The 217034-nt window shown below is 68.9% G+C and carries 231 protein-coding genes, 5 tRNA genes and 1 pseudogene (1 of these 237 running past the window's edge); 125 read left to right on the top strand and 112 right to left on the bottom strand.

Going from position 1 to position 217034, the window contains the following annotated elements; all coding sequences use genetic code 11:
- Window positions 1-21: 21 nt before the first annotated feature.
- On the top strand, window positions 22-1383 hold the full coding sequence (locus tag ACQUS8_RS02270) for an adenylosuccinate synthase (RefSeq protein WP_435096312.1): 1362 nt from the start codon (window positions 22-24) through the stop codon (window positions 1381-1383).
- 27 nt (window positions 1384-1410) lie between these two features.
- Here the strand turns inward: ACQUS8_RS02270 and ACQUS8_RS02275 are convergent, their stop codons facing one another.
- Window positions 1411-1641 (bottom strand): hypothetical protein, encoded by a 231-nt coding sequence (locus ACQUS8_RS02275; protein ID WP_435096315.1) that lies wholly within the window; start codon window positions 1639-1641, stop codon window positions 1411-1413.
- A 93-nt stretch (window positions 1642-1734) separates the two neighbouring features.
- Here ACQUS8_RS02275 and ACQUS8_RS02280 point away from each other — a divergent pair, with 93 nt between their 5' ends.
- Entirely contained in the window at window positions 1735-1929 is a 195-nt protein-coding gene (locus ACQUS8_RS02280; protein WP_435096318.1) for a methytransferase partner Trm112, read from the top strand.
- Window positions 1930-1979: 50 nt separating this feature from the next.
- A complete protein-coding gene (locus ACQUS8_RS02285) occupies window positions 1980-2534 on the top strand; it encodes a DUF7524 family protein (RefSeq protein WP_435096321.1) in 555 nt (184 codons plus the stop codon).
- Here ACQUS8_RS02285 and ACQUS8_RS02290 read toward each other — a convergent pair whose 3' ends face one another.
- Both ACQUS8_RS02290 and ACQUS8_RS02295 read right to left on the bottom strand, forming a co-directional pair.
- Complete coding sequence (locus ACQUS8_RS02290) at window positions 2535-3653, bottom strand: DR2241 family protein (RefSeq protein WP_435096324.1); 1119 nt, start codon at window positions 3651-3653, stop codon at window positions 2535-2537. It abuts the gene before it with no gap.
- Window positions 3654-3656: 3 nt separating this feature from the next.
- Window positions 3657-4544, bottom strand: a complete 888-nt coding sequence (locus tag ACQUS8_RS02295; RefSeq protein WP_435096327.1) for a CbiX/SirB N-terminal domain-containing protein — start codon at window positions 4542-4544, stop codon at window positions 3657-3659.
- A 90-nt stretch (window positions 4545-4634) separates the two neighbouring features.
- On the opposite strand from ACQUS8_RS02295, the gene ACQUS8_RS02300 reads away from it, so the two are divergent.
- The 3 genes from ACQUS8_RS02300 to ACQUS8_RS02310 are packed head-to-tail and all read left to right on the top strand — an operon-like array spanning window position 4635 to window position 7366.
- The gene (locus ACQUS8_RS02300) at window positions 4635-5144 is read left to right on the top strand and encodes a DUF7523 family protein (RefSeq protein WP_435096330.1); all 510 of its coding nucleotides are present in this window, start codon (window positions 4635-4637) and stop codon (window positions 5142-5144) included.
- A 48-nt stretch (window positions 5145-5192) separates the two neighbouring features.
- The gene (gene cysS / locus ACQUS8_RS02305; RefSeq protein ID WP_435096333.1) at window positions 5193-6671 is read left to right on the top strand and encodes a cysteine--tRNA ligase; all 1479 of its coding nucleotides are present in this window, start codon (window positions 5193-5195) and stop codon (window positions 6669-6671) included.
- Between the two features lie 44 nt (window positions 6672-6715).
- Window positions 6716-7366 carry a DUF6517 family protein gene (locus ACQUS8_RS02310; protein ID WP_435096336.1) on the top strand — a complete coding sequence of 217 codons (651 nt, stop codon included), beginning with the start codon at window positions 6716-6718 and terminating at the stop codon, window positions 7364-7366.
- Window positions 7367-7391: 25 nt separating this feature from the next.
- On the opposite strand, the gene ACQUS8_RS02315 is transcribed toward ACQUS8_RS02310, so the two are convergent.
- From ACQUS8_RS02315 to ACQUS8_RS02330, 4 genes are all read right to left on the bottom strand, one after another.
- Window positions 7392-8639: a tripartite tricarboxylate transporter permease gene (locus ACQUS8_RS02315; RefSeq protein WP_435096338.1), complete on the bottom strand. Its 1248-nt coding sequence runs from the start codon at window positions 8637-8639 to the stop codon at window positions 7392-7394.
- A 179-nt stretch (window positions 8640-8818) separates the two neighbouring features.
- A complete protein-coding gene (gene rpl12p / locus ACQUS8_RS02320) occupies window positions 8819-9157 on the bottom strand; it encodes a 50S ribosomal protein P1 (RefSeq protein ID WP_435096340.1) in 339 nt (112 codons plus the stop codon).
- 21 nt (window positions 9158-9178) lie between these two features.
- On the bottom strand, window positions 9179-10216 hold the full coding sequence (locus tag ACQUS8_RS02325; protein WP_435096342.1) for a 50S ribosomal protein L10: 1038 nt from the start codon (window positions 10214-10216) through the stop codon (window positions 9179-9181).
- On the bottom strand, window positions 10217-10852 hold the full coding sequence (locus ACQUS8_RS02330; protein ID WP_435096345.1) for a 50S ribosomal protein L1: 636 nt from the start codon (window positions 10850-10852) through the stop codon (window positions 10217-10219). It abuts the gene before it with no gap.
- A 285-nt stretch (window positions 10853-11137) separates the two neighbouring features.
- Between ACQUS8_RS02330 and ACQUS8_RS02335 the strand changes: the two genes are divergently transcribed.
- Complete coding sequence (locus tag ACQUS8_RS02335; protein WP_435096347.1) at window positions 11138-15826, top strand: S8 family serine peptidase; 4689 nt, start codon at window positions 11138-11140, stop codon at window positions 15824-15826.
- 89 nt (window positions 15827-15915) lie between these two features.
- A complete protein-coding gene (locus ACQUS8_RS02340) occupies window positions 15916-16764 on the top strand; it encodes a fructosamine kinase family protein (RefSeq protein ID WP_435096349.1) in 849 nt (282 codons plus the stop codon).
- Window positions 16765-16773: 9 nt separating this feature from the next.
- On the opposite strand, the gene ACQUS8_RS02345 is transcribed toward ACQUS8_RS02340, so the two are convergent.
- Both ACQUS8_RS02345 and trkA read right to left on the bottom strand, forming a co-directional pair.
- Entirely contained in the window at window positions 16774-18270 is a 1497-nt protein-coding gene (locus ACQUS8_RS02345) for a TrkH family potassium uptake protein (protein WP_435096351.1), read from the bottom strand.
- On the bottom strand, window positions 18271-19605 hold the full coding sequence (gene trkA / locus ACQUS8_RS02350; RefSeq protein ID WP_435096353.1) for a Trk system potassium transporter TrkA: 1335 nt from the start codon (window positions 19603-19605) through the stop codon (window positions 18271-18273). It abuts the gene before it with no gap.
- A gap of 96 nt (window positions 19606-19701) precedes the next feature.
- Here trkA and ACQUS8_RS02355 point away from each other — a divergent pair, with 96 nt between their 5' ends.
- The gene (locus ACQUS8_RS02355; protein ID WP_435096355.1) at window positions 19702-20025 is read left to right on the top strand and encodes a cupin domain-containing protein; all 324 of its coding nucleotides are present in this window, start codon (window positions 19702-19704) and stop codon (window positions 20023-20025) included.
- A 3-nt stretch (window positions 20026-20028) separates the two neighbouring features.
- Here ACQUS8_RS02355 and ACQUS8_RS02360 read toward each other — a convergent pair whose 3' ends face one another.
- The 6 genes from ACQUS8_RS02360 to ACQUS8_RS02385 all read right to left on the bottom strand — a co-directional run bounded on the left by ACQUS8_RS02360 (window position 20029) and on the right by ACQUS8_RS02385 (window position 25371).
- Complete coding sequence (locus ACQUS8_RS02360; protein WP_435096356.1) at window positions 20029-20661, bottom strand: RNA 2'-phosphotransferase; 633 nt, start codon at window positions 20659-20661, stop codon at window positions 20029-20031.
- A 40-nt stretch (window positions 20662-20701) separates the two neighbouring features.
- Window positions 20702-22126, bottom strand: a complete 1425-nt coding sequence (locus tag ACQUS8_RS02365; protein ID WP_435096357.1) for a lamin tail domain-containing protein — start codon at window positions 22124-22126, stop codon at window positions 20702-20704.
- 47 nt (window positions 22127-22173) lie between these two features.
- On the bottom strand, window positions 22174-23895 hold the full coding sequence (locus ACQUS8_RS02370) for a flavin monoamine oxidase family protein (RefSeq protein ID WP_435096358.1): 1722 nt from the start codon (window positions 23893-23895) through the stop codon (window positions 22174-22176).
- Between the two features lie 57 nt (window positions 23896-23952).
- Window positions 23953-24756, bottom strand: coding sequence for a DUF72 domain-containing protein (locus ACQUS8_RS02375; RefSeq protein WP_435096359.1), 804 nt, complete (start codon window positions 24754-24756; stop codon window positions 23953-23955).
- Window positions 24757-24812: 56 nt separating this feature from the next.
- Window positions 24813-25097, bottom strand: coding sequence for a DUF5789 family protein (locus ACQUS8_RS02380; protein WP_435096360.1), 285 nt, complete (start codon window positions 25095-25097; stop codon window positions 24813-24815).
- A 79-nt stretch (window positions 25098-25176) separates the two neighbouring features.
- The gene (locus ACQUS8_RS02385; RefSeq protein WP_435096361.1) at window positions 25177-25371 is read right to left on the bottom strand and encodes a hypothetical protein; all 195 of its coding nucleotides are present in this window, start codon (window positions 25369-25371) and stop codon (window positions 25177-25179) included.
- A gap of 276 nt (window positions 25372-25647) precedes the next feature.
- Here ACQUS8_RS02385 and ACQUS8_RS02390 point away from each other — a divergent pair, with 276 nt between their 5' ends.
- Together ACQUS8_RS02390 and ACQUS8_RS02395 are read left to right on the top strand one after the other, a co-directional pair.
- A complete protein-coding gene (locus tag ACQUS8_RS02390) occupies window positions 25648-26847 on the top strand; it encodes a glycosyltransferase family 2 protein (RefSeq protein WP_435096362.1) in 1200 nt (399 codons plus the stop codon).
- Between the two features lie 90 nt (window positions 26848-26937).
- The gene (locus ACQUS8_RS02395; RefSeq protein ID WP_435096363.1) at window positions 26938-27195 is read left to right on the top strand and encodes a PRC-barrel domain-containing protein; all 258 of its coding nucleotides are present in this window, start codon (window positions 26938-26940) and stop codon (window positions 27193-27195) included.
- A gap of 27 nt (window positions 27196-27222) precedes the next feature.
- On the opposite strand, the gene ACQUS8_RS02400 is transcribed toward ACQUS8_RS02395, so the two are convergent.
- Window positions 27223-27408, bottom strand: a complete 186-nt coding sequence (locus ACQUS8_RS02400; RefSeq protein WP_435096364.1) for a hypothetical protein — start codon at window positions 27406-27408, stop codon at window positions 27223-27225.
- Window positions 27409-27568: 160 nt separating this feature from the next.
- On the opposite strand from ACQUS8_RS02400, the gene ACQUS8_RS02405 reads away from it, so the two are divergent.
- From ACQUS8_RS02405 to ACQUS8_RS02425, 5 genes are read left to right on the top strand one after another with little or no spacing between them, the layout of a single operon-like run.
- Entirely contained in the window at window positions 27569-28801 is a 1233-nt protein-coding gene (locus tag ACQUS8_RS02405; RefSeq protein ID WP_435096365.1) for a halocyanin domain-containing protein, read from the top strand.
- Between the two features lie 4 nt (window positions 28802-28805).
- A complete protein-coding gene (locus ACQUS8_RS02410) occupies window positions 28806-29399 on the top strand; it encodes a cytochrome c oxidase subunit II (protein WP_435096367.1) in 594 nt (197 codons plus the stop codon).
- Window positions 29396-31075, top strand: coding sequence for a b(o/a)3-type cytochrome-c oxidase subunit 1 (locus ACQUS8_RS02415; RefSeq protein WP_435096369.1), 1680 nt, complete (start codon window positions 29396-29398; stop codon window positions 31073-31075). Before ACQUS8_RS02410 ends, ACQUS8_RS02415 begins: the two co-directional genes overlap by 4 nt.
- A 3-nt stretch (window positions 31076-31078) precedes the next feature.
- Complete coding sequence (locus tag ACQUS8_RS02420) at window positions 31079-31618, top strand: hypothetical protein (protein ID WP_435096371.1); 540 nt, start codon at window positions 31079-31081, stop codon at window positions 31616-31618.
- 3 nt (window positions 31619-31621) lie between these two features.
- Window positions 31622-34060, top strand: a complete 2439-nt coding sequence (locus ACQUS8_RS02425) for a heavy metal translocating P-type ATPase (RefSeq protein WP_435096372.1) — start codon at window positions 31622-31624, stop codon at window positions 34058-34060.
- Between the two features lie 9 nt (window positions 34061-34069).
- On the opposite strand, the gene ACQUS8_RS02430 is transcribed toward ACQUS8_RS02425, so the two are convergent.
- From ACQUS8_RS02430 to thyX, 4 genes are all read right to left on the bottom strand, one after another.
- Window positions 34070-34240: a hypothetical protein gene (locus tag ACQUS8_RS02430; RefSeq protein WP_435096375.1), complete on the bottom strand. Its 171-nt coding sequence runs from the start codon at window positions 34238-34240 to the stop codon at window positions 34070-34072.
- A gap of 137 nt (window positions 34241-34377) precedes the next feature.
- Window positions 34378-34452, bottom strand: a tRNA-Glu gene (locus tag ACQUS8_RS02435).
- 106 nt (window positions 34453-34558) lie between these two features.
- Window positions 34559-35767: a helix-turn-helix transcriptional regulator gene (locus ACQUS8_RS02440; protein WP_435096378.1), complete on the bottom strand. Its 1209-nt coding sequence runs from the start codon at window positions 35765-35767 to the stop codon at window positions 34559-34561.
- 91 nt (window positions 35768-35858) lie between these two features.
- Window positions 35859-36602, bottom strand: coding sequence for an FAD-dependent thymidylate synthase (gene thyX / locus ACQUS8_RS02445; RefSeq protein ID WP_435096381.1), 744 nt, complete (start codon window positions 36600-36602; stop codon window positions 35859-35861).
- Window positions 36603-36773: 171 nt separating this feature from the next.
- Between thyX and ACQUS8_RS02450 the strand changes: the two genes are divergently transcribed.
- The 3 genes from ACQUS8_RS02450 to ACQUS8_RS02460 all read left to right on the top strand — a co-directional run bounded on the left by ACQUS8_RS02450 (window position 36774) and on the right by ACQUS8_RS02460 (window position 40354).
- Complete coding sequence (locus ACQUS8_RS02450; protein ID WP_435096384.1) at window positions 36774-39308, top strand: surface glycoprotein; 2535 nt, start codon at window positions 36774-36776, stop codon at window positions 39306-39308.
- A gap of 88 nt (window positions 39309-39396) precedes the next feature.
- Window positions 39397-39735, top strand: coding sequence for a cupin domain-containing protein (locus tag ACQUS8_RS02455; RefSeq protein WP_435096387.1), 339 nt, complete (start codon window positions 39397-39399; stop codon window positions 39733-39735).
- 40 nt (window positions 39736-39775) lie between these two features.
- A complete protein-coding gene (locus ACQUS8_RS02460) occupies window positions 39776-40354 on the top strand; it encodes an MBL fold metallo-hydrolase (protein ID WP_435096390.1) in 579 nt (192 codons plus the stop codon).
- Here ACQUS8_RS02460 and ACQUS8_RS02465 read toward each other — a convergent pair whose 3' ends face one another.
- Window positions 40355-40624, bottom strand: a complete 270-nt coding sequence (locus ACQUS8_RS02465; protein WP_435096393.1) for a DUF5827 family protein — start codon at window positions 40622-40624, stop codon at window positions 40355-40357. It lies immediately after the preceding gene.
- A gap of 102 nt (window positions 40625-40726) precedes the next feature.
- On the opposite strand from ACQUS8_RS02465, the gene ACQUS8_RS02470 reads away from it, so the two are divergent.
- Window positions 40727-41146 carry a DUF7522 family protein gene (locus ACQUS8_RS02470; RefSeq protein WP_435096396.1) on the top strand — a complete coding sequence of 140 codons (420 nt, stop codon included), beginning with the start codon at window positions 40727-40729 and terminating at the stop codon, window positions 41144-41146.
- An 11-nt stretch (window positions 41147-41157) separates the two neighbouring features.
- On the opposite strand, the gene ACQUS8_RS02475 is transcribed toward ACQUS8_RS02470, so the two are convergent.
- Both ACQUS8_RS02475 and sod read right to left on the bottom strand, forming a co-directional pair.
- Complete coding sequence (locus ACQUS8_RS02475) at window positions 41158-41565, bottom strand: hypothetical protein (protein WP_435096399.1); 408 nt, start codon at window positions 41563-41565, stop codon at window positions 41158-41160.
- Between the two features lie 276 nt (window positions 41566-41841).
- Window positions 41842-42444 (bottom strand): superoxide dismutase, encoded by a 603-nt coding sequence (sod, locus tag ACQUS8_RS02480; RefSeq protein ID WP_435096402.1) that lies wholly within the window; start codon window positions 42442-42444, stop codon window positions 41842-41844.
- 110 nt (window positions 42445-42554) lie between these two features.
- Between sod and ACQUS8_RS02485 the strand changes: the two genes are divergently transcribed.
- Window positions 42555-43331 (top strand): HAD-IIA family hydrolase, encoded by a 777-nt coding sequence (locus tag ACQUS8_RS02485; protein WP_435096405.1) that lies wholly within the window; start codon window positions 42555-42557, stop codon window positions 43329-43331.
- Between the two features lie 24 nt (window positions 43332-43355).
- On the opposite strand, the gene ACQUS8_RS02490 is transcribed toward ACQUS8_RS02485, so the two are convergent.
- The 7 genes from ACQUS8_RS02490 to ACQUS8_RS02520 all read right to left on the bottom strand — a co-directional run bounded on the left by ACQUS8_RS02490 (window position 43356) and on the right by ACQUS8_RS02520 (window position 50610).
- Window positions 43356-45056 (bottom strand): histidine kinase N-terminal 7TM domain-containing protein, encoded by a 1701-nt coding sequence (locus ACQUS8_RS02490; RefSeq protein WP_435096408.1) that lies wholly within the window; start codon window positions 45054-45056, stop codon window positions 43356-43358.
- A 104-nt stretch (window positions 45057-45160) separates the two neighbouring features.
- A complete protein-coding gene (locus ACQUS8_RS02495) occupies window positions 45161-46039 on the bottom strand; it encodes a UbiA family prenyltransferase (RefSeq protein WP_435096411.1) in 879 nt (292 codons plus the stop codon).
- Between the two features lie 55 nt (window positions 46040-46094).
- Window positions 46095-47507, bottom strand: a complete 1413-nt coding sequence (locus tag ACQUS8_RS02500; RefSeq protein WP_435096414.1) for a cryptochrome/photolyase family protein — start codon at window positions 47505-47507, stop codon at window positions 46095-46097.
- Between the two features lie 69 nt (window positions 47508-47576).
- The gene (locus tag ACQUS8_RS02505) at window positions 47577-48362 is read right to left on the bottom strand and encodes an SDR family NAD(P)-dependent oxidoreductase (protein ID WP_435096417.1); all 786 of its coding nucleotides are present in this window, start codon (window positions 48360-48362) and stop codon (window positions 47577-47579) included.
- Window positions 48363-48422: 60 nt separating this feature from the next.
- Window positions 48423-49103 carry a 6-hydroxymethylpterin diphosphokinase MptE-like protein gene (locus ACQUS8_RS02510; RefSeq protein ID WP_435096420.1) on the bottom strand — a complete coding sequence of 227 codons (681 nt, stop codon included), beginning with the start codon at window positions 49101-49103 and terminating at the stop codon, window positions 48423-48425.
- Between the two features lie 142 nt (window positions 49104-49245).
- Window positions 49246-50370: a dihydropteroate synthase gene (gene folP, locus ACQUS8_RS02515; protein WP_435096423.1), complete on the bottom strand. Its 1125-nt coding sequence runs from the start codon at window positions 50368-50370 to the stop codon at window positions 49246-49248.
- A 48-nt stretch (window positions 50371-50418) separates the two neighbouring features.
- Window positions 50419-50610 (bottom strand): hypothetical protein, encoded by a 192-nt coding sequence (locus ACQUS8_RS02520; RefSeq protein WP_435096426.1) that lies wholly within the window; start codon window positions 50608-50610, stop codon window positions 50419-50421.
- 90 nt (window positions 50611-50700) lie between these two features.
- On the opposite strand from ACQUS8_RS02520, the gene ACQUS8_RS02525 reads away from it, so the two are divergent.
- Window positions 50701-51468 (top strand): RNA methyltransferase, encoded by a 768-nt coding sequence (locus ACQUS8_RS02525; RefSeq protein WP_435096429.1) that lies wholly within the window; start codon window positions 50701-50703, stop codon window positions 51466-51468.
- A gap of 12 nt (window positions 51469-51480) precedes the next feature.
- On the opposite strand, the gene ACQUS8_RS02530 is transcribed toward ACQUS8_RS02525, so the two are convergent.
- Together ACQUS8_RS02530 and ACQUS8_RS02535 are read right to left on the bottom strand one after the other, a co-directional pair.
- Window positions 51481-52119, bottom strand: coding sequence for a hypothetical protein (locus ACQUS8_RS02530; protein ID WP_435096432.1), 639 nt, complete (start codon window positions 52117-52119; stop codon window positions 51481-51483).
- Between the two features lie 45 nt (window positions 52120-52164).
- A complete protein-coding gene (locus ACQUS8_RS02535; protein WP_435096435.1) occupies window positions 52165-53181 on the bottom strand; it encodes a DMT family transporter in 1017 nt (338 codons plus the stop codon).
- Window positions 53182-53425: 244 nt separating this feature from the next.
- Here ACQUS8_RS02535 and ACQUS8_RS02540 point away from each other — a divergent pair, with 244 nt between their 5' ends.
- Together ACQUS8_RS02540 and ACQUS8_RS02545 are read left to right on the top strand one after the other, a co-directional pair.
- Complete coding sequence (locus tag ACQUS8_RS02540; RefSeq protein WP_435096438.1) at window positions 53426-53920, top strand: Lrp/AsnC family transcriptional regulator; 495 nt, start codon at window positions 53426-53428, stop codon at window positions 53918-53920.
- Between the two features lie 60 nt (window positions 53921-53980).
- A complete protein-coding gene (locus ACQUS8_RS02545; RefSeq protein WP_435096441.1) occupies window positions 53981-55024 on the top strand; it encodes a hypothetical protein in 1044 nt (347 codons plus the stop codon).
- A 41-nt stretch (window positions 55025-55065) separates the two neighbouring features.
- Here the strand turns inward: ACQUS8_RS02545 and gatE are convergent, their stop codons facing one another.
- The 5 genes from gatE to ACQUS8_RS02570 form a co-directional block, all read right to left on the bottom strand.
- Window positions 55066-56940 (bottom strand): Glu-tRNA(Gln) amidotransferase subunit GatE, encoded by a 1875-nt coding sequence (gene gatE, locus ACQUS8_RS02550; RefSeq protein WP_435096444.1) that lies wholly within the window; start codon window positions 56938-56940, stop codon window positions 55066-55068.
- Window positions 56941-56976: 36 nt separating this feature from the next.
- On the bottom strand, window positions 56977-58524 hold the full coding sequence (locus tag ACQUS8_RS02555) for a PH domain-containing protein (RefSeq protein ID WP_435096447.1): 1548 nt from the start codon (window positions 58522-58524) through the stop codon (window positions 56977-56979).
- Window positions 58521-58988, bottom strand: a complete 468-nt coding sequence (locus ACQUS8_RS02560; protein ID WP_435096450.1) for a PH domain-containing protein — start codon at window positions 58986-58988, stop codon at window positions 58521-58523. Before ACQUS8_RS02560 ends, ACQUS8_RS02555 begins: the two co-directional genes overlap by 4 nt.
- Window positions 58989-59033: 45 nt before the next feature.
- Entirely contained in the window at window positions 59034-59195 is a 162-nt protein-coding gene (locus ACQUS8_RS02565) for an HVO_2901 family zinc finger protein (protein WP_435096453.1), read from the bottom strand.
- Window positions 59196-59322: 127 nt separating this feature from the next.
- A complete protein-coding gene (locus ACQUS8_RS02570) occupies window positions 59323-60741 on the bottom strand; it encodes a class II fumarate hydratase (RefSeq protein WP_435096456.1) in 1419 nt (472 codons plus the stop codon).
- Between the two features lie 155 nt (window positions 60742-60896).
- Between ACQUS8_RS02570 and ACQUS8_RS02575 the strand changes: the two genes are divergently transcribed.
- The 5 genes from ACQUS8_RS02575 to ACQUS8_RS02595 are packed head-to-tail and all read left to right on the top strand — an operon-like array spanning window position 60897 to window position 65986.
- Entirely contained in the window at window positions 60897-62192 is a 1296-nt protein-coding gene (locus tag ACQUS8_RS02575) for an ABC transporter substrate-binding protein (RefSeq protein WP_435096459.1), read from the top strand.
- 6 nt (window positions 62193-62198) lie between these two features.
- Entirely contained in the window at window positions 62199-63179 is a 981-nt protein-coding gene (locus ACQUS8_RS02580) for a carbohydrate ABC transporter permease (RefSeq protein WP_435096462.1), read from the top strand.
- The gene (locus ACQUS8_RS02585) at window positions 63176-64048 is read left to right on the top strand and encodes a carbohydrate ABC transporter permease (protein ID WP_435096465.1); all 873 of its coding nucleotides are present in this window, start codon (window positions 63176-63178) and stop codon (window positions 64046-64048) included. The genes ACQUS8_RS02580 and ACQUS8_RS02585 overlap by 4 nt, the downstream gene beginning before the upstream one ends.
- A 4-nt stretch (window positions 64049-64052) precedes the next feature.
- The gene (locus ACQUS8_RS02590; RefSeq protein WP_435096468.1) at window positions 64053-65186 is read left to right on the top strand and encodes an ABC transporter ATP-binding protein; all 1134 of its coding nucleotides are present in this window, start codon (window positions 64053-64055) and stop codon (window positions 65184-65186) included.
- Window positions 65187-65227: 41 nt separating this feature from the next.
- Window positions 65228-65986 (top strand): hypothetical protein, encoded by a 759-nt coding sequence (locus tag ACQUS8_RS02595; protein ID WP_435096471.1) that lies wholly within the window; start codon window positions 65228-65230, stop codon window positions 65984-65986.
- On the opposite strand, the gene ACQUS8_RS02600 is transcribed toward ACQUS8_RS02595, so the two are convergent.
- The 3 genes from ACQUS8_RS02600 to ACQUS8_RS02610 all read right to left on the bottom strand — a co-directional run bounded on the left by ACQUS8_RS02600 (window position 65987) and on the right by ACQUS8_RS02610 (window position 67903).
- Window positions 65987-66226, bottom strand: coding sequence for a BolA family protein (locus ACQUS8_RS02600; RefSeq protein ID WP_435096474.1), 240 nt, complete (start codon window positions 66224-66226; stop codon window positions 65987-65989).
- Between the two features lie 90 nt (window positions 66227-66316).
- Window positions 66317-67300: a flap endonuclease-1 gene (fen, locus tag ACQUS8_RS02605; protein WP_435096477.1), complete on the bottom strand. Its 984-nt coding sequence runs from the start codon at window positions 67298-67300 to the stop codon at window positions 66317-66319.
- Window positions 67301-67324: 24 nt separating this feature from the next.
- Complete coding sequence (locus ACQUS8_RS02610) at window positions 67325-67903, bottom strand: GNAT family N-acetyltransferase (protein WP_435096480.1); 579 nt, start codon at window positions 67901-67903, stop codon at window positions 67325-67327.
- Between the two features lie 59 nt (window positions 67904-67962).
- Here ACQUS8_RS02610 and ACQUS8_RS02615 point away from each other — a divergent pair, with 59 nt between their 5' ends.
- From ACQUS8_RS02615 to ACQUS8_RS02630, 4 genes are all read left to right on the top strand, one after another.
- Complete coding sequence (locus ACQUS8_RS02615; protein WP_435096483.1) at window positions 67963-68565, top strand: class I SAM-dependent methyltransferase; 603 nt, start codon at window positions 67963-67965, stop codon at window positions 68563-68565.
- A gap of 23 nt (window positions 68566-68588) precedes the next feature.
- Window positions 68589-68993 carry a DUF3054 domain-containing protein gene (locus tag ACQUS8_RS02620; RefSeq protein WP_435096485.1) on the top strand — a complete coding sequence of 135 codons (405 nt, stop codon included), beginning with the start codon at window positions 68589-68591 and terminating at the stop codon, window positions 68991-68993.
- A 118-nt stretch (window positions 68994-69111) separates the two neighbouring features.
- Window positions 69112-69369 (top strand): hypothetical protein, encoded by a 258-nt coding sequence (locus ACQUS8_RS02625; protein WP_435096488.1) that lies wholly within the window; start codon window positions 69112-69114, stop codon window positions 69367-69369.
- A 40-nt stretch (window positions 69370-69409) separates the two neighbouring features.
- Window positions 69410-70408, top strand: a complete 999-nt coding sequence (locus ACQUS8_RS02630) for an ornithine cyclodeaminase family protein (protein ID WP_435096491.1) — start codon at window positions 69410-69412, stop codon at window positions 70406-70408.
- 171 nt (window positions 70409-70579) lie between these two features.
- Here ACQUS8_RS02630 and ACQUS8_RS02635 read toward each other — a convergent pair whose 3' ends face one another.
- Both ACQUS8_RS02635 and proB read right to left on the bottom strand, forming a co-directional pair.
- Window positions 70580-71914: a glutamate-5-semialdehyde dehydrogenase gene (locus ACQUS8_RS02635; RefSeq protein ID WP_435096494.1), complete on the bottom strand. Its 1335-nt coding sequence runs from the start codon at window positions 71912-71914 to the stop codon at window positions 70580-70582.
- A complete protein-coding gene (gene proB / locus ACQUS8_RS02640; protein ID WP_435096497.1) occupies window positions 71907-72743 on the bottom strand; it encodes a glutamate 5-kinase in 837 nt (278 codons plus the stop codon). The genes ACQUS8_RS02635 and proB overlap by 8 nt, the downstream gene beginning before the upstream one ends.
- Window positions 72744-72882: 139 nt before the next feature.
- Here proB and ACQUS8_RS02645 point away from each other — a divergent pair, with 139 nt between their 5' ends.
- Window positions 72883-74106 carry a PQQ-binding-like beta-propeller repeat protein gene (locus ACQUS8_RS02645; RefSeq protein ID WP_435096501.1) on the top strand — a complete coding sequence of 408 codons (1224 nt, stop codon included), beginning with the start codon at window positions 72883-72885 and terminating at the stop codon, window positions 74104-74106.
- Here ACQUS8_RS02645 and ACQUS8_RS02650 read toward each other — a convergent pair.
- The 3 genes from ACQUS8_RS02650 to srp19 form a co-directional block, all read right to left on the bottom strand.
- The gene (locus tag ACQUS8_RS02650) at window positions 74097-75098 is read right to left on the bottom strand and encodes a presenilin family intramembrane aspartyl protease PSH (protein WP_435096504.1); all 1002 of its coding nucleotides are present in this window, start codon (window positions 75096-75098) and stop codon (window positions 74097-74099) included. The genes ACQUS8_RS02645 and ACQUS8_RS02650 overlap by 10 nt on opposite strands.
- Before the next feature lie 69 nt (window positions 75099-75167).
- The gene (locus ACQUS8_RS02655) at window positions 75168-75392 is read right to left on the bottom strand and encodes an H/ACA ribonucleoprotein complex subunit GAR1 (RefSeq protein WP_435096507.1); all 225 of its coding nucleotides are present in this window, start codon (window positions 75390-75392) and stop codon (window positions 75168-75170) included.
- Window positions 75389-75670: a signal recognition particle subunit SRP19 gene (srp19, locus tag ACQUS8_RS02660; RefSeq protein WP_435096510.1), complete on the bottom strand. Its 282-nt coding sequence runs from the start codon at window positions 75668-75670 to the stop codon at window positions 75389-75391. The genes ACQUS8_RS02655 and srp19 overlap by 4 nt, the downstream gene beginning before the upstream one ends.
- Window positions 75671-75839: 169 nt before the next feature.
- On the opposite strand from srp19, the gene ACQUS8_RS02665 reads away from it, so the two are divergent.
- From ACQUS8_RS02665 to ACQUS8_RS02690, 6 genes are all read left to right on the top strand, one after another.
- Window positions 75840-77927, top strand: a complete 2088-nt coding sequence (locus ACQUS8_RS02665) for a hypothetical protein (RefSeq protein WP_435096513.1) — start codon at window positions 75840-75842, stop codon at window positions 77925-77927.
- Window positions 77928-77990: 63 nt separating this feature from the next.
- Complete coding sequence (locus ACQUS8_RS02670) at window positions 77991-79001, top strand: lamin tail domain-containing protein (protein ID WP_435096516.1); 1011 nt, start codon at window positions 77991-77993, stop codon at window positions 78999-79001.
- A gap of 103 nt (window positions 79002-79104) precedes the next feature.
- A complete protein-coding gene (locus tag ACQUS8_RS02675; RefSeq protein ID WP_435096519.1) occupies window positions 79105-79476 on the top strand; it encodes an FxLYD domain-containing protein in 372 nt (123 codons plus the stop codon).
- 466 nt (window positions 79477-79942) lie between these two features.
- Entirely contained in the window at window positions 79943-81196 is a 1254-nt protein-coding gene (locus tag ACQUS8_RS02680; protein WP_435096522.1) for an orc1/cdc6 family replication initiation protein, read from the top strand.
- Window positions 81197-81962: 766 nt separating this feature from the next.
- On the top strand, window positions 81963-82622 hold the full coding sequence (locus ACQUS8_RS02685) for a glycerophosphodiester phosphodiesterase (RefSeq protein WP_435096525.1): 660 nt from the start codon (window positions 81963-81965) through the stop codon (window positions 82620-82622).
- 168 nt (window positions 82623-82790) lie between these two features.
- Window positions 82791-83447, top strand: coding sequence for a nitroreductase family protein (locus tag ACQUS8_RS02690; protein ID WP_435096528.1), 657 nt, complete (start codon window positions 82791-82793; stop codon window positions 83445-83447).
- Between the two features lie 108 nt (window positions 83448-83555).
- On the opposite strand, the gene ACQUS8_RS02695 is transcribed toward ACQUS8_RS02690, so the two are convergent.
- The 3 genes from ACQUS8_RS02695 to ACQUS8_RS02705 all read right to left on the bottom strand — a co-directional run bounded on the left by ACQUS8_RS02695 (window position 83556) and on the right by ACQUS8_RS02705 (window position 85397).
- Window positions 83556-84044, bottom strand: a complete 489-nt coding sequence (locus tag ACQUS8_RS02695; protein WP_435096531.1) for a hypothetical protein — start codon at window positions 84042-84044, stop codon at window positions 83556-83558.
- Window positions 84045-84205: 161 nt separating this feature from the next.
- Window positions 84206-84278: transfer RNA gene (locus tag ACQUS8_RS02700), tRNA-Thr, on the bottom strand.
- Window positions 84279-84413: 135 nt separating this feature from the next.
- Window positions 84414-85397, bottom strand: a complete 984-nt coding sequence (locus ACQUS8_RS02705) for a class I SAM-dependent methyltransferase (protein WP_435096534.1) — start codon at window positions 85395-85397, stop codon at window positions 84414-84416.
- 92 nt (window positions 85398-85489) lie between these two features.
- Here ACQUS8_RS02705 and dph5 point away from each other — a divergent pair, with 92 nt between their 5' ends.
- From dph5 to ACQUS8_RS02720, 3 genes are all read left to right on the top strand, one after another.
- Window positions 85490-86290, top strand: a complete 801-nt coding sequence (gene dph5 / locus ACQUS8_RS02710; RefSeq protein WP_435096537.1) for a diphthine synthase — start codon at window positions 85490-85492, stop codon at window positions 86288-86290.
- Between the two features lie 79 nt (window positions 86291-86369).
- Window positions 86370-87281 carry a hypothetical protein gene (locus ACQUS8_RS02715; protein WP_435096540.1) on the top strand — a complete coding sequence of 304 codons (912 nt, stop codon included), beginning with the start codon at window positions 86370-86372 and terminating at the stop codon, window positions 87279-87281.
- Window positions 87282-87330: 49 nt separating this feature from the next.
- The gene (locus tag ACQUS8_RS02720; protein WP_435096543.1) at window positions 87331-87606 is read left to right on the top strand and encodes a PadR family transcriptional regulator; all 276 of its coding nucleotides are present in this window, start codon (window positions 87331-87333) and stop codon (window positions 87604-87606) included.
- 129 nt (window positions 87607-87735) lie between these two features.
- On the opposite strand, the gene ACQUS8_RS02725 is transcribed toward ACQUS8_RS02720, so the two are convergent.
- The 3 genes from ACQUS8_RS02725 to ACQUS8_RS02735 all read right to left on the bottom strand — a co-directional run bounded on the left by ACQUS8_RS02725 (window position 87736) and on the right by ACQUS8_RS02735 (window position 90228).
- Entirely contained in the window at window positions 87736-88524 is a 789-nt protein-coding gene (locus ACQUS8_RS02725) for a VOC family protein (protein ID WP_435096546.1), read from the bottom strand.
- A 48-nt stretch (window positions 88525-88572) separates the two neighbouring features.
- Window positions 88573-89049: a TIGR04206 family protein gene (locus tag ACQUS8_RS02730; protein WP_435096549.1), complete on the bottom strand. Its 477-nt coding sequence runs from the start codon at window positions 89047-89049 to the stop codon at window positions 88573-88575.
- Window positions 89050-89115: 66 nt separating this feature from the next.
- Complete coding sequence (locus ACQUS8_RS02735; protein ID WP_435096552.1) at window positions 89116-90228, bottom strand: OBG GTPase family GTP-binding protein; 1113 nt, start codon at window positions 90226-90228, stop codon at window positions 89116-89118.
- 113 nt (window positions 90229-90341) lie between these two features.
- On the opposite strand from ACQUS8_RS02735, the gene ACQUS8_RS02740 reads away from it, so the two are divergent.
- Window positions 90342-90542: a VNG_1110C family protein gene (locus ACQUS8_RS02740; protein WP_435096555.1), complete on the top strand. Its 201-nt coding sequence runs from the start codon at window positions 90342-90344 to the stop codon at window positions 90540-90542.
- 79 nt (window positions 90543-90621) lie between these two features.
- Window positions 90622-91101 (top strand): 50S ribosomal protein L11, encoded by a 480-nt coding sequence (locus ACQUS8_RS02745; RefSeq protein WP_435096558.1) that lies wholly within the window; start codon window positions 90622-90624, stop codon window positions 91099-91101.
- 249 nt (window positions 91102-91350) lie between these two features.
- On the opposite strand, the gene ACQUS8_RS02750 is transcribed toward ACQUS8_RS02745, so the two are convergent.
- The 7 genes from ACQUS8_RS02750 to ACQUS8_RS02780 all read right to left on the bottom strand — a co-directional run bounded on the left by ACQUS8_RS02750 (window position 91351) and on the right by ACQUS8_RS02780 (window position 94997).
- Window positions 91351-91692, bottom strand: coding sequence for a CHY zinc finger protein (locus ACQUS8_RS02750; protein WP_435096561.1), 342 nt, complete (start codon window positions 91690-91692; stop codon window positions 91351-91353).
- A gap of 3 nt (window positions 91693-91695) precedes the next feature.
- The gene (queC, locus tag ACQUS8_RS02755) at window positions 91696-92385 is read right to left on the bottom strand and encodes a 7-cyano-7-deazaguanine synthase QueC (protein WP_435096564.1); all 690 of its coding nucleotides are present in this window, start codon (window positions 92383-92385) and stop codon (window positions 91696-91698) included.
- The gene (gene folE, locus ACQUS8_RS02760) at window positions 92382-92990 is read right to left on the bottom strand and encodes a GTP cyclohydrolase I (RefSeq protein WP_435096567.1); all 609 of its coding nucleotides are present in this window, start codon (window positions 92988-92990) and stop codon (window positions 92382-92384) included. Before folE ends, queC begins: the two co-directional genes overlap by 4 nt.
- Window positions 92991-92994: 4 nt before the next feature.
- Window positions 92995-93771 carry a 7-carboxy-7-deazaguanine synthase QueE gene (locus ACQUS8_RS02765; RefSeq protein ID WP_435096569.1) on the bottom strand — a complete coding sequence of 259 codons (777 nt, stop codon included), beginning with the start codon at window positions 93769-93771 and terminating at the stop codon, window positions 92995-92997.
- On the bottom strand, window positions 93762-94229 hold the full coding sequence (locus ACQUS8_RS02770; protein WP_435096572.1) for a 6-pyruvoyl trahydropterin synthase family protein: 468 nt from the start codon (window positions 94227-94229) through the stop codon (window positions 93762-93764). Before ACQUS8_RS02770 ends, ACQUS8_RS02765 begins: the two co-directional genes overlap by 10 nt.
- A 115-nt stretch (window positions 94230-94344) precedes the next feature.
- Window positions 94345-94635 carry a DUF7521 family protein gene (locus ACQUS8_RS02775; protein ID WP_435096575.1) on the bottom strand — a complete coding sequence of 97 codons (291 nt, stop codon included), beginning with the start codon at window positions 94633-94635 and terminating at the stop codon, window positions 94345-94347.
- Window positions 94632-94997, bottom strand: a complete 366-nt coding sequence (locus ACQUS8_RS02780) for a helix-turn-helix domain-containing protein (protein ID WP_435096578.1) — start codon at window positions 94995-94997, stop codon at window positions 94632-94634. The genes ACQUS8_RS02775 and ACQUS8_RS02780 overlap by 4 nt, the downstream gene beginning before the upstream one ends.
- A gap of 129 nt (window positions 94998-95126) precedes the next feature.
- Between ACQUS8_RS02780 and ACQUS8_RS02785 the strand changes: the two genes are divergently transcribed.
- Window positions 95127-96257 carry a hypothetical protein gene (locus ACQUS8_RS02785; protein ID WP_435096581.1) on the top strand — a complete coding sequence of 377 codons (1131 nt, stop codon included), beginning with the start codon at window positions 95127-95129 and terminating at the stop codon, window positions 96255-96257.
- A 62-nt stretch (window positions 96258-96319) separates the two neighbouring features.
- On the opposite strand, the gene ACQUS8_RS02790 is transcribed toward ACQUS8_RS02785, so the two are convergent.
- Window positions 96320-97087, bottom strand: coding sequence for a lipoate--protein ligase family protein (locus ACQUS8_RS02790; RefSeq protein WP_435096584.1), 768 nt, complete (start codon window positions 97085-97087; stop codon window positions 96320-96322).
- Window positions 97087-97356 carry a hypothetical protein gene (locus tag ACQUS8_RS02795; protein WP_435096587.1) on the bottom strand — a complete coding sequence of 90 codons (270 nt, stop codon included), beginning with the start codon at window positions 97354-97356 and terminating at the stop codon, window positions 97087-97089. The genes ACQUS8_RS02790 and ACQUS8_RS02795 overlap by 1 nt, the downstream gene beginning before the upstream one ends.
- A 102-nt stretch (window positions 97357-97458) precedes the next feature.
- On the opposite strand from ACQUS8_RS02795, the gene ACQUS8_RS02800 reads away from it, so the two are divergent.
- Entirely contained in the window at window positions 97459-97680 is a 222-nt protein-coding gene (locus tag ACQUS8_RS02800; protein ID WP_435096590.1) for a DUF7120 family protein, read from the top strand.
- A 3-nt stretch (window positions 97681-97683) separates the two neighbouring features.
- Here ACQUS8_RS02800 and ACQUS8_RS02805 read toward each other — a convergent pair whose 3' ends face one another.
- The 4 genes from ACQUS8_RS02805 to ACQUS8_RS02820 all read right to left on the bottom strand — a co-directional run bounded on the left by ACQUS8_RS02805 (window position 97684) and on the right by ACQUS8_RS02820 (window position 102895).
- The gene (locus ACQUS8_RS02805) at window positions 97684-100296 is read right to left on the bottom strand and encodes a beta strand repeat-containing protein (protein ID WP_435096593.1); all 2613 of its coding nucleotides are present in this window, start codon (window positions 100294-100296) and stop codon (window positions 97684-97686) included.
- Window positions 100297-100428: 132 nt separating this feature from the next.
- Window positions 100429-101262, bottom strand: a complete 834-nt coding sequence (locus tag ACQUS8_RS02810; RefSeq protein WP_435096596.1) for an SIR2 family NAD-dependent protein deacylase — start codon at window positions 101260-101262, stop codon at window positions 100429-100431.
- Window positions 101262-102404, bottom strand: coding sequence for a pyridoxal phosphate-dependent aminotransferase (locus ACQUS8_RS02815; RefSeq protein ID WP_435096599.1), 1143 nt, complete (start codon window positions 102402-102404; stop codon window positions 101262-101264). The genes ACQUS8_RS02810 and ACQUS8_RS02815 overlap by 1 nt, the downstream gene beginning before the upstream one ends.
- On the bottom strand, window positions 102401-102895 hold the full coding sequence (locus ACQUS8_RS02820; protein ID WP_435096602.1) for an Lrp/AsnC family transcriptional regulator: 495 nt from the start codon (window positions 102893-102895) through the stop codon (window positions 102401-102403). The genes ACQUS8_RS02815 and ACQUS8_RS02820 overlap by 4 nt, the downstream gene beginning before the upstream one ends.
- A gap of 122 nt (window positions 102896-103017) precedes the next feature.
- Here ACQUS8_RS02820 and ACQUS8_RS02825 point away from each other — a divergent pair, with 122 nt between their 5' ends.
- Window positions 103018-103323 (top strand): putative quinol monooxygenase, encoded by a 306-nt coding sequence (locus tag ACQUS8_RS02825; protein WP_435096605.1) that lies wholly within the window; start codon window positions 103018-103020, stop codon window positions 103321-103323.
- Here the strand turns inward: ACQUS8_RS02825 and ACQUS8_RS02830 are convergent.
- Both ACQUS8_RS02830 and ACQUS8_RS02835 read right to left on the bottom strand, forming a co-directional pair.
- Window positions 103320-104123, bottom strand: a complete 804-nt coding sequence (locus ACQUS8_RS02830; protein WP_435096608.1) for an NAD+ synthase — start codon at window positions 104121-104123, stop codon at window positions 103320-103322. The genes ACQUS8_RS02825 and ACQUS8_RS02830 overlap by 4 nt on opposite strands.
- Before the next feature lie 60 nt (window positions 104124-104183).
- Entirely contained in the window at window positions 104184-104612 is a 429-nt protein-coding gene (locus tag ACQUS8_RS02835) for a GNAT family N-acetyltransferase (RefSeq protein WP_435096611.1), read from the bottom strand.
- A gap of 47 nt (window positions 104613-104659) precedes the next feature.
- Between ACQUS8_RS02835 and ACQUS8_RS02840 the strand changes: the two are divergent.
- The 4 genes and pseudogenes from ACQUS8_RS02840 to ACQUS8_RS02855 all read left to right on the top strand — a co-directional run.
- Window positions 104660-104965, top strand: a pseudogene (locus tag ACQUS8_RS02840) (MFS transporter); the annotation flags it as partial.
- Window positions 104966-105008: 43 nt separating this feature from the next.
- Window positions 105009-106073 (top strand): TrmB family transcriptional regulator, encoded by a 1065-nt coding sequence (locus ACQUS8_RS02845; RefSeq protein WP_435096614.1) that lies wholly within the window; start codon window positions 105009-105011, stop codon window positions 106071-106073.
- A 64-nt stretch (window positions 106074-106137) separates the two neighbouring features.
- Window positions 106138-106296 carry a hypothetical protein gene (locus tag ACQUS8_RS02850; protein ID WP_435096617.1) on the top strand — a complete coding sequence of 53 codons (159 nt, stop codon included), beginning with the start codon at window positions 106138-106140 and terminating at the stop codon, window positions 106294-106296.
- Window positions 106297-106550: 254 nt separating this feature from the next.
- Window positions 106551-108179, top strand: a complete 1629-nt coding sequence (locus tag ACQUS8_RS02855) for an Hvo_1808 family surface protein (RefSeq protein ID WP_435096620.1) — start codon at window positions 106551-106553, stop codon at window positions 108177-108179.
- On the opposite strand, the gene ACQUS8_RS02860 is transcribed toward ACQUS8_RS02855, so the two are convergent.
- Complete coding sequence (locus ACQUS8_RS02860; protein ID WP_435096623.1) at window positions 108176-109141, bottom strand: metallophosphoesterase family protein; 966 nt, start codon at window positions 109139-109141, stop codon at window positions 108176-108178. The genes ACQUS8_RS02855 and ACQUS8_RS02860 overlap by 4 nt on opposite strands.
- A gap of 447 nt (window positions 109142-109588) precedes the next feature.
- On the opposite strand from ACQUS8_RS02860, the gene ACQUS8_RS02865 reads away from it, so the two are divergent.
- The 7 genes from ACQUS8_RS02865 (at window position 109589) to ACQUS8_RS02895 (ending at window position 121952) form a co-directional block, all read left to right on the top strand.
- Complete coding sequence (locus tag ACQUS8_RS02865) at window positions 109589-111661, top strand: PrkA family serine protein kinase (RefSeq protein WP_435096626.1); 2073 nt, start codon at window positions 109589-109591, stop codon at window positions 111659-111661.
- A gap of 9 nt (window positions 111662-111670) precedes the next feature.
- Window positions 111671-113941 carry a kinase anchor protein gene (locus ACQUS8_RS02870; RefSeq protein ID WP_435096629.1) on the top strand — a complete coding sequence of 757 codons (2271 nt, stop codon included), beginning with the start codon at window positions 111671-111673 and terminating at the stop codon, window positions 113939-113941.
- Window positions 113932-115242, top strand: coding sequence for a DUF444 family protein (locus ACQUS8_RS02875; protein ID WP_435096632.1), 1311 nt, complete (start codon window positions 113932-113934; stop codon window positions 115240-115242). Before ACQUS8_RS02870 ends, ACQUS8_RS02875 begins: the two co-directional genes overlap by 10 nt.
- Window positions 115239-117221, top strand: coding sequence for a SpoVR family protein (locus ACQUS8_RS02880; protein WP_435096635.1), 1983 nt, complete (start codon window positions 115239-115241; stop codon window positions 117219-117221). Before ACQUS8_RS02875 ends, ACQUS8_RS02880 begins: the two co-directional genes overlap by 4 nt.
- Before the next feature lie 240 nt (window positions 117222-117461).
- On the top strand, window positions 117462-119798 hold the full coding sequence (locus tag ACQUS8_RS02885; RefSeq protein ID WP_435096638.1) for a beta-glucosidase: 2337 nt from the start codon (window positions 117462-117464) through the stop codon (window positions 119796-119798).
- Window positions 119799-119881: 83 nt separating this feature from the next.
- Window positions 119882-121684 (top strand): pentapeptide repeat-containing protein, encoded by a 1803-nt coding sequence (locus ACQUS8_RS02890; RefSeq protein WP_435096641.1) that lies wholly within the window; start codon window positions 119882-119884, stop codon window positions 121682-121684.
- 73 nt (window positions 121685-121757) lie between these two features.
- On the top strand, window positions 121758-121952 hold the full coding sequence (locus ACQUS8_RS02895; protein WP_435096644.1) for a cold-shock protein: 195 nt from the start codon (window positions 121758-121760) through the stop codon (window positions 121950-121952).
- 73 nt (window positions 121953-122025) lie between these two features.
- Here the strand turns inward: ACQUS8_RS02895 and ACQUS8_RS02900 are convergent, their stop codons facing one another.
- Window positions 122026-122412 carry a hypothetical protein gene (locus ACQUS8_RS02900; RefSeq protein ID WP_435096647.1) on the bottom strand — a complete coding sequence of 129 codons (387 nt, stop codon included), beginning with the start codon at window positions 122410-122412 and terminating at the stop codon, window positions 122026-122028.
- Window positions 122413-122511: 99 nt separating this feature from the next.
- Here ACQUS8_RS02900 and ACQUS8_RS02905 point away from each other — a divergent pair, with 99 nt between their 5' ends.
- A complete protein-coding gene (locus tag ACQUS8_RS02905; RefSeq protein ID WP_435096650.1) occupies window positions 122512-122922 on the top strand; it encodes a hypothetical protein in 411 nt (136 codons plus the stop codon).
- A gap of 30 nt (window positions 122923-122952) precedes the next feature.
- The gene (locus ACQUS8_RS02910) at window positions 122953-123384 is read left to right on the top strand and encodes a universal stress protein (RefSeq protein ID WP_435096653.1); all 432 of its coding nucleotides are present in this window, start codon (window positions 122953-122955) and stop codon (window positions 123382-123384) included.
- Here ACQUS8_RS02910 and ACQUS8_RS02915 read toward each other — a convergent pair whose 3' ends face one another.
- The 5 genes from ACQUS8_RS02915 to ACQUS8_RS02935 all read right to left on the bottom strand — a co-directional run bounded on the left by ACQUS8_RS02915 (window position 123385) and on the right by ACQUS8_RS02935 (window position 129843).
- On the bottom strand, window positions 123385-123942 hold the full coding sequence (locus ACQUS8_RS02915; RefSeq protein WP_435096656.1) for a sugar O-acetyltransferase: 558 nt from the start codon (window positions 123940-123942) through the stop codon (window positions 123385-123387).
- 110 nt (window positions 123943-124052) lie between these two features.
- Window positions 124053-124487, bottom strand: a complete 435-nt coding sequence (msrB, locus tag ACQUS8_RS02920; protein ID WP_435096659.1) for a peptide-methionine (R)-S-oxide reductase MsrB — start codon at window positions 124485-124487, stop codon at window positions 124053-124055.
- A gap of 72 nt (window positions 124488-124559) precedes the next feature.
- Window positions 124560-127520, bottom strand: a complete 2961-nt coding sequence (locus ACQUS8_RS02925; RefSeq protein ID WP_435096662.1) for a beta strand repeat-containing protein — start codon at window positions 127518-127520, stop codon at window positions 124560-124562.
- Window positions 127521-127690: 170 nt separating this feature from the next.
- A complete protein-coding gene (locus ACQUS8_RS02930) occupies window positions 127691-129100 on the bottom strand; it encodes a hypothetical protein (protein ID WP_435096665.1) in 1410 nt (469 codons plus the stop codon).
- Window positions 129097-129843, bottom strand: a complete 747-nt coding sequence (locus ACQUS8_RS02935; protein ID WP_435096668.1) for an ABC transporter ATP-binding protein — start codon at window positions 129841-129843, stop codon at window positions 129097-129099. The genes ACQUS8_RS02930 and ACQUS8_RS02935 overlap by 4 nt, the downstream gene beginning before the upstream one ends.
- A gap of 118 nt (window positions 129844-129961) precedes the next feature.
- Here ACQUS8_RS02935 and ACQUS8_RS02940 point away from each other — a divergent pair, with 118 nt between their 5' ends.
- Window positions 129962-130243, top strand: a complete 282-nt coding sequence (locus ACQUS8_RS02940) for a hypothetical protein (protein WP_435096671.1) — start codon at window positions 129962-129964, stop codon at window positions 130241-130243.
- 3 nt (window positions 130244-130246) lie between these two features.
- On the opposite strand, the gene ACQUS8_RS02945 is transcribed toward ACQUS8_RS02940, so the two are convergent.
- The gene (locus ACQUS8_RS02945; protein ID WP_435096674.1) at window positions 130247-130903 is read right to left on the bottom strand and encodes a helix-turn-helix domain-containing protein; all 657 of its coding nucleotides are present in this window, start codon (window positions 130901-130903) and stop codon (window positions 130247-130249) included.
- A 136-nt stretch (window positions 130904-131039) separates the two neighbouring features.
- On the opposite strand from ACQUS8_RS02945, the gene ACQUS8_RS02950 reads away from it, so the two are divergent.
- Window positions 131040-131807 carry an endonuclease/exonuclease/phosphatase family protein gene (locus ACQUS8_RS02950; protein WP_435096677.1) on the top strand — a complete coding sequence of 256 codons (768 nt, stop codon included), beginning with the start codon at window positions 131040-131042 and terminating at the stop codon, window positions 131805-131807.
- A gap of 33 nt (window positions 131808-131840) precedes the next feature.
- On the top strand, window positions 131841-133223 hold the full coding sequence (locus tag ACQUS8_RS02955; protein WP_435096680.1) for a dihydrolipoyl dehydrogenase family protein: 1383 nt from the start codon (window positions 131841-131843) through the stop codon (window positions 133221-133223).
- Here ACQUS8_RS02955 and ACQUS8_RS02960 read toward each other — a convergent pair.
- The 5 genes from ACQUS8_RS02960 to ACQUS8_RS02980 all read right to left on the bottom strand — a co-directional run bounded on the left by ACQUS8_RS02960 (window position 133201) and on the right by ACQUS8_RS02980 (window position 138820).
- Window positions 133201-134859, bottom strand: coding sequence for a DUF7289 family protein (locus tag ACQUS8_RS02960; protein ID WP_435096683.1), 1659 nt, complete (start codon window positions 134857-134859; stop codon window positions 133201-133203). The genes ACQUS8_RS02955 and ACQUS8_RS02960 overlap by 23 nt on opposite strands.
- A 129-nt stretch (window positions 134860-134988) precedes the next feature.
- Window positions 134989-135468 (bottom strand): SRPBCC family protein, encoded by a 480-nt coding sequence (locus ACQUS8_RS02965; RefSeq protein ID WP_435096686.1) that lies wholly within the window; start codon window positions 135466-135468, stop codon window positions 134989-134991.
- A 46-nt stretch (window positions 135469-135514) separates the two neighbouring features.
- Window positions 135515-135943 (bottom strand): HTH-type transcriptional regulator LrpA1, encoded by a 429-nt coding sequence (lrpA1, locus tag ACQUS8_RS02970; protein ID WP_435096689.1) that lies wholly within the window; start codon window positions 135941-135943, stop codon window positions 135515-135517.
- A 51-nt stretch (window positions 135944-135994) separates the two neighbouring features.
- Window positions 135995-136927 carry a thiamine pyrophosphate-dependent enzyme gene (locus tag ACQUS8_RS02975; RefSeq protein WP_435096692.1) on the bottom strand — a complete coding sequence of 311 codons (933 nt, stop codon included), beginning with the start codon at window positions 136925-136927 and terminating at the stop codon, window positions 135995-135997.
- Between the two features lie 3 nt (window positions 136928-136930).
- The gene (locus ACQUS8_RS02980; protein WP_435096695.1) at window positions 136931-138820 is read right to left on the bottom strand and encodes a 2-oxoacid:acceptor oxidoreductase subunit alpha; all 1890 of its coding nucleotides are present in this window, start codon (window positions 138818-138820) and stop codon (window positions 136931-136933) included.
- Between the two features lie 227 nt (window positions 138821-139047).
- Between ACQUS8_RS02980 and ACQUS8_RS02985 the strand changes: the two genes are divergently transcribed.
- Window positions 139048-140331, top strand: a complete 1284-nt coding sequence (locus tag ACQUS8_RS02985; protein WP_435096698.1) for a PKD domain-containing protein — start codon at window positions 139048-139050, stop codon at window positions 140329-140331.
- Here ACQUS8_RS02985 and ACQUS8_RS02990 read toward each other — a convergent pair.
- Window positions 140321-140536, bottom strand: a complete 216-nt coding sequence (locus tag ACQUS8_RS02990) for a hypothetical protein (RefSeq protein ID WP_435096701.1) — start codon at window positions 140534-140536, stop codon at window positions 140321-140323. The genes ACQUS8_RS02985 and ACQUS8_RS02990 overlap by 11 nt on opposite strands.
- A complete protein-coding gene (locus tag ACQUS8_RS02995) occupies window positions 140533-141579 on the bottom strand; it encodes an Mrp/NBP35 family ATP-binding protein (RefSeq protein WP_435096704.1) in 1047 nt (348 codons plus the stop codon). The genes ACQUS8_RS02990 and ACQUS8_RS02995 overlap by 4 nt, the downstream gene beginning before the upstream one ends.
- A gap of 124 nt (window positions 141580-141703) precedes the next feature.
- Here ACQUS8_RS02995 and moaA point away from each other — a divergent pair, with 124 nt between their 5' ends.
- The 14 genes from moaA to rpsB all read left to right on the top strand — a co-directional run bounded on the left by moaA (window position 141704) and on the right by rpsB (window position 148977).
- Window positions 141704-142693 (top strand): GTP 3',8-cyclase MoaA, encoded by a 990-nt coding sequence (gene moaA, locus ACQUS8_RS03000; RefSeq protein WP_435096707.1) that lies wholly within the window; start codon window positions 141704-141706, stop codon window positions 142691-142693.
- Window positions 142694-142914: 221 nt separating this feature from the next.
- Window positions 142915-142998 (top strand) — tRNA-Ser (locus tag ACQUS8_RS03005).
- A 20-nt stretch (window positions 142999-143018) separates the two neighbouring features.
- Window positions 143019-143528: a 30S ribosomal protein S13 gene (locus ACQUS8_RS03010; RefSeq protein ID WP_435096709.1), complete on the top strand. Its 510-nt coding sequence runs from the start codon at window positions 143019-143021 to the stop codon at window positions 143526-143528.
- The gene (locus ACQUS8_RS03015) at window positions 143528-144046 is read left to right on the top strand and encodes a 30S ribosomal protein S4 (protein ID WP_435096712.1); all 519 of its coding nucleotides are present in this window, start codon (window positions 143528-143530) and stop codon (window positions 144044-144046) included. Before ACQUS8_RS03010 ends, ACQUS8_RS03015 begins: the two co-directional genes overlap by 1 nt.
- A gap of 3 nt (window positions 144047-144049) precedes the next feature.
- Window positions 144050-144442 carry a 30S ribosomal protein S11 gene (locus ACQUS8_RS03020; protein WP_123076717.1) on the top strand — a complete coding sequence of 131 codons (393 nt, stop codon included), beginning with the start codon at window positions 144050-144052 and terminating at the stop codon, window positions 144440-144442.
- Window positions 144443-144451: 9 nt separating this feature from the next.
- On the top strand, window positions 144452-145198 hold the full coding sequence (locus tag ACQUS8_RS03025) for a DNA-directed RNA polymerase subunit D (RefSeq protein WP_435096716.1): 747 nt from the start codon (window positions 144452-144454) through the stop codon (window positions 145196-145198).
- Window positions 145199-145343: 145 nt separating this feature from the next.
- A tRNA-Leu gene (locus ACQUS8_RS03030) sits at window positions 145344-145428 on the top strand.
- A 36-nt stretch (window positions 145429-145464) separates the two neighbouring features.
- Window positions 145465-145818 carry a 50S ribosomal protein L18e gene (locus ACQUS8_RS03035; RefSeq protein WP_435096719.1) on the top strand — a complete coding sequence of 118 codons (354 nt, stop codon included), beginning with the start codon at window positions 145465-145467 and terminating at the stop codon, window positions 145816-145818.
- Window positions 145815-146252 carry a 50S ribosomal protein L13 gene (locus ACQUS8_RS03040; RefSeq protein ID WP_435096722.1) on the top strand — a complete coding sequence of 146 codons (438 nt, stop codon included), beginning with the start codon at window positions 145815-145817 and terminating at the stop codon, window positions 146250-146252. Before ACQUS8_RS03035 ends, ACQUS8_RS03040 begins: the two co-directional genes overlap by 4 nt.
- The gene (locus tag ACQUS8_RS03045; RefSeq protein ID WP_435096725.1) at window positions 146246-146644 is read left to right on the top strand and encodes a 30S ribosomal protein S9; all 399 of its coding nucleotides are present in this window, start codon (window positions 146246-146248) and stop codon (window positions 146642-146644) included. The genes ACQUS8_RS03040 and ACQUS8_RS03045 overlap by 7 nt, the downstream gene beginning before the upstream one ends.
- Before the next feature lie 12 nt (window positions 146645-146656).
- A complete protein-coding gene (locus tag ACQUS8_RS03050; protein WP_435096728.1) occupies window positions 146657-146857 on the top strand; it encodes a DNA-directed RNA polymerase subunit N in 201 nt (66 codons plus the stop codon).
- Between the two features lies 1 nt (window position 146858).
- Window positions 146859-147032 (top strand): DNA-directed RNA polymerase subunit K, encoded by a 174-nt coding sequence (locus ACQUS8_RS03055; RefSeq protein WP_435096731.1) that lies wholly within the window; start codon window positions 146859-146861, stop codon window positions 147030-147032.
- Window positions 147029-148228 (top strand): phosphopyruvate hydratase, encoded by a 1200-nt coding sequence (gene eno / locus ACQUS8_RS03060; protein WP_435096734.1) that lies wholly within the window; start codon window positions 147029-147031, stop codon window positions 148226-148228. Before ACQUS8_RS03055 ends, eno begins: the two co-directional genes overlap by 4 nt.
- Window positions 148225-148977, top strand: coding sequence for a 30S ribosomal protein S2 (rpsB, locus tag ACQUS8_RS03065; RefSeq protein ID WP_435096737.1), 753 nt, complete (start codon window positions 148225-148227; stop codon window positions 148975-148977). The genes eno and rpsB overlap by 4 nt, the downstream gene beginning before the upstream one ends.
- 50 nt (window positions 148978-149027) lie before the next feature.
- Here rpsB and ACQUS8_RS03070 read toward each other — a convergent pair whose 3' ends face one another.
- A complete protein-coding gene (locus ACQUS8_RS03070; RefSeq protein ID WP_435096740.1) occupies window positions 149028-149837 on the bottom strand; it encodes a VOC family protein in 810 nt (269 codons plus the stop codon).
- 93 nt (window positions 149838-149930) lie between these two features.
- Between ACQUS8_RS03070 and mvk the strand changes: the two genes are divergently transcribed.
- The 3 genes from mvk to ACQUS8_RS03085 all read left to right on the top strand — a co-directional run bounded on the left by mvk (window position 149931) and on the right by ACQUS8_RS03085 (window position 152604).
- The gene (gene mvk, locus ACQUS8_RS03075) at window positions 149931-150914 is read left to right on the top strand and encodes a mevalonate kinase (RefSeq protein ID WP_435096743.1); all 984 of its coding nucleotides are present in this window, start codon (window positions 149931-149933) and stop codon (window positions 150912-150914) included.
- Window positions 150911-151657: an isopentenyl phosphate kinase gene (locus ACQUS8_RS03080; RefSeq protein WP_435096746.1), complete on the top strand. Its 747-nt coding sequence runs from the start codon at window positions 150911-150913 to the stop codon at window positions 151655-151657. Before mvk ends, ACQUS8_RS03080 begins: the two co-directional genes overlap by 4 nt.
- 650 nt (window positions 151658-152307) lie before the next feature.
- Window positions 152308-152604 (top strand): Hsp20/alpha crystallin family protein, encoded by a 297-nt coding sequence (locus ACQUS8_RS03085; protein ID WP_435096749.1) that lies wholly within the window; start codon window positions 152308-152310, stop codon window positions 152602-152604.
- A 106-nt stretch (window positions 152605-152710) separates the two neighbouring features.
- Here the strand turns inward: ACQUS8_RS03085 and ACQUS8_RS03090 are convergent, their stop codons facing one another.
- Window positions 152711-153562: an aldo/keto reductase gene (locus ACQUS8_RS03090; RefSeq protein WP_435096752.1), complete on the bottom strand. Its 852-nt coding sequence runs from the start codon at window positions 153560-153562 to the stop codon at window positions 152711-152713.
- 159 nt (window positions 153563-153721) lie between these two features.
- On the opposite strand from ACQUS8_RS03090, the gene ACQUS8_RS03095 reads away from it, so the two are divergent.
- Window positions 153722-155479 (top strand): glutamate--tRNA ligase, encoded by a 1758-nt coding sequence (locus ACQUS8_RS03095; protein WP_435096755.1) that lies wholly within the window; start codon window positions 153722-153724, stop codon window positions 155477-155479.
- Here ACQUS8_RS03095 and ACQUS8_RS03100 read toward each other — a convergent pair.
- From ACQUS8_RS03100 to tmcA, 4 genes are all read right to left on the bottom strand, one after another.
- Complete coding sequence (locus ACQUS8_RS03100) at window positions 155476-155967, bottom strand: hypothetical protein (protein WP_435096758.1); 492 nt, start codon at window positions 155965-155967, stop codon at window positions 155476-155478. The genes ACQUS8_RS03095 and ACQUS8_RS03100 overlap by 4 nt on opposite strands.
- A 145-nt stretch (window positions 155968-156112) precedes the next feature.
- On the bottom strand, window positions 156113-156670 hold the full coding sequence (locus tag ACQUS8_RS03105; protein WP_435096761.1) for a type 1 glutamine amidotransferase domain-containing protein: 558 nt from the start codon (window positions 156668-156670) through the stop codon (window positions 156113-156115).
- A 69-nt stretch (window positions 156671-156739) separates the two neighbouring features.
- Entirely contained in the window at window positions 156740-157243 is a 504-nt protein-coding gene (locus ACQUS8_RS03110) for a DUF456 domain-containing protein (protein ID WP_435096764.1), read from the bottom strand.
- Between the two features lies 1 nt (window position 157244).
- Window positions 157245-159494, bottom strand: a complete 2250-nt coding sequence (tmcA, locus tag ACQUS8_RS03115; protein ID WP_435096767.1) for a tRNA(Met) cytidine acetyltransferase TmcA — start codon at window positions 159492-159494, stop codon at window positions 157245-157247.
- A gap of 231 nt (window positions 159495-159725) precedes the next feature.
- Here tmcA and rpl7ae point away from each other — a divergent pair, with 231 nt between their 5' ends.
- The 8 genes from rpl7ae (at window position 159726) to dinB (ending at window position 167569) form a co-directional block, all read left to right on the top strand.
- Window positions 159726-160088: a 50S ribosomal protein L7Ae gene (gene rpl7ae, locus ACQUS8_RS03120; RefSeq protein ID WP_435096770.1), complete on the top strand. Its 363-nt coding sequence runs from the start codon at window positions 159726-159728 to the stop codon at window positions 160086-160088.
- Window positions 160089-160092: 4 nt separating this feature from the next.
- Window positions 160093-160320 (top strand): 30S ribosomal protein S28e, encoded by a 228-nt coding sequence (locus ACQUS8_RS03125; protein ID WP_123076751.1) that lies wholly within the window; start codon window positions 160093-160095, stop codon window positions 160318-160320.
- Complete coding sequence (locus tag ACQUS8_RS03130) at window positions 160320-160514, top strand: 50S ribosomal protein L24e (protein WP_435096774.1); 195 nt, start codon at window positions 160320-160322, stop codon at window positions 160512-160514. The genes ACQUS8_RS03125 and ACQUS8_RS03130 overlap by 1 nt, the downstream gene beginning before the upstream one ends.
- The gene (gene ndk / locus ACQUS8_RS03135; protein WP_435096777.1) at window positions 160515-160997 is read left to right on the top strand and encodes a nucleoside-diphosphate kinase; all 483 of its coding nucleotides are present in this window, start codon (window positions 160515-160517) and stop codon (window positions 160995-160997) included.
- Window positions 160998-161103: 106 nt separating this feature from the next.
- Window positions 161104-163155, top strand: a complete 2052-nt coding sequence (locus ACQUS8_RS03140) for a hypothetical protein (RefSeq protein WP_435096780.1) — start codon at window positions 161104-161106, stop codon at window positions 163153-163155.
- Window positions 163156-163192: 37 nt separating this feature from the next.
- Window positions 163193-165238, top strand: coding sequence for a hypothetical protein (locus ACQUS8_RS03145; protein ID WP_435096783.1), 2046 nt, complete (start codon window positions 163193-163195; stop codon window positions 165236-165238).
- 67 nt (window positions 165239-165305) lie between these two features.
- On the top strand, window positions 165306-166067 hold the full coding sequence (locus tag ACQUS8_RS03150) for a GTP cyclohydrolase III (protein ID WP_435096786.1): 762 nt from the start codon (window positions 165306-165308) through the stop codon (window positions 166065-166067).
- 239 nt (window positions 166068-166306) lie between these two features.
- A complete protein-coding gene (dinB, locus tag ACQUS8_RS03155) occupies window positions 166307-167569 on the top strand; it encodes a DNA polymerase IV (RefSeq protein ID WP_435096789.1) in 1263 nt (420 codons plus the stop codon).
- Here dinB and ACQUS8_RS03160 read toward each other — a convergent pair.
- The 7 genes from ACQUS8_RS03160 to ACQUS8_RS03190 form a co-directional block, all read right to left on the bottom strand.
- The gene (locus tag ACQUS8_RS03160) at window positions 167566-167934 is read right to left on the bottom strand and encodes a hypothetical protein (RefSeq protein ID WP_435096792.1); all 369 of its coding nucleotides are present in this window, start codon (window positions 167932-167934) and stop codon (window positions 167566-167568) included. The genes dinB and ACQUS8_RS03160 overlap by 4 nt on opposite strands.
- A gap of 65 nt (window positions 167935-167999) precedes the next feature.
- On the bottom strand, window positions 168000-168647 hold the full coding sequence (gene tpiA, locus ACQUS8_RS03165) for a triose-phosphate isomerase (RefSeq protein ID WP_435096795.1): 648 nt from the start codon (window positions 168645-168647) through the stop codon (window positions 168000-168002).
- Between the two features lie 72 nt (window positions 168648-168719).
- Window positions 168720-169244, bottom strand: a complete 525-nt coding sequence (locus ACQUS8_RS03170; protein WP_435096798.1) for a multiprotein bridging factor aMBF1 — start codon at window positions 169242-169244, stop codon at window positions 168720-168722.
- Window positions 169245-169362: 118 nt separating this feature from the next.
- On the bottom strand, window positions 169363-169971 hold the full coding sequence (locus ACQUS8_RS03175; RefSeq protein ID WP_435096801.1) for a CDP-alcohol phosphatidyltransferase family protein: 609 nt from the start codon (window positions 169969-169971) through the stop codon (window positions 169363-169365).
- Entirely contained in the window at window positions 169968-170480 is a 513-nt protein-coding gene (locus tag ACQUS8_RS03180; RefSeq protein WP_435096804.1) for an adenylate kinase family protein, read from the bottom strand. The genes ACQUS8_RS03175 and ACQUS8_RS03180 overlap by 4 nt, the downstream gene beginning before the upstream one ends.
- Complete coding sequence (hisC, locus tag ACQUS8_RS03185) at window positions 170477-171550, bottom strand: histidinol-phosphate transaminase (protein WP_435096807.1); 1074 nt, start codon at window positions 171548-171550, stop codon at window positions 170477-170479. The genes ACQUS8_RS03180 and hisC overlap by 4 nt, the downstream gene beginning before the upstream one ends.
- A 165-nt stretch (window positions 171551-171715) precedes the next feature.
- Window positions 171716-172678: a C-terminal binding protein gene (locus tag ACQUS8_RS03190; protein WP_435096810.1), complete on the bottom strand. Its 963-nt coding sequence runs from the start codon at window positions 172676-172678 to the stop codon at window positions 171716-171718.
- A gap of 95 nt (window positions 172679-172773) precedes the next feature.
- Between ACQUS8_RS03190 and ACQUS8_RS03195 the strand changes: the two genes are divergently transcribed.
- Window positions 172774-173232: a transporter gene (locus ACQUS8_RS03195; protein WP_435096813.1), complete on the top strand. Its 459-nt coding sequence runs from the start codon at window positions 172774-172776 to the stop codon at window positions 173230-173232.
- Window positions 173233-173283: 51 nt separating this feature from the next.
- Window positions 173284-173631 carry a hypothetical protein gene (locus ACQUS8_RS03200; RefSeq protein ID WP_435096816.1) on the top strand — a complete coding sequence of 116 codons (348 nt, stop codon included), beginning with the start codon at window positions 173284-173286 and terminating at the stop codon, window positions 173629-173631.
- A 90-nt stretch (window positions 173632-173721) separates the two neighbouring features.
- On the opposite strand, the gene ACQUS8_RS03205 is transcribed toward ACQUS8_RS03200, so the two are convergent.
- Entirely contained in the window at window positions 173722-174453 is a 732-nt protein-coding gene (locus ACQUS8_RS03205; protein ID WP_435096819.1) for a fumarylacetoacetate hydrolase family protein, read from the bottom strand.
- A 104-nt stretch (window positions 174454-174557) separates the two neighbouring features.
- Between ACQUS8_RS03205 and ACQUS8_RS03210 the strand changes: the two genes are divergently transcribed.
- Complete coding sequence (locus ACQUS8_RS03210; RefSeq protein WP_435096822.1) at window positions 174558-175562, top strand: WD40/YVTN/BNR-like repeat-containing protein; 1005 nt, start codon at window positions 174558-174560, stop codon at window positions 175560-175562.
- Window positions 175563-175606: 44 nt separating this feature from the next.
- Here the strand turns inward: ACQUS8_RS03210 and ACQUS8_RS03215 are convergent, their stop codons facing one another.
- The gene (locus tag ACQUS8_RS03215) at window positions 175607-176590 is read right to left on the bottom strand and encodes an aldo/keto reductase (RefSeq protein ID WP_435096825.1); all 984 of its coding nucleotides are present in this window, start codon (window positions 176588-176590) and stop codon (window positions 175607-175609) included.
- 121 nt (window positions 176591-176711) lie between these two features.
- Between ACQUS8_RS03215 and ACQUS8_RS03220 the strand changes: the two genes are divergently transcribed.
- On the top strand, window positions 176712-177440 hold the full coding sequence (locus tag ACQUS8_RS03220) for a metal-dependent hydrolase (protein ID WP_435096828.1): 729 nt from the start codon (window positions 176712-176714) through the stop codon (window positions 177438-177440).
- Window positions 177441-177529: 89 nt separating this feature from the next.
- Here ACQUS8_RS03220 and ACQUS8_RS03225 read toward each other — a convergent pair.
- A tRNA-Ala gene (locus ACQUS8_RS03225) sits at window positions 177530-177601 on the bottom strand.
- Window positions 177602-177828: 227 nt separating this feature from the next.
- Here ACQUS8_RS03225 and ACQUS8_RS03230 point away from each other — a divergent pair.
- The 6 genes from ACQUS8_RS03230 (at window position 177829) to ACQUS8_RS03255 (ending at window position 182606) form a co-directional block, all read left to right on the top strand.
- Window positions 177829-178296 carry a 30S ribosomal protein S15 gene (locus ACQUS8_RS03230; protein ID WP_435096831.1) on the top strand — a complete coding sequence of 156 codons (468 nt, stop codon included), beginning with the start codon at window positions 177829-177831 and terminating at the stop codon, window positions 178294-178296.
- A 5-nt stretch (window positions 178297-178301) separates the two neighbouring features.
- Window positions 178302-179411: a hypothetical protein gene (locus ACQUS8_RS03235; protein ID WP_435096834.1), complete on the top strand. Its 1110-nt coding sequence runs from the start codon at window positions 178302-178304 to the stop codon at window positions 179409-179411.
- Window positions 179408-179665 carry a KEOPS complex subunit Pcc1 gene (locus tag ACQUS8_RS03240; protein WP_435096837.1) on the top strand — a complete coding sequence of 86 codons (258 nt, stop codon included), beginning with the start codon at window positions 179408-179410 and terminating at the stop codon, window positions 179663-179665. Before ACQUS8_RS03235 ends, ACQUS8_RS03240 begins: the two co-directional genes overlap by 4 nt.
- Window positions 179662-180294 carry a 30S ribosomal protein S3ae gene (locus ACQUS8_RS03245; protein ID WP_435096840.1) on the top strand — a complete coding sequence of 211 codons (633 nt, stop codon included), beginning with the start codon at window positions 179662-179664 and terminating at the stop codon, window positions 180292-180294. Before ACQUS8_RS03240 ends, ACQUS8_RS03245 begins: the two co-directional genes overlap by 4 nt.
- 132 nt (window positions 180295-180426) lie before the next feature.
- Window positions 180427-181164 (top strand): protein sorting system archaetidylserine synthase, encoded by a 738-nt coding sequence (locus tag ACQUS8_RS03250; RefSeq protein ID WP_435096843.1) that lies wholly within the window; start codon window positions 180427-180429, stop codon window positions 181162-181164.
- A gap of 23 nt (window positions 181165-181187) precedes the next feature.
- Window positions 181188-182606 (top strand): HEAT repeat domain-containing protein, encoded by a 1419-nt coding sequence (locus ACQUS8_RS03255; RefSeq protein WP_435096846.1) that lies wholly within the window; start codon window positions 181188-181190, stop codon window positions 182604-182606.
- Here the strand turns inward: ACQUS8_RS03255 and ACQUS8_RS03260 are convergent.
- A complete protein-coding gene (locus tag ACQUS8_RS03260; RefSeq protein WP_435096849.1) occupies window positions 182603-182848 on the bottom strand; it encodes a hypothetical protein in 246 nt (81 codons plus the stop codon). The two genes, ACQUS8_RS03255 and ACQUS8_RS03260, sit on opposite strands and share 4 nt — an antisense overlap.
- Window positions 182849-182952: 104 nt before the next feature.
- Here ACQUS8_RS03260 and ACQUS8_RS03265 point away from each other — a divergent pair, with 104 nt between their 5' ends.
- On the top strand, window positions 182953-184563 hold the full coding sequence (locus ACQUS8_RS03265; RefSeq protein ID WP_435096852.1) for a phospholipase D-like domain-containing protein: 1611 nt from the start codon (window positions 182953-182955) through the stop codon (window positions 184561-184563).
- On the opposite strand, the gene ACQUS8_RS03270 is transcribed toward ACQUS8_RS03265, so the two are convergent.
- Window positions 184560-186455, bottom strand: a complete 1896-nt coding sequence (locus ACQUS8_RS03270) for a DHH family phosphoesterase (protein WP_435096855.1) — start codon at window positions 186453-186455, stop codon at window positions 184560-184562. The two genes, ACQUS8_RS03265 and ACQUS8_RS03270, sit on opposite strands and share 4 nt — an antisense overlap.
- Before the next feature lie 130 nt (window positions 186456-186585).
- Between ACQUS8_RS03270 and ACQUS8_RS03275 the strand changes: the two genes are divergently transcribed.
- The 3 genes from ACQUS8_RS03275 to ACQUS8_RS03285 all read left to right on the top strand — a co-directional run bounded on the left by ACQUS8_RS03275 (window position 186586) and on the right by ACQUS8_RS03285 (window position 187866).
- Window positions 186586-187080, top strand: a complete 495-nt coding sequence (locus ACQUS8_RS03275) for a Mov34/MPN/PAD-1 family protein (protein WP_435096858.1) — start codon at window positions 186586-186588, stop codon at window positions 187078-187080.
- Window positions 187077-187508 carry an adenylyltransferase/cytidyltransferase family protein gene (locus tag ACQUS8_RS03280; protein WP_435096861.1) on the top strand — a complete coding sequence of 144 codons (432 nt, stop codon included), beginning with the start codon at window positions 187077-187079 and terminating at the stop codon, window positions 187506-187508. The genes ACQUS8_RS03275 and ACQUS8_RS03280 overlap by 4 nt, the downstream gene beginning before the upstream one ends.
- A gap of 64 nt (window positions 187509-187572) precedes the next feature.
- Window positions 187573-187866, top strand: a complete 294-nt coding sequence (locus ACQUS8_RS03285; RefSeq protein ID WP_435096864.1) for a hypothetical protein — start codon at window positions 187573-187575, stop codon at window positions 187864-187866.
- A gap of 8 nt (window positions 187867-187874) precedes the next feature.
- Here ACQUS8_RS03285 and ACQUS8_RS03290 read toward each other — a convergent pair whose 3' ends face one another.
- The 4 genes from ACQUS8_RS03290 to ACQUS8_RS03305 all read right to left on the bottom strand — a co-directional run bounded on the left by ACQUS8_RS03290 (window position 187875) and on the right by ACQUS8_RS03305 (window position 193448).
- Window positions 187875-188543: a cyclase family protein gene (locus tag ACQUS8_RS03290; protein WP_435096867.1), complete on the bottom strand. Its 669-nt coding sequence runs from the start codon at window positions 188541-188543 to the stop codon at window positions 187875-187877.
- Window positions 188544-188585: 42 nt separating this feature from the next.
- Window positions 188586-191054, bottom strand: a complete 2469-nt coding sequence (locus ACQUS8_RS03295; protein WP_435096870.1) for an efflux RND transporter permease subunit — start codon at window positions 191052-191054, stop codon at window positions 188586-188588.
- Window positions 191054-192646, bottom strand: a complete 1593-nt coding sequence (locus tag ACQUS8_RS03300; protein WP_435096873.1) for a COG1361 S-layer family protein — start codon at window positions 192644-192646, stop codon at window positions 191054-191056. Before ACQUS8_RS03300 ends, ACQUS8_RS03295 begins: the two co-directional genes overlap by 1 nt.
- Window positions 192647-192719: 73 nt before the next feature.
- The gene (locus tag ACQUS8_RS03305; RefSeq protein WP_435096876.1) at window positions 192720-193448 is read right to left on the bottom strand and encodes a DICT sensory domain-containing protein; all 729 of its coding nucleotides are present in this window, start codon (window positions 193446-193448) and stop codon (window positions 192720-192722) included.
- 86 nt (window positions 193449-193534) lie between these two features.
- Between ACQUS8_RS03305 and ACQUS8_RS03310 the strand changes: the two genes are divergently transcribed.
- The 4 genes from ACQUS8_RS03310 (at window position 193535) to ACQUS8_RS03325 (ending at window position 196836) form a co-directional block, all read left to right on the top strand.
- On the top strand, window positions 193535-194188 hold the full coding sequence (locus tag ACQUS8_RS03310; protein ID WP_435096879.1) for a DsbA family protein: 654 nt from the start codon (window positions 193535-193537) through the stop codon (window positions 194186-194188).
- 56 nt (window positions 194189-194244) lie between these two features.
- On the top strand, window positions 194245-195189 hold the full coding sequence (locus ACQUS8_RS03315) for a hypothetical protein (protein ID WP_435096882.1): 945 nt from the start codon (window positions 194245-194247) through the stop codon (window positions 195187-195189).
- Between the two features lie 41 nt (window positions 195190-195230).
- The gene (locus tag ACQUS8_RS03320; RefSeq protein WP_435096885.1) at window positions 195231-195662 is read left to right on the top strand and encodes a plastocyanin/azurin family copper-binding protein; all 432 of its coding nucleotides are present in this window, start codon (window positions 195231-195233) and stop codon (window positions 195660-195662) included.
- Window positions 195663-195873: 211 nt separating this feature from the next.
- Window positions 195874-196836, top strand: coding sequence for a transcription initiation factor IIB (locus tag ACQUS8_RS03325; RefSeq protein WP_123076814.1), 963 nt, complete (start codon window positions 195874-195876; stop codon window positions 196834-196836).
- A 176-nt stretch (window positions 196837-197012) separates the two neighbouring features.
- Here the strand turns inward: ACQUS8_RS03325 and ACQUS8_RS03330 are convergent, their stop codons facing one another.
- The gene (locus ACQUS8_RS03330) at window positions 197013-198032 is read right to left on the bottom strand and encodes an NADP-dependent oxidoreductase (protein WP_435096888.1); all 1020 of its coding nucleotides are present in this window, start codon (window positions 198030-198032) and stop codon (window positions 197013-197015) included.
- A 283-nt stretch (window positions 198033-198315) separates the two neighbouring features.
- Between ACQUS8_RS03330 and ACQUS8_RS03335 the strand changes: the two genes are divergently transcribed.
- Window positions 198316-199191, top strand: coding sequence for a ParA family protein (locus ACQUS8_RS03335; RefSeq protein WP_435096891.1), 876 nt, complete (start codon window positions 198316-198318; stop codon window positions 199189-199191).
- A complete protein-coding gene (locus tag ACQUS8_RS03340) occupies window positions 199188-199562 on the top strand; it encodes a hypothetical protein (protein ID WP_435096894.1) in 375 nt (124 codons plus the stop codon). The genes ACQUS8_RS03335 and ACQUS8_RS03340 overlap by 4 nt, the downstream gene beginning before the upstream one ends.
- A gap of 51 nt (window positions 199563-199613) precedes the next feature.
- On the opposite strand, the gene ACQUS8_RS03345 is transcribed toward ACQUS8_RS03340, so the two are convergent.
- From ACQUS8_RS03345 to ACQUS8_RS03360, 4 genes are all read right to left on the bottom strand, one after another.
- On the bottom strand, window positions 199614-200888 hold the full coding sequence (locus ACQUS8_RS03345) for a COG1470 family protein (protein ID WP_435096897.1): 1275 nt from the start codon (window positions 200886-200888) through the stop codon (window positions 199614-199616).
- A gap of 117 nt (window positions 200889-201005) precedes the next feature.
- Window positions 201006-201977, bottom strand: a complete 972-nt coding sequence (locus ACQUS8_RS03350) for a Gfo/Idh/MocA family protein (protein ID WP_435096900.1) — start codon at window positions 201975-201977, stop codon at window positions 201006-201008.
- 30 nt (window positions 201978-202007) lie between these two features.
- Complete coding sequence (locus tag ACQUS8_RS03355; protein WP_435096903.1) at window positions 202008-202322, bottom strand: rhodanese-like domain-containing protein; 315 nt, start codon at window positions 202320-202322, stop codon at window positions 202008-202010.
- Between the two features lie 39 nt (window positions 202323-202361).
- A complete protein-coding gene (locus ACQUS8_RS03360; protein ID WP_435096906.1) occupies window positions 202362-202658 on the bottom strand; it encodes a PadR family transcriptional regulator in 297 nt (98 codons plus the stop codon).
- 114 nt (window positions 202659-202772) lie between these two features.
- On the opposite strand from ACQUS8_RS03360, the gene ACQUS8_RS03365 reads away from it, so the two are divergent.
- The 5 genes from ACQUS8_RS03365 (at window position 202773) to ACQUS8_RS03385 (ending at window position 206633) form a co-directional block, all read left to right on the top strand.
- Window positions 202773-203741 (top strand): WD40/YVTN/BNR-like repeat-containing protein, encoded by a 969-nt coding sequence (locus ACQUS8_RS03365; RefSeq protein WP_435096909.1) that lies wholly within the window; start codon window positions 202773-202775, stop codon window positions 203739-203741.
- 129 nt (window positions 203742-203870) lie between these two features.
- A complete protein-coding gene (locus tag ACQUS8_RS03370; RefSeq protein ID WP_435096912.1) occupies window positions 203871-204884 on the top strand; it encodes a hypothetical protein in 1014 nt (337 codons plus the stop codon).
- 60 nt (window positions 204885-204944) lie between these two features.
- The gene (locus ACQUS8_RS03375; RefSeq protein ID WP_435096915.1) at window positions 204945-205919 is read left to right on the top strand and encodes a hypothetical protein; all 975 of its coding nucleotides are present in this window, start codon (window positions 204945-204947) and stop codon (window positions 205917-205919) included.
- Between the two features lie 87 nt (window positions 205920-206006).
- A complete protein-coding gene (locus ACQUS8_RS03380; RefSeq protein ID WP_435096917.1) occupies window positions 206007-206255 on the top strand; it encodes a winged helix-turn-helix domain-containing protein in 249 nt (82 codons plus the stop codon).
- A 72-nt stretch (window positions 206256-206327) separates the two neighbouring features.
- On the top strand, window positions 206328-206633 hold the full coding sequence (locus ACQUS8_RS03385; protein WP_435096920.1) for a helix-turn-helix transcriptional regulator: 306 nt from the start codon (window positions 206328-206330) through the stop codon (window positions 206631-206633).
- Here ACQUS8_RS03385 and ACQUS8_RS03390 read toward each other — a convergent pair.
- Window positions 206630-207241, bottom strand: a complete 612-nt coding sequence (locus ACQUS8_RS03390; protein ID WP_435096923.1) for a molybdenum cofactor guanylyltransferase — start codon at window positions 207239-207241, stop codon at window positions 206630-206632. The genes ACQUS8_RS03385 and ACQUS8_RS03390 overlap by 4 nt on opposite strands.
- Window positions 207242-207393: 152 nt before the next feature.
- Here ACQUS8_RS03390 and ACQUS8_RS03395 point away from each other — a divergent pair, with 152 nt between their 5' ends.
- Together ACQUS8_RS03395 and ACQUS8_RS03400 are read left to right on the top strand one after the other, a co-directional pair.
- The gene (locus ACQUS8_RS03395; protein ID WP_435096926.1) at window positions 207394-208833 is read left to right on the top strand and encodes a Na+/H+ antiporter NhaC family protein; all 1440 of its coding nucleotides are present in this window, start codon (window positions 207394-207396) and stop codon (window positions 208831-208833) included.
- Between the two features lie 39 nt (window positions 208834-208872).
- Window positions 208873-209319: a hypothetical protein gene (locus tag ACQUS8_RS03400; RefSeq protein WP_435096929.1), complete on the top strand. Its 447-nt coding sequence runs from the start codon at window positions 208873-208875 to the stop codon at window positions 209317-209319.
- Here ACQUS8_RS03400 and ACQUS8_RS03405 read toward each other — a convergent pair.
- Together ACQUS8_RS03405 and ACQUS8_RS03410 are read right to left on the bottom strand one after the other, a co-directional pair.
- Window positions 209316-209966: an RAD55 family ATPase gene (locus tag ACQUS8_RS03405; protein WP_435096932.1), complete on the bottom strand. Its 651-nt coding sequence runs from the start codon at window positions 209964-209966 to the stop codon at window positions 209316-209318. The two genes, ACQUS8_RS03400 and ACQUS8_RS03405, sit on opposite strands and share 4 nt — an antisense overlap.
- A 145-nt stretch (window positions 209967-210111) precedes the next feature.
- Complete coding sequence (locus ACQUS8_RS03410; RefSeq protein ID WP_435096935.1) at window positions 210112-211056, bottom strand: NAD-dependent epimerase/dehydratase family protein; 945 nt, start codon at window positions 211054-211056, stop codon at window positions 210112-210114.
- A 95-nt stretch (window positions 211057-211151) separates the two neighbouring features.
- Here ACQUS8_RS03410 and ACQUS8_RS03415 point away from each other — a divergent pair, with 95 nt between their 5' ends.
- Window positions 211152-211706, top strand: coding sequence for a tRNA (cytidine(56)-2'-O)-methyltransferase (locus ACQUS8_RS03415; protein ID WP_435096938.1), 555 nt, complete (start codon window positions 211152-211154; stop codon window positions 211704-211706).
- Here ACQUS8_RS03415 and ACQUS8_RS03420 read toward each other — a convergent pair.
- Window positions 211689-212294: a hypothetical protein gene (locus tag ACQUS8_RS03420; RefSeq protein WP_435096941.1), complete on the bottom strand. Its 606-nt coding sequence runs from the start codon at window positions 212292-212294 to the stop codon at window positions 211689-211691. The genes ACQUS8_RS03415 and ACQUS8_RS03420 overlap by 18 nt on opposite strands.
- A gap of 180 nt (window positions 212295-212474) precedes the next feature.
- Here ACQUS8_RS03420 and ACQUS8_RS03425 point away from each other — a divergent pair, with 180 nt between their 5' ends.
- From ACQUS8_RS03425 to ACQUS8_RS03450, 6 genes are all read left to right on the top strand, one after another.
- Complete coding sequence (locus ACQUS8_RS03425; protein ID WP_435096944.1) at window positions 212475-212990, top strand: transcription factor; 516 nt, start codon at window positions 212475-212477, stop codon at window positions 212988-212990.
- The gene (locus tag ACQUS8_RS03430; RefSeq protein ID WP_435096947.1) at window positions 212991-213665 is read left to right on the top strand and encodes a DUF2110 family protein; all 675 of its coding nucleotides are present in this window, start codon (window positions 212991-212993) and stop codon (window positions 213663-213665) included. It begins immediately after the preceding gene.
- 2 nt (window positions 213666-213667) lie between these two features.
- The gene (locus ACQUS8_RS03435) at window positions 213668-214402 is read left to right on the top strand and encodes a DUF5803 family protein (protein ID WP_435096950.1); all 735 of its coding nucleotides are present in this window, start codon (window positions 213668-213670) and stop codon (window positions 214400-214402) included.
- A 96-nt stretch (window positions 214403-214498) separates the two neighbouring features.
- Window positions 214499-215182, top strand: coding sequence for a competence/damage-inducible protein A (locus tag ACQUS8_RS03440; RefSeq protein WP_435096953.1), 684 nt, complete (start codon window positions 214499-214501; stop codon window positions 215180-215182).
- Between the two features lie 226 nt (window positions 215183-215408).
- Window positions 215409-216482 (top strand): ATP-NAD kinase family protein, encoded by a 1074-nt coding sequence (locus tag ACQUS8_RS03445; protein WP_435096955.1) that lies wholly within the window; start codon window positions 215409-215411, stop codon window positions 216480-216482.
- Between the two features lie 195 nt (window positions 216483-216677).
- Window positions 216678-217034, top strand: the 5' end (the start) of a protein-coding gene (locus ACQUS8_RS03450) for a PhoU domain-containing protein (protein WP_435096957.1). It continues 672 nt past the right edge of the window; 357 of the gene's 1029 nt are visible here — the first part of the coding sequence; it begins with the start codon at window positions 216678-216680; its stop codon lies off the right edge, out of view.

Consider the following 217034-nt stretch of genomic DNA (forward strand, 5'->3'; position numbering starts at 1 on the left):
AGGCGGCGAAACGTCCGCCGTATGACCGTCACCATCGTCGGCTCGCAGCTGGGCGACGAGGGCAAAGGCGGCGTCGTCGACATCTTCGGCGACGCCGTCGACGTCGTCGCGCGCTATCAGGGCGGCGACAACGCCGGCCACACCGTCGTCCACGAGGGCGAGGAGTACAAGCTTTCCCTCGTGCCGAGCGGAGCCGTCCGCGGCAAGACCGGCGTCCTCGGCAACGGCTGTGTCGTCAACCCCGCCACGCTCTTCGAAGAAATCGACGCGCTCCGCGAGCGCGGCCTCGACCCGGACGTCCGCGTCGCGCGCCGCGCGCACATCATCTTCCCGTACCACCGCGTCCTCGACGGCATCGAGGAGGAGGCCAAGAGCGAGGACGGCGAAGAAGTCGGCACCACCGGCCGCGGCATCGGCCCGACCTACGAGGACAAGGCCGGCCGTCGCGGCATCCGCGCCGGCGACCTCGTGAATGAGGAGGTCCTCCGCGAGAAACTGGAGTACGTCGTCCCGCAGAAGCGCGCGCTCGCCGAGGACGTCTTCGGCGTCGAGGTCGGCGAGGAGTTCGACGTCGACGCGCTCTACGAGGAGTACAGCGAATACGCCGAGCGCCTCGTCGAGGGGGACATGCTCGTCGACGCCGGCGACTTCCTCGCGGAGCGGCTGGACGCCGGCGAGGAAGTGATGTTCGAGGGCGCGCAGGGCACCCTCATCGACATCGACCACGGCAACTACCCCTACGTTACGTCCTCGAACCCCACCGCGGGCGGCGCCGCGACCGGCACCGGCCTCGGTCCCGGCGTCGTCGGCGACGGCGACGTCGTCGGCATCGTCAAGGCCTACCTTACGCGCGTCGGCAGCGGCCCGCTCCCCACCGAACTCGGCGGCGTCGAGGGCGACACGCCCGGCTACACGCAGGGCGAGGGCCGCGCGGAGGAGCTCGCGACCTACATCCGCGACGAGGGCGGCGAGTACGGCACCGTCACGGGACGGCCGCGCCGCGTCGGCTGGCTCGACCTCCCGATGCTCCGTCACTCCACGCGCGTGAACAGTTTCACGGGGGTCGTCATCAACCACCTCGACGTGCTCGCCGGCCTCGACGAGGTGAAGGTCGGGCGCGCCTACGAACTCGACGGCGAGGAGATTCAGACGATTCCCGCGACCACCCAGCGCTGGGCGGACTGTGAGCCCGTCTTCGAGACGTTCGACGGCTGGGCGGAGTTCGACTCCGAGGTCGTCGCCGAGGAGGGATACGAGGCACTCCCCGCCGAGGCACGGGCGTACGTCGAGTACATCGAGGACGAACTCGGCGTCCCCGCCTACGCGCTCGGCGTCGGCCCCGGGCGCGAGGAAACCGTCGTCCGCACCAACCCCTTCGAGTAGCGCGCCCTCTGCGCGTCCGTCGTTTTTTCACTGCGTCCCGCGTGCCACCGCATAGATACCCGCGACAGCGAGCCCCGTGTAGCGCACGACTTCCGGAAGGACGCCGAGGAGCGAGCCGAGCGTCCCGCCGGGACCGTTGGCGGCCAGCACGAGGCCGAGGAGGTGTGCGGCGACGAAGAACACGAGGAGGACGCCGCCGAGGTAGAACGCCTGCTCGACGAGGAACGGGAGGGGGTTGCTCGCGTCGAAGTCGGCCATCGCGTCAGTCTACGACGGAGGAGCGGAAAAGCCGGGCCGCTCACGCCGAGGAACCCGTAGGCTTTTGGGCGGCGGCCACCCACGTCTCGAAACATGAAGCGGGACCTCATGGACATCATCTGCTGTCCGCTCGACAAACACGACCTCGAACTCGACGTCGAGGACGAGGAGGACGACGAGGTCGTTGCCGGGACGCTGACGTGCACGGACTGCGGCGAGACCTACCCCATCGAGGACGGCATTCCGAACCTCCTCCCGCCGGACATGCGCGAGGAGACTCCCGCGTAGACCCCACGGCGAACCTTTTTCCTCCCGGCCGTCGTCTCCCCGGCCGTACTGTGCCGCGGACCCTCACCGTCGACCTGAACCGCGAGCGCATCCACGCGCTCGACGCCGACCCGTCATCGCTCGAAGTCGACGGGTCGTTCGCCGTCGAACTCGCCAATCACGGCACTGCGAGCCACGTCCACGTTCATCTCGACGACGCGCTCTCGCGGGTGGCGAGCATCGGCGACGGCAACCACTACGTCACGAAGGGCGGGGCGGAGACGGTGCCGGTGTCCGTCGACCCGGACGGGCCGCGGCCCATCACCGGGACGCTCGAAGTCGTCTCCGGCTACGGCGCCGAACGCCTCGAAATCCCCATCCGCGTCGTCGAGCCCGAGACGCCACAGCACGTCCAGGTGGACGAGTCGCTCGCCGAAGTCCAACACCACGAGGAGGAGGTGTCGCTCGCGGACCAGTTGCGTCCCGCGGCACCCGCCGTCGTCGCCGTCATCGGTGTCCTCTGCGCGGTGCTCGCCGTCCTCTTCGTGAACGGGTACGCCGCGCTCGCCATCGCGCTCATCGCGGCGGCCTGCACCGCGGGGTCGTGGTACTACGTGAACCGCTAGTTACTCCGCGAAGTCGCTCCCGCGTTTCGCGCGGAGGTAGCGCGCCCGATAGCGGTTCGCGCCGTCACCGAGGTCCGCCTCCCGGATTTCGTCGACACGGTCGTCCGCGACGGCGTCCACGAGGTCGCCGAGTTGCTCCAGCTCGCTCTCGGTGAGCGTGAGTTCGTAGGTCTCCTCGTCCTCCTTCTCGAGGTAGGTGAACTTCCGCGCCGCGGAGACGAACAGCGAGCAGGGTTCCCGGCAGGGGAACTCCCCGTCGCCGCGCGGGACGTCGAGTTCGGCGTCCTCGTCGTGGTCCCACTCGCGACGCTTGAGGCACTGGCTGTCGACGCAGCAGGCCTCGGCCGCCCACGCGAGCGCCTCCTCGGGGAGGTCCTCGACGACGTCGAAGATACCGGTCTGGCGCTCGGCGGTCTCGCGCCAGTGCGTGACGTCGAGTTCGCCCTCGCGCTCACGGTGCCAGTTCGCGACGGTCGCGGGGTAGACGAAGTCGACGGTCTGCGTGAGGTCGCGCCCGTCGAGGTCGACGAACCGCCAGCCGTGCGGGAGCGACGGGGCCGTCGAGAGCGGGCGATAGCGGCCGTCGTCGTCGTGCTTCACGAGTTCGCGCGCGTCCAGCGGGTCCCGGTAGGTGTCGAGGTCGCGGGGGTCGACGTCGGCGTCCTCGTGGTGTCGAACGTCGTAGACGCGCTTGCCGCCCGACTCGATGCGAACCCGAATCCGGAGTTCGCCCCACGTCCGCGTGCGTCCAGACTCGCGGAGGTCGTCCATCCGGGCCTTCACGGGATGCGTCTCGTCCGCCGTCGTCTCGCCGTTGGACTCCTCCTCGGCGTCACTTTCGTCGCCGTCGGCGTCCGCCGTCTCGTCCGCGCCCTCAACCCAGCGGAGGAACGCGCGGCGCGCGGTGCCGTGTCCCCCAACCGTCTCCTCCCAGTACCGCCAGTTCTCGACGTAGGGGTCGCCGTCGGCGAGTGCGGCGAGTTCGCCCGCGTCGAGGCCGCGCTTCGACACCTCGGGGGCCTCGAAGCGATAGCCGTACGCGGTGTTCTCGACGACGAGGCCGTCGAAGTCGACACCGTCCGTGGCCGCCTCCATCAGGGCGGCGACACCGTCCGCCATCGCTCAGTCCCCCGCGGCCGCGGTGTCGCCGGCGTTCTCGCGCGTCTCTTCGCGCACCGCCTCGATGGCGCGCGCGACGTCCGCGCCCGCGTCACCGGCGCGCTCGAGGATGACGTCCGCGACGAGCGGTTCGGTGCCGACCGCACCCGAGTACCAGATGCGGTGACCGTCGACCTCGCTGGGGACGTCGTAGCCCGTCCGGTAGTCGTCGGTGAGGCCCATATCCTCGGGGATGTCCTCCTGGGTGTGGAAGCCGTCCGCGACGAACAGCGGCACGACGACGATGTCCTCGGCCTCGAAGAAGTCGGTGACGTCGTCGACCTCGGGGTCCTCGTCCATGAAGACCGCCTTCACCTCCTCGAAGCGGCCGGACTCGCGGATGCGGTCGGCGTGGTAGTGGATGGCCTTCGCGGAGTTCTCGTTGCGTTCGGTGCCGTGGCCGACGACGGCGAGGCCGAACCCGTCCCCGACGTCCGGGTCGCCGGTGACGGACTTCGCGCGCTCGACGATGACGTCGCCCATCGAGTCGTGCGTGCCGACCGGCCCGCAGTAGTGGACGGTCTTCCCGACGTCCGCGGCCTGGAGCGTGACGTGTTCGGCGTCCGTCCCGTCGGAGTTCCAGTCGGAGACGTCCCAGCCCTCCAGGCGGAGTTCGCGCGGGATGACCTCCTCGGTGAAGTAGCCCTCCGAGACGAACAGCGGCACGACGTACACCTCCTCGGACTCGACGGTCCGGAGCGCCTCGCGGAAGGACGGCTCCTCCTTCCAGAAGGCCTCGCGGACCTCGTCGAACGCCCCAGTCGCCCGAATCGTGTCCGCGTGCGCGAACGTTGGTTCGCTCGACCCCGGGTTGAGGTGCGAGCCGTGCGCGACGATGACGAGCGCTTGCATACACGCGCGTTGGCGCGCGCGGGCCTTATGGTCACCGTCTCCGGCGACGAACCACGAAGCGTTATCCTGTCGCTGTCCCTTCGCTCACCCATGAGTGACACGCTGGCTGCGGACGTCCGGGCGGCGCTGCGCGACTATCCCTTCCTCGTGGCGGCGCTCCGCGCGGGCGTCGTGAACTACGCGGCGGCCGCGCGCTTCCTCGGCCTCGACGACGACGCGGACGTGGACGCAGCGGCAACGGCGCTCCGACGGTACGCGGACGACCTCGAGGGCTACGACACCGACGCACGCGACGCCCGCGTCACGATGGAGAGTCGTCTCGGTCGCGTCGAGAGCGGCGAAGACACGGACGCGGTTCTCACGGTCAACGACACCGGCTTCGCGCCCGGCGAGGGCCCCCTGACGGGTGTGCTCGCCGTCGGGGACGTGGACGCGAGCGCGCTCGGCGTCGTCCTCGGGCGCCTCGACGTCGCGGATGTCGGGGTGGAAGCCGCGGGCGTCGTGGACGACGCGCTACTCGTCGTCGTCGGGCGCAGGGACGGCCCGGACGCGCTCCGTGCGGTCGAGGCCGCGCTCGAGGGCGTGCCCACGTCCGCGTGAGCGGCGGACCAACGGTTTAACGTCGGGCCTCGCCCTACCCCGCCAGTAATGACGCTGCGCGTGAGTAACACGCTCTCCGGCGAGACCGAGGAGTTCGTCCCGCAGGACCCCGACGACGTCCGCCTCTACTACTGTGGGCTGACGACGTCCGACCCGCCACACCTCGGCCACGCCCGCTCGTGGGTACACGTCGACGTGATGAGTCGCTGGCTCCGCCATCTCGGCTACGACGTCCAGCACGTCGAGAACTTCACCGACGTGAACGAGAAAATCGTCGCCCGCGTCGGCCGCGACGGCGAGGACGAGAACGACGTCGCCGAGCACTACATCGGTGAGATTCTCGAGTCGATGCGCGCCCTCAACCTCGAACGCACCGACGTCCGCCCGCGCGTCTCCGAGCACGTCCCCGAAATCATCGACCTCGTGGAGACGCTCATCGAGGAGGGCCACGCCTACGAGTCGAACGGCTCCGTCTACTTCGACGTCACCACCTTCGAGGAGTACGGCAAACTCTCCAACCAGGAGTTGGAGAACATCGAACAGCAGGGCGACCCCGAGGAGGCGTCCGAGAAGCGCAACCCCGCGGACTTCGCACTCTGGAAGGCGGACGGCGTCGACGCGGACGCCATCGCGCGCCACCGCGGCCACGACCACCCGGGCACGCCTGCCCACCCCGAGGGCCAGACGTGGGACTCGCCGTGGGGTGAGGGCCGACCCGGCTGGCACATCGAGTGCTCCGCGATGAGCATGGCGCACCTCGGCGAGACGCTCGATATTCACGTCGGCGGCCGGGACCTCGTCTTCCCGCACCACGAGAACGAAATCGCCCAGTCGGAGGCCGCGACCGGCGAGCCGTTCGCGAACTACTGGCTCCACTGCGCGCTCTTCGAGATGGACGAGGAGAAGATGAGTTCGAGCCTCGGGAACTTCATCACCGTGAAGAACGCCGTCAAGGAGTACGGTCCGAACGCCCTCCGGCTCTTCATGGTCTCGGGCACCTACAACAGCCGACAGACCTACTCGGAGGAGGCCATCGAGGAGGCCGTCGAGCGCTGGGAGCGACTCTCCCGGTGCTACGAGGACGCCGTTGCCGCTCTCGACAGCGTCGACGCCCACACGAAGGCCGCCGACGAGGACCTACGGGCCGCCGAGGCGGAAGCGGCCTCGGACTTCGAGGTGGCGATGAACGACGACTTCAACACCCGCGAGGCGCTCACCGCGCTCTTCGAGCTCGTCTCCGCTGTGAACGTCCACCTCGCCGAGCGTGAGGAGTACGACTACCGCGGCCTCAAGCGCGCCGTCGAGACGTTCGAGACGTACGGCGGCGACGTCCTCGGCTTCTCGCTCGGCGGCGAGCAGGGTGGGGACGTCACCGTCGCAGAGGACCTCGTCGAACTCGTGTTGGAACTCCGAGAGGAGGCGCGAGAAGAGGGTGAGTACGAGCGCGCAGACCGGCTTCGAGACGAGCTTGAGGCGCTCGGTGTCACTGTCGAAGATACTGACAGCGGGCCGACATACAGGCTCTAACGGCCGGTGGCTTTTTTCGGGGGCGCCGAATAGTCGCGCGTAGCATGCGCAACAAGCAGCTTGCAGTGGTGGCGCTCGCCGCACTCGTCGCGCTCTCGGGGTGCTCGATGCTCTCCGGGCCCGTCACGTTCAGCGCCGAGAAGGCCACCGTCAGCGACCAGGCACTCTCCGAGACGAACTACGAGAAAGTCTCCGTCAACGAGCAGGTCATCAACCGGACGTTCAGCGCCGCCGGCCAGTCGAAGAACGTGACCGTGACGAACTGGGTCGCCCAGTACGACCGGACGGTCGACCTCGGTCCGCTCGGCTCTCAGCGCGCCGCCGTCTTCAGCGCCGTCGCCACCCCGCAAGTGAAAGTGCTCGGGCAGGGGCCGTTCAACCCCGTCGCGAAGTACAACAACACCCAGCTCGTGATGCTCCTCCAGCAGAACTACCAGAGCGTCAATAGCATCCAGCATCAGTCGAACTACACGACGACGATGCTCGGCCATAACACGAGCGTCGGGAAGTTCAGCGCGAAGGCCACGCTGAAGGGCGGCCAGTCGATGGACGTCTACGTCCACGTCACGAAGGTACAGGACGGTGACGACTACGTCGTCGCCGTCGCCGTCTACCCACAGCGTATCGACGACCAGGAGGCGCCGCGCGTGAAGACGCTCATGCAGGGCGTCCAGCACGGCAACAGCAGCGCCTGACACACCCTTTCCGTTCTTTCTGCCGTCAGACCGTGAGCACCAGCGGCACGATGAGCACGCCCATCAGGTGGACGCGGCGCGCGCCGAACCGAACCGGCACGAACCCCACGAGCGTCCCGCCCGCGAGGACGGCGAGACCGACCGGGCCGGCGAGCACGAACGCGAGCACGCAGACGACCGCGAACGCCGCCGTACACACCGCCCGATACGGAAGAAATCGGACGGCGTCGAGATACCGGTCGCCGACGACGAGCACCAATACGACGCCGAGTGCCGCCGCGAGGAGGAGACAGACGACGTAGAGCGGCAGGTCGAGCGGGACTGCGCTCCGGTCGAGCGCAACGACGACACCCGTGTGCGCCTCGTCCAGCGTGACGAACGCGAAGAGCGCGAAGATCGTGTTCGAGGTGTTGACGCCGCTCGTCGCGACCAGGAAGGAGCGGTCGCCGTCGCCCGCATGCGGCGGGAGCGCCGCGAGTGCGATGACGGCGGCGACGGCGCTGGAGACACCGGCGACGTAGCTCACCGCCGCACCCGCGGCCGCACCGGCGAGCGCCGCGAGGAGCGTTCGCCGTGGTGATGCCGTAATGGCGGTGTCGCCCTGCTTCGGCGGGCCGCCGCCGCGTGTCGCCTCCAGAAGTATCGGGAGACCGAACAGACCCGCAAACGCCGGCATCAAGAGGTCCCCGTTCCCGAGCAGCGGCGCCGTCGGCAGGTCGAGCGCGAGCACGCCGAAGGCACCGCTCAGCAGGAAGGCGACGAGTCCGCCGAGGCGCTGTCGGCGCGTCCGCTCGGTCAGCACGAGGAAGACGACGACGGCCGCGAGCACCACCGGGAGGTGTTCGTGGAGGAGTGGCGCGAACGGCCGGACGACCTGCGTTATCGGCCACCCGAGCAGGCACGCAAGGAGTGCGGCCGCTCCGCTGCCGAGCGCGGAGAGTCTGAGTGCCTCGCGGCCGCGACCGGCGAGTACGAGGCGATGCCCGGGGAGTGTCGAGGGGGCCATCGCGGAGTCGGGCACGCCGAGCGCGAGTGCCGGCACCACGTCGAGAATCGAGTGGACGACGCCCGCAACGAGGATTGCGACGGCGACGCCGCGTGCCGGCCCCGGGAGGACCGGCACCGCTGCCGCGAGCAACGCCGCGAGCGTGTTGACGTGGAGGCCCGGCGTCAACCCCGAGACGGTACCGAGCGCGACGCCGAGCGCCACGAATCCGAGCAACACGAGCGCCGACCCCGTCTCGAAGCCGACCCGGACGCCGAACGCGTACATTCCGACGAAGTGGCCACCGCATCCTACTTGAACGTCGGCGTCGCTCCCGCCGGCACCGTCGCTACTCGGTTGTCGCGCTACTCACGCCTCGCTGGCGCTCGGTGTTCGTGTCTCCGCGGCGTCGTCACTACTCGGTTGGCCGCGCCAAAGAAAAAACGTGGATTGGGTGTCCGTCGAGTTTAACCGAAGAGGTCGCCGAGACCCTCGCCGGAGGCCTCCTCGTCCTCTTCTTCGGCTTCCTCTTCTTCCTCGGCGGCCTCGGACTCCTCGGACTCCTCGGACTCCTCTTCCTCGGACTCCTCGGAGGCGGCAGCGCCGCCGGCCGCACCGGCAGCCGGAACGGCCGCGGCGGACTCGACAGCTTCCTCGATGTCGACGTCCTCCAGCGCGGCGACGAGCGCCTTGACGCGGGATTCCTCGACCTCGACGCCGGCGGCCTCGAGAACGGCCGTGACGTTGTCCTCGTTGATCTCCTCGCCCGATTCGTTCAGGATGAGTGCAGCGTAAACGTACTCCATTGTTGTGAACCTCGTAGTTGTTTAACCGAACATCTCGCCGAGACCCTCGCCGCCGGCGTCTTCGTCGTCGTCGCCGTCGTCTTCGGGTTCGGCTTCTTCTTCTTCAGCCTGTTCTTCCTCGGACTCCTCCGTGGACTCCTCCTCGGCCGTGGCGGCGGGTGCCTCCACGCCGCGGAGTTCCTCGGGGAGTGCCTCCTCGTCGTCGATGTTGGCTGCGAGCGCGCGGACCTGCGCGTCGGCCGTGCTGACGAGGTCGTCCATCAGGTCGGGGCTCTCGATCGCGGCCTCGAGACCGACGCTCTTCGCCTCCCCGGCAGCCTTGCGGAGCATGTCGGGGACGGTGGCGGCGGTCGGGTATTCGGCGTTGATGGAGAGGTTGCGCGCCGAGGCGACGGCGGACTGGATGTCCGCGCGGTACTCCTCGACGTCGATCGCGAGGTCTTCGGGGTCGAACAGAACGCCTTCGCTGAAGACGCTCCGGAGGTCGAGACCGACCTCCTTCGGCTCGATGCCGAGCTCGCCGAGGACGTTCGCGACGTCGTCAGAGACGACTTCGCCCTCTTCGGTGACGACGCTGTCCTCGAGGACCTGAATGGAGCCCTCCTGGATACGTGCGTTCGCACCGATCTGCTGGAGTTCGCCGACGAACGGACCCGGGTCGATACCGGTGTCGCCCTCGGGGACGACGATGTCGTTCGGGGCGACCTCCCCAGCGTTGATGGGGGCGGGCGTCTTGGACGCCTCGAGCTCCTTGTAGAGGCCGAACGGGTTGTCGTTCGTCCCGACGAGCCCGACTTGGCCGTAGACGAACTCGGTCAGGTCTTCGAGACCGTCGTCGACCGACTCGAGTGCGCGCTTCAGGAGCGTGTTCCGGCTCATCCGGAGCTCGGCGCTCCCGTGAAGCTCACGGCGCATGTCCTGCAGCTGGCGCGACGGAATGCCGGCGACGTTCACGACGCCGACGGAATCGTAGGACTCAAGGAACTCCTCGATCTCCGCCACTTCCTCCTTCTTCCACTCGGGAATCGTCTCCGTCGTGCGCTCGGATTCTGCGGACATTTAGGCCACCTCCACGGAGGGACCCATCGTCGTCTTCACGTAGATGGAGTCGACGTTCATGGGACCCTTCTCGAGGTCGGCGTGCAGTCGACGGATGATGACGTCGATGTTGGACGCGATGTCCTCGGCGGACATGTCCTCCGCACCAACGCGCGTGTGGAAGGTGCGGCGGTCACGCGACCGGAGCTGCACGGTGTTCTTCATTCGGTTGACGGTCTCGACAACGTCGTCGTCGGGCTGGAGCGGGGTCGGCATCTTCCCGCGCGGACCGAGGACGGTACCGAGGTAACGACCGATGTCCTGCATCATGGACGCTTCGGCGATGAAGAAGTCGGTCTCATCGGCGAGGTCCTTCGCAGCGTCATCGTCGTCGCCGAGGTCTTCGAGCTCGTCGCCACCGAGGACGTCGTCTGCGACGTCTTCGGCGCGAACGGCTGTCTCACCTTCGGCGAAAACCACGATATTCGTCTCCTGTCCGGTGCCCGACGGCAGCACGACGCTCTCGTCGACACGGTTCGACGGATCGTTGAGGTCGAGGTCACGGAGGTTGATCGCGAGGTCCACCGTCTCACGGAAATTCCGCTCTGGGGCCTCCTCGATCGCTTGCGCGACTGCCTCTTCTATATTGTCTGCCATCTTTCACCTCCGTAGTGTACTTGCCCCGTCAGGGGGCTCCTACGGGTCAGTGAAACAGGCTACGCCTGTCTCGTCTGAGACGAGGGGTATGCCGTCCTTAAAACCGTCGTTTCCCCGGCCGTATGCGCCGTCGTCACGTCCGACGCACCACACCGACGACGCGCAACGGCGACGTGTCGATCCTCCGCGCCCGCCGGCAGTAAGGCGGCGAGCGCGGATTCGGAAGTGTTCGAGTCCGTGATTATTTGTCCCTAGCGCTCGTTTTCGAGTGACAGTTCCTCTAGCATGAATCCTCGTGCATTGGCTGCGCTCGTCGTCGCCGCGCTCGTCGTCGGGAGTGTGGTGGCGCCGGCAGCAGCAACGACGTCACCAACACGAACAGCGCCCGACGTGTCGAGCGCGCCCGCACCGCCGCTCGACGCGCTCCCCGGCAACGTCTCGAACGTCACGGCGACGCCCAGCGGGGCGACCTCCACCGCGGGTACGAACGTGACGTTGCTCACGGGGCAGACGGTCCACGTCACGTCACACAACGGGACGACGCGGTACTACACGGACGCGTCGACGACGACGTACACGGTCAGAACGCCGCGCGGGACGTACGTCGTTCCGGCCGGCGTGGACTTCGAGACGTTCGACCCCTCGCTGTTCAACGTCGACTTGCTTCTCGCGCAGGGCTACGACGACGCGAACAGCACGTCGCTCCCACTCATCGTGAGCGACGCGGACGGCGAGGCGGGACCGCAGCGCTCGACGGCCGGCACGGCGACTACGGACGTTCTCGACTCCGTCGCGGGCGTCACCACGGAGCGTCGGCTCGGCCTCATCGACGCCGCCTCGACGCACGTCGCGAAGGCGAACGCGGGCACCGTCGCCGAGCGCCTCCGCGCGGACGAAGACGTCGGACGGGTCTCGCTCGACGTGAAGTACCACGTGGCGAACGCCGACGCGGACCGCATCGTCGACGGCGAGCGCGCGAAGCGGACGTACAACGTCAGCGGGCGGAACGTCACCGTCGCCGTCATCGACAGCGGCATCGACCAGACACACCCCGACCTGAACGACACCGGGAAAGTCGTCGGCGAGTACGACTTCGTCGAGAACGACACCGACGCGCAGGACCGCATCGGCCACGGGACGCACGTCGCCGCGACCATCGCCGGGGAGGGCGACGTCAACCGCTCACAGGCCGGCATCGCGCCGAACGCGAGCCTGCTCGACCTGCGAGTCTTCGGCACGGGCGGTGCGCCGACGAGTCGCGTCATCGCGGCCGTTCAGCACGCCGTCGAGGACAACCGGACGGACGTCATCTCGATGAGTCTCGGCGGGCCGGCCTACCAGCTCCGCTCGAACGACCCGTACACCGAGGCAATCAACAACGCGACCGCCGCTGGCATCCCGGTCGTCGTCGCCGCGGGGAACAACGGCGAGTACCTCTCCGTCGGGAGCCCGGGCATCGCCGAGAACGCCATCACGGTCGGCGCGACCGACAAGCACGACGCGATGGCCGCGTTCTCCTCACGCGGCCCGACGCCGCGCGGTCACTTCCTGAAGCCGGACGTCGTCGCGCCCGGGGTGAACATCGTGAGCGCGAACGCCTTCTACGAGGAGGGGTCGGCCTACGTCGAGATGAGCGGCACCTCGATGGCGACGCCGGTCACGAGCGGCGTCGTCGCGCTCATGCTCTCGAAGAACGCCGCACTCACGCCGGGCGAGGTGAAGTCGCGGCTCCTCTCCACCGCGGACCCGCTCAACGCGACTGACGCGTACACGCAGGGCGCGGGACGAATCAACGCGACCGACGCCCTCGAGGCCGCGAGCGTGACCACCTCGGACGACCTCGGGCCGGACGTCGTGGTGTCGCCCGGCTCGACGGACTTCGGCCAGTACACCTCGAACACGACGGTGACGCGGACGGTCACGGTGGCGAACTACGGCGAGTCGAACGCGACGCTCGACGTGAACGCGAGCGTCACGAACGTCGTCAACCCCGAGCAGGGCGACGCGTCGGTGTCGCTGAACCGCTCGACGCTCACGCTCGCGTCCGGCGAGCGCGCGGCCCTCGCCGTCACCGTCCAGACGGGGACGGTCGTCGGCGCGTACGCCGGGCGCCTCTCGTTCAACGCGAGCGAGGCGACCGGCGTCTTCGGGTTCGCACGCGCGTACGCGGTGACGATAGAGAAACGCCCGATGGAGAGCACGAACGTCACGGACGACCTCGCGCTCCTCTTCGCGGAGAACGACAGCACGTTCGCCCGGACGGGGCCGGTCGCGGCCCTCGACCGGATGGCGTTCTCCGGCGCGAACGTGACGCGCTACGTCATCGCGAACGGCACCTACAACGCGCTGTCGGTCGGGACCGAGGAGAACACCGGCGAGCCGATCATCACCTCGAAGGAAGTCGTCGTCAACGGCAGTACGACGGTGACGCTCGACGAGGGCGCGACGGTCGCGCGCTCGGCGACCGTCACGAACGCGACGACGACCAACCGCCATCTGCGCGCCACGGCAGTCGAGCGCGGCGCGCCATGGACTTCCCCGTACGGCGACGTCGACACCTACTCGATGTCACACGCGACGGGGGCGGACGGCGTCGGGACGGTCTACGTCAGCCCCGACGCGGACCTGACGCTCCGGACGACCCGACTCCGCAGCAGCACGCCCGGGCCGGGACTCGGGTCGCCGTCGCTCTACTACCTCCAACACTCGGTCACCGGCATCGCCGGGAACGCGACGTGGAACGTGAGCACGGCCGACCTCGTGCGGACCGACCTCACGTACACCCGCGCGGAGGCGAACACGACCTATAACGTCTCGTTCCGCGACGCGTACCGGCGGCCGCTGGCGAACGGATCGCTCGGCGGTCAGCTCGTCCAGTCCGTCTACCGCACGCCGGGGAGCGAGTTGCGGTTCGCCGTGCGCGGCACGAACGGCACGTGGGTGACCGGCACCCGTGCGTTTGGCGTCGCCAACTCGGGGTCGACGACTGAGCGGACGGTCCTCCGCCAGCCGCTCGTCGCGACGTGGGTGCGGTGGAACCTCAGCGGCGGGGACGGCCCCGTCGCCGTCGTCCCGCAGGCCACGCAGGACGCCGACGGCATCGACACGACGTACGCCGACACGGCGAACGACACGGTCACCGTCTGGACGAACGGCACGCGCGTCGCGTCCTACAACACGACCGCCGCGCGCGTCGACGGAACCGTCTCGGTGAACGAGAGCGAGACGGTGGCCGTCCGGACGGACGCGCGCAACGACGGCTTCGCGCAGTCGAGTCGCACCGTCGCGACGTACAACGTGACCTACGCGGCCGAGACGGACAACGTCCCGCCGCAGTTCCTCGCCGTCACGCCCCAGCGCCTCGACGCGACGAGTGAGGCGCCAAACGGCTCGACCGTCGTGACGCTCACCGTCGCGGACCACTCGTCGCTCGCGAACGCGAGCGTGCTGTACGCGACTGGGGGCGCGAGCACCACGCCGTTCGACGGGAACGCGAGCGGCTGGCAGAACGCCATGGTGCTCGACACCACCCGAGACGGCGCGCTGACCCGCTACGCGGTCGCGCTGAACACGACCGGCCACGTCGGGAACGTGAGCGTCGCGGTGAACGCGACGGACGCCGACGGTAACGCGGCGACCCTGACGACCTTTGACGCCTTCGAGGTCCACGACGTCCCGCCGGAACCGCGCTTCCGGCTGAACCGGTCCGGCCCGGTCGAGGCGAACGTGTCGTACGCCTACGACGGCACGGCCTCGTGGGACAACCTCGGAATCGCCACCCAGAGCTGGCAGTTCGGCGACAACACGACCGCGAGCGGGTCCGTCGTCGCGCACACCTACACGGCGCTCGGGAACTACACCCTGAACCACACCGTGGTGGACACGGGCGGCCACGCGGTTTCGAACGAGACGACGGTCCGCGTCGTCGACTCGGCGCCGACGGCGGCGCTCACGGTCTCCTCGTCGTCCCCGGTCGTGGGCGAGTCGGTGACGCTCTCGGCCACCGGGTCGGCGGACCCGCAGGGCGTCACCGCCTACCGCTGGGACGTCGACGGCGACGGGACGGTCGAGCGGACGACGAACGCCTCCACGCCGAGCATCACGCACGCGTACCAGTCGGCGGCGACCTACCAGCCGACGGTGACCGTGGTGGACACGCGCGACCAGCGCGCGAACGCCACGGCCACAGTGACCGTGCAGGCGAAGACGACGACCACGACGACCACCACAACGACGACCAGCAGTAGCGGCGGTGGTGGCTTCACCGGCGGTGGTGGGGGTGGCGGCTTCGTCGGCGGCGGTGGCGGCGGTGCCGACGCGACGACCACCACAACGACGACGCCGACGCGGAACGAGACGACGGTGTCCGTCAACGCGACGACGACCGTGATTTCGACGCCCGTGACGAACGGGACGGCCACCGTCACCCTCCCGAACGAGAGCGCGGAGGGTGGCGTCACTGTCGCCGGCGCGACGATTTCGGTGACGGACACCGTCAGTCGCCTCACCGTCACAGTGAGAGCGCCGAACGCCTCCGCCCCGCGCGGGACGCCGGCGCTCGATGCGGCGGCCGCGGTGAGCTACTTCGGCATCGAGACGGACGCCGCGGACGCCGACGTCCGGGGCGCGACGGTTCGGTTCACCGTCGAGGACCGCACACTCCCGAGCGGCACGGCACCCGAGGACGTCACGCTCTACCGCTACCACGGCGGGACGTGGACTCCGCTCCCGACCGAGCACCGCGGCGGCGGCACTTACGTCGCCTCGACGCCCGGGTTCTCCACGTTCGCCGTCGGCGGGACACCCACGGCAACGACCACGCAGACCGTCGAACCGGTGACCGAGACCACGTCGACGACGGTGTCGACGCCGACCCCGACGACCACCGGAACGACGAGCGGTGGGTCGCCCGGGTTCGGCGTCGCACTCGCGCTCGGTGCGACACTCGCGGCGTTCCTGCTGCGGCGCCGCTGAGCGCCGCGGCCGCGACGCCCACTCTGGCGTCCGACGGGACGGCCGCGACGACGGAATCGTTTTGACCCGTCCGGTGGCTACTGCCACGAGTGTCTGACGCCCTCCACACCCGCGTCGCCCGCGCCCTCGACACCGCCGTCGTCGACTCGATGACGCTCGACGGTGGCGAAATCGGGACGGTCAGCCGCCTCGACCTCGCGGACGGCCGGACGGTCGTCGCGAAGGCGGCCGAGGGCGGGACGCCGCCCGCCGTCGAGGCCCGGATGCTCGCCGACCTCGAACGCGCGGGCCTCCCGGTTCCCACGGTGGTGCACGCGGACGACGACTGCCTCGTCCTCGACTATATCGCGGGCGACGGCGCGTTCGACGAGGCCGCCGAGCGTGACGTCGCCCGCCACCTCGCGCGCCTCCACGACACCACCGCGGCGCGCTACGGCTACCCGACGCCGACGTGGTCGGGCCGCCATCGCCGCACGAACCCTCGCCTCGGTGACTGGCCGACGTTCTTCCGCGAGACGCGCTTACGCCCCATCGCGGCCGACGCGCACGCCGACGGCGTCCTCCCCGACGCCCTCCACGAGCGCGTGTGCACGCTCGCCGACGACGTCGACACGCTCCTGCCGTCGTCCCCGCCGGCGTCGCTCGTCCACGGGGACGCGTGGGCGAACAACGTCGTCGTCCGCGACGGCACCGTGGCGGCGTTCCTTGACCCCGCGTGCGCGTACGTGCATGCGGAGTACGAACTCGCGTACTGTCGCTTCGCCGGCTTCTCCGAGGCGTTCTTCGACGCCTACGAGGCGCATCGAGCCATCGACCCGGGGTTCGCGGAGCGCTCTCACTGCTACGTCCTCGTGCCGCTCCTCGACCACCTCTGGCACTTCGGCGCGGACCGCTACGTCGCGGGCGTCCGCGACGCGCTCGACGCGCTCGGCTACTGACGCGCCGACTCACACCCGCCAGAACTCGCGGGTGAGGAGGACGAGGACGGTCAGGATTTCGAGGCGGCCGAGCACCATGTACGCACAGAGGAGGAGTTTCGACCCGAGCGGGAGGACGAGGTAGTTGTTCATCGGGCCGACGACGTCGACGCCGGGCCCGACGTTGCCGAGGGTGGCGGCGACGGCGCTCATCGCTTCTTGGGTGGTGAGGGTGCCCGCACCCGCGGTGCCGGCGGCGAGGACGGCGAGCGTGCCGACGGCGAAGAGGCCGAGGTAGAGGAGGGTGAAGGCGTGGATGTCCCGGACGGTCGAGTCGTCGACGACTTCGCCGCCGACGCGAATCGAGCGGAGCGCGGCGGGATGGGCGGTGGTGAAGAGCGCGCGCCGCACGGACTTCGCGATGACGACCCAGCGGATGATTTTGACGGCGCTCCCGGTGCTGCCCGCGCTCCCGCCGATGAACATCGCGGCGACGAGGAGCGTCTGAAGGGCGTCGCTCCACGTGTTGAAGTCGACGCTCGCGTAGCCGGTGGTGGTGACGATGGAGACGGCCTGGAAGACGGCGTGGCGCAGACTCCCGAGGAGGGGGTACTGGCCGCCAACGGCGAGCGCGCCGAAGAGGAGGGCGCCGAGCGCGGCGAGGACGCCGAGGTAGACCCGCGTCTCCGGGTCGGCGCGGAGCGAGTCGGTGTCACCGCCGAGCGCCTCCGCGAGGAGCGCGAAGTTCACGCCGGCGACGACCATGAACGGGATGATGACCCACTGGACGGCGGCGGAGAACGCGGCGACCGATTGGGCGGCGGGCGAGAATCCCCCCGTGGCGAGCGTCGAGAAGGCGTGCGAGAGCGCCATGTAGAACGTCATTTTCGGGGCGAGGCCGGCGAGGTGGAGGGCGTAGAGGAGGGCGAGTTCGACGGCGGTGACGAGCGCGTAGACCCGCCAGAGGGTGCGCGCCGTCTCGGTAATCGTCGGCGTGAGCTTGTGGAGTTCGGGGCCGGGCGACTCGGCCTCGACGAGGTGGAACCCCCCGACGGAGAGGCGCTCGAAGAGCGCGACGGCGAGCACGACGATGCCCATCCCGCCGAGCCACTGGGTCTCCTGACGCCAGAGCATGACGGCGCGCGAGTGCGCGGCGAGCGAGACGTCCGCCATTACGGTCGCGCCGGTGGTTGTGAAGCCGCTGACGCTCTCGAAGACGGCGTTCGCGGGCGTCGCGACGGTGCCGTCGCCCGCGAGCACGTAGGGGAGCGCGCCGACGAGGCCGGCGAGCACCCAGACGAGCGAGACGAGCAGGACGGCTTCGCGGCCGCCGAGGTCGCCGTCTTCGCCGACCGCATCAAGGAGGAACGACCCGGTGAGCGCGACGACGGCGGTGACGCTGAACGCGAGGACGTCCGCGCCGGTGAGGAGCGCGACGAACAGCGGCAGGAGGAGACAGCCGGCTATCCACCGGAGGACGGTGGCGGCGTAGCCGAGACTGACGCGCCAGTCGACGCGGACGACCATCTACAGTTGGCCGAGTACGTCGTCGCTCACGTCCGCGGACGCGAACGCGACGACGCGGTCACCTTCCTGGAACTCGACGCTGGGGCGCGGGTCGTGGTAGTCGCCGTCGCGCGTGATGGCGCAGACGACGAGGCTCTCGGGGAGGGTTTCCTCCGCCTCCTTGACGGTGTGTTCGAGGAGCAAACTCCCCTCCTCGACGGCGATTTCGAAGACTTCGGCGACGCCGCGCTCGACGATGGCGACGTTCTCGGCGTGTCGCCCACGAGTGAAGCGCGAGATGGCTTCGGCGGCCTCGGCACGCGGGTGGACGGCGACGTCGACGCCCGCGGCCTCGAAGAGCGTGTCGTACTCGGCGGCGTCGACGATGGTCATGGTGCGGTCGGCGCCCTGTTGGCGCGCGAGCATCGATCCGAGGAGGCCGCGCTGGTCGTCCGCGAAGCCGACGACGACGACGTCCGCGTCGCCGACGTGCTCGCGCTCGAGGAACTCCGGGTCGGTGGCGTCGTGGACGAGAATCGTGGTGTCCGTGAGGTCGTCACGGAGGCGATGGGCGCGGGCCTCGTCCTCGACGACCATCCGGGGCGCCCACCCGCGCGCTTCGAGGTGGGTGGCGACGTGCCGAACTGTCTCGGACCCACCCAAGAGGACGATGTCGTCGACCGAGGAGGCGTACGCCTCGGGGGTGAGGTGCGCCGAGCAGTCCATGACGGCCTCGTGGGTGCCGGCGACGACGAAGCGGTCGCCCGCGGCGAGCGTGGTCGCCTCGGAATCGGTGTGGACGTCACCCTCGCGGAGGACGGCGACGGGGACGAGTTCGTCCGTCCCGAGGCCGGCCATCGGTTCGCCGACGACCGGGCTCTCCGCGTCGAGTTCGAACTCGACGAGGTGGACGACGCCGTTCGAGAACGTCTCGAGGTCGTGGGCCATCGGGAGGTCGACGATGCGGGCGATGGCGTGTGCGGCGCGGAGCCGGGAGTTCACGAGGTAGTTCGCGCCGAACGCGCCGTGGTGTTCGCGCCACGTCCGCACGTAGTTCGGGTTCGTCACCTGCGCGAGCGTGAACGTGTCGCTGACCTCGCTGACGGTGGCGCAGACGGCGAGGTTCGTCTCGTCGTCGTCGGTCGCGCCGATGGCGACGTCCGCGTCCCCGACGCCGGCGTCCGCGAGCACGTCGAGGTCGGTGGCGTCCCCCTCGACGACGAGCGCGTCGAGCGTGCCGCGGACCGCTTCGGCGCGCTCCGCGGCACGCTCGAGGACGACGACGTCGTGGGCATCGGTGAGGCCGCTCGCGACGCTCGTGCCCACCTCGCCGCCGCCGACGATGAGGATGCGCATGGCTCGCTCGCGTGGTTCGCCCAGCGGACGGAAGTGTCTTTTCGCCCCGCGGGCCCGACCGCAAGGATTCTGTCGCTCGTGGCCGAAGCGCCGCGCATGAAGCGGACGCGAGTCGAGTCCGAGCGCTGGTTCGACGTCCTGCTGGAGACCGACGACGCACAGGCCGCAGTGATGACGCTTGAGGCGGGCGAGGTGACGGGCGGCCCGACGAACGTCCACGAGCACAGCGACCAGTGGCTCTACGTCACAGAGGGGTCGGGCGAGGTCGTCGTGGAGGGCGAGACGGTCGCCGTCGAGGCGGGCGACCTGCTCGTCGTCGAGGCCGGCGAAACGCACGAGGTCCGCGCGAGCGAGGCCGAGGCGATGGAGAGTCTCAGCCTCTACGTCCCGCCGCGCGGCGACGCGGGCGTGCGCGACTGAGCGCTAGTCCTCGCGGTCGAGGTATTCGGGCGGCACGCGCGCGACGGTGTAGGTGGCGTCACCGCGCTTCGAGACCGTGTAGCCGGCGTCGCGGAGGCCGGCGGCGTCCACGGCGAACACCACGGGCCCGGTGTCGCCGTCCGTGTGGCGTCGCCCCACCTCGCGGGCGTCCTCGCGCGTTTCCGAGAGGTGGACGTGCTGGCGGCCCATCGGCTTCAGGCCCTCGGCCGCGATGGCGTCGGCGTTCCGCGGCGCGGTGCCGTGGTAGAGGACGTCCGGCGTCGCGTCGGCGGTGGCGTCGAGCGTCACGTCCACCGAATGTCCGTAGGCGGCGCGAACCTGCCCGCCCTCGCGCTCGAAGCGACCTTTCGGGTCGGTGGCGACGACGGCCGCGACGTGCTCGCGGGTCGCCCAGTCGTATTTTCGGTGGACCGCGTCGACGAGGTCGTCGAAGTCGCACCAGCCGGCGTCGTCGAGGCTGATGCCGGCGTCGTCGGGGAAGTGTCTGAGCGCGCCGCTGACGAACTTCGAGAGGCGGGTGCGACGCTCCTCCACGAGGACGGCGTCGCCGCACGCGCCGCAGTCGGGACACGTCTCGCCGTCGAAATAGCCGTGGTCGTCGCAGACGCGGAGCACGCGCGAGGAAAAGGCCGCGCGAAAGGAGTGGCTTGCGGGATTAGCTCCGCGGGTAGCTGTACTGGAGGACGAGTTCGTCGTTCTCGTCGAGGACGCGGACGGTGTCGCCGTCGTTCGCCCAGACAGCAGTGTCGAGCCCCCAGTAGAGGTCGTCCTCGTCGTACTGGCCGGAGCCGGTGCGCAGGCGGAAGCGCGTCCCGGGGTCGAGCGTGAAGCCGTCCGGCATGTGGAACTGCCAGCCTTGGGCGTCCTCGATGGTGTAGCCCGTTATGTCGAGCGTCGAGTCGCCGTCGTTCTTGAACTCGACGTACTCCTTCGTGAGGTGCTGGGCGTCGCCGCCCTGCGGGTCGACGTTGAGGTCGGTGACGACGAGCTGTGGCTGCTCGGTCTCGGCGTTGTTGAACCCGCCGGGCTGGACGGTGTCGCGCCCGCGGAACCACGTGTAGGAGCCCGTCTTCCCGACGAGGTAGCCGTAGGCGGAGTCGAGCGAGAAGTGCGCGCTCTTCGTCTTGTACTGGAGGAAGAGGTTGCCGTCCTTCCGGAAGTACTTCTGGGGGGACGCGCCGTTCTGCCCGGCGAGGTAGTCCTTCGACCCGAACACGACCGAGTAGTTCCCGGGGTCGACGTCGCTCGGCGTGACCCACTCGCTCGCGTCCGCACCCGACGGGGGCGACTTGATGGCGACGGTGAGGTCGGACTTCGCGTAGGGGTCGAACTGGTTCGGGTCGCTCCCCGGCATAATCTCGATGTTCGCGCGCTTCACGGACTTCTTGCCCGTCGACGGTTTGAGTTTCGCGGGCTTCGCCGTCGAGAGGTCGTACGTCGAGACGTTCCCGGGTTCGCCGGAGAGGAAGCGCCACGCGTCGACGCCCTGCAGGGTCTTCGGCGTAATCTTCACCGTCTGGGCGTCATCGACCCCCCAGAACGCACCCCCATCGGTCTTCCCGGCGTCCCACTGCCACGTGACCTTCGCGTTACCGTTCTCCCACGCCTCGAAGTCGTCGTCGACACTCACCGGGTCGTCGCGCACCGCCCACTCGCCCTTCGAGCGCGAGAGCCCCGACACCTTCAGGGCGGCTGTCCCGCCGTGGTCCACGGAGCGGCTCCCGTGGAGGAAGACGAGCGACGACCCGACCGGGCCCTCGTAGACGAACATTCGGGACGCCGCGGGGTCACTCGTGACGTCCACGAGTGGGTTCGCGGACGCTCCGGACGTCTGGTAGTTGTAGAACTGCTTGACGTTCTGCCCCTGATAGGAGAGCGGGTTCACCTCCCAGCGGAGGTAGCCCTGCTGGAGGATGTAGGACTGCTCGGACGAGTCGTTCGTGCTGCTGCTCGTCGAGAGGTACGCGCCCGCGCTCCCGAGGGCGAGCACGCTCGCGCCGCCGAGTGCGAACTCCCGGCGGGAAAGCGAGGACGATGAGCCCGCCTCGGTCTCCGCCGCGGCGTCGGACTCCTCAGACATACGACGAATTTGTCCGCCACGACTGAAAAGACGACTGGCCAGACGAATTACCACCCGAGGTAGTAATCGGAATCGAGCCATGGCGGGCGTGCGAGGCCGAACGACTCCTGGAGCGCCTTCTCCGCCGTGCAGAACGCGCCCTCGACCCAGCCCTGCCGGCCCGAGTAGGCCGAGCCGACGACGTGGACGGCCTCCGCGGGGTCGGGGTCGCGCATGAAGCGCATCGCGTCGCGAATCGAGACGTCGGGCTTCCAGTGGTTGTAGCCGCCGCCGTACGGCGGGTCACCCCAGTTCTTGTAGTAGGCCGCGTAGGGGTCGGGAACGTCGGCGTCGTGGAGTTCGCGCACCTGTGCCATCGCCACTTCGACCATCCGCTCGGGCGCTTCGGTGGCTCGGAGTTCGTCGTCGGTCTCGCCGCTCTCGGTCTCGCGGTCGCCCGCGCCGTCGGCGGCGAGGTCCGACCAGAACGTCACGGCGCGCTCGTCGTCGTAGCTCGCGAGGAAGAGCGAGCGCTCGTCGCCCGCGTTCGTCCCGAAGTAGTAGCATTGGCGTATCGGGAGGTCGGTGACGCTCGCGCCGGCGTGCGCGCCGAGTTCGCGCTCCCACCACGGATCCTCGAACGCCATCAGGAGCTTCAGCGCCGGCTGGGCGAACACCGACTCGAGGTGTCGCTGGACGGCTGGGTCGTCGAAGAAGAAGTTGTACTGGTCGAGGTCCTCGAGCGCGCCGCGCGGGAGCGCGAGGACGACGCGGTCCGCCGTCACCGTCCCCTGCCCGCCGTCGTGCTCGACGTCGAGCGCGTAGCGTCGCGGGCCGGCGGGCGTTCGTCGGAACGACCGGAGGGCGTTCTCGGTCCGAATCGTCCCGCCGGCGTCGAGGTAGGCGTCCGCGAGCGCGTACGGCAGGCGGTCGAAGCCCCGGGCGAGGGTCTTGAAGTCGGGGTCGCCCGCGAAGTCCGCCGCGACGTCCGCCATCGCCTGCGCGGCGTTCCAGTTCGCCGTCAGCGCGTAGTAGCCCATCGCGTCCGTGAGGAACTCGTAGCCCTCGTGGCCGAGTCGGTCCTCCAGAATCGCCCACATCCCCATCTCCTGTACGGGGAGGCCCTCGTAGGGTCCCGCGAACTCGTAGGTGAGCTCCCGCTTCACCTCGTTCCATTCGCGCCGCGAGAGGTCGATGTGGTGCTCGTAGCGACTCTCCCGCTCGATGGAGTCGCCGTACTGCTCGACGAACCACGGGTCAGCGGCGAGGACGTCGTAGATGACCTTCCGGAAGAGCTGGCCGGGGCTGAACCCCCGATGCTCGTTGTCGAGGTGGTAGCGCGTCTCGAACGTCTCGCCCGCCACCTGAGCGTCCCGCCACGCGTCCGCGCGGAAGCGCTGGCCGCGGAGATACCGCAGGTGGTGCTCGGGCTCGCCGAGCGGGAAGTCCACGACGTCGAGATCACCCGAAAAAACGTCCGCGGTGAGCGCGTCGACGATGCGGTGGGCGTCCGGCTCGAAGCGCATCCCGCCGAGTTCGCCCTCGGCGTCGAGGCCCGGCGGCCGGATGGAGTCGAGGCGGCCGCCGACGCGTGCGGACTGCTCGAGGACCGTAACGTCGTCGGGGCCGTAAGGTGACGCCTTAGCCGTCACGAGGCGCCACGCCGTATAGAGGCCACCCGGCCCGGCGCCGACGACGGCGACGTCGACGTCGCTGCCGGCCGCCGGCTCGGGCGTCAGTCGCGCCCGGACGCGCGCTCGGAGGTCAGAGTCAGCCGTCGCGTCGCTCATCGGGGGGACACCTCGCTCGCGTGCATACGGGAGGCCTCGGCCGGCGGCCCTTTCAGCCTACTCGCCGGCGGCCGCGTCGAGGCGCTCGCGGAGGCCCTGTGCGTTGTCGAACTTCGCGTAGTTGTTGAACATCGCGTACACCGTCTCATACTCCTCGCCGAGCGTCTCCACGCGCGCCGCGAGGTCGTCCAACTCGGCGTCGCTGTAGTCGTAGTCGTAGTCGTACGGGTCGTCGTTCAGCCCGTGGAAGCGGACGTACGCGACGTCCCGTCCCGTCGAAACGGGGAAGCGCCGCCCGAGGTCGGTAACGTGCGCGAGGTCGAGCTCGGCACAGAGGTCAGCGACGGTGTCGAGGTTCGCCTTCCAGTCGCCGCGCGGCTCCCACGCGAGCGTCAGGCCGTCGCGCCCGATCTCGTCGATAAAGGTCCGGAGGTTCTCGGCGTGCTCCTCGGTGTCGTCGAAGCCCGCGGGCGTCTGCAGGAGGACGACGTCGGCCTCGAGCGCCTCGGCACGGGCTTTCGTCGCCGCCCACGCCTCGAACACCGTCTCCGTCGGGCGAAAGTACCCCTTCGTGCCCTCAGGTTCGGCGTCGCGGTGGCTGTTCCACGTCGGACTCCGCGAGGGGTGCGTGATTGCCTGCCACGCCTTCAGCGCGACCGTGAAGTCGGCGTCACCACCAGTGGCCTCGCGGCGCCAGCGCTCCGCGGTCGACACCTGTGGGAGTTCGTAGAAGGGCTGGTTCAACTCGACGGCCGGGAAGTCGGCCGCGTACGCCTGTAGCTTGCTCTCGTAGGCCTCCTGCCAGTCCGCACCCGGGTCGTAGCCGGTGTAGCCACAGGTGCCGATTTCGTACGTCGCCATCACGGAAACGCGTCACACGGAGGGTTCAACGGCCTTCGGGCCGCGCCCCGCGCGCCTCAGAAGGAAACGGGTTCCGGGCCGTCGACGCCCATCGGGGTGGGGTCGCGGTCCGAGTAGCCGACGCGCCCGACGGCGTCCTGCCCGACGGCGCCGATGACCGCGTGCACGGCCGCCGTCGAGTCCGCGAACTCGTCCTCGCCTGTGCGTTCGAGGACGTCACCCAGTCGTTCCTCGCCGTTCGGGTGCTCGATACGCACCTCGCCGTACGCCTCACGGAGGTCCGCCGTGGTCGCCGGGTAGGTCGTGTCTTCGAGCAGGTCGGTCGCCGTTCGGAGCGTCATTACAACCCGATCTATCGTGAACGACCATTATGAATGTGTCGAGAGGAGCGTTACCACGGACCGTAGTCCGGCGTGGCAGTCAGTTAGTAACCCGGTAGACGTCGCGGGCCTCCAGCTGACTGCGGTTGATACCGATTTCGAGGCCGGACTCCAGTTCGAAGACCGCGTCCCAATCGCTCCCGAACGCCGACCAGTCGATCCGTCGGAACGTCAGCGACTCCTCGTGGCCCGGCACGTCGTACTCCGCGCCTTCGGTGAACGTCTGTGGCTGCATCACACTTCTCGACAAAATATAACTAGACAATGAAGGTTTCGCTCCGGTGACCTGACGGTGACGGCTTCGGTGCCCGGGACGGCGGTCGGTCACGGCCCCGCACGCGAGTCGACATCGCGGAGCGACTGAGGGTCCGTCTTCCGCAACTGTTCTGCGTGAGACAGCATTCGTGAAACGACTATTCCGTTAAATCGGACTAATTCGGCCAAATTCGGGCGCTAGACGAGGCGACGGCTGTCACGGTTGAAGGGTGTGAAGCCCCATGGGGGAAACGAGATGAAGACTGAACGAGTCACGCTCACCGGGGTCGGCGCGCTCCTGGCGCTCGCCGCCGTCGCCGTCGTCGTCCCGTCGGTGACGCTCGGGCTGGTCGCGTGGGAGCGGGTGTTCGAACTCCTGTTGTGGACGACGACCGGGTTGTTCACCGCGACGGCGCTCACGTGGGTCGTCCTGACGTACGTCGTCGGCGCGGGCTACGAGTCGCCCGTGCCCGAGCACGGGCCTGACGACATCCACGTACGCATCCTCACCGTCGACGCCGAGGACGTCGTCCAGGAGACGGTCGACACGCTCCCGGACGAGTTCGACGACGTCCACGTCATCGCCGAGGAGCCAATCGACGTCGCGGGTGCGGCCGTCCACGCCGTTCCGGACGACTTCTCGTGTGACGCCGTCCGGAAGGGCCGCGCCATCGAGTGGGCGCGCCGCACGCTCGGCACCGACCGCGAGTTCGTCCTATATCTCGACGAGGACAGCCGCGTCGCCTCCTTCGAGGGCCTCCCGGACGCCGACGTCGTCCAGCTCCGCGAGCGCCCGCGCCGCACCGGCTCGCTCCTCTCCTACCTCGCCGACGTCTACCGGATGGGCGTCCAGATCGAGCAGCGCGCGTTCGCCCGCCTCTCCATCCCGCTCTTCGCGTGGGGTGGCGGCATCGCCGTCCGGACGGCGGTCGAGGACGAGGTGACGTGGGACCGCGAGACGCTCGTCGAGGACACCGCGTTCGTCTGGGAGGCCGCCCGTCGTCTCGACTCGTTCAGCTTCGAACTCGCGACGGCCGTCTGCCACAACGAAGCGCCCCCGACGCTCACCGACATCGTCCAGCAGCGTCGGCGCTGGGCCGCCGGGAACGTCGAGGCCTCGCTCGAACTCCCGAGTGGCTATCAGGCGCTCGTCCGCGTCCGCAACTACGCGTGGGCGCTCTCCCCCATCGTCACGCTCCTCGTCGTCCCGCTCGCCGTCCTCGGCGTCGGTATCGGCGCGACCGGCCTTTTCGGCCTCCTCTCGCTCGCCCTCGGTGCGCTCACTGTCTTCTGGTATCTGCGCGGCGTCGCCTACTACGGCGGCGAGCAGTATTCGTGGCTCCTCGCGGCGCCGCTCGCGCCCGTCATCACCGTCGTTCACTCCCTCGGCACCATCGTCGGCATCCTCAATCCGCCCGGCGAGTTCCGCGTCACCACCAAGGTCGGTGGGAACTGAGGCAGGCCGTGCCGGTGTCGACTCTCACCCACCGCCGCTCGCGGCCGAGCGAGTCCCACATTTATTAGCGAAGAGACAGGTACTCGCGGTATGGATTCGGTCCTCGCATCCACCCTCCACGACTGCGACGTGATGACGACCGACGGCCGGCGACTCGGAACGTTCGACCGTATCACCGTCGAGCCGGAGACGGGCGCGCTCGCGTACCTCTACGTCGACCCCGACGGCGAGGAGACCGGCGGCTTCGACCGCGGCGAAAGTGGCGACCTGCGCGTGCCCGCCGAGTGCGTCGACGCGAAGCGGGACTACCTCCTCGTCGAGCCACAGCGCACGCCCTCCGGGGATTGAGAGTGCCTATCGCCCGGAAACTCCCTGTCAGGCGTGGTCCGCCGTCGATTGCTCGTCGGGGAGGAAGAAGCGGTAGAGCATCCCGGCGATGAGCGCGACGTTGACGAACGTGAGCACGACGACGAGATCGGTGTTCACCGCGAAGTAGACGGCGGCGGGGAGCACCGCGAGCAGCGCGAGCGCCGCGAGCCACTGGAGTGGAACGTCTGCCATACGCGGCGGTAGTTTCGGGAGTAGATAGGGCCTATCGGCCGTTCCCAGCGGGTGGGAACGCTGGAGTCCGATAAGTGGGTGCTCACCCGATGGGCGAGTATGCACGCGTTGCGACCCGTGGTGGGTGTGACGACAGCGAGCAGTGGGTCGACCCCGGCCCGTGAGTACGGTGTCTGAGCGGCGGTACAGCCGCCGGCGCTTCCTCCGGGACGCGTCGGCGGCCACGCTGGCACTCGGCGCGGGCGCCGGCGTCGGGGCCGGCGCGTCACAGTACGACGGCTGGTTCACCGACTCCGCGAAGGGCGGGACGACGTCGAACTACGACGGGACGACCGTCGACAAGACCGGTCAGGACTCCGTCACTATCGAGGTCGGTGCGGAGGGGAACGGTGGCCCGTACGCGTACGCGCCGCCGGCCGTCAGAATCTCGCCGGGCACCGAGGTGACGTTTAAATGGGTCTCGAACACCCACGATATACAGGTGGAGGCCAAGCCCTCCGGTTCGAGCTGGGGGGGCGTCACCTCCATCAAGAACGAGGGGTTCACGCACTCACACACGTTCGAGACGGCGGGAACCTTCCTCTACTACTGCACGCCCCATCTCTCGATGGGGATGAAGGGCGCCATCGTCGTCGGGAGCGGCGGCGGTGGCGGTGCGAGCCCCGAGTGGGGCGACTGGTTCACCGACTCCGCTCGGGGCGGCGCCGTCGGCAACTACGACGGATCGACCGTCGACAAGACCGGCCAGGACTCCGTCACCGTCGAAGTCGGCGCGGAGGGGAACGGCGGGACGTACGCCTACGCGCCACCAGCGGTGAAAATCTCGCCGGGCACTGAGGTGACGTTCAAGTGGGTCTCGAACACTCACGACATTCAGGTCGAGTCGAAACCCGCCGGCTCGAGTTGGGGGGGCGTCACCTCCATCAAGAACGAGGGGTTCACGCACTCACACACGTTCGAGACGAGCGGCACCTACCTCTACTACTGTACACCCCACCTGTCGGCGGGCATGAAGGCCGGCATCTTCGTCACCGGCAACGCCGGCGGCGGTGGCGGCGGTGGTGGCGGCCTCGTCCCCGACCTCAACTGGGGGAACGTCGCGTGGATGGCCGGTCCCGCGTTCGTCACCGCGACGGCCAGCGTCGCCTACCTCCTCTGGGACTACAACCGCGCCGGCGCGTTCGACGACCTGTTCGAGCGCGGCGAGCGCGAAACCCCACCGGAGACCGTTGAGGCACCGCCCACGACGCCCGAGCGCGAGATCGCGCACGACGACTACGACCCGTGGGGGACGGCGGCGCTGCTCGCCGTCTACTTCGTCATCATCTCGCTCGCGTGGGCGTTGATGTACTTCGTCGAATTCCTCGGAACCGGCCCGCACATCTTCGGCTAACACAATGGAGATACATCGCCTCGAGAAGATCTGGCTCGCCGTATCGCTCGTCCTCATCGTCGGACTCATCGCCTCGATCGTCTACGGCGTCGCCGGCGCCGGCGTCGGCACCGTCGGCGACACCGGACAGACCGTCGACCCGTCGTCGCTCGACGGGACGGCGTTCGCCGACCCCGGCGGCCACTGGGCGGGTGAGGACCACTACGTCGTCCACGTCGTTGCCCGACAGTTCCTCTTCCAGCCGGGCACCCAGGAGCCGATTACGGTGCCCGCGAACACCACCGTGACGTTCTACGTCACGAGCCCCGACGTCGTCCACGGCTTCGACGTCGTCGGCACGCAGCTGAACGCCATGGTCATCCCCGGACAGGTCACGAAATTCACCACCGAGTTCGACGAGCCGAAGACCTACGGCATCGTCTGCCACGAGTACTGCGGCGCCGGCCACCAGAGCATGGCCGGCCAGCTCGTCGTCGTGCCCGCGGACGAACTGCCGCGTAACGCCACCAGCGCGAACGCGACCAGTACGAACGCCACGGCGACGAACGGCACCGGGAACACGAGCGCGGCCGTCGCCGCGCCGGAGGTGGTCGCATGAGCTACGTTGATGACTTCCCCGGCGAGGCGCGCGTCGTCCGCACGGCGTTCGCCATCGCGTTCGCGTCCATCGGCGTCGGGGGTGCGCTCGGCGTCCTGCAGGCGCTCTTCCGCACGGGCGTCAATCGGTCGCTGTTCTCCGCGGTCGACTACTACTCGATTCTGACCGCACACGGCGTGCTGATGGCGCTCGTCTTCACGACGTTCTTCATCGTCGGCCTGTTCACGTGGGGCGTCACGCGGAGCCTCGACACCGGTTTCCGCGACCTGCGCTTCACGTGGGGGTGGCTCGGCCTCATGACGGCCGGCACCCTCCTGTCGTTCCTCACCATCCTCGGCGGTATCGTCGGCTTCATCCCGACGCACGCCGCCGTCCTCTACACGTTCTACGCGCCCCTGGAGGCGAGCCCGACCTTCTACCTCGGCCTCGCGCTCCTCATCGTCGGCTCGTGGGGCGCGGGCGTCGACTACGTCCGCGCGCTCCTCGACTGGCGCGCCGACCACCCGGACGAGCGCATCCCGCTCCAGACGTTCATGGCGGTCTCGACGATGCTCCTCTGGGTCGTCTGCACGCTCGGCGTCGCCGTCGAGGTCGTGTTCTTCCTCCTGCCGTGGTCGCTCGGGCTCATCCCCCGCGTCGACCCGCTGCTCACCCGGACGCTCTTCTGGTATTTCGGGCACGCCGTCGTCTACTTCTGGCTCCTGCCCGCGTACTTCGTCTGGTACACGGTCTTCCCGAAACTCTCCGGCGGGCGGCTCTTCAGCGACCCGCTCGCACGCGTCGTCTTCGTGCTCTTCCTCGTGCTGAGCACGCCAGTCGGCGTCCACCATCAATACGGCGACCCCGGGCTCTCGCAGGGCCTGAAGTTCGTGCAGATGACGAGCACGTACTTCATCCTCCTGCCGAGCCTCCTCACCGCGTTCACCGTCGTCGCGAGCATGGAGCACGGCGCTCGCCAGCGCGGCGGCACCGGGCTCGTCGGCTGGCTCCGCGCGCTCCCGTGGGAGAACCCGTCCTTCTCGGGCATCGCGCTCGCCGGCCTCGCGTTCGCCGCGAGCGGTTTTGGCGGGATGGTCAACGCCGGGCTGAACGTCAACGCCCTCGTCCACAACACGATGTGGGTGCCTGGCCACTTCCACCTCACCGTCGGCACCGCGGTCGCGCTCACCTTCATGGCCATCACCTACTGGCTGCTCCCGCAGCTCACCGGCAAGCGCCTGCGCCTGCGGACGCTCGCCGCCATTCAACCATACCTCTGGTTCGTCGGCATGGTCTTCATGTCGAACGCGATGCACCGCGTCGGCCTCGCGGGCGTCCCGCGGCGTACCTCCGAGCCACAGTACGAGCAGGTGGTCTTCAACACCCCCATCGCGACGATGGGCGAGATGCACCTGCAGACGGTCGGCGGGGCGTTCATCCTGTTCGCCTCGCTGCTATGCTTCCTCGCCGTCGTCGTCGCGACGTGGCTCGGCGAGCGCGGCGCGGAACCGCTCGCCGTCAACGGCCACATCCCCGAGGCCCTCTCCGGCCCCGAGCACAGCCCGCGCATCCTTGATGACTTCCGCGTCTGGGTCGCGCTCACCGTCCTCCTGTTGCTCATCGCCTACGGCCCGCCACTCGCCGCGATGGTTCAGAACGGCCTGTTCGCACCCGGAAGCGCCCCCATCCCTGCCTAACCCATGACTGAACACGCACCCACGACGGACGACACCGCGGACGAAACCGACGTCTGGAGTCGGCGCTCGTTCGTCCGCTACCTCGCACCGGTCAGCATCGCCATCCCCATCGCCGTCGAGACGCAGACGTTCGTCGGCCTGCTGCAGAACGACTTCGGCCCGGACAGCTCGTGGGACCAACCCACGGGCGTCTCGGTCGGCATCGGCGGCGACCTCCGCCCCGACCTCGACACGCGGGAGAAACTGCAGAACGCCGCGCTCGTCGACATCGAGGACGGCCGCCGTCTCACGCTCGCGGTCGCCGTCCGGAACACCGCGGACGCGCCCTACCGGCTCAGCCTCGGCGCGGTCACCACCGACGGTGGCGAGACCGTCGAGGGCGGCTACACCACCGACCCCGTGTCGCCCGGTGAGACGACGTCGTTCACCGCGGAGTACGTCCTCCCGGCGGACGCGACGCCCGCGTCCGTCGAGACGACGGTCACCATCGGCAACCAGCCCTCGCAGAAGACCGTCCAGCTCGCCCCCATCCCGAGCCAATAGGCCATGTCTGACCAGACGCGCTGCACGCTCTGCGACCTCCCGACGCCCGACACGCCCGTCACCGACGACGACGTCGACGGGACGTTCTGCTGTCGGGGCTGCCTCGAAGTCGCACGCACCCTCGACACGGCGGACGTCGCGGCCGCCGACCCGGACGCCGTGCGCGACGAACTCCGCGCCGACGACGGGGACGACGACGCCGCAGACGGTGTCCCCGAGACCGCCGAAACGGCGTACTACGCGGTCGAGGGCATGCATTGTGCGACCTGCGAGGCGTTCCTCGAAGGGGAGGCGACGGACGCGGCAGGCGTCTACGAGGCCGCGGCGAGCTACGCCAACGACGCGCTGAAAGTCACCTACGACCCGGAGACGGTCGAGTTGGGCGCGCTCGCGGACGCGCTCACCGGCTACGGCTACCGCGTCGCCGACCCTGACGACGCCGCCGACGGGTGCGAGGAGACGCTCACCACCGGAATGCGCCTGCTCGCCGGCGGCTTCTTCGGGATGATGGTGATGCTCTGGTACGTCCTCTTCCTCTACCCGGTCTACCTCGGGGCGGGGCCGATCATCCCGTTCTTCGACCCGCACGGCGTCGGCGGGCAGTACCTCCTCTGGAACGTCGCCGTCCTCTCGGGGGCCGCCACCGCGCTCTGTGGCTACCCGGTCTTCCGGGGCGCGCTCGTCAGCCTCCGGGCGGGCCGGCCGAACATGGACCTCCTCGTCGCGCTCGCCGCCTGCGCCGCGTTCGTCTACAGCCTCGCCGTCCTCGTGACCGGCGGCGTCGACGTCTACTTCGACATCCCCGTCGTCATCGTCCTCGCCGTCACCGCCGGCGAGCACTGGGAGACGAAGGTGAAGGAGCGCGCGAGCGCCGGCCTCGCCGAGCGCACCGCCGACGGCGTCGAGACCGCGACGGTCGTCACCGACGCCGGCACCGCGGAGCGCCCAATCGAGTCGGTCGAGCCCGGCGAGTCGGTCGTCGTCGCGACGGGCGAACGCGTGCCACTCGACGGCACGGTCGTGGACGGCGATGGCGCGGTCGACGAGTCGCTCGTGACCGGCGAGTCGACACCCCGGGACGTCGAACCCGGCGACGACGTCGTCGGCGGCAGCGTCCTCGCCGCCGGCGGCGTGACCGTCGAAGTCGCGGACGCCGCCGAGAGCACGCTCGACCGCGTCGTCGCGACCCTCTGGGAGGCCCAGAGCACGCACGGGGGCGTCCAGCAGCTCGCCGACCGCATCGCGAGCGTCTTCGTCCCCGGCGTGCTCGTGCTCGCGGGCGGCGCGTTCGCCGCGTACCTCGCGCTCGGCGCGTCGCTCGAGACCGCGCTCCTCACCGCGCTCACTGTGCTCGTCGTCTCGTGTCCGTGCGCGCTCGGCCTCGCGACGCCGCTCGCCGTCTCGAACGCCGTCCGGAGCGCGCTCGCCCGCGGCACCGTCGTCACGGACGCGTCGGTCTTCGAGCGCGGCGCCGACGTCGACGTCGTCGCGTTCGACAAGACCGGGACGCTCACGACCGGCGAGATGCGCGTCCACGACGTCGCCGGCGATGAGTCCGCCCTCGACGTCGCGGCCGCGCTCGAGCAGTACGCCGACCACCCCATCGCGAACGCCGTCTGCGCGCACGTCGCCGGTACTGGTGAGCACGCCGTCACCGAAATCGAGCGCCACGCCACGGGCGTGAGCGGCACCGTCGACGGCAAGCGCGTGCTCGTCGGCCGGCCCGCGCTCTTCGAGAGCGAGGGCTGGACGCTACCTGACGACCTCGAAGAGCGGGCGACGCGAGGCGACGAACACGGCCACGTCCCGGCCGTCGTCGGCATCGACGGCGTCGCGCGCGCCGTTGTCCTCGCCGGCGACGACCCGCGTCCCGAGTGGGAGGCGGTCGCGGACGACGTCGCTGCGGACTGCCGTGTCGTCGTCCTCACTGGTGACGAGGGCGCGGCAGCCGAGCGCTTCCGCGAACACCCGGCGGTCGACGACGTCTTCGCCGGCGTCCCGCCCGAGGGGAAGACGGCCGTCGTCGAACGCCTCCGCGAGGACGGGACAGTTGCGATGGTGGGCGACGGGACGAACGACGCGCCCGCGCTCGCCGCCGCCGACGTCGGCGTGGCATTCGGGGACGGCACCGCGCTCGCCGTCGACGCAGCGGACGCCGTCGTCACGACCGGCGACCTGCGTGCGCTCCCCGACCTCCTCGGCGTCGCACGCGGGACGCGCCGGCGCGTCCGGGAGAACCTCGCGTGGGCGTTCTGCTACAACGCCGTCGCCGTGCCGCTCGCGCTCGCCGGCCTGCTCAATCCGCTCTTCGCCGCCGTCGCAATGGGTGCGTCAAGCCTGCTCGTCGTCGCGAACAGCACGCGCGCACTCGCTGGCGACCGGACGAAGCGCGACGATGCCGCTCCGCTCGCGGGTGCGACGGCGCGCCCCGACGACGCCTGACGACGCGCGCTATCGCGTCGCGGCGGCGAGGCTCTCGGCGGTCTTCGCGGCGAAGAAAGTGACCGTGGCGGCGACCGCGCCGGCGTCGAGACCGACGAGCGCGGTTCCTGTCGTGAACGCGGCGACGCCGAGGACGATAGGGAGGCGACGGCGAGTGCGTCGTCCGGCGGAAGCGACCATTACTCCCTAGTCGGCATCCTGGGCGGAGAGCAGTTGTGCCGAACGTGTTCGGGACGGCGCGCTGTCGAACTGTGGGACGCAGAAATACGACCGGGAGAGAACAGACGTCTCTCCTCGGTCGTTGAGTGTTGGAAAAGTGCTCCGGCAGGGATTTGAACCCTGGTCCTTGCCGTGAGAGGGCAAGATGATTGGCCGGACTACACCACCAGAGCACGGTGGTCCGACGCACGCATCGTGCGTCTCCATTCGATAGGAAGGCCCGGGTGTATAAAAACTCGTTGAACCGGACCGACTCTGAGACGTGTCCGCATACGGCGTTTACTCCTCGTCGGCGGAGGTGCTGGGTTCGTGGCCGGGGAGGCTGACGACGTTCTCGCGCCCGACCCGGATGCGCGAAATCTCGTCGTCCTCCTCCATGTCGGAGAGGAGCATGCTGACTTTCGACTTCGACCAGTCGGTCTCCTCGACGATGGAGACCTGGCGCATCCGGCCGCCGTGGTCGCGGAGGAGGCGCTTGACGCGCTCGTCGTCGGCGAGCATCTCCTCGTCGGTGACGGCGGGTTCGCCGACCGGCGTGGCGGCGTCCGGCGCTCGGTCGTCCCCGGAGTCGACCGGTTCGCCCTCCGCGGTGGCGGCGTCAGTCGTCTCGGTCGCCTCGCTCGGCGTGACGTCCGCGACGTACGGGGCGAGCCGGTCGCGCTGCCAGTAGACGGCGAGGCCGACGGCGGCGAGGAGAGCGAGTACGCCGCCCAGTAGCGGGCCGACCGAACTACCGCTGGTGTCGGTGCCGTCGGTCGTGGCGGTCGTCTGGCCGGTTTCGCTCCCGACACCGCTCGTCCCGGTGGTGTTCTCGACGAGGACGACACGGGGGTGTTCGTCGGTGAACTCGCGGGGGCCGAGCCAGGTGACGCTGTCGCTCGCGGTGAGCGACGGGTCGGACGTCGCGTTCGGCGTCGGCGAGACGGACGCGAAGGAGAGCGCGGGGTCGGCGGTGACGACGAGGCGCTGGTTCGGCCCGAGATAGAGGCCGCCCTCGAAGAGGTCGCCGACGACGAGGCGCGCGCCCTGACTGCGTGCGAAGTTCGTCCACGTGAAGGAGAGTTCGACGACGCCGAGGTCGTCGCTGAGGCCGCGTGTGGACGCGGAACGCTCGAAGTTCGTGGCGGTCATCTCGCGGCCGGTGGCGTTCTCGGCGTCCGCGACGAGCGAGCGGGCGTTCGAGCGGAACTGCCGGACGAACTGTGTCTCGTTGCGCTCGAAGGTGCGGGCGTACTCGCGGAAGCGTTCGCGCTCGGTCTGGTTGGCGAGGTGCGTCCGGTACTGGAACGTCCACGTCGCCGAGCCGTTCGGGAGGACGGTGATGCGGAAGTGCGTCGAGGAGAAACTCGGGCTGTCGGTGGCGGCCGCTGGCGTCCCGACGGCGCGTTCGGCGTCGCTCGGCGCGCCAGCGGTGGCGGCGAGCGGCGCCGCACCCACGGACGCGACGAGGAGGATAGCAGCGAGGACGACTGCTCCCGACCGGACCATATTGCCACCTCATCGCTCGGTAAAGAAAGGGTTTCGGACATCGCAAAGGGGTGCGCGGCGTGCGACCCCGAGAGGAGGCGGCAGAATTCTGTTACGGCGCGAGCCGGTTCTTCCGGTTCTTCATGTGCTCCTCGTAGTAGTCGAAAGTGAGAGGGCACCAGTCGGCGGCGAGGTCGAGGACGTCCTCGGTGAGCGTGCGAATCTCCCACTGGGCGTCCGCGGCGGCGCGCATGTCGGCGACGTGCATGAGCATCCGGGCGTTGAGGCTCATCACGACGTTCACCTCGGTGCCGATGGGGAGGACGAAGCGGGCGTCCTCGGGGGGCATGCCGAGGTCGAGGAGCTCCTGGTAGTCCTCGACGGAGCGCCGGACGGACTCGGTGAAGACCTCCTCGCGCTTCGCGACGGTTTCCTCGTCGACGGCGCCGCCCTTCTGGTTGCGCCCGACCCAGTCCGGGTCGCTCGCGGAGGGCGGAGTGACGACGAGTTCGCCCTCGGCGACGTCCGCGGGGTCGACGTCGTCGAAGGCGACGTAGCGCATCGACTGGACGTCGAAGGAGACGTGGCGGTGACGGGTGAGCTGGGCCATACAGGAGCGACTCATCCCCTCGACGTGGAAGGTGGCCTGTGCGTGCTCGAAGGGGCCGAAGTGGCCGTGGTTCAGGAGGTGGCCGATGAGGGTGCGTTTCCGCTCCTCGAGCGTGTCGCCCTCGACGTCCGCCATGACCTCCTCGAAGGACATGTCGGCGCCGTACTCGCTCATGTAGTCGTTGCGGGCGGCGCGACAGATCACCTCCTCGGGGTCGGGTGTGGCTTCCAGAAGTTCGACCTTCATGCTGACTACTCGGAGACCCCCCACGGGGTAAAATCTGACTGGTTGGTCGCGCCCGAACTATTCGGCCATCAACACTATCCCGGGAACACCCTAGCCACTCGATATGCTGTCAGACAGACGCGGGCGACACCGGTATCGGCGACTGACTGGCGCCACGGGAGGTGAGGCGCCGTGACGGACGCCTCACGGGCGCTCGCGCTGTCGGCACTGCTCGTCGCCTCTGTCGTCGCGGGGACGGCGGCGTTCGCGGGCGGCGCGGCGGCCGCCGGGACGGCGACGGGGTCGGTATCGGCATCGCCGTCGACCGCGGGCGAGACGGCGACACACACGGCGAACGCGACAGTCGGGTCGGACCTCAACTCCTCCTCGCTGACCGGCTTCAAGGTCGACTACGCGGCGAACACGAGCGCGACGGACGTCTCGAACGTCAACGAGTCCGACGTACAGAACGTCTCCATCGTCCGCGAGAACGGCACGTGGGTGAACGTTCGCGACGACCTCAGCTCCGTAAACACTGAGAACAACGGACACACGGTCACGTTCGGCTTCGGTGGCTCATACTCGCTCTACCGGAACGACACAGTCCACGTCGAATACGGCGACGTGCAAAACCCCTCGAGCGCCGGCACCTACGAGGTGGCGCTGAGCCTGAACCCGCAGAGCGCGGGGGCGACGAACGTCACCTACAACGTGACGCCGGCCGTGCAGGCGCTGAACGTCTCGGTCAGTCCGGCCACTGACGGCACGCTCGCGAACCACACGGTCGTCGCCTCGCCCGGCGAGGAGACGGCGAACACGTCGCTCTCGAACGTCACCGTCGCCTACGGCTGGGCGGTCGATAGCGTCCAGTGGGGCAGCACACCGTCGGCGTTCGTCGACGCGGACGGCGACGCCCAGTACGACGCGGACGAGCGCGCGCTGAACGCGACGGCCCTCACCGTGTCCGACGGTACGGTCACCGTCGAGTTCGACGGCAACTACACGCTGGAGAGCGGCACGGACGTCGTCCTCCGCTACGTCGCTTCGAACCCCGAGACGACGGGTGAGTTCGGCGTCGACGCCCGCTTCAACGGCGGCCCGACTGCCTCCGATACGGTCACCATCACGGACGGGAAGGACTGGGGGAGCGCCCACGTCCATGCCCAACCGCCGACGAGCGGCGTGAACAGCACCCACCTCGTCCACGTCCACCAGCTCGATGCGGCGGACGTCGGTGACTCGCTGAACAAACTCGAAGTCGACTACGCAGTCGGCTCCGCGCCCGCTGACGTCTCGAACGTCGACCAGAACGACGTCGAGCGCGTCGGCATCCTGCGAAACGGGTCGTTCATCAACGTCAGCGACGACCTCTCCTCGGTGTCGGCGAGCAACGACGGCGAGACGCTCCTGTTCGGCTTCGGCGGCTCCTACAGCCTCCAGCAGGGTGACGAACTCCTCGTCGCGTTCGACGACGTCCAGAACCCGGCGGTGAACGCGACCACCGCGACGAACGTCGCCGTCGGCGTGAACGTCCAGAGTTCGGACAGCCCCGCCTACGCGCGCTTCCACGTGACCAACGACACGCTCGCCGCCACCGTCGTCGGCGAGCCGGCGGACGCCTCGTCGAACGCCACGCAGGGCGTCGTCGTCTACCCGGGAACCGCGCAGGACGGCGAGACGCTCTCCGAGATGACCGTCACCTACGACGGCACCCAGTACGCCTTCGACGGCGACCTCTCGAACGTCACGGCGAGCGACGTCTTCCGCGCGGCCGTCTACGACCGCGCGACCGGCACGCAGACCGCGACGCTCGACGTGACGGGTGTCTCCGGTGACGGCGACAGCGTGACCGTCACATTCGCCGGGAGTTACACGCTCTCGCCGGGTGACGTCGTCGCCGTCGGCTACGCCGACGTGACGGCGCCGACGACGGCCGGAATCTACTGGGCGAACGTCACGGTGAACGGCGCGGCGACGAACTACACGGACTCGCGCGTCTACGTCGCCCCGAACACCTCGCTGACGGACGCCTCGCTCGCCGCGACCGAGACGTCGCCGAACGCGACGACGAACCACACCGTCAGTGCGACGGTGGCGCCCGGTGACGCCGCCGACGTGCTCGCCGAGCTCGAAGTCGAGTACGGAAACGACACGTCGCTCGCGAACGCGAGCGTCGCCACGCTCGCCATCGACCGGGGCGGCGACGGCTCCGTGGACGCGACGATCGCTCCCGGGCAGTACGACGCCGTCGTCGAGGACGGCGAGGTCGACGTACGTCTGACGAGCGACACGCGCGTCAGCTCGAGCGACCGCGTCGTCCTCACGCTCGCCGGCGTCCAGAACCCGTCCTCCGGCGAGTCGAGCGCGACCGTCGAGGTGAACGATGCCGAGGCCCGCGCGTCCGTCGCGGTGTCGACGCAGTCCAGCGACACCGACACGAACACCGGCGGCGGTGGCTGGGGCGGCGGGGTGAGCGACACCGACGACGACACGGCGAACACCGGCGACTCCTCGAGCGACACGACGACCACGACATCGACGACCACCACGACGCAGACGGAGACGTCCACGGCCGAGTCGCCCGACGAGACCGGTGACGCGACGACGACTACGACGACCAGCACGTCGACGCAGACCACCACGACGACCGGGAGTTCGGCCGGCTTCGGCGCCCTCGTCGCGCTCCTCGCGGCGGGCGCGGCCGCCCTACTCGCGCGGCGCGACTGACACAGCCCGTCCCGCTTCCGTCGCTCGTTTTTTCGCTGACGCGGGTTCGGCGAGTAGCTTGAAGGGATAGCCGGACGCAGGTCGGGACATGACGTACACGAAAGCACACGCCAGCGACGCAGAGTCGGTCCTGCCCGACGACGTGAAGGGCGAGATGTGGATGATGCGCGACGTCCTCAACACGGAGAGCCTCGGTTTCACCGTCCTCGCCCTCGAGAAGAACGAGGAGACGATGAGCCACGACCACATCGAGGAGGACCGCGAGGAAATCTACTACGTCGTCGAGGGCGGCGTCGACGTCGACCTCGGCGACCGCACCGTCTCCCTCGAGGAGGACGAAGCCGTCCGCATCAGCCCCGACGAGGAGCGCCAGATTCTGAACCGCGACCACTTCTCGCAGCTCGTCCTCGTCAGCGCGCCCGTCTAGAGACGCGACGCCTTTTGGTGCGTGCCCGCCTATCGCGGGCATGGTCAGCAACCTCTCGCACGGTATCGAGGCGTTCACCTCGAACGTCTTTCTCGTTACCGGCGACCGGACCGTGCTCGTGGACGCGGGCGCGAACTACGACGTCGTGAGCGCGACTCGAGAGCACACCGAGACGCTCGACGCCGTCGTCCTCACGCACACACACGACGACCACGTCGAGAACGTCCCCGCGCTCCGCGAGGCGTTCGACGTGGAGACGTGGGGCTTCGACGCCGAACGCGAGCACGTCGACCACGAGATCGGGGACGGCGACTCCGTGAGACTCGGCGACCACTCCTACGAGGCGCTGCACACGCCCGGACACAAGGACGACCACCTCGTCTTCCACTCGCCGGCCGCGGGCGTCGGTTTCGTCGGCGACCTCGTCTTCGCGAACGGCGCGTTCGGCCGCACCGACCTCGCGGAGGGCGACGCCCGAAAACTCGTCGAGAGCATCGAGCGCCTGCAGAACGCCCTCGACGAGAGTATCGACGTCCTCCACACCGGCCACGGGCCGGCCATCGAGGCGCCGCTCGCGGGCGTCGAGTCCTCGCTGCGCGCGGCGCGCTTCAGCGCCTGACTACTCGGTCTTCAGGCCGTAGTAGCCCGGTTCCTCCTCGCTGGGCGGTTCGGCGACGACGAGGTCCTCGCTGTTGCGCATCACCCACGGAATCGCCCAGTCGAGCAGGACGTCCTCCGTCCCGGGTTCGAGCGCTTCGTCCGGGTCGAGGTCCTGCAGGAGGCGGGCGATTTCGTAGACGGTGTACATCTGGTCGGGCTCGAGCAGTTCCTCGGGGGCGTAGAAGTCACAGGGGTAGAGCGCGTCGAACTCTTCTTTCGGGCGCGGCATGGTCAGCGATGACGGCGCCGCCCCTCAAAAACGACTCGCCTCCCGAAACGACAGCCGAACTGGACAGTGGGTTTTCACGACGGGCGCGAGAAACCTTCCGTCATGTCTGCAGGGGACCGCACGCACACAGGGGAGGAAAGCGACGGGGAGGACTTGCTGTCGGTCGTCCGGGAGTTCGACGCGTCGTCACTCCGTACCTGCTGGACGTTCGACCCGGACACCCACCAGCGCCGTTACGTCCGCGCGGACGTCCCGCTCTCGGCCATTGACGTCGAGGGCTTCCTCCACAACGAACGCTACGGCTTCGTGACGCGCGACATCTACGACTCGCTCCACCCCGCGTCCTACCACTACACCGTCCGCGGGTTCGACGGTGTCGAGGTGTTCCGGTGTTTCTTCGAGGGGGCGCAGGTCGGCGTCCTCTGTAGTTTCGACGCCGACGAGCCGCGCGACTACGGCCGGCTCGACGCAATGCTCCGCGAGTTCGCCGGCGGCGACCCCGGACGGCTTGCGCCCGACTGAGAACAGCAGTACTACACTCGGAAGACCGGTTCGCGGGACGCGACACTGGACTCCTCGATGGTCTCTTCGATGAGTGCGACGGTCTTCCGGATCGAGTACTCCCCCTGGAGGTCCAACGCGACGCCGACGCCCTGAGACCCGTCGATCGGGACGGCGATATCGAGTAGGTCGTCGTAGATACGGACGGTCGCGTGTAGTTGCTCTTCCTGTCGTTGCTCGTGGGCCCCATACCCGATGGCTTCCAGTTGCATATCACGGACGATTTCGTCGACTTGGCCTGGCTCGTACTTCTCCTCGGCCCAGTCGCTTCGATACACGTGCCCGACTCGTTCTCCCGTGTAATAGCTCACGCCGACGAGTGGCTCTTCCCCAACTGCCTCGCAGATCCCCTCTCTGACTTCCTCAGCCAACTCTTCCATGGTGCCATCTAACGTAACACACAGTAAGTATATGCTGGCCAACCTGTTGTTCGGCACGTCTCGCGTCCGATCGGGTACCGGTGCTGTCGTCGGCGTAATCGTCGGTAAGGTGGCTCTACCGAACGTTCACGGTCAATGCGTCGTTCCGTCGTCAATAGGGGTACGACCCGGCAGTCGCGAGACGCCCGTCTCCTCGGGGCGGTGCGCGAAAGAAAATACGGTGGGTCGCTACGACGCGGTGCCCGCTCGTTTTTCCGCGGTCTCTCCGAAACCGCGTTACTCGAACCGGCTGACGGCTTCCTCGTAGCGGTCGGCGGGCGTCTCCCAGTCGACGACGTCGAAGAAGGCGTCGATGAAGTCGCCGCGGGCGGGACCGTAGTCGTAGTAGTAGGAGTGCTCCCAGACGTCGAGCGCGAGGATGGGCTGTGCGCCCCAGAGCGCGCCCTGGTCGTGCTTGTCCACGACGAGGTTGCGGAGCTGGTTGCTGTGGGTGTCGTAGACGAGGAGCGCCCAGCCGCCGGCGGCCTTCGCGGCGGCCTCGAACTCGCCCTTCCAGGCGTCGTAGCTGCCGAAGTCCTCCTGGATGGCCGCGGCGAGCGCGCCGGCGGGCTCGTCGCCGCCGTTCGGCCCCATGCACTCCCAGAAGAGGGAGTGCAGGACGTGCCCGGAGCCGTTGTGCGTGACGTTACGGATGGCGCCCGGCGAGGAGCCGAAGTCGCCCTCCTCGCGGTTCTCCGCGAGGGTCTCCTCGGCGGAGTTCCAGCCGTTCACGTAGCCCTGGTGGTGCGTGTCGTGGTGCCACGTCATCACCTGTTCGCTGATGGACGGTTCGAGCGCGTCGTAGTCGTACGGAAGCGGCGGGAGTTCGTAGTCGCTCATGGTAGATTCCTCCGGATATTGCTGTGCTCGGACACGTGTTAAAGCTTGAGGCGTGGTTGGTGCTCAGTCACACACAGGGGTTTAGGTCGCGGCCCGCGAACCCGAATGCCGTGTCGTACGCCGCCGCGTTCGTCGACCTCGACGGGACCGTCTGGCGCGGCCGGGAGGCAATCCCGGGCGCCGCTCGTGGCCTGCACGCCCTCCGCGAGGCTGGCGTGCCGGTCGTTTTCCTCACGAACAACACGGGCGTCCGCCGGGACGAAATCGCCGCGCGCCTCGACGGTATCGGGCTCGACTACGACGGCGAGCCCGTCGTGACGGCGTCGTGGGCGAGCGCCGCCTACCTCGCCGAGCATCGTCCGGACGCCGACGTCCACGTGATGGGGCAGGACACCGTCGAGGCGGAACTGGAAGCCGCGGGGCTCACCGTCACCGCGGAGGGGCCCGCGGACGTCGTGGTCGTGGGCTACGACGAGCGCGTGAGTTTCGCGCGCCTCACCGCGGCGCTCCGCGCGTTCGAACCGGGGACGGTGTTCGTCGCGACGAACCGCGACCGCGTCACGCCCGAGGAGGGCGGGCCGGTCCCAGGCGCGAACGCATTCGTCAGCGCCGTCGAGGGGATGATCGAGCAGGACCCCGTGGTCGTCGGGAAGCCCGAGACGCGGATGGCGGAGCTCGCCGCGAGCCGGGTCGGCCCCGACGTCGACGTTCACGACTGCCTGATGGTCGGCGACAACCTGGAGACGGACATCCTGATGGGCGAGCGCGCGGGTATGGACACTGCGCTCGTGCTCTCCGGGGTCTCCTCGCGCGAGGACGTCGCGGCCTCCGACGTCGAGCCGACGCACGTCATTGAGGACCTCGGCGACGTCGACTCCCTCCTCTGAGGCGCGCACGCGAAACGCGAGGCGTCACTCCCCGCCGTCCGCCGGGTCGCCGTCGACGACAGGCACGCGGACGACGACTTCGGTGCCGGGGTCGAGGTCGTGGAAGGAGACGGTACCCCCGGCGGCCTGTGTCCCCCAGCGGACCAGCCAGAGGCCGAGACCGTTGCCGTGGACGAGCGGCGTCTCACGACTCGCCTCGAAGGTGAGGCGCTCGGTCGCGGGGATGCCGGGGCCGTCGTCGCGGACGCGGACGGTGACCCAGTCGTCGTCGGCCTCCGCGGCGACCGAGACGTGCGGGGTCGGCTTTGGGTTGTGCTCGGCGGCGTTCTCGACGAGGTTCGCGACGACGGACTCAAGCGACCACGGGACGGCAACGCACGGGTCGGGGAGTGTCTCGGCGACGACTTCGGCGTCCGGGTAGGCGTCGCGGACGGCGGAGACGGCGTCCACGATGACGCGGCGGGCGGAGACGACGTGCTGGTCGGTGGTGGGGTCGGTGAGCGTCTCGACCTCGCGGGCGTTCTCCGCAATGTCGGTGAGGTCGCTCGCGCTCCGGGAGATGGCTTCCGCGTAGCGCACGAGGTCGGCGCGGTCGGACGGTGCGGCGCTCGCAATCATGTCGGCGTAGCCGGCGACGACGTTCATCTCGTTGCGGAGGTTGTGCCGGAGGACGCGGTTCAGCACTTCGAGGCGCTGGAGGTGGAGGCGGCGCTCGGTGACGTCGCGGAGGACGAGGACGGTGCCGATGAGTCGGCCGTGTGAATCCTCGAGGTCGCTCGCGTTCAGGTCGAAGAAGCGCGGCGACCCGTCGACCGGCAGTTCGACGGTGGTCGCGCCGCTCCCGTCGGGTCTGTGTGGGAGGAGCGTGGTGACGGGAGTGCCACGAAGCGCGGTGACGGATGCGCCGAAGAGCCCCGTCGCGGCCTCGTTGACGTCGGTGACACAGCCGCGGACGTCGGTGATGATGACCGCGTCGTGCATGTGTTCGACGACGTGTTCGCGCGCGACGGAGGCGGGGACGGGGCGAACGTCGAGGAGGTCGAGGTAGGCGAGCGAGGCGGCGCAGGCGATGCCGGCGCCGACGAACGCGATGGGTGTGATGTCGAGGGCGGCGCCGCGGACGGCCAGCCACGCGCTCACGACGTTCCCGAGGAGGGGCATCGCGGCGCCGACGACGAGCACGCTCGCCTGCACGCGGTAGAGGCGCGGGAGCGCGAGCGCGGTCCGGACGAGGACGGCGGCGCCGAGCGCCATGAGGAGGTAGCTGTAGCCGAGCGCGACCCAGTAGCCGACGCCCCAATCGAGGTCGAGGACGGTGAGGACGCCGAGAGGGGCGACGGCCGGTGCCGTCCACATGAGGCCGTGGAGCGGGTTCGTCCAGACGGCGACGTACGCGAGTGCGGGGACGACGCTGGCGACGGCGACGGTACCGGGGGTGACGTAGCGGTCGCGGCCGGTGTAGGTGAGCGCGAAACAGAGCCACGCGACGGGGCCGGCGAGGACGCCGAGCCATTCGAGGCGCGCCCAGAGGAGTTTGGTCGGGAGGTCGACGGCGAGCAGCTCGAAGAGGTAGCCGAGCGCCCACCAGCCGTTCGCGACGGTGAGCGCGCAGAGCGAGAGCGACCCGGCGGCGGGCCGGCGACACCACGCGTAGACGGCGACGGCGGCATCGACGAGCGCTGCGACGACGAGCCCCCCGAGGAAGAGCGCGGTGAGGACGTTCATCCGGGCCCCGCCGGCCGTCTCGCCTCGGCACGATATCGGACCGTTCGGCGTTCCCCCATCATAGCCTTTGATACTGAACCGGTCGCCAAAAACGTATCCTAAGACTATAATGTAAACAACATTAGGTACGCGGGGACGACGCCGGCGGCCATGACGAGCCCTTCGGCGTCTCGGAGCGTGCAGAGGTGTTCGGTTGGGCGCGCCGGGACGGCGAGCGAGCGGGTGAGCCACGCGGAGACGCAGAGCGCGGGCGCGAGGCCGACGGCGACGAACGCGGGGACGATGCCCATCACGACCGCGGCGACGGCGAGGACGCCCGAGAGCGCGTCAACGCCGTAGAGGACGTAGCGCGTCGCCGTCGCGCCGATGACGGTCGGGAGCGTGACGACGCCCGCCGCCCGGTCGCCCGCGACGTCGCGGACGTTGTGCACCTCGACGGAGCCGACGCTCCGCAGGAAGTACCACGCGGCGGCGACGCCGACGGCCGGCGAGCGGAGCGGACGCCCGGACGCGACGGCGGCCGGGAGGAGCGCAACGGGGAGCGCCCACGCGAGCGCAACGACGAACGTGTTCACCACGAAGACGTCCTTCAGGCGCGTCGGGCCCGGCCCCGGAATTACGGGGAGGCTGTAGGCGACGCCGACGGCGGCCGGGAAGAGTGTCAGCGCCGCCCCCGGGAGGCCGCCGCGCCAAATCGCGAGGGCGACGCCGACAACGTATGCGACCCCCGAGAGGGCGGCGTAGGGACGCAGGTGCGCGCCGACGAACGCCGCGCGCTCCGGGTAGGTGACGGCGTCCGCCGCGACGTCGCTGGCCTTGTCGAGGTTGTAAACGCCCACGGTGGCGAGGAAGGCGACCGGGAGTGCGGCGTTCGGCTGGACGCCGAGGAGCGCACACGCCGCGTACGCCTCCGCCGCCGCGGACAGGCCGAGGAACAGCGAGCTATGCACCACGAACGCGGAGAGGCGCTGGGGGGCACCCATAGCGGTGCCACGGTCGGTATCGGCAAAGTAGAATCTCGAGAATCCCGAGAGGTCGCTAGTCGTCGCCGCGCGCTGCCTCGAACGCCGCGATGGCCGCCTCCCGGCGCTCCCCATGGTCGACGATTGGGTCGGGGTAGTCGGGGGCGTGCTCGTCGCGTTCCGCGGTATCGAGCGACGGCCACTCGTGAATGACGTCCGCGGGCACGTCGCGCAACTCGGGGACGTACTCGCGGACGTACTCGGCGTCCGGGTCGTACTTCTCGCCCTGCGTCTGCGGGTTGAAGACTCGGAAGTAGGGCTGGGCGTCCGTCCCCGTGGAGGCCGCCCACTGCCACCCGCCGTTGTCGTTCGCGGTGTCGTGGTCGACGAGGTATTCGCGGAAGTGTCGGTAGCCGACGCGCCAGTCCGTGAGCAGGTCCTTCGTGAGGAAGGACGCCACGACCATCCGCACGCGGTTGTGGACGTAACCCTCCGCGCGCAGTTGGCGCATCCCCGCGTCGACGATGGGGTAGCCGGTCTCGCCGCGTTTCCACGCGCGAATCTCTTCGGCGTCGTTGCGCCACGGGATGGCGTTCTCGTAGTCGCTGTAGTTCGTCGTCACCACCTCGGGGTTGAAGTAGAGGACCTGGGTGTAGAACTCGCGCCACGCGAGCTGGCTCTGGAACTCCCGAACGCTCTCGCGTTCGTCCTCGCCGTCCGCTTCGTGCATCGCCGCCGCCGTCATCTCGTAGGCCTCTCGGACGCCGAGCGTCCCGAAGTGGAAGTCCTGGGCGGCGTGCGACGTCGCGTCCATCGCGGGGTACTCGCGGGCCTCCGCGTACCGGAAGACGTCGTCCTCGCAGAAGTCAGCGAAGCGCGCGACGGCGGCGTCGTGGCCCGCCTCGGGGAGGTCGATGTCCGGGTCCTCGAAGCCGAGGTCGGCGCTGTCGGGGAGCGGGTCGCCCGAGACGGCCGTGAGCGCGTCGCCGGCGGGTGGCTCCGCGGGGTCGTCCTTCTCGCGGTCCCGCCACTTCTTCCAGAAGTAGGTGTAGACCTTGTAGGGGTCGCCGGCGTTCGTCCGAATCGCGCCGGGTTCGTGCAGCACCGCGTCGTGGTACTGGTGGGTCGCGACACCTTCCGCGGAGAGCGCGTCCGCGACCACTTCGTCGCGCTCCTGTGCGAGCCCGGAGTAGTCGGCGTTCCAGTGGACCGCGTCGGCGTCGTACTCGTGTGCGACGTCCGGGAGAACGCCCGAGGGGTCGCCGCGTCTGACGAGGAGGTCGCTCCCGCGCTCGCGGTAGGCGGCGCGCAACTCGGCGAGCGCATCACGCATGAACGCGACGCGGCGGTCGCTCGCGTACTGGAGGACGTCGTCGTCGAAGACGAACACCGACACGACGCCGTCGTCGCCGCTCGCGGCGTCGGCGGCCGCGGCGAGGCCACGGTTGTCGTGGAGGCGGAGGTCGCGCCGGTGCCAGAACACCTGCATGGCCGGGGCGTCGCGTGCGCGGCGGATAACGCTTCGGCCTGCGGCGCGGGACCGCAGAACGGGGCGGGCCTACGGCGCCTCGTAGGTGTTCGGCGTGCCGGTGATGCGGACGGACTGCCCGTCGACGAAGGAAGCCGCGTCGCTGGCGAGGAAGCGCACGAGGTCCGCGACTTCCGCGGGCGTCCCCCACGTCCGGTCGGCGTTCGCGCGCTCGATCTCCTCATCAAGGCCGAAGCCCTCACGGAGTTTCTCGGTAGCGATGAAGCCGGGGGAGACGGCGTTGACGCGGACGTCGTTCTCCGCCCACTCACGGGCGAGCGAGCGAGTGAACGCGATGACGCCGGCCTTCGCGGCGCTGTAGGCGCTCATGTTCTCGACGCCGTACTCGCCGGCCATGCTCGCGACGTTCACGATGGCGCTCGGCGAACCCGACTGGAGGGCGTCCGCGAACGCCGTGGAGACGTTATATACACCAGTGAGGTTGACGTCAACGACGCCGTCCCACGTCTCGGGGTCGACTTCGTCGGTGGGCGCCATGCCGGCGCCGCCGCCCGCGTTGTTGACGAGGACGTCGACGCCGCCGAAGGCGTCCACGGTGGCGTCCGCGAGCGCCGCGACGTCGTCGCGGTCCGTGACGTCCGCTTCGACGGGTTCGACAGTACCCGGGAGGTCGGCGAGTTCGTCGGCGACGGACTCGACGTCGTCGAGGGTGCGCGAGCAGATGACGACATCCGCGCCGTCGGCGGCGAACACCTCGGCGATGGCGCGCCCGATACCCGAGGAGGCGCCGGTGACGACGGCCGTCTTGCCTTCGAGGCTACTCCGCGACCGCACCGCGTCCGTGGTCTCGGTCATACCCGACCGAAGCGCCGTCGTGCGGATAAGCGGCGAGGCCGCGGAGAGGGTCGCGCCCTCTCAGTCGAGGGCGTCCAGCCAGTCGGTGTCGCGATAGCCGTCCAGCACCTCGTAGGTCTCGTCGCGTCGGCGCTCGAGCCACGAGAGGAGGCGCGCAGCCCACCGGAGTTTGTGGCGTTTCGTCTCGCTCGGGGCGTTCGTGAAGTCCCAGCCAGCGAAGACGAGTGACTCGGCGCCGACGTGGTCGGCGAGGAACGCCGCGCGGTCGCCGTCCGTGAACCCGCCGAAGTTGTGGACGCCGTCCACGGGCCGGGCTTGCGTCGTCCCGAGGACGTGGTCGTCGTCGAACTCGGGTATCCAGTCGGCGACGAGGTCGCGGTTGTCGCCGTGGGCGTGCGCGGCGACCGGCGTCCCCTCGCGGGTGAGCGCGCGACTCGTCCCGGGGTTCTTGTCGAGGTCGGTGACGTGGACGTCGACGGCGATGCCGTGCTCGCGGCAGACGTCGGCGGCGGTGGAGGCGGCGAAGACGCGGTCGGCCCGCTCGACGTCCGCGAGCTCGTCGGCGAGACACGGCGCGGCGCCGACGACGGCGACCGTCTGACCGGTGGCGTCGAGGCGCGAGACGTCGAAGTCGCTGACGAGCGTTGCCAACTCCTCACGGGCCGCCTCGTCGCCCGCGCGGTCGTAGCCGAAATCGCGGAGGACGGCCTCGTAGGCCGGCTCCCACTCGGGAAACTGCACTATCGGCTCACCAGTCTGGCTGCAGGAAAAATCCGGAACCTGGTGGTTCGAGCCGAGTCCCCGCAGTTGTAGTGTACCCCTACCGATGCGGGGTCTCGGCCTCCAACCCGGATTTGCGCTGCTTTCGGCATAAGCTTTCCCGTTAGCGGAGACTGGAGCGAATTTCGCCGGCGACACCCGCGAGCGCTTTCGAGGCGCGGGTAATGCGGTCGGCGAACACTTCGAGGTCGGAGACGGTGCCGGCGATAAAGAGGTCTTCACCGCCCGTACAGACGACGCCGGTGTCCGCCGCGACGTCGACGAGCGTCTGTCGCCTGTCAGCCGGCGCGTGGACCTCGTAGGCGCGCGCGACGCTCGCCTCGGCGGCCGCGCGGTCGCCGTTCAGACGGTCGATGTGTCGCTCGGCCTCCTTCGGGGTAGTGACGTCGAGTTCCTCGACGGCACGGTCGCGGTGGCGCTCACGGCCGAACTCGTGGCCGATGAGGGCGGCGTCACGCGTCTCGGCGACGTCGTGCGTCCGGACGACGTGCGCGCCGCGCTCGACGGCCATCGCGGTGGCAGCGAGCGAGACGGGGAGCGCCTCCTCGGTGGAGCGGCCGGCGACGTCGCGCAGGAAGTTCTTCCGGTTGATGGAGACGAGAATCGGCTGGCCATATCCTCTGAACTCGCGGAGACGGCGGAAGGTCTCGCGGTCGTCCTCGAGGGCCTTCTCCTCGGACCACCCGCCGAAGGCGGGGTCGACGATGGTCTTCTCGGTGAAGCCGTTGCGCGAGAGGGCGTCGTAGATGTCGTCGACGTCCTCGATGGCGCCGGGGCGTTCGAGGTCCGGCGGGGACGCCATCTTCACGACGGCGGCGTCGTGGGCCGAACAGACTTCGGGCATCTCGGGGTCGGCGAACCCGCAGATGTCGTTCACCATGTCGAAGCCGGCCTCGAGGGCGGCGTCGGCGACTTCGGCGTAGCGCGTCTCGATGCTGAAGACGGCGTTGCCGTCGACGCGCTCGATGGTCTCGAGGGCGGTGTCGAGCCGGTCGAGTTCCTGCTCGGCGCTGAGGACCTCGAAGCGCTTGTTCGCGGATTCGAGGCCGATGTCGACGATGTCCGCGCCCTCGCCGATGAGTTCCTCGTCGACGTAGGCGGCGGCCTCGTCGGGGTCGTCGAAGACGCTCGGCGAGTAGGGCGACTCCTTCGAGACGTTCAACACCCCCATGATTCGCGGGGGGTGGTCGTCGCCGATTTGCAGGCCGGCGGCGTCCACGGTGTGCATATCCGAGTGGGGGAGGGCCATCGCAATAGAACCCGCGGTCCGGACCCGTCAGAGGAGGGTGCCGGCGACGGCGACGAGGACGCTGAGGAGGAAGGTGACGGCGGCGAGCGCGAGCGACGCGGCGCCGAGGGCGATGACGGCGTAGATGACGTAGACGATGGCGCGACTCGGAACAGCGGTGGCGCTGTCGTCGTCCGTTCGACCGCGCTCGAGCGTGACGGATGGGGGGACAGTCGACATAGTATGATTGACAGGGTAGAGCGGAATAAAGTCGACGGCCGTCGCGGCGTGACGCGCGGCTTTTACTCGTGCGGCGGCTAACCGGACGCAATGGGAGACAGTGCGCCCGCCGTCGCCGTCGTGGACGCGAAGACGTCCGGGAACGTCGGCACGATTGCCCGCGCGATGAAGAACTTCGGCTTCAGCGACCTCTACCTCGTCGACCCCCCGGACCTCTCCCGGGAGTCCGAGGCCTACGGCTTCGCCGGCCAAGCCCGCGAGGACATCCTCCCCGAGGCCGAAGAAGTCGAGTTCGACTACCTCGTCGAGAACTTCCACACCGTCGGCTTCACCGCCATCACGAACGAGGACGCGACGAAGCACGTCCGCTTCCCGTTCCGCACGCCCGCCGAGCTCGCCGAGAGCCTCGCGGACGTCGAGGCCCCGACCTGCCTCATCTTCGGGCGCGAGCGCGTCGGCCTGCACAACAGCGAGATGGAGCGTCTCGACGAAATCTGCTCCATCCCCGCGAGCGCCGACTACCCCGTCCTCAACCTCGGGCAGGCCGCGACCGTCGCGCTCTACGAACTCCGGACGCTCACCGTCGACGAGACCCAGCTGCCCGACGTCGCCGTCCACCGTGCGAAGGAGGAGGAAATCGAGGCGTTCTACGACCACTTCGAGGACTTCCTCGAACTCGTCGACTACCCGGAGGAAAAGCAGGCGAAGACCGGCCGGATGGTTCGGCGCATTCTCGGGCGCGCGCACCCGACCGGTCGCGAGGTCAACACCCTCCACGGCATCCTGCGCCGCGCCCGCTGGCACATCGAGGGGAACGGCCGGAAGGACTCCGTCGAGGACGAAGACTACAGCAAGTAACCCGGGTTTCTCTCACTCCGCCCCGCTGCGCTCGCGGTAGAGCGCGAGCGCCGCCCAGACGAGCAGCGAGACGCCGAGCGCGTACGCCGCGAGTTTCGGGATGGTGAGCGGGTCGGCGACCTGCGTCGTCCCAGCGACCCGCACGAGCACGTAGCCGTCCTCGGTGTCGACGAGCGTCGCCCCGACCCGTTCGCGACTCGTCGTGTCGCCCGCCAGCGCGTCCCGAACGGGTGTCGGGGCGTCCGCGGGCGCGACGGCGAGCGCGGCGGCGACGTCGCGCGGCGAGACGCGCGTCGCGTTCACGTGGAACGTCCCGTCCGCGACGCGCGCGTCGACGCGGTAGTACTGGTCGCCGGCGTCGTCCGCGAGGAAGCGGTAGTCGGTGAGTCGCTCGACCTCCGGCGGGACGTCGCCGACCGGCCGCGAGACCGACTCGTTGGCGGCCTGCCGCGTCACCTCGACTTGGGCGTCGACGCCGTAGGAGACAGCGGAAAGGTGGTACAGCGACTCGACGGCCTCGCCGTCCTCGAGGGTGACCGGCGTCGTCTCGTAGGTGTACTGGGTGTCGAGGCCGGGCGGATCGCCGACGACGGGCTGTGTGAGAATCGCGAGGCCGACGAGAAGAGCGAGGAGCGTGCGCGTGGAGACCATACTCGTGTGTGGGGCCGCCGTCCCGATAAGCCCTCCCGGATTCGGTCAGTCGGACGTCTCGGAGTAGTCGTGGCGGCCGCGCTTCTGCACGGTGTGCTCACGGCGCATGAGTCGCACGTACGCGAGGCGGGCACGTGCACGAGCGACTGCCAACTGGTCGTCGAAGCGGTGGCGTTCGACGACGGCGAACCCGGCGAAGACGGCGAGGAAGCCGACGAGCGCGCGCGCGCCGATCATGTCGCCGAGGAGCGCGACGCTCATCACGGTGGCGACGACGGGCTCGAGGTAGCTGATGAGGTGGACGGTGCTCGGGCCGGTGCGGTCGAGCAGTTCGAAGTAGATGAAGAACGCGACGACGCCCGAGACGATGGTGAGGTAGGCGAGCGACGCAATGGCGTTCGGCGTCCAGTGAATGGCGGCGACGGACTCGCCGCGGAGGGCGGCCCCCGCGAAGAGGACGCCCGCGCCGAGGAGCATCGTCCACGCCTGCATCGAGCGCAGCGGGAGCGTCGTGCGGAGGGGGCGCGTGAGGACGCCGCCGAGCGCGAACGCGACGGCGCCACCGAAGATGAGGAGGACGGGAATGAGGGACGCGACGCCGAAGCCGCCGCTGCTGGGCGCGGCGATGACAGCGACGCCGAGGATGCCGAGCGCGAACCCGACGAGTTCGACGGGTCCGACGGACTCGTCGGGCAGGAGGACGCTCGCGAAGACGGCGGTGAGCACGGGCGCGGTGGAGACGACGACGGCGGCGACGGCGCCGGAGACGTTCAGTTCGCCGAGATAGAGGAGGGCGTGGTAGAGCGCGATGACGAAGACGCCGCTGACGCCGACGCTCAGCCACTCGGCTCTGGTTCTGGGGATCCACCGGTCAGTCGTGAGGACGGCGTAGAGGAGGACGATGCCGCCGGCGACCGCGTAGCGAATGCCCGCGAAGAGGAGGGGCGGGAAGGCGTGCAGCCCCGTCTCGATGGCGACGAATGACGTCCCCCAGAACGCCGCGAGCGCCACGAACATCGCGGCGGTGCCGCGCGGAGTGCGAAGGGTATCTGTGAGAGACATCGGTCTGTCTCACTCTACTGTGCGCGCCGTGTTAAACTTGTCTACAAGGTTCGACTGTATTTCCAGAGTAATCTCTAACTCCATGCACGATTATGAGCGACAAGACGTGTCACGGCTGTCGGTGGCGGGACGAGTCGGCCGCGCGGCGGCGTCGCAGGCGGGTGGCGTACTGCGCGGCGAGGAGCGACGGCGAACGGCGGTGGCTTCGGTGGAGTATTTAGGTCAGCCGCGCGAACGCCGAAACATGGACGACCGGGACGTACGCCTCCTGAAAGCTATTTCCGACCTCGGCACTGGGAGCCCCGAGCGACTGCACGAGGAGACGGACATCCCCGTCTCCACCATCCACTATCGGCTGAACAACCTCCGCGAGCAGGGTGTCATCGAGAACGAACTCTACGACCTCGACTTGGACGAACTCGGCCTCGGCGTCACCGTCGTCCTCGAAGTCTATACGACCTACAGCGGGAGTTATCGGGGCGTGGCCGCCGAGCTCGAGGAGATCGAGGGCGTCACCCAGGTGTTCTTCACGATGGGCGAGTACGACTTCATGGTCGTCGCGCGCCTGCCCGACTCGGACGCCGTCGAGCGCCTCATCACCGACTTCGAGGCCATCGACGAGGTCGACCGGACGAACTCGACGTTCGTCACCTCCCGCACGAAGGACGTCACGCGTCCCCTCCAGACCTACTCGCTCGACACCCTCCTGGAGGAACTCGTCGACCAGCCGCCCGAATAGATTTTTTTCACCTAGTCTTGGGGTGATTTTAATAACGGCGACGTGATAGGTTCACGCCCGATGTGGCATCTCGGTCCCCAAGCAGACGCCGGCCTCTGGTTCGCAGTCGAGTCTCCGACGAGCAACACCCTCCACAGCGTCGTCTCCACCACCGACGGGCCCTACGCCGTTGGCGGGAGCGGCACCCTGATACGTCGCCAATCTGACGGCGACTGGATTACCGTCTTCGACGACGGCCCCGCGACCCGCGACAACAAACTCCTCGACGCAGCCGTCACCGACGACGGCGAGCGCGTCTGGTTCGCGGGCTCTTCGGGTTCGCTCGGCTACTACGACCTCACGACCGGCACGAAACACGACTACAGCGCACCGCGCGGCAAGACATCGACGTGGGAAGCCATCGCCGTCGGCGGGAAGGCCGGCAGCGAGAAGCTCCTCGTCGCCAACGGCAGTGGCGAAGTCCTCGTCGGCTTCGTCGACGGCCGCTGCCCCCAGTGGGGGCCCGTCGAGAAACCGGGCGGCGGCGAATCCGGCGGCTCCGGCGCGTCCATCAGCTCGCTCGCCGTCGGCCCCACGGGCGACGGCTACGCCGTCAACACCAGCGGGAGCATCTTCCGCACCGCTTCGGGCGGATGGACGAAAATCGGCATCGAGAACGCCAAAGGCACCTTCCGCGACGTCTACGTCGACAGCGACGAAATCCTCGTCGCCGCCAGCAAGCGCTTCTACAAGTACGAGCCGAAATGTGAGAACTGGACGCCGCTCGGCGTCTCCGACACCGCCATCAACGACATCGATCGAAACGGCGACGTCCTCGTCGCCGTCGGCGACGACGGGACCATTCTCCGCCGCGAGAACAAGGAGTGGCACGAGCGCTGGACGCTCACCTCCACCGACCTCCTCTCGGTCGCCGTCGGCGACGGCCCCGAAGTCGCCGTCGGCAACGGCGGGCGCATCGTCGAGCGGAGCAACGACTCGATGGACAGGCTCCCCGCCTCCGAGCAGGACGGCGCGTCGTCCGGCGGCAGCACGGGCGGCTCGTCCGGTGGCACGAGTGACTCCTCGGGTAGTACGAGTGGGTCGACCAGCGGATCGACCGCATAACGAGACGACGGTCGCCCGAAGTCGCGAATAGTCGAGCGCGCCTACGCGCGCTTCTGGATCTCCTCGCGGAGAATCTGGCTGACGAGGTCGCCCTCGGCCTTCCCGCGGAGCGCGCCCATCGCCTCGCCCATCAGGCCGGAGAAGGCACCCATGCCCTCCTCCTCGACCTGTTCCTCGTTGCGCTCGACGACCTCGACGACGGCCTCGCGAACGACGTCCTCGTCCGCGGAGCCGAGCCCCGCTTCCTCGGCGGCCTCCGCAGCTGTCCGGTCGGGCTCCTCCGCGAGCGCTTCGAGCAGTTCGGGGACGCCCTCCTGGGTGATTTCGTCCTCGGCGATGAGGTCGAAGACGCCGTGGAAGTGTGCGTCCGTGAGGTTCTCGACGGGAACGTCGTCGCGGCGCAGGCTCGTCACCGTCGACTCGACGGTGCGCGCCGCGAGGTTCGGGTCCACGCCGCGCTCGACGGCGTCCTCGAAGAGCCGCCAGCGACGGCCGTAGGCCACCTGCTCGGCGACGTCCTCGTTCAGGTCGTACTCCTCCGTGTAGCGCTCGACCTTCTCCGTGAGGAGTTCCGGCGTCTCCACTGCCGAGGGGTCGGGCTCGACCGGCGGCACGTCCGTCTCGGGGTACATCCGCGCCGCACCCGGGAGCGGGCGGAGGTACTCGGTCGTGCCGTCGTCGTGCGCGCCGCGCGTCTCCTCGGGGACGCCCTCGATGGCGGTGCGCGCGCGGTCCGCGGCGGCCTCGGTCGCACCGCGCGCGACGTCCGCGTCCGCGGCGACCATCGCGACGGCGTCCTCGGGGCCCGCGCCGACGGCCTCGCGGAGCGCCTCGACTTCGTCCTCCGTGACGCCGTACGCGGGCAGTTCGTCCGTGTGGAAGATGCCGCCCGCGCCGTGGCGCTTCGCGTGGTCGGAGAGCTCCGTGCCGAGCCGACGGTCCGGCTGGAGCTCCCTCCCAACGAGCCCGTCGAAGCCGTAGAGCGGCACCGCGAACACGAGGCCGTCAGCGTCGAGCGCGCCCCGAACGACCGAGGACTCCGTCTCCGTGAAGACGTCCGTCACGTCCTGCACCTCGCCGACCTCGGCGTCGCGCGCCTCGAGCTCCTCCGCGACCTCGAGCAGGCGGACCTGGCGCTGGACCTCGTACCGCACGAGGTCGTCGATGTCGTCGAGGCTCTGGACGCCCTTCATCTCGACGCGCGCGCCGTCCGCGATGGAGACGTTCACGTCCTGGCGGATGGTGCCGAGCCCGCGCTTGACCTTCCCCGTCGAGCGCAGCAGCATGCCGATGCGCTCGGCGGCCTCGCGGGCCTGCTCGGGGCTCCGGATGTCCGGGTCCGTACCGATTTCGACGAGCGGAATCCCGAGGCGGTCGAGCGCGAACTTCGTGCCCGACTCCGTTTCCTCGACGCGCGCCGCGGACTCCTCCTCGAGCATGATGTCCTCGATGCCCACCGGCCCCTCGCTCGTCTCGATTTCGCCGTCCTGCGCGACGAGTGTCGAGCGCTGGAAGCCGCTCGTGTTCGAGCCGTCGATGACGACCTTCCGCATCACGTGCGCCTGGTCGAGCGCCGTCATGTCCATCAGGTTTGCCACCTCTAAGGCGACGTCGAGCGCCTCCTCGTCCAGCCGGTGGGGCGGTTCCTCGTCCTCCTCGACGAGACACGTCGTGTCGAAGGCGAGATACTCGAACTCGCGCTCGACCTGCGACTCCTCTAGGGCCGCCTCGTCGATCTCCCCGAGTTCGCTCTTCGTCGGGTGGAGATAGCGCGTGAACGTCCGGTCGTGTTCTTCGGGTTCGCGTCGCGTCGTCGGGCACGCACAGAAGAGTTTCGTCGCCGTGTCCAGCTGCTGGTGAATCTCCAGCCCGGCGACCAGCCCGAGTTCCTCGTAGTCGAAATCGCCGTCAGTCATTACCCGCCTCTTGTGCGAGGGAGGGTAAAAAACCGTTTAGTGCGAGGCCGATTCGGAGGCCCCGCGCTCGCCCGCGTCGTCACCAGACTCACCACGTCGCGCCGCGAGCGTCGCGCGCATCCGCTCGCCCGCCGTCTCGACGAGTGCGGCCGCGTGCTCGGCGTCGATGTCGAGCGCGACGGCGTCACCGCCGAGCAGGCCGCCGCTCCCCGCGGTGTCGACGACGACCGACGCGAGGTCCCAGCGGCGCTGGAAGAGCGACGCCCGCTCGATGAGCGTCTGCACGCGGTAGTGCGGGACGACGTGCGTTCGGCGCGTCCAGAAGCCCGCGCGGGTGAACGCGTGGTCGTCGTCCACCGCGACGCCGAGGTGGACCCACTTGTAGTGGGCGGCCACCGGCACGAGCGCGAAGAAGACGGCCGGCGCCCACCAGAACGGGTAGGAGACGACGGCGTAGTTCACGACGCCCGCGAGCGCGAGGAGGAGGCCGACGCCGATGGCGTACCGGCCGGCGTAGCGACGGCGCGCGCGCGTCGGCGCCGGCTCAAGCTCGGGGACGTCGAACGCCTCCAGTTCTCGGGCGAGGGCGAACACCTCCTCGCGGGCGGCGAGCGGCACCGCGGCCTCCGAGCCACCCGAGGGACCGGAGCCGGGCGCGTAGCCCGCCGTCTCGACGGTGAGCGACGCGTAGCCGAAGTATCGCTGGAGCGCCGTCTCACGCACCACAACCGTCTGGAGTTTCTCGAGGGGTATGGTGCCCGTGTAGCGCTCGCCGAGGCCGCGCTCGTAGCGCAAGTCGTCGCCCACGCGCGTCAGGCGGAAGTCGTAGTAGCGCGCGAACGTTCGGGCTGCGCTCGCCACCCAGAGCCCGAACACGAGTGCGACGACGCCGAGGACGCTCACTGCGGCGAGCGCCACGCGGTTCAGGTCGCCGAGGACGGGCGCGAGCACCGGCCAGATGAACGGTTGGGCGACGAACACCACGGAGACGAGGCGCGTGTCGAAGGAGAGCGCGCTCGCCAAGAGGAGGTGGCGCCTGTCGAGGACGAACACGTCTTCCTCGGCCTCGACGTCTGCCACCGCCGTCTCACCCTCGGCGGTCGCCGCGCCCTCCTCGGTCGTCTCGTCGGACTCGGCGCGCTCGGCGGCGCGCTTCAGGCGCCGAATCTCCGACTGGAGGCGCTCGGCTTCCGCGACGCTCACGCACTCCAACACGGCCTCGGTACTCCCGCCGCCCGCCGTCTCCACGTGGACGGTGGCGATGCCGAGCGCGCGCTGGACGATGTTCCGCGAGACGTCCACGTTCTGGACGCGACGGAGCGGAATCTCGCGCTCCCGGCGCGCGAACACGCCCGAAGAGACGTCAAGCGTGGAGTCGGTGAGCGCGTACTCGAAGCGCCGGTAGCGCGCCACCTCGTAGCCGACGAACGCGAGCAGGGCGACGGCCGCGATGGCGGCGACCTGCAGCGTACTGAGGAACGGCACCGCCGTCGTGCCCGCGAACACCGCGATGGCCAGCCCCCACGCGACGCCGGCGATGCGCGTCCCGACGCGGTAGACGACGGAGAGCGGGTGGAGTCTCATACGGCGTCCGTGGGTTCGCTCTCGATTGCGAGCGCGCGCAGGCGCTCCTGGAGGTCGCTCGCGCGCTCGGCGGCGAGGCCGGGAATGGCGACGTCCGCGCCCCGCGAGCCCGCGGTGTAGACGACGACTGTGCCGAGGCCGAGCACGCGCTCGAGGGGCCCGCGCTGGCTGTCGACGTGCTGGACCCGAACGTACGGAACGACCGTGCGGACGCGCGTGAAGACGCCGCGCTCGATGTAGAGGGTGTCCTCGCGCACCTCGAAGCGCCACGCCCGATAGCGGAGGCTCGCGTAGCCGACGCCGAGCACGAGCGCGACGCCGAAGACCCCGCTGGCCGCGAGGACCGGCGAGACGGGGACGGGGCCGACCCACGACAGAACGCCCGCGACGGCCCCGAGGACGGCCGCGCTGATGGCCGCACCCGCCGACCACAGCAGGAGCGCGCGCGGATGAAGCTCTTCCATACGTGCCCTCCGAGGTGAACCCGGAAAGAAGTAGGGTTGTTCGCGTCAGCGCTCGATACGCTTCAGGCCGTCGCCGAGTCCCGACTCGCCGCAGTCCGGGCAGGCGTAGTGCCAGCCGTCCGTCGTCGCGCGGCCCTCCGGGAAGACCGCGTCGCACGCGCGGCATCGGAGCCAGTCCCGTCCCTCCGTGCGTACGGCTTGCTGCATAGGAGTGAGTTCGGCGACCACCGGCATTATTCTACCTGTTTGCCCGGGAGCGTCCCCGTGACGGCAATTTGGGGACGGCGGCGGGACGCGGTGGGCTGGCGCTCGAACGTGGCGTGGAGCGACTGCGTTACTCCTCGTCGCCGAGGATGCCCCGGTGCGTCATCTTCTCCGGGTCGAGCACCTCGTCGGCCTCCTCCTCGGTGAGGTAGCCCTCGCCGACGGCGACTTCGCGGACGGTCTTGCCCTCCGCGATGGCCTTCTTCGCGACCTTGCTGGCCTTGTCGTAGCCGATGGCGGGGTTGAGCGCCGTCGCGAGCGCCATCGAGCGCTCGACCTGTTCTTCGCAGTACTCCTCGTTCGCCTCGAGTTTCGCGACGAACTTCTCGGCGAACACCTCGCTCCCGTTCGCGACGAGCGTCGCGGACTCGAGGAAGTCGAACGCGAGCACGGGCTTGTAGAGGTTCAGGTCGATTTGGCCCTCCGCGGCGCCCGCGGAGATGGCGGCGTCGTGCCCGACGACCTGCTTGTGAACCTGATTGACCGCCTCAGCGACGACCGGGTTGATCTTGCCGGGCATGATGGAGGACCCGGGCTGGTTCTCGGGCTGCTCGATTTCCCCGAGACCGTTGCGCGGCCCGGAGGCGAGCAGGCGCAGGTCGTTCGCGATTTTGTTGAGGCTCCCTGCGACCGTCCGGAGCGCGCCGTGGGCCTCGCTCATCGCGTCGTGGGCGGCCTGTGCCTCGAAGTGGTTGTCGGCCTCGCGGAACTGGATGCCCGTCTCCTCGCTGATGTACTCGGCGGCGAGTTCGGGGAACTCGGGGTGGGTGTTGAGGCCGGTGCCGACCGCCGTCCCGCCGAGCGCGAGTTCGCGGAGGTGGGCCTTCGTGTTCTCGACGCGCGCGAGCCCCTTCTCGACCTGTGTGCGGTAGCCGCCGAATTCCTGGCCGAGCCGGACGGGCGTCGCGTCCTGGAGGTGCGTGCGGCCCGTCTTGACGACGCCGTCGAACTCTTCTTCTTTCTCCTCGAGGGCTTCGACGAGCGTTTCGAGGCCGGGGACGACGTCCTTCTCCACGGCTTCCAGCGCGGCGACGTGCATCGCGGTCGGGATGACGTCGTTACTCGACTGCCCGAAGTTCACGTGGTCGTTCGGGTGGATCTCGCGCGTGCCCACGTCGCCGCCGTAAATCTCGGTCGCGCGGTTGCCGATGACCTCGTTGGCGTTCATGTTCGAGGACGTGCCCGAGCCGGTCTGGAAGACGTCGACGGGGAACTGGTCGTCGTGCTCGCCGGCGATGACCTCGTCGGCGGCCTGGACGATGGCGTCGGCCTTGTCTTCGGGAATCGTGCCGAGGTCGCGGTTCGCCTGCGCGGCGGCCTTCTTCACGACGCCGAGCGCGCGCACGAAGCGCGACTGGAAGGTGCGCCCGCTGATGGGGAAGTTCTCGACGGCGCGCTGGGTCTGTGCGCCCCAGTAGGCGTCGGCGGGAACTTCCATCTCCCCGAGGCTGTCGGACTCGATACGGTAGTGCTCCTCGTCGTCGCTCATGTGCGGGTGTCTCGCGGCGCCCCGCGTAAAACCCACCGGTCCAGACCCGCCCCGACTGGCAAGTTTGACAACCCCTCTCAGAGTTTACTCGGACTGTGATTAATAATAACTATTTAGTGTGCCAACGACTGAGGTACTCTTGGGAACAGTTGACCATGACTGACGACAACACTACGAAATCGGTTACACGGCGCGGATACTTGACTGCGGCGGGCGCGACTGGTGTCGCCGCCCTCGCCGGCTGTGCGGGTGGTGGCGGCGGTTCGAAGGAACTCGAAATCCTCCACGGCTGGAGCGGCGGCGACGGTGCGGCCGCCTTCGACAGCATGCTCAAGGGGTTCAAGGAGGCCTACCCCGACGTCACGGTGAACGACAAGGCCATCGGCGGCGGTGGGAACACCAGCCTCAACACGCGCATCAACACGCGTCTCGGTAACAACAACCCGCCGAGCTCGTGGGCCGAGTGGCCGGGCAAGAACCTCATTCAGTTCACCGACGCCGACCTCCTCGGCGACATCGAGGAGGACGTCTGGAGCAAGAACAACATGAAGGAGGCGTACCTGCAGGGCCCGAAGGATGCCGCCAAGCCCGCCGGTACGTACGTCGCCGTCCCGACGAACATCCACCGGATGAACAACCTCTTCTACAACCAGACGGTCATCGACGAGGCCGGCGTCGACGTCTCCTCGATCAAGACGCCGAGCGACCTCACCGCGGCGCTCCAGAAGGTCGAGGAGAACACGGACGCCATCGGGATGGCCCAGTCCAGTCAGTCCCCGTGGACGACGCTCCAGCTCTGGGCGTCCGTCTTCCTCGGGCAGTCCGGCTGGGAGGCCTACCAGGCGTTCATGGAGGGGAACGGCGACAAGGCGGCCATCGCGGACGCCTTCAAGACCATCAACGAGTACAGCGAGTACTTCAACAGCGACGCCGGCACCGTCGGCTGGCAGGAGGCCAACAACCTTCTCATCAACGGGAAGGCTGGCTTCTTCCACCAGGGCGACTGGGCGGCCGGCATGTACTCCGGCACCGAGAACTTCGCGTACAAGAGCGACTGGAACCACGCCGTCTTCCCCGGCACGGACGGCCACTACGCGATGAACATGGACTCGTGGGTCTACCCGTCCAACAACCCGTCCCCCGAGCAGACGAAGAAGTGGCTCACCTACGTCGGCACGAAGGACGCCCAGATTCGCTTCAACACGAAAAAGGGCTCCATTCCGCCGCGGTCGGACGTCCCGATGGACGAGTTCAGTGAGTTCCAGACGAACCAGTACAGCGACTTCCAGGACTCCTCGGCGCAGCCGCCGAGCGTCGCGCACGGCCTCGCGACGACGCCCGGTGTGCTCAGCTCCCTCAAGACCGCCATCAGCCAGAACTACTCCGGATACAGCGACTCGGCGGCAGAGAAGACCGCACAGGCATTCGTCGACGCGTTCAACAGCAACTAACGACCGATGCGTGGAAAGATAGCGACGTTCGTCCGGCGAGCACTCCGCCGGAAGCGAGTCCGCGCCGACGGCGGCGAGGTGGCGAGTGCCGACGCCACCCGCTCCGACGGGCTCCTGAGCGACGAGTTCACCTCCTCGCTCCCGTACTGGCTGCCACCGTTCATACTCATGGGGCTGGCAGTCTACGGGGCGATCCTCTGGAATCTCCTCCTGAGCTTCACGGACACCGCGGGGTTCCAGACGCCGAACTACGCGAACCTCGACCTCGAGATGTACACGCGGGCGTTCGGCGACCCCGTGTTCATGGGGGCGCTCCAGAACACGTTCGCGCTCCTCATCGCGTTCACCCTCCTCTGTCTCGTCGTCGGGCTGCTCGTCGCCGTCCTGGTCGACCAGGGCATCCGCTACGAGAACACCTTCCGGACCATCTACCTGCTGCCGATGGCGCTCTCGTTCGTGGTCACCGCCCAGTTCTGGCTGTGGATGTACAACAAGCAGAACGGGCTGGTGAACATCGTCCTCGGCGTCTTCGGCCTCGGGCCCTACGAGTGGATCGGCAACCCGTCGCTCGTCCTCGGCGCCGTCGTCTTCGCGCTCATCTGGCAGTTCAGCGGCTACGCGATGGTCGTCTACCTCGCGGGGCTGCGAGCCATCCCGACCGAGCAGTTCGAGGCGGCGCGCGTCGACGGCGCGACCACCCTCCGGATGTACTGGCGCGTCATCGTCCCCCAGCTGAAGGGGGCGACCATCTCCGCGTCGGTCGTCCTGATGGTGTTCGCCCTCAAGGCGTTCGACTTCCTCTACTCGCTCACCGGGAGCTACTACCCGCCGAAGGGGTCGGACATCCTCGCCACGATGATGGTTCGGCAGGCGTTCGTCGCGAACAACCGCGCCTACGCGGCTGCAATCGGTATCATGCTGTTCGCGCTGGCGCTCGTCATTATCGCACCGTACCTCCTCTACCAGTACCGCGCAGGTGAACTATGACTGACACACAGAACTCACTCGCTGGCAACAGTTGGCGTCGGACGGCGCTCTACGCCACCCTCGTCCTACTGGTGGTCTTCTACCTGATGCCCCTCTGGACGGGGCTGATGGCGTCCATCAAGGCTGACGTCCTTGCCACTGCACCGTTCCTCCCGCCGAGCGTCGGCGGGTTCACGACCATCCACTGGACGCGCGCCGCGAACGCGCTCGCGGGCGGGTTGGTGAACAGCCTTATCCTCGCCGTCCCCGCGACCATCCTCTCCGCGCTCCTCGGGAGCATGGCCGCCTACGGGCTGACGACGCTCGACTGGCGCTACCAGGTGCCCGTGCTCATGCTGTTCATCGCGGGTATCTTCATCCCGTACCAGGCCGTCCTCATTCCGCTCTCGAAGTTCTGGGCGTCCATCGTCCCGATCAGCGACCTCGTGGGTTACGTCGGCCTCGCGGGGTGGGTCGGTGACCTCATCGGCCTCATCATCACGCACGTCGCGTACGGCATCCCCATCTGTACGTTGCTCTTCCGCACCTACTACAAGGACTTCAACGACGAGATGGTGGAGGCCGCGCGCATCGACGGCGCGACGACGCACCGCATCTATCGGCGCATCATCCTGCCCCTCTCCGTGCCGATGTTCGCCGTGACGCTCATCTACCAGTTCACGCAGATTTGGAACGACCTCCTGTTCGCGCTCGTGCTCGTCGGACCGGGCGCCGGCGCACCCGTGACGGTGCCGCTCAGCCAACTCGGCGCGAGCCTCTCCGAGGTCGGCTTCGGCATCCGGATGGCCGGCGCGTTCGTCGCGGCGCTCCCGACCATCATCGTCTACGTCCTGTTCGGCGAACAGTTCGCGAAAGGGGTGGCTACCTAACACTATGGCTCGACTCGAACTAGACAACATCACGAAGCACTTCGACGACGACGGCCAGACTATCGTCGCCGTCGACGACGCCAGCATCGACATCGAGGACGGGGAATTCCTCGTGCTCGTCGGCCCGTCCGGTTGTGGGAAATCCACCACGCTCCGGATGATCGCCGGCCTCGAAACCATCACGGACGGCGAACTCCGCATCGGCGGCCGGCGCGTCAACGAGGCGAAGCCGCGCGACCGGGACATCGCGATGGTGTTCCAGTCCTACGCGCTCTACCCGCACATGACCGTCCGGGAGAACATGAGCTTCGGGCTTGAGGAGTCCACGGACCTCAGCGACGCGGAAATCTCCGAGCGCGTCGAGTCCGCGACGGAGACGATGGGCATCTCCGACCTCCTCGACCGCAAGCCCACAGAACTCTCCGGCGGCCAGCAACAGCGGGTCGCGCTCGGGCGTGCCATCGTCCGCGAACCCGAGGTCTTCCTCATGGACGAGCCGCTGTCGAACCTCGACGCGAAGCTCCGCGCGCAGATGCGCACGGAACTCCAGCGCCTCCAGGAGGACCTCGACACGACCACCGTCTACGTCACGCACGACCAGACGGAGGCGATGACGATGGGCGACCGCATCGCCATCCTGAACGACGGCGAACTCCAGCAGGTCGCGACGCCGCTCGAGGCCTACCACACACCCGCCAACCAGTTCGTCGCCGGCTTCATCGGCGAACCGTCGATGAACTTCTTCGACGTCGACCTGCAGGACGAGTCCGTCGTCGGCGACGGCCTCGACTACCCGGTCAGCGCGGCCGTCCGCGAGAAGCTCACGACGGACGAGCTCGTCCTCGGCATCCGCCCCCAGGACATCGAACTCGTCGCCGAGGCGGAGGGCGAACACGACTTCGCCGTCACCGTCGACGTCGTCGAGCCGATGGGCGACGAGAACAACGTCTACCTCACCCTGTCTGACGGGTCGGGCGAGACGTTCATCGCGAACGTCGACGGCCGCACCCCGGTCGAGGAGGGTGACGACGTCGTCGCGCGCATCCCCGAGCAGGCCGTTCACTTCTTCGACCGGCACAGCGGGGAGGCGCTGCGCAACCGCGAGTTCGACGAGGAGAACGCGGACTTCTCGCTGTAACGGCGACAAGACACTTCTTCCTGCCGCCGGGCCGTTCTGGCATGCACCGCCTCTCGAAGCTCGGCGTCGCCTTGCTGCTCGTTGCCGCCGTGCTCGCCGCGAACCCGCTCTACGTCGGCGCGCTCACCGGCCCGGAGCGCGTCCCCACGGGCTACGAGGCGACGGCGATGAACGCCACGAACCCGACCGATCGCACCCTACTGGTGAACGCCTACGGCCGCGACGTCGTGCTCGATGCGGACGCCGTCGGCCACGCCTACACCGACTACGACTACCGCGCGCCCGCGGCGACCCACGACGCCATCCAGCGCGCGCTCCGCGACGGCACCGCCACCACGACGAACGCGAGCGTCGCCATGGACCTCCGCGCGCTCGACGCCCGCTACGCCTACCTCGAAGGCGCGGAGGGTGGACCCTACTACGCGATGACCGTCACAGGGAACGAAAGCGCGACGACGCTCCGCCTCGACGAGCGGAACGGGACGCGCGTCGCGCGCGCCGTCCTCGACAACGAGACGGTGGCGTGGTCGTCGCTCTCGGCGGCACAGCGGGCGACCGTCGACGAAATACTCGCGAGCGACGGGTACTACCGTCCCTATCGGGGCGAGGCGGTGCCGGAGACGCCGCTCCTCGTCGAGCGGAACGACACCGTCTACGGGGTGCGTGCGACCGTGAGCGTCGACGGCAGTCCGGTCTTCGGCACGTCCGTGGCGCTCTGGGGGTGCGCCGCGCTCGCCCTCCTCCTCGGGAGCGGGTTGGGCGTCGGCGGCTGGTACCTCGAACGCCGCGAGCAGGAGTAGTTACGCGTCGTCGGGCGTCTTCGTCGTCAGCTCGAGCGCGTGAATCTCGTTCGTCATCGCGTCGCCGAGCGCGTCGTAGACCATCTGGTGCTGGTCGACGAGGGTCTCGCCCTCGAAGGCGGGCGAGGTGACTTCGGCGGCGAGGTGGTCGTCGTCGTGCTCGCCGCGTGCACGAGACACGTCCGCGGTGCTGTTGGGGAGTCCGTCCTCGATGAGTGCTTCGACGTCCTCGGGTTCCATACGTCGAGAGTGGTCACGCGAGAGTAAAAGGGACGCGGAGGCGGTGGCAAAGGTGTCGCCCTGCCGACGGCGGCCTCGCCCTCACCTGAACTACATCCAGTCGTCGAGACCTGTCTGGACGACGGAGTCCTCGATGCGCTCGAAGGCCCGGTCGATTTCGTCGGCGGGAATCTCCCACTCCTCGGTGAGATACTCGCGGGCGGCGTCGAGGTCCGGGTCGATGGACTCGTCGTAGTCGTAGTCGTCGGTGACGTCGGGGTCGAGGAAGAGCTCACGGATGCGGTCGGCGTTGTCGATGTATTCGTCCTCGGCCTCGAGGACGCCCCAGAGGTCGCCGTGCTCCTTCACGGCCGAGAGGGCGGTCTTCGGGCCGTACCCGCTCAATCCCTCGTTGAAGTCCGTGCCGCAGAGGATGCCGACGTCGACGAGTTGCTCCCACGTGAGGTCGTGTTCCTCGAGGGTGGCTGCGAAGTCCATGCGCTCGACGTCGCCCTTGCTGGTGAGTTGCCGGAGCGTCAGGGGCGCGCCGAGGAGGAGGCAGTCGTAGTCGTCGCTCCCGACGTAGTCGACGTCGTCGTCGGTGCGCGCCATGTAGGAGGCCTGCGCTTCGCCCTCGGCGGGCGCCTCGACGACGGGGACGTCGAGCAACTCGAGGAGGTCGCGCGTCGTCTCGTGGATGGTCTCGGTGAGGCGTTGGGTCTGCGACTCGAGGCGCGCGACTTCGAGCGCGTCGCCGGCCTCGCGGGCTTCCTCGAGTTGTGCCTCGCGTTTCTCGCGTTCCTCGCGGCGTGACTCGACTTCCTCGTCCTTCAGGCCGACGACGCGGCCGTCGAAGACGAAGACGGGCGTGAGGTCGTTCTCGAAGAACTTCGGGAGGCCCTGCGCGACGCCGATGAGGTTCGGGACTTCCGTCCCGTCGCTGGTCGTGTAGGCGTCGTCGCGCGTGAAGCGCACGGTCGTGGTGAGGTACTTGTAGAGCCAGTTGTGCGCGTCGACGGCGACGACGTCACCCTCCAGCTCGTCGAAGGCGACCTCCTCGATGACGGCGAGCTGGCGGAGGTCCGCGTTTCCCATACTCGGGCTAGCGGACGGCGGGCCTTAACACTCGCCTTCCGGGGCGTCGACGACGGCTGGCGGGCCGTCGCGGGCGTCGAGGAACGCCACTTCCGCGTCGGTGAGGTCGCGCTCGCGGTAGACGGCGAGTCCCTCCCCGTAGCGCTCGGCGCGGGCCTCGCAGGGGCGTTCGAGGGCGAGTTCGTGGCGACCGACCTGCGCGCCGGTGTAGCCGAAGCCGGCCTTGTACGCGGCCTCGTAGGCGTAGGGGTTGTTGACGTCGATACGGACGCGCTCGTAGTCGGCAAGCAGGCAGTCGGCGGCGAACGCACAGAGGCGCGCGCCGATTCCCTCGCCGCGTCGGTCGTCGCGGACGGTGACGTACCGGAGGACCACGGTATCGGAGTCCTCGCGGTCCGGGCTGAAGGAAACGGCACCGACGACGCCCGCTGCCTCGGCGTCGCGGGCGTCCGGCGGCCAGCTCTCCCGGTCGCGGACGCCGTCCGCGACGGCGACGGCCTTCCCGGCGTCGCGCGTGACGAACTTCCCGGCGTAGCGGAAGCGCTCCCAGTCGAGGCGAATACGGGGGGCGTCGGGCGGACAGCCGAGGACGGCGAACTCCATACGTCCGCGAGCGCGCGGACGGCCTTAGGCTCTAATATCGTGGCGCGGCGAGTGCGGGTGTGAGCGACGTCGCGCACTTCGACCGACTTGCCGCCGTCTACGACTGGCTCGCCCCCTCGGCGTCGCCCGACGACGTCCGCGCGGGGTTCGCGTACGCCGAGCGGAACGTCCAGACGGTGCTCGACCTCGCGGGCGGGACAGGTCGGACGGCCGCCGCAGTACCGGAATACGACGTGACGGTGCTGGACGCCGCGCCGGGGATGCTCCGGGAGGCGCGCGCGAAGGGGCTCCGGGTCGTGCAGGGCGACGCGACGCGCCTCCCGATTCTCGACGAGTCGTTCGACGCGGTGGTGGTGACAGACGCGCTGCACCATCTCGACGCGCCCGCGGCGATACGGGCGGCGTCCCGGGTTCTTCGACCAGGCGGCGTGCTGGTCGCGTGCGACTTCGACCCGCGCGGAGTACTGGGGCGGGCGCTCGTCACCGGCGAGCACCTCGCGGGCTTCGAGTCGTCGTTCTACGCGCCCGGAGAACTCGCCGCCGTTTTCGAGGAGGCCGGCCTGCGGTCACACGGCGTCAGGTCCGGGTTCGGGTACGCGCTCGCCGGGGTGAAACTGGGCGGCGCGCGGACGACGGGGAGCGACGAACCGGTACGAGAATAACGCCACCGACCCAACCCGCGCGTATGTCACTTCTCGACGTCGACCGGCGGACAGTACGGTTGTTCGTACTCCCGGACCTCGTCGCGATACTCGCGTTCGTGCTCGTGGGCGAATACCAACACGAGATGCTCGCGTACACGCTGACCCACCCGCTGCGCTTTCTCGGCGTCGTCGCGCCGTTCCTCGTCGGGTGGGCCGTCGCGGCGTCAGTCCTCCGGGCGTACAGCACGCGGGCGCGGTCGTGGCGCGGCCTCATCGGGTGGACGCTCCTCTCGTGGGTCGTCGCGGACGCCCTCGCACAGGGACTCCTGCTGACCGGCATCTTCCCAATCGACTTCAACGAGGTGTTCGCGGTGGTGGTCGCGGTGTTCGGTGGCCTCTTCCTCTGCATCGCGCGCGGCGTCACCTTCTTCGCGGCGTCACGCTGAACGCCGCGCTCACTCTCTTTTACGACGTGATGGATACCACCTCTATAACTTATGAGTTGCCTACGAGTTGTCTATGGAAAACTCTTATATGACTATCCAGCATAGTACGTGATAGATTATGACGAGTTATTACGACCACATCCTGGGACTCATCCCTGTCGCGTTCGCCGCCATCGCAGCCACCCTGCACTTCACTGGCTTCAAGCCGGCGGTCGCGATACCCATCGCGGGCGGAGTGGCCGTCGTGCTCGTCGGACACGCGCTCTTCGTCAACGGCCCCGTCGACGACGTCGCGGACGTCGGTGCGACCACCCAGCACGCCACCCACATCACCGGTCGCGCCGACGACCGGAGTCCCGCCCCGGCCGCCGACTGACGCCTCAACCCTTTTCCGGTCCCTCCCCTAACCCGGGAGTATGACCGACGCCCTGTTCCTCACGAGCGACGACGTCTCGGACCTCGCCGAGCCCGCGGACTACGTCGAAGTCGTCCGCGACGCCTACCGTCAGCGCGGCGAGGGCGCGCCCGCCGAACCCCGGACGAAACTCCTGAACGAGGAGCCACCGGGGATGTTCACGACGTACGCCGCCGTCCTCCCCGAGACGGGAGCGATGGGCGGCTACATGTACGGCGCGGGCTTCGGCGAGCGCGACGCGTGGTTCATGACGCCGCTCTTCGACTCGGAGACCGGCGAGCCGCTCGCGCTCCTCGACGGCGCGAGCATGAACCCCTTCAAGACCGGGGCCGCCGGTGCCGTCGGTACGGACGTCCTCGCGCGCCCCGACGCCTCCTCACTCGCCGTCATCGGCAGCGGCGCGCAGGCCCGCGGTCAGCTCCGCGCCATCGACACCGTCCGGGACCTCGAGACCGTCTGGGTCTACTCGCCGACGAAGGAGCACCGCGAGAACTTCGCCGGCGAGATGAACAAGGCCCTCGACGCCAGCGTCGCCGCCGTCGCCTCCAGCGCCGCCGCCGTCGAGGACGCCGACATCGTCGTCACCGCCACCAACGCCTCCGAACCCGTCTTCGACGGCGACCACCTCGAACCCGGCACGCACGTCACCGCGATGGGCCAGTACGACCCCGAGAAGCGCGAACTCGACGCCCGCACGCTCGAACGCGCGACCTACGTCCTCGACCTCGAGGCGCGCGCCGACACCGACGCCGGCGCGTTCATCCAAGCCAGAGACGAGGGCGTCGTCACCGACGACGACATCCACGGCGAACTCGGGGACGTCATCGTCAACCGCATCGCCGGCCGGGAGAGTCCCGAGGAGATCACCGTCTTCGACTCCGGCGGCACCGCCATCGAGACCGTCGCCGCCGCCAACATGCTCTACGAGCGCGCAAAAGACGAGGGGCGCGGAAAGGAAATCGACTTCGCGCCCGCGAGCGAGGCACTCACCGGCGAGTAGCGATCAGGAAGCGGCGTCGCTCGACCCGGTTCACGGATTCCTCGCTCGCGCGTTCGTCCGGGCCTGCGAACGCCTCACTAGCGTTCAGCGTTCGCACGTTCGGCGGATCGACTACTCGTCGCTCCGCCCGTTCACGGGTCGTTCCTCCCCGTTCACCGTCCCGCGTCGGACCTACTGGTCCGACGCGAGGTGTCCGGGCACCCACTCGCCGTCGAACTCCTCATGGAGGAACGGCTTCGGGTTCTCGCCGGCGTAGGAGGCGACGAGGTGACCGTCGCCCTCGAGGTAGTACTTGTAGGTCGTGAGACCGTCGAGGCCGACGGGGCCGCGGGCGTGAATCTTCCCCGTGCTGATGCCGACCTCGGCACCGAGGCCGTAGCGGTAGCCGTCCGCGAAGCGCGTAGAGGCGTTGTGGAAGACGGACGCGGCGTCGACGCGCTGCATGAACTCGCCCGCGCGGTCGGACGTCTCGGTGAGGACGGACTCGGTGTGCTTCGAGCCGTAGGTGTTGATGTGGTCGACCGCGTCGTCGAGCGAATCGACGACCTTCAGCGAGAGCACGAGGTCGCCGTACTCCTGCGACCAGTCCGCCTCGCTCGCCGGGTCGACGTCCACGACGTCCCGAGCGCGCTCGTCGCCACGGAGTTCGACGCCGGCGTCTGCGTAGCGCTCGACGATGCCGGGGAGGAAGTCGGCGGCGACGTCCGCGTGGACGAGCAGCGTCTCGACGGCGTTGCAGACCGCGGGATACTGGACTTTCGCGTCGTAGGCGACGTCCGCGGCCATGTCGAGGTCGGCGTCACGGTCGACGTAGACGTGGCAGACGCCCTCAGTGTGCCCGAGGACGGGAATCTTCGTGTTGTCCTGGATGTACTGGACGAACGCGGAGCTCCCGCGCGGCATCACGAGGTCGACCGAGTCGTCCATCCCGAGCAGGGTGTCGACATCCTCGCGGGCCTCGATGAGCTGCGCCCAGCCGTCGGGCATGTCGTCGGTGGCCTCGCGGATGACCTCGTAGAGGACGCGGTTCGAGTGGCTCGCCTCGCTCCCGCCCTTCAGGATGGCGGCGTTCCCCGATTTGAGGCTGAGCGCGGCAATCTGGACGAGCGCGTCCGGCCGGGACTCGAAGACGGTAGCGATGACGCCGATGGGGACGCCGACCTTGTAGAGTTCGAGGCCGTCATCGAGGCGGCGCGCCTCCAGCGTCTCGCCGAGCGGGTCATCCTGTTCGGCGACGCTACGCACCATTTCGGTGATGCTCTCCAGTTTCGACGGCGAGAGCTTCAGGCGGTCGACGAGCGCCTGCGAGTACTCGCCGGCCTCGAGTTTCTCCTCGCCGGCCTCGACGTCCTTCGCGTTCGCCGCGAGAATTTCGTCCTCGGCGTCCTCGATGGCGTCCGCGATGGCGTGGAGCGCGGCGCTGCGCTCCTCGTCCGGGACGTTCGCGAGGTCGAGCGCGGCTGACTCGGCCTGTGCGACCTGCTCCTCAGTGGACTGCTCACTCATTGTCGACACCGTTCACAGGGAGGAATATTGTTCCAACGGGTTCGGCTTCGGCGACGCGTTCGAGGACGTCCGGCGCGTCCGACGCCGCGATGATGGCGGGGGAGCCGTGTTCGGCGACCTTCCGCGCGCCCTCGACTTTCGTCTGGATGCCACCGAAGGCGCCGGTCGCCGTTTCGTCGACGAGCGCCTGAATCTCGCCGTAGTTCTCGCCGACCGCCTCGATGCGCTCGGCGTCCGCGTCGTGCTTCGGGTTACCCGTATAGACGCCGCCGACGTCCGTCAGGGTGACGAGCAGGTCGACGTCGATGCCGACCGCGAGCGACGAGGAGAGCATGTCGTTGTCGCCGATACGGATCTCCTCGGTGGCGACGGCGTCGTTCTCGTTCACGATGGGGACGACGCCCCATTCGAAGAGCGTCTCGATGGTGTTCTGGAGGTTCGTGTAGCGCTCGGGGTCCTCGAGGTCGTGCTGGGTGAGGAGGAATTGGGCGACCTGCGTGTCGTAGCGCGCGAAACTCTCCGTGTAGCGATGCATCAGCCGACCCTGCCCGACCGTCGAGAGCGCCTGGGACTCCTCGACCGTCTCCCGGTCCTCGTCGAGCGCCATCATGCCGAGGCCGGCGCCGACGGCCCCCGAGGAGACGAGGAGGACGTCCGTTCCGCGTTCGCGGAGCGCGGCGATGTCGTCGACGAGCTTGTCGAGTTTCGCGTCGTCGAGGTTCGAGTCCTCGTCGGTCAGCGAGTTCGTCCCGGCCTTCACGACGACGCGCTCTGCGTCCGCGGCGAGCGCCCGCGCGCGCTCTGCGTCCGCGGCGACGGCCTCAGACACGTCCGGCCACCCCGCTCGTCGTGGTGCGACTCGTGCTCATCATTGTCACTCAGAAGGAGACGAGAGTGACATACACCCTTTGGTTCCCCGCGGTTCTCGGGACCGAAGACACTTGCCTCCGCCCGGAGACGTGGGTACCGTGACACGAATACCGACGCGTCGGCGCGCCCTCCGCACGCTCGGCGCCGGCCTGCTCGCCGGTCTCGCGGGCTGTGGCGCGGGCGGCGAGTCGACGGACGGCGGTGTGACGGCGACGCCGCCGGGGTCGCCCGCGCTTGACGTCACCGGCGAGTGGCCGAGTCACCGCTACGACGCCACGAACGCCGCCGTCGCCGCGGGCGGCGCTGGCCTCACGGAGATTCAGACCTACTGGATACTGGACGCGGGCGGTCCGCCGGTCGTCGCCGACGGCGCGCTCTACAACTGGGCGACGCGGAACCGCCGGGCGACGCGGAACCGCCGGGCGACGGCGTTCACGCGGCGCAACCCGGCGACGGCCGAAGCAGTCGGGCGCACGTCGGTCGCCCACGACGGCGTCACCGGCGCGCCGACGGTCACGGGAGACGGCGTCTACGGGACGACCTTCGAGCGGGCGTACCGCTTCGACGCGGCGGGCGACGCGGTTCGGTGGCGCGGCCCCGCGATGCCGGGTGTTGAGTCGCCGCCGACCGTCGCGGGCGGCGTCGTCTACGTCCGCACGGGCGGCGCAGAGGGGACCGACCCGCACCTGCGCGCGCTCGACGCCGCGACGGGCGAGACCCGCTGGCGGCACGGCACGGCGGGACAGCTCGCCCCGCCGGTCGCCGTCGCGAACGACACCGTCTACCTCGCGGACGGGGACGGTCTGCACGCGCTCGACGCGACGAACGGCGGTCACGAGCGCTGGCACCGCACGCTCCCGGACGCCCGCAGCAGTACGCCGGTCGTCGCCGACGGGACGGTCTACGTCGTGGCCGCCGGAGGCGTTGTGGCGTTCGACGCGGCGACGGGCGCGGAACGCTGGCGCGCGCTCGGGGATGCCGACGTTGACGGAGCCCCGGTCGTCGCGAGTGACGCCGTCCACGTCAGCGGTGACGACCGCCTCGTCTCGCTCGACCCGGCAGACGGGAGCACCACCGTCGCGTTCGCGGAGCGCGGGCGGCCGGTCGCGCGCCGCGGCGACACCCTCTACGCGGTCGACTCGGCCACGCTCCGGGCGTTCGACGTCACGGACGGGAGCCAGCGCTGGTCATACGGAACGGGATCAGCACAGCGCGAGGACACAATCGTCCGCGGTATCGACGGCGTCGCACCAGTCGAAGGCGGTGTCTACGTCGCGGCCGCGGACGGCCTCCACGGCGTCGGGCCGGCCCGTCAGACGTAGGGGGTGAGGCCGAGCGCCGAGACGAGCGAGAGGCCGGAGGCGAGCGCGCCGACGAGGTAGCCGAGTATCGCGCCGCCGTTCAGCAGGGGGAGGCCGGCGTGCGCGCGGCCCTGGAGCACCATGCGGAGGAGGACGGCGAGGCCGAGCATCGTGCCGATGAGCGCGGTGACGGCGGGGAGCGCGACGCCGGCGACGGTCGGCACGTCGGAGAGGAAGAACGCGGCGGAGGCGACCATGATGGTCGGCATGACGGCGTCGCCGAGGCCGATCATGATGCTGTCCCGGCCCTCCTCGCCGTGCGTCTCGGCTTCGGGTTCGTCCGCGTCGGACGTCTCCGCGTCGTCGTTCTCGGCGTCGACGGCCTCCTCGTCGCCTTCCGCGACTTCCGCGGCGCGTTCGCGGAAGGAGAAGTCCCGAGTGGTCGGGTAGACGAGGAGGATGGGGAGTTTGAGCGCGACGACGCCGGAGGCGAGCGTGAGCATGTGCTCGGTGCCGTAGACGCTGATGGCGTCGTAGACGGCGAGCGCGGCGAGGAGGAGAACCGCGGGCAGAATCCCGAAACTGATACCGAAGAGCGCGCCCGCGCCGATGCCCATGATGACCCCGGCAAGGTCGATGACCCACCACTCGGGGTACGCGAGGAGCGCGGCGAGGAGGACGCCGGCGGCGAGCCACGGCACGACGTTCACGCCGGCGACCGTGAGGCCGGGGAGGACGCCGAAAACGTAGACCGTAATCATCGCGCCGGTGAGGAGGATAAACGCCCGCAACACTTGGTCGCCGCCGTACTTCAACGCAACGAGGATGAACGCGGTGGCGACGAGGATGACGGCGAGGTAGAGCGCGCTGTTCGCGGGGTTCTGCGGGTCCTGGACGGTCTGGTAGCCCGCCTGCTTGAACGGCTCGACGAGCGCGAGCGCGCCGAGCTGTATCGCGAGGAAGGTGAGGAAGATGCCCCCGCAGGCGGCGAGCACGCCCTTGCGTTGGTCCATGCGCGAGACGACTGGCGCGCGCGCCTTCGCCCTTTCGGGTTCAGCAGCGTGGGTCCCGGAGGCGTCGCCCTATCGGACGTAGACTTTCGACCCGAGGAGCGACGCGGGGGAGGCCTCATCCGGCGACACCGCGAGATAGGGCTTCTCGACGGGCCCGAAGACGTCGACGACGCGGCCGACGTCGCTGAGGCGTTCGTCGACGACTTCCGCGCCCATGTCGGGGTGGTTCTCGTCGACGCAGCGGACGATGGCGAGGCCCTGCGCGCTCCGGACGACGTCGCCCGCGCGCTTCATTCGCGGAGCGTCGACACGTAGGCGCCGACGGCCTGCAGGAGGTCGGACTTCCCGGCGTCGTCGGCGTCCTTCACGAGGACGCGCCCGGACTCCGTCCATCCCTGTCGGGGGTAGGCCTTCTCGCGCTCGATGACGGCGTCGTAGCCGACCTGTCCGACGGCCTTCGCGACTTCGTCCACCGTCGGCTCCTCGACGGCGAGCGAGAGGGGGACGCGGCGGCCCTCGCGACGGGAGAGCGTCGCGTCGAAGTAGGCGGGCCAGATGACGTTCTCGACCATACCCGATGTAGCCGACCTGTCGGGTAAAGAGTGTCGGACAACGCGGTTCCAGAGGAACCGCGGAAAGGCGAGCGGGAGGGAGAGGGCGACCGACACGCGAATCCTCTGGAACCGCGGAGCGACGGCGGAGTAGACAGTCCTTTCAGAGACCCACCCGAGGACTCGGAGTATGCAGACACGGGCACTCGTCCTCGGCGTGCTCCTCGTCGTCGCGCCCATCGCCGGCGTGGGCGTCGGTGTCGAGCAGGTGGGGGCGTCGCACACCACGACCATCACGCAGACGACGACGCTCGCGCTCACGCCCGAGACGTCGGGGGAGGTCACCGCCACGGTGAGTTACGACCTCCCCGAGAGCGTCACCGCGCTCAGCGTCACCGTCCCGTCACGCGAGCGCGTCGTCGGGACGTCGGGGTTCGCGTCGGCTGAGGGGAACAGCTACAAGTGGGACGGAAAGACGACGAACCCCTCGATAACGCTGCGCGTGCCCGCAAACCGGACGTTCGCGGGGAGCCGGTCGCTGGACCGCGTGCGGGCGCGCTCCGGGAACGTGACCGTCACGGGTCCGCACAGCGCGCGCGCCGGCGGCGTCGTGAACGCGAGCGCCGTCACGCCGACTGCGAGCAGAACGAACGCCAGAATCGGCGCGAACGCCGCGCGCGAGGACGGCGGCTACTCCTTCGTCGACACGGGGTCGTGGGCCATCGTCCCCATCCCGCAGTTCGGCACGCACTGGTCGTGGCGCGGCGCACAGCACGTCGGCCTCGAGCGCCAGACCGCCGTCGCCGGGGAGGGTGTCGCCGGGAACGCGATGGCTTATCTCGGGCCACACCGGACCTACGAGCGCCGCGCACACGGCCAGCGCCTCCGCCTCGTCGTCCCTGCCGCCGCCTCGCTGCGCGAGTCGCCCGAAGCGATACTTGACAGTTTCGCCGCCGCGTCAGGGTCACTGACCGTCGGCGCGCGCGACCGGGAGATTCGGGTCGTCGCCGCGCCGACGAGCGTCGACTGGGGGCCGGCCGGCCTCGAGTACGGCGGGAGCGACGCGTGGGTGCGCGCTAACAGCCGGCTCGACGTCCCCGAGAACGTCTGGTTGCACGAGTACGTCCACACGCGACAGGCCTACGCGACGACGAACGCGACGAAGTGGACGCTTGAGGGCGGCGCGGAGTACTACGCGAGTCTGCTCACACTCCAGCAGGGCCACATTACCTACGACGACTTCCGGTCGTACCTCGCGCGGGGGACACGCTCGCCCTACGCGAGCGCGGTGCTCGCCCAGCCCTCGACGTGGAGTCGCCTCGCGAACTACCTGAAGGGCGCGCTCGTCTCGGGGACGCTCGACCGGCGGATTCGCACCGCCTCCGATGGCGGGCGGAGCTACAACGACGTGCTCGCGCAGTTGAACGCGGACTCGGACTCGGTCACGCAGACGGAGTTCCTCGCAGCCGTCGAGGCGGCGGGGAGTGCCGAGACGCGCTCGGCCGCCGCCCGATACACGCAGACGGACGCCGTACCCGAGATGTGGTCGTACGCCACCCACCAGCGGGTGTTCGGCGAGACGCCGCCGCGCATGGAGTTCGCGCTCGACCGCGGCACCCTCTCGGTGCGCGGACCGTGGCGGAACACGACGGTCGACGCACTCGACGGCACGCTGACGCTCGCACCGGGCGAAACGCTCGTCCTGAACACCACCGTGCGGAACCTCGGCGACCACGCGGGGCGCTACGAGGCGACGCTCCGGCGCAACGACACCGTCGTCGCGTCCACGAGCGGGCGCGTCGACGGCGGGAGCACCGCGCCCGTCTCGTTCAGCGCGACCGTCACGGAGCGCGGTGAATACGTCCTCGACCTCGGCTATCGCGAAATCCCCGTCGAGGTGGTCCGGCCGTCGACGCCGGTCGTGCGCTCGCTCTCGGTGAACCGGACGTCGGTGAACGCGAGCCAGCCCGTCGGCGTGACCGTGACGGTGGCGAACCCGACGCCCCATCCCGCGAACACGACCTACGCCATCACCGTCGACGGTCGCACGACCGGGTCGTGGTCGCCCCACCTCGCGCCGAACGGGACGGTGACGGGGACGTTCACGGTGACGTTCAAATCGGGCGGCGAGCACACGGTTCGCGTCGGCGAGCGTACGGCGACCGTCCGCGTCAACGGCGGCAGCGCCATCCCGGGCGTCCCCGGGTTCGGGCCCGTCGCGGGCGCGCTCGGCGTCCTCGTCGGCGTCCTGCTCGCCGGCCGACGCGTCCGCGAGTAGGACGCGACTCCCGGCCCGGACGCGGCCGGGGTCGTTAAGGCTCGGCCGGCGGAACCACCGGTCGTGAAGCGACCGACGCTCCTCGCCCTCTGTCTCTGCCTGCTCTGTGTGACCGCTGGGTGCGTCTCGCCCGGGTCGTCGCCGACACCCGAGACGACGGCGACTGACGGGACGACCGCCTCGGGGCCGACGACCGGCGACGCGGCGAACCTGTCCCCGCGCGGCGCGACGCTGAACGCCACCGTCGTGGACGTCGCGGACGGCGATACGGTGGACGTCCGCTTCGCGAACGGGACGACGGACACCGTCCGACTGGTCGGCATCGACACGCCCGAAGTCTGGTCGGACAACACACCCGAAGAGTTCCGCGGCGTTCCCTCGACGGCGGCGGGCCGCGAGTGTCTGCGGACCTGGGGTGAGCGCGCGAGCGACTACACGAAGGAGCGCCTCGCGGGCGCGCACGTCACGCTCGCGTTCGACCCGAACACCGACCGCCGGGGCTACTACGGCCGCCTGCTCGCCTACGTCTACGTGAACGGGACGAACCACAACTACGCGCTCATCGAGCAGGGGTTCGCGCGCGTCTACGAGAGCGGGTTCAGTCGCCAGCCGCGGTTCTCCGCGGCGATGAACGCCTCCTACGACGCCCGCGAAGGGCTGTGGAGCTGTGCGACCGGGGACGGGAGCGGCGGTAGCACGTCGACTACCGCCAGCTCGACGACCACGGCGGGCGCCGGGTCGAGCGCGCTCGTGGTCGCGTCCGTGAACGCGGACGCCGCGGGCCCGGACGGCGAGAACCTGAACGACGAGTACGTCGTCCTCGAGAACACCGGCGAGGAATCGCTCGCCCTCGGCGGCGCGACGGTGACGGACGCCGCCGGGCACGCCTACACATTCCCGTCGGGGGCGACGCTCGCGGCGGGCGCGACGCTGACACTCCACACCGGGAGTGGGACGGACACCGCGAACGACTACTACTGGGGCGCCTCCAGTCCCGTCTGGAACAACGGCGGCGACGCGGTGACGGTCCGCGCGGCGAACGGCACCGTCCTCGCGCGCTATGAGTACGCGTAACACGGGACGAGCGACGTGTGGCGGGCAAGACGGGCGGCGTTCGTTCGATTTTTCCTCGCCGTGAGATTGGTTATTTAACCACCGTGGGGACGAAGCCGGAGGTATGAACCGGCGGACGTTCCTCGCGGCCGCGGGGACGGCGGCACTCGGCATCGGCAGTGGCTGTCTCAGCGGGTCGGCGGCCGACGTGCATTGGACGTACCACTACGACAGCTACATGGAGGGCGGCGCGTTCCACGTCACCATCACGGGGTCGGTGACGAACAAGACTCACCACGCCATCGACGAGGTGACGATGAAGTGCCAGTTGCGCCGCGACGACGACAGCATCGTCGCCGAGCGCTCGCAGACGCTCAACCACCTCAACAGCGGGGAGAAACAGCGATTCTACTTCCGCTTCAGCCTCCCGAAGAACCGCAAGAAGGAGGTCGACGGCGCGCATCTCAAGCCGGTGGTCGGCGGGCCGACGCTCTGAGGGACCCCCACACACCACTGCTGCAAGTGTTCTGCCACGCGAGGAGGGAGGAGAGAGGAGCGGCGTGCCGGCGCGCCGACACACCACCGTTGCAAGTGTTTCGTCGCGAGGGATACTACCGACGGGAGTGCCGACCCGGCAGGCACCGACCCCCACACACCACTGCTGCAAGTGTTCCGCCGAACGGGCGGGGAGCGGTGAGGGGAATTCGAGTGACCGCCCCCCACGCCCCACCGTTGCAAGTGTTCCAACGGACGTGGGGACATAGATACGGAGTGGAGTAGTCGAAGTCACCCACCCCCACACACCACTGCTGCAAGTGTTCTGCCACGCGAGGGAGAGAGTGGCGTCGTGGCGGGGCGATTGTGCGCCGTCGGTCGTGCTCACGCAACAGACGCAACAGGTGCAACAGTCGCAACACTCGCATCGGTGGGTTTTAACCGAACGGGGCGACTACCGAGTCGCCATGACGGTCTTCGAGCGGACGCACGCCATCTTCGCCGACGAGGACGTGCTTCGCGATGACTACCAACCGGAGCGCATCGAGGAGCGCGACGAGGAACTCGAGGAGTACAAGGCGTACTTCCAGCCCGTCATCAACGGCAAACAGCCCCGAAACATCTTCCTCTACGGGAAGACCGGCGTCGGGAAGACGGTCGCCACCAAATACCTCCTCTCGCACCTCGAACGCGACGCGCAACGCTACGACGACCTCGACATCACGACGGTCTACCTCAACTGCGAGCACCTCACCTCCTCCTATCGCGTCGCGGTCAACCTCGTGAACGAACTCCGCGAGGAGGGCGAGCAGATATCGACCACGGGCTACCCGCGCGACGCCGTCTACGACATGCTCTGGGAGGAACTGGAGAACGTCGGGGGCACCATCCTCGTCGTCCTCGACGAAATCGACTACATCGGCGACGACGACAGCCTCCTCTACCAGATTCCCCGAGCACGCTCGAACGAGAACCTCCACGACGCGAAAGTGGGCATCATCGGTATCTCGAACGACTTCAAGTTCCGCGAGCAACTCGACCCGCGCGTCGAGGACACCCTCTGTGAGCGCGAGATTCACTTCCCGCCCTACGACGGCAACGAACTCCGGAACATCCTCGAGAAGCGCTCCGATTTGGCCTTCCAGGACGGCGTACTCTCCGAGGACGTCGTGCCCCTCTGCTCGGCGCTCGCCGCCCAAGACAGAGGGAGTGCTCGGCAGGCCCTCGATTTACTCTTCGAGGCCGGCGACCTCGCACGCCGCCGCGACGACCGACGCGTCACCGAGGACCACGTCCGGGACGCACGCTCGCGCCTCGAGAAGCGCCAAATCGAGGAGTCGATGAAGGACCTGACGAGCCACGACCACCTCACGCTCTACACCATCGCCTACCTCACGGTGTTCGGCGAGGAGATGCCGGTGCGCCGCCAGACCATCTACGACCGCTACGAGGAGGTCGCAGAGGCGACTGGCCACGACCCGCTCGCGATGCGGAGCCTCCACGCCCACCTTTCGGACCTCGTGATGCTCGGCATTCTGAAGCGCCACGAGCGAAACGAGGGCCGGAGCGGCGGCGCCTACTACGAGTACGAACTCGGCGTCGCCGTCGACGCCGTCGTCACGACGCTCGACGGGCTCGCCATCACGCAGAACCTCAAGACCGACCGCCTTCGCGCCGCCGCCGAACGACAGGGGCTTCTCGACCAGACTGACCCGACCTGACGGGACGGCACCGGCCGGGTCGGAGACGTGTTTTCGAGAGCATTGAAAGATAGCAGAGTTGGGTAGCGGACAGGGACGCGTGGGGAGAGGCAATACTAGACACGACCGGATGAACGAACAGATATAGCGTGTGAGCCCAACGAGACACGAGGCGGATTCTCAATAACGAATAACTCTTTGGACATAGGCAATAAACTCTACTACTAGCTCTAGCTAGCACCTAGCTAGAGAAGAGAGAAAGAACGAAGAGTCGTCTGTCTCGATTCTGCCCTGTGGAGTCTGTCCTCGCCGTTAGTCGCTGCTTCGGCGTCGACGTGACCGTCCCGGCAGGTGGTGCTCCGTTCGAACGCCCACCCCATCCCTCGCGACGAAACACTTGCAGCGGTGGTGTCCCCCTCCCCGCGTTCGCCCGGCAGACCGTCACCCGACGTCGCTCCTCGGACGCTCCTCCGGTCAAGTTGTCTCCCCCACACACCTCGTTCGGTGGAACACTTGCAGCAGTGGTGTGTGGGGGATGGGCGTCCCCCCGGGTCGACACGACCGGCCGCCCCTCGCACGGCGAAACACTTGCAGCGGTGGTGTGTCCCCGTCCGATGGTTCCACTCCACAGGCGACCTGAGCACTCCGGAGCGCTCACCAACCCTCAGGACTACAATTAGCAAACTCCAACCCCGTGGCTACCGTAGTCAACGGCCATGACCCCCCCAGTCACGACCACGACGCCGAGCACGCGGCGACCACGCACCCGCGGCCCGGAGCAGCGCCGATGAGGACCATCGCTCACCGGGGGTGTGCCGAACAGTTCCCCGAGAACACCGTTCGGGCGATGGAGAGCGTCGCCGACCACGTCGACATGGTGGAACTCGACGTGCGACGCTGTGCAAGCGGCGAACTCGTCGTCATCCACGACGCCACCGTCGACCGCGTCACCGACCGTACGGGCCACGTCGCCGACCTCACCTACGACGAACTCGCCGCCTGCGACGTCCTCGGCACCGGTGACGGCGTCCCCACGCTCAACGACGTCTGCGAGGCCGTCCCCGCGTCCGTCGGCCTCAACGTCGAACTCAAAGAACCGAGGCTCGCGGCCGACGTCGCCGACACCCTCGCCGACTACCCGAACGACGCCGTCGTCTCCTCCTTCCTCCCCGGCGCGCTCGCCGAACTCCGCGACGCCGCACCCGACGTTCCCCGTGCGCTCCTGTTCGACGACGGCGTCGAGAGGCCCCTCGACGTCGCCGCCGACCTCGACTGTGCGGCCGTCCACCCGAGCGTCCAGCAGTGCGTCTCGACGCCCGTCGTCTCGCAGGCCCACGACCGTGAGTTCGAGGTGAACGCGTGGACCGTCCGAACTGTCGCCGACGCCGAACAGCTCGCCGCGCGCGGCGTCGACGGCGTCATCGCCGACCGGCGCGACCTCTTCTGAGCGACCCGCGTCGTCGCGCACCCGCCACGCTCGCCGTCCGACCCACTCGCCCGCGGGGCCGTCCGTCACCACCGTCGGCGGGTTGACGTATGCTGGCTTGCCTCGCACAAATCGGCGAAACCGTAGACAACCCCGGCGCGAATATAGAGACTCGCCCCTATCGTGGGTATGACCGACCAGACGTTCGCCGACGCCGACGAAGTCGCACACGACGCCGCGTTCCCCGAAACCGTCGAGGCCATCCGGACGCGCCGATCCGGACACAACTTCGACCCCGACGAGGACGTCTCCGAGGAGACGCTGCGCGAACTCGTCCGCGACGCGACGTACGCCCCCTCCGCGTTCAACCTCCAGCCGTGGGAGTTCATCGCCGTCCGCGACGACGAGCGTCTCGATCGCCTCGTCGAACTCGCCTACGGGCAAGAGCACCTCCGGGACGCCGGCACCGGCGTCGTCGTCACTGGCCACACCACCCCCGAGCGGAACGCCGAGCGCGTCTATCGCGAGTGGGCGGAGGCCGGACGCATCACCGAGGAGGACGCGGAGGAGCGCATCGAGCAGGCGATGGAGAGCGAGCCCGACCGCGAGTTCGCCGTCCGGAACGCCAGCCTCGCCACCGAGAACTTCCTCCTCAGCGCGCACGCCCGCGGTCTGAAAGCCACGCCGATGGGCGGCGTCGACTTCGACGGCGTCGCGGAGTTCCTCGACATCCCCGACGACCAGGTGCCCGTCGTCCTCATTGCCGTCGGCCCGAGCGGCGGCGAGGAAGTCGAGCGCCTCCCGCGCCGGGGTGTCGACGAGGTCCTCCACGTCGACGAGTACTGAACGAGCACGTCGCCCTCCGTCGTTCGTCACGAGTTCCCGCGCAAGCCGGCGGACGTCGTCGCGTTTTCTCAGCCGATTGACGCGACGATGTGCTCCTCGACACTCTCCCTACTCGGCGAGGGCGCGCCCCGTGAATCGGGGGCGGCGTTTCGGGGCGACGCGCGTTCCGAGGACGCCGCAGGCCGCGCCGACGAGACCTGTCGGTGCGGCCGCGAACGCCAGCAGCCCGACGTACTGTGTGAGACCACCCGACCCCCCAGTCGTCGCGCCGATCGCCGTCGACAACACGACGACGGCGAGGGCGACCATCGGGTAGAAGCCGACGACGGTCCCGATACCCGCCGTCCACGCCGCCTCGGTAGACTCCTCGGTGACGCGGCCGACAGCGAGCCCCGCCAGCGCAGCGACGGTCGGCCCTGCGAAGAAGACGGCGACGACGCTCTGCAGGAAGACGACGTTCGTGACCGCATCGTCCACGACACCCGCGACGCCGGCCACCCACGAGAGGCCGACGTAGCCCGCGACGCCGAGGCCCAGGCCGAGAACGCAGTACGTCACCACGATGAGCATGGCGTCCCGGACCCACCCGTTGTCCATACCCGTTCATTCGCTCCCTCCCCGATAAAACCGTCCGTCGACGCCTATCGGCCGCCGGTCGACTGTCGACGAGACGGTACCCCCACCACCGTTGCAACTGTTTCGAGGGGTGTCGGGAGAACGGTAGAGCCAGCGCTCTCGGATTTGGACGAAAGTAGAAGAGCCGGTGGAGGGATTTGAACCCTCGACCTATTCCTTACGAAGGAATCGCTCTGCCAGCTGAGCTACACCGGCACGCAGCGGGCCTGTCTCCACGCCGTCAGGCACCGTGTGTGCACTCTATCGTAGCCGGATGGGAGAAATAAGGCTTGCGAATCGGAGTTCGCGTGGCGCGTTCTCGCACGGCCGGTCGGCGACGCCGGGCACGTCTCACCGCCGCGTGAGGCGGACGTCGAGACAGACGTTGTACTCGTGGGGGGCGTAGGAGCGGACGGTGTGGCGCGTCTCGACGTCGACGTCGTACTCGGGTTCGGCGGCGGCGCGGATGGCGGCCTCGCCGGGCGCGTAGCGCTCGTCCTCGTGTTGGATGTCGTAGTAGTGGAGGACGCAGTCGTCGCCGGCGAGGGTGACGGCGGCGTCGAGGAACTCGTTGGCGGTGTGCGGGAGGTTCATCACGAGGCGCTCGGCCCACCCCTCGTACTCGGCGGCGAGCGCCCGAACGTCCCCACAGTGGGCGGTGACGCGCTCGGCGACGCCATTGCGCTCGGCGTTCTCGCGGAGGTAGTCGATTGCCTCCTCGTTGATGTCGGCGGCGACGACGTCCGCGCCGGCCTCCGCCATCGGAATCGCGTAGGGGCCGACGCCGGCGAACATGTCGAAGGCGTGCTCGCCCGCGGCGACCTGCTTGACGACGCGGTGGCGCTCGGTGGCGAGTCGCGGCGAGAAGTACACCTCGGCGATGTCGAGGTGGAACTCACAGCCGTACTCGCGGTGGACGGTCTCGGTGCCGTCTCCCGCGAGGACGTCCCAGTCGCGCACGCGCGTCTCGCCCTTGACCTTGGAGGCGCGGTTGACGACGGTCTTCGCGCGTAGGTCGGACTCCATGACCGCGTCGGCGATTCGCGCGGCGCGGGCGGGGTCGTCCTCGTCGAGGATGACGACGTCGCCGAGGCGCTCGTAGGACGGCTCGAAGCCGAGAACGTCGGCGGGCGTCGTCTGCGTGTCTCGCTCGGGGACGTCGTGCTCGACGACGTCGAGGTCGTCGGGGACGGCGTCGGGGTCGGTGACGGGGATGTAGAGGTCGCCGTCCTCGACGACGATGTCGAGGTCCTCGGCCACGAGGTCGGCCTCGGCGAGGCGCGTGCGGGTCCGCTCGCCCGCTTCGGTCGGGACGCGGACGCAGGGCGCGTTCATGGACGTAGTGGCGGCCTGCTCGGCCTTACCGCTGGCGTTCGCCGTCGGCGGGCAGCGAAACCGGTATCCGCGCCGCCTCCCGAGTAGCGCGCATGCTCACCTTCGTCGGCCTCGGCCTCTACGACGAACGCTCGATTACCGTCGAGGGACGGGACGCCATCGCGGACGCCGACCGGGCGTTCGCGGAGTTCTACACGAGCCACCTCGTCGGCGCGGACGTCGCGGACCTCGAGGACTACCACGACACCACTATCGAGATGCGCGACCGCGCGGGCGTCGAACAGCACCCCGACCCGATTCTGGACGCCGCCGCGGACGGCGATGCCGTCTTCCTCACCGCGGGCGACACGATGATTTCGACGACGCACGTCGACCTGCGCCTCCGGGCGCACGAACGCGGCATCGAGACACGCGTCATTCACGCGCCGACGGCGGAGTCCGCGGCGTCCTCGCTCACCGGGCTGCAGAACTACCGTTTCGGGAAGGCGACGACGCTCCCCTTCGAGTGGGCGCACGGCGCGGACGTCGTGCCCGACTCCGTCACCGAGACTATCGAGGCCAACCGCGAGCGTGGCCTCCACACGCTCTGCTACCTCGACATCAAAGTCGGGCGCGGCCCCGAGGGCGAGGACCCCGATTTCGAGGAGTACATGAGCGCGGACTACGCCGCGGGCCTGCTCGCGGAGGCGTGGGACCCGGACGCCCTCGGCGTCGTCGTCGCGCGCGCCGGCAGTCCCGACCCCGTCGTCCACGCCGACCGACTCGGTGCGCTCGCCGACGAGGAGTTCGGCGACCCGCTCCACATGCTCCTCGTGCCCGGCGACCTCCACCACGTCGAGGCGGACGCCCTGCGCGGCCTCGCCGACGCGCCCGACGACCTCCTGCCACGCTGAGGCGCCGGCGAGCGGCATCCGCCTCGACACCGCGCGTGACACCCGCGTTTTAGGTGTCACCCTATTGTTTATTTCACTTATGTGGTCGTTCGCAAAATCCGAGGCGCCCGGCGACTGGCAACTACACGAGACGCCGACGAACGAGAACCTCCGTGCCGTCACGCACACCGCGAACGGCGCGGCCGCCGTCGGCGACAGCGGCATCGTCCTCGGCCGCAGCGCGAACGCGAAATGGGGCCACGTCGTCGAGCACGGCCCCAGCGCCGACGACAGCAACCTCTACGACGTTGCCGTCACCGGCGACGGGCGACGCCTCTGGTTCTGCGGTGACGACGGCGCGCTCGGCTACTACGACCTGCCGTCCGGGGAACGCCACGACGCCTCGGAGCCGTTCGGCCTCACCGAGAGCTTCCGCGCCATCACCGCCCTCGGCAAGCGCGGGTCCGAGAAACTCCTCGTCGGGTCCTCTGCCGGTACCGTCGTCTCCGCGACGGCCGAAGGAACGACAGTGCGGCTCGCCGCGCGCCTCCACCCCGCGAACGCCTCCTCGGTCACCGCCGCGCTCTCCCGCGAGAGCGGCGTCGGCTACATCCTCACCGGGTCGGGCGGCCTCCACCGTACCACCGCCCATCAGGGCTGGAAGCAGGTCGGCGTCCCCGACGCCTCGACGGACAGTTGGCACGCCGCCGCGCGCTTCGCGGACGGTCTCTTCGTCGCCGGCGGCAGCGGCTTCGCCGCCCACTACGACCCGACGGACGGAACGTGGACGCCCTACGACCTCGGGAGCCACACCATCTACGGCGTCTCCGGCGATGCGAACGGCGCCATCGCCGTCGGCGGGAGCGGGACCGTCCACCAGCGCACCGACAAGGACTGGGTGAAAGCCGCCACGCCGACCGGCACCCGCCTCCTCGACGCCACCGTTACGCCCGCGCCCGTCGTCGTCGGGAAGGACGGCGTCGTCCTCGAACTCGCGGGCGGCGTCTGGTAGCTTCCCAATCGCAACAAGTTGATTACCACGCACCGCTATCGAGTATTCGATGCGGACGCTCCACGCCCTGCAACGCGAGATGCTCGTGCTCGTCGCCGACTACGGCGACCCGTGCGGGCAGGACATCAAACGGGAACTGGAGGAGTATCACGACGCCACGATTCGCAGCGAGCAACTCTACCACCACCTCGACTCGCTCTGCGAGCGCGGCTTCGTCGAGAAACACCACGCCGACGGTCGGACGAACGCCTACGTCATTACCGACGCCGGCCGCGAATGGCTCGACCGCCAGACACGCTGGGTTCGCTCACACATCGAGAACTAGCGACGCCGGACGCGCGTCCCACTCCGTAAGCGACTGCTCGATGCGGAAATCGGGACGGCTGGGTCTGACTACGGCGGCAGTTCGCGCCGTCGTGCGACGCCACCGACCAGCCGTGTCTGCGAAAACCGTTTACTCCCCGACGCGCTCCTCGACGTCCGCGGTGACGAGTTCGATTTCGTGGCCGTCCTGGTCCTTCGTGAACGCGTAGTTGTAGTCGCAGGACTCGGGGTCGCGGTAGTCCTCGGACTCCCGCTCCATCAGCGTCTCCCAGTCCTCCTCGAGGTCGCCGACGCGCGCGGCGAGGTGGCCCCACGCGTCGCCGAGGTCGTACTCGCGGCCGTCGTAGTTGTAGGTGAGCTCGACGGTCATCGCGTTCTGATGGTCGCCCTGCGGTGCCATGAAGTAGTTCGCGAAGGTGTCGGACTCCCAGCGGCCCGCGGGCTCGTACTCGAACTTGCGCGCCCAGTAGCCAATGGCCTCGTCGGCGTCCTCGACGCGGATCATCGTGTGATCGAGGCTCCACTTCGCGCCGTAATCGCGCTCGACGATTTCGACCTCGTGGCCGTCCGGGTCCTTCACGAAGGCGTAGGAGCCGCCACAGGACTCGGGGTCACGGTAGTCCTCGACGCCCTCGTCCATCAGCTCCTCGTAGGCATCGTAGACGTCCTCGACGCGCACCGCGATGTGGCCCCACGCGTCGCCCATCTCGTACTCCGAGCGACCGTGGTTGTAGGTGAGTTCGAGGAGCGCGCCGTCCTCGCTCATGTCCTCGGGGCCGAGCTTGACGTTCGTGAACGTGTCGGCCTCCCAGCGGCTGTATTCGACGTAGTCGAGGTGGGTCTGGTACCAGTCCATCGCCTCCTCGAGGTCGCCGACGCGAATCATCACGTGGTCGAGTACGTGGTCACTCTCGCTCATGGACGAGTGGTGGACCGCGCGCGCGTTAAGCGTACCGGAGGCGGCCGATTACGGGGGAGGCCGGACGAAGACGAGACGCCTGAGCGCGTCGGGATACGCGAGGAGCGCGACGCTCCACAACAGTAGCGTGCCGAGCGGGAGGACGACGAGACGGCCGTTGTGGACGGCGAGCCCGGCGGCGTGCAGGCCAGCGCTCGCGCCCGCCATCGCGAGCAGGCCGGCAGTCACGCGCCGGTCCTCCCGTCCGAGGAGGCCGAGCGCCGCGCTCGCGAGCGCGCACGCGAAGAGGAACGCCGCCGTCGGCCACGCCTGCAACCAGTAGGCATCAAGGACGGCCTGCGAGACGTACGTCGGGAGCGTCGTGATGTGCGCGCCGAGCGGGCCGGCGACGTCGCCGATGCCGTACGCGAAGTAGGCCCCATAGTCGGCGCGCCCCGCATCTGTCCAGCGGATGACCGTCCACGGGACGAGGCCGACGGCACAGAGAACGAGGAGGCGACGGACGGCGGCGCGGCGCACGGACATGTCCGGTGACTCGGCGCCGGCGTGTGAGGGTCTTTCGATCCGGGACGAAGAGGGAGCGTGGAGGGGTCAGCGCCGGACGATGAGGCGGAGTTCGTCCTCGTCCTCGAGGACGTGGTCGCGCCCGACCTGCTGGTCGTCGTGCTTCGCGGACGGCCCGGAGACGCGCGCGAACCGGAACCGGTCGTCCATGTCGCCGCCGAGCTTGTCGAGGGCGTCGTCGACCGTCTCGCCGCGCCGGAGGACGAGCGGCTCCTCGTAGTCGACGCCGCGGCCCGGCTTGTCCATGTAGACCCGGATGAGGTCGAGCTCGTTCCAGAGGCGGTCCTTCAGGGCGTCGAGGCCCCTCTCCTTGTGCGCGCTAATGAAGACGGCCGAGTCGGGGTCGATGTCGCGCTCGCGGAGCTGGCTCTTCACGGTCTCCGCGTACGACGGCTCGATGAGGTCGACCTTGTTCACGACGGTCAGCGACGGGAGGTAGACCCGGTTGTCCATCACGCCGTCGACGAGTTCGTCGACGTCCGGGTTCCCGCGGATGGTGACGTCCGCGTTCACGTAGCCCTGCGAGCGCAGGACCTCTCGAACTGTGTCGTGGTCGAGTTCGAGGTCGCCGGAGGTGTTCACGTCGATGCCGCCCTTGATCTTCTTCGAGATGCGGACGTGCGGGGGCTCCGTGTCGAGGCGGATCTTGTTGTCGTAGAGTTCGTTGTAGAGTCGGTCGTACTGATCGATTTCGAACGCGGAGAGCACGAAGACCACGAGGTCGGCCGAGCGGATGACGGAGAGCACCTCGCGCCCGCCGCCGCGGCCGCCTGCCGCACCCTCGATGAGGCCGGGGACGTCGAGAATCTGGATGTCCGCGCCCCGATACTTCAACATGCCGGGGTTGACGTCGAGCGTGGTGAACTCGTAGGCGCCGACCTCGCTCTCGGCGTTCGTCAGCGCGTTCACGAGCGTGGATTTCCCCACCGAGGGGAAGCCGACGAGCGCGACGGTGGCGTCGCCCTGCTGTTTGACACTGTAGCCGCCCCCACCGCCGGAGCCGGACTGCTGCTGTTCGAGTTTCTCCTTCTTCTCGGAGAGCTTTGCCTTCAACCGGCCGATGTGTGCCTCGGTGGATTTGTTGTACGGAGTGTTCGCAATCTCCTCTTCGAGTTCCTCGATCTCCTCCTCCAGTCCCATTACCCTGAACTGGGCCGTCTCGCCGGAAAGCACTTTCGTCCGGTGTGTCCCCGCGGAACAAACACGTCACGGGTTTCGACACGTTCATAGACCCCCTCCCGAGAGTACGGGACATGGCGGACCCGTCGACGTACCGCGACAGCACGGAAATCGTTCTGCCAGCCGGTGCGCTCGACGGCGTCGAAGACGAACTTACCGAGCGCTTCACTGTCTCGGTCTTCGAGCGCGGCGACACCGTCCGCGTCATCGGGAGCCCGGTCGAAATACAGGACGCCAGCTCCTTCCTCGCCCGACAGGGCATCACACTCCCCTGATTCCACCCCTCCGAGTCGAGCCGCGTTCGAATGAGCGCGATTCGAACCGTTTAAATCCGCCGCGAAACTTCGTTCACGCATGGCTGATACCATCGAAGTGCTCGTGCCCGGCGGGCAGGCCAACCCCGGCCCGCCCCTCGGCCCCGAGCTCGGTCCCACGCCCGTGGACGTGCAGGCGGTCGTCAACGAGATCAACGACCAGACTGAGGCCTTCGACGGCACCGAAGTCCCCGTCACCATCGAGTACGAGGAGGACGGTTCCTTCTCCATCGAAGTCGGTGTTCCGCCGACGGCGGAGCTCATCAAGGACGAGGCCGGCTTCGAGACCGGTTCCGGTGAGCCCCAGGAGGACTTCGTCGCGGACCTCGACATCGAACAGCTGAAGTCCATCGCCGAGCAGAAGAAGCCCGACCTGCTCGCGTACGACACGAAGAACGCTGCGAAGGAAGTCGCGGGCACCTGCGTCTCGCTCGGTGTCACCATCGAGGGCGAGGACGCACGCGGCTTCAAGGAGAAGGTCGACGCCGGCGAGTTCGACGACGTCCTTGCTGAGGCGTAAGCCGACGCAAGTGCGAGCGGAACCCGTTGGTTCCACCCACGTTCTCGCGGAAGCGTAAGCGACCGTACTCGGCGAGACGCTCCGTCTCGCACACGTTCTCTCCGCACCCTTCCACGGGTGTGCATTTTCCTCCACTCGGTGAGCGACTGCGCCGGACCGGCCGCTCACACCCCACCATTGCAAGTGTTTTTCGCGCTATGCAGGGCTCAGTAGCGGGTTTCGATGGAGGAGCCGGGCGCGGTCGTCGCGTCACTCGCGCGGGACGAAGTAGCGTCCCCAGTGGCGCTTGCAACCCGGGTTGAAGGCGCGGCCGCACACGGGGCAGGCGTCGTCGCAGTCGGCGTACTCGCGTACGGTGAGCGTCGCACCGCACGCCCCACAGAGGACGGCAGGGTCGTCGAACGCGTCGCGGGGAATCACGCGCCAGTCGTGGTCGGTGAGGGTGTCGTGGCAGGCGTGACAGGGGTAATAGGTGTCACAGCACGCCGCACGGATGGCGACGACGTCTCGGTCGGTGTCGTAGTGCACGCAGCGCGTCTCCGCGTCGACGTCGACGCCGCGAACGGTCGTGCCGGCGACGTCACGTTCCATCGCTCAGTAGTCGGGGCGCTCGGCGTACTCGATGGGGTCGCGGGCGCCCGCGTTCCGGAACGCCTCGAGGCGGAAGGCGCAGGCGTCGCACGTCCCGCACGCCGGCGCCTCGTCGCGGTAGCAACTCCACGTGAGCTCGTAGGGGACGTCGAGTTCGAGGCCCTTCTCGGCGATGTCGGTCTTGGACCACTCGGTGAACGGCGCCTCGATGCTGATGTGGGTGTCGTCCTTGGTGCCGACGTCGGCGACCCGCTGGAAGGCCTCGAAGAACTCGGGTCGGCAGTCCGGGTAGCCCGAGAAGTCCTCGGAGTGCGCGCCGATGAAGATCGCCTCGCAGTCCTGGGCTTCGGCGTAGGAGACGGCCATCGCGAGGAGGTTCGCGTTCCGGAACGGGACGTAGGTGTCGGGCACCTCTTCGCTCTCCATGTCGGCGTCCCCGACGTCGATGTCGTCGTCCGTGAGCGCGGAGCCACCGATTGTCGCGAGATGGTCCGGATTGAGGTGGAGGAAGTCCGTGGCGTCGTAATACTCGGCCTGCGCCTTCGCGCACTCGTACTCCTTGTCCTCGGTGCGCTGGCCGTAGGAAGTGTGGAGGAGGCAGACGTCGTAGCCCCGGTCCTTCGCGACGGCGATGGCGGTCGCGGAGTCCATCCCGCCTGAGGCGAGGACGACGGCCCGTTTCTGCTCGCTCATCGCCGGCCCTCCGCCGCGATGGCGTCGCGGAAGCGCTGGCGTTCGTCGTCGTCGAACTCGCCGACGCTCGCGCGCGACGTCGTGGTCGTGTGGGCTTCGACGCCGCGCATCGCCTCACACATGTGAGTGGCGGAGAGCTCGACGAGGACGGCGTCCGCGCCGATTTCCTCCGCGAGGCCCTCCGAGATGTCGCGCGTGAGCTGCTCCTGAATCGTGAGCCGCCTCGAGGCCCACTTGACGTAGCGGACGAGTTTCGAGAGGCCGACCACCTGCCCGTCCGGCCGGTAGGCGACGTGGGCCTCGCCGTGGAACGGGAGGAGGTGGTGCTCGCAGAGCGAGTAGAAGGGAATCCCGGTCTTGACGACGAGGTCCTCGCCCTCGGCGTCGAACGTCCGCATCGTCGGCTTCTCCGCCTCGCGGTAGCCCTGCGTGAGTTCCTTGTAGGCGTCGGGTACGCGGCGCTCCCACGTGTCCACGAGGCCGTCGCGTTCGGGGTCCTCGCCGACCGCGTCGAGGATGAGGCGGGTGGCGTGGCTGAGCTGCTCGTGGTCGACTGGCTGATCGTCGCGCGTCTCGGTGTCGGTGGTTTGTGTTCCGTCGGTCATCGTCTCAGGTACCGGGGGCGTCGTTCCAGAGGTCGACGTGGAGGCGCGGCGTGTAGCGGTAGCCGTACTCCATCGCGAGTTCGGCGACTGTCTCCCGGGTTTCGTCTAGTTGGTCACGTGTTTGTCCTTCGGGCATGAGAAGGACGTCGATATCGTCGCCGGCCGACCCGGCCGCCGCCCGAACGTCGCTGAGGAGGGCCTCGACGTCCTGCACGTCGGCTTCGTCGGTGACGACGAACTTGAACTGGCAGTCGTAGGCTTCGACGAGGTCGGCGAGCGTCCCGGTGTCGACCCGACGCTCCTCGTGACGCTCCGTCCAGACGCCGGGATCGACGTCCTCGGGGGCGTTCGCCTCGGTGGGCGTGCTGGAGGCGAGTTTGGGGCTGACGCTCAGCAGGTCCACGGGGGCGTCCCGATAGATGGTGCCGTTCGTCTCGACGGTGAGGTGGTAGCCCCGGTCGGCGAGGCGCTCGAGCAGTTCGACGGACTGTTCGTGGACGAACGGCTCGCCGCCGGTGAGGACGACGTGGTCGCCCGGCTTCTCCTCGACGGCGGCGACGACGTCGTCGAGACTCATCCAGTCGCCCGTCGGCTCCCACGACGTGTGGTAGGAGTCGCAGAACCAACACCGGAGGTTACAGCCCGACGTCCGCACGAACGTCGAGGGGACGCCCGCGAGCGTGCCCTCGCCCTGAAGCGAGTGGAACAGCTCGTTGATGGGGAGGCTGTCTGCGGGCGCGTCGGCGGGCGACGCCTCGCCCGCTTCGTCGCTCACCGGCACGGCGTCCCGCCCCCGGCGGCGGTGAGCTCGCTCGTCTCGCGCACCGAGACGGCGATCTCGCTGACGGTCTTGGGGAGCGTCTCGGCGAGTTCGGCTTCGAGCGTCGCGGCCATCACTTCGGCCGTTGGCGGGCGTTCGAGGACGACGAGCGAGTCGGCGTCGCCACTCGCCTCGAACGCCTCGACGAGCGGGTCGCCGTCCTCGACGAGGAAGCGGTGGTCCCACGCGTCGATGACGTCCGTCACCTCGCCCTTGTCCGCGACCCACCCTTCCTCGGTGAGTTCGCCGTGGAGGGTCACGGTGATCTCGTAGTTGTGGCCGTGCGGGCGTGCGCACTTGCCGTCGTGGTGGAGGAGGCGGTGGCCGGCGCTGATGCGGATGGGCCGCTCGGCACCGACGCGGAGGGTTCGTTCGCCCTCGAACGCCCCGCCATGGTCGTCAGTCCGCACTTCGTTCATAGTCCAGGATTCTCTGGGTATTACTTGAATCTGCGGATACGGTACGTGTTCCGTGACGGCGTGACACGAAACCAGGCGAGGACGAAGGGGCAGTCGCGCTCCGTACAGGCCCGCGCTAGTCCTCCACGTAGAGCGAGTAGAGGATGACGGCGAAGCCGATAGCGGTAAAGGAGCCTTCGGCGACGAGCGCGAGCATCGTGCCGACGTGGAGGAGGGTGTCGACGATGCCGGCGACGAGGGCGCCGACGGTGACGACGCCGAAACCAACTGCGAGCAGGCGGATGGAGCGCGCGCCGGTGCGGACGGACGCCTCGTAGGCGAAATAGGTGATGGCACCCCCGAGCAGGAGCGTCACCGTCTTCAGCAGCGTGACGAGCGTCGTGAGGCCGAGTCCTGTCGGCGTCATGTCTCGCGTTGCACCTCCGACCAGATGTCCGCGAGGCGCTCGGACGGGCCGCGCGCCGGCCGTTCGAGGTCCACGACGAGGTCGCGGTCGTCGTCGAAGGAGAGCTCGATGGCGTCGAACGCCGCCCGGTAGCGCGAGCGGTGCCGTCCGTCCGGGCGGATTTCGGTCTCCTCCGCGACGAGCGTCGCCTCGGTCAGTTGCTCGAGTTTCCGGTAGGTAGTCGAGAGCGGTACGTCACACGTCTCCGAGAGTTCGTTCGCCGTCATTGGTTCGTCGAGGGCACGTAGGAACGCCCGACAGTCCGCGTCGTCGAGTGCGTCGAGGACGCGCGTCAGGTCGGGGTCGTCGTCTGATGCGCTCATTCTGGCCCCGTATGGGCTACCCGTTGCTTGGCGCCCGCCACTTAGATATCGACCGGTTCGTCCTGTCGGCGGCCCGTCAGGGGTGCGCTCAACCTTTTTTACAGCCATTCGTCGTAGGATACGAGCGCCATGTCCAGCGACCCTCGCGGACGACCGACGACGCGGAGCGGGGCGGACGGGCCGAGCGAGACGTCCGGACGCGCCGGGCGCCGCGCCCCGTCCCCGTCGGCCGGCCGCGACCACCACGGCAGTCACCGACACGGTCACGACCGGCGGGGCGGCCGGGGCGTCGACCTGCTCGCCGCCCTCGCGGAGGACTGGAAGGTTCCCGACGAACTCCCCCGGGAGGCGACCATCGACGAGGTCGTCACCGAGGACGCCACGAAGGAAATCGAGACCGCCCTCCACGCGACCGAGACGGTCGAACGCCGCCAGTACGCCGAGAGCGAGTATCAGGCCGCGTGCCGCGACCGCGTCGCGTTCGCGGAGCGCCACGAGTACGCGCCACACAACTACACCGAGAAGACCGTCGCGTTCGTCGAACACGACGTCGCCTCGAAGCCCTGCCCGGACTGCAACGGCGGTCAGACCGTCACCTGTCCGGAGTGTCACGACGGCCGGGTGAACTGCCCGCAGTGTGGCGGCGACGGCATCCGCGACTGCGACTGCGCCGACGGCACCGTCGCCTGCGGGGCGTGCGACGGCCACGGCGAAGTCCACGCGAACAGCGGCCCCGCGGACTGTGCGAACTGCGGCGGCGACGGCACGTTCCGCTGCCCGACCTGCGACGGCCAGTCGCGCTTCCAGTGTCCGGACTGTGCGGGCGACGGCCGCCAGCAGTGTCCGGTCTGCGAGGGGAGTGCCGAAGTCGAGTGTGACACCTGCGAGGCCGAAGGCCACGTCTACGAGGCCAAAGCCGGCAGTGTCGACTACACCATCGAGGAGGACGTCACCGCGGCCGCGGACACTCTCCCGATCGAGCGCGTCGAGCGCGCGGCCGGCCGACGGAGCGACGAGACGACGCACACCTTCGACCCGCCCATCGAGGGCGGCCGCGGCGTCATCCGTCGCACCGTCGAGACGTTCACCATCCCCGGGACGAAGGTGGACTACACCTTCGAAGGGACGTCCTACGACCTCTACGAGATCGACGGCGAACGGGTCGTCCCCGACCACCCACAGTCCGTCTACCGGGAGTACGCGCCGTTCGTCGCCGTCGGCGTCACCGTCATGCTGTTCGCGTGGGTACTCTTCGCGTAGTTCGGTCCCGCGACACGCCGCTCATTCTTCGCGGTCGTCGCACCCGCGCGGTCGTGGGCTGACTACAGTTTCTCGTTCCAGTCGGGCGTCGAGAACTTCGCGTCCGCGAGTTCGAGCGCGGCCTCGCGCTCGTCGGCGGTCAACTCGCCCCGCTCGCCGCCGAAGCGCTCGGCGTACGCCTCGACGATGGCGTCGATGACGGCGTCGCGCGACTCGGTGAGGTAGTCGGTCATGACGGCGACGCGCGTCTCCGCGGACTGCACGGCCTTGTCGGAGACCTTCTCCTCGCCGATGCGGAGCACGCGGAGCATCTCGCGCGTGTCGAGGTCGTAGCTCATCGTCGTGTGGTGGAGCACCGTCCCGCCGGAGCGCAACTGAGCCGACCCCCCGATTTTGCCGTCGTCGTGCTCGACGTCGTTCAGCGGTTCGTGCCGGACGTCGAGCCCTAACTCCTGTAGGGCCTCGATGGCGGGTGCGTCGAGGTCCGCGTAGCTCTCCTCGATGTCCTCGGGCACCCACTCCTCGGGCAGGTAGAGTGAGTAGGTGACGACGTCGCCGGGCGCGACGTACATCGACCCGCCGCCGGTCAGCCGCCGCACCGGGACGACGCCGTGCTCGCGGGCGTACTCGACTTCGACCTCGTCGCTGAACGACTGGAAGCGGCCGAACGGCACCGCGGGCGTCTCGCGGCGCCACACCCGCAGGGTCGGCGGCGCCTCGCCGGCGTTCAGGCGGTTGGTCAACACCTCGTCGAGCGCGTGGTGGACGGGTTCGGAGAACGCCACCGGGTCGACGACGCGCAGGCCGTCGTGCGCCGATTCCTCCACCATCAGGCCATCGCCTCCCGGACTGCGGTGGCGACGTCGTCGGCGTCGAAGCCGACGAGGGTGGCCTCGACGGCGTCGACGGCCTGTGCGAACTCCTCGTGGGGTGCGTCCCGCGGCAGGCCCTCGACGGCGCGTTCGAGCGCCGCCAGCGCCTCGGGCGGTTCGAGGAAGAAGTCCCCGCGTATCTCCACCGATTGGACGTGTGCCTCGTAGGTCACCGACGCCCGGACGAGCTTCCCGTTCGGGACTTTCACCGACGACTCCCCGTGCATACGCGTGCGGTACGCCACCACGAGGTAAAGAGCGCTCGGGTGGCCTGCGCGCGTGTCGCGGCCGCAGTCTTGAAATGTCTCGCCCTGAAATCTCCCATCGATATGCCGACCGCCGAAGTCGACCTCCCGAGCGATATCGAAGTCGAGATCGACCGCCTCGTCGACGAGGGCGAGTTCCTCAACCGGAAGGAAGCGGTCGAAGAACTGCTCTCCACGGGGCTGAACGTCTACGACGTCAGCACCGAGGGCGAAGAAGAGGAGCGGTTCGGCGAGGAGATGCGCGAGACGAGCGAGCGCTCGCTCGGCGACGACTACGAGTTCTGACGCTCAGAGCCGCTCTCTGAGCACCCAGCCGCCGCCGACGACGGCGCTCCCTGCGAGGACGAGTGCGATAGCGGCCGCGCCGGGACTCGTCGGCAGGAGGCCGATACCGCCGTCGTCACTCGACGTGGTGGTCGGCGCCGTGGCGTCCTGCTCGGACGTCGTGGTCGACGTCTCGCCGCCATCGGCCGTGTTCGTCGTGCTGGTCACGCTCGTCGTCTGCGTGGTCGTCGTGGTTGTCGTGGTCGTCGTGTCGGTGCCGTCGTTCGTCCCATCGTTCGTGCTGTCGGTGCCGCCGGTGTCACCGCTCCAGCTACCGCCGCCGGTGTTCCCGCCGTCGTCACCGATGTTGGTGCCGCCGGTGGACTCCCGCGCGTTCACTTCGTAGCTCGCGGGCACGGCGCTCGCGGTGCTCTGGACGTTCACGTCCACCGTCGCGTGGTAGGTGCCGGTGGTGGACGGGTTCTGGACGTCCTGGTAGGTGACGATGACCGTGTCACCCTGCTGGAGGCTGTAGGAGCCGCCGAAGCCGAACGTGAGCGTGTGGCCGTCGTTCGACCCGTCGACTTCGCCGAGGTCGTCGGAGACGTTCGTGTCGATTTCGCCGTCGCCGTTCGTGTCGATGCCGACGGCGACGACGTCACCCTGCCCGACGTTCGAGATGTCGGTGGCGGTTTCGTTCGCCGCGTAGTCGACGCGGATACTGTTCAGGGAGTCCGAGTCGTCGTTCGGCGCGACCTCGACGGTCGCGGTGTGCGTGCTCGTCGCGTCGGGGTACGGCGGGCTCGCGTTCAGCGTCGCGTTCGTGACCGCGGTGTCGGCGTGAATCGCGAGCGTCGCGTCCGTGCCGTTCGCCCAGTCACCGTTCAGTGCCGTCGGGACGCCGTAGGTCCCGGACTCGGGGTTCGTGACGTTGTCGTAGACGAGGACGACGCGCTCGTCACAGGAGACGTTGTGCGCGCCGGGGAACGTCGCCTCGACGGTGCCGTTCGCGGCCGTGAAGCCGCTGGCGTTCAGGCGCGTCTCGCTGTTGTCGTAGGTCCGGTCGCCGTCCGCGTCGATGAACGCCGTCGAGAGCGTGGCGTTCCCGACGCCCACGGTCGCGGCGCTCGCGGAGTAGTTCGCTGCGAGCGACGTGACGCTCACGCCACACTGCACGGTGCCGGGCTGGAAGGCGAGGCGGTGAGTCGCGTTCGCCCCGTCCGACGCGGGCGTCGCGTTCAGCGTCGCGTTCGCCGGCCGGTTCGTGATGTCGAACTGGACTGCCGTGTCGGCGTCGCCGCTCTGGACGTTGATGCCGACAGCGGTCGTGTAGGTGCCCGTGCTCGTCGGGTTCTGCACGTCGCCGTAGGCGGCGATGACGCGGTCACCCTGCGAGAGGGTGTAGTCGCCGCCGAACTGGAGGACGAGCGTGTGGCCGTTGTTCGAGATGGAGACCGAAGAGAGGTCGTCGGAGACGTTCGTGTCGATTTCGCCGTCGCTGTTCGTGTCGATGCCGACGCGCCGGACGTCGCTGAGGCCGACGTTCGAGACGTCGGTCGCGTCCTCGTTCTCGTGGTAGTCGATGCGGAAGCTGTTCAGGGAGTCGGAGGCGTCGTTCGACCCGACGGTCCCCGTGGCGGTGTGAACGCTCGTCGCACCCGTGTAGGGCGGGTTCGGGACGACGGACGCGTTCGACGTCGTGCTGCTCGCGACGATGTCGAAGCTCACCTGCGTCGCGTTCGCGGCGTCACCGTTCGCGACGACGCTGGCCGTGTAGGTGCCGGCGCTCGCGGGATTCCCGACCGGCCCGTAGCGCGCGACGACGGGCACGCTGTCGTTCAGCGTGTAACTCCCGTTGAACGCGAGCGTCACGGTACCGCTCTGCGTCGTGACGTTCGTGACGTTCAGGCTCGTCTCGCCGCTGTCGTACGTGCCGTCGTTGTCGGCGTCGGCGAACGCCGTGACGTTCGAGGCGTTCACCGGGTAGAGCGTGCCGTTCGACCCGTAGTCGACGGAGAGGTTACGGAGCGTCTGGTTGTCCTGGGCCGAGCTGGGGACGAAGTCGAGCGTGTGCGTGGCGTTCACGCCGTCCCAGTTCGGCGACGCGGACAGCGAGGAGTTCAGCGGCGCCGACGTGACGTTCAGCGTCGCGTTCGCGGGCGCCCCCGAGGACTGCGGGTTCAGGTCGACCTCGACGGCGTACGTCCCGGCGGACGAGGGGTTCCGGACGTCGTCGTAGACGACGTGTATGGTGTCGCCCTGCTCGAGGTCGTAGGAGCCGCCGAAGTCGAACGTCACCGTCTTGCCGTTGTTGCTGTGCGTGACGGCCTGGAAGTCGTCGGTGATGTTCGTTCGGTTGCTGTCGCGGACGATGTAGGCGTCCTCGATGCCGCTGACGTTGCCGGAGTCGGACGCCTCGTACGTTACTTTGACTGCACTCAACGAGCTACCGACTTCGTTCGAGTCCGGTACGGCCGTGACGTGATGTGTCGCGGTCGCTGTCGCGTTGGACGGCGTCGCAGTAATGGTCGCGCTCTGGGTGGCCGCGGCGGTGCCGACGAAGCCGACGCCGGCCGTCGCGAACACCGAGACCACGAGGAGTGCGCTCAACGCGAGCGACTTGGTATTTCGTGTCATGGTGATGGGGATGGCTGTCGCTGCCTGCTCTCGATGCCGGAGGAGCCGAGCTGACCGCGGATGGGTCACTCAGGCATATGTCCGAATCGGGACTACGGACCGGTAAGTATGTTGGCCGGCAGGAAAGTCCAGTCAGCCGACGAGCCGGTCCGCGAGCGCCGGGAGAACCGCCGTGACGTCCGCCCGACAGACCGTCGTCGCGACGTCGTCGAGCGGCGTCGCGTCGAAGTTCACGACGTGTAGCTCGCCGCCGCGTGCCACGCGCTCCGGGAGTGATGCGGCGGGTTCGACGGTCAGCGACGACCCGGCGACGAGGCAGGCGTCGGCCTCGCGGGCGAGCCGGCGCGCCTCGCGGAACACCGGCGGGAGACGCTCGCCGAACAGCACCACGTCCGGCTTGAGGAGGCCGCCACAGTCACAGCGCGGCGGCGTCTCGCCGTTGCGGACGCGCTCGCGCACGTCCTCGGTGGGTGTCGTCCCCCCGCAGTCCACGCAGACGCTGCGCCGGGCGTTCCCGTGGATTTCGAGGAGCGACTCCGTCCCGGCGGCCGCGTGGAGGCCGTCGACGTTCTGCGTGACGACGGCCTCGAACACGCCCGCGGCCTCCAACTCGGCGAGCGCGTCGTGGGCGGCGTTCGGCGCGACGGTGCTCGCGTCTCGCTCACCGCGCTTGCTCGCGCTCGGTTCCCCGTCGTTCCGACCGTCGCTCGGCCCGGCGGTACCGTACATCCGTTCGTGGAGGTCGATGCGGTCCGCCCAGAACCCCGCGGGGTCGCGTTCGAAGCGCTCGATGCGGAAGTCGGCGGGGTCGAAGGCGTCGTTCCAGACGCCGTTTTCGCCCCGGAAGGACGGGACGCCAGAGGCGGTACTGACACCCGCGCCCGTGAACGCGATGGCCGTCCCCGCGTCCGCGAGCGAGTCGGCGATTCGCGCCACCGCACCGTCCTCGGCGTGCCCGGCGGCCATCAGTAGTCCGCGAGGAAGTCCTCGATGCGGTTCATCGCCTCGCGGAGTTCGGGGAGCGAGCGCGCGTAGGAGACCCGGACGTGGCCCTCGCCGCCCTCGCCGAAGACGCGGCCCGGAACGACGGCAACCTCCGCCTCGCGCAGCAGTTCCTCGGCGAACTCCTCGTCGTCGCCCGGCACGGACGGGAAGACGTAGAAGGCACCCTTCGCCTCGAAGCAGTCCAGCCCCATCTCGCGGAAGCGCGAGAGGACGAAGCGTCGGCGCCGGTCGTACTGCTCGCGCATGTCGGCGACTTCCTCGTCGCAGGACTCCAGCGCCTCGATGGCCGCGGCCTGCGCGGTAGTGGGCGCGGAGAGCATCGTGTACTGGTGGATGCGGTTCATCCCGTCGATGACCTCGGGGGGACCCATCGCGTAGCCGAGCCGGAGGCCGGTCATCGCGTAGGCCTTCGAGAAGCCGTTGAAGACGAGCGTGCGCTCGCGCATCCCGGGCTGGGTGGCGATGCTGTCGTGCTCGCCGGCGTAGCTCAGCGCCGCGTACACCTCGTCCGCGAGCACGAAGAGGTCGTGTTCGCGCGCGAACTCCGCGACTTCCGCGAGGTGCGTCGCGTCCATCACCGCCCCGGTGGGATTGTTCGGGTAGCAGAAGACGAGCACGTCCGCGCGCTCCGCGCCCGCGCGCTCGAGGGCGTCGTAGGTGAGGCGGAACTCCTCCTCCGCCCGCGTCGGCACCGGAAGCACCTCGCCGCCGGAGAAGGAGGCGTCCGGCCCGTAGGAGATGTAGGCGGGTTCCGCGACGGCGACGACGTCGCCGGGGTCGACGAGCGCGCGCATCGCGAGGTCCATCGCCTCGCTGACGCCCGTCGTGACGAGAATCTCCTCGTCCGCCGCGTAGTCGTGCCCGTAGCGGGTGACGTGGTCCGAAATGGCCTCGCGGAGGTCACGGCGGCCGCGGTTCGACGTGTAGGAGGTCTGGCCGCGCTCGAGGGCTTCGATGGCGGCCTTCCGGGCGGGCCACGGCGCGCTGAAGTCGGGTTCGCCGACGCCGAGCGACACCACGTCGTCCATCTCCTCGGCGATTTCGAAGAAGCGCCGAATCCCGGAGGGTGGCGTTCGCTCGGCGCGCTCGGAGAGGTAGCTCATGGCGAGTAGGAGAGCCGGTCGTCCTCCTCGCCGTCCCCGAACTCGATGCCGTCGGCCTTGTAGGTCTCCATGACGTAGTGCGTGACCGTCTGGGTCACCTCGGGGATGGGTGCGATTTCCTCGGAGACGAAGCGCGAGACGGCGTTCATCGAGTCCGCGCGCACTTCGAGCGCGAAGTCGTAGTCGCCGCTGACCAACTGGAAGGCGACGACTTCGGGGAACTTCGCGATGCGCCGCGAGATGTCCTCGTAGCCCGTCTCGCGGTCGAGTTCGACGTTCAACTCGACTTTCGCCTCGACGACGTCGTCGTCGAGCGCCGCCCAGTCCACGACCGCGGTGTAGCCACGGAGCACGCCCTCGTTCTCGAGGGCCTCGATGTGTGCCTCGGCCTCCTCGGGCGTGAGGTCCAACTGTCGAGCGACGTCCTCGGGCGTGTAGCGGGCGTCCTCACAGAGCAAGTCGAGGACGCGTCTGCGGTCGTCGTCGTCCATACCCTCATGGTGGGAGGGTCCGTTCTTAGGTCTGACTCTCCGTCGGGACGTTGCCACCCCATCGCCGGGTATCTCCACCGCTACCCGACGCCTTTTGGTGGCTCCGTGACACGTCTTACGCGATGATCGTCAATCACGTCCACTTCGAGGTCGACCCGGACGAACGCGAAACGGCGCTCGAGGCCGTCGAGGAACTCGTGGAGGCCTCCAACGCCGAAGAAGGCGTCATCGAGTACCGCGCCGCCGTCGATATTCAGGACGAGCACACGGTTCGGGTCTTCGAGCAGTACGAGGACGAGGCCGCGCTCGCCGCGCACACCGAGAGCGCGCACTTCAAGTCGTTCGTAAACCAGCTCCCGGAATTCCTCGCGGGCGATGTCGAGGGGACGCGCTTCGACGTCGAGAGCGCGACCGAGGTCGAACTCTAACGGAGACCGGGCGTCGGGGGTTCGCGGCGCTTGTGTGCGCTCGACTCGTGTAACTCGGCGAGACGCTCGACCGTCTCCCGGTCGGCCGCGACGCGTGCCGCCGTCGCCTCGACGCCGAGGCCGTCGTCGACGAGACAGCGCAACACGGGGTCGATTTCCGAGTAGGGCGCGCCCAACTCCTCGCGGTCCGTCTGGCCCGCCCAGAGGCCGGCGGTCGGTTCCTTCTCGACGAAGCGCGAATCGAGGTCGAGGTACCGGGCGAGCGCGACCACTTCCGTCTTGTAGCAGTCGCAGAGCGGCGCAACGTCGACGGCGCCATCGCCGTACTTCGTGAAATACCCGAGGAGGTACTCCGAGCGGTTGTCGGGGCCGAGGACGAGCATCTCGTGCTGGTTCGCGGCCGCGTAGAGCCGAACCATGCGGACGCGCGCGCGGACGTTCCCGACGGCTTCGGTGTCGAGGGTCGCGTCCGCCTCACGGAACGCCGCGACCTGTCCCTCGATGGACTCCTCAGCCCACTCGATGCCGAGGGACTCACAGAGCTCGCGGGCGTCGCGCATGTTCTCGGGGTCGCTCGGCGCGCCCGGGAGGACGAGCCCACGGACGTTCTCCGGGCCGACGGCCTCCGCGGCGAGCGTCGCGCCGACCGCCGAATCGAGGCCGCCGCTGACGCCGACGACGTACCCCTCGGCGCCCACGCGCTCGCAGTAGTCGCGGAGGAACGCGCGGGCGGACTCGACGGCGCGCGCCGGGTCGAGACGACCCCGGACTGGTTCGGCTCCCTCGGTTTCGTCGCTCATGCGTGGGTGTGTCACCGCGAGGCCCGTAGCCGTGACGGCTCCCCTGACTCCCCGGTCCCGCTAGAGCGGCTTCTCCATCTCGACGTGCGGGATGCCGGCTTCCTCGAACTCCTCGCCGCGCTGCTCGTAGCCCCGGGCGCTGTAGAAGTCGACGACGGGCGTCTGGGCGTGGAGGCGGGCGCGCTCGTAGCCGGCATCGCGGGCGTCGTCCTCGACGGCGTCCATGAGGCGCGCGCCCCACCCCTCGCCACGGTGTGTCTCGCGGACGGCGACGCGCTCGACTTTCACGGTCTCGTCGTCGTACTCGCGCCAGCGCGCGGCACCCACCGGGGCGTCGTCGGCGTAGGCGACGTAGTGGGTCGCGCGCCCTTCGTGTTCGTCCACCTCCAGTTCTTCGGGGACGCCCTGTTCGTCGACGAAGACAGCGTAACGGACGGTGAGGGCGTCCTCGTAGGCCGCGTCGGTGTCGGCCCGGACGACTCCGTGCATGTCTCACCGAAGTCGACGGCGGTGTAAGGCCCTGTCTCCTCGCGCCCACCATCCTGAACCAGGCCGGCCTCAGCGCCGCCTCCTCCATCATCGCCACCGTCGTCAACGTCGCGGTGACCGTCGTCGCCATCTTGCTCGTCGACAAGGCCGGCCACCGAACACTCCTGCTCGACGGCCTCGCCGGGATGGCCCTCATGCTCGGCGTCCTCACCGTCGCCGCGTTCGTCTTCAGCTACCGGCTCATCCCCGAGACGAAGGGGCGCTCGCTCGAGGCGGTCCAGGTCGACCTCCGCGAGCGCTCCCTCACGCGGACGGCCGAGGAACTCGACGGCGAGTCCGAATACGCCGACTGAGCCGGCGGAAGGGTCTTACGTACCCGTACGCGAGAGTACGAGTATGGATACCGAGGCGCTCGCGTCCGTCCTCGAAGGCGAGGGGTTCTCGCCGTACCAGGCCCGCGCGTACGTCGCGCTCCTCGAACTCGGCTCCGTCTCCGCGAGCGGGCTCGCGGACGCCAGCGGCGTCCCCCAACCCCGCATCTACGACGTCGTGCGCGCGCTTGAAGAGCAGGGCTACGTCGAGACGTACGAACAGGAGAACCTCCACGTTCGCGTCCCCTCCCCGGAGGCCGTCGTCTCCTCGCTCCGCAACCGCGTCGACGAACTCCAGGCGGCCGCCTCGGAGGTGGAGGCGCGCTGGACGCGCCCGGAACCCCGCCAGCACGAGGTGTCGGTGGTGTCGCGCTTCGAGACGCTGTGCAACCGCGCGGAGGCGTTCATCGGGAGCGCCGACCACCGCGTTCAGCTCTCGGTCACGCCCGGGCAGTTCCGCGACCTCTACTCCGCGCTGACCGGCGCGCTCGAACGCGGCGTCGCGGTGCAGGTGTCGATTCACTCCTGTTCGCGCGACGTCGCCACTTCCCTGCCGCTCGCGGACGTCGCGACGGAGGCGCGCTGGCGCGAGCGCGAGGCGCCTTTCCTCGCCATCGTCGACCAGCACCGCGTCTGCTACGCCGAGCACGTCGGCGGCCCCCGCGAGTACGGCGTCGTCGTCAACGACCGGACGCACGCCGCCGTCTTCATCTGGTACTACCTGAGCAGCGTCTGGGAACTCTGGGAGCCGCTCGTCGAGGACGACCGGAGCTTCCCCCGGACCTACATCGACATCCGGCGCGCCGCCCACGAACTCGTCCCGCACCTGCAGAACGGCGACGACGTCTACGTCTCCGTCGACGGCCATCTCGTCGAGACGGGCGAGGCCTGCGAGTTCGCCGGCTGCGTCGTCGACATCGCCTACGAGGGTCGCGACGACGAGAACGACGGCCCGCGCTCGCTCCAGAGTCTCGCCGGCCAGACGTCGCTCGTCGTGGCGACCGACGACGGCGAGGTGACCGTCGGCGGCTTCGGCGCGGTGTTGGAGGACGTCGAGGCGGAGCGCGTCGTCGTCGAGGACGTCGTCTGAGGCGGCGAATACGGTATCGCGGCGAACAGTTATGTCGGTCCAGTGAATCCCTACACGTGTCTGAATGACTGACGCCGACAGTGCCGACGGGACCCTCGGTCGGTGCCCGGAGTGTGGCGCGCGCATCCCCGAGAGCGCGGTGCTCATCGAGTACGAGGACGGGGACGGGACGGCGGCGTACGCCGACTGTCCCGAGTGTGGTGACGTGGTGAAACCCGAATAGTCGGGCGCGCACGCGCTCGATGGCTGCCCGGACCTCGTCGGCGTCCGGGAGGTCGACTTCTTCGCACGCGAACGGCGAGACCGGCACGTCGTCGCCGCTGACCCGCTCGACGGGCGCTTTGAGGTGGGAGAGCGCCCTCGTGGACGCGCGTCGCGCCCCGTTCCCGGGGCACGTCCGAGCGTCGAAGGCCCTCTGCGTCGAACGGGGCCACTGACCCACAACGGTTTGTGGCGGCCACTCCAACCGGGGAGTGAATGCCCTCGCGCACACTCCTCTCCGTGTTCGTCGTAGCACTCCTCCTCGCGCCCGTCGGGTCGGCGCTCGCCGCGCCCGCCACGACTGGCGCGTCCACGTCGGCGGCGACTTCTCCGTCCGCGCCCGCCGCGTCTGTCTCGACACCGGTGGCCCAGTCCTCCGGCCACAACGGCACTGCCGAGAACGAGACCATCGGCTACTTCGATGGCTACTGGTACGACTCCAACATCACCGTGAATCAGGACGACGGCCTGAGCGACGCCGAGACGCGGGCGTACGTCCGCCGGACGATGGCGCGCGTCGAGGTGCTCCGCCAGCACAACTTCAAGCACGCGGTGCCCGTCGACGTCATGTCCCGCTCGGCCTACCAGGCGAACCAGTCCCGTGGGGCCTCGAACTCCTCGCACAGCCAGTGGAACCAGCAGGTGTGGGAGGCCGCGCTCGTCATCGGGTCGAACACGAACCTCTCGGCGGCGATGCAGTCCTACTACTCGAACAACGTTCTGGGCTTCTATTCGCCCTCGAGCGACGCCATCAAGATCATCGTTCCGTCCGGGAAGCAGGCCTACATGGAGTACTCGACGCTCAGTCACGAGCTCCAGCACGCCCTCCAGGACCAGTACTACAACCTGAGCTCCGCGAAGTATGGCGGCGAGACGCAGGACACGCAGCTCGCGACGTCCGGCCTCGTCGAGGGTGAGGCGCGCTACGTCGAGTCGAAGTACGAGGAGAAGTGTGAGAGCGGCGAGTGGGACTGCGTCGCGGGGCCGTCCTCCGCGAGCGTCTCGGGCAGCTCGAGTTCCACGACGACCACCACGACCACCTCACAGTCCTCGAGTGCGAGCGCGAGTCCGCCGCTGAGCCTGCGGCTCACGCTCTACTTCCCGTACGCGAGCGGTCCCGGCTACGTCCACACTCTCATCCAGCAGGGCGGCTGGGCGGCCGTGGACGAGGCGTGGGCGACCCCGCCGAACACGACCACCGAGGTCATCCACGGCGAGGCGCCGGCGACGAAGCCGGTGTCCGTCGACCGTGACGTCGCGACGAACGGCTGGAAGACGTTCCCGAATCAGGGCGTGAACGGCACGGACACGCTCGGCGAGGCGTCGGCGTTCATGGGGCTCTGGTGGCAGGGCTTCCAGTTCGGCGCGAACGCCGTGCCGAAGGACGCGATTCGCTCCAGCGGCGAGTACCGCGCCTACCACTACAGCGCGGCGGCGACCACCGGGTGGGCGGGCGACAAGGTGCTCCCCTACCACAAGAGCGGGAAGTATGGCTTCGTCTGGAAGTCGCGCTGGACGGACGCGTCGAACGCGAGCGCGTTCGCGGACGCCTACGTGCTGGCGCTGAAGGCCCACGACGCGACGAAGCAGAACGGCGCCTGGGTCGTCACGAAGCAGGACGGCTATCAGGGCGCGTATCGCGTCGTCCAGAACGGCGACACCGTCGCCATCGTGAACGGCCCGGACGTCGCGGCGGTGAACGACATCCGGCCGTCGCTCGCCGGGAACGAGAGCGCGAGTCCGACGACCACGACGTCCTCGACGGTGCCCGGGTTCGGCGCGCTCGCGGGCCTCGTCGCGCTTGCCGCGCTCGTCGTGGCGCTCCGCATCACGCGGCGCCGCTAGCGCTCGAAGGCGACGCGCATCCGGCTCTTCTCCCCGTCCGTTGACTCGACGTGCTCGTCCACCAGCGGGAAGTGCGCGAGGTAGCCCTGTCGAAAGTTCTCCGCGATACGTCGCGAGCGCGGCGTCCCGTCGCGCGCGGCGGCGTAGGCGGTCTCGAGGCCGACCCTGTCGGCGAGCGGGAGGAGCGTCACCGTCGTCCCTTCGGGTGTGACCTCAAGCAGGAGGCCGGCCTGCGGGAACGAGCAGACGGGCGGTGCGAGGAGTTCGCTGACGCCGCCCGGGACGCCGCCGACGGCGGGCCAGTGGGCGTGCCCGGAGACGACGAGCGGAACATCGTGGGCGGCGAGGACGTCCGCGAGTTCGTCGGCGTTGCCGACGGTGGCGTGGGCTTCGATGCCGATGGGGGAGGCGTGGCTGGTCGCGTCGGCGACGTTGTGGTGGGCGACGACGATGGGGTCCTCGACCGTGGGGAGGGTGGCGTCGAGCCACGCGAGCTGGTCGTCGGTGACGCGACCGTGCGAGCCGTCGGCGACGGCGCTCGCGGTGTCGAGGCCGATGATGTGGACGTCCCCGACGCGCCGGACGTAGGGGAGGACGCCAGGCGTGTAGCGCTCGCGGAAGGCATGAACCGAGGGGGCGTCGCGGTACTCCTTCGGGACGTCGTGGTTGCCGGGGACGCAGAGGACGTCGCCACCGAAGCCCTCGAAGGCGTCGTCGATGGCGGCGAAGGAGGCGTCGCTCCCGTCACGGGTGAGGTCGCCGGCGACGACGACGGCGTCCGCGCCGTGCCGTCCGGCGTCGTCGACTGCGGTGTGCAGGCGGTCGAGGGCGTGCTCGTAACACTTCCACGCGCCCGCTTCGCGGGTGGCGTCGGCGTGGACGTCCGCGAGGACGGCGAGCGTCGTCTCGGGGCCGGTCGGCCGGGCGAAGCGCGCGAGGACGGGGCCGGGTCGAGGCGTCACGGCGACCACCGTTGGGGGGTGTGGGGGCACTCGGGTGTGGGCATGGGCGCGCGTGAGTCTGGGGCCGCACGCCCCTTAGTCGTGTCTACGAACCAATACGTTTCGCTATCGAGGGGCCAATAGAACCACGGCGCTCGCGGCAGTCTGCCGAACGAACCGGTCACCCACCACATGGCGAGAACGACGTTGAGGGGGCTCGTACCGGGCGAACGTCATTAGCACGGAACGGCGAAACCGCGCGACGGCGCCGGATGTCCGGCCGTCGTGCGCGAAACCCTTAACCGCTGTGGTACGGTATACCGTAACAGTATCGGAATCCGACTGACCCCCCACTCGCCCTCCCCAGACGCGTGTGACACGCAGGCACTCGGACGGGATGGTCGTGCGCAAAGTGTGTGCGGAGGTAGCACACAACAATGGGTCGCACTCCGATACCCGAGACACACCATGACCGGCGACAACACCACCCTCGACGCGCTCTCCGAACGGTACCGGGAAACGATACCGGACGACCTCCGCGAGACCCACGACTACGGGTGGTACCTGGACCTCGTGCGCGAGGACCCGAAGGTCACCCGTAACGCCCACCAGCGGCTCGCCGACATGTTCGACCACTACGGGACGCGCTACGACGAGTCGCGTGGCCTCGTCGAGTACGAACTCGCCACCGAGGACCCGCTCGGCGGCGGCGCGAACACGTTCTACGGCCGCGAAATACACGCGGCCATCCACGAGTTCGTGAACAAGGTCAAGTCCGGCTCTCGCGGCCTCGGCCCCGAGAAGCGGATTCTCCTGCTCCTCGGGCCTGTGGGCTCTGGGAAGTCCGACTTCGACAAGCAGGTTCGCCGCTATTTCGAGGACTACACCCTCAGCGACGCCGGTCGGATGTACACCTTCCGCTGGACGGACCTCTGTGAGGTCATTCCCGACCAGGACCCCGCGGACGACGTCGTCCGCTCGCCGATGAACCAGGACCCGCTCGTGTTGCTCCCGCAGGACCAGCGCGACGCCGTCATCGAGGAGGTGAACGCGAGCCTCGAGGAACCCTACACGATTCGCAACGAGCAGTCGCTCGACCCCGAGAGCGAGTTCTACATGGACACGCTCCTCGAGGAGTACGACGACGACCTCGCGGCCGTCCTCCGCGAGCACGTCGAAGTCGTCCGGCTCGTCGCCGACGAGAACAAACGCCAGTGCGTCGAGACCTTCGAACCGAAGGACAAGAAGAACCAGGACGAGACGGAGTTGACCGGCGACGTCGACTACTCCAAAATCGCCGTCTACGGCGAGTCCGACCCGCGCGCCTTCGACTACTCCGGGGCGTTCTGTAACGCCAACCGCGGTCTCTTCTCGGGCGAGGAGTTGCTGAAACTCCAGCGAGAGTTCCTCTACGACTTCCTGCACGCCACCCAGGAACAGACCATCAAGCCGAAGAACAACCCCCGAATCGACATCGACCAGGTCATCGTCGGGCGCACCAACATGCCCGAGTACCGCGAGAAGAAGGGCGACGAGAAGATGGAGGCGTTCAACGACCGCACGAAGCGCGTCGACTTCCCCTACGTCCTCGAGTACGAGCAGGAAGCCCGCATCTACGAGAAACTCCTCCGGAACGCCGACGTCCCCGACGTCCACGTCGAACCGCACACCCTCGAGATGGCGGGGCTGTTCGGCGTCCTCACGCGCATCACCGAACCCGACGACGGAACCGTCGATCTCGTCGGGAAGGCGAAGGTCTACAACGGCGAGACGGACGAACTGGAGGACGCGGACGCGAAGAAACTCCGCGAGGAGGGCGACGACGCCACCGACCTCGGCGAGGGGATGGACGGCGTCAGCGCACGCTTCATCGGCGACGAAATCGCCGAGGCCATCATGGAGTCCACCCACCGCGGTCGGGCGTACCTCTCGCCGCTGCTCGTCTTCACGCACTTCGAGGAGCACCTCCCCGGCCACGGCTCCATCGACGAGGAGAACCTCGAGCGCTACCAGCGCTACCTCGAACTCGTCCGCGAGGAGTACACGGACCGCGCCATCGAGGACGTCCGCCACGCGCTCGCCTACGACGTAGACGAAATCCGCCAGCAGGGCGAGAAATACATGGACCACGTGATGGCGTACATCGACGACGACACCGTCGAGGACGACCTCACCGGCCAGCCCGTCGACCCCGACGAGACGTTCCTGCGCGCCGTCGAGGAGCAACTCGACGTCCCCGAGGACCGCAAGGACGACTTCCGGCAGGAAGTCTCGAACTGGGTCTCCCGGCGCGCCCGTGAGGGCGAGGCGTTCGACCCGCAGGACAACGACCGCTTGCGCCGCGCGCTCGAGCGCAAACTCTGGGCGGACAAGAAGCACAACATCAACTTCTCCGCGCTGGTGTCCGCGAACGACCTCGGCGAGGAGCGCTCCGCGTGGGTGGACGCTCTCCGTGACCGGGGGTACTCCCGCGAGGGCGCCCTCGAAGTCCTGGAGTTCGCCGGCGCGGAAGTCGCGAAGTCCGAACTGGAGGGGGCCTGAGGTGTCGGGATGAGTGAGTACGTCGCCGCGGCGGACCGAGAACTCGACGCGGCCCTCGACGAACCGATGACGCTCGGGGAGTTCGCCGAGCACGTCGTCGAACACCCGCTCGCCGCCGCGCACGCGTCGAAGTACCTCCTCGCGGCCATCGAGTCCTTCGGCACCCGGACCGTCGTGGAGGAGGGCGAGGAGAAGACGCGCTACCGGTTCTTCGACGACCCCGCGAACGACGGTGAGCACGCCGTCCTCGGCAACACGAACGTCCTCAACGGCTTCGTTGACGACCTCCGGGCGGTCGCGGCCGGTCGCGCGAAAACCGAGAAAATCTGCTGGTTCAGCGGCCCTACGGCGACCGGCAAGTCCGAGTTCAAGCGCTGTCTCATCGACGGCCTGCGCGCGTTCTCGCAGACCGCCGAGGGCCGGCGCTACACGCTCGAGTGGAACATCGCCGGGACGACGACCGACGACGCGCTGACCTACGGCGATGCCGCCCCGGAGTACGACGCGGACTGGCACGAGTCGCCCGTGCAGATCAACCCGCTCGCGGCGTTCCCGACGGCCGTCCGCGAGCAGGTGTTGGCGGACGCCGCCGACGCGACTGGCGACGACGTCCCCTCGCGCGTCGAGACGGACCTCGACCCGTTCAGCCGCGAGGCCTACGACTACCTTGCCGACCAATACCGCGAGCGCGCCGGCGACGAGCTGTTCAGCCACGTCACCGACCCCAAACACTGCCGGGTGACGAACTACGTGGTGGACGTCGGGCAGGGCGTCGGCGTCCTACACGCCGAGGACGCCGGCTCGCCCAAGGAGCGCCTCGTCGGCTCGTGGATGCCCGAGATGCTCTCGCGACTCGACAGCCGGGGCCGGAAGAACCCGCAAGCGTTCAGTTACGACGGCGTCCTGAGCCAGGGGAACGGCGGCATCACCGTCGTTGAGGACGCGGGCCAGCACGCCGACCTCCTGCGGAAACTCCTGAACGTCCCCGACGAGCGCACCGTGAAACTCGACAAGGGCATCGGGATGGACGTCGACACCCAGTTGCTCGTCATCTCGAACCCGGACTTGGAGGCGCAACTCGACCAGCACGCCGACCGCTCGCAGGCCGACCCGCTGAAGGCCCTGAAGCGCCGCCTCGACCGCCACGAGTTCGGCTACCTGACGAACTACAGCCTCGAGACGCAACTGCTTCGCCGCGAGTTGCTCGGCGAGTCCGACGTCTGGGACGACACCGAACGCGAGCAGGTCGAGGCGCGCGTCGCCGCGGGCGCGAGCGTGCCGATACGCCGCGACGCCGGCGAGCCCGCGGAGACGGTGGAGTTCGCCCCCCACGCACTCGAGGCAGCGGCGATGTACAGCGTCGTGACGCGCCTCGACGCCGACGACCTGCCCGCGACCCTCGACCTCGTCGACAAGGCCGTCCTCTACGACCGGGGCTACCTCCGGGAGGGCGACGAGAAGCGCACCCGCGAGGACTACGAGTTCGACGGCGGCCACGACGGCGAGGCCGGCATCCCCGTGACGTACACGCGGGACGTGCTCGCGGAGTTGCTCGCGGACCCGCCCGACCGCCACCACCACGAGGTGGACGTCTCCGGCGTGTTGATGCCGGAGGACGTGCTGGACGCGCTCGCCTCCGGTCTCGACGATGCGCCCGTCTTCTCGACGGCGGAGGCCGCGGAGTACGAGGACCGCGTCGTGCTCGCGAAGGACTACGCGTTCGCCACACAGGAGGACGACGTCATCGAGGCGCTGACGCACGACGTCACTGTTGATGAGGACACCGTCACCGAGTACGTCGAACACGTCTACGCGTGGGCGACCGACGACACCGTCGAGACGCCGCGCGGCGCCGAAGCCCCCGATCCCCTGCTGATGAAAGTGTTCGAGACGGAGCACCTCGGGCGCTTCGCGGAGGACGACTACGACGGCACCGACCCCTCCTCGACGGTCGAGGAGTTCCGCACGGCGAAGGTCGTCACCGCGCTCAACCGCCACGCGTGGGAGCGCCGCGACGAGGGCTTCCACGCCGGCGACGTCGACCTCGCCGAGATACCCGCCGTGACCGCGGTGCTTGATGCCACCGACTGGGACGACGTGACGCGCCGCTACCCCGAGTTCGACCCGACGCAGTGGGCGGACCCGCCGGAGGAGACGCGCACGGCCGAACTGAAGGCGAAGGCCGTCGACTACCTCGTGGACGAGCGCGGCTACACGCGCGCGTCGGCGGAGTTGGCGAGCACCGCCGTGATGGAGGGGGTGAGTCACCGATGGGACTGAGGGACGACCTCGAACGCTACCGCGAGGTCGGCGAGGAGGCCCGCGAGGACCTCGCGGAGTTCGTCCAGTACGGCGACCTCGGCGCCTCACGGCCCGATTCGGTGAGTATCCCCGTGAAGCTCGTCGACCTCCCCGAGTTCGCCTACGACCGGCGCGACATGGGTGGCGTCGGTCAAGCCGAGGGCGGTCAGCCCCAGCCCGGCCAACCCGTCGGCGAACCCCAGCCCGGCGAGGGCGACGGTGACGGCGACGAGGCCGGCGACGGCCACGCCGACCACGAGTACTACGAGATGGACCCCGAGGAGTTCGCCGAGGCGCTCGACGACGAGCTCGGCCTCGACCTCGACCCGAAGGGGAAGACAGTCCGCGAGCGCACCACCGGCGACTTCAACGACGTCGCGCGCAACGGCCCGAAGGGGACGCTCGACTTCGAGCGCCTCTTCAAGCAGGGGTTGAAGCGCACGCTCGCGACGGACTTCGACGAGGAGTACGTCATGGAAGCGCTGCGCGTCGCCGGCTGGGACGTCGACGACGTCTTCCGCTGGGCGCGCGGACAATCGATTCCGGTCTCGCGCGCGTGGCTCGATGCCCGCGCCGACGGACTCGACGACGCCGAGCGCTGGGACTCCATCGAGGCGATGGAGGCCGAGTGCGAGATGGAGTCCACGGCCGCACGCGTCCGCCGGGAGGGCGTGCAGGACGTGGCGTTCCGCCGCGACGACGAGCGCTACCGGCACCCCGAAGTCGTCGAGGAGCAGCAGAAGAGCGTTGTCGTCGTGAACATCCGGGACGTCTCCGGGTCGATGCGCGAGGAGAAGCGCGACCTCGTCGAGCGCACGCTCACGCCGCTCGACTGGTACCTCACCGGGAAGTACGACGAAGCCGTCTTCCTCTACGTTGCGCACGACGCCGACGCGTGGGAGGTCGAGCGCGCGGAGTTCTTCGGCCTCCAGTCCGGCGGCGGCACCCGAATCTCCTCGGGCTACGAACTCGCCGCCGACCTCCTCGAGGAGTACCCCTTTGATGAGTGGAACCGCTACGTCTTCGCCGCCGGTGACGGCGAGAACAGCCACAACGACAGCGAGGAGCGCGTCGTCCCCCTGATGGCGGACATCGACGCGAACCTCCACGCCTACGTCGAGGTCCAGCCCGGCACGACGGGCCGAAGCCACCACGGCGACGTCGTCCAAGACGCCTTCGAGGAGTCCGAGGACGTCGCCGTCGCGCGCGTCCACGACAACGACGACGTCCTCGACGCCATCGAGACCATCCTCACCACCGAGACGGGTGACGAAGAATGACCACCGACACCGACAGACGCGACAAGCAACGGGTCGCCGCCGACCTCGAGGACGTCGCCCGGGACGCCCGGGCGCTCGCCGAGAAACTCGGCCTCGAACCCTACGACGTCAACTACTGGATCGTCGACCACGACGAGATGAACGAGCTCATCGCCTACAACGGCTTCCAGACCCGCTATCCGCACTGGCGCTGGGGGATGCAGTACGACCGCCAGCAGAAGCAGAGCCGGTACCTCGGCGGGAAGGCGTTCGAAATCGTCAACAACGACGACCCGGCGGCGGCGTTCCTCCAGGAGTCGAACACGCTCGCCGACCAGAAGGCCGTCATCACGCACGTCGAGGCCCACTCGGACTTCTTCGCGAACAACCAGTGGTTCGGCCTCTACGCGGACGACCCGGACGCGGCGGCGACGCTCGAGCGCCACGCCGACCTCATCGAGGGCCACATGAGCGACCCCGAGGTGAGTCGGAGCGACGTCGAGGAATTCATCGACAGCGTGCTCTGCGTCGAGGACGTCATCGACCAGCACCGCCCCTACACGGACGACCTGCCGGCGGGCGAGGCCGAGCGCGACGAGCTCGCCGACCGCCTTGAGGACCTCGGGCTCACCGAGGACGTCAAGCGGCAGGTGTTCGACGACGACTGGCTGGACGCGCACGCCGAGGCCGCCGAGCGCGACCCCGAACCCGCCGAGGACCTGCTCGCGTTCCTCGCGCGCCACGGGAAGGCCTACGACGAGGAGTCCGGGAAGGCCGTCGACTACGCGGACTGGCAGCGCGACGTCCTTGAGGCGCTCCGCCGCGAGGCCTACTACTTCGCGCCCCAGAAGACCACGAAGGTGATGAACGAGGGGTGGGCGGCCTACTGGGAGTCGCTGATGATGGGCGAGGAGGCGTTCGCGGGCGCGGACGAGTTCGTGGATTACGCCGACCACCAGGCGCGGGTGTTGAACTCGCCCGGCCTCAACCCCTACTCGCTCGGCAAGCAACTCTGGGAGTACGTCGAGAACACCGCGAACCGCCGCGAGGTCGTCGAGCGCCTGCTCCGCGTCGAGGGCGTCACGTGGCGGACATTCCACGACGCCGTCGACTTCGCGGCTGTGCAGACGGCGCTCGACCCACCGGCGGCACTCGACAGCATCGACGCCGAGAGCCTCGACGCGCTCGCGGACCTGCCCGACGAGTACGTCGATTCGGCGGCGCTCATACGCGCGAAAGAGGGCGACATCGACGTCGAGACGCATCCGTGGAAGGTGCTCACCTACGAGGGGCTCGCGCGCCGGCACTACTCGCTCGCGAAGCCCCAATACCGAGGCTTCCTGCGCTCGGTGTCGCGCGCGGAACTCGAACGGACGGCGCGCTACCTCTTCGACGAGTCGCGCTACGCGACGGTGGAGGCGGCGCTCGCGGACGTCGATTTCGCGGCCGGCTGGGACCGGCTGTACGCCGTCCGGGAGAGCCACAACGACGTGACGTTCATCGACGAGTTCCTCACGCAGGAGTTCGTGGACGCGAACGGCTACTTCGCCTACGAGTTCGCGCGCTCGACCGGCCAGTACCACGCGACGTCCACGGACGCCGACGCGGTGAAGAAGAAACTCCTCCTGAAGTTCGCGAACTTCGGGAAGCCGACGATCGTCGCGCTGGACGCGAACCACCGCAACCGCGGCGAACTCCTCCTCGGCCACCGCTACAACGGCGTCGCCCTCGACGTCCCGCAGGCCCGGGAGGTGCTGAAACGCGTCTTCGACCTCTGGGGACGGCCGGTCGCCCTCCGAACCGTCGTGACGGAGGTTTCGGACAGCGAACTCGAACGCGCGCGCCGGCAGGGCGTCGAGCCCGACCCCGAAGAGGTCGGCCTTGAACTCCGCTTCGACGGCGACGGCTTCGAGGAGGTCGAACTCGACGCGGAGGAGATATCGGAGTTGCAGGCCGACGCCGTCGACTACGACACGAAACCGGAGGAGTGGCTGGCCTAGTCGGCCCCACCCGCTTCCGTTTCTCGCCGTCGTTTCGTCCCCTCTCGCCGCAGCCTCCCGCCGCCTCTCACTGGTCTTCACGCCGCTCCTTTTCACCGACGGACGCGACGTCAGCACTCGCCGGTGAACTCGACGCCACCGAAACAGAACACCCCGTCGCCGTCGGCAAACATTCTTCACGAAGATAGTAATGTTTTTCCACCATCTAGGATTATCGTTCATCCGGACATGGCAGACAGAATGGACGATTCGCGTCGTCGGTTCCTGCAGGCGACCGGTGCGCTCGGTGCCGCCGCGCTCGCCGGTGGCGCGAACGCCGCCACTGCGGAGGACTTCAAACAGTACGGTGACGGGTCGCGCCCGACGCCGCCCGAGACGAAGGTGGAGAAGATTCTGGCCCGGATGAGTGTCGAGGAGAAGATCGGCCAGATGATTCAGGCGAACGTCTCCACCGTCGACCCCAGCGACATCGAGTCGCTGTTCACGACGTACCACGTCGGGTCGTTGCTCACCGGGGCGGCGTATCCGCCGGCGCGCGACCCCACCGAACTCGCGGAGGGCATCAACAGCCTCCAGGAGTTCGCCATCGGTAAGGGGAACGGCGTCCCGTTCGTCTTCGGAATCGACAGCGTCCACGGGAACGTCACCGTCGAGGGGTCGACGGCGTTCCCGCACAACGTCGGGATGGGCGCGACCCGCGACCCCGATCTGATGGAGGCCGCCGCGAAACACACCGGCGAGTCCGCCGCCGCAATCGGCGCCCACTGGGGGTTCGCGCCGACGAGCGGCCTCGGGCGCGACCCGCGCTGGGGGCGCTATTACGAGACGCTCTCCGAAGACCCGCACCTCACGGGCGAACTCGCGAGCGCCGCCGTCCGCGGCCTCCAAGAGGGCGCGGGCGACCACGACGGGGTCGCCGCGAGCGTGAAGCACTTCGCGGCGTACACGCAACCGCAGAACGGCGACGACCGGAGTCCCGCGCGCATCCCGACGCGTGACCTCGTCCAGAACCACTTCGTCCCCCATCACATGGGAATTCAGGAGGACGCGCTCACCGTGATGGTGAACAGCGGCTCGGTGAACGGCGTGCCCGCCCACGCCTCCTCGTGGCTCCTCCAGACCGTCCTGCGCGACCAGATGGGCTTCGAGGGCGTCGCCGTCTCCGACTGGAACGACTTCCAGCGGATGGTGAACATGCACCAGTACGCCCCCGACCTCAAGACGGCGGTGAAGAAGGGCGTGAACGCCGGCGTCGACATGGCGATGCTCTCCAGCGTCGAGAACGTCGAGAAGTTCTACAACAACCTCGTGGAACTCGTCGACGAGGGCGAGGTGAAGAAGTCCCGCATCGACGAGGCGGCCCGTCGCGTGCTCGAACTGAAGGCGACGCTCGGCCTCCTCGAGGACCCCTACGTGGACGCGTCGGCGGCCACGGACACCGTCGGCGGAGCGAAGAAGGCGGCTCGCGAGGCCGTCCGCGAATCGCTCACGCTCCTGAAGAACGAGAACAGCGCGCTCCCGCTCGGTGACACGGACAGCGTCCTGCTCGCTGGGCCGAACGTCGACAACGTCCGCACGCAGTGTGGCGGGTGGACGGTCGGCTGGCAGGGCCTCCACGAGGACGACGCGACACCGTGGGCGACCACCATCGCGGACGCCGTGCGCGACCGCGCCTCCGGCATCGTCACCGTCCACGAGACCGGCTACACGTTCAACCGCTGGAGCGACGACACGTGGTCGCTCGCCGACTCGACGAAGGAGACCATCGTCCGGGACGCCAAGCGCGCCGACAAAGTGGTGCTCGCGCTCGGCGAAGGCCCCTACGCGGAAGGGTTCGGGAACACCGACCGCCTCGCGCTCCCGGACGCCCAGCGCGAACTCGTCGACGCCGTGACGAACGCCGTCAGCGACGACACGCAGGTCGTCGGCCTGCTCGTGGCTGGCCGACCGCGTGGGACGAGCGAGACGCTCGCGAAGCTCGATGGCTTCCTGATGGCCTACTACCCGGGGAGTGCCGGCGGCGGCGTCGCGGACGTCCTCTACGGCGACGCGGACCCCGGTGGCCGCCTCGCCTTCCGCTGGCCGGACGGCGTCGGCCAGGTGCCGAACTACTACAACCAGTACCATCCCGCGAAGGACAACGCGAACGCGCTCTTCGAGTTCGGCGCGGGCGAGAGCTACGCGGACTTCGAGTTCTCGAACCTCACCGTCTCGCCGTCCTCGATTCGGGACGCGCGGAAGACGGGCACCGCGACGGCCACCGTCACCGTGACGAACACGAGCGGCCGGACGGGCACGGCGCTCGCGGAAGCCTTCTACACGGAGGCCTACGGCTCGGTGAACTATCCGCGTCGCAAGCGCCTCGGCTCGACGAAGGTCGAACTCGCGGGTGGCGAGTCCAAGCGCGTCACCGTCGAGTTCCCGCTCGCCGCGCTCGCGGTCGTGCCAGGCGACATGCCGGGCGATTCCGCACCGGTCGTCGAAGCCGGCGACTTTACGGTCGAACTCGGCGGGCAAACTGCGACGCTGACGGTCGAGCGGACGGTCGAACTCGATCCGACGCCGGGCGCGCAGTGAGGGAGCGCGTGCGCCACGGGGCCGCCTAGCGCACGGTCCGCACCCGCACTTTTCCCGTCCCGCCACGTTAGTTTCACCATTGAATGGATGGTGAAAACGTCTGTGCCTACACGTACGTACCCGGGGAAGACGGCCCCGCGGAGGGAGGAGACGCCGTCGAGGAGGAGTGGTCGTGTCCGCACGACGCACACCCCGACGCCGAGCGCTGCGTCTTCCACCTCTCGCCCGCGGAGTGCGCGGCCCGCGACGTCAGCGACGCCGAGGTTCGGGACGCCTTCATCGAGGCAATCCGCGCGACCCCGGACGTCTACAACGAGTTCGTCGGCGCGCACTTCGACACCCTCGACTTGAGCGGGCGGAAACTCGAGTCCGGAAACTCCCTCCCCGTAAACCTCCGGCACGCGACGTTCGCGGGCCGTCTCCGCCTGCGGAACGCGCACGTCGTCGACGAACTCGTCCTCTCACACAGCCACCTCCACGGGCGCTTCGACTTCGCGAGCGCGCGCTTCGAGAACGACCTCACCGCCTACGACTGTACGTTCGACGGCGTCGTCAAGGCCAGCACCGCGCGCTTCGACCGGCGCGTCGTCTTCGCGCGCTCGACGTTCACCTACACCGCCGCCTTCGACAACGGCGCCGCCTTCGACGAGGACGCCGTCTTCACCGGCGCACACTTCGCGTCCAACGCCCAGTTCACCGGCGCGCACTTCGACGGCCGGGCGTTCTTCCGCGGTGCGGCCTTCCCCGACGACGCGCGCTTTCGCTCTGCCGAGTTCGTCGACGTCGCCTCCTTCGCCGACGCCGACTTCGAGGGGACCGCCGACTTCCGCTCGACGCGCTTCAATGCCGCCGTCCACTTCGGTGACGCCGACATCCACTCCGGCTACGAGTCCGCGCGCTTCGCCATCGAGCCGACGTTCGCCGACGGCGTCTCCGAGGACGCCTTCGACTGTGCGGGCGTGCGCTTCGACGCCGGCGCGGACTTCCAGGGGTTCGACTTCGACGGCCCCGCGGACTTCGACGGCGCGACGTTCGGCGACGACGTCACCCTCACCGACGTCACCTGCGGCGGCGGCTTTCGCTTCACGCCCGACTCCGTCACCGAGGACGTCCGCGTCGTCGCCGAGCGCACCCACATGGAGAACGGGACGCTCGGCCAACCCGCCGACGGGCGCGTCTTCTACGACTTCCGAGACGCCTACCTCGGCCCCGTCACCGTCACCGGCGCCGAGGGCGACGACACGCCCGCCATCGCCTACATGCGCTTCGTCACGACGACGTTCGACGAGTTCGACTTCACGGGCTTTCGCCCCTACCTCGAACCCGAGTTCGACATCCACTCCTTCGACGTCCCGACGGACATCGACCCCGTCGAGTTGAGTCCGCGCGACGAGGAGATTACGTACATGAAGGCCAAGAGTGGCGCGGACGAGGTCGGTGACGACCGCTGCATGTCCGGGTTCTTCGTCCGCGAGATGCGCGCCCGCGGGAAGCGATTCCGCGCACACGCGCGGCGCGCCGACGACCCGCTCGAGCGCACGACGAACGTCGTCCACTACGGCTACAACCGCGCGTTCGACTTCCTCTGTCGGTACGCCGAGGACCCACACCGCCTCCTCGGCGTCCTCATCGGCGTCATCGGCGTCTTCGGCCTGCTCTACTGGGCGGGGTTCGCGCTCGTCGCCGCGCCCGCGCCCTACACGGGTGCGCCAGCGCCGCTGAACTTCGTCCTGCTCTCCGGGGAGGCGTTCGTCGCGATGGTCTACCCGCCCGTCGCGTCGATGCCGACGTGGGTGTTGCGCGGCGTCGCCGTCGCCGAGAGCATCGTCGGCGCGCTGTTCATCTCGCTGTTCCTCTTCACGCTGACGCGCGCCGTCCACCGCTGACGGCCGCGCCGACCCCCGTGATAGCTCGACTCGCGGAACCCTTATCCCCGACTCGGCCCTACAATTGTTTGTAATGGCAAGCGGAAAAGTTGACTTCTTCAACGACACTGGCGGCTACGGATTTATTACGACTGACGACGCGGACGAGGACGTGTTCTTCCACATGGAGGACATCGGCGGCCCCGACCTCGAGGAGGGCGAGGAAATCGAGTTCGACATCGAGGACGCCCCCAAGGGCCCCCGCGCGACCAACGTCACGCGCGTCTAAGTCGACTCCGAGCGCGCCTCACGGCGCACGACCCGTATTTTCTTTCGCGACACCACCACCGACGAGCGACCGCTCAGTCCGGCGTGACTGCGTGCGCCCCGGCGAGTAGCAACCCGAGGAGGCCGCCGCCGAGCGCCCAGCATCCCGCGACGAGGAGCGACGCGTCCACCGCCCACCACGCGAGCACGCCCGCGAGGAGGCCGAGGGCGAGGCCGGCGAGTGTCCCGCCGGCGAGCAGCGGCGTCACCGGCTGTGCGAGGTCGGCGCTCCAGCGCGCGAGCGGGACACAGAGCGTCCCGCTCGCCACGCCCAGCACGAGGCCCAGCGCGGCGCCGAATCCGACGGCGTACGTGGCCGTCGCTCCCGAATCGAGGACGAGCGTCAGCGCGCCGACCGACACCCCGACCACCAGTCCGAGCGCGGCGCCGACGCCGAGCGACCGCGACGCGTCGAGTGACACGTCCGGGAAGGGGCACCCACGCCCGATAAAGACTCCCGAATCCTCGCGGAGTCGTGCGGGACCGGCCCGCTCTTGAACGTGGACGTCCTCGCTCCCCGCATGGGGATGCACTCACTCCCGTCCCGGCCGCTCACCATCGCGGAGGGCCGGGCGCTCCACCGCAGCGACGCCTTCCGGATGGTCGCCCCCGCGAGCGCGCACACCGCCCGCGGGCGCGACGAACGCCTCGTCTCCGCGCTCGTCCTCGTCCGCGACGGCGTCGTCCACGGCGTCGGCTTCGACCTCGCGGCCGACGAGTGGACGGTCGTCTACCGCGAGTCGTTCGAGGACATCGAGGCCGCCGAGGACTACGCTCAGGAGGCGAACGAAGCACTCCAGGAGTGGGCTGGCCACGAGGACCGCGAGTTCCAGGCCGTCGACGAGGGCGTCGAAGCCGAGGCCGGCGAGAGCGAGCGCGCCCGCGCGCTCTTCGAGCGCTACGACGCCGCCGACGACACCGACGCCGAGTAGCTTTTCCCGGCGGCGACTGAGAACTCCGATATGACGCGCTTCCTCCTCGCCACCGACTCGGTGCACACGACCGCAGCCGCCTGCGACTATCTCAGCGACCGACTCACGAGCGACGACGTGGTCCGCGTCGTCGCCGTCTCCGAAGACGGCTCGCGGGACGTTCACGAATCGCCGAGCGATTCGTTCGCCACCCAGAACACTCCGCGTTCTGGTGATGCCGGTGACGCGGTGAACGTCGCGGCGGCGCGCCTCGCGGTCCCGGACGTCGAGACGGCCGTGCGCGACGGCGACCCGCTCGAAGAACTCCGCGACGAACTCGACACCGGCGACGTCGACGAACTCGTTCTCGGCGCACACCATCCCGGCTCGGGCGCCGAAGGCGGCCTCGGAAGCACCGCCGCCGGCCTCGTCGGTCACGTCGAGGTGCCCTGCGTCGTGTTGCCGCCGGTCGGCCTCGAATAGCTAGTCGAGTTCCTTCACGACCCGCGCGGGGGTGCCCTGCACGACGACGTTCTCAGGCACGTCCTCGGTGACGACGGCGCCCGACCCGACAACGGCGTCGTCGCCAATCGTCACCCCGGGGTTCACGACGGCGCGCCCGCCGAGCCAGACGCGGTCGCCGATATCCACCGGCTTCCCGTACTCGGTTCCCGAGACGCGCTCGGCGGCGTCCAGCGGGTGCGTCGCCGTGTAGATGTGGACACCCGGCGCGAGCATACAGTCGTCGCCGAACTCCACTCGGCAGACGTCGAGAATCACGCAGTCGAAGTTCGCGTAGAAGTCCCGCCCGACGTGAATCTGCTCGCCGTAGTCACAGCGGAACGGCGCCTCGACGTGCGCCCCTTCGCCGACCGACCCGAACAGCTCTTCGAGGATTCGCCGTCGCTCGTCGTCCGCGTTCGGCCCGGCGTCGTTGTAGCGCGCCGTCAACTCGCGGGCGCGCTCGCGCGCCGCCACGAGTTCGGGGTCGCTCGGGTCGTAGCGCCCCCCGCGCAGCATCTTCTCCTTCTCGCTCGCCATACCCACCAGTCCCGCGCCCGCCGGATAGGCGTTTCCGACGGTTGGGGTGGGTGTCGGCGAGCGCCTCGCGTCGCTCAGCGCTCGACTAGTGGCGACGCCTTCGTTCACCCTCAGTTGTCGCCGTCCTCCTCGAAGTCGAGCGCACACGAGTTGATGCAGAAGCGCTTGCCCGTCTCCGTGGGGCCGTCCTCGAAGACGTGCCCGAGGTGGCCGCCACACGCCGCGCAGACGACTTCGGTCCGGACCATCCCGTGGCTCGTGTCCGTCCGGAGTTCGACGCTTCCCTCGATGGCGTCGTCGAAACTCGGCCATCCCGACCCCTCGGAGTCGAATTTCGTCTCCGAGTCGAAGAGCGGTGCGTCACAGCCCGCACAGCGGTAGACGCCGTCGTCGTCCTTCCCGATGAAATCGCCGGTGAACTTCGCCTCGGTGCCCTGCTCGCGGAGGACGCGATACTCCTCCTCGCTCAGCACCTCGCGCCACTCCTCGTCAGTCTCCGGCAGGTCGTGTCGCTCGCCGTCGCGTTCGCTCGCGTGCTCGCTCATACACGAGTGGAGGGTCTACGCGGGCATAGGCGTGGCGACGCGCGAAAAAAGAGAGCGAAACTGCGGGACGCGTCAGGTGCGCGCCTGCTGGTAGAGCGAGACGACGTCCGCGAAGTCCGTCTGCCCGTTGTCGTTGTAGTCGAAGGCCTTCGGGTGCTCGTGGACGGCGTCGTTGCCCATACTCTGGAAGAGGGCGTTCACGTCGCTGAACGTGAGCGTGCCGTCGCCGTCGACGTCCTCGTAGGCGGCGTCGCCGTCGAGGTTCGTCGGCGCGTTGCCGGCGACGGTGGGCGCGCTCGTGACGGCGACGTCGTCGCCGAGCGTCACGAGTTCAGTAATCTGCGACCCGCTCTCGTTCTGGACGCGGACGCCGGTGAGCGAGACGTGCCCGCTCCCGTTCGCCGCGCCGTTCACGCCGATGGTCGCGAGCGTGACGTCGCTGTCACCGGACTGGACGTCCGTCCCGACGTCGGACATCGAGAGGGTGAGCGTCGAGCCGTTGTCGGTGACGTTCACGGACGTGAAGGACATGTTCTCGGTGCCGCCCGTGACGAACTGCGTGGCGTTCTCGTCGAACGTCACCGTGCCGTTCTCCGCGTGGAGGCGGACGGTGAGTCCGGAGAGGCCGTTCGGCGCGCGCTCAAGCGTGAGGTTCATCGTGCCGTTGCCGTCGACGGCGACGTTGCCGGCACCCTCACCGGGGAACGAGGCGTTCAGGTAGACTGGCGGGATGCCGTCGTCCACCGTCACGTTCAGCGTGTCGCTCCCGTAGGTGGTCGTCGCATTGGCGGCCTTCGAGGCGGTGAGCGTGTAGGTCCGCTCGTGGGCGAGCGCGATGGCGACCTCGCCGCTCGCGTTCGTCGTGTAGGCGGCGTTCGTCGAGGCGACGGAGACGGTGGCGTTCGGCACGCGCTTGCCGTCGTTCGCCGTCACGACCTTGTACGCGACGGACTCGTTCGGCGCGGGCGTCGCGTCGGGTATCTTCGAGAGCTTCAGCCCGACGTCCTCCTTCGTCGCCGTGACGTTCATCGTCGCGTTCGTGTACTCGGTGGTGAGCGTCGTCTCGTTCGACGCGACGAGCGTGTAGTTCCCGGCCGACGGGAGGGTGACGGTCACCGACCCGTCGGCGTCCGTCACGTAGGTTTCGTTCGCGACGGTGACGGTGGCGTTCGCGAGGCCGTTCCCGGAGTTCCCGTTCTTCACGCGGAACTCGGTGGGCGTCGCGGGCCGGAGCGTGGAGTCCGGCACCTTCGTGAGCGTCAGCGGAATCGTCTTGCGCTCGACGTCGACGTCGAGTTCGTCGCCGAGGAAGGCGTGCGTCCGGTTGTCCGCCGGGTTCACCGTGAGCGTGTGGGTGCCCTCGGCGGTGAAGTTGATGGTGACCTGGCCGGCCGAATCGGTGACGTATGTCTCGTTCGTCGCTGCGTCCGTGACGTTGTAGCCGGCGCCGACGGCGTTCCCGTTACTGTTCTTCACGGTGAACGCGACGTCGTGGCCGGGCCGGACCGGCGAGGAGTCCGGCACCTTCGTGAGTTTCAGGTCGGTGGTGTACTTCTCGACTTCGAGGGTCTTCGAGTCGTTCTCGTAGGCGAGGCCGTCGTGGGTCTCCATCGCGGCGACGACGGTGTGGGTGCCCGCCTCAGAGAACGTGTAGGAGCCGACGGCGTTGTCGTTCAGCGGGACGCGCTCGTCGTCCACGTAGAGCGTGGCGTTCGGCGCGGGGTTCGACGAGCTCGTGTTCTTCACCTGGAACTGGACGGTTTCACCCGGGCGGTACGGCGTCGACCCGGACGTGACGGCGACTTTCAGCGGGATGACCTTCGAGGCGACTGTCACCGTCGTCTGCGCGTCTACGTACGACGTCGTCGAGGTGTTCTCCTTCGTCGCGCTCACGTCGAACGTCCCGGACTGAAGGTAGGTGTAGGACACCTGCCCCTGCGGTCCGGTCGTCCCGAACTTGTCGGGACTGAAGCGGACGGTGGCGTTCGGGACGGGCTCGCTGTCGGCGTTCGTGACGGTGAACGTCACGGTCTCGCCGGGCGTGAGGTCCGACGAGGGCGTGTAGGCGATGCCGAGGTCGACGATGGACGTGGCCTCGGCGACGCTCACCGTGGTCTGCGCGCTCGTGTAGGAGACCGACTCCGTGTCGGTCTTCGAGGCGGTGACGGTGTAGTCGCCGGCCGCTTCGAAGGCGTAGGTGGCGGTGCCGTTCGCGTCAGTCGTCAGCGTGGTGTTCGCGACGGCGACCGTCGCGTTCTCCACGGCGCTGCCGTTGGCGGTGACGATGAACGTCACGGTCTCGCCGACCGTCGCGTCGGCCGGGGTCGCGCTGACGTTCAGGTCGACCTGCGTCGTGGTGTCGGCCGCGGACTCGACGGTGACGGTGGTCGAGTCGTTCGCGTACGTCGTGTCGTTCGTACTCTGCTTCGAGGCGGTGGCGACGTAGTCACCGGCCGTCGCGAAGGCGTGGGTGGCGGTGCCGTTCGCGTCGGTGGTCAGCGTGGTGTTCGCGACTGCGACGGTGGCGTCCGGGACTGGGGTCCCGTTCGCGGTGACGGTGAAGGTGACGTTCTCACCGACCGTCGCGTTGGACGGCGTCGCGCTCAGGTCGAGCGCCACCTGCGTCGTGGCGTCGCTCGCTGACTCGACGGTGACGGTGGTCGAGTCGTTCGCGTACGTCGTGTTGGTCGTGCTCTGCTTCGAGGCAGTCGCGGTATACGTGCCGGCCGAGGCGAACGAGTAGGTGGCGGTGCCGTTCGCGTCGGTGGTCAGCGTGGTGTTCGCGACTGCGACGGTGGCGTCGGAAACGGCGCTCCCGCTCGCGTTCGTCACGGTGAACGTGACGTCGTCCCCGACCGTCGCGTTGGACGGTGACGCCGTGATGGAGAGTGCCACCTGCGTCGTGTTGGTGGCTGTCTCCTGCACGGCGGGGGTACTCGACCCCGGCGCGACGGCGGCCGCCCCGGCGGACGGGGCGACGGCACCGAGGACGAAGAGGGCGGTCACGGCCGCTACGGCTGTCGGTCTGGACATACTGCGGGCGACACTCCGCTCGGCTTCCTGTTACATATTTTGGCCGATATGAAACTACATCGAGCTGACTGGTACAGAGAATAATTTGTTGAAACACCATTCTACGAAACTGTTAGCGACCGTAGACACCAATTACACATGTCTAAATGTCGAGTATTGTTTCCGAAATGCTACTCTCGGAGGCGTTCACGCCACCGCGGCACCGCCCGTCGGTAGAGGCCGACACCCGTGACGCCGAGGGCGACGCCGACGAGCGCGAGACCGAGCGCCGGGAGGGGCGTGAGTGGCGCGGCGACGAAGCCGACGACGAGGACGGGGACGAGCGGGACGACGATGGCGAGCGTGAACGTCGCGAACAGCACGGTGTCGAAGAGGAATTCGTTCGGCCGGAAGCCCGCGAGCGCCACCGTCAGCCCGAAGAGGTAGCCCTGCAGGCCGACGAGGAGCGCGAGTCCGCAGAGCGCATCGAGGAGCGCGGCGTCCTGCCAGACGACGGCGCCGACGTAGAAGGCGACGCCGACGGGCAGGCCGAGGACGGCGAACGCCCGGGCCTTCGCGCGGAAGATTTCGCCGGCGTCGATGGGGAACTGCGCGTAGGTGTCGAGGCTGTCGAACTGCGTCAACCAGTTGTAAGTGGTGAACGCCGTCAGCCCGAGTATCGACCCGAACGCGACGCCCGGGAGGACCGGCAGGTCGACGAGCCCCGTCGCGAGGTCCACGAGGAACGCGCTCACGACGAAGAGGACGCCCGCGGAGAAGAACACCTTCCAGTAGCCGCCGGCGGAGCGCTCGACGTCCAGCATCGTCTTCACGAAGACCGGGTCGTCCCATGCCGGCACCCGGCGACGCCACGCGCGGAACTCGTTCTCGACGGTCCGTGCGGGCGGTTCGTACTCGGAGTCGTAGGTGACGGCGGCGACGCCGGCGAGGAGGAGCGGCGGGAAGAGCGCGAGCACGACGGAGCGGAGGCCGGGCGCGAGGAACACCGCGTAGGGCGTCGCCTCCACCACCGGATAGCCGCCGAGGAAGGCCGCGACGAGGAGGGCGACACCGGCGAGCGCCAGCACCGTCCCCGGCCGGCCGCGCGTCGTCAACGCCACGCCCGCGAGCGTCCCGAGGAGGCCGAGGACGAACGTCCACGCGAGCGTCACCCAGAGGAGCGGGAGCGCGGCGAGCGAGAGCAACGGCGCGAACGCCACCGTGATGGGCACCAGAAACAGTATCGCGTAGTAGACGGCGTCCTTCACGAGGAACGCGCCGAGGAGCAGGCGCTCGCTCACCGGGAGCGTGTGCGCGCTGAAGACGACGAGCGTCACGTCGCCGAGGAGGTCCTCCATCGCGTCCTGCCCGAGCAGGCCCACGGTGCCCGTCTGGAGGCCGAACAGCAGGACGAGGACGTGGACGCCCCCGACCACCGTCGCGACGTCGGTGTCCGTCGTCCCGAGCGCCCACGTCGTCAGGCCGCCCACGAGCGCGAGGAAGACGGGGAACGCCGCGAAGCGCCGCCCACCGAAGAGTTCGGTGTGCAGTCGCCACTCCTCGCGGAACATCGCCGCGAGCACCGTCCGCGCCGTGCTCATCGGCCCGACTCACCCGCCGCGACGCCCTCGTCGTGTCCGACCTCCCGGAGGAAGACGTCGAGCAGGCGCTCGCCCTCCGCGAGGTCGGCGGGCCGGCGCGTCGTCACGAGGTCCCCCTCGCTGACGATGCCGACGCGGTCGCAGAGCTCCGCGGCGACGTCGATGTCGTGCGTCGAGAGGAACACCGTGTTGCCGTCGTCCCGGTAGGACTCGAGGAAGCGCTTCAGCGACTCCTGCACGATGGGGTCGAGGTTGACGAGCGGTTCGTCGATGAAGACGAGGTCGGGCTCGTGGAGGAACGCCCCCGTAATCATCACCTTCTGCTGTTGGCCCCGTGAGAGGTCGGTGTTCAGCGTGTCGAGTTTCTCCCGGTAGGAGAGCCGTTCCGCCCACGTCTTCACGCGCTTCGCGACGACGGACTCGTCGAGGTCCCGAACGGTCGCGACGAAGTCGAAGTACTCGCGCGGCGTCATGAAGCTCGGTGGCGACTCCTGCTCGGGGAGGATGCCGATGCGTTCGCGCACCTCGACGGGCTCCGCCACCGGGTCCACGCCGAGCACGGACGCCGACCCCGAGTCCGGCCGGAGCTGGCCGGTGAGAATGCGGATTGTCGTGCTCTTCCCCGCGCCGTTCGGTCCGAGCAACCCGAAGAGTTCGCCCTCCGACACCGCCAGCGTCAGCCCCGCGAGCGCCGTCAGGTCGCCGTAGGACTTCCGGAGGTCCTCGGTCTCTATCGCGTTCACGTCCCGCGGTTCGCGCGCCGCCGCCAAATAGCCCGGCGTCGGGACGCGCGCCGTGTCGCCGGAGTGCCGCCGGACTGTGCCACCCGGGTTTTTGTCCGCCGCGCGCGCAGGACGGGGTATGTCGATTCCCGGACCGCTCGCGGTCGGCCGTCGCCTCTCCGGCACCCTCCTCCGACGGCCACACGCCGCGCTGCGCCCCTACCTCAACGAGTCGTACTCCGAGGACCCGACGCTCTTCGAGGAGGCAATGACGATTACGAGCGGCGTCGGGTCGTTCGCCGTCGTCGCGCTCGCCGCCCTCGTGACGCTCGCGCTCACGCTCGCCTACGCGCTCGTCTATCCCGTGCTCGTCGGCGTCGCCCGCCTCGTCGCGGGGCTCCGCGCGCGCCTCGGGCGCTGAGACTCAGTCGCGGTCGGCGTCTTCGACGGCGTCCGCGGCGAGCGTCGCCATCGCGCGCCGGATGCGCTCGGAGGCCGCCTGCCGGGAGACGCCGAGTTCCGCCGCGACCTCAGAGAGCGTCGCACCCCGTGGCACGCCGAAGTAGCCCGCCTCCAGCGCCGTTTCGACCGTCTCGTACTGTTTCTCCGTCAGTCCGTGCTCGTCGCCGTCCGCCTTCCGCTCCGAGTAGAGCCGCCGGACGGTGACGTCGACGCCGCGGTCGACGAGGCGTTCGCGGAACGTCACCAGCGCCTCCCGGTCGGGGAAGCGGATGCGCGTCTCGATGCCCTCGACGGTCGCCTGCACGTCAAGGCGCGCAGCGCCGACGTTCACCGTCTCGCGGTAGAGGACGACCGGCGCGCCCTCGGCGACGGTGACGCGGTAGAGGCGGCGCTCGCCGAGGTCTTCGAGCCGTTCGACGGCGCCGACCGCGCGGTCCTCGTCCGCGGCCGCCTCGAAGGCATCAAGGTCGCCGCCGCTCGCCCACATGAACAGCGCGGGACGGTTCGGGTCGCCCGCCATCGCGGACTCCACCTCCAGCGTCGTCTCCGGCGACGCCTCCAGCGCGGTCACGAGCGGGAGCTCGCGACTCGAGACGCGGAGTTCCGCGATGAGTGTCATCGGCCGTGCTTATCAGCGGACGACCAAGAGTTCGACGCTTGACACCGACTTTGTCGAGCGGTTACATGTGATTCCTGATATCACGCGGCCCCCGTCGCGCCGTCTATTTAGGGGTCGGCGGCGAACCCACTCACAGATGGACCCCGTTCGCGTCATGACGTACAACGTCCGCGTCGACACGCCCGAGGACGGTGCGAACGTCTGGCGCCACCGTCGTGACGCGGTCGCGTCGACCGTCCGCTACCACGCCCCCGACGTGCTCGGCCTGCAGGAGCCGCTCGCGGCCCAACTCGAGGACCTCCGCGAGCGCCTGCCGGCGTACCGCTTCGTCGGTCAGTCGCGCGCCAGCGCCGAGGCCGCCGGCGAGTACGTCCCTATCGGCTATCGCCCCGAGCGCTTCGAGTTGCGCAACCACGACACCTTCTGGCTCTCCGAGACGCCCGACATCGAGGGGAGCGTCGGCTGGGACGCCACCCACCCACGGGTCTGCACGCGCGCCACCCTCCGCGAGCGCGCGAGCGGCGAGGTCGTCGTCGTCTTCTGCGTCCACCTCGACCACAAGGGCCGAACCGCCCGGCGCAACGGCGCGGAACTCGTGCGCGAACGCGCCGTCGGCGTCCCGAACGGCCGCGTCGTCGTCCTCGGCGACTTCAACTGCGAGGCCGGCGACCCGCCCTACGAGCGGCTCACGTCCTCCTTCCGGGACGCCCGCGCGTGCGCCACCCACGACCACGGCCCGAACACCTCGCGCACCGACTTCCGCAGCCTCATCGCCGACTGGACCATCGACCACGTCTTCGTCGACGACGCGTGGACCGTTAAGGGGCGGGCCGCCTGCAGCGACCAGTACGACGACGGGCGCTACCCCTCCGACCACCTCCCCGTCGTCGTCGACCTGGCCTAAGCTATACCCGCGCGGCGCGTGAGGGAGTCGGGTATGCAGGAGTTCGACCTCGTCGTCATCGGCTCCGGGTCGGGGCTCGACGTCGCCGCCGTCGCCGCCCAGCAGGGCAAGGATGTCGCCGTCGTCGAGGACGGCCCCGTCGGCGGCACGTGTCTCAACCGCGGGTGTATCCCCTCGAAGATGCTCGTCCACCGCGCCGACGTCAAGGAGACGGTCGAGTCGGCCGACGAGTTCGGCATCGACGCGCGCGTCCACGACGTCGACTTCTCGGGGATGGTCTCGGAGGTGAGCGGCCACGTCGACGCCGACAGCGACTCCATCCGGCGCGGCCTCGAATCCTCGCCCCAGCACACGCTCTTCGAGGAGACCGGGCGGTTCGTCGACGAGCGCACCCTCGAGGTCGGTGACGCGACGATTCGCGGCGAGAAAGTCGTCGTCGCCGCCGGCACCCGGCCCGTGATACCGGACGTCGAGGGCATCGACACCGTCGACTACTGGACGAGCGACGACGCGCTCCGCGCCACCGACCCGCCCGAGCACCTCGTGATTCTCGGCGGCGGCTACGTCGCCGCCGAACTCGCACACTACTTCGGGACGTTCGGGAGCGACGTCAGCATCGTCGGCCGCCGCGACGTCCTCCTCCCAGACGAGGACCGCGAGGTCGCCGAGCACTTCACCGAGCGGTACCGCGAGCGCTTCGACGTCCACACCGGCTACGAGGCGACGCGCGTTAGCGACGAGGACGGCGGCGTCACTCTCCACGCCGAGCGTGTCGACGGCGAGGACGCGATTGACGTCGCAGGCACGCGCCTGCTCGTCGCCGCCGGCCGCACCCCGAACGCCGACCGGCTGAACGTCGAGACCGCCGGCATCGAGACCACCGAGGACGGCTACGTCGCGACGAACCGCTACCTCGAGACGAGCGCCGAGAACGTCTGGGCGCTCGGCGACGTCGTCGGGCGCTTCCTCTACAAGCACGCCGCGAACCACGAGGCGAGCACCGTCATCACGAACGCCCTGCGAGACGCCCGCGAACCAATCGACTACACCGGAATGCCCCACGCCGTCTTCGCCTCCCCGCAGGTCGCCGGCGTCGGCCACACCGAGGCCGAACTCCGCGCCGAGGGCCACGACTACCGCCTGCGTCGCTACGACTTCGCCGACACCGCGATGGGGCTCGCGATGGGCGACCCACCCGGGTTCGTGAAGGTGCTCGCCGCGCCCGACGGCGAAATCCTCGGCACACACATCGTCGGCCCACGCGCCTCCCAACTCGTCCACGAAGTCTGCGTCGCGATGCGCTCGGGCACCGGCACCGTCGCCGACATCCGCGACACCGTCCACGTCCATCCCGCGCTCAACGAAGTCGTCCAGCGGGCGTTCGGCGGCCGATTCAGCCAGCCTGAGCGGCGGTGACGTTCAGACGCTCGACGGAGACGTGGAGGTAGGAGATGGTCGAGGGCGGGTCCTCGACGGCGCTCGTCGTGTCCGGGAGCGCCGCGCCGACGGCGTGGTCGTAGTGGACGTGCGCGCCGTTCGCCAACCGGCGGACGTTCCCGACGAGCGCGCCGTAGACGTGGACGCCGCTCTGGACGGTGATGTTCGCGCCCGCCCGGTCGCCGCCGCCCGGCCCGTAGACGACGCCCGTGAAGTGGACGCCGTTGTGGAACGTCACATCACTCGAGGGCAGCGGGTAGAGCCAGAACCGCGTCCCGTCGTCGCCCGGTGCCGCGATTCGCCCGCCGCCCGTGACGTCCGCGTCCCCCGTCACGTAGACGTTCGCTCGCCCCGGCCCGGTGACGTTCAGTTTCGCGCCGTTCGCCACGTAGAAATCGCCGTCGACGACGAGCGTCACGTCCCCGTCCGTCGTGTTCAACGCGACGTCGTGCCAGTCCGGGTTGAATCCCGTGAGGTAGTAGGTGCCCGCCGGGATCGTACACTGCTGGCCCGTGCAGTTCAGCGACGTGCCGTCGACGACGCTCACCTCGCCGTTGTCGTTCGTCGCCTTCGCTCGCTCGACAACCTGTCGAACCGCGCCCGCCGTGCTCGCCGGTCGGAGCGGCGTCGCGTCCGACGAGAGCGACCCCACCGACCCGCCGCCGGAGACGGACGGCCGCGCGCCGCCGTAGTGGACCGTGCCGGTCACCGACGAGCCGCCGGTGATCGTCGCCGACCCGCCGACGGTGAGGTCACCACGGAGGTGGCCGCCGTTCGAGAGTTCGATGTTCCCGACTACCGAGACGCGCCCCGTGTCGTTCTTCGTCGCCGTATAGTCGCCGCTACGGGAGTCGTAACCGTCGATATCCGCGCCGCCGCGCAACGTCGTTCCCGCCGCACCCGAGATGACGCCCGCGTCGACCGGCGTCCGCGGCGGCGGGTTCGTCAGCGTCAGCGTCGTCGCGTTCCGTGCGTCGTCCACCGTCACCGCGCCCGCCGTGCGCTCGCGGAAGAACGTCGCCCACCCGCGATAGTACGGACCCGTGACCGTGACGTTCACTCGCATCCCGGTGAGGGGATTCGAGACGTTCCCCGCCGGGAAGACAGGCGTTGACCCGCCGTGACGGCGGACGAGGAGACTACTCCCAGTGGCGTCCCCGCCCACCGTCACGATGGGAAGCGTCAGCGTCCCCTCGTTGTAGTGGACTTCGGGCGGCGAGACGACCCGCCCGTCCCGCCAGACGCCCCCGCCCTGATAGGCGACCGTGCGCGCGCCGCGCGAGAAGACGACGGCGCCGAGGCGTTTCTCGACGAGCGGCGACGACGCCCCCGTCGAGAGGTTCGTCACCGTCACCGAGAGTGTCCCGGCGTCCGAGACGCGCACGTCAGACCCGCCGAGGGAGACGCGGCTCGCACTCGAGGACCCAAGCGCCACCTCGCTCGCCGCTGAATCGAACTGCGAGAGGGCATTCCCCGCCTGCTCGACGGCGACCGCGTCCGTCGACTGCGAAATCGCCCCGTAACCGAGGACCACCGCCGCCCCGACCACGACGAGCGTGAACCCGAGGAGGAGTGCGACGCTTACGACCGACGACTGTCCCCGGGACCGACTCATACCCACACTACGACCACAGGTTAGCAAAACAACATCGGTCGGCTCACCGCTCGAAACCGTCGGCTATCGGATACTGTCAGGAATGTAGAGTTCGGAACAAAGCCGGCTGTCCCGGACGTTCCGGGGCGCTCACTCGACGTGCCCGCGGAGTGCCCGGTGGCGATAACGGAACGCCGCCTCGAAGCCCGCTCTGGCGACTTCGTCCGCGACGGGGCTGAACGGCCCCGTCGGCGTGCGATACTTGATGCGGTCGCGACAAAGCGTCCGGTCGCCCTCGCCGTAGAAGAGGTGGGTGTGCTCCCACTCCGGGAACGACCCCTCGACCATCACGTCCCGGAAGAAGGCCGTCCCGTCGTCGCGCTCGCGTGCCGTTATCTCCGAGACGACGCGCTGGCGCGGTCCGACGCCGAACGGCCGCACGGAGAGCTCGAGGCGCGCGCCGACCCCGAGGACGTCCGGGTTTGCCCCGCCGTCGGGACCGGTGACGCGCTCGACGCGCAGGTTCGCCCAGTCCGGCGTCAACGCCACGAGGCCCTCGACGCGACTGTGGAACGCCCACACCGCCTCCAGCGGCGCGCGTACCCACGAGTCGTGCTCGAACGTCGTCATACCGACGAGAAGGGCGGCGTCCGCAAAACGTCTCGGTTTCGACGAGTTACTTCAAGCGCTCCTGGAGGAACGAGGGGTGGGCGGCCGTCACACCGTCGATGCCGAGGATGTCCTCGCTGATGACGTCGCCGAGCGCGTTCCCGTCCGCCGCGCGCACCTCTGCCATCAGCATGTGGTCGCCCGAGGACGTGTAGAGCGAGCGCACCGACTCGAGGTCCTTCAGCGCGCGCGTCGCCTCCACGTAGCGCTCCGACTCGACGTCGATACCGACCATCGCGATGGACTGCCCGGAGAGCTTCTTCGGGTCGACCTCGGCCGTGTAGCCGACGATGACGCCCGCCTCCTCCAGTTCGTTCACGTACTTGCGGACCGTCGGCTTCGAGACGTCGGCGCGCTCGGCGAGCTCGGCGTACGACGCCTGCGCGTCCTCCTCGAGCGCCGCGAGGATTCGTTCCTCCGTCGATTCACTACTCACACCAGTTACTTTGACGCCAGCGAAAAAATATCTTCCGAACCGGAAACCCTCTCAGGCGTGCCGGTCGATGAAGTCGTAGGAGCGCTCCCACTCGCCCTCCTCGAAGTACCGCTCCGCAAGCGGTTCCTCGGGGAGTTCGCCGCGAGCGCGCTTCTCCTCCTGGTAGGAGGGGCGCTCGTCGTCGACGTAGTAGCGACCAGTGAGGACTTCGCCCTCGTAGAGGGCGTTCTCCGTCTCGAACATCGCGTCCTGAGCCTCGCGCCGGTCGTGGACGTCGAAGTCGTAGTCGTCCGACTCGTTGATGTCGATGTACGGGACGTACTGCTTCGCGTCCTTGTTCCACGTCGGGCACTGCGTCAGGAAGTCGACGTGGCTGAAGCCGTCGTGCTGGATGGCCTCCTTGATGATCTCCTTCGCCTGGTTCGGGTTGACCGCGGCCGTCCGGGCGACGTAGGACGCGCCCGCCGTGAGACTCATCGAGAGCGGGCGGATCGGCGTCTTCGCGTTGCCGTTCGGCTGGGTCTTCGACTTGTGGCCCTTCGGCGAGGTCGGGGAGGTCTGACCCTTCGTCAGCCCGAAGACCTCGTTGTTGAACACGATGTACGTCATGTCGTGGTTCTCGCGGGCCGTGTGGATGAAGTGGTTCCCACCGATGCCGTAGCCGTCGCCGTCACCGCCGGCGGCGATGACCTCGAGGCCGTCGTTCGCGAGCTTCGCCGCGCGAGCGACCGGCAGCGAACGGCCGTGAATCGTGTGGAAGCCGTAACTGTCGAAGTAGCTGTTCAGCTTGCCCGAACAGCCGATACCCGTCGCGAGCAGAATCTCCTCGGGGTTCTTGCCGAGTTCCGCCATCGCGCCCTTGAGGGCCTTGAGCACACCGTAGTCACCACAGCCCGGACACCACGTGGGCTGGGGCTCGATGCTGGGCGTGAACTCGTCCTGCGCTACCTCTCGTTCCTCGCCGATTGCACTGAACGCACTCATTGTTTAGTCACCACCTGCCGCGGCTTCGAACCGCGTGTTCGAGGAGAGCTCCTCGCCGCTACCGTGCTGTTCGACCGCCTCGACGATCTCGGCGGGTTCGAACGGGTTGCCGTCGTACTTCAGGAGCGAGGAGAGCTTCTCGCCGTACCGTCCGAGGTTCTTCTGGATGACGCCGCGGAACTGCGCCGTTGAGGACATCTCCACGACGAGCACCTCGTCGACGCTCTCGATGAACTCCGAGAGGAACTCCTCGGGGAACGGCGCCATCTCGGAGACGCTGAGCCCCTTCACGCTGTGCCCGTTCTCGTTCAGTCGGTGGACTGCCTCCTCGACGGTGCCGGACTGGCTGCCCCACGAGATGACGCCGTACTCGGCGTCCTCGTCGCCGTAGACCTCCTGGCGCTCGTCGGCGTCGAGGTTCTCGCGGATGGCCGCGAGCTTCTCGTTGCGCCGGTCGACCTGCGCCTTGCGGTTGTCGGGGTCCTCGCTGATGTGCCCCTCGGGCGTGTGCTCGTTGCCGGTCGCGAGGTAGCGCCCACCCTTCTGACCGGGGATGGAACGCGGGCTGACGCCGTCCTCGCCCTCGTGCTGGAACCGGTGGTAGATGCCGGTCTCGCCGTGGGGCTGGTCCTCGAGCTCCTCCTCGGTCAGGACGCTGCCGAGGTCCGGGTTTGGCTCCTGGTCGAAGGTGCTCTTCGGGACGTTCCGGTGCTCACCGGAGAGCTTCTGGTCGTAGATGACCATGACCGGAATCTGGTAGTCGTAGGCGATCTGGAACGCCTTGCGGGTCTGCTCGTAGCACTCCACCGGGTTGGAGGGCGCGAAGACCACGCGGTGGCTGTCGCCCTGACTCGTGTAGAGGACGTGCTCGAGGTCGGCCTGCTCGGGCTTCGTCGGCATCCCCGTGGAGGGGCCGGCCCGCATCGACTCGACGAGCACGAGCGGCGTCTCGGTCATCTCCGCGAGGCCGAGCGGCTCGCTCATCAGCGAGAAGCCACCGCCGGACGACCCGGACATGGCCTTCACGCCGGCGTGCGAGGCGCCAACGGCCAGCGCGGCCGCCGCGATTTCGTCCTCGACCTGCTCGCTGATGCCCCCAACGTCGGGCATCAGGTTCGTCAGGATGGTGAAGACGTCAGTCCACGGCGTCATCGGGTAGCCCGCGATGAAGCGACAGCCCTCGTCGAGGGCGCCGTACGCGATGCCGTGGCTGCCCGAGACGAGCACCTGCTCCTCGTCGTGCTGGCCCTCGGGGACGGTGACGTCGTGTGCGTCGGGGTCGTACTCCTCCTGGACGTGCTCGAAGGCGTCGTGGAGCACGTTGAGGTTGGCCTCGAGGATGTCGCCGCCCATGGCGTCCGACATCAGCTCCTCGACGTAGGACGTGTCGAGGCCCGTGAGGGCGGCCGTGACGCCGACGCCGGCGGTGTTGCGCATGATCTCGCGGCCGTGTTCCTTGGCGATGCCGCGGAGGTCGACGTCGTAGACGTGCCAGTTGTTCTCCTCGACGCGCTCGTCGAAGTTCTCGATGTCGTCGGTGTCGAGGAGCCCGGAGTCGTAGACGATGACCCCGCCCTCGCGGAGTTCGTCGAGGTTCTCGGCGAGAGGTTTGACCTCCTCCTTGCCGTAGTAGGCGTTCTCCTTGGGGTTCCGGGCGAACGAGTCACCGAGGGCGACGAGGAAGTTGTACCCGTCGCCACGGGACTTGACTTCCTCCGACGATGCACGAATTTCTACGTACGTGTGACCGCCGCGGATGCGCGAGGGGTAGTGCCGGTGCGTGAAAACGTTGAGCCCCGAGCGCATCAGAGCTTTCGCGAAATTCTGGCTCGTCGAGTCGATCCCGTCTCCGGAACCTCCCGCGATTCGCCAGATGAGTTCGTCGTCAGTCATAGTGTATGTCCTGGCCCCCTGCGTGGGACACTGCTGGGGACTTCGAACGTCACTCACTAAATCGTTTGCTATCCATTACCAAGGAAAAATGATGATGGACATCCCGTGGCGCGCCGGACGAACGTCCAGCGAACCGCGCCCGAATCGGCAGAACGAACGCCGAGACGTTCGTTGACACGCTACAGGCCTGCGGCTAGTTTATCCGTACGTGTCGCCGAACGAAGGTGATGCGTTCTGCCCTCCTCCTCGCGTTCGTGTTGGTCGCGGCCGTCCCCGTGGGCGTCCTCGCCGCCGACGGCGCGCCGCTCGCCGACGCCGGCCTCGACCAGCGCGCCGCCGTCGACCGGACCGTCCACCTCGACGCCACCGGATCGGGTGACCCCGACGGCGCGCTCACGGACTACCGCTGGCGCGTCCGGAGCCCCGAGGGAGCAGCGGTTGCCGTCGGCTGTGACTCGTGTGCGCGGACGAGTTTCGTCCCACGCCGCCACGGCCACTACATCGCGACGCTCACCGTCACCGGTGCCGACGGGCAGCACGCGAGCGACCACCTCTACGTCCACGTCGGCGTCCCTGCCGTCGTCGGCACGAAAGCCGGCACACCCGCACTTGCCGTGACCGGCCCCGAGCGTGTCGACGCCGGGACGACCGCCCGCTACTGGGCGACCGCGGCCGCCGGCGGGTCGTCCCTCCAGCGAATCGTCTGGCGCGTCGACGGCCGCGTCGTCCGGACGCTCCCCGTCGATGGCCGGACCGCCACCGTCGCATACACCCACGTCTTCGCCGACGCCAGCAGACACACCGTGAACGCCACCGTCGTCGACGCTGCCAACGCGACGGCGACGAACGGCACCACGGTAACCGTCGACTCGACGTTCGGCGGCGGGTCGAATACGGCGTCGGGCGACACGCGAGCGTGGTCGGGCACGTGGGACCCCGACCTCCGCGTCGTCGGCCCGCAGACGCTCACCGGGAACGCGCCCGCACGAGGGACCTACGTCGTCGACCATCCCGTCCAGCCGTCAGTCACGTGGCTACTCGACGGCGTCCCCGTGGGCGAAGGACCGAGCGTTGACCTTTCGCTCGACACCGGCGCACACGACCTGTACGTCGCGTGGCGGACGCCGACCCAAGAACACTACGGGGCGTTCGCCGGAAACGAGACGCGCGTCGTCGTCGATTCCGGGCCCGAACTCGACATCGCGGCACTCGATGGCGGTGACGCACTCCGCGTGAACGCCACCGCCCGCGACGTCGGTGCGGACCTCACCGGCGTCGTACTCGCCGTCGACGGCGTCATCGTCGCCCTCGGGGACGGTGACGGGACGGAGCGTCGGCTCGCTGAACGGCTCCTTCTCCCTGCCGGAAAACACACAGTGGTCGTGCGCGCGACGGACGCGCACGGGCAGGCCGCACGCGTAACTCGCGACGTGACGATAACCGCCGATTGTGGCACGGCGGAAAACCCGTTCCCGTGGCTCCCCCGGTTGCCGACGTGCCCTATCGCTTGAGGCCGCCGCGCTCCGAGACCTCGAGAATGAACCGCATGTTTCGGTAGATTTCGTCGCTGTCCGTCTCCTCGGCCTCGTCGTAGAGGTCGCTGACGCGGTGGACGAGTGCGCCGATTTTCTCCGCTTCCTCACTCCCCTCCGCCCGGAGGTCGTCGGCGACGGCGCGCAGCACCTCGCGCTTCGTGTCGTCGTCGAACTCGCTCATTCTCCGAGGCTGCGCCGGTTCAGGATGCCCGCCATGTCGGCGGTGTTCGCCGCGAGGTCTCGGAACGCCTCGCCGACGCCGCTCTCGTCGTCGAGCGCTACCGGACTACCCTCGTCGCCGCCCGCCCGAACGCTCGGGTCGAGCGGGATCGAGCCGAGGAACGGCAGGTCGTTCTCCTCGGCGAACGCCTCGCCGCCGCCACTCCCGAAGACGTCGTGCGTCGACCCGCAATCGGGGCAGACGAACGTGCTCATGTTCTCCACGATGCCGAGCACCGGCGTGTCGTGCGTCCCGAACATCTCGAGCCCCTTCTGGGCGTCGTCGATGGCGACGTCCTGCGGCGTCGTGACCACCACCGACCCCGTGACGGGGATCGTCTGGAGGACGGTGAGCTGCGTGTCACCCGTTCCGGGTGGCAAGTCGACGATGAGGTAGTCGAGATAGCCCCACTCGACGTCCTCGACGAGTTGGGTCAGCACCTTGTGGACCATCGGGCCGCGCCAGATGACCGGGTCGTCTTCCCCGCCCGTGAGGAAGGCCATGCTCATCAGCTTCACGCCGAACTTCTCGGGGGGCACAAGCGTCTCCTCCTCGGTGGCTTGGGGCGCCTCGTCTGCCGACACCATCCGGGGGACGTTCGGCCCGTAGACGTCCGCGTCGAAAAGGCCGACGCGCGCGCCGCGCTTCGAGAGCGCCGCCGCGAGGTTCACGGCGACCGTCGACTTCCCGACGCCGCCCTTCCCGGAGGCGACGGTGATGACGTTCTTCACGTTCGGCAGGACGGCGTCCTCGCCCGCAGGCGCGTCCTGGTCGGGGTGGAAGGCCGAGAGGTCGGGCTCCAGGTCCTCCGCGCGGAGGACCTCCCGAACGCGGTCGGCGATGGTCGACTCCGTCGGCGAGTAGGGCGTCCCGAGCGCGAGCGAGACGTGCGCGACACCGTCCTCGACGGTGACGTCGTTGACGATGCCGAGTGAGACGATGTCGTCCCCGAGGTCGGGGTCCTCGACCTCGTGGAGTAGGGCTTTGACGTCCGCTTCGTTCATGGGAGTGTTAGGCGTCGTCGCGTGAATAAGGGTTGTGACGCCCGGACGCGCCGCCGCTTTCGAACGGAGGCGCCGTGATGTGACGACCCGCGGGCTTATCTGCCCGCGCGCGCCACGTACAAGTATGCTCGAGGACGGCTTCGGCCGTGAAGTGACAGGGGTTCGGGTCTCGCTCACGGACCGCTGTAACTTCGACTGCGTCTACTGTCACAACGAGGGGCTCGGCGACACCCGCGGCCCGATGGATCCCCGGGACCACGAGATGAGCGCCGACGACGTCGTGCGCTTCCTCGAAGTCGTCGAGGGGTTCGGCGTCGACGCCGTGAAGTTCACCGGCGGCGAGCCGATGCTGCGCGACGACCTTGAGGAGATTGTCGCGCGCACGCCCGACTCGATGGAGGTGTCGCTCACCACGAACGGCACCTTCCTCCCCGGTCGAGCCGAAGACCTCGTGGACGCCGGCGTCGAGCGCGTGAACGTCTCACAGGACGCCCTCGACGCGGACGCGTTCAAGGCAGTCACCCAGTCCGGGGCCTACGACCAGGTCATCGAGGGCGTGAAGGCCGCGGTCGAGGCCGGCCTCGACCCCGTGAAGCTCAACATGGTGCTCTTCGAGCAGACGAAGGGCTACGTCCCCGAGATGGTCGACTACGTCGCCGAGAACGACGGCCTCCAACTCCAACTCATCGAGTTCATGCCCGAGTTAGTCGGAAAGCCCGAGTGGGCCGTCGACGTCGACGCCGTCCACGACTGGCTCGAAGGCGAGGCCGACCGCGTCGAAGTCCGGGAGATGCACGACCGGAAGCGCTACTGGGTCGACGGCGGGATGGTCGAAATCGTCGACCCCGTCGGCAACGAGGAGTTCTGCGCCAACTGCCACCGCGTGCGCGTCACACACGAAGGCTACCTGAAGGGCTGTCTCAATCGCAACGACGACTTGCGCTCGATGGGCGAGATGACCCGCGAGGAAATCGCGTCCGCCTTCCGCGAGACGGTCGAGAACCGCGTCCCCTACTACGGCGAGTACATGGTGCGCGACGGCGAGGGCGGCTGGAAGGTGAACGAGAAGTACATCGATGCCCCCGACGACGTCGCCACGGCCGCGGACGACTGAGAATTCGCCGACGGCATCGCACACATCGGACGTTTCGTCGCTATTCCTTCCTTCGATACTGTCTGTGTCGTCACGTCTCCGTCCTCTCACCCCCACGTCGATGAGTACCGTACCTCCGCCGATTCGTGATAGTTAAGTAGGGTCGGTGATTCGGATAGGATGCAGTCACTGTAGGGGCGTGAGGTCCCGAGTCCGAGAGGGCGACAGTAACCACCGAGCGGGTCGTGGTAGCCTAGCCTGGTCAAGGCGCAGGGTTGCTAACTCTGTGGCTCACCGCCTCCGGGGTTCAAATCCCCGCCACGACGCCTCTCCACACGACCATACCATGAGCGAAGAACAACAAGAGGAGACGGACGAAGAGGAGGAAATCCGATACTTCGTCCGAATTGGGCAGACTGACCTTGACGGTACGAAGACCGTCGAGCGTGCCCTCTCCGAGATGGACGGCATCGGCCGCCGGGTCTCCCGCGTGGTCGCCGCCAACGCCGACGTGGACCGAACCGCCACGCTCGGCCGCCTCGACGACGACTCGATCGAACGAATCGTCGAGGCAGTGGAGAACTTCGCCGACGAAGTTCCTGACTGGCTGGCGAACCGCCGGAACGACTTCTACACCGGCGAGACCGAACACATCACGGGCAACGACGTTTCCCTCACCCGGAATCAGGACGTCAACCGGATGCGGATGATCCGGTCCTACAAGGGTGTGCGTCACGAGCGCGGACAGAAGGTCCGCGGTCAGCGCACCAAGTCCACCGGGCGTACGGAAGGCACCATCGGTGTCAACGTCGAGGCCCTGAAGGAAGAGGAAGAAGCAGAGGAGGGTGGTGAATAATGGCGCTTCCCGGTGAGAACACCAAGTTCTACGAGACGCCGAACCACCCCTATCAGGGCGAGCGCATCTCCGAGGAGGCCGACCTCCTCGGGCGCTACGGCCTGAAGAACAAAGAGGAGCTCTGGCGAGCGCAGTCCGAACTGCGTTCCTACCGCCGCGAGGCCCGAGAACTTCTCGGTCGCGTGACCGAGGAGGGCGAGGAAGGCGAGGAGTTCGTCTCCCGCCTCCGCCGTCTCGGGATTCTCGGCGAGTCCGACGAGCTGGACGACATCCTTTCGCTGGACGTCACCGACGTCCTCGAGCGCCGTCTTCAGACGGTCGCTTACCGGAAGGGGCTGGCGAACACGCCGCAGCAGGCGCGTCAGTTCATCGTCCACGGCCACGTCACCGTCGACGGCAGCCGCGTTACGGCTCCGTCGACGAAGGTCGACGTCGCCACCGAGGACGCAATCGAGTTCGACGAGACGAGCCCGCTCAGCGACGAGCTCCACCCGGCTCGCGCCGACAACCAGGAGTAACCAATGGCAGAGAACGACGCAGACGGCAAATGGGGCATCGCACACGTGCACGCCTCGTTCAACAACACGCTGCTCACGGTCACCGACGAGACCGGCGCCGAGACGCTGGCCAAGTCCAGCGGCGGTGCCGTCGTCAAGCAGAACCGTGACGAGGCGTCGCCCTACGCCGCGATGCAGATGGCCGAACAGCTCGCCGAAGACCTGAAAGAACAGGGTATCGAGGGCGTCCACGTCCGCGTCCGTGGCCCCGGTGGAAACCTCCAGCGGAGCCCCGGCCCCGGTGCGCAGGCCACCATCCGAGCGCTCGCCCGCGCAGGCCTCGAGATCGGCCGCATCGAGGACGTCACCCCGATTCCCCACGACGGGACCCGCCCGCCGAAGAACAGCGGTTACTAACCACACCACATGGCAACGGACTTCGACGTCGAATTCATCGAAACGGGCGACCGTGAGGCGCGCTTCCTCGTTCGAGGGATTACGCCCGCGTTCGCCAACGGCATCCGCCGGGCAATCCTCGCGGACGTGCCGACGCTCTCCATCGACACCGTACGGTTCGTGGAGAACTCGAGCGTCCTGTTCGACGAGGTGCTCGCCCTCCGCATGGGACTCGTCCCGCTGACGACCCCGGAGGGCGAGTTCGACGAAGACGACGTCGTCACCCTCGCCATCGACGTGGAGGGACCGGACACCGCCTACAGCGGTGATCTGGTTTCCTCGGACCCGCAGGTCGAACCCGCCGACGAGAACATTCCCCTCATCGAGCTGAAGGACGGGCAGCGTCTGGAAGCCGAGGCCGAAGCGAAACTCGGCCGGGGTCGCGACCACGCGAAGTTCCAAGGCGGTGTGGCCGTCGGATACCGACACCTCCAGCACGTCGAGGTCGGTGACGACGCGTCCGAATACAGCGAAGACGAACCGAACATCGTCCGTGGCGTCATCGAGGACGGCGACGAGCTCGTCGCCACCTCGGAGTTCGGTCACGACCTCACGAACCGGTACCCGGGGAAGGAGGTCACGGTTGAAGACGTCCCGAACGCCTTCGTCTTCCACGTCGAGTCCGACGGGTCGATGCCCGTCGACGAACTGGTACTCCGCGGTGTGGAGTCACTCTCCATGCGCGCGGACGAACTACGCGAGAAGGTCAGTCTGTAAGACGTACTCATGTCCCGCCACCCCACCATCGACGTCCACCCGGCGCCCGTAGCGACGGGTGTGCGTCGGGGGGCAATCGAAAGCCCCTTTACGGGGCGGCGGGAACCATGTATCGTCGGTAAGACCACGCCTTCTCAGTGGGCGTGCAGGGATAGCCAAGTTTGGCCAAAGGCGCAGCGTTCAGGGCGCTGTCTCGTAGGAGTTCGCAGGTTCAAATCCTGCTCCCTGCACTCCACACCCTTATACTCTCATCAGGAGTCAGAACCATGAGCAAGACGAGCCCGAGACTCAGTAGTCTCATCGCCCAACTCAAGTCCGTCGCCCGCGATTCGGGTGCGGACGTGTGGCGTGACGTCGCCGGTCGGCTGGAGAAGCCCCGCTCGACGCACGCCGAGGTGAATCTGAGTCGTATCGAACGGTATGCGAACGAGGACGAGACAGTCGTCGTCCCCGGCAAGGTACTCGGCTCGGGTGCCCTCCGGAAGTCCGTGACGGTCGCCGCGGTGGACTTTTCGTCCAGCGCGGAAACGAAGATCGAACACGCGGACGGCGAAGTCGTCCAGTTAGCACAGGCAGTTGAACAGAACCCCGAAGGATCCAACGTCCGGGTGATCCGATGAGCGCCGCAGAATTCGACGCGGACGTCGTCGTCGACGCCCGTGACTGTATCATGGGTCGCGTCGCCTCGAACGTCGCCGAGCTCGCGCTCGACGGCAAGACGGTCGCAGTCGTCAACACCGAGGACGCGGTCATCACGGGGAGCAAAGAAGACGTCTTCGGGACGTACCGCAAGCGCGCCGAGCTCGGCTCGGACAGCGGTCCGTACTACCCGAAGCGCCCGGACCGCATCTTCAAGCGCGCGGTTCGCGGGATGCTCCCGTACAAGACGGGTCGCGGTCGAGAGGCGTTCGAGAACGTTCGCCTCTACGTCGGTAACCAGACTGACGAGGAGGGTGAGGTGCTCGAGGGCACTTCGCTCGACCGGCTCTCGAACATCAAATTCGTCACCCTCGGAGAGGTCTCCGAGGAATTGGGGGCTAACAAGACATGGTAACCAACACGAGCGGTAAGAAGAAGACGGCCGTCGCTCGCGCGACGGTCAAGGACGGCGAGGGTCGTGTACGAATCAACTCCACGCCTGTCGAACTCGTCGAACCCGAGATGTCGCGGCTCAAGATGCTTGAGCCGTTCCGCATCGCGGGCGAGGAGATTCGCGACGAGGTCGACATCGACGTCACCGTGAACGGCGGCGGCTACGCCGGTCGGGCGGACGCCGTCCGGACCGCCATCGCGCGCGGCATCGTCGAGCACCGTAACGACGCGGAGCTCCGTGATGCGTTCATGGAGTTCGACCGGCAGCTGCTGGTCAACGACGTCCGGCGCAAGGAGCCGAAGAAGTGGGGTGGGCCCGGCGCCCGCGCCCGCTATCAGAAGTCCTACCGCTGAGGTACACAAACCATGATGGTACCAGTCCGGTGTTTCACGTGCGGGAAAGTCATCGGTGAACACTGGGAGGAATTCAAGGCGCGAGCCGCGAACAAGGAGGGCGATGAGGACCCAGCAGAAGTCCTCGACGACCTCGGTCTCGACCGGCACTGCTGCCGGCGGATGTTCGTCTCGCACCAAGACCTCGTCGACGTGGTCTCACCCTACCAGTAGTATGCCTGACTTCAACCGCTACGAGAAAGCACGGATCATCGGAGCGCGAGCGCTCCAGGTCTCCTACGGCGCACCCGTGTTGGTCGACACCGACCAGACGGAGCCGATCCTCATCGCCGCCGAGGAGTACGACGCCGACGCGCTCCCGTTCACCGTCCGGAGGGAGAAACAGTGACACGAATCGAAACCGTCCGCCTGCGCGCAGTCCTCGACTCGCGCGGCAACAAGACCGTGGAAGCGGACGTACTCACGGAGTCCGGCGGCTTCGGCCGCGCGGCCGCCCCGTCCGGGGCGTCCACTGGTGAGTACGAAGCCATCGAGCTGCCGGTCAACGAGGCAATCGCGGCGGCCCGCGAGCACGCGGTGCCCCGCCTCGAAGGCCGCGTCTACGCCGGCGACCAGCGCGAGGTCGACAACACGCTTCGCGCGGCCGACGGCACCGAGGACTTCTCGGAGATCGGCGCGAACTCCGCGGTCGCGATCAGCATGGCGGCGGCGAAGGCGGGGGCGGACGTCCTCGGCGCGCCGCTCTACCAGCACCTCGGTGGTGCGTTCCGCGGCGGCAACTTCCCGGTTCCGCTCGGGAACGTCGTCGGCGGCGGCGAGCACGCCCAGGAAGCCACCGCGATTCAGGAGTTCCTCGCCGCGCCTGTCGGCGCGCCGAGCGTGAAGGACGCCGTCTTCGCGAACGCGCAGGTCCACGCCACCATCGGCGACCTGCTCGAGGAACGCGGCACGCCCGCGGCGAAGGGCGACGAGGGCGCGTGGGCGCCCGCTATCTCGGACGCGGAAGCGTTCGACCTCGTCGCGGAGGCCGTCGACACGGTCGAAGACGAGGTCGGCTTCGAGATCAAGTTCGGCCTCGACATGGCGGCCGCCGAGACCTTCGAGGACGGCGAGTACGTCTACGGTGACGAGGTCCGCTCCACGGAGGAGCAGATCGACTACGTCGCCGGACTGGTCGAGGACTACGACCTCGCGTACGTCGAGGACCCGCTCGACGAGGACGCCTACGAGGCGTTCGCCGAGCTCACCGACCGCGTCGGTGACCAGACGCTCATCTGTGGTGACGACCTGTTCGTCACGAACGTCGAGCGTCTCGAGGAGGGGATCGAGCAGGGCGCTGGCAACAGCATCCTCATCAAGCCGAACCAGATCGGCACCCTCTCCGACGCCTTCGACGCCATCGAACTCGCCACCCGGAACGGCTACGAATCGGTCGTGAGCCACCGGAGCGGCGAGACCGAAGACACGACGATCGCACACCTCGCCGTGGCGACCGACGCCCCGTTCATCAAGACGGGGACGGTCCAGGGCGAGCGCACCGCCAAACTCAACGAACTCATCCGCATCGCGGACGAGGCACTATGAGCGAGAACGAAGACAGCGAGGCCGAACTCGAGGAGGCCCCCGAGGACGTCGCCGAGGTCGCGGACGAGGAGTCCGAGCCCGCGGCGGACGTCGAGCAGACTGAGTCTGCCGACGCCACGGAGGAACCCGAGACGGCCGCTCAGACGGAAGACGTAATGCCCGACGAGGAAGCCGACCTCCTCATCCCGGTCGAGGACTACCTGGCCGCGGGTGTCCACATCGGTACGCAGCAGAAGACGAAGGACATGGAGCGGTTCATCCACCGTGTCCGGACCGACGGTCTCTACGTGCTCGACGTCTCCAAGACGGACGAGCGCATCCGCACTGCTGCGGACTTCCTCGAGAACTACAACCCCGAGCAGATTCTGGTCACGTCGTCGCGCCAGTACGGCCGTTTCCCCGCGGAGAAGTTCGCGGACGCGGTCGGGGCGCGCGCCCGGACCGGTCGCTTCATCCCGGGGACGCTGACGAACCCGCAGTACGACGGCTACATCGAGCCGGACGTCGTGGTCGTCACGGACCCGATCGGTGACAGCCAGGCCGTCAAGGAAGCGATCACGGTCGGTATCCCCGTGATCGCGATGTGTGACTCGAACAACTCCACGAGCAACGTCGACCTCGTCGTCCCGACGAACAACAAGGGTCGTCGTGCGCTCTCGGTCGTCTACTGGCTGCTCGCGAACGAAGTCCTCGACCGGCGCGGCGCGGAGCCGTCCTACAGCCTCGAGGACTTCGAGAGCGAGATCTAGAGGCGAACTTTCCCTTTCACTGTTCTACGACCGCGTAGCGACGGCTGCGCTCAGCGTTCGATGACGCCGAGCCGGTAGTCGAAGCCCTCGACGAAGCGGACGCGCCGTCCGAACAGGGTACGGGAATCCGCGAGCGGGTGGCGTGTGGCGGCGTCCTCGATGTCGGCGGTGAGGAGGACGGACGCCGGGCAGGGGCCGAACTGGTCGACGCGCTCGCGGACGGGCCCGTCAGTCGGTTCGCAGAGGACGACGTCCTGACCGGGGAAGGCGGCGAGGTCGCCGAAGCGGCCGTCGACGTCGCGGTCCGGTTCGGGGAGTCGGTAGAAGCGTGTGAAGCGCTCGACGGCGGCCTCGAGGTCGTCGACGGCGACGAGGACGCGGCCGATGCCCGAGACGGGCGAGCCGTAGAGCGTGCTGTCGGGGACGCGGTACTCACGTGGCGTCCGGTCGGAGATGACGAAGGGGAGCACACTGCGGTCGCGGGGGCCGAGGAAGCCGAGGTCCCAGTCGGCGGTGCCCTTGTCGGTTTCGCGGCGGCCGCGGAGGGGACCGCGGACGGTGATGTCGTGGCTGATGGCGCGCTGGAGTTCGCTGTGGACGCTGCCGGCGTCGACGCACCACGCGCAGGGGCCGGCGTCAGCGGCGAGGAAGTCGGGCCAGTGGCTGGCGGCGTCGTCGCCGTCGGTCGGCGCGAGGAGTTCGAGGTAGGAGCCGTCGGGGAGGACGAGCGACGCCATTTCGGTGTCCATACCGGTGTGTTCGCCGCCGTACTGCGGTGCGAAGCCGGCGTTCTCGAAGCGCTCGACGAGCGCGTCGAGGTCGGCGCCGGCGAAGGGGACGTGGTCGATGACCGGGCGCATACGCCGGGTTGGACGCCCGCGCTGATAGGCAGCGTGGCCGCATCCGAGGCGATTCCGAAAGGGTACTTACGTCGGGGCGCCGCGTGTTCGGGTATGCCGACCACTTCGAGCGCCCCGGGGAAGGTCTACTTGTTCGGGGAGCACGCGGTCGTCTACGGCGAACCCGCGGTGCCGTGCGCGATCGAGCGCCGGGCGTCCGTGACGGTCCGCGAGCGTGACGACGACCGACTGCGGGTGAGCGCGGACGACCTCACGCTGGACGGGTTCACGGTCGAGTACAGCGTCGACGGCGAGTCCCCGGACGTGGACGTCCCGACGCCGCTCATCGAGGCGGCGATGGGCTACGTGGACGCGGCGATGGAGTCGGCGCGTGCGGCCGCGGGCCGGCCGCGCGCGGGGTTCGACGTCGAGATTGAGAGCGACATCCCGCTGGGCGCGGGCTTGGGGTCGTCGGCGGCGGTCGTGGTCGCGGGCATTGATGCGGCGGCGCGCGAACTCGGGTGTGAGCTCTCGCCGGCGGACGTCGCGGAGCGCGCCTACGAGGTGGAGTACGAGGTGCAGGACGGCGAGGCCTCACGCGCGGACACGTTCTGCTCGGCGATGGGCGGCGCGGTGCGCGTCGAGGGCGACGCGTGCGAGACGCTGGACGCGCCTGACCTCCCGTTCGTCGTGGGCTACGACGGCGCGAGTCACGACACGGGCGAACTCGTCGCTGGGGTGCGTGCGCTGAAGGACGAGTACGACTTCGCGCAGGACACCGTCGCGGCCATCGGCGACCTCGTCCGGCAGGGCGAGGACGCACTCGCGGACGGCGATGTCGAGGAGTTGGGTCGACTGATGGACTTCAACCACGGCCTGCTGTCGGCGCTCGGCGTCTCCGCGCGGTCGCTCGACGAGATGGTCTGGGCGGCCCGGGAGGCCGACGCGCTCGGCGCGAAGCTGACGGGCGCAGGCGGGGGTGGCTGTATCGTCGCGCTCGACGAGGGCGACGCGACGGAGATGGCGCTCTCGCTGACGCCGGCCTGCGTGGAGACGTTCCGGGCGTCGCTCGCCCACGAGGGGGTGCGTGCGGAGTGACGACTGTCCTGAAGCTCGGCGGGAGCGTCGTGACGCGCAAGGACGAACCGGAGACGGTGGACGAGGAGGCGCTGGCGGACGCGGCGGACGCCCTCGCGGCCGCCACGGACGCGTCGAACAGCGCGGACGTCGTGCTCGTCCACGGCGGCGGGTCGTTCGGCCATCCCTACGCGGCGGAACACGAGGTGTCCCCGACCGAGGGGACGCACGACGCGCTGGCGGTGCGCGAAATCCACGGCGCGATGCGCCGCCTGAACGAGACGGTCTGCACGGCGCTCGGGGAACGCGACGTGCCGGCGGTCCCCCACCACCCTTACACGGCAGGCTACCGGGACAGCGACGAGACGCTGACGCTCCCGACGGACGCCGTCGACGCGAAGCTCGACGAGGGGTTCCTGCCGGTGCTCCACGGCGACGTCGTGACGCACGTCGGGCAGGGTGCAACCGTCGTGAGCGGCGACCAGCTCGTCGTGACGCTTGCGCGCGGCCTCGGGGCCGACCGGGTCGGCGTCTGCTCGACGGTGCCGGGCGTGCTGGACGACGACGGCGAGGTCATCCCCGAGATTTCGGTGTTCGAGGACGTCGAGGCCTACCTCGGCGGGAGCGAGGCGACGGATGTCACGGGTGGGATGGCGGCGAAGGTCCGTGCGCTCCTCGCGCTGGACGCTCCGGTGTCGGTCTTCGGCCCCGCCGCCCTCGAGGAGTTCCTTGAGGGTGGGGAGCCGGGCACGCTCGTCGACTGACCGGCGCCCGCCGTCACGGCCGGTCTTTTTGGTGCTCTTCGTACAACACGACAGTACGTGGTACGATAAGACGTACCACGGGGAGTTGGTACGCAATGCACGACCGACGCCGACGAGCGGAGTACCGCCCTGAAAAACCCCGACGCCGGGACGCCGAGCGTCGCCCTCCCGAGTCCGCCCCCGAGCCGAGCGAGCTCGACCGGCGTGAGCGCGAGCGGCGTGCGGAACGCGTCCGCGAGGCGGAACGAGCGCGTGAGCCGCGTCGCGAGCGGACACGAGAACGACGGCCCGAGCCACGAGCGGAGCGCCGCGAGGAAGGACGTGCGGACCCGATACCCCGACGCGAACGTGAACCGCGCGCCGAGCGGCCCCGCGAGGAGCGCGCGCCGCGACGGAAGCGCGCACCGCGCGGTGAGCGCCGGGCCGAGTCTCGACGGGCGTATCGGACCGAGTCCGGACGCGAACGCCGGGCGGAGCCGCGACGCGGGCGTCGGCCCGCTCCCCGCTCGCCGCAACCGGCGCCCCGAGAAGCCGAGTCCGTCGCGCGCCGCGCGCAGGAGCGTGAGACGCCGCTCCCCGAGCCGCGGCGTGAACCCTCTCGACCCGAACGCCCCGAGGACCGAGAGGACCCGCGCCTCCCCGACGTGGACGTGCTCGACACGCCCGAGGAGGTCCACGTCTTCGCCGACCTACCCGGCTGTGACCGGGATCGGATCGAGCTCCGTGCACGGGAGAACCGCCTGCGAATCCGGGCGGACCGCGAGGACGACGCAGCCGGCGAGGGGCGCGTGCACCGCCGTGAGCGCTCCCGAACGGTCGATCGGACGGTCGACCTCCCGGCGCGCGCCGACGTCGACGAGGCCCGTGCCTCCTACGAGAACGGCGTCCTCCGCATCACGCTCCCGAAGCGCGAGGAGGAGCGCGAACGACCCATCGGCTTCGAGTAACGCGACGCGGACTCCGGCGGGCGTCCCTGCGTCCGCCGACGGGGCTGTCTCTTCCTGCACTCCAGAAGAACACTTGCAACGGTGGGGGGTGTCCCCGAGCGTCGCCTCAGGCGAGGTCGAGCGTCTCGCGGTCCTCGTCGGTGAGTTCGAGTTCGGTGGCGGCGACGTTCTGCTCGAGGTGCCGGATGCTGGAGGTGCCGGGAATCGGGAGCGTCACGTCGCTGTGGTCGAGAAGCCACGCGAGCGCGACCTGATAGACCGTGGCGTCGTGGGCATCGGCGACGGATTCGACGGCGTCACGCGCCTCGTCGTCGAAGCCGCCCGCACCGACGGGGAAGTAGGGGATGAAGCCGATACCGTGCTCCTCGCAGGCCTTGAGGACGTCCTCGTGCTCACGGTTCTCGAGGTTGTACTCGTTCTGGACGGTGGCGACATCGACGTGCTCGCGCGCCGTGTCGAGTTGCTCGACGGAGACGTTCGAGAGGCCGACGTGCTCGACGAGGCCGTCGTCCTGCAGTTCCGCGAACGCCTGTACGGACTCCTCGAAGTCCGTGTCCGGGTCGGGGCGGTGGAACTGATAGAGGTCGATGGACTCACAGCCGAGTCGGTCGAGGCTGGTGAGCACCTGGTTCTTGATGTAGTCGGGGTCGCCGTGCGCGAGCCACTCGCCCTCTCGGTTGCGGAGCAGGCCCGCCTTCGTGGCGACCACGAGGTCGTCGCGGGTGGTGTCGAGGGCCTCGCCGATGAGGCGCTCGGAGACGCCGGGCCCGTAGGAGTCCGCGGTGTCGATGAAGTCGACGCCGAGTTCGTCGGCGCGCCGGAGGACGTCGCGGGCGTTCGGCTCGCTCTCGGGGCGCCCGATGATGTCTTCCCCGCAGAGGCGCATCGCGCCGAACCCGAGTCGGTGGACGGTCAGTTCGCCGCCGATGTCGAAGGTGTCGCTCTGGTTCGTGACCATGTGCGCCGGTTGCGGCGGCGCGGGGTAAGTCGCTGGGGAGGCGGCAGTCGTGTGGGCTTCCCGGTCGGTGCGCGTCCGCCACGCCGTCGCTCGGGAGCGCGACGCCGAACGGGACGGGAATCCAAACGAATTTCCTCGTACCGCGGTAAGCGGGAGGTAATGGACGAGGACCTCCGAAAGCGGATTCGACGGGAGGCCGAGGAGAACGCGCTGTTCAACGCGCTGAAACACGGGAGCGACGCCCAGACCGGCGCCATCCTGGGCCCGCTGATGGGCGAGAACCCCGAGTTCCGCGAGCACGGCGACGAAGTCGCGGCCGTCGTTGCGCCCGTCGTCGACGAGGTGAACGGCCTCGACGAGGCAGAGAAGCGCGCGCGCCTCGAGGAAATCGCGCCCGAGCGCCTCGAGGAACTCGAAGCCGAGGACGAGGGAGAGGAGCACCCCCTCCCCGACCTCCCGAACGCCGAGGACTACGAGGAGGTGCGGATGCGGTGTGCGCCGAACCCGAACGGCCCGTGGCACATTGGCCACGGCCGCATGCCTGCCGTCATCGGGACGTACAAGGAGCGCTACGACGGCTGGATGCTCGTCCGCTTCGACGACACCGACCCCGAGACGAAGCGCCCGGACCTCAAGGCCTACGACGCCATCCTCGAGGACGTCGACTATCTCGGCTTCGAGCCCGACAAGGTCGTGAAGGCGTCGAGTCGGATGGAGACCTACTACGAGCACGCCCGCGAACTCATCGATCTCGGCGGCGCGTACACCTGTAGCTGTTCGGGCGAGGAGTTCTCCGAGTTGAAGAACGCCGGCGAGCCCTGCCCGCACCGCGAGAAGGACGTCGACACCGTCCGCGAGGAGTTCGAGGCGATGGTCGACGGGGAGTACTCCTCGGGCGAGATGGTCCTCCGCGTGAAGACCGACATCGAGCACAAGAACCCCGCGCTCCGGGACTTCGTCGCGTTCCGCATGGTGGACACCCCGCACCCGCGCGAGGAGGCCGCGGAGTACCGGTGCTGGCCGATGCTTGACTTCCAGTCTGGAATCGACGACCACCTGCTGGGCATCACGCACATCATCCGCGGCATCGACCTGCAGGACTCCGCGAAGCGCCAGCAGTTCGTCTACGACTACTTCGACTGGGAATACCCCGAGGTCGTCCACTGGGGCCACGTCCAGGTGGACGCCTACGACGTGAAGATGAGCACCTCCACCATCAAGGAGAAGATCGACGCCGGCGAGCTCGACGGCTGGGACGACCCGCGTGCGCCCACCCTCCAGAGCGTCCGCCGGCGCGGCATCCGCGGGCAGGCCATCGTGGACGCGATGGTCGAACTCGGCACCTCGACCTCCGACGTCGACCTCGCGATGTCCTCCATCTACGCGAACAACCGCGACCTCGTGGACGAGGAGACGCCGCGCGCGTTCCTCGTACGGGACGGCTTCGACGCCCGCGACCCCGAGGCCGAGACGACCTTCGAGGCCGTCGAGGTCCCCCTCGAAGGCGGTCCGGACGCCGCACACCCGCCGGTCCACCCGAACCACGAGGAGCGCGGCACGCGCGACATCCCCGTCGGTGACGCGGTGCTCGTCGAGTCACGCGACGTTCCTGCGGAGGGTGAGCGCGTCTGGCTGAAGGGCTACGGGCCCGTCCGCTACGACGGCGAGCGCTTCGTGTACACCGACGAGGACATCGACGTCGTCCGCGAGGAGGGCGTCGACGTCGTCCACTGGGTGCCCGCCGAGAACAACGTCCCCGTCCGGATGCGCCGCATGGAGGGTGACGTCCACGGCTACGCCGAGCCCGGCTACGCGGCGTACGAGCCGGACGACCTCGTGCAGTTCGTCCGCGTCGGCTTCGCGCGCTACGACCGCGAGGCGGCCGACGAAACGGTCGCCTACTACGCCCACCCCTAGGTCGCGACGACGAAGAGCAGGAGGACGGCGCTCGTGCAGACGAGCGGGCCGGTCGCCCGCGCGAGCGCGCCCATCGCCGCGCCGACTGCCGGCCGATATTCTCTGAACCGCTGGTACTCGCGGAGAGCGGCGTCCACGACAATCGCGCCGGCCGTCACCGCAGGCACGCCCATCGGCCCGACGAGGACGTAGGCTGGCGCGGCGAGGCTCGCCGTCGCCGCGAGCGTCTGGGGTGCGACGGTTGGGTCGTACGCGGAGACGAGGTGGCCGTAGTCGTCGGTAACGGCGGCGAGCGCGCAGAGAGCGAGCAACGCGCCGAAGAGCGGGACGGAGAGGACGCCCTGTTTGACGAACGCGCCGCTCTCGGTGAGCGCGTACATCGTGACGAGGCCCGCGGCGGACACCGTCCCGGCGGGCGTGAGCGGGCTCGCCGTCGTGACGACGCCGAGGCCGAGGACGACCACACCGAAGGCCTTCAGGGGGAACACGCCCGCCGGTACGGGGAGGTGCGGGATAAACGGCCGCGCTCACCCGGCGGGCCGGGTGCGAAGCGACCGACCACGGGAGGTCGACGCGCCCGCGGCGACCGATCGGCGGGACGCGTGGCGAGTGTCCGGGTGCGGTGCGCTGCGGTTACGCTGGCACGGCGGGTTCGCCGCGTTCGGCCTGCTCGGCCTGGTCGACACGGTCGAGTGCCCGATCCATGAACGCCGGCAGGTCGTCGGGGACACGCGAGGTGACGAGGTTGCCGTCGGCGACGACTGCCTCGTCGACGTACTCCGCGCCGGCATTCTGGATGTCGACTTCGAGCGTCCAGTATCCGGTGGCGCGGCGTCCCTCGAGGACGTCCGCGCTGATGAGCAGCTGCGCGCCGTGGCAGATGGCGGCGATGGGGACGTCGTGCTCGTCGAAGCTGGCGACGACGTCCGCGGCCTCCGGTGCCTCGGTGCGCAACGCCTCGGGGGAGTCTCCACCGGGGACGACGAGGAGGTCGTATTCGTCGGCGAACGCGGACGGCGACCGCTCGTCGATGGCATGGTCCGCGTCGAACGTGTACCCGTATTCGCCTTCGACGGCGTCGCCGTCCGGCGTGGCGACGTCCACCTCCCAGCTGTCCTCCTGGAGGCGGTAGTACGGATAGCTGAACTCGCTGTCCTCGAAGCCGTCCGTGGCGACTACGAGTGCCTTCATACCGCATCGGGCGCTAGACGCGCGGTTCGTAAACAGCCTTACGGCCGTCTCCGGCGCTCCGGAGCCCGCTCAGAGGAGGTGGACTAGCAGGACGGCGGCGAAGACGACGCCGGTGAGGAGGAGTTGGACGAGCGCCGACGCGAGGACGGCGGCGGTCGCGTAGGCCGCCGTCCGGAGGCCGACGTCCCGGTCGCCGTGACGCCGGTATTCGAGGGCGAAGACGGTCCCGGCGACGCCAGCGATGACGCCGATTGGCCCGCCGAGCGGCAGGCAGAGCAGGCCGACGGCAGCGGCGACGACCGTCGTCCGGGTCGACGCGCCGCCCGCGTTCGCGCCGAGCGCGCCGCCGAACCAGTCGACGACGGTTGCGACGAGACAGAGCACGACGAGCGCCGCGAGCGCGAGCGTCCCGGGGTCGCCGGTGTGCCACCAGTAGACGCCGACGCCGGCGAGCGACGTGATGCCGCTCGGGAGGAGCGGCAGGACGCTCCCGACCATGCCGAGCGCGAGGAGCGCGAACGCGACGAGGACGGGCGTCGGGACGGACGCGATAGTGTCGGGGAGTGCGAGCATGTCAGGCGTGTCGCTCCCGCTCGGCTTCGACGGCCGCGCCGCCCCACGCCTCGCAGAGCGGTTGCAGGGCGTCGCCGAACGCCCGCATCGCCTGGCCGGTCGAGTGGTAGTCGAGGGTGTCGGCGACATCGTCCCACGGCCGACACTGGAGGAGTTTCAGGACGAACAGCCGCTCGCGGCGGACGGCCTCGTCGGCCTCGTCGGCGAGCGCGGGCGCGTCGTCTCGGACGAGCGCGCAGACGGCGAGCCAGCGGAACGGCTCGGGGTCGACGCTGTACATCGCCGAGCCGAACGCCGAGCCGGCGACGACGCGCCACGAATCGGCGGAGAGCCCGGGGTTGGGCGTCGCGTCGCAGGCGGCGAGCGCGGCGCGCGCGACGTCCGGGTCGAGGTCGGTGAGGGCGTCCGCGAGCACGCCCGCGACGCGGTCGGCGAACCACGACTCGTGGCGCTCGGCGAGCGCCGCGCCGGCGTCGCTCTGCGGGTCGAGCATGATGGCCGAGTACTCGCCGCTGGTGTCGTTTCTGGTGGTGGAGAGGTGGAGCGTCGAGAAGTCGTTTGCCGCCCAGAAATCGAGAAGGTCGGGCGTCGCGCCGTAGCCGACGCCGAGCCAGTCGGTGTCGTCGAACTCCGCACGGACGGCCTCGAGGAGTGCGGAACCAAGTCCACGGGACCGGACGGCGTGGTGGGTGGCGATGCGGACGACGCGCTGCCCGACGGGTGCGGCGGCCTCCGGGTCGCGGAGTTGGCTCGTCAGGACGTCCGGGAGCATGTTGCCCTTCACGCGACTCCCGGTGTACATCGCCTCGCGGGTCTCGGCGTCGAGGCCGCCCTCGCGGGCGAGCAGGCAGACGGCGACGACGTGGTCGTCGTGGCACAGGGCGCGCACGCTGAGGTTCGGCGCGTCGAGGATGCGCGCGAGGTCGTCGGGTTCGGTCCGGTAGTGCGCGGCGACGAGCAGGCCGAACGTCTCGCGCAGGCGGTGTTCGTCGCCCGCGAGCGTCGCCTGGTCGAGCACCGTGTAGTCGGCGGTGTCGGGCGTCGCATCGTCGACGAGCGGGTCGACCGGGGGGCGGGCGTCGAGGAGGAGCGCGCGGAACGCCCACACCTCCACCGGGTCGCCCGCGGCGTACCGAATCGGGTCGTCGAGGCGGACGTCGGTGACGTCGAACTCGCTCGCCGCGAGTTCGTCGCGGAAGCGGACGTCGAACCCACGTCCCGCGCCCTCGTAGCCGTGGACGGTCGTGGTGAATGCCACGCGCGGCGCGTCGAGGAACTCGCCGAGGAGGCGGACGGGGAGCGCGGCCGCCTCGTCCACGAGGACGACGTCCGGACTGTCCGGGAGGTCGGCGGCCGCAGGTGGTTTCGCGAAGCGGATTCGGCCCGCGTCCGCGACGTCGAGACGCGTCCGGTCGGGGCGCTCGTAGTCGGCCTCGAGTCGGTCGCAGACGTCGTCGGCGCGCGCGTAGAGCTCGCGAACGCTCCGGAACGACGGGGCGGTGACGAGGACGTCCAGCCCCTCGACAGCGAGGCAGGCGGCGGCGATGCCGGCCGCGCTCGACTTCCCGCGGCCCCGGTCCGCCTCCGCGACGACGGCCGACCCGGGATCAGAAAGCGACTCGAAAGCGTGGACGGCGGTCATCTGGTCCTCGGTGAGGCAGGCCTCGTACGCCGCCTCCGGAAAGGCGTGCTCGGCGGGCGGTGACGTCTCGGGGGACGCGAGGCGCGGCGCGGGCCGCGTGAGACCGTCGTCAACGACCGTCTCCGAATCGACGTCGTAGATGGCGACGCCGCGGTGTGCGCGGAGCGTCGCGACGAGGCGTTCGCGGAACCGGCCCGTGACGTCCTCGAGGCCGAACGGCGGGACGGCGAGACCGTCGTCGAACTCGTCGCGCGCGTCCGGCCACGCGTCGAGCGGCGGCGTCACGAGGACGAGGAGGCCGCCGCCGTCGACGGCACCGGTCACGCGCCCGAGCGCGTTCGGCCGACACTCCTCGGTGGCATCGTAGACGACGGCGTCGCGGGTGGTCCCGAGGAGCTCGCCGGCGTTCCGCGGCGTGACGTGCTCACAGCGGAGGGCGTCGCGGTGGCCGACGAGCGTCGCGTTCGCCGGGTCGATGTCCGCGGCGTCGAGCGCGTCACCGGCGGCGTCGAAGCCCGCGTCCTGCGCGCCCGCGAGGACGAGCAGACGGCGTTCGTTCACCGACCGGGCCTCCGCACGGAGTCTGCTCGCGACGTCCCTGACGGTCATCGACTCCCGGTTCGTCCGCGACGCCGAAGGGTGTTGCCGTTCGCCGGCCGTCGCCCCCGCGTTGGGGGCCGTGTCTCGCGTTCGCACTCCGACGGGCATTGAAAGCGTTTTTAACCGAGGGGTTCGGAATACGTGTTACAGCCTTCGGGGGGTCATGATGCTCCTAGTCGCCACGGGACTTCGGTCGGCGACGGAGCGCAAGCCCGCCCGAGGGAGTAGGTGAACGTAAAAATGCCAGTATACGTTGATTACGACGTCCCGGCCGACCTTCAGGAGCGAGCGCTCGAAGCGCTCGAGGTCGCCCGCGACACCGGTAGCGTCAAGAAGGGTACGAACGAGACGACCAAGGCAGTCGAGCGCGGCAACGCGGACCTCGTCATCGTCGCCGAGGACGTCTCCCCCGAGGAGATCGTCCTCCACCTGCCCGAACTCGCCGACGAGAAGGGGATTCCCTACATCTTCGTCGAAACGCAGGACGAACTCGGCGTCGCCGCCGGGCTCGAAGTCGGCTCCGCCGCCGCCGCCATCGTGGACGCGGGCGACGCGGAAGACGACGTCGAGGACATCGGCGCGAAAGTCGAGGAGCTGAAGTAAACCCATGAGTGCCGAGGAATCGGAGACTCAGGATTCCACGTCCGCCGAAGTCATCGAGGTCGTCGGCAAGACCGGGATGCACGGCGAGGCGATGCAGGTGAAGTGCCGACTTCAGGAAGGCTCCAACCAGGGCCGTATCATCACGCGGAACGTCCTCGGCCCGACGCGGGTCGGCGACGTCCTCCAGCTGCGTGAGACGGCTCGCGAAGCCGACTCCATCGGAGGTCAGTAATGCCCCAGACCCGAGAGTGTGACTACTGTGGGGCGGACATCGAGCCCGGGACGGGCACGATGTTCGTCTACAACGACGGAAGCACCGTCCACTTCTGCTCGTCGAAGTGTGAGAAGAACGCCGACCTCGGCCGCGAACCGCGCGAGCTCGAATGGACCGAGGAAGGCCAGGCCGAAGGCGGCGAGGGCGAATAAATGAGCCACCACGACGAGCGGACGTTCGTGATGGTCAAGCCCGACGGCGTCCAGCGCGGCCTCATCGGCGAGATCGTCGGCCGTCTCGAGAACAAGGGCCTCAAGATGGTCGGCGGGAAGTTCATGCAGATCGACGAGGAGCTCGCCCACGAGCACTACGCCGAGCACGAGGACAAGCCCTTCTTCGAGGGTCTCGTCGAGTTCATCACCTCCGGACCGGTCTTCGCGATGGTCTGGGAGGGCGCGGACGCCACGCGGCAGGTCCGCCAGATGATGGGCGCGACGGACGCACAGGAGGCCGCTCCCGGCACCATCCGCGGTGACTTCGGGAACGACCTCGGACACAACATCATTCACGGCAGCGACCACGAGGACGAGGGCGCGAACGAGCGCGAGATTGCCCTCTTCTTCGACGAGGACGAACTCGTCGACTGGGAGCAGGAGACTGCGACCTGGGTCTACGAGGACGCGGGCGACCACTAAACTCGTCTTCTCTCCTTTCGGTACGCACCCCGCCCAGCGGCGCGTTTACGCCTGCACGAGCGCCGCTACCGTGGTTCGTAAATAGTCACGAGACGTACCCGGGGTCGTGACGAAACGTGACGACTTGGTCGCGTTCGAGACGAGCGGCGAGTGTCTCGACGTCCGCGACGCCGTGATGGGCGTAACGTGTACGCTCACCGCGAGCGGGCCGATCGACCCGGTCCGAGTGTCGACGGACCGCTTCCTCTTCCCCGTCGACGGCGCGGTCGCCGTCGAGACGGACGCACTCACGCTCCCGACGAACGCCGGGGTTCATGTCCGCAACGAGGCCGGTGACGTCGTCGCGTCCGTGCCCGGCGACGAGTCGTCGCTCCCGGTCGGCACGTATTACGTCGAGTCGACGCCCGGCTGCAAACTCTACGTGAAGGTGTTCGACGCGGCCATCTCGTTCAGCGACGGCCCGACGGACGGTCCTGCGCCGACGACGCTCGAGTTTGACGGGACAGCACGCGTCGCCGCCGGCGTGCGTTCGCTCCACGAGCAGCCGGCGGCGACGATAACGGTGCCGGACGACCCGAGAGCGTTGCGGGAGGCCCTACCGTATCTGGCGTCAAGTGTCAAGGAGTGGTCGTGCGAGCGGTCGTGGCCGACGCTCCGTGGCCACCCACCCCGCATCGAGCGCGGCGACGAACTCGACATCCCCGCCAATCTCTCGAAACCAGACACCGGCGTGACCCTCGCCGTCCCCGAAACCTACGACGCACTCTACACAGTCGCGCCACTCGCCTACTACCTCGGCGCCGACATCGTCGCGAGTGAAACGCCCGAAATCAGGCTCGACAACGGATACACCGACACGATTTCTCGAAAGGAGGAGTCGCTCGCCGCCGGGGTGCGTTCGCTCCTGCGGCGCTGTCTCTTCCTCGACTCGCTGGTGCGGGTCGGAGGGTACTACTCGCTGGAGCGCCAGGAGTACGAGGCGGTCGCCGGCGAGTTGCCCTTCTACCCGCCCGAACTCTACGACTCCTCGATTCCCGAGCAACTCATGGAGTACCTCGAAGTCGACGACGGCGTCTTCGCGGACTACCTCCCGCCGTATCGATATGACGTGGTGATGCGGCCCACCCCCGAGGACGCCGAGCTCGTCCCCTATCTCCTCGACGATTTCGCCCCCGTCCGCATCGAAGGCGACGAGACACCCGCGGACGACGCACTCTACACGGGATATAGTTCGGAGCCGATACCGAGCGGGGCGACGAACCTCTCGGTCGCGGGCTTCGAACACGCGCTCGACGCCCCGCCACGGGAACTCGACGACGAGCGCGTCGCCCTGCTCGGCACCGAGGAGGCGGTGATGAACGGACTCACCGCGGCTTTCACCGACCACGAGGACGGATCGTCGTACGAGCGCGTCCAGCTCGACCACAAGCACGGGTTGCCGACGACGGCGGCGGTTCGGGACGCGCTCGGCGAGGCGTACGGCTTCGTCCACGTGGGTGCGCCGGTCACCGAGGCGGGTATCGCGTGCGCGGACGGCGTGCTCGACCCGGCGACGCTCACGGATATCGAGGCGCGCACCGTCTCGCTCACCGGCCCGCTCGCCGAGGCGGGCCCCGTCCTCGATTCACTCGTCGAGCGCGGTGCGTCCCGCGGCGTGGTGGCCGAAGCGATGCCGGCGCGCGCACTCGGGCAGGTTGTCGGCCACGTCCTCTCCGGTGCGCCGTTCGCCCAGTCGCTCGTCTGGGCCGACTACGAGGGCCCCTATCGGTTCGCGGGCGACGTCGCGGCGTGCCCGGTCGTCCGGAGCGGTGGGTCGACCGTCTCCGAACACCTGATTCACTCGAAATCGACGGACGCCCACGACCTCTCGATGCGGGCATGGTGGAGTCTCGACGGCGACAACGGGATGTCGGCTGGCCTCTCACTCGACTACGTCGTCCACCCGAACCGCCTCGTCGGCACGGTGCTCGAACAGCCCGTGACGCTGACGAGCGAGGAGGTCGCCGATCTCATCGCGGAACGCGACGGCGTCTACGTCCTCAACGGCGACGTCTGCCAATTCGACCGCGAGACAACGGCCGATGACGTTCGGCGCTCCGCGCGGCGCGCACTCGAGGAACCGGAACCCATCGACGCGGGGCGGCGACGATGCGAGTGACCACGGAGTCTAAGTAGCCCAACGGAGTAGCACCGGCGTGACGACGCAGGGAATCGGGCTCGTCGCGTTCAACGTCGAGGGAGCGGCGCTCACGGTTCGCGACGAGATGACGGGGTCGTCATGTGTGTTCGCGACGGGCGAGGAGGTCGACCCCTATCGGGTGTCGACGGACCGCTTCCTCTTCCCCGTCGACGCTGCCGTCTCCTTCGAGACCGACTCGCTCGAACTCCCGGCGAACGCCGGCGTCTACGTCCGCTCGGAGGACGGTGACGTCCTAGGATTCCCGAGCGAGTCGCCGACGCGGTACCCGACGGGGACGTATTACGTCGAGGTTGACTCCTACTGCAAGCTCTACCTGAAGGTGTTCGACGCCGCCCTCGAAACGACCATGGAGCGCCACCACGGCACGGGCGCGGCGACGCTGTCGTTTGACGGACCCACGCGGGTGGCGCTGGGGGCGCGCTCGCGCCACCGGACGCCGGCGGCGACGATAACGGTGCCGGACGACCCGGGAGCGTTGCGTGAGGCGCTGCCGTATCTGGCGTCAAGTGTGAAGGAGTGGTCGTGTGAGCGGTCGTGGCCGACGCTTCGTGGCCACCCACCCCGCATCGAACGCGGCGACGAACTCGACATTCCCACACATCTCTCGAAACCAGAGACCGGCGTGACCATCGCCGTCCCCGAAACCTACGACGCACTCTACACAGTCGCGCCACTCGCCTACTACCTCGGTGCCGATGTCGTCCCCGGTGAGTCGCCCGAACTCCATCTCGCCAACGGGTTCGTCGAACCGCTCAATGGCTCTGAGACATCGCTCACCGAACGGAGTCGGCGACTCCTCTCCCGCTGTCTCTTCCTCGACTCGCTGGTGCGGGTCGGAGGGTACTACTCGCTGGAGCGTCAGGAGTACGAGGCGGTCGCCGGCGAGTTGCCCTTCTACCCGCCCGAACTCTACGACTCCTCGATTCCCGAGCAACTCATGGAGTACCTCGAAGTCGACGGCCGAGTCCTCGAGGACTACCGCCTCCACTGGACCTACGACGCGGTGCTCCGCGACGACGCCGACGACGCCCCGCTCCTGCCCCATCTGCTCGACTTCCCGGCGCCGATACGTGTCGACGATGACGCGTCGCCGGCGTCGGCGGTGTGCACAGGGCAGAGCGGGGGCGCGATTCCGAACGGCGCGACACGGCTGTCAGCGGCGGCCTTCGAGCACTCGCTCGACAATCCACCGGAGGAAGTCGCTGACGCCCGCGTCGCGCTGCTCGGCGCCGACGGGGACGCGACGGATGCCCTCTCCGCGGTCCTCCTCGGCGACCAGCACCGAGAGGTCCGCGAACCGTTCGACCTCGTGACCGACGACCCGACGCAGGACGCCGTCCGGCGGGCTATCGAGGGCGACTCTGACTTCGTCCACGTGGGCGCGCCGGTCACCGAGGCGGGTATCGCGTGCGCGGACAGCGTGCTCGACCCGGCGACGCTCACGGATGTCGAGGCTCGCACTGTCTCACTCACCGGTCCACTCGCCGAGGCGGGCCCCGTCCTCGATTCACTCGTCGAGCGCGGCGCGCGGGCCGGTGTGGTGGCCGAGGCGATGCCGGCGCGCGCACTCGGGCAGGTTGTCGGCCGCGTCCTCTCCGGTGCGCCGCTGGTGCACGCCGTCCGGTGGTCGGAGTTCGACGCCGAGCGTGTCGCGCACCGGTTTGCGGGAAACGCCTCCGTTGCGGTCGTCTCGCGCGAGGGCACGGTCGGCATCAAGGAGTTCAGAGTCGAGTCTCGGGAACCGGACGGGCACCGCCTCCGGGTGGCCGCGTGGGGCGGGTCGATCGCCGGTCGGATGGGTGGCACGTCCGCCGTCGAGTTGCCGTACGTCACCAACGAGTACCGGCTCTCCGGGCAATACGTCGCACAACCCGGCCTGCTGTCCAGCGAGGAGGTCGCCGAGTTGTTCAACGACCGCGACGGCGTCTACGTCCTCAACGGCGAGGTCGACCAGCACGAGGAGGCGATGACCCCGGAGGCGGTGCGCGAGTCCGCGCGACGGGCGCTCGCCGACATCGAGCGCTCCGAACAGGTCGACTAGGGAGACGTTCAGTTCTGAGACGCGATTCAAAACCGATAAGCGCGCCGGGTCCCGAGATGGGGTATCCGTGACGAACGCTCAGGTCACTCTCGTTCAACTCGACAACTACGGGCCGTGGACGGTGACGCCGGAGCCGCGCCGCGAGGCCGACCTCCAAACGATGCAGTCGCGACTCTACGCCGACCTCTCGCAGTTCTTCGGCACTCGTGACGGCTACGTCTTCTTCACGCGCTTCGACAACATGATCGCCGTGACGAACGGCGCGGACCTCGAAGACCACGCCCGCATCCAGGAGTCGATTCGGAACCGCTACCCCGTTACCGTGAGCCTCGGCATCGGGACGGGCCCGAACCCGACGGACGCGCTCGTCGACGCCACCGCACATCTGCAGGCCGCGGGGAGCGCGCAGGACGCCGAGCGCCGCGAGGTGCTTTCCGGCCAGCCGCTCGCGGACGAGGAGCGCGCCGACGACGACGTCCACATCGCACACTTCGACGTGAACGACGCCACTGGGAAGTATACCGACGAACTCGACGCCTTCTCGACGTTCGTCCGCATCGAGCAGGGGTACGCCGCGCTGATGCGCATCCTCCACGACGAACACGACGGTCTCGGGTTCTTCGTCGGCGGCGACAATGTCGTCGCGCTCTGCCCGGAGCTCTCACGCGCCGACTACGAGCACGTCATCGAGCGCGTCCGCGAGGAGGCGAACATGTCGCTGAAGGTCGGTGTCGGCTCCGGCTACACCGCGACCGACGCGGGGATGGCCGCGAAGCATGCGCTCGAGGTATGTCGTGAGGAGGGGACGACGGTCGAGGGCGACGTCTGAATTAACTCAGACCGTACTCCCTAATTTTGTACTCGTTCGGTACTCACACCACGTTTTTACTCTCGGCGGCCATGGTCTCCAGTGATGTCAATCGACGTCCCGAACAACCTGGCCACGGCGCTCGAGCAGTCCTCCGACGACGAGATTGAACGCGCCCTCTGGAACCTCGTCTACGAGCAGGGCCGCGACTCCGACCACTAAGGCGAAGCTATTCCCTCGTCCGTTCCATAGCTCCCCCCATGGTCGAGGGGGAGAGACTGCCGGGCGCGCCGACCCCCGAGGAGCGCGTCGTCCTCCACGTCGACATGGACTGTTTTTACGCGTCCTGCGAGCGCAAGCGCGAGCCACGGCTCCGTGGCGAACCAGTCGTCGTCGGGATGGGCTACGAGGCCGGCGAGACGACGGGCGCGGTGGCGACGGCGAGCTACAAGGCCCGCGATTTCGGGGTCGAGAGCGCCCAAGCCATCTCGACGGCGCTCGAACGCCTCCCGCGACGCGCCGAGCACCCCGAGGACCCCGAGACGGCCCACTACCGGCCCGTCGACCTCGACTACTACGAGGACGTCGCGGCGGACGTGAAGGCGATTCTCCACGACCTCGCCGACACCGTTCGCGAGGTCAGCGTCGATGAGGCCTACATGGACGTCACCGACCGCACCGACTGGTCGGTCGCCGAAGGATTCGCCCGCCACGTCAAACAGCGCATCGAGCGCGAGGTCGGCGTCCCCGCCTCCGTCGGCGTCGCGCCGAACATGAGTACCGCGAAAATCGCGAGCGACTACGACAAACCGGACGGCCTCGTCGTCGTTCCGCCCGACGACGTCGCGGGGTTCCTCGCGCCCATCGACGTCGCGGACGTCCACGGCGTCGGCCCCGTCCGGGCGCGCGAACTCCGCGAGATGGGCATCGAGACGGCGGGCGACCTCGCGGACGCCGACCCCTACGAGCTCACGGCGGCGTTCGGCGAGCGCGGCCGGGAACTCCACGAGCGGGCGCGCGGGCGCGACGAACGCCCCGTCGAACCGAAGGGTGACCCGAAGAGCCTGAGCCGCGAGTCCGCCTTCGACGGCCCCGAAGACGACCACGACCGCGTTCTCGAGCAGGCGCTCGCGCTCGCGGACGCCGTCGCCGAGCGCGCCACCCGGAAGGACGCCCTCTATCGGACCATCGGCGTGAAGGTGGTGACGCCGCCGTTCGACGTCAACACCCGCGCGCGCTCGCTCCCCGGGCCCGTGGACGAACCGGACCTCGTACGGGAGGTCGCCGAGGAGTTGCTCGCGGAGTTCGAGGGCGAATCGGTTCGAAAAGTCGGCGTTCGGGTCTCCAACCTCTCCTTCACTGCGGACGAACAGGCGAAACTCGGCGGGTTCAAGGACGCTGCCACGGATGAGGGCGGTGCCGACGGCGACACCGACGTGCGCGACAGTCCCACGGCCGACCGGGCGAGCGAGCGCGCCTCCGAGCGAGACCCGGAGGGACAGGCGAGCCTCCGAGACTTCTAGTCGCCGGAGACGATGCGCTCACACTCGACGACGAACCCCGCGAGGTTGCGCGCCGCATCGCGCTCAAGCGAGACGATGACGCCCTCGGTGGCGGACTCCCTGATGATGATGAAGACGCCGTTCTCGTAGAGTTCGACCGTCGCGTCGAGGTCACCGAACGGGCTATCGGGTTCGCGGAGCGGGTCGCGCGCTCGGGCTTTCTCGACGACTGCGCTCGTGCGTCGCTCCGCACGTTCGGCCGGCAGGTCGCCGCGCCGATAGAGCGCCTCCCAGCCGTCCTCGGTGTAGTGAACGGCCGTCCGGAAGTATCTCTGTGCACGCGTCGAGACGAACTGGACGAGCGTCTGGTAGCGCCGCTCCGTCATGGGTCCCAGTAGCGAGGCCCGCGACTTACGCGCTCGGGGCGATGCGGGTCGCAGAGACCATCCGATTACCGGAGCGGCGCGACCAGGTCTTCGAGGGCGGCCTTCGGGTCGTCGGCCTTCGCGACGCCGCTCGCGAGAAGGACACCGCTCGCGCCGAGGTCGTCGGCAGCCGTGAGGTCGTCGCCCGTGGAGATGCCGGCGCCACAGTAGACGTCCACGGAGTCGTCGACGGCTTCGGCGGCCGCGACGGCGTCCGTCACGATGTCCGGGTCGGCCGTCGCGACGGAGACGTCGCCGCCGATGAGCTCCGGCGGCTCGACGGCGACCGAGTCGGGACCGAGCGCGGCGACGGCGCCGATCTGCTCGGGGTTGTTCCCGCAGACGCAGGTTTCGAGGCCGGCGCGCTCGGCGGCCTCCACGGACGCGTCGATGTCCGCGAGCTTCAGGCGCTTCTCGGAGTGGTTGATGAGCGTGCCCTCCGCGCCCGCGGCGGCCGCGCGCTCTGCGAGTGTGCTTCCGGTGTGGCTGCCGTGGCCGACCGGGCTGACGTGCTGGGCCCACGTCTCGACGCCCGTCTCCGCGACGGCGGCGATGTCGGCGGCCTGCGGCGCGATGGCGATGCGGACGCCGGACTCCTCGGCGACGTCGTGTGCGGCTTCGGCGACTGCGACCGGGTCGCAGGGGTACGCCTTCAGGTTGACGAGAACGAACATACGCCCCCGTTTCGCCGCCCGCGGATTACCCTTTACGGAAGCCGCAAGAAGAAACTACAGCTGTAGGAAACGCTAGTCCTTCCGCTTGACCATGTCCCCGAGGGTGAGACCGCCCTCGGAGGACCCGCTCTCCCACTCCTCGTCGCCGTCCGTGGCCTCGAGGAGGCTGACGCCGAGTTTCTTCTCGATCTTTTTCCGGACGTCGTCGCTCGGGAGGATGTCGCCGCGTTCGAGTTTGCGGACGAGGCTCGCCTTCTCGTTCATCTCGCCGGCGAGTTCCTCCTGACTGAGACCCATCTGCTCGCGCGCGTTCCGGATGCGCTCGTCGTAGTCGCTCGCGAGCTCCTGCATCTCGTCGAACATGTCGCGCCGGCGGCGCTTCGACCCGCTGGAGGACCCACCGGACGCACTCGTCCCGGAAGACTGGCCCGAGGAAGAGGACGTCGAGTACTTCGTCGACGTAGAGGAGGTAGACTCCTCCGTGCGGACCTCCGTACCGAAGTCGGTACAGTCGTCGCACACGTCGAGTTCTGCCCCCTCGACTTTGATGGTCTTGGGGGTCGACGTCTCGGCCCCGCACATCTCGCACTGAACCATACCGTTGCTTACCGGGCCGCCGGTATAAAGCACACGCCGGGGGCGACGCCGAGTGATTCCCGACCCGCCCGCGCCCGTTCGGTGAGAAAGGACTGCGTTCGCGTGTCTCGAGACGGCGCTACGCGCCGTCTCGTAAGTCCCCCCACGCGCCCCAGAATCGCTGGAACGCGGTGAGGTGCCCGACGACGGCGAAGAAGCCGAGCAGCCACGCGATGAGGCTGAACCCGCCGACGACGGGGATGACGGTCGAAAGGACGCCGACGATGCCCACGAGCGCGAGGCGGTCCGCGCGCCCGAGCAGCCCGCCGTACTGGCGGCCGAGGCCGACGGCCTGAATCTGCGTTCCGAGGTAGGAGGTGAGCAGGACACCGGTGACGGCGGCGAAGCCGAGCAGCCACGACCGGACGCCGGCGGCGAGGCCGGCGAGGATGACGACGTCAGCGTAGCGATCAAGGACGTGATCGAGCAGGTCCCCACCTTTCGAGTCGACACCGGTCTCGCGGGCGACGGCGCCGTCGAGTAGGTCGAGCCAGCCGTTCAGGAACACCAGAATCGCGCCGAGGACGTAGCCCGCGGCCGTGCCGAGGTAGAACGCGCCCGCGGCGCCGATAGCAACGACGAACGCGACGACGCTGATGGCGTCCGGCGTGAGGCCGAGGCGGACGGAGACGGCGACGAACGGCCGGAGCAACCGCGAAGCCAGCGGGCGGAACTGGTCGAGCGTCACAGTAGGTACTCCGTGAAGTCGACCTCACCCGCGCTCGGCTCGCGCTCGCCACGAATCACCGCGTCGATTTCGGCGGCAACGTCGGCGGGCGTCCGGTCGGTGGTGTCGATTTCGTAGACGCGCTCCTCGCCGTGGCGCTGGACGGCCTCCGAGAGGATGACGTCGAGCGCCTCGGACTCGGCGTTCTCGCGGGCCTTCTGCTCGGGTTCGCCGCGCTCGGTCAGACGGCCCTCGAGCGTCACGGGGTCACAGCGCAGGACGACCACCGCGTCGACGTCGGCCAGGTAGTGCGCGAGGTGGCTCTCGACGAGGACGTCGTCGGCGTCCGCGTACTTCTCGACGAGCGCGTCCATGTCGGCGACGAGGCTGTCCCGGGCCTCGTCGCGCTCCGTGAACAGCTCCTCGTCCTTCACAACGTCGTTCAGGTGGACGACGTCGAGGTCGGTCTCGAGGTGCTCGGTCGCGGTGGTCTTGCCCGTTCCCGGGGTGCCGGTGACGACGACCCTCATTCTGCGAGGACCTCGTTGAGTTCGCGGACGGCGCGCTTCGTCTCCGCCTCGGTGCCGCAGGTGACGCGAATACACTCCGGGAGGCCGAAACTCGAGCAGTCCCGGACGATGACGCCGCGCTCCTGCATCGCCTCTGCGACGGCCGTCGCGTCGCCGACGTCGACGAGCAGGAAGTTGCCGTGGCTCTCGTAGGTCGGCGCATCGATGTGCTCGGCCATGTACTCGCGGCTCCAACGCGCCGTCTCGACGGTCTGCTCGACGTGCGCGTCGTCTTCGAGCGCGGCGAGGCCGGCGCGACACGCGAGGAAACTCGCGGCGAACGGCGTGTTCACGCGCGCGTAGGCGTCCGCCCACTCCTCGGGGACGAGCGCGTAGCCGAGGCGGAGGCCGGCGAGCCCGTACGCCTTCGAGAACGTGCGCAGCACCGCGACGTCGTCCCGGTCGCGCACGAGGTCGACGGCGCTCGGCGCGTCCGTGAACTCCCCGTAGGCCTCGTCGACGACGACGAGCGTCTCCGCGTCGGTCTCCTCGGCGATGCGCTCGACGTCGTCAAGCGTGAAGCGCCCGCCGGAGGGGTTGTGGGGGCTGGTGAGGTAGACGACGCGCTCGCCGTCGTAGGCGTCGAGTACGCGCTCGGCGGTGAGTTCGAAGCCGTCGTCGGCGGTGACTTCGTACTCGGCGACGTCGCCGTGGTGGAAGCGCGCGCTCATCCCGTAGTAGGAGAAGCCGGGGGTCGGGACGAGCACCTCGTCGCCGGGTTCGAGGGTGGCGCGGTGGAGGTAGTCGAGCGCGCCGTCGCCGCCGTTCGCCAACCAGACCTGCTCGGCGGTGACGCCCCAGTCCGCTGCGAGCGCGTCCGTGAGGTCCTGGTGGTCGGCGGTCGGGTAGTGGTGGACCTCCTCGGCGCTCGCCTCGATGACCTCGGCGGCCGCCGGACTCGGCCCGAACATGTTCTCGTTCGACGCGAGTTTGACGAACTCCTCGGGATCACGCCCGAGTTCCCGCGCGACTTCCTCGATGCCGCGGCCCGCGCGGTACTCGACGTGGTCCGAGAGGTCCCGTGGTCGCATGTCCGGTGGAAGCCGCCGGTTCGACTTAAACGGGCCGGTGCGGCGCGCGTGGCGTCGGCACGGGACACCGCGCACGGAGTTCCCGAAGAATCGCGTTGCTCGCGCCTCGCTATCGTTCAGCGCTCGCCTATTCGTGATTCCGAGCGAAGCGAGGAATCACGGGTCTCACCAGCCGTCGGGGTTCACGTCGTGCGCGGGTTCCTCGCCGGCGAAGACCCGCGCGAGGTCGCGAGCGACCGTCTCGTTCGCCTCTCTTCGTGCCTCCTCGGAGTACCACCCCGAGTGGGGCGTCGCCACCACGTCGTCGCGCTCGGGGAGCGGGGAGTCCCGGGGTGGCTCCGTCTCGAAGACGTCGAGGCCGCCGGCCGCGACCTCGTCGTTTTCGAGGGATTCGCGGAGTGCCGCCTCGTCGACGACGCCGCCGCGGCCGGTGTTGACGACGACGCCGCGCTCGGGGAGTGCGTCGAACCACTCGGCGTCGACGAGGCCGCGCGTCTCCTCGGTGAGCGGCGCGTGGACGGAGAGGTGGTCGGCCCGCTCGCGGAGCTCCTCGGTATCGACTTTCTCGACGCGGTACTCGGCCATCGTCTCCGCGTCGACGTAGGGGTCGTAGGCGACGACGTCGACGCCGAACCCGCGGAGGCGCTCGGCCGTGCCGCGCGCGATGTCGCCGAAGGAGACGAGGCCGACCGTGTCCCCACGGAGGCGGTGGAGGTCCCGGCCCGCCCACGTGTCCCACGTGCCCTCGGCAACGCGGTGGTCCTGCGCGGCGACGTCGCGGACGCACGCGAGGAGGAGCGAGACGGCGTGCGTCGCCACCTCGTCCACGCAGTAATCGGGGGCGTGCAGGACGACGACGCCCGCGTCCGCGGCCGCCTCGACGTCCACGTTATCGACGCCGATGGACGTCTGTCCGAGCACGGAGAGCGACGGGAGACCCGCGAGGACGTCGCCGGTGAGCTCGACGCGGCCGTTCGTCACGACGGCGTCGGCATCGCGGTCGCGGACCGCCTCGCGCAGTCGCTCGGGCGAGGGCATCGCGACGACGTCCACCTCGGCCTCGAGGCGGTCGCGGAACACCGCCGGTTCGAGCTTCGGGTCGTCGTCAAGCAGGACGTGTGTGGTCATGTGGCGGGGTTCGCCCGGCCGGGACTTGGGCGTTTTCGCCGGCGCACACTCCCGAGACCGCTACGCATTAGGAGTCGCCGTCCGCACGTCCCGACATGGCGACAGCACTCACGGCCGTCTACGCGCTCCACCTCGTCTTCGGCGCGCTCTGGACGGGGAGCGTCGTGTTCTTCACGTACAGCTACCTCCCGGTGGCGAGCCGAGGCGACGTCTCCGTCGGCGTCCTCGAATCCGCGACGAGCAAGCTCACCACCGTCTCGCGCGCGGGTGCCTCCCTCCAACTACTCACGGGTGCGGTGCTCGCGAGCCCGATGGGCGTCGCGACGACGGCCGCGTACTGGTCGAGTACGACCGGCTACCTCGTCGTGGCGATGGTCGTCCTCTGGCTCGCGCTCGCGGCGCTCACCGAGATGGCGGCGTCGCGGCTCCGTGACGGTCTCGACGTCGACAAGGTCCGTTCGCCCGCCCGCGACGCCTCGACGCTCCTCCGCGCGGCGAGCGTCGTCGCCGTCCTCCTGCTGGTCGACGCCGGCCTCCTCGTCGCCGGCGTCTGAGGCCGCCGTCGGCCCCCTCGTTTTTCCGCTCTCGCCGAGTCACTGACGCGTATGGCAAGTGCACTCAGCTCACTCATCCTGTTCGTCGTCAGCCTGCTCGTCGGCGGCCTCGGCATCTACGCCGGGGCGCGCGTCATCACCGGCGTCGAGGACTATTCGCACGCCGTCGTCACCGCCGTCATCGGCGCCGTCGCGTGGGCGGTGCTCTCGTGGATACCCCTCATCGGCGGCCTGCTCGCGCTCGTCGCCTACGTCTGGGTCATCAACTGGCGCTACGAGGGCGGGTGGGTGAACGCCATCCTCATCGCGCTCGTCGCGTGGGTCGCCACCGCCATCGTCGTCACCGTCCTCGGAATTCTCGGCGTGCCCGTCAGCGGTATCGGCGTCCTCGGAGCGTAACGAGCGGAAAAATACCTTTTCTCGCGGTGTCCGTCCGACCCCGCCTCGGAGTGCCGTCTCGGCACCGGGGCTGAGTCCAGTGGTGGCCGGTCAGTCCTGCACGACGTCGACTTCGAGAGTGCCGACGCCCTCGACCTCGGCCTCGACGTGGTCGCCGTCCGTGAGCGGGCCAACGCCCTCGGGGGTGCCGGTGATGACGACGTCGCCCGCCTCGAGGGTCATGTACTGCGTGACCTCCTCGAGGAGCTCGGGGACGCTGAAGATGAAGTGCTCGGTGTTCGAGTCCTGCCGCGTCTCGCCGTTCACGCGCAAGGAGATGTCGGCGTCCTCGGGGACGTCCTCGGGGTCGGCGACGACCGGGCCGAGTGGGCACGAGCCGTCAAAGGCCTTTCCGCGCACCCAGTTCTGCTCTCTGTCCTGGTCGTCGCGGTTCGAGACGTCGATGGCGACGGTGTAGCCCGCGACGACGTCCTCGGCATTTTCGGCGGCGACGTTCCGACACTGCTCGCCGATGACGACGCCGAGTTCGACCTCGTGCTCGACGGTTTCCTTGTCTTCGGGGAGCGTGACGGTGTCGCCGTGGCCGGCGACCGTGTTCGGTGGCTTGAGGAAGAGGAGTGGACGGTCGGGGACGTCCTCGCCGCGCTCTGCGGCGTGCTTCGCGTAGTTCCGGCCCACACAGACGATTTTGCTCGGGTCGCTCGCGGGGAGGAGGTCGACCTCGTCGAGCGCGTAGTCGCGGCCGCCGAAGGAGACGTGGTCGCCGTGGTGTTCGCCCTCGCGGACTGCGCCCGCCGGGTCGCGGAATCTGACGTGTCGCATACGCCGGTCGTTCGACGCGTGGAGACTAAACATTGCGATTCTGAGGTGTATTTTTCCGTCGAGAGGTAGTGTATTAAACCGGCGCGAGGGCGAACAGGCCGAGTATGTGGAGCGACAGCGCGACCGTGCGGGAGTGGCAGACCGCCGAGTCACCGACACAGAAGACCCTCTATCAGGTCGTCCAGACGGCGCGTGGGCCGTTCGCCGTCGGGTCCTCCGGCGTCATCGTCACGCGCCGCGACGGCGAGTGGCTGACCGTCGTCGAGCACGGCCCGGCGACCCGTGACAACGCCCTCCGGGGCATCGACGTTACCGACGACGGAAAGCGTGTCTGGTACCTCGGCGGCAGCGGCGCGCTCGGCTGTTACGACGTCGAGACCGACCGGAAGTACGACTACTCCTTCCCGCAGGGAAAGACTTCGACGTGGACCGGCATCGCCGTCGCCGGGAAGGCCGGCAGCGAGAAAGCCCTCGCCGCGAACGGCTCGGGAACCGTGCTCCCGTTCGCCATCGACGGCTTCGACGTCGACTGGGCGCCCGCGACGAAACCCGGGTCGGGGTCCACCATCGCCGCGCTCGCCGCCGCGCCCGACGGCACCGGGTTCGCCGTCGACACCTCCGGGAGCGCCTACAAGACCACCGCCGACGACGGCTGGGAGGACATCGGCGTCGTGAACGCCCAAGTGGGCTTCAACGACATCTCCGCCGGCCCGAACGGACGGGTCTACGTCGCCGGCGGCACCGGGAAGCTCTACCGCTACGACGACTCCTACAACGCGTGGACGCCGATACAGGTCGGCGCGAACGCCCTCGAAACCGTGGCCATCGACGACCAGACCGTGCTCGTCGCGGGCGGCGGCGGGCAGATTTACCAGCGCACCCCGAGCGACGACGTGCCGCGCTGGGACCGCCTCCACTCCCCGACGAACAAGACGATTCGCGACGTCGCGCTCGGCCAGACTGACGTCGGCGTCACCAGTGGCGGCGGCATCATCGTCCGCGACGGGAGCGGCACCGAGCGCAAGAACGAGAGCGACGGCACGAGCCCCGACGGCGACAACTACGAGGGGCGCGGCGAGCAGTACGACGGCTCCAGCGGCAGCAAGTAGGTCGTCGCGCGGCGGCCACGCCGAGGTGCTGATTCCGCGCGGTCCTACCAGCGGTGGTGGACGTACTCCTTCACGTACGCCTCGTAGACGTCCCGGGCAGCGCCGTGCTGGCGGTGGCTGAGCGGCGCGAGCTCCGCCGCCTCGACGTTCTCCTCGATGTGCTCGGGCGACGTGCTCCCCGGAATGACCGTCGAGACCGCGTCGTGGTCGAGAATCCAACGGAGCGTAAACTGCGCGAGCGTCACGTCCGCCGGCGCGTACGCCTCCAGCTCGTCCGCCGCGTGCGCGCCCACGTCCTGTGGGACGCCCGCGAACGTCTCCCCGACGTCGAACGCCTCGCCCTCGCGGTTGAAGTTCCGGTGGTCGCTCTCCGGGAACGACGTCTCCGCGTCCACCGCGCCCGTCAACAACCCGGAGGCCAGCGGGACGCGCACGATGACGCCGACGTCCTCCTCGGCCGCCCGGTCGAGGAAGCGCTCGGCGGGCCGCTGGCGGAACGGGTTGAAGATTATCTGCACCGTCTCCACGCCGTCGTACTCGATGGCCTTCAGGCCCTCCTCGACGCGCTCGACGGAGACGCCGTAATGGTCGAGCAGGCCGTCCTCTTTCAGCGCGTCCAGCGCCGCGAACGTCTCCGGCCGGTAGTAGACGTCCGTCGGCGGGCAGTGCAACTGCACGAGGTCGAGCGTGTCCACCTCGAGGTTCTCCCGCGAGCGCTCCACGAAGCGTCGGAGGTTCGACTCCGTGTAGCCCGACGCGAGGTGCGGATCGAGCCGTCGACCGGCCTTCGTCGCCACCGTCGGGGACTCCTCGCGCTCCGCGAGCACCTCCGCGATGAGTCGCTCCGAGCGGCCGTCACCGTAGACGTCCGCCGTGTCGAGGAAGGTGATGCCCGCGTCGAGCGCCGCGTGCAGCGCCTCGCGCGCCTCCTCCTCGCCGACCTCGCCCCAGTCGCTCCCGATCTCCCACGTGCCGAGGCCGACCGGCGTCACGTCGAACCCAGTCGAACCGAGCGTGCGTTCGTCCATACGCGCCCCTGGACGCGCGCCGCCCGTAACCGTTCGGGTCGCGGTATCGGGCGTTCCGGAGGCGGCGCGACTCACCCGGCCTGTAGGGTTTATGAGGCGGCCGTGAGTAGCCCTGCCCGTCATGCAGATTACCTGGTACGGACACTCCACGTTCGGCGTTGACGTCGACGGCGAGTCGCTCCTCATCGACCCCTTCTTCGACAACCCGAAGACCGACACCGACCCCGAAGAACTCGACCCCGACTACGTCCTCATCACGCACGGCCACGCCGACCACATCGGCGATGTCGATCGCTTCCGCGACTCGCACTTCGTCGCCACGCCCGAGATCATCAGTTATCTCACCGACGAGTACAGCATCCAGAACGGCACCGGCATGAACCTCGGTGGGACCTTCGAAACCGAGGAAGCCTTCGTCACGATGGTGCGCGCCGACCACACCAACGGCCTCGACACCGACTACGGCGCGACGGGCGGGATGCCCGCCGGCTTCGTCGTCAGCGACACCAAGCCCACGCAGGTCGCCGACGAGGAGACCCAGACCTTCTACCACGCCGGCGACACCAGCCTCCAGACCGAGATGCGCGAAGTCATCGCGCCCTACCTCGAACCGGACGCCGCCGCCGTCCCCATCGGCGACCACTACACCATGGGCCCGATGCAGGCCGCCGTCGCCACGGACTGGCTCGACGTCGAATACGCCATCCCCATGCACTACGACACCTTCCCCGCCATCGAGCAGGACGTTGCCGACTTCGAACGCGAAGTCGACGCGACCGGGAGCGTCGCCGACGTCGTCGCCCTCGACGGCGACGAGACGCTCGACCTTGCCGACGAACTCGGGTACTAAACGAACTCTCCGTCGTTTTTTGAGGCGTAAGAACGCGTAGAACGACCAGCGACGGCGCTACGGAACGTAGAAGTGTAGGAAAAACTGGATGGACTCGCCGGGATTTGAACCCGGGGCCTCTCCCATGCCAAGGGAGTGATCTACCACTGATCTACGAGCCCTCGAACGCATCTCTTCGTATCCGGGGGACGTAATTGAACCCTTCGATTCGACCCCGACGCCGAGTAGAAACCCTTTACCGGCCGAGGCACGCACTCGTCTGTAGGGAACTGCACGGCCGCATATCTGACTCGCCGCGCGCTTGCGCGGCTCGGGAGTGTGGCAGTGCTCGGGCGCACACCCGCGCCCAGCGCCGCACAGCGGTTCGTGTCGTTCCAATTCGAAGACTATGGCACGAATGCACACCCGCCGTCGCGGCTCGTCCGGTTCGGACAAGCCGGCGGCAGACGAACCCCCGGAATGGAGCGACGTCGATTCGGACGCCGTCGAGGAGCGAGTCGTCGAACTGGCCGAGGAGGGGTACGACCCCAGCCAGATCGGCATGAAGCTCCGTGACGAGGGCGTTCAGGGGACGCCGATCCCCGACGTCAAGCTCGTGACGGACAAGAAGATCACGACCATCCTCGAGGAGAACGACGCGAAGCCCGACCTCCCCGAGGACTTCCGGAACCTGCTCGAGCAGGCCGTCCGTCTCCGCGAGCACGTCGAGGAGAACGGCCAGGACCACCAGAACCGGCGCGCACTCCAGAACACGGAGTCGAAGATTCGCCGTCTGGCGGACTACTACCGCGGTGACGAGCTCGACGAGGACTTCACGTACTCCTACGACGTCGCCGCCGAACTCCTCGAAGACTAACCCTGATGTCCACCACGGGTCGCTCCGAGTCGTCCGCCGACGCCGCGACGCTGACGGACTGCCTCCGAGAGGCGGCGTTCGTCCGCGTCGTCGCGCGAGCGGACGGTGACGCGCTCGCGGCCGCGGGCCTCCTCGGACGCGCGTGTTCGGCGACGGACACGCCGTTCCAGGTGAGCGTCGCGGCGACACGCAGCGCCGCGAGCGGCCGACTTGCCGGCGTGCAGGAATCGGACGCGGCGGTCGCGGTCGGCTTCGAGTCCCTCGGGGACGCCTCGCTCTCGGGCGGGGCGCTCTCGGAGACGGCGTTCGACGCCGCCCGGAAGCTCGATGACGCGCCGAGCGTGGCGCTCGCACTCGCGGGCGTCCGCGCGGCGGACGGGGTCCCGACGGGGACGCTCGCCGACCGAGTCGAGCGCCGACCCGGCGTCGGCCTCCCCGTCGCGGACCTCGCCGACGGCCTCGCGCACACGACGCTCTGTCACGCGGCGTGGTCGGGTGACGACCGGCAGGCGGGCGCGCTGCTCGCCGAGCTCGGACTCCCGGCGGACCTCAACGCGGACGCACGGCGCCGACTCGCCTCGCGGGTCGCACTTGACGCGACCGAGAGCGTCGCACCGCGTGCGGTGGACGCGCTCTCGCGCCTCCTGCGCCCGCACGGCCTCCCCGACGCGCCGTTCGAGACGGCCGAGGGATACGGCGACGTCCTTGACTGCCTCGCAGTCGGGCGTCCCGGCCTCGCTGCCGCGCTCGCGCTCGGCGTCGCGGACCGCGCCGACGCACTCGAAGCGTGGCGCGAGCACGCGACGGCGACCCACGCGGCGCTCCGGCACGCCGACCCCGCCCGCTACAGCGGGTTCGTGGTCTGCGAGGCGGACGCGCCCGCGTGGCCGCTTGCACGCCTCGTGCGCGACACGCAGTCCCCAGAGCCGCTGGCGCTCGTCGTCGGCGACGCGGGGGCGGCGCTCGCGAGCACGCCCGACGGCCCCGACGCCAGCGACGTGCTGGCCGCGGCCGTCGGCGACGGGGCTGTCGCGGGCACACCGACGCGCGCACAGACGTCCGCGACCGACACGGAGACGCTCCGCGAGGGCGTCCAGGAGGCACTCACAGAATGAGCGCCGACAGCGACGCGCCGCGCCGGGCGACCGTTCGGACCGAGCACGCCGACGCCGACGTAATCGCGGCGAGCGTCCGGCCGGACAACACCGAGTCGATGCGGACGCGCGTCGACGGCGACGCCGTCGTCACGACCATCGAGCGCGACGACACCGGTGGCCTGCGGGCGACGACGGACGACTACGTGGTGAACGTCACGGTAGCCGAGGAAGTCGTACAGCTAGCCGACCGACACAAGACACCAAACCCATGAGCGAACGTTCAGTTTCCAAGCGGAACCAGCAGAAGCGATGGTACACCGTGCTCGCCCCCGAGCAGTTCGACCGGGCGGAGCTCGGTGAGACCCTCGCAGACGAACCGGAGAAGGTGCTCGACCGCACCATCCAGACTACCCTCGGCGACCTCACGGACGCCCAGGGCGGCGAGAACAACCTCAAGCTCACCTTCCAGGTGACGGACGTGGGCAGCGACTCGGCGTACACCGAGTTCGTCAAGTCCGAGCTGACGCGCGACTACCAGCGCAGCCTCGTCCGCCGCGGCTCCTCGAAAATCGGCGTCGTCCTGACGGTCCGGACGACCGACGACTACCGCGTGCGCCTCCAGCCGACGGCGTACACGACGAAGAGCGCGGACGACAGCCAGCAGAAGGCGATTCGCCGCCTCATGATCGACCTCGTCGAGGACGCCGCGGAGGACCGGACCTTCGAGGGTCTCGTCGACTCCGTCCTCGAGGGCCGCCTCTCCAGCGCCATCTACAGCGAGGCCAACACCATCTACCCGCTCCGCCGGGTCGAGATCGAGAAGGCCACGCTCGAAGCGCACCCCGAGGAAGTCCACGAGGAAGAGGAGACGTCCGCGGTCGACGTCGAGGAAGAGGCGTAAGCCTCCGACACCCTCCGAACTACCGATCACACCGTTTTTCGCGACGCCACGCCGACAGCACAGCGGCCGCGCCGTCCCGCGCTCTCGGCGACGATATAAACACGTAAGGAGGCGCTCGTCGTTCGACCGGGTATGCCTTCCGGGTCCGCGGACGGCCGTCAGCGACAGTCTGGGCTCCGCCCGCGCTTCACGGGCCGGCTCGGCGTCGCGGACGTCGCCACGGTGGTGAACGCCGGCCTCGGCTTCTGCGCGGTGGCGGCCGCCACCGTCTCGCCGGCGCTCGCCGCGCGCGTCCTCCTGCTCGCCGCCATCGCGGACGCCCTCGACGGGATGCTCGCGCGCCGCTATGGGGGCACGGCTGTCGGCCCGTACCTCGACTCGCTCGCGGACGTCGCCTCCTTCGGCGTCGCGCCCGCGGCGCTCGCCGTCGTCACCGCGCAGGCCGCATGGGACGGTGACCCGCTCAAGGTCGGGGCCGCCGTGGCCGTCGGCGCCGCCTTCGTCGCGATGGCCGTCGTTCGGCTCGGCCTCTACACGGCGAACGACGTCGGGAACGCCCACACTGAGGGCGTGCCGACGACCCTCGCGGGCACGCTCCTCGCGGCGACGGTGCTCGCGGGCTTCGATGCGCCGCTCGTCGTCGTCGGCTGCACCGCGTTGCTCGCGCTCGCGATGGTGACGACGATACCGTACCCCGACCTACTCGTCCGGGACGCGCTCGTGATGGGTGCCGTGCAGGCGCTCGCGCTCCTCGCACCCGCCGCCCTCGGCCGGCTGTTCCCGCGCGCCCTCCTCGCGTTCGCGCTCGCCTATCTCCTCCTCGGCCCCGGGTTCTACTGGCGCGCCACGGGTGAAGGGAAACGCTCATAGGCGCGCTGGCGGAAGGACGACGTATGAGTGACGGGGACGAAGAGCCGACGGAGTCCGAGGAGACGGACGCGCCGGCCCCCGACGAGCCCGAGGCCGAAGAGCCGGCGAACGCGCCCGAGGAGTCGGCTGACACCGACGCCGAGGCGACGGACGCCGAGGACGACTCCGGCGAGGAGGACGCCGGGGAGGATGACGTTCGTGCCGCCGAGCGTGAACGCTACGAGGAACTCGCCGCCGACCTGGACGCCGCAGGCGAGGCCCTGGAAGCCGCCGAGACCGAGGACGACCTCGACGAGGTGGAGGCCGACCTCGAGGACATCGAGACTGCCATCGAGGAGGCCGACTTCACCGACCCCGAGGAGTTCCAGCCGGACGAGGAGGAACTCGAGGAGGAGGAGGAGCCCGAGGAGCTGCTCGATTTCGAGGAGGAGCTGACGAACGAGCTGCAGGACCTGCAGGACGACCTCGAGGAGCAGCGCGGACCCTACGGCGAGGACGTCGTCTCGGAAATCGAGAGCGCGAAGTCCACCGTCGAGAGCACGCGCTGGACGGACACTGGCGACGAACAGGTCGCCGACGCCATCGACGCCTTCACGGACGACGTCTCGGAGGTCCTCGATGCGGACGTTGCGGGCGACGACGTCGCGGCGCTCGACGCCGCCGCCGAGGCCGTCACTGACGCCGAGCTCGACGCCGACGATGACGAGGCCGAAATCGCCACGCTGCTGGAGGCGACGGACACCCTCCAGTCCGGTGTTGATGACTCGCAGGCGTTCAACGACCTCTCCTCCCGGCAGAAGCTCCAGTACGAGGGGTTCTACGACGTGCTGAACAAGCACAAGGACTACCCGCCGGAGTGGGCGGCGGTGAAGGAGTGGACGAAGCGGAACAACGCTGAGATGGTCGCGCTCTGCATGGAGCACTTCACCTCCGGCTACATGGAGGAGCACTGTCTGGAGGCGTTCGTCCGGATGGGCAACCCCGACGCCATCGACGTGCTGAAGGAGAAAGCCCAGCGGCGCAACCTCACCGCCGTGAAGGCACTCGGGAAGACCGGCCACCCGGACGCCGTCGACGGCGTCGCGGACTACATCGACTCCGACTCCAACCCGAACCTCCAGAAGACCGCGCTCCGAGCGGTCGGCGAACTCGGCGCGACCGAGTACACCGAGGACGTCGCGCAGTGGCTGGTCGCGGAGAACGAGGACGTCCGCAGTCAGGCCGCGCGCACCCTCGGCCTGCTCGGCGACACGCGCGCCGTCGCGCCGCTTCGTGACGTGCTCGCGGACGACGAGGAGACGGAGGGCGTGCGCGCGAGCGCCGCCTGGGCGCTCTACCAGATTGGGACTGCGGAGGCCCTGGAGGCCGCCGCCGAGCACACGGACACCCGGTCGTTCCTCGTGCAGTCGGAAGCGGAGAAGGCCGCGGCCGCGCTGAACTAGAGGAAGAAGGCGAGGAACTGGATGGCGAACCCGGCGCCCGCGAGCAGCGCGCCGGTACGGCCGATCCATGTGTACTGCTGTACTTCTTGGGGAGAGAGGTCGACGCTGTAACTGTCGAAGTCGGGGTCGTAGTTGATGTAGCTCGGCTGCTGGAAGAACTCGAGGAAGACGAGGAGCATGCCGAGCGTCGCGAGCGCGTATCCCGCCATTCGGATGGATTCGACGAGCGTGAACGCTACCATACGCCGGTCTGTGAGGGCGGACGGCTAAAGCGTGCCGACCGAGGGACGCGACGGGCGGCCACGGCGGCGAACCCTCTTGTGCGATGGGGCGCCCACCGCGGCCCGTGTCTCCCCGAGTCGCCGTCTGCTGTCTGCTCCTCGTGGCGTCGCTCGCCGTTCCAGTCCCAGTTGCGGCGTCAGACGCCGGGACGCCGACCATCGTCGCAGTCTACCCGAACCCGACCACGGACGGTGACGCCGGCGAGTTCGTCACCGTCTCCTTCCCCGCGGGGACGGACCTCGGGTCGTGTGCGCTCGCGGACGACGAGTCGCGGGTCGCGCTCCCGAACCGGACCGTCTCGGGGTCGGTGACGGTCAGCACCGCGCCGAACCGTACCCGCGAACTCGCCGACACTCCCGTCATCAGTGGCGCGCTCCCGTCGCTCGCGAACGCCGGCGAGGACCTCGCCCTGCTCTGTGGGGGTGTCGTCGTCGACGCCGCCTCCTACCGGAACGCCCCCGAGGGCGACGTCTACCGGGAGGGCGCGTGGCGGCCGCTCGGCCGGACGGCGTTCGACGTGCGGAGCGTGACGGACGCGAACGCGACGGTGTTCGCGCTCCCGGACGCCCCCGAGACGGTCATCGAGACGCTCCGCGGCGCGGACGAGCGCCTCCTGCTCGGCGGCTACACCTTCACCTCCGAGCGAGTCGCCGCCGAACTGGCGGCCGCGGACGCGCGCGGCGTGGCCGTCCACGTGCTCGTGGAAGGCGGCCCCGTCGGCGGCGTCTCTGCACGCGAAGCACGACTGCTCGACGGCCTCGTCGCGAACGGCGTCTCCGTCACCGTGCTCGACGGGCCGAACGCCCGCTACCCGTTCCATCACGCGAAGTACGCCGTCGTGGACGAGTCAGTGCTCGTCACCTCGGAGAACTGGAAGCCGAGCGGCGTCGGCGGCCACGGGACGCGCGGATGGGGTGCCGTCGTGCGGAACGCCTCGCTCGCCGACGCGCTCGCGGCCGTCCATCGTGCGGACGCCGGATGGGTGGACGGTGTGCCGTGGCGGACCTATAGGACGAACGCGACGTTCCAGCCGCCGGACCCGTCGAACGCGACCTACCCGTCCGCCTTCGCGCCGCTCACTATCGATGTCGACGACGTCTCGCTCGTCGTCTCTCCCGACAACTCGCGGCGCGCGCTCCTCACGTTCGTCCGGGACGCGAACGAGAGCCTGCTCGTCGAGCAGATGGGTATCGGCACCGATACCGAACTACTGAACGCGACGCTTGACGCCGCCGCGCGTGGCGTCCGCGTGCGCGTGCTCGTCAGCGGGGCGTGGTACGCCCGCGATGAGAACGCGGCACTCGTCGAGACGCTGAACGACCGGGCGCGACGGGACGGCCTCGACCTGCGCGCGAAACTCGCGTCGCCGCGCGGGCGCTACGGCACGCTCCACGTGAAGGGCGCCGTCGCGGACGGCGAGCGCGTGCTTGTCGGGAGCGTGAACTGGAACGAGAACGCTGTGAACCGAAACCGCGAGACCGAACTCGTCCTCTGCGACCGCGCAGTCGGCGCGTACTACACGCGGCTTTTCCAAGCGGACTGGCGTGGGGGCGTCTGGACGCTCCCCGTTCTGGTCGCTCTCGTCGCGCTCTGCGCGCTGGTCGGGGCGTCGTGGTACGTGCGGCGAGAAATCGTCTTCGAGACCGCTGATGCAGCCGTCGGCTGGCAGCCCTAGCGCGACAGCGTGCTGTGCAGCTCCTCGTCGATTTCGGCGTCAGCCATCTTCTCGACGAGCGCGTCGAGGACTTCTTCGCGCATCCCGTTCACGAAGCGGATGGAGCCGACGACGAGGTGCCCGCCGCCGGAGACGCCGGCACCGGGGAACTCCTCGTTGAGCTCCGAGACCATGTTGGGGATGTCCATCCGGACGCCGTCACTGCGGAGGACGGCGAAGTCGGGGCCGTAGCCGATGGTGATGACCGGCTCGCCGGTCTCCTCGACCTTCCGGTCGTGAATCTCGCCCGTCGTCTTCCCGGGTGCGGGGTAGGTGAAGCGGTGAGCGTAGTTCTCGACGTCGATGCGGTAGAGGTGCGCGCCGGACTCGACGGTCTCGTGCTCGACGTGCGGCATCGCCGAGTCGAGCTGGAGTTCGACGTCGCGCTCGGCCTTCTCGGCGAGCCACGGGACGAGTTCGCGGTGGCGCTCGTCGTCGCTCCCGACGTTCAGGACGTCGTTGATGAGGTCGCGGCCCGCGCTGTAGCGCAGCCAGAACGCCTCGTAGTCGAGGGCCTCGCTGATGTCGTGGAGGAACTCCTCGTCGTAGCCGGCCTCGCGCGCGAGTTCGAGGTAGTCGCCCATCGCCTCGGCCTTCGAGCGGTCGCTGATGCCGGCGACCGCGGGGACGTGGTCGAGGTCGTCGCCGACGCTCGGCGCGATCATGCGCGCGAGTTCGACGCACATCATGCCGGTGGTGACGCGGTAGTCCTCCCCGTGGAGGTAGGGGTTGACGTGCGCGTCGACGAGCGGGTCGACGGCCTCGGGGTCGGGGTGGTGGTGGTCGACGACGACGATGGGGATGTCGTAGTGGGTGAGCGTCTCGTAGGCGGGGGTGTCCTCCTCGGTGGAGCCGTTGTCGAGCATGAGGAGGAGCGGGAGCTTCTGGCCGTGGCGCGCCTGGTCCTCGAGCGCGAAGTTCAGGTCGCGGGTGGCGTCCTCCATCTCGTAGTAGGGCGCCTTGCTCGGGAGGCGCTTGAGGAGGTGGCGCTTGGCCTCGGGGTCCTCGTGGGTCTCGTCGATGAAGCGCTCGAGGGCGAGCTGGACGGGGACGCTCGCGCACATGCCGTCGCCGTCGGCGTGGTGGCGCATCCGGATCGGTCGGGACTCGAGGACGGTCTTGCGGAGGCGGCGCGCAACGTCCTTGAGGTCGGGGTAGAGCTCCTGGAGTGCGGGCCACTCGACGAGCGGCTCGACGTCCGCGGGCTCGGAGCGCTCGGCGACGGCGGCGTCGAGGCGGTCCCGGACGTGTGCGGCCTCGCCCTCGGAGAGCGCTTCGAGGTCGGCGATTTCGACCTGGAGCGCGCCGTCGCGCTCCTCGACTTCGCCGGCGACGTGGACGACGTCGTCGAGTCCGACCTCGGGGTAGGCCCGGACGCCGGCCTCCTCGAAGGCCGTACAGGGGACGGCACCGGTCTCGTCGCGGACGCGGAAGATGGTGGGGCCACCTGTCTGCTTCACCTGGACGACTTCGCCTTCGAGATGGACCGTCTCGCCGACGCGCCCGTCGAGGGAGCCGGCGGCGGCGCGCTCGTAGGAGAAGGCGCGTTCCTCGACCGTATAATCCTCGAGGTCGGCGAGTTCGAAGCCGAGGTCGCCGTTCTCGCGAATCTCGGTGAGCTCGACGACGAGGTCGTCGTCGACGTCGTAGTCGTAGTCCGCCGGGAGGACGGACTCGTGGAGCAACCCGGAGACGTGCTCGGAGAGGTCGACGAAGACGCCGTAGTCCACCACACCGTTCACCGTCGCGGTGTAGTACTCGCCCTCCTCGATGTCTTCGACGGTACACTCGGGGGCGAGCTGGTAGACGACGGGGGCGTCGGTGGCGCCCTCGTCGGGAGAACCGTCAGTCATGCCCGGCAGTTCGGCACCGGCGCGTTTAAGACTTTATAGGTGGCTTGCGCCGGTGTCTCGGTAGGTCACCACGCCCGCCGCTCGGCGGGCCCTCGAAAGGTTTAGCACGCGCCGGCGACCACCTGCACGTATGGCGTTTCGCTCGCGGCCGGTGCTCGGCATCGCCGAGGAGACCCTCGAATTCGCCCTCGAGGCGGCCGAGGACACGCACCCGAACGAGTACCTCGGCGTCCTCCGTGGCACCCCGGCCGCCGAGTACGACCTGGCTGGGGAGGGCGATTTGATTACGGACGTCCTCTTCATCCCGAAGACGAGTTCGAGCCCCGTGCAGGCGACCCTCCAGTCCGACCTCGTGCCGAACGACAGCCACACGGTCGGGACGATTCACTCTCACCCGAACGGCGTCCTCCGGCCGAGCGACGCGGACAAGCAGATGTTCGGCCGCGGCTCGGTTCACGTCATCCTCGGCGCGCCCTACGAGCGCGACTGCTGGCGCGCGTTCGACCGCGAGGGCGAGCCGACTGACCTCGAGGTCTACGACGTCTCGCTGCCCGCACCCGAGGACTTCTTCGACTTCTCGCAGGCGGACATCGACGCGGAACTCGACGAGGAGGACCGACTATGACGACGCGCGTCGTCGCGCAGGGCACCTTCGACCTGCTCCACCCCGGGCACGTCCACTATCTGGAGGAGGCCGCGGCGATGGGCGACGAACTGCACGTCATCGTCGCGCGCCGCGACAACGTCACTCACAAGGAGACACCGATCCTCTCGAACCGCCAGCGCCGCGACATGGTCGGCGCGCTCGCGGCCGTGGACGAGGCGCGCGTCGGCCACCCCGACGACATCTTCGCGCCCATCGAGGAGATCAACCCGGGCATCATCGCGCTGGGCTACGACCAGCACCACGACGCGGACGCCATCGAGGCGGAGTTGCGCGAGCGCGGCCTCGACTGTGTCGTCCGCCGGGCGTCGGCGCGCGACCCGAAGTACGAGGACGAACTGCTCTCGACGGGCGCGATCATCGACCGAATTCTCGACGAGCGCGCGTAGGCCGGGCACGACGGCCGTCGCGTCCACCCACAGAGTTATGTCGATTGACTGACCGTGTTGAGTCGTGAGTGACCACATCCCGTTCGAGCGAGGCGACACGCTGCGCGTCGTGGACACGTCAGTCAGTGCGGGGAGCGAGGAGTCGAACCCGTTCGCCGGTGTCACGACGGTGACCGTCACGGACCTCGACCCGACGGTCGAGCGGCGCGCGTTCGAAGTCGTGGACGACGAGGAGGAGTCGTACGTGCTGTTCCTCTCGGAGTCCGTAGGCGACGGGCGCCACCGGTGTCAGCCCGCGGACCAGACCGGACACCTCGCGGGGCCGTCGTTCGACAGCGTGACGCTCAAGGCGGAGTAGCGCGCCGCCTAGTCGACGACGCCGACTGCCCGGACCGGCGCGCCGTCCGCGTCAAGGCGGAGCGGGAACACCTCAAGGCGGAAGCGCGTCGGGAGCGCGTCCAGGTTTCTGAGGTTCTCGAAGACGAGCAGGCCCGCCTCGAAGAGCGCGCGGTGCGCCGGATAGCCCGCCTGCTCGCCGTTCGCGTCGGTCTCCGGACCGTCCGCGTCCTCCGTCCCGCCGGCCGGAGGCGAGGGGTCGGGGCTCGCGGCGTCGAGGGCGACGTGCTGGCCGCGTTCGGCGAGTGCGTCGGCCGTCTCGGGCGCGAGATAGGGGTGGTCGCGGTACTGCGGCGTCCCCCAGTGGGCGTCGAAGCCGGTGCGGAAGACGACGACGTCCGCCGACCGCTCGTCGGGGAGGGCGTCGGGACCGATGGGGTCGCGCGGGCCGGCGTCGACGCCGACGAGGTGGGCGTCCATCGCGAACGTCTCGATGGGGTAGTCGCCGAGCGTCGCGCCGTCGGCGAGCAGGTGGCTGGGCGCGTCGACGTGCGTGCCGGCGTGCGTGGAGAGCGCGAGTTCGGTGACGCGATAGCCCTCAGTGGCCATCGTCGCGGCGGGCGAGACGGCCACGTCGGGGTCGCCCGGGTAGACCGGCATGCCGTCTTCGAGGGGGTGGGTGAGGTCGTGGCGGGACACGTCGGAAGGACGGGGTGTGAGGGGGAAAAGCGTTACCGGGGGTCAGGCGGCCTCGAAGCGCTCGACGGCGTGGCCCCAGACGGCCATCGCGGAGGGCGTGACGACGACCGACATCAGGTAGGAGAGGAAGATGCTGAGGCCGGTGACGGCGCCGAACTGCCCGAGGATGGGCGTGATGGCGAGCACGAGGACGCCGATGCCGGTGACGGTGGTGAGCATGCTCCCGGTGAGCGAGCCGCCGGTGCCGCGCACGGCGACGTCGATGGCGTCGTAGAGGTCGCGCGTGCCGTACTCGTCGCCGAAGCGGTGGACGATGTGCGCGGAGTAGTCGACGCCGAGGCCGATGCTGATGGAGAGGATGGTCGCGGTGAGGGCGTTCAGTGAGATGCCGAGGTAGCGCATCGACGCCGCGATGAACGCGACGGTCAACACGATGGGGAAGAGGTTGACGAGGCCGAGCGTCGGCCGGCCCTCGAAGAGCCAGTAGCAGAGCACCAGGAAGAGCGCGGTGAGCGCGAGCGCGACGGCGAGGCTCGTCAGCGCGGAGTCGAGGATGCTCGACGTGATGTCCTCGAAGACGACGGGCTGGCCGGTGGCGGTGGCCTGCAGGCGGTAGCGGTCCTCGACGACTTCGGCGTCGTCGACGACTTCGGCCTGGCTCGCGCCGGATTCGGCAGAGAAGACGACCTTCGTGCCGCGCATGTCACGAGAGAGGTACTGGCGCGCCTGGTCCTGATAGGGCGACTCGAGCAGGCGGTCGTAAACCGTCCCGAGGTTGTCGTCGGGGATGCCGTCGTCGTCGATGTCGTTGCGCGCGACGAGCGCGGCGAACTCCGAGTTCTGGTTCGCGTACGTCCGGATGACGCCGATGATGCCGTTCGTGTCGGCGTACCGACTGTTCTCCTTCGTGATGAAGGAGTTCGGCGGGTCGTAGGCGGCGTGGTGGATGGACTCCAGGGCGTAGTCCTGGCGCAACGGCCCCCTGACGTACATCGTCACCGAACTCCCGCCGACGGACGTGAAGTGCTCTTCGAGGTAGTTCAGCGTCCCCGTGACGTGGTACTCGTGGGGCGCGAACGGCTCGGGGAGGTCGTCGAGCCACGCCGGCGTGTCCTCGGGCGGCAGGAAGTCCTCCTGGTTGAACGAGGTGTCGACGCCGGTGCCGTAGCCGGCGGCCACCGTCGTCGTGAGCACCATCACGAGGAGGAAGGCGTAGGGCGCTTTCTTCGCGATGAGGACAGGGTAGGGCAGAACCTTCCCGAGGAGCGAGCCCTCGCCGCCGAGCGGTTCAGTGCCGAACTGCGGGATGTCGTGGCGCTCGCGCCAGAGGTCCGTGTACACTTTCGCGGCGGGCAGGAAGACGCCGAAGATGAAGACGGTGAAGGTGATGCCGATGGCGGCGACGATACCGAAGTCCCGAATCGGGCCGAGACTGCTCGTGAGGTTGGCGAGGAAGCCGAGGACGGTGGTGCCGGTGACGATGAAGAACGCGACGAGCAACTGGTCGGTCGCGATTTCCATCGACTCGACGACGCCGTACCCCTCGGCGCGCTCCTCCCGATACCGGTTGACTGCGTGGATGCCGAAGTCGATGCCGACCGCGAGCAACAGCGGCGGTACGGCGATGAGCATCTGGCTGAACGGGATGCCGGCGATACCCATGAAGCCGAACGTCCAGACGATGGCCATCACGAGCGAGACGACACCGAGGAAGAGGTCGAGGGGGTCCCGATAGCTGAAGACGAGGAAGAGGAGGATGAGGAGCGCGGCGGCGGGGACGACGATGAGGAGGGAGTCGACGATGACGTTCGCGAACTCCGCGGAGAGGATGCCGCTCCCGAAGACGGTCATGCCGCGGATGCCGCTGCGCTCGAGGACGGTGCCGACGCGCTGCTGGACGGTGGTGACGGGGCTCGACCCGCCGGAGGTGCCGGCGGAGGAGCCGCCAGCGCCCGGAATCTGGTGGGTGACGACGGCGACGGTGGCGCTCGCGCTCGCGGCCTGCGCGTTGAAGTCGTCGCTGAGCGAGGAGGCGAAGCCGGGGCTGTCGGCGGCCTGCGCGACGGCGGCGTCGATCTCGGCGGGCGTCGCACCCTCGACGGCGTCGATCTTCGCTTCGACGGTGGTAGCCTGCGGGTCGAGGATGCGCGCGACGGTGTCGGCGACGCTGGACGTGCTCTGCACCCGGAGACTCGGGCGCTCCTGGAGTTCCCGTTCGGCGCGCAACATCCGCAGGAGGGCGGGTTTGGCGAGGACGTTCTGGTCGCGCTGGATGAGCTGCGTGCTCGCGGTGTCCTCGGAGAACGACTGCCCGAAGACGCGATCGACGTCGTTCAGCGCCTCCTGTGCGGGACTCCCGGAGGTGAACTGGCTGGTGCCGGACTCCGTCGAGATGTTCCCGAAGCCCGCGGTGAGCAGCGCCGTGACGAGGAGGAACGCGACGATGACCGTCCCGGGTCGCTCCCCGACGAGGTAGTCGATCCGCTCGATGACGTCCTCGTAGCTAGCCATCACTGACGCTTGTAGTAGAGGTAGCCCCCGGCGACGACGAGCAGGACGGCGACGACGCCGCCGATGAGGCCGAGCGGCGGCCCGCCGCTACCGGTGGGTTTCGTGACGGTGAGCGGGACCTGATAGTAGTTGGAGAGCTTCGTTTCGCCGCCGCTGTCGTACTGGAAGTCCATCGAGACGGGGTAGGTCTTCGCGAGCGCGGACCCGGAGGCCGAGAGCGAGAACGTGATGTTCGTCGTCTCGCCGGGCGCGAGCGACGGGACGAACGCCTGGTCGTCGCCCGTGGAGACCGGCGAGTCGGCGTACACCTTCGCGTTCACGTTCGTCACGGGCGTGTCGCCGTTGTTCGTGAGGCGGAAGGTGACGGTGTCGCTCGCGCCGGCGGTGAGCGTCCCGTCGACGGGTTCGACGGTGAAGCGGTCACGCTCGGGGGCGACCCGGACGGTGGCGGGGAGGCTGTCGCTCTGTCGCGTCTCGCCCGCGTCGTTCGTGTAGCGGACGCCGAGTTGGACCTGCCGCGGGCCGGCCTCAGCGCTGCCGGTGACGTCGATGGGGAAGGAGACGGAGACGCGCTCGCCCGCCTCGAGCGTGCCGACGGCGAACTCGTTGCGGTTCGGGACGATGCCAGTGCTGGACGTCGAGACGGTGACGACGGCGTTCGAGACGGCTTTCGGGCCGGTGTTCTCGACGGTGGCGTTCAGCGTCCCTTCCTCGCCGCTCCGGAGGGTGCTGGAGACGTCCGAGAGGCTGAACGTCTGCTCGGCGAGCGGGCGGACGGACGCCACGAGGCTGTCGGACTGACGGGTGTTGCCGTTCGCGTTCGCGTACGTCACCTGCGCGCCGAGCGTGTAGTTCTGCGCCTCGGCGTCGGCGGCGACGGAGCTGGAGACGGTGACGCTGCGGTTCTCGCCGACCGCCCACTCGCCGACGTAGGACGTGACCGGCTGGCCGCCGCCGACGACGAACTGGGTGCCCTGCGGGCTGACGGTGACGCGCGCGTCGTTCGCCGGCTCGGAACCGACGTTCTTGAGGGTGAGCGTGGTCGGACCGGTGTCGCCGACGGAGGCGTTCGTCGCGGTGTCGACGACGCGGAAGCGCGGTTCGTCCTCGACGTGCACGGTGACGTGCATCGTCTTGGTGACCGTCTTGTCGTCGCGCACGAAGTTGCCGAGGCCGTCGGGACCGAGCGTCTTCGTGTAGGTGTAGGTCACCTCGATGGGGACCCGATAGGTGCCGGGCTTGGCGTTCTGGTCGACGGCGATGCGGAAGGAGGTGGGGACGGTCTGGCCGGTGGGGAGCGTCCCGGCGACGGTCTTCGTGCCGGTCTTCACGTCGATGGGTGCGCTCCCGGACTTCATGGTGGCCTTGACGTGTCGGGCGGTGGTGTGGGCCTGCGTGGCGTTCGGGCTGTACTGGAGCGAGTAAATTTCCGGGGAGTTGGTGATGCTGACTGTGAGGGTGGCCTCCTGGCCGGGCGAGACGTCGTCGTCGCCGAGCGTCGCGGAGAGGGCGGGACTGAGCTCGTCCGCGACGGCGACGGTTGGGGCGGCGACGAGGCCGACGAGGAGACACACGAGGAGTGCGCGTTTCATGAGTAGTCGGGGCTCTGCGCGCGACTTGTGGTGGACGTCACATAAACCGTCCCCAACGGTCGGAAACTCCGCGTCAGTTTGTCGTTCGTCTGTCGTCTCCGAGCGCGGCGAGCACCCGGTCGACGAGCGCGGCGTCGTACGTCCAGACGCCGTAGAACTCGCCGGGGTCGCGCTCCTCGGCGACGAGCGCGGACTTCTGTCTGGCGTCGGGGCCGCCGTCGTAGGCGACGAACCACGTCTCGGCGATGTCGGGACTGTCGTCCGCGTGGACGGTGACGCCGTCGACGGCGACGTCGGCGGCGGTGGCGTCGTCGGCGGGCGCGCCGTAGACGTGGATGTCGAGGTCGCTCACGGCGAGACACTCGTAGGTCTCGCGCGCTTCGCGGAACGTCGAGAGGGACTGGAAGCCGGCGTGGAGGGTGCCGACGCCGGCGCGCCACGCGCGGTCCTCGACTTCGCGGGTGGCGTGGAGGGTCTGGCGGTGGTCGTAGGAGGTGAACGTCGCGCCGTCGAGGCCCTCGAGGACGCGCTGGTAGGGCGCGGGTTCGCCGACGCGTTTCGCGGGGGCGTCGGGGTCGACGAGCGTCCGCATCGCGTCGAGGCTGACGGCCGCCTCGAAGCCGTCATCGTCGGCGAGGACGACGTGCTCGGGTTCGTCGCGGGGACAGCGACTGTACCGGACGGCGACGTTCTGGGAGGCGAAGTAGTCGCGCAGCTCCGGGACGATGGCCGGGGCGTGCGCGTAGACGGTCAGGGTCTTCTGGTGACTTCGGACCGTCTCCAGGACGTCTCTGAGTGCCACGGTGGCCGTCTCTGCCACACACGGATATAGCTGTGGGGCAACTCGGGAGCGGTGACACTATGGGCCGGAATCCCATCCTCTCGGGTATGATCACGCGACGCGACTACCTTGCGACGGCGGGCGCGCTCGGTGCGGGCCTGCTCGCGGGCTGTGCGGGCCTCGGTGGAAACGGCGGGTCGTCGGTGGATGTCGAGACAGTGGAGTCGATGCCGACGCCGGTGCGCGGCGACGCGGACGCGGACGTGACGGTGATGGTCTTCGAGGACTTCGCGTGCCCGCACTGCGCGACGTTCTCGACGGAGGTCGCGCCCAAGATCTTCGAGAACTACGCGAGCCAGGGGACGATTCGCTACGAGCACCACGACTTCCCGATTCCGGTGAGCGAAACGTGGTCGTGGGCGGCGGCGAACGCGGCGCGCTCGGTGCAGGACACCGTCGGCGAGCAGGCCTTCTTCGAGTACGCCCACGACCTGTTCGCGAACCAGGGCGAGTACGTGAACCAGGGCGACGCCGGCTACGACTTCCTCGGGTCGACGGCCGCCGACCACGGCGCGGACGCGGAGACGGTGGTGCGCGCGGCGAAGGGCGGGAAGTACGACCCCGTCCTGAAGGCGGACCGACAGACGGGCGCGGACATGGGTCTCGACGGTACCCCCGAGGTGTACGTGAACGGCGAGGCGACGGATGGCTACGACTACGAGACGGTGCGGGCGGCCATCGAGAGCGCACGCTCGGCTTAGGGATTTACGTCTCACGAGGCCGGTGATTTATTTTTCTTAGTGCGTTAGTGGAATCTATGTGGGAGCTAGGTTCCGGCGACGGCGGGCACTGGGAGCGCGTCACGTCGCCGGTTTCCGTCACGCTTCGCGACGTGACGCACAGCGCCAACGGTCCGTGCGTCGTGGGGAACGACGGGTTCGTCCTCGGCCGCGCGTCCGACGGCACGTGGGGTGTCCTCGTCGAACATGGTCCGAAAGCCCATAACAACGACCTGCACGCCGTCGACGCCACCGGCGACGGCAAGCGGGTCTGGTTCGCCGGGTCCTCCGGCGCCGTCGGCTACTACGACCTGCAGGCGCAGAAGCGCCGCGACTTCTCCGAGCCGAACGACCTCACGAACACCTTCCAGGCGCTCACCGTCTCCGGCAAGCGCGGCTCGGAGAAACTGCTCGCCGCCGACGGCAGCGGGAACGTCGTCCCCGGCGTCGTGAGCGGCGACACCATCGACTGGGAGTGGGCGCGCGACGTCAGCGGCGCGATGACCGCGCTCTCCTCCAACCCCGCGGGCGTCGGCTTCGGCGTCAACAGCTCCGGCGGCGTGTTCAAGACGACACGCGACGACGGGTGGAAGAAAATCGGCCTCGAGGACGCCGGCACCAGCCTCTACGCCGTCACTGCGAACAACAACCGGCTCATCGTCGGCGGCGGGAACGGGCGCATCTACGAACTCGAGGACAACACGTGGACGCCCTACCTCCTCGCGAGTTTCACCGTCCAGGACCTCTCGCTCGCGCCCGACGGCTCCGTCGCGCTCGCCGTCGGCGGGAGCGGCGACGTCTTCGTGCGGCGCGGCACGGGTGACTGGAAGCCCCGAAGTGCGAAGAACAGCAACGCCCTCCGTGGCTGCGCCGTCTCCTCACCCGCCGTCGCCGTCGGGAAGTCCGGCACCATCATCGAGGCGCCGAACGAGAACCGCGACACCACCGGCGAGGAGGACGGCGCGACGATGGCGCCGGAGTAGCGGACCGGTACGACTTTTCTGTCGTCACCCCAACCACCGGTATGGACCGACGCACGTACCTCGCGAGTCTCGGGACGCTTGGGGCAGCCGCCCTCGCCGGCTGTAGCGGCGGCTCACAGACCCAGACGTCCACGACGACGCTGCCGCCGAACACCGTCCAGTGTGACCTCGTCGATTACGCCTTCCAGCCGGGCACCGAGCAGGCCCTCGAAATCGACGCCGGGACGACCGTCCGCTTCGTCTGGAAGACCGGCGGCCACAACGTCGTCCCCGAGGAGAAACCCGCGGAGTCGGACTGGAAGGGCGAACCCGACATCCTCGGCGAAGGCCACACCTACGAGTACGAGTTCACCGTCCCGGGGCGCTACCACATCGTCTGTGAACCCCACGTGAACATGGGGATGGTCGGGGACATCGTCGTGCGCGACACCGAGGGCACCACGACCCAATCGGGGTCGAACGAGTCGTCGTAGGCGCGCCCGCCTCGCACGCGAGGCGCGTGCGACCGCGTACCGCGAGCATCACCCGACCGACACCCCACGAGAGCCGCTCACAACCGTGTGAGCAAGGGACAAAATCGGCGAACCCCGCCGGAGAGCGCCCCTCGCCCGGCGAGACGCCGAAAGAGTACTATGGGGGTTTGGGCAAAGGGCTTAAATCTATCGTTGTTCTTGATAGGGATACATGGTACGCCCCAGCCGCCAGCAGGAGCGAGACGTCGAGGCGGAGACGACAGACGCGGAGCAGGAGGGGACCCGCACATGTCCGGAGTGCGAGTCGGAGAACCTCTCGGTGAGTGCGGACCAGGGGGAGCTCATCTGTGAGGACTGTGGCCTCGTTCTGGAGGAGGACAACGTCGACCGCGGGCCGGAGTGGCGGGCGTTCAACCACTCGGAGCGCCAGCAGAAGTCTCGGGTGGGCGCACCGACGACGCAGACGATGCACGACAAGGGTCTGACGACCCAGATCGACTGGAAGGACAAGGACGCCTACGGGCGTTCGATTTCCTCGAAGAAGCGCTCCCAGATGCACCGGCTGCGCAAGTGGCAGGAGCGCATCCGCACCAAGGACGCCGGCGAGCGCAACCTCCAGTTCGCGCTCTCCGAAATCGACCGGATGGCCTCCGCGCTCGGCGTCCCCCGCAGCGTTCGCGAGGTCGCGTCCGTCATCTACCGGCGCGCGCTCAAGGAGGACCTCATCCGCGGGCGGTCCATCGAGGGCGTCGCCACCTCCTGTCTCTACGCCGCCTGCCGGAAGGAAGGCATCCCGCGCTCGCTCGAGGAGGTCGCGGAGGTCTCCCGGGTCGACCAGAAAGAAATCGGGCGCACCTATCGCTACGTCGCTCAGGAACTCTCCCTCGAGATGGAGCCGGTCGACCCCAAGCAGTTCGTCCCGCGCTTCGCCAGCGAACTCGGCCTGAACGAGGAGACCATCGCGAAGGCCAACGAGATCATCGACATCTCCGCCGAGCAGGGCCTCCTCTCCGGGAAGAGTCCCACCGGCTTCGCCGCGGCCGCCATCTACGCCGCGAGCCTGCTCTGCAACGAGAAGAAGACTCAGCGCGAAGTCGCCGACGTCGCCCAGGTCACCGAAGTCACCATCCGCAACCGCTATCAGGAACAGATCGAAGCCATGGGCTTCGAGTAGGTTTCGTCGCAGGCGAAACCGAACAGCGAGCGGGGAGCGCACGCGACCCGCGAGAGCGAGCCCGATGATCGACTGCGTTTCTCCCGGTCGTCCCTCCGACGGCCGCCCACACCTCGCGTGAGCGACCGCTGACGGCCCCGAGACGGGGCACAACGGCCGTCAGTCTTCAGTACTTCTCACGAACTGTCGAACTCGCTCTCGACGCGGACGACCTGCTTCCCGATGTTCTCGCCCTCGAAGAGGCCGACGAAGGCGTCAGGGGCGTTCTCGAGGCCGTCGGCGACAGTCTCACGGAACTCGATGTCGCCGTTCTGGACCCACTGGGCGAGGCGCCGGCTCGCCTCCTCGAAGCGCGGGGCGTAGTCGCCGACGAGGAAGCCCTCGACGCTGGCGCGTGTCTCGACGAGCGTCGGGAGTTTGCGCGGCCCCATCGTGACGTCCTCCTCGTTGTAGAGGGCAATCTGGCCGCAGACGGCGACGGACGCGCGGACGTTCAGGTGCTCGAAGACGGCGTCCGTGATGTCGCCCCCGACGTTGTCGAAGTAGCCGTCGACGCCGTCGGGTGCGGCCTCGGCGAGCGCCTCGGCGACGTTCCGGTCGCTGTAGTTGATGCCGGCGTCGAAGCCGAGCTCGTCGGTGATGTACTCGATTTTGGCGTCGCTGCCGGCGATGCCGACGACGCGACAGCCGTTGAGTTTCGCGATCTGGCCGACGACGCTGCCGACGGCGCCCGCGGCGGCGGAGACGACGACGGTGTCGCCAGGGTCCGGGTCGAGGACGTCGGTGACGCCGAAGTAGGCGGTCCGGCCGGGCATCCCGAGGACGCCGAGCGCGACGGACTCGCGGAGTTCGCCGGTCTCGACGGCGACGAGGTTGTCGGCGTCGGCGACCGCGTAGTCCGCCCACGCGAGGTTGCCGGTCACGGTGTCGCCCTCGTCGTAGTCGGGGTGATTGGACTCGACGACGTCGCCGACGACGGCGCCGCGGAGGACGTCGCCGACGTCCCACGGTTCGGCGTACGACTCACCTTCGCGCATCCGGTCGCGCATGTAGGGGTCGACGCTGAGGTAGCGCGTCCGGACGAGCACTTCGCGCGGGCCGGGTTCGGGAACGTCGCCCTCGACGAGGTCGAAGTCCTCGTCGTCCGGGACGCCGTCGGGTCGCTGTGCGAGAACGAACTGCCTGTTCGTCGCCATACGTCGACCGTGGGGCGGGAGGGGGACGTTCGTTGTGGCAGGCGAACCACCCGCCGCGACCGGTAACACATTGCACAATGTGTGCCGCCGAATCGGTGGGAGCGCCCACGACACCGCCGGAAACCGCATCGAGCGTATTCAACGGATATCGGGTCAGTTTGTACAAATTTCAAACAGTCCGAACCGTGTACCCAAGTCTTATACTGTGCGACGTTGTACGCAGGGACACATAACCGGGTGCGGGCTCCTCGTCTCCTCCCCCCGCGTCCGGACTCGACACACTATGTCATCCACGGATTCGACACCACGCGCGGTGAGCGTCTCGATACTCAAGGGTGGGGTCGGGAAGTCCACCATCGCGGTGAACCTCGCCGACCGAATCGCCGCGCGGGGCAACGACGTCTTGTTCATCGACCTCGACCCGAACGGCCACGCCTCGATGGGGCTCGGCTTCGAGGACGTCTACCAGCAGGGGTCGCCGAACGTCGGGGACGTCGTGCTCGACGACGGCGACGCCGACCCGGAGGACGTCATCCACGAATCGGAGTTCGGCTTCGACGTCCTGCCGTCCTCGCGCGAACTCGAACGGGTCGAGGACCGCCTGCGGAACTCGATGTTCAGCGACGTCCGCCTGCGGCGCGACCTCGTCGAACCGCTCCTCTCCGAGGACGAGTACGACTTTGTCGTCACGGACTCGCCGGCCTACCGGGGGAAACTCGCGGACAACGCACTCGTCGCGACGCAGAACCTCATCATCCCGCTCACGCCCGGCAACGAGGCGCTCGCCGGCTTCGAGCGGACGTTCGAACGCCAGATAAAGCCCATCCGCGAGCAGATCGGCCTCGACATCCTCGCCGTCGTCCCGAACCGTCTCTCCTCGCGTATCGACCAGCAGAACGGCGACCGGCTGCTCGTCGAGGACCTCAACCGGAACTTCGCCGAGTACGTCCCGGAGTTCGCGCGCATCGAGCCCGAGGAGTTCGACCGCATCGACGCCGGCGAGCACGACACGCTCCCGAAACCCGGCATCCGCGACCGCGGGGCGTTCACGAAGGCCTTCGGCGAGGAGATGCCGCTCGCCCACTACGACCCGAACAACGACCAGGTCGAGCACCTCGACTCGCTCGCCGCGCTGGTCGAGGAGGAGGTGGGCCGATGAGCGAGGAGAGCCCCCTCGGCGACCTGCGCGAGCAACTTGATGAGAGCGCGGGCGGCGACCCCGAGCGCGAGGACTACCCGAACAACGGCACCGAGGAGCACGACCCCGAGGAGCCGAGCGGGCCGGCGTTCGACTTCACGAACGACCTCCAGCGATCCGTCTACCCGCGTCAGGAGTCCTGGCAGGCCCTCCAGGACACCATCGACTTCGAGGTGAAGCGCCGCCTCGCTGACCGCGGGATTCGGGACTTCGCGGGCCGGGAGGCCCACGACGCGATGGTCGCGCTCGCTGCGGAGAACCCGGAACTCATCGTCGAGCGCATCCTCGAGGCGCGCGGCATCGACCCCGAGCGGACGGCGAGCGACGACTGACCGCGGTATCGACTCGGCGTGGAGAGCGCGAAAAAAGGGGCGTCGCGTCCGTTACGCGGTCTCGTTTCTGACGATACGGTACTGGAAGTTCATCGCGTTGTGCGGCATGATGCGCACCTGCCAGTCGCCGGCGGCGGGGTCGTCGAGCGCGTAGCGGAACTCCCGGTTCTCACCGTCGCTGGCGTAGGTGCCGCTCGTCGCGCGCGGGCGGTCGTTCCCGAGGTTCACGTAGCCGGACTGGGTGAGGGAGGTGCGTTCGGCGGTGACGGTGGTGCCGTTCGGGGCGACGAACGCGACGTCGAAGGACGGCGCGTTCGCGTCCGTGCCGGCGCTCCGGCCGTTCCCGGCGTTCAGGACGAGCGAGACGTCACTGGTGTTCTCGGTGACGCCGAACTCCGTGGTGAAGGGCTTCTCGGGCTGCGTCCAGACCTCCGTGCGGAGCGTGAGGCGCTGCCAGCCGCGCTGGTCGTCCGGACGCGCGGGGTCGTTCAGGCCGAGCGTCAATTCGGTGCGGTAGGTCCCGCGTTCGGCGTCGGCGGGCGGCGAGACGGTCACTTCGACGGTGGCGGTGCCGCCGGCGGGCACCTGGTGGGGCGCGTCGATGGTGAGCCACGAGCGTTCGAGCGTCCCGGAGTCCTGACTGTAGTGGCCCCGGTCACGGGTCTTCACGGACGGGTCGAGCGTCGCCGCGCTGTCGCCGGTGTTCCTCACGACGATTTCGTGCGTGCGCTCGCCGCCGGCCTTCACCTGGCTGTGCAGCCAGCGCTCGGAGACGACGGTGAGCGTCGGCTCCTTCCAGACGTCGACGCTGAAGTCGACGGCGTGGACGGGTTGGGCGGGCCGGCCGGGGTACTTCACGGTCTCGTTGGTGAAGGCGAGCGACCCGCGGTAGTAGCCGAGTTTCGCGCCGTCGGGGACGTCGACGGTGACTTCGAAGGTGCGCGTCTCGTCGGGCGCGAGCGTCGTGTCGCCGCTCTCGACGGAGACCCAGTCGGCCTTCACGCGCCGGTCACCGATGGGCGGCACGTAGACGTGCGGGTTGACGGTGACGGCGCTGTCCTCGGCGTTCGTGACGGTGACGTTGAACGTCGTGGACTCGCCGGGTTTCACCTCGGCGCTGTGGTAGCGCTCCTCGACGAAGAGGCGGGTGTAGTCGGTACTGTTCGAGCTGTCGGTACTGGCGTTGCTCGCAGCGGCGGCGGGCGCCTCCGACGCGGCTGAGGACGGCGTCCCCACGCCGGGTGCGCCGGCGAACGTCGCGCTCGCGGCGGGCACGCAGAGCAGGACGGCCAGCACGACTGCGAGTGTTCTCGTTTTCGTGTGCATCGGCTATCCGTCCGCGCGGACAGCACCGTGGAGGGACTGGAGGGCGCGGACTAGATACTCACTCACAGGACCGACAGATAAGTATTCGGGAGGGTACAGGTCTGGCTTCAGCGTGCGTCAAAGCCGAACGCGCTCGTCGGTGGCCGCGGCCTCGTAGAGGGCGTCGATGGCGTCCATGTTCGCGACGGCGTCCTCGCCGTCGGTATCGGGGGTCGTGCCCGACGCGACGCAGTCGGCGAAGTGCTCGGCCTCCAGGGCGTACTGGTCGACCGGCGCGAACGTCTCGGTGGCCTCGCGGCCGTCGTGGGCGTAGCGGAGTTTCGCGGGTTCCTCGCGCGGGACGTTGAACGCGGGGTCGGGGACCTCCACCCATCCGTCGGTCGTCTCGATGCGGTAGGCCTGGCGTTCGGGGGCGTCGAACCACGAGCGGAGCGTGGCGCGCGCGCCGTCGTCGTACTCGAAGGTGCCGACGAGGCGGGTGTCGACGCCGCAGTCCCGACTGTCGTACGTGCTCGCGGAGACGGCGTCGGGTTCGCCGAGGAACGTCCGCAGGGCGTTGACGGGGTAGCAGCCGACGTCCATGAGTGACCCGCCGGCGAGATCCGGGTCGAGGCGGACGTCCTCGGGATTCCCGTAGAGCGGGAAGCCGAACGTTGCCTCGGCAGCGACGACGTCGCCCATCTCGTCGAGGAGTTCGGCGACGCGCGCGGTCCGCGGGTGGTAGCGGTACATGAACGCCTCCATGAGCGTGACGCCGGCGTCCCGACAGTGCTCGACGACGTCGCGAGCCTCCTCGGCGTCGCTCGCGAGCGGTTTCTCGCAGAGGACGTCGAGGCCGGCGTCCGCGGCGCGCTTCGTCCACTCGGCGTGCAGGCCGTTCGGGAGCGGATTGTAGACGGCGTCGATGTCGGCCTCGAGGAGCGCCTCGTAGCTCCCGTAGGACTCGGGGATGTCGTGGGCGGCGGCGACGTCGGCGGCCCGCTCGCCGTCGCGGGAGGCGATGGCGGTCACGTCGTGGTCGGTGCGCGCGACGCCCGGGATGAACGACTTGCGGGCGATGCCGGCGGTGCTGATGATGCCAAAGCGCATACACCACCTCCGTGGAGGCGCGGGGAAAAACTACTCGTCTGTCTCGACGGGGCCGTCCCATGCCTCGAACCCGCCGGCGACGCTGTACGTCTCCTCGACGTCGCCGTACTGCGCGACGAACTGCGCGGCCTGCCGGGAGGACTTCCCGACGTAGCAGAGGAAGGCGACCGAGTCCGGCCAGTCGCGCTCGGCGACGACGGACTGGAGTTCGCGCGTGGTGAGATGCTCCGAGCCGGGGACGTGGCCCTCGGCGTAGCTCTCGGGGTCGCGGATGTCGACGAGGGTGAACTCGTCGTCCTCGAGTCGCTCGCGGACGGCCTCAGGTGGGAGTTCGAATGCAGACATAGGGGGAGGAACGCAGTCGAGCGGTGTCGGTCTGTCGGTTCAGGGGACGTCGATGCGCTCGTTCTCTTCGAGGTGTTCGTTCTCCCACTCGCGGCGGGCCTGCACTTCGCGGCGGCCGCGTCGGGTGAGCGTGTAGTAGTTCGTGCGTTCGTCGATTTGACCCTTGTCGACGAGTCCCTTCTCGCAGAGCGTGTCGAGGTTCGGGTAGAGGCGGCCGTGGTGAATCTCGGACTCGTAATACTCTTCTAGTTCTTCTTTCACTTCGAGCCCGTTCGGCTCCTCGAGTCCGTGAACGACGTACAGCAGGTCGCGCTGAAACCCGATGAGGTCGTGCATGGCCGGGCGTTCGCCGTCCCCGTATAAATATATTTACATCCAGAGATGTCATTCATTTAGGTACGTGGCCGACGTCCTTTTGCCCCACAGACGAGAACACGGTGACAGTTAGCCATGGGTGGCACGGGGTTCACACGACGACGGTTGCTCGGCGTCCTCGGTGGGGCCGGGGCGACGGCGCTCGGCGCGGGCGCGGTGTCGAACGCGATGGCGAACGACGGCTGGAGTGTCGTCGAGACGCCCACCGGGAACGCGCTCTACGACGCCACATACGCCAGTAGCACGCCGTACGCCGTGGGCGGGAGCGGCGTGATACTGCGCCGCGACGGCCAGTCGTGGACGAGAGCCGTCGCGGACGGCGCCGGGCGGAACAAGACGCTGCGCGCCTGCGAGGTGACGGCGGGCGACCAGCGCCTCTGGTTCTGCGGGGCGTCCGGGACGCTCGGCTACCTCGATGTCTCCTCGGGGGAGACGTCGAACCTCTCGAAGCCCGTGAGCGAGGGGAACACCTTCTACGACGTCGCCGTCGAGGGTGCCGCCGGCGAGGAGCGCGTCTACCTCGCGACCTCGGGCGGCGACGTCGTCGTCGGCCACCAGAACACCGGGTCGTGGACGTGGACGGAGTACGACACCGGCGGGGGCTATACGGTGACGGCGCTCGACTTCCACGACGCGACGTCCGGGCACGCGGTGACGAACGGCGCTGCGGTCTACGAGACGACGGACGGCGGACAGACGTGGACGCACGTCGGCATTCCGGACGCACAGGTGCCGCTGAAGTCCGTCGTCTCACAGCCGAATCGGGTCTTCGTCGGCGGTGGCTCCGGGCGGGTGTTCCGCCTCGATTGCACCTGTAGCCTCTGGACGCCGTTCAAGCCGGGCAGCAACACCGTCTCGGCACTCGAACGCTACGGTGGCGAACTGCTCGGTGCGGGCGGCTCCGGCCACGTCGTCGAGCGCACGGAGACGGGGTACGCGATGTACGAGTCCCCGACGGGCAACCACCTGAACGGCGTCGCCCTCGGGCGCGACGGCGGACCGGACGTCGCGGTCGGCGACGGCGGCGTCCTGCTCGAACGCTGAACCGTCGGTCTGCCAACGTCACTCCCGAATATTCCGACCACCCGTATAGTATTTTATGGCCACGTTTCATAATTTTAACTCAATAGCCACAAATATCTTTAGTTCCCCAGCCCACGTGACGGTAGGTGAATGACCATGGGTGAGAGCGGTTCCAGCAGACGGACGTTCCTGAAGGTCGCGGGTGGCACAGTCGCGGCAGCGGGGCTCGGCGGCGCGGCAGTCACGACGACGAGCGCCGCCACACAGAGTTGGTCGTCGGTGTCGTCCCCGACGTCGGCGACGCTTTACGGTGTCTCGGACACCGTTGCCGGACCGCACGCCGTCGGGAAGAGTGGCAACGTGCTCGCCCGACGCTCCGACGGCACGTGGGAGAAGGTCGTCCAGCACGGGCCGGCGACCCGCGAGAACATGCTGAAAGCCGTCTCCGTGACCGACGACGGCAAACGCATCTGGTTCGCGGGCTCCTCCGGCGCGCTCGGCTGCTACGACGTCGAGAAGGGCATGAAGTACGACTACTCCGCGCCGAACGAACACACCTCCACGTGGGAAGGTATCACCGTTACCGGGACGCGCGAGAGCGAGAGTATCTACGTCACGAACGGCTCCGGAGAGGTCTACGACGCCCACACCGACGACAAGGGTTGTGTCTCCTTCGACAAACTCATCAAGCCGGGCAGCGGGTCGAAAATCGCCTCTATCGACTTCCAGGAGGCCAACACGAGCATCGGGTTCGCCGCCGACACCTCCGGCAACTGCTTCAAGACGTCCGACTCCAGCGAGACGTGGAAGGACGTCGGCGTCCCGAACGCCCAGGTGAAGTTCTACGACACCATCGCGTACAAGACCGACACCGCCGAGCGCGTCTACATCGCGGCCGGCGGCGGCCGGCTCTTCCGGCGCGACTGTACGTGTAACCGCTGGACGCCGGTCCAGCTCGGCTCGAAGGCGTTCCGCTCCATCGCACGGACGTCCGCGAAGAAGGTCGCCGTCGGCTCCGCCGGCGTCGGCTACGAGAACACCGGGAAGGGCTGGACGAAGATGGACATGGGTACCTCCGCGGGCCTGAACGAGGTCGCCCTGAACCGCTTCAGCGACGGCCCCGAAGTCGCTGTCGGCGCCAGCGGCACCATCGTCGAACGCTGACCGGAGCGCCAGTCACGGCGAGCGACCCTTTTTATCGGCGCGGCGGGCGTCCCTGTGGGTATGGCGTCTCGAAGCGACAGCCGACGGTACGTGCCGCCCGAGTGGCGGACCGTGGAGTCACCGGTCGAGGAGACGCTCTACGGGGTGGTGACGACCGCATCGGGGCCGGTCGCGGTCGGCGAGTCCGGGCGCGTCGTCGTGCGGACGAACGGCGAATGGACGCTCGCCATTCCTGCGGGGGCGTCGGCACAGTACAAGGAGTTGACCGACGTCGCGGTCACCGACGACGGCGAGCGCGTCTGGTTCGCGGGCGGGAGCGGCGCGCTCGGCTACTACGACGTCGAACCGGGGCGGAAGACGGATTACACGGCGCCGATGGAGAAGACGACGTCGTGGTCGGCGATCGCGGTCACGGGGACGAAGGACGACGAGACCGTCGTCGTCGCGAACTCCTCGGGCGAGATTCTCTCCGCGACGCTCGTCGAGGCCGACGGGGACGACCTCCCCTTCGATTGGGTGGACGTCGTCGACGTCGACAGCATGGGCAAACCGGACTGGGACGAGGTGGTGAAGCCCCATACCGGCGCGCGCATCGAGGCGGCGGCGTTCGACGCGAACGCCATCTGCTACGCGGTGGACACGAGCGGGAACGCGTTCGCGCGGGCGTTCGGCCGAGAGGGCTCGGAGTGGCGTCGCGTCGGCATTCGGAACGCGCAGGTGGACTTCTACGACATCTACGCGGGGCCGGACACGGTGATGGTCGCGGGCGAGGACGGCCTCGTCTTCCGCTACGACCCACCCATCGACAACTGGACGCCGATTCGGGTCGGGGAGGAAGCCGTCTACGCGGTGGACCGGCGCGGAAGCGAGCTCGTCGCGGTCGGCGAGTCCGGGCGCATCTATCAGCGCCTCCCGCGTCGTTCGTGGCAGCCGTTGGACTCGCCGACGGAGGCGGACCTCCGCGACGCCTGCGTGGGCGACGTGGACGCCGCAGTCGGCGCGGGCGGGACAATTATCGAGCGCACGTGGCAGTGATTGGCGGGCGCGAGCTACCGCGTGACGTCGCCGCTCCCGTCAGTCGAACAGAAAGTGTTAAGAGTTAGCACACCACATATTGTGTGTATGAGTGACGCGAGCGCTCCTGGTGGCGGCGAGTTGCGGAGCGCCGACCGGACTATCCTCGAATTCCTCGACGACGGCTCGCCGCAGTACGCGGCGGTCATCGCCCAGCGAACCGGCATCCATACGCCGTACGCCGAGCGGCGCTGTGAGGCCCTCGTCCGGAGCGGCCACCTCGAACCCGTGACTGGCGAAGTCGTCTATCGCATCACGGCCCGCGGGCGCGACGCCATCGGTCGCCTCCCCGAGTAGCGCGGCCCGGTTCGCCCTCCGGGTGGCCACCGGAGTTAAGCGGCGTTCGGCCGTCGCCTACACGCACGAGCGATGCACGACCTCACCGGGTTCCAACGCGACCTCCTCTTCGTGACGGCCGGTCTGGACGAACCGAACGGCCTGGACATCAAGGACGAGCTCGAGGACTACTACGGGACCTCCATCAACCACGGACGCCTCTACCCGAACCTCGACACGCTCTGCGAGAAAGGCCTCATCGACAAACAGAAACAGGACGAGCGGACGAACGCCTACTCGCTGACGGGACGTGGGCGTCGCGAAATCCTCGACCGCGAGAGCTGGGAGCACCAGTACATCGAGGAACTCGTCGAGGAGGAGGCCGAGCGCAAACACTAGGCATCGAAGCGCTCTGCCGCCGCCTCGAACGCCGCCCGCGTGTTCAGGTTCTCGAACGACCCCGGTGCGGCGTGCGTCTCCACTTCTTCCGCCGTGACGACAGCGTAGTCGAGTCCGTCCAGCACGGCAATCGCTTTGCGTTCGCCCCGTTCGAGCGCCCGTGACGCCGCGGACGCGGCGGCGTCCGTCCGGTAGACCGCGTGAAGCACCTCGTGATACGCCTCGGGTTTCGGGACCGCGGCGTCGCGCGCGGCCGCCCGGTCGAAGAGGTAGCGGACGAACGCGGGGTCGACGAACGGCACGTCGCAGGCGACGACGAACGCCCGCTCGGCGTCCGTCTCGCGGAGGCCGCGCTCGATACCGGCGAGCGGGCCCTCGTCGGGCGCGTCGTCGATTGCGTAGGTGACTGGGAGTGGGTAGTCCGCGAGCGCGGCCGCGACGGCGTCACGCTGGTCGGCCCGGCAGTTCACGACGAGTTCCTCGACGGGGCCGGCAAGTCGGTCGGCGACCCGCCGAACCATCGGGGTACCCGCGAGCTCCGCGACGGCCTTGTCCGCGTCGCCAAAGCGGGTGGAGCGCCCGCCCGCGACGACGACTCCGGCGTGCATACGTCCCCTCCGTCCGCCCGCCTCAAGAGCGTCCCGCTCGCCAGTGTCGTGGCTCGCGGCGAGTCGCGCCGTTTCCTCCCCCAGTCGGATGAATGTTCATGGGTATTATCTCAACGTGCTTTAATGCATGAGGAGCATACGCCGGGGCACGAATGCCGTCGTTGAACGTCGACCCGCGCCGGTACGAGGAGTTCGACCCGGAGCGACGCCCCAGCCTCCGCTGGGCGCTCGTCCCCGTGCTCGGTCTCGTCGTCTTCCTCGGCATCGGCTCGGGCTACCTCGGCCTCTCGCCGCACGCACCGCTCCTCTGGACCATCGTCCTCACGGGGATTCTGGGGTACGCCGTCCTCGGCTACTCGTGGGAGGAACTCTACGAGGGCGTCGCCAGCAGCCTCCTCATGGGCTTACAGGCCATCCTCATCATCTTCGTCGTCTACGCAGTCATTTCGACGTGGATTAGCGCGGGGACGATTCCCGCCATCATGTACTACGGACTCGGCCTGCTCACGCCCAAGATCTTCCTGCCCATCACCGCGCTCTTCGCTGGCGTCGTCGCGTTCGCCATCGGGTCCTCGTGGACCACCGTCGGGACGCTCGGCGTCGCCTTCATCGGCATCGGCCACGGTCTCGGCATCCCGCCCGCGATGACCGGTGGTGCCATCGTCTCCGGCGCGTACGCCGGCGACAAGCAGAGCCCGCTCTCCGACACCACCAACCTCGCCGCCGCCGTCACCAACACCGACCTCTACGACCACATCAACCGGATGCGCGTCGGCACCGCCGTCGCGTTCGGCCTCGCCGTCGTCGCCTTCGCCGTCCTCGGTCTCCGCGCCGGCGGCGCGATTCCCGCCGGCCAACTCGAGGCTATTCGTGGCGCGCTCGCGTCCACCTACGACCTCTCACTCGTCGCGTTCCTCCCGCTCGTCGTCACGTTCGCGCTCGCGCTCCGGGGCTACCCCGCCCTCCCGACGCTCGTCGCCGGCGTCTTCGCGGGCGTCTTCACCACCGTCTTCCTCCAGGGCACCGGCTTCGTCGCCGCGTGGCAGGTGTTCCTCAGCGGCACCGAACCCAAGACCGGGATGGAGCTCGTCAACGGCCTCCTCGTCTCCGGCGGCCTCTCCGGGAGCGCGTGGACCATCACCGTCGTCGTCCTCGCGCTGACCCTCGGCGGCGTCCTCGAGGCCACCGGCGTCCTCGCCGTCCTCGCGCACTACCTCACGAAGCTCGTCTGGAGCGTCGGCAGCCTCGTCGTCGGTACCGAGCTCGCCGCCATCGTCGTCAACGCCCTCAGCGCCCAGCAGTACATGAGCATCGTCGTCCCCGGCATGACGCTGCGCAACGCCTACGACGACTTCGACCTCGACTCCTCGAACCTCTCGCGCGCCATCGAGGCCGCCGGCACCCCCACGGGTGTCTTCTTCCCGTGGCACGCCGGCGCCGTCTTCATGGCGGGCGCGATGAACTTCCAGTCCTCGTGGGCGTTCGCACCCTACTACTTCTTCGGGATGCTCAGCCCGCTCGTCCTCGTCGTGATGGCCGCCGTCGGCTACGACTTCGTCTACCAGTCCGACGTCGCCACGGCGAGCGAGTAGGGAACAACGTTAACCCCCCACCACTCCCACTGTGTAGGTATGCACGAGGAAGCCGACGCGTTCGTCTCGGCACTCCAATCGAGCGACGTCGGGCGGATGCGCCGGGCCATCGCCTACGACGGGGAGGAGTACGACGTCGTCTACGTTCGGGACGACATCGAGGAAGCACAGACCGAGGCGGAACTCGACGAGGTCTCGAAGAACCTGATTCTGAAGGGGTTCGACGACGAACTCGAACAGCCCGAGTTCTCCCAGTTCGGCCACCTCGATATGAGCGTCCGCTGGTTTCACGAGGTCGTCGTCATTCAGGTGCCGCTCGGCGACTGGAGCGGCGTCATCGTCGGCTTCGACCGCGACAGCGTCGTCGACACCGGCGCGTTCACCGACGTCGCCCTCGACTACATCGACTCCCCGGAGAGCGATATCCGAGACACCGAGGAGGACGGGGAAGACCTCGACGAGGCCGTCGAGGAGCAGTTCGGCTAGTAACTCACCCACTCCGTCGGCGACGACTCGACGCCGACCACCCGGAGTTCGCGCTCGTCCGCCTCGTTCGTCCGCGTCTGCACCATCCCATCGAAGAGCGGCGCGAACTTCTTGAACGCCTCCTTGTCCCCGAGTTCCGTCACCGCGACACCGAACATCCCGCCGGACTGAATCCGGCCCGTGTAGACGTGCAGGAAGCGAAAGACGCGTCGGGGCTCCGCGTACATCAGCATCGTCGGAATCGAGACGAGCCCCGAGCGCACCCGCTCGACGTCACGCTCCGCGAGCGCGCTGAACACGCCCGCCGTCCGAATCCCGATGTCCGTCACGTCCCCCGGCGACGACGCGTACCGCACCCACTGGGAGTCCCGGACGTCCTCGCCACGCTCGCGCGTCACGCAGTCCACGACACCCGCCCGGCCCTCCGAGACGGCCGCGTTGAGCGGCGTCGAGCGGGAGAGCAAGCGGTCGGCGCTGTCCCGCGTCGAGACGACGAGCGCGCCCTCGTCGCACAGACAGCCGTCCTCGACGAGCGAGAGCGCGAGGTCGACCTTCCCCGTGAGCGGCGGGCCACCCACCATGAGGTTCGTCCCGGCCGGCACGGAGTCGACGGGGAGAACGTCGCCGACGTCGTACGGTTCCGCCATTGGACCACGTGTTTGCCCGGCGGGGTGTAAAACGTACCGACACTCAGAAGGAGCCAGCGCGACGCTCGCGCCGGTCACGTGTTCGGGCTGCTCGCGGCCGCCGCCGCTCGCCTCAGTGCGACACCTCCCGGTGGGTAGTGTCGCGTTAGTCCTCGTACTCGGCCCGGAGCTCCGCGGCGAGTTGCTCGGTCGCCTTCCGGACTGCCTCGTCGCTCGACTGGCTCGGCGACCACCCGAGCGCGTCGAGCTTCTCGATGCTGAGGCGCATCTTCGGCACGTCGCCCGTCCAGCCGCGCGACCCGCCCGTGTACTCGTACTCGGGGTCGACATCGAGGACGTCAGCGACGATGGCCGCGATGCGGTTCACCGACGTCGTCGTCTTCGTCCCGAGGTTGAACGTGTTCACGTCGTCGTCGGCGTGCTCGACGACGTACTCGATTGCCTCGACGGTCTCCTCGACGTGCATGTAGGACTTCTGCTGCCGGCCGTCGCCGAGGATTTCGAGCGTCTCCGGGTCCTCGAGGAGCTTCTCGATGAAGTCCGGGATGACGTTGCCGCGCTGGCGCGGGCCGACGATGTTCGCGAAGCGGAAGAGCCACACCTGGAAGTCGTAGGAGTGCCCGTAGACGGAGAGCAGACCCTCGTCCGCGAGCTTGCTCGCGCCGTAGATACTGATGGGCTCGAGGGGCGCGTAGTCCTCCGGCGTCGGCATCGGTGCCTCGCCGTACACCGTCGAGGAGGACGTGAACGCGATTTTGGAGACGCCGACCTCCTCCATCCGTTCGAGGACGTTGTACGTCATCTCCTGGTTCTCCTCGAAGAGCTTGCGGTCGTCGTCGAAGTTCGTGTCCGTGTAGGCCGCGAAGTGGAAGACGATGTCCGTCTCCTCCGTGATGGCGTCCGCGACGTCGTCCTCGTCGAGCAGGTCCGCTTCCACGAACTCGACGCCGTCGGGGACGGCCGCGCGAGAGCCCTTCGAGAGGTCGTCGACGGCGACGACGTCGTTGTCCTCGCGCAGGCGCTCCGCGAGGTGGGAGCCGACGAGTCCGGCGGCACCCGTCACGACCACCGTCTTGTCTGTCAGGTCCATAGCGTGTCGTGCGTGAGACGGCGCAAGTGTCTTTCCTTTGTCGCCCGGCCGCTCGTTCCGTAAGCCGTTACCCGGCGCGCCACGAATCCGGAAGTATGCAGGGCGAACACGACGTCGTCGTCTGTCGGCTGGGCCACCGGCCGGGGCGCGACGAGCGAATGACGACCCATGTCGGACTGACGGCGCGCGCGCTCGGCGCGGACCGCGTCGTCTTCCCGGACAACGCCGGCCAGTCCCTCGAGACCGTCCGCGACATCACCTCGCGCTTCGGCGGCCCCTTCGAGGCCGAGCTCGAGGACGAGCAGAAGGCGCTCATCCGCGACTGGGAGGGGGCGGTCGTCCACCTCACGATGTACGGCGAGCGCGTGCAGGACGTCGAGGAGGACGTGCGAGACGCGCACGCCGACGACCCCCTCCTAGTCGTCGTCGGCGGCGAGAAAGTCCCCTTCGAGGTGTACGACCACGCGGACTGGAACGTCGGCGTGACGAACCAGCCCCACTCCGAGGTCGCGGGCCTCGCCGTCTTCCTCGATCGGCTCTTCGAGGGCCGCGAACTCGAGCAGGAGTGGGCGGGGGCCGAACAGGTCGTCGTCCCCGAGGAGACGGGCAAGACCGTCGTCCCGCCCGAAGACCTAGAGGAGGAGTCGTAACGGCTCGCGGAGGCGCTCGCCGAGCCGAGCCGGGAGCGCGAGCGGGTCGAACCCGCCCGCGTCGGCGACGCGATAGCGCCCGTCAGCGTCGCGCTCGAGCGTGCCGCGTGCCGCCAGCGCGTCGAGCGTCCGCGCCACGCGGGGGCGCGAGCGGTCGAGCGTCGCGGCGAGCCGGGCGGGGCTCTGCGGCTCCGCGCGCAGCTCTCGCAGGAGTTCGCCCGCCAAGTCCGGGTCGGCGACGACGGCGGCGTGTGAGTCGTCCGTGCCCGCTCCCACGTCCGCGCCGAACGCCTGCGCGAGCGCGTCCAACAGGAACCACGCGACGAGCGGGAGCGCGACGACCACGAACCAGCGCGCGCCGGCGCTGACCGCGAGCGCGGTATGGACGACGAGCGCGACCGCGAGCGCGACGTGCCGCAGCGCCATCGGATAGCCGTAGCGCTCCCCGACGAACCCGGCGCCGCTCACGCCGAGCGCGAGGAGGGCGACGACGAGCGCCAGCGACAGCCCGAAGCCGACGGCGTACGCGACCCCGCCGAGCACCACGGCCTCGGCGGCCCGCCACCCGAGCGTCCGCGACGGAGTCATACCTCCTCGTTGCGCGCGTCGAGCGAAAAGGACGGCGGTCCTCGGCGTGCGTCGCGCGGTATCGCGTCTCACGCACCGCTCGCGGCACTCGCGCCGCGTTCGTCTGTTCCGAGGCCGCGCTATCGCTCGGCCTCGTACCCGATGGTATTAAGGGTCGTTCGACCCCCAGTTTCACGTATCATGGCTTTCGAGGGGCTGTTGGAGGACCCAGTCGTACAGAAATACCTCCACGAACTAGTCGGCCCGAAGGGGATGCCGGTTGCGGCGGCGCCCCCGGATGGGGAAGTGACGGACGAGGAACTCTCGGAGCGCCTGGACCTCGAACTGAACGACGTCCGGCGCGCGCTGTTCATCCTCTACGAGAACGACCTCGCGACCTATCGGCGGGTCCGGGACGAGGACTCGGGGTGGCTCACCTACCTCTGGACGTTCCGCTACGAGAACATCCCGTCGAACCTCCACGATGAGATGGAGCGCCTCCACGAGGCCCTCGAGGAGCGCCGCGAGTACGAGCGCGACAACGAGTTCTACCTCTGTGAGGTCGACTCCATCCGCTTCGAGTTCGGCGAGGCGATGGACTTCGGCTTCGAGTGCCCCGAGTGTGGTTCGCCGCTCGAGGCGATGGGGAACGACGAGATGCTCGAAGCGATAGACGAGCGCCTCGAAGACCTCGAGTCCGAACTGGGTATCGCCTGAATGGTCGTTCTTGCAACCAAAATCTACGTCGAGGGTGACGCTCGCGAGCGCGCGCTCGACTCGCTGCGCTCGCTCGTCGGGAACGACATTGGCGACCTCGACGTCGAGTTCGACATCGGCCTGCGTGAGGACGACTTCCCGTCCGTCACCGTCGCCGGCGACGACGAGACGGTCGCACGCAACCTCCTCCGCGAGGAGTGGGGAGCCATCACGCCCGAGTTCGAGGACGGCGAGACCTACACCGGTACGCTCGAGGCGTGGGACGACGACGGCTTCGTTCTCGACGCCGGCGAGGACGTCCGTATTCCCGCGGACGGCCTCGGCCTCGGTCCCGGGACGCCCGAGCAGGTGCGCACCCGCTTCGGCCTCGTCCAGCACGTCCCCCTCGAGTTCGTCTACGACGAGGAGGAAGGCCACGAGCTCGCGGCCGCGACGCAGGACCGGCTCTTCGACTGGACGCGCGCCGAAACCGGACGCGTGAACGTGAACTCGGCGACGCGCGCCGAGGTGCGCGCGACCGTGAACCGCGCGGGCCACGCCCGGGACATCGTCACCGTCGAGCGCCTCGGCCTCCTCGAGCAGAGCATCGTCTGCCGGGAGGAGACGGACCCGCCGGGCCTGCTCGCGAGCATCGGGCAGTACGTGCCGGCCGAACTGCTCTGCGTGGTCCCCTGAGTATGCGACGGCGCTGGCTCCTCGTCACGCTCGCCGTCCTCGCGCTCGCGGCGGGCGCGGGCTGTCTGGGCACGGGCACGGTGAGCGACCAGCAACTCCAGCGGAACGCGACCTACGACTGGAACGCCACGGCGGCGGAGAACGCGACGGTACACGTGAACGCCACCGGCGACGAGTATCAGGCGGTGCTGAACGTCAGCGCCTCGAACGAGACGGAGCTGCGCTTCTCGCAGTCGAGCACGTTCATGGGCGACAGCCCCGTCCCCATCGCGGCCGTCCAGTTCCGCTACCCGAACGGCACCGTCGTGAACGCCTCCGCCATCGGCGTCTCCGAGGACCGCGACGCGGTGACGGTGACACTCCCCGGCCAGCGCGGGCAGTTCGCCTACACGGCGCCGATGGGGTCGCGCTCGCTCTCCGTCCCCGCCGTCCTCTCGGACGTCTCCTACGAAGTCGTCCTCCCGCCGGGGATGCGCGCGAACGTCCCGATAGTCGGGAGCGTCAGTCCCGGCGGCTACGAGCGGACGGTCGTCGACAACCGCGTGCACTACCACTGGGACTCGGTGAGCGCGAACACCGTCGACGTCCAGTTCTACCTCCAGCGCGACATCTACATCTTCGCGGGCCTGCTCGCGCTCGCGGCGCTCGTCGCGCTCGGCGGGGTCGTCTACTTCCGCATCCAGATTCGCCGCCTCGAACGCGAGCGCGAGGAGAGCGGCCTCGACGTCCACGAGTAGCCGGGGTTCCCTCGGAACCTCGAGTGCTCGAGCGCGGGAAGGGCGCGACTCGCCGCCGGCCGCGACTTTTTGAGGACCTGTCTCGTAGGCCGGCCCATGGACGTTGCAGTGTTGACGGTCGGCGACGAACTCCTCGCGGGCGACACCACGAACACGAACGCGACGTGGCTCGGCCGCCGTCTCACCGAGCGGGGCGCGACCGTCCGCCGGGTAGTCGTCGTCCCGGACGACGTCGGCGTCATCGAGGCGGACGTCCGCGACCTCGCGGAGCGCTACGACGCCGTGCTCGTCACTGGGGGGTTGGGGCCGACGCACGATGACGTGACGATGGACGGCGTCGCCGCGGCGTTCGACCGCGAGCTGGTCGAACACCCGGACGCGGCGGCCTGGTTCGCGGACCACGACACGTACTCGCATGCGGACCTCACGGACGGGACGGCCCACCTCCCGGAGGGCGCACGGATGCTCCCGAACGACGAGGGCGTCGCGCCGGGTGCCGTCGTGGCGAACTGCTACGTGCTCCCGGGCGTCCCCGACGAGATGAAGGCGATGTTCGAGCAGGTAGCCGGCGAGTTCGCGGGCGAGAAACGGCACGTCGAGGTCGTCTACGCGGCCGAACCCGAGAGCGCGCTCATCGACCGCATCGAGGCCGTCCGCGAGCGCTTCGGCGTCGATGTCGGGAGCTACCCGGGCGACGGCGTGCGCCTCAAAATACAGGGGACGGACGCGGAGACGGTGCGCGAGGCAGCCGACTGGCTCCGCGAGCGCGTCGAGGGGTAACGTCGAGAACGAGTCGTCTCGTCAGCGGACCGCGTAGGCCCACCACGCGGCGGCGACGACGATCCCGAGGACGAGGACGATCCAACTGTACGCGCCCGTCGAGAGGGGCGCTTCTGCGAGGGGTACGAACATACTCGTCGGGTTTTGCGGGCGCGCCCTTAACAGTTCAGTATCCGCGTCGGCCGTGGCGAACGGCCTATACGCGGCGCGCGTGAATCACGGACGAATGCGCACCATCGGCGTCGTCGTGAACCCGATCGCGGGAATGGGCGGCCGTGTCGGCCTGAAGGGCACCGACGAGAAGGTGAGTGAGGCACGCGAGCGCGGTGCGGAGCCGCGCGCACCCGAGCGGGCGGTGGCAGCCCTGCGTGCGCTCCGCGCGGCGGCGCGCAACGAGGACGTCCGCCTACTCGCGTACGGCGGCGTGATGGGCGAGGACGAAGCCCGCGAGGCCGGGTTCGACCCGACCGTCGTCGGCGAGCCCGCGGACGAGGCGACGTCCGCGGCGGACACGAAGGCGGCAGTACGGGTGTTCGTCGAGCGCGACGTCGACCTGATTCTGTTCGTCGGCGGGGACGGCACCGCCGTCGACGTCGCCGAGACATTGGACGACCTAGGGAGCGAGACACCGATGCTGGGCGTACCGGCGGGGGTGAAGGTCTACTCGTCGGTGTTCGCGGTGAAGCCGCGGGACGCGGGCCGCATCGCCGCGACGTTCGAGCGCACGGAGGCCCGCGAGGTGAACGACATCGACGAGGCGGCCTACCGGGAGGGAGAGGTGCGCGCGCGCCTCCGCGCAGTGGCGACCGTCCCGGTGGCCGAGGCCCTGCAGGCGAGCAAGCAGCTCTCCTCCGGGAGCGTCGAGGCGCTCGCGGCGGGGTTCGCCGAGAGCGTCGAGGACGGCGTGACGTACGTCCTCGGCCCCGGTGGGACGGTCGGGACCATCAAGCGCGAACTCGGCTTCGATGGGTCGCCGCTCGGCGTGGACGTCTGGCGGGACGGCGAGGTGCTCGTGCGCGACGGGAGCGAGCGCGAGATTCTGGCCGCGCTCGGCGAGCGAAACGTCGTCGTCGTCTCGCCCATTGGCGGGCAGGGGTTCGTCCTCGGGCGCGGGAACCAGCAGTTGAGCCCCGCGGTCGTGCGCCAGTGCGACCTCGAGGTCGTCGCGTCGCCGTCGAAACTGGAGGGCATCGGCGTCCTCCACGTCGACACCGGCGACGAGGAACTCGACGAGGAGCTCCGTGGCTGGGTGAAGGTCCGGACGGGCCGCTACGAACGCCGACTCGTCAAGGTCGAATAGTCAGAAATCTGTGTTTAAGGACGTTCATCCAGATACGGGGCCGTCACGAGCAGGACTATTGACCGTTTGTACACCCTATGGGCGCTCTACCGTGGTGTGGGAACACTCGGACGGCGCGTCTCGCGGCGGGCGCGCTTTAGCGAATATAATGTATCGAGCGCAAGTTTAAGGTGGTTGAGTTGCTATCTGCGTCCCATGGAGAGCCGGAAGGTTCAGCGACTTGGACCATCGACGCTGGCGATGACGTTACCCGCAGAGTGGGCACGCGGGCAGAACGTCGAGAAGGGAGACGAGGTCACGGTCCGCGAGAGCGGGAAGGGGACGCTGACGGTGACGCCGGCGTCCGCGCGCGACGACGAGAGTGAGGCGACGATTCACGCCGAGAACTTCGACGCCGACGCCGTCGAGCGCGCCATCGTCGGCCAGTACGTCCTCGGCCGGCGCGTCATCCACGTCACCGACAAGGACACGCTCGACAGCGCGCACATCAACGCCGTCTACAAGGCCGAGACCCAGCTCATGGGTCTCGGCGTCGTCGAGGAGACGCCCGAA

Origin of the sequence: Halarchaeum sp. P4 (assembly GCF_051195175.1) — an archaeon.
Classification (GTDB): Archaea; Halobacteriota; Halobacteria; order Halobacteriales; family Halobacteriaceae; genus Halarchaeum.

Bases quoted from the DNA above. Each gene is read 5' to 3' on its own strand.
- ACQUS8_RS02440 (WP_435096378.1), bottom strand. From the start codon at position 35,767: ATGGTCCGGTCGGGAGCAGTCGTCCTCGCTGCTATCCTCCTCGTCGCG.
- ACQUS8_RS02890 (WP_435096641.1), top strand. From the start codon at position 119,882: ATGGATGGTGAAAACGTCTGTGCCTACACGTACGTACCCGGGGAAGAC.
- ACQUS8_RS02930 (WP_435096665.1), bottom strand. From the start codon at position 129,100: ATGAGCACGGCGCGGACGGTGCTCGCGGCGATGTTCCGCGAGGAGTGG.
- ACQUS8_RS02805 (WP_435096593.1), bottom strand. From the start codon at position 100,296: ATGACACGAAATACCAAGTCGCTCGCGTTGAGCGCACTCCTCGTGGTC.
- ACQUS8_RS02820 (WP_435096602.1), bottom strand. From the start codon at position 102,895: ATGGACGACGACGACCGCAGACGCGTCCTCGACTTGCTCTGTGAGGAC.
- ACQUS8_RS02560 (WP_435096450.1), bottom strand. From the start codon at position 58,988: ATGGAAGAGCTTCATCCGCGCGCGCTCCTGCTGTGGTCGGCGGGTGCG.
- ACQUS8_RS02490 (WP_435096408.1), bottom strand. From the start codon at position 45,056: ATGAACGTCCTCACCGCGCTCTTCCTCGGGGGGCTCGTCGTCGCAGCG.
- ACQUS8_RS02610 (WP_435096480.1), bottom strand. From the start codon at position 67,903: ATGGAGTTCGCCGTCCTCGGCTGTCCGCCCGACGCCCCCCGTATTCGC.
- ACQUS8_RS03230 (WP_435096831.1), top strand. From the start codon at position 177,829: ATGGCACGAATGCACACCCGCCGTCGCGGCTCGTCCGGTTCGGACAAG.
- ACQUS8_RS02925 (WP_435096662.1), bottom strand. From the start codon at position 127,520: ATGTCCAGACCGACAGCCGTAGCGGCCGTGACCGCCCTCTTCGTCCTC.
- ACQUS8_RS03090 (WP_435096752.1), bottom strand. From the start codon at position 153,562: ATGGTCACGAACCAGAGCGACACCTTCGACATCGGCGGCGAACTGACC.
- ACQUS8_RS02455 (WP_435096387.1), top strand. From the start codon at position 39,397: ATGACGTACACGAAAGCACACGCCAGCGACGCAGAGTCGGTCCTGCCC.
- ACQUS8_RS03200 (WP_435096816.1), top strand. From the start codon at position 173,284: ATGGCAAGTGCACTCAGCTCACTCATCCTGTTCGTCGTCAGCCTGCTC.
- ACQUS8_RS02595 (WP_435096471.1), top strand. From the start codon at position 65,228: ATGCACCGCCTCTCGAAGCTCGGCGTCGCCTTGCTGCTCGTTGCCGCC.
- ACQUS8_RS02845 (WP_435096614.1), top strand. From the start codon at position 105,009: ATGGATACCGAGGCGCTCGCGTCCGTCCTCGAAGGCGAGGGGTTCTCG.
- ACQUS8_RS02795 (WP_435096587.1), bottom strand. From the start codon at position 97,356: ATGCACGGGGAGTCGTCGGTGAAAGTCCCGAACGGGAAGCTCGTCCGG.
- ACQUS8_RS02580 (WP_435096462.1), top strand. From the start codon at position 62,199: ATGCGTGGAAAGATAGCGACGTTCGTCCGGCGAGCACTCCGCCGGAAG.
- ACQUS8_RS03035 (WP_435096719.1), top strand. From the start codon at position 145,465: ATGAGCAAGACGAGCCCGAGACTCAGTAGTCTCATCGCCCAACTCAAG.
- ACQUS8_RS03440 (WP_435096953.1), top strand. From the start codon at position 214,499: ATGGACGTTGCAGTGTTGACGGTCGGCGACGAACTCCTCGCGGGCGAC.
- ACQUS8_RS02940 (WP_435096671.1), top strand. From the start codon at position 129,962: ATGTCGATTCCCGGACCGCTCGCGGTCGGCCGTCGCCTCTCCGGCACC.
- cysS (WP_435096333.1), top strand. From the start codon at position 5,193: ATGACGCTGCGCGTGAGTAACACGCTCTCCGGCGAGACCGAGGAGTTC.
- ACQUS8_RS02830 (WP_435096608.1), bottom strand. From the start codon at position 104,123: ATGAGCGACGAAACCGAGGGAGCCGAACCAGTCCGGGGTCGTCTCGAC.
- ACQUS8_RS02535 (WP_435096435.1), bottom strand. From the start codon at position 53,181: ATGTCTCTCACAGATACCCTTCGCACTCCGCGCGGCACCGCCGCGATG.
- ACQUS8_RS02525 (WP_435096429.1), top strand. From the start codon at position 50,701: ATGGGAGACAGTGCGCCCGCCGTCGCCGTCGTGGACGCGAAGACGTCC.
- ACQUS8_RS03015 (WP_435096712.1), top strand. From the start codon at position 143,528: ATGGCGCTTCCCGGTGAGAACACCAAGTTCTACGAGACGCCGAACCAC.
- ACQUS8_RS03320 (WP_435096885.1), top strand. From the start codon at position 195,231: ATGGACCGACGCACGTACCTCGCGAGTCTCGGGACGCTTGGGGCAGCC.
- ACQUS8_RS02680 (WP_435096522.1), top strand. From the start codon at position 79,943: ATGACGGTCTTCGAGCGGACGCACGCCATCTTCGCCGACGAGGACGTG.
- ACQUS8_RS03240 (WP_435096837.1), top strand. From the start codon at position 179,408: ATGAGCGCCGACAGCGACGCGCCGCGCCGGGCGACCGTTCGGACCGAG.
- ACQUS8_RS03435 (WP_435096950.1), top strand. From the start codon at position 213,668: ATGCGACGGCGCTGGCTCCTCGTCACGCTCGCCGTCCTCGCGCTCGCG.
- ACQUS8_RS02955 (WP_435096680.1), top strand. From the start codon at position 131,841: ATGCAGGAGTTCGACCTCGTCGTCATCGGCTCCGGGTCGGGGCTCGAC.
- ACQUS8_RS03245 (WP_435096840.1), top strand. From the start codon at position 179,662: ATGAGCGAACGTTCAGTTTCCAAGCGGAACCAGCAGAAGCGATGGTAC.
- ACQUS8_RS02465 (WP_435096393.1), bottom strand. From the start codon at position 40,624: ATGCCGCGCCCGAAAGAAGAGTTCGACGCGCTCTACCCCTGTGACTTC.
- ACQUS8_RS02665 (WP_435096513.1), top strand. From the start codon at position 75,840: ATGCAGACACGGGCACTCGTCCTCGGCGTGCTCCTCGTCGTCGCGCCC.
- ACQUS8_RS03250 (WP_435096843.1), top strand. From the start codon at position 180,427: ATGCCTTCCGGGTCCGCGGACGGCCGTCAGCGACAGTCTGGGCTCCGC.
- ACQUS8_RS02430 (WP_435096375.1), bottom strand. From the start codon at position 34,240: ATGGTCGCTTCCGCCGGACGACGCACTCGCCGTCGCCTCCCTATCGTC.
- ACQUS8_RS03110 (WP_435096764.1), bottom strand. From the start codon at position 157,243: ATGCTCGCACTCCCCGACACTATCGCGTCCGTCCCGACGCCCGTCCTC.
- ndk (WP_435096777.1), top strand. From the start codon at position 160,515: ATGAGCCACCACGACGAGCGGACGTTCGTGATGGTCAAGCCCGACGGC.
- ACQUS8_RS03420 (WP_435096941.1), bottom strand. From the start codon at position 212,294: ATGACTCCGTCGCGGACGCTCGGGTGGCGGGCCGCCGAGGCCGTGGTG.
- ACQUS8_RS02985 (WP_435096698.1), top strand. From the start codon at position 139,048: ATGCGTTCTGCCCTCCTCCTCGCGTTCGTGTTGGTCGCGGCCGTCCCC.
- ACQUS8_RS02540 (WP_435096438.1), top strand. From the start codon at position 53,426: ATGGACGACCGGGACGTACGCCTCCTGAAAGCTATTTCCGACCTCGGC.
- folE (WP_435096567.1), bottom strand. From the start codon at position 92,990: ATGACCGACGGAACACAAACCACCGACACCGAGACGCGCGACGATCAG.
- ACQUS8_RS02790 (WP_435096584.1), bottom strand. From the start codon at position 97,087: ATGGTGGAGGAATCGGCGCACGACGGCCTGCGCGTCGTCGACCCGGTG.
- ACQUS8_RS02810 (WP_435096596.1), bottom strand. From the start codon at position 101,262: ATGGCCGCCGGGCACGCCGAGGACGGTGCGGTGGCGCGAATCGCCGAC.
- ACQUS8_RS02695 (WP_435096531.1), bottom strand. From the start codon at position 84,044: ATGGACAACGGGTGGGTCCGGGACGCCATGCTCATCGTGGTGACGTAC.
- ACQUS8_RS03220 (WP_435096828.1), top strand. From the start codon at position 176,712: ATGCAGATTACCTGGTACGGACACTCCACGTTCGGCGTTGACGTCGAC.
- ACQUS8_RS02565 (WP_435096453.1), bottom strand. From the start codon at position 59,195: ATGCAGCAAGCCGTACGCACGGAGGGACGGGACTGGCTCCGATGCCGC.
- ACQUS8_RS03315 (WP_435096882.1), top strand. From the start codon at position 194,245: ATGTGGGAGCTAGGTTCCGGCGACGGCGGGCACTGGGAGCGCGTCACG.
- ACQUS8_RS02815 (WP_435096599.1), bottom strand. From the start codon at position 102,404: ATGAGCTACCTCTCCGAGCGCGCCGAGCGAACGCCACCCTCCGGGATT.
- ACQUS8_RS02980 (WP_435096695.1), bottom strand. From the start codon at position 138,820: ATGACTGACGACGAACTCATCTGGCGAATCGCGGGAGGTTCCGGAGAC.
- ACQUS8_RS03310 (WP_435096879.1), top strand. From the start codon at position 193,535: ATGATCACGCGACGCGACTACCTTGCGACGGCGGGCGCGCTCGGTGCG.
- ACQUS8_RS02415 (WP_435096369.1), top strand. From the start codon at position 29,396: ATGAGCTACGTTGATGACTTCCCCGGCGAGGCGCGCGTCGTCCGCACG.
- ACQUS8_RS02880 (WP_435096635.1), top strand. From the start codon at position 115,239: ATGACCACCGACACCGACAGACGCGACAAGCAACGGGTCGCCGCCGAC.
- dph5 (WP_435096537.1), top strand. From the start codon at position 85,490: ATGCTCACCTTCGTCGGCCTCGGCCTCTACGACGAACGCTCGATTACC.
- ACQUS8_RS03270 (WP_435096855.1), bottom strand. From the start codon at position 186,455: ATGACTGACGGTTCTCCCGACGAGGGCGCCACCGACGCCCCCGTCGTC.
- ACQUS8_RS03040 (WP_435096722.1), top strand. From the start codon at position 145,815: ATGAGCGCCGCAGAATTCGACGCGGACGTCGTCGTCGACGCCCGTGAC.
- ACQUS8_RS02905 (WP_435096650.1), top strand. From the start codon at position 122,512: ATGGGGATGCACTCACTCCCGTCCCGGCCGCTCACCATCGCGGAGGGC.
- ACQUS8_RS03050 (WP_435096728.1), top strand. From the start codon at position 146,657: ATGATGGTACCAGTCCGGTGTTTCACGTGCGGGAAAGTCATCGGTGAA.
- ACQUS8_RS03390 (WP_435096923.1), bottom strand. From the start codon at position 207,241: ATGCACGCCGGAGTCGTCGTCGCGGGCGGGCGCTCCACCCGCTTTGGC.
- ACQUS8_RS02370 (WP_435096358.1), bottom strand. From the start codon at position 23,895: ATGAGCGACGCGACGGCTGACTCTGACCTCCGAGCGCGCGTCCGGGCG.
- rpsB (WP_435096737.1), top strand. From the start codon at position 148,225: ATGAGCGAGAACGAAGACAGCGAGGCCGAACTCGAGGAGGCCCCCGAG.
- ACQUS8_RS02875 (WP_435096632.1), top strand. From the start codon at position 113,932: ATGGGACTGAGGGACGACCTCGAACGCTACCGCGAGGTCGGCGAGGAG.
- ACQUS8_RS03180 (WP_435096804.1), bottom strand. From the start codon at position 170,480: ATGAGGGTCGTCGTCACCGGCACCCCGGGAACGGGCAAGACCACCGCG.
- ACQUS8_RS03395 (WP_435096926.1), top strand. From the start codon at position 207,394: ATGCCGTCGTTGAACGTCGACCCGCGCCGGTACGAGGAGTTCGACCCG.
- ACQUS8_RS02585 (WP_435096465.1), top strand. From the start codon at position 63,176: ATGACTGACACACAGAACTCACTCGCTGGCAACAGTTGGCGTCGGACG.
- ACQUS8_RS02375 (WP_435096359.1), bottom strand. From the start codon at position 24,756: ATGGCGACGTACGAAATCGGCACCTGTGGCTACACCGGCTACGACCCG.
- ACQUS8_RS03335 (WP_435096891.1), top strand. From the start codon at position 198,316: ATGTCATCCACGGATTCGACACCACGCGCGGTGAGCGTCTCGATACTC.
- ACQUS8_RS02380 (WP_435096360.1), bottom strand. From the start codon at position 25,097: ATGACGCTCCGAACGGCGACCGACCTGCTCGAAGACACGACCTACCCG.
- msrB (WP_435096659.1), bottom strand. From the start codon at position 124,487: ATGAGCGAGCACGCGAGCGAACGCGACGGCGAGCGACACGACCTGCCG.
- ACQUS8_RS02335 (WP_435096347.1), top strand. From the start codon at position 11,138: ATGAATCCTCGTGCATTGGCTGCGCTCGTCGTCGCCGCGCTCGTCGTC.
- ACQUS8_RS02470 (WP_435096396.1), top strand. From the start codon at position 40,727: ATGTCTGCAGGGGACCGCACGCACACAGGGGAGGAAAGCGACGGGGAG.
- ACQUS8_RS03105 (WP_435096761.1), bottom strand. From the start codon at position 156,670: ATGAAGGCACTCGTAGTCGCCACGGACGGCTTCGAGGACAGCGAGTTC.
- ACQUS8_RS02725 (WP_435096546.1), bottom strand. From the start codon at position 88,524: ATGAGCGAGAGTGACCACGTACTCGACCACGTGATGATTCGCGTCGGC.
- ACQUS8_RS03340 (WP_435096894.1), top strand. From the start codon at position 199,188: ATGAGCGAGGAGAGCCCCCTCGGCGACCTGCGCGAGCAACTTGATGAG.
- ACQUS8_RS02825 (WP_435096605.1), top strand. From the start codon at position 103,018: ATGATCGTCAATCACGTCCACTTCGAGGTCGACCCGGACGAACGCGAA.
- ACQUS8_RS02655 (WP_435096507.1), bottom strand. From the start codon at position 75,392: ATGAAGCGCGCGGGCGACGTCGTCCGGAGCGCGCAGGGCCTCGCCATC.
- ACQUS8_RS03370 (WP_435096912.1), top strand. From the start codon at position 203,871: ATGACCATGGGTGAGAGCGGTTCCAGCAGACGGACGTTCCTGAAGGTC.
- ACQUS8_RS03010 (WP_435096709.1), top strand. From the start codon at position 143,019: ATGAGCGAAGAACAACAAGAGGAGACGGACGAAGAGGAGGAAATCCGA.
- dinB (WP_435096789.1), top strand. From the start codon at position 166,307: ATGGTCGAGGGGGAGAGACTGCCGGGCGCGCCGACCCCCGAGGAGCGC.
- ACQUS8_RS03215 (WP_435096825.1), bottom strand. From the start codon at position 176,590: ATGGACGAACGCACGCTCGGTTCGACTGGGTTCGACGTGACGCCGGTC.
- ACQUS8_RS02390 (WP_435096362.1), top strand. From the start codon at position 25,648: ATGAAGACTGAACGAGTCACGCTCACCGGGGTCGGCGCGCTCCTGGCG.
- ACQUS8_RS03190 (WP_435096810.1), bottom strand. From the start codon at position 172,678: ATGACCACACACGTCCTGCTTGACGACGACCCGAAGCTCGAACCGGCG.
- ACQUS8_RS03405 (WP_435096932.1), bottom strand. From the start codon at position 209,966: ATGGCGGAACCGTACGACGTCGGCGACGTTCTCCCCGTCGACTCCGTG.
- ACQUS8_RS03055 (WP_435096731.1), top strand. From the start codon at position 146,859: ATGCCTGACTTCAACCGCTACGAGAAAGCACGGATCATCGGAGCGCGA.
- ACQUS8_RS03130 (WP_435096774.1), top strand. From the start codon at position 160,320: ATGCCCCAGACCCGAGAGTGTGACTACTGTGGGGCGGACATCGAGCCC.
- ACQUS8_RS02275 (WP_435096315.1), bottom strand. From the start codon at position 1,641: ATGGCCGACTTCGACGCGAGCAACCCCCTCCCGTTCCTCGTCGAGCAG.
- ACQUS8_RS02895 (WP_435096644.1), top strand. From the start codon at position 121,758: ATGGCAAGCGGAAAAGTTGACTTCTTCAACGACACTGGCGGCTACGGA.
- rpl7ae (WP_435096770.1), top strand. From the start codon at position 159,726: ATGCCAGTATACGTTGATTACGACGTCCCGGCCGACCTTCAGGAGCGA.
- ACQUS8_RS02530 (WP_435096432.1), bottom strand. From the start codon at position 52,119: ATGGTCTCCACGCGCACGCTCCTCGCTCTTCTCGTCGGCCTCGCGATT.
- ACQUS8_RS02295 (WP_435096327.1), bottom strand. From the start codon at position 4,544: ATGCAAGCGCTCGTCATCGTCGCGCACGGCTCGCACCTCAACCCGGGG.
- ACQUS8_RS02800 (WP_435096590.1), top strand. From the start codon at position 97,459: ATGCCGACCGCCGAAGTCGACCTCCCGAGCGATATCGAAGTCGAGATC.
- ACQUS8_RS02735 (WP_435096552.1), bottom strand. From the start codon at position 90,228: ATGGGACTGGAGGAGGAGATCGAGGAACTCGAAGAGGAGATTGCGAAC.
- ACQUS8_RS02475 (WP_435096399.1), bottom strand. From the start codon at position 41,565: ATGGAAGAGTTGGCTGAGGAAGTCAGAGAGGGGATCTGCGAGGCAGTT.
- ACQUS8_RS02620 (WP_435096485.1), top strand. From the start codon at position 68,589: ATGTCACTTCTCGACGTCGACCGGCGGACAGTACGGTTGTTCGTACTC.
- ACQUS8_RS03300 (WP_435096873.1), bottom strand. From the start codon at position 192,646: ATGAAACGCGCACTCCTCGTGTGTCTCCTCGTCGGCCTCGTCGCCGCC.
- ACQUS8_RS02325 (WP_435096342.1), bottom strand. From the start codon at position 10,216: ATGTCCGCAGAATCCGAGCGCACGACGGAGACGATTCCCGAGTGGAAG.
- ACQUS8_RS02400 (WP_435096364.1), bottom strand. From the start codon at position 27,408: ATGGCAGACGTTCCACTCCAGTGGCTCGCGGCGCTCGCGCTGCTCGCG.
- ACQUS8_RS02310 (WP_435096336.1), top strand. From the start codon at position 6,716: ATGCGCAACAAGCAGCTTGCAGTGGTGGCGCTCGCCGCACTCGTCGCG.
- ACQUS8_RS02635 (WP_435096494.1), bottom strand. From the start codon at position 71,914: ATGAGTGAGCAGTCCACTGAGGAGCAGGTCGCACAGGCCGAGTCAGCC.
- ACQUS8_RS02945 (WP_435096674.1), bottom strand. From the start codon at position 130,903: ATGACACTCATCGCGGAACTCCGCGTCTCGAGTCGCGAGCTCCCGCTC.
- ACQUS8_RS02705 (WP_435096534.1), bottom strand. From the start codon at position 85,397: ATGAACGCGCCCTGCGTCCGCGTCCCGACCGAAGCGGGCGAGCGGACC.
- ACQUS8_RS02600 (WP_435096474.1), bottom strand. From the start codon at position 66,226: ATGGAACCCGAGGACGTCGAAGCACTCATCGAGGACGGACTCCCCAAC.
- ACQUS8_RS02395 (WP_435096363.1), top strand. From the start codon at position 26,938: ATGGATTCGGTCCTCGCATCCACCCTCCACGACTGCGACGTGATGACG.
- mvk (WP_435096743.1), top strand. From the start codon at position 149,931: ATGCCGACCACTTCGAGCGCCCCGGGGAAGGTCTACTTGTTCGGGGAG.
- ACQUS8_RS02355 (WP_435096355.1), top strand. From the start codon at position 19,702: ATGAAGCGGACGCGAGTCGAGTCCGAGCGCTGGTTCGACGTCCTGCTG.
- ACQUS8_RS02975 (WP_435096692.1), bottom strand. From the start codon at position 136,927: ATGAGTGCGTTCAGTGCAATCGGCGAGGAACGAGAGGTAGCGCAGGAC.
- ACQUS8_RS02420 (WP_435096371.1), top strand. From the start codon at position 31,079: ATGACTGAACACGCACCCACGACGGACGACACCGCGGACGAAACCGAC.
- ACQUS8_RS02460 (WP_435096390.1), top strand. From the start codon at position 39,776: ATGGTCAGCAACCTCTCGCACGGTATCGAGGCGTTCACCTCGAACGTC.
- ACQUS8_RS03020 (WP_123076717.1), top strand. From the start codon at position 144,050: ATGGCAGAGAACGACGCAGACGGCAAATGGGGCATCGCACACGTGCAC.
- ACQUS8_RS02730 (WP_435096549.1), bottom strand. From the start codon at position 89,049: ATGTCCGTGCGCCGCGCCGCCGTCCGTCGCCTCCTCGTTCTCTGTGCC.
- ACQUS8_RS02290 (WP_435096324.1), bottom strand. From the start codon at position 3,653: ATGGCGGACGGTGTCGCCGCCCTGATGGAGGCGGCCACGGACGGTGTC.
- ACQUS8_RS02950 (WP_435096677.1), top strand. From the start codon at position 131,040: ATGGACCCCGTTCGCGTCATGACGTACAACGTCCGCGTCGACACGCCC.
- ACQUS8_RS03445 (WP_435096955.1), top strand. From the start codon at position 215,409: ATGCGCACCATCGGCGTCGTCGTGAACCCGATCGCGGGAATGGGCGGC.
- ACQUS8_RS03350 (WP_435096900.1), bottom strand. From the start codon at position 201,977: ATGCGCTTTGGCATCATCAGCACCGCCGGCATCGCCCGCAAGTCGTTC.
- ACQUS8_RS02300 (WP_435096330.1), top strand. From the start codon at position 4,635: ATGAGTGACACGCTGGCTGCGGACGTCCGGGCGGCGCTGCGCGACTAT.
- ACQUS8_RS03380 (WP_435096917.1), top strand. From the start codon at position 206,007: ATGAGTGACGCGAGCGCTCCTGGTGGCGGCGAGTTGCGGAGCGCCGAC.
- ACQUS8_RS02835 (WP_435096611.1), bottom strand. From the start codon at position 104,612: ATGCACGGAGTCGTCCGGGCCGACACCGACGCGGCCTACGAGGACGCC.
- ACQUS8_RS02365 (WP_435096357.1), bottom strand. From the start codon at position 22,126: ATGTCTGAGGAGTCCGACGCCGCGGCGGAGACCGAGGCGGGCTCATCG.
- ACQUS8_RS03355 (WP_435096903.1), bottom strand. From the start codon at position 202,322: ATGTCTGCATTCGAACTCCCACCTGAGGCCGTCCGCGAGCGACTCGAG.
- ACQUS8_RS03410 (WP_435096935.1), bottom strand. From the start codon at position 211,056: ATGGACCTGACAGACAAGACGGTGGTCGTGACGGGTGCCGCCGGACTC.
- ACQUS8_RS02280 (WP_435096318.1), top strand. From the start codon at position 1,735: ATGAAGCGGGACCTCATGGACATCATCTGCTGTCCGCTCGACAAACAC.
- ACQUS8_RS03255 (WP_435096846.1), top strand. From the start codon at position 181,188: ATGAGTGACGGGGACGAAGAGCCGACGGAGTCCGAGGAGACGGACGCG.
- ACQUS8_RS03260 (WP_435096849.1), bottom strand. From the start codon at position 182,848: ATGGTAGCGTTCACGCTCGTCGAATCCATCCGAATGGCGGGATACGCG.
- ACQUS8_RS02785 (WP_435096581.1), top strand. From the start codon at position 95,127: ATGTCCAGCGACCCTCGCGGACGACCGACGACGCGGAGCGGGGCGGAC.
- srp19 (WP_435096510.1), bottom strand. From the start codon at position 75,670: ATGGTCGAGAACGTCATCTGGCCCGCCTACTTCGACGCGACGCTCTCC.
- ACQUS8_RS02625 (WP_435096488.1), top strand. From the start codon at position 69,112: ATGACGAGTTATTACGACCACATCCTGGGACTCATCCCTGTCGCGTTC.
- ACQUS8_RS02315 (WP_435096338.1), bottom strand. From the start codon at position 8,639: ATGTACGCGTTCGGCGTCCGGGTCGGCTTCGAGACGGGGTCGGCGCTC.
- ACQUS8_RS02270 (WP_435096312.1), top strand. From the start codon at position 22: ATGACCGTCACCATCGTCGGCTCGCAGCTGGGCGACGAGGGCAAAGGC.
- ACQUS8_RS02690 (WP_435096528.1), top strand. From the start codon at position 82,791: ATGACCGACCAGACGTTCGCCGACGCCGACGAAGTCGCACACGACGCC.
- ACQUS8_RS02575 (WP_435096459.1), top strand. From the start codon at position 60,897: ATGACTGACGACAACACTACGAAATCGGTTACACGGCGCGGATACTTG.
- ACQUS8_RS03425 (WP_435096944.1), top strand. From the start codon at position 212,475: ATGGCTTTCGAGGGGCTGTTGGAGGACCCAGTCGTACAGAAATACCTC.
- ACQUS8_RS02650 (WP_435096504.1), bottom strand. From the start codon at position 75,098: ATGGACCAACGCAAGGGCGTGCTCGCCGCCTGCGGGGGCATCTTCCTC.
- trkA (WP_435096353.1), bottom strand. From the start codon at position 19,605: ATGCGCATCCTCATCGTCGGCGGCGGCGAGGTGGGCACGAGCGTCGCG.
- sod (WP_435096402.1), bottom strand. From the start codon at position 42,444: ATGAGCGACTACGAACTCCCGCCGCTTCCGTACGACTACGACGCGCTC.
- tmcA (WP_435096767.1), bottom strand. From the start codon at position 159,494: ATGACCGTCAGGGACGTCGCGAGCAGACTCCGTGCGGAGGCCCGGTCG.
- ACQUS8_RS02885 (WP_435096638.1), top strand. From the start codon at position 117,462: ATGGACGATTCGCGTCGTCGGTTCCTGCAGGCGACCGGTGCGCTCGGT.
- ACQUS8_RS02770 (WP_435096572.1), bottom strand. From the start codon at position 94,229: ATGAACGAAGTGCGGACTGACGACCATGGCGGGGCGTTCGAGGGCGAA.
- ACQUS8_RS02960 (WP_435096683.1), bottom strand. From the start codon at position 134,859: ATGAGTCGGTCCCGGGGACAGTCGTCGGTCGTAAGCGTCGCACTCCTC.
- fen (WP_435096477.1), bottom strand. From the start codon at position 67,300: ATGGGAAACGCGGACCTCCGCCAGCTCGCCGTCATCGAGGAGGTCGCC.
- gatE (WP_435096444.1), bottom strand. From the start codon at position 56,940: ATGACTGACGGCGATTTCGACTACGAGGAACTCGGGCTGGTCGCCGGG.
- queC (WP_435096564.1), bottom strand. From the start codon at position 92,385: ATGAGCGAGCAGAAACGGGCCGTCGTCCTCGCCTCAGGCGGGATGGAC.
- ACQUS8_RS02750 (WP_435096561.1), bottom strand. From the start codon at position 91,692: ATGGAACGTGACGTCGCCGGCACGACCGTTCGCGGCGTCGACGTCGAC.
- ACQUS8_RS02545 (WP_435096441.1), top strand. From the start codon at position 53,981: ATGTGGCATCTCGGTCCCCAAGCAGACGCCGGCCTCTGGTTCGCAGTC.
- ACQUS8_RS02740 (WP_435096555.1), top strand. From the start codon at position 90,342: ATGGCGGACCCGTCGACGTACCGCGACAGCACGGAAATCGTTCTGCCA.
- ACQUS8_RS03415 (WP_435096938.1), top strand. From the start codon at position 211,152: ATGCAGGGCGAACACGACGTCGTCGTCTGTCGGCTGGGCCACCGGCCG.
- ACQUS8_RS03325 (WP_123076814.1), top strand. From the start codon at position 195,874: ATGGTACGCCCCAGCCGCCAGCAGGAGCGAGACGTCGAGGCGGAGACG.
- ACQUS8_RS03275 (WP_435096858.1), top strand. From the start codon at position 186,586: ATGGCGTTTCGCTCGCGGCCGGTGCTCGGCATCGCCGAGGAGACCCTC.
- ACQUS8_RS02555 (WP_435096447.1), bottom strand. From the start codon at position 58,524: ATGAGACTCCACCCGCTCTCCGTCGTCTACCGCGTCGGGACGCGCATC.
- ACQUS8_RS02495 (WP_435096411.1), bottom strand. From the start codon at position 46,039: ATGGGTGCCCCCCAGCGCCTCTCCGCGTTCGTGGTGCATAGCTCGCTG.
- ACQUS8_RS02675 (WP_435096519.1), top strand. From the start codon at position 79,105: ATGAACCGGCGGACGTTCCTCGCGGCCGCGGGGACGGCGGCACTCGGC.
- ACQUS8_RS02685 (WP_435096525.1), top strand. From the start codon at position 81,963: ATGAGGACCATCGCTCACCGGGGGTGTGCCGAACAGTTCCCCGAGAAC.
- ACQUS8_RS02345 (WP_435096351.1), bottom strand. From the start codon at position 18,270: ATGGTCGTCCGCGTCGACTGGCGCGTCAGTCTCGGCTACGCCGCCACC.
- ACQUS8_RS03295 (WP_435096870.1), bottom strand. From the start codon at position 191,054: ATGGCTAGCTACGAGGACGTCATCGAGCGGATCGACTACCTCGTCGGG.
- ACQUS8_RS02775 (WP_435096575.1), bottom strand. From the start codon at position 94,635: ATGACGCCGACAGGACTCGGCCTCACGACGCTCGTCACGCTGCTGAAG.
- ACQUS8_RS03375 (WP_435096915.1), top strand. From the start codon at position 204,945: ATGGCGTCTCGAAGCGACAGCCGACGGTACGTGCCGCCCGAGTGGCGG.
- ACQUS8_RS03430 (WP_435096947.1), top strand. From the start codon at position 212,991: ATGGTCGTTCTTGCAACCAAAATCTACGTCGAGGGTGACGCTCGCGAG.
- ACQUS8_RS02865 (WP_435096626.1), top strand. From the start codon at position 109,589: ATGACCGGCGACAACACCACCCTCGACGCGCTCTCCGAACGGTACCGG.
- ACQUS8_RS03385 (WP_435096920.1), top strand. From the start codon at position 206,328: ATGCACGACCTCACCGGGTTCCAACGCGACCTCCTCTTCGTGACGGCC.
- ACQUS8_RS03400 (WP_435096929.1), top strand. From the start codon at position 208,873: ATGCACGAGGAAGCCGACGCGTTCGTCTCGGCACTCCAATCGAGCGAC.
- ACQUS8_RS02715 (WP_435096540.1), top strand. From the start codon at position 86,370: ATGTGGTCGTTCGCAAAATCCGAGGCGCCCGGCGACTGGCAACTACAC.
- ACQUS8_RS02630 (WP_435096491.1), top strand. From the start codon at position 69,410: ATGACCGACGCCCTGTTCCTCACGAGCGACGACGTCTCGGACCTCGCC.
- ACQUS8_RS03210 (WP_435096822.1), top strand. From the start codon at position 174,558: ATGTGGAGCGACAGCGCGACCGTGCGGGAGTGGCAGACCGCCGAGTCA.
- ACQUS8_RS02330 (WP_435096345.1), bottom strand. From the start codon at position 10,852: ATGGCAGACAATATAGAAGAGGCAGTCGCGCAAGCGATCGAGGAGGCC.
- thyX (WP_435096381.1), bottom strand. From the start codon at position 36,602: ATGAAGGTCGAACTTCTGGAAGCCACACCCGACCCCGAGGAGGTGATC.
- ACQUS8_RS03195 (WP_435096813.1), top strand. From the start codon at position 172,774: ATGGCGACAGCACTCACGGCCGTCTACGCGCTCCACCTCGTCTTCGGC.
- ACQUS8_RS03365 (WP_435096909.1), top strand. From the start codon at position 202,773: ATGGGTGGCACGGGGTTCACACGACGACGGTTGCTCGGCGTCCTCGGT.
- ACQUS8_RS02850 (WP_435096617.1), top strand. From the start codon at position 106,138: ATGACTGACGCCGACAGTGCCGACGGGACCCTCGGTCGGTGCCCGGAG.
- ACQUS8_RS03045 (WP_435096725.1), top strand. From the start codon at position 146,246: ATGGTAACCAACACGAGCGGTAAGAAGAAGACGGCCGTCGCTCGCGCG.
- ACQUS8_RS02505 (WP_435096417.1), bottom strand. From the start codon at position 48,362: ATGACCGAGACCACGGACGCGGTGCGGTCGCGGAGTAGCCTCGAAGGC.
- folP (WP_435096423.1), bottom strand. From the start codon at position 50,370: ATGCACACCGTGGACGCCGCCGGCCTGCAAATCGGCGACGACCACCCC.
- ACQUS8_RS03280 (WP_435096861.1), top strand. From the start codon at position 187,077: ATGACGACGCGCGTCGTCGCGCAGGGCACCTTCGACCTGCTCCACCCC.
- ACQUS8_RS03170 (WP_435096798.1), bottom strand. From the start codon at position 169,244: ATGGTTCAGTGCGAGATGTGCGGGGCCGAGACGTCGACCCCCAAGACC.
- ACQUS8_RS02910 (WP_435096653.1), top strand. From the start codon at position 122,953: ATGACGCGCTTCCTCCTCGCCACCGACTCGGTGCACACGACCGCAGCC.
- moaA (WP_435096707.1), top strand. From the start codon at position 141,704: ATGCTCGAGGACGGCTTCGGCCGTGAAGTGACAGGGGTTCGGGTCTCG.
- ACQUS8_RS02915 (WP_435096656.1), bottom strand. From the start codon at position 123,942: ATGGCGAGCGAGAAGGAGAAGATGCTGCGCGGGGGGCGCTACGACCCG.
- ACQUS8_RS02990 (WP_435096701.1), bottom strand. From the start codon at position 140,536: ATGAGCGAGTTCGACGACGACACGAAGCGCGAGGTGCTGCGCGCCGTC.
- ACQUS8_RS03360 (WP_435096906.1), bottom strand. From the start codon at position 202,658: ATGCACGACCTCATCGGGTTTCAGCGCGACCTGCTGTACGTCGTTCAC.
- ACQUS8_RS02570 (WP_435096456.1), bottom strand. From the start codon at position 60,741: ATGAGCGACGACGAGGAGCACTACCGTATCGAGTCCGACAGCCTCGGG.
- ACQUS8_RS03125 (WP_123076751.1), top strand. From the start codon at position 160,093: ATGAGTGCCGAGGAATCGGAGACTCAGGATTCCACGTCCGCCGAAGTC.
- ACQUS8_RS03025 (WP_435096716.1), top strand. From the start codon at position 144,452: ATGGCAACGGACTTCGACGTCGAATTCATCGAAACGGGCGACCGTGAG.
- ACQUS8_RS03095 (WP_435096755.1), top strand. From the start codon at position 153,722: ATGGACGAGGACCTCCGAAAGCGGATTCGACGGGAGGCCGAGGAGAAC.
- hisC (WP_435096807.1), bottom strand. From the start codon at position 171,550: ATGCGACCACGGGACCTCTCGGACCACGTCGAGTACCGCGCGGGCCGC.
- ACQUS8_RS03160 (WP_435096792.1), bottom strand. From the start codon at position 167,934: ATGACGGAGCGGCGCTACCAGACGCTCGTCCAGTTCGTCTCGACGCGT.
- ACQUS8_RS02500 (WP_435096414.1), bottom strand. From the start codon at position 47,507: ATGCAGGTGTTCTGGCACCGGCGCGACCTCCGCCTCCACGACAACCGT.
- ACQUS8_RS02410 (WP_435096367.1), top strand. From the start codon at position 28,806: ATGGAGATACATCGCCTCGAGAAGATCTGGCTCGCCGTATCGCTCGTC.
- rpl12p (WP_435096340.1), bottom strand. From the start codon at position 9,157: ATGGAGTACGTTTACGCTGCACTCATCCTGAACGAATCGGGCGAGGAG.
- ACQUS8_RS02995 (WP_435096704.1), bottom strand. From the start codon at position 141,579: ATGAACGAAGCGGACGTCAAAGCCCTACTCCACGAGGTCGAGGACCCC.
- ACQUS8_RS02590 (WP_435096468.1), top strand. From the start codon at position 64,053: ATGGCTCGACTCGAACTAGACAACATCACGAAGCACTTCGACGACGAC.
- ACQUS8_RS03205 (WP_435096819.1), bottom strand. From the start codon at position 174,453: ATGCGACACGTCAGATTCCGCGACCCGGCGGGCGCAGTCCGCGAGGGC.
- ACQUS8_RS02855 (WP_435096620.1), top strand. From the start codon at position 106,551: ATGCCCTCGCGCACACTCCTCTCCGTGTTCGTCGTAGCACTCCTCCTC.
- ACQUS8_RS02745 (WP_435096558.1), top strand. From the start codon at position 90,622: ATGGCTGATACCATCGAAGTGCTCGTGCCCGGCGGGCAGGCCAACCCC.
- ACQUS8_RS03345 (WP_435096897.1), bottom strand. From the start codon at position 200,888: ATGCACACGAAAACGAGAACACTCGCAGTCGTGCTGGCCGTCCTGCTC.
- ACQUS8_RS02425 (WP_435096372.1), top strand. From the start codon at position 31,622: ATGTCTGACCAGACGCGCTGCACGCTCTGCGACCTCCCGACGCCCGAC.
- ACQUS8_RS03070 (WP_435096740.1), bottom strand. From the start codon at position 149,837: ATGCGCCCGGTCATCGACCACGTCCCCTTCGCCGGCGCCGACCTCGAC.
- ACQUS8_RS02870 (WP_435096629.1), top strand. From the start codon at position 111,671: ATGAGTGAGTACGTCGCCGCGGCGGACCGAGAACTCGACGCGGCCCTC.
- ACQUS8_RS03330 (WP_435096888.1), bottom strand. From the start codon at position 198,032: ATGGCGACGAACAGGCAGTTCGTTCTCGCACAGCGACCCGACGGCGTC.
- ACQUS8_RS02720 (WP_435096543.1), top strand. From the start codon at position 87,331: ATGCGGACGCTCCACGCCCTGCAACGCGAGATGCTCGTGCTCGTCGCC.
- ACQUS8_RS03235 (WP_435096834.1), top strand. From the start codon at position 178,302: ATGTCCACCACGGGTCGCTCCGAGTCGTCCGCCGACGCCGCGACGCTG.
- ACQUS8_RS02965 (WP_435096686.1), bottom strand. From the start codon at position 135,468: ATGACGACGTTCGAGCACGACTCGTGGGTACGCGCGCCGCTGGAGGCG.
- ACQUS8_RS02780 (WP_435096578.1), bottom strand. From the start codon at position 94,997: ATGAGCGCATCAGACGACGACCCCGACCTGACGCGCGTCCTCGACGCA.
- ACQUS8_RS02385 (WP_435096361.1), bottom strand. From the start codon at position 25,371: ATGCAGCCACAGACGTTCACCGAAGGCGCGGAGTACGACGTGCCGGGC.
- ACQUS8_RS02520 (WP_435096426.1), bottom strand. From the start codon at position 50,610: ATGTCGACTGTCCCCCCATCCGTCACGCTCGAGCGCGGTCGAACGGAC.
- tpiA (WP_435096795.1), bottom strand. From the start codon at position 168,647: ATGTTCGTTCTCGTCAACCTGAAGGCGTACCCCTGCGACCCGGTCGCA.